Origin of the sequence: Bacillus sp. FSL R5-0416, from assembly GCF_037975425.1 — a bacterium.
GTDB classification, from domain to species: Bacteria; Bacillota; Bacilli; order Bacillales; family Bacillaceae; genus Bacillus; species Bacillus subtilis.
Genome location: NZ_CP150252.1, coordinates 3,330,514 through 3,561,199 on the forward strand (window position 1 = coordinate 3,330,514; position 230,686 = coordinate 3,561,199).

222 protein-coding genes, 1 tRNA gene, 1 other RNA gene, 4 pseudogenes, 3 riboswitches and 1 other annotated feature (2 of these 232 running past the window's edge) are annotated in these 230,686 nt (G+C 43.9%); of the genes and pseudogenes, 55 read left to right on the forward strand and 173 right to left on the reverse strand.

Annotation, left to right across the window (positions count from 1 at the left end):
- The 4 genes from NYE20_RS17765 to NYE20_RS17780 all read right to left on the reverse strand — a co-directional run.
- Positions 1-626 carry the 5' end (the start) of an ABC transporter substrate-binding protein gene (locus NYE20_RS17765; protein WP_038827818.1) on the reverse strand. The gene continues 643 nt to the left of window position 1, outside the view, so only the first 626 of its 1,269 coding nucleotides appear in the window; it begins with the start codon at positions 624-626; its stop codon lies off the left edge, out of view.
- An 80-nt stretch (positions 627-706) separates the two neighbouring features.
- The gene (gene frlB / locus NYE20_RS17770; RefSeq protein WP_015251278.1) at positions 707-1,693 is read right to left on the reverse strand and encodes a fructosamine deglycase FrlB; all 987 of its coding nucleotides are present in this window, start codon (positions 1,691-1,693) and stop codon (positions 707-709) included.
- A 215-nt stretch (positions 1,694-1,908) separates the two neighbouring features.
- Positions 1,909-2,283, reverse strand: coding sequence for a nucleotide excision repair endonuclease (locus tag NYE20_RS17775; protein WP_003228617.1), 375 nt, complete (start codon positions 2,281-2,283; stop codon positions 1,909-1,911).
- Between the two features lie 102 nt (positions 2,284-2,385).
- A complete protein-coding gene (locus tag NYE20_RS17780; RefSeq protein ID WP_070547734.1) occupies positions 2,386-3,504 on the reverse strand; it encodes an FAD-binding oxidoreductase in 1,119 nt (372 codons plus the stop codon).
- A 158-nt stretch (positions 3,505-3,662) separates the two neighbouring features.
- Here NYE20_RS17780 and sspG point away from each other — a divergent pair, with 158 nt between their 5' ends.
- Both sspG and NYE20_RS17790 read left to right on the forward strand, forming a co-directional pair.
- On the forward strand, positions 3,663-3,809 hold the full coding sequence (gene sspG / locus NYE20_RS17785; protein WP_015384584.1) for an acid-soluble spore protein SspG: 147 nt from the start codon (positions 3,663-3,665) through the stop codon (positions 3,807-3,809).
- Positions 3,809-4,084 carry a hypothetical protein gene (locus NYE20_RS17790; protein WP_003243521.1) on the forward strand — a complete coding sequence of 92 codons (276 nt, stop codon included), beginning with the start codon at positions 3,809-3,811 and terminating at the stop codon, positions 4,082-4,084. The genes sspG and NYE20_RS17790 overlap by 1 nt, the downstream gene beginning before the upstream one ends.
- A gap of 63 nt (positions 4,085-4,147) precedes the next feature.
- Here NYE20_RS17790 and glxB read toward each other — a convergent pair whose 3' ends face one another.
- From glxB to NYE20_RS17895, 21 genes are all read right to left on the reverse strand, one after another.
- A complete protein-coding gene (glxB, locus tag NYE20_RS17795) occupies positions 4,148-4,531 on the reverse strand; it encodes a methylglyoxalase (protein WP_003240869.1) in 384 nt (127 codons plus the stop codon).
- A gap of 109 nt (positions 4,532-4,640) precedes the next feature.
- Positions 4,641-4,919, reverse strand: a complete 279-nt coding sequence (locus tag NYE20_RS17800; RefSeq protein WP_015251274.1) for a metalloregulator ArsR/SmtB family transcription factor — start codon at positions 4,917-4,919, stop codon at positions 4,641-4,643.
- A gap of 240 nt (positions 4,920-5,159) precedes the next feature.
- Positions 5,160-6,557 carry a Fe-S cluster assembly protein SufB gene (sufB, locus tag NYE20_RS17805; RefSeq protein ID WP_003228608.1) on the reverse strand — a complete coding sequence of 466 codons (1,398 nt, stop codon included), beginning with the start codon at positions 6,555-6,557 and terminating at the stop codon, positions 5,160-5,162.
- Positions 6,558-6,577: 20 nt separating this feature from the next.
- Positions 6,578-7,021 (reverse strand): Fe-S cluster assembly sulfur transfer protein SufU, encoded by a 444-nt coding sequence (gene sufU / locus NYE20_RS17810; RefSeq protein WP_003222809.1) that lies wholly within the window; start codon positions 7,019-7,021, stop codon positions 6,578-6,580.
- Entirely contained in the window at positions 7,011-8,231 is a 1,221-nt protein-coding gene (gene sufS / locus NYE20_RS17815; RefSeq protein WP_015714668.1) for a cysteine desulfurase SufS, read from the reverse strand. The genes sufU and sufS overlap by 11 nt, the downstream gene beginning before the upstream one ends.
- Complete coding sequence (gene sufD / locus NYE20_RS17820; RefSeq protein ID WP_014480787.1) at positions 8,231-9,544, reverse strand: Fe-S cluster assembly protein SufD; 1,314 nt, start codon at positions 9,542-9,544, stop codon at positions 8,231-8,233. The genes sufS and sufD overlap by 1 nt, the downstream gene beginning before the upstream one ends.
- A gap of 17 nt (positions 9,545-9,561) precedes the next feature.
- The gene (sufC, locus tag NYE20_RS17825; RefSeq protein WP_014477918.1) at positions 9,562-10,347 is read right to left on the reverse strand and encodes a Fe-S cluster assembly ATPase SufC; all 786 of its coding nucleotides are present in this window, start codon (positions 10,345-10,347) and stop codon (positions 9,562-9,564) included.
- A gap of 193 nt (positions 10,348-10,540) precedes the next feature.
- Positions 10,541-10,678, reverse strand: coding sequence for a hypothetical protein (locus tag NYE20_RS17830; RefSeq protein WP_003228600.1), 138 nt, complete (start codon positions 10,676-10,678; stop codon positions 10,541-10,543).
- Between the two features lie 193 nt (positions 10,679-10,871).
- Positions 10,872-11,249 carry a carboxymuconolactone decarboxylase family protein gene (locus NYE20_RS17835; protein ID WP_014477920.1) on the reverse strand — a complete coding sequence of 126 codons (378 nt, stop codon included), beginning with the start codon at positions 11,247-11,249 and terminating at the stop codon, positions 10,872-10,874.
- Between the two features lie 84 nt (positions 11,250-11,333).
- Entirely contained in the window at positions 11,334-12,158 is an 825-nt protein-coding gene (metQ, locus tag NYE20_RS17840; protein ID WP_021480560.1) for a methionine ABC transporter substrate-binding lipoprotein MetQ, read from the reverse strand.
- 13 nt (positions 12,159-12,171) lie between these two features.
- A complete protein-coding gene (gene metP / locus NYE20_RS17845) occupies positions 12,172-12,840 on the reverse strand; it encodes a methionine ABC transporter permease MetP (RefSeq protein WP_003228593.1) in 669 nt (222 codons plus the stop codon).
- Complete coding sequence (gene metN, locus NYE20_RS17850; protein WP_003242531.1) at positions 12,833-13,858, reverse strand: methionine ABC transporter ATP-binding protein MetN; 1,026 nt, start codon at positions 13,856-13,858, stop codon at positions 12,833-12,835. Before metN ends, metP begins: the two co-directional genes overlap by 8 nt.
- 105 nt (positions 13,859-13,963) lie before the next feature.
- A riboswitch (SAM riboswitch) is annotated at positions 13,964-14,070 on the reverse strand.
- 114 nt (positions 14,071-14,184) lie between these two features.
- Positions 14,185-14,529: an SCP2 sterol-binding domain-containing protein gene (locus tag NYE20_RS17855; protein WP_003228587.1), complete on the reverse strand. Its 345-nt coding sequence runs from the start codon at positions 14,527-14,529 to the stop codon at positions 14,185-14,187.
- 106 nt (positions 14,530-14,635) lie between these two features.
- Positions 14,636-14,956 carry a thioredoxin family protein gene (locus tag NYE20_RS17860; RefSeq protein ID WP_049139649.1) on the reverse strand — a complete coding sequence of 107 codons (321 nt, stop codon included), beginning with the start codon at positions 14,954-14,956 and terminating at the stop codon, positions 14,636-14,638.
- A 1-nt stretch (position 14,957) separates the two neighbouring features.
- Complete coding sequence (locus NYE20_RS17865) at positions 14,958-15,320, reverse strand: toprim domain-containing protein (RefSeq protein WP_015483668.1); 363 nt, start codon at positions 15,318-15,320, stop codon at positions 14,958-14,960.
- 77 nt (positions 15,321-15,397) lie between these two features.
- Positions 15,398-15,634 (reverse strand): YusG family protein, encoded by a 237-nt coding sequence (locus NYE20_RS17870; protein ID WP_003228581.1) that lies wholly within the window; start codon positions 15,632-15,634, stop codon positions 15,398-15,400.
- Between the two features lie 55 nt (positions 15,635-15,689).
- A complete protein-coding gene (gene gcvH / locus NYE20_RS17875; RefSeq protein ID WP_014665312.1) occupies positions 15,690-16,073 on the reverse strand; it encodes a glycine cleavage system protein GcvH in 384 nt (127 codons plus the stop codon).
- A 66-nt stretch (positions 16,074-16,139) separates the two neighbouring features.
- On the reverse strand, positions 16,140-16,496 hold the full coding sequence (locus NYE20_RS17880) for an arsenate reductase family protein (RefSeq protein WP_003222779.1): 357 nt from the start codon (positions 16,494-16,496) through the stop codon (positions 16,140-16,142).
- 110 nt (positions 16,497-16,606) lie between these two features.
- A complete protein-coding gene (fadE, locus tag NYE20_RS17885) occupies positions 16,607-18,391 on the reverse strand; it encodes an acyl-CoA dehydrogenase FadE (RefSeq protein ID WP_095315018.1) in 1,785 nt (594 codons plus the stop codon).
- A gap of 14 nt (positions 18,392-18,405) precedes the next feature.
- Positions 18,406-19,581, reverse strand: a complete 1,176-nt coding sequence (locus NYE20_RS17890) for an acetyl-CoA C-acetyltransferase (RefSeq protein WP_029318441.1) — start codon at positions 19,579-19,581, stop codon at positions 18,406-18,408.
- A gap of 10 nt (positions 19,582-19,591) precedes the next feature.
- Entirely contained in the window at positions 19,592-21,961 is a 2,370-nt protein-coding gene (locus NYE20_RS17895) for a 3-hydroxyacyl-CoA dehydrogenase NAD-binding domain-containing protein (protein WP_326153770.1), read from the reverse strand.
- Between the two features lie 174 nt (positions 21,962-22,135).
- On the opposite strand from NYE20_RS17895, the gene NYE20_RS17900 reads away from it, so the two are divergent.
- Positions 22,136-22,282, forward strand: a complete 147-nt coding sequence (locus NYE20_RS17900) for a YuzL family protein (RefSeq protein WP_003240817.1) — start codon at positions 22,136-22,138, stop codon at positions 22,280-22,282.
- A 24-nt stretch (positions 22,283-22,306) separates the two neighbouring features.
- Here the strand turns inward: NYE20_RS17900 and NYE20_RS17905 are convergent, their stop codons facing one another.
- A complete protein-coding gene (locus NYE20_RS17905) occupies positions 22,307-23,215 on the reverse strand; it encodes a proline dehydrogenase (RefSeq protein WP_041333072.1) in 909 nt (302 codons plus the stop codon).
- A 93-nt stretch (positions 23,216-23,308) separates the two neighbouring features.
- On the opposite strand from NYE20_RS17905, the gene NYE20_RS17910 reads away from it, so the two are divergent.
- The 4 genes from NYE20_RS17910 to mdtP all read left to right on the forward strand — a co-directional run bounded on the left by NYE20_RS17910 (position 23,309) and on the right by mdtP (position 26,147).
- Positions 23,309-23,554, forward strand: a complete 246-nt coding sequence (locus NYE20_RS17910; protein WP_003228567.1) for a hypothetical protein — start codon at positions 23,309-23,311, stop codon at positions 23,552-23,554.
- 12 nt (positions 23,555-23,566) lie between these two features.
- Complete coding sequence (locus NYE20_RS17915) at positions 23,567-23,899, forward strand: spore coat protein (protein WP_003222766.1); 333 nt, start codon at positions 23,567-23,569, stop codon at positions 23,897-23,899.
- Positions 23,900-24,057: 158 nt separating this feature from the next.
- A complete protein-coding gene (gene mdtR / locus NYE20_RS17920; protein ID WP_014480800.1) occupies positions 24,058-24,525 on the forward strand; it encodes a MarR family transcriptional regulator MdtR in 468 nt (155 codons plus the stop codon).
- Positions 24,522-26,147 (forward strand): multidrug efflux MFS transporter MdtP, encoded by a 1,626-nt coding sequence (gene mdtP, locus NYE20_RS17925; protein ID WP_021480565.1) that lies wholly within the window; start codon positions 24,522-24,524, stop codon positions 26,145-26,147. The genes mdtR and mdtP overlap by 4 nt, the downstream gene beginning before the upstream one ends.
- A gap of 35 nt (positions 26,148-26,182) precedes the next feature.
- On the opposite strand, the gene NYE20_RS17930 is transcribed toward mdtP, so the two are convergent.
- On the reverse strand, positions 26,183-26,566 hold the full coding sequence (locus tag NYE20_RS17930) for a tautomerase family protein (RefSeq protein WP_015251261.1): 384 nt from the start codon (positions 26,564-26,566) through the stop codon (positions 26,183-26,185).
- An 18-nt stretch (positions 26,567-26,584) separates the two neighbouring features.
- Entirely contained in the window at positions 26,585-27,325 is a 741-nt protein-coding gene (locus tag NYE20_RS17935) for an SDR family NAD(P)-dependent oxidoreductase (RefSeq protein WP_021480566.1), read from the reverse strand.
- A gap of 133 nt (positions 27,326-27,458) precedes the next feature.
- On the opposite strand from NYE20_RS17935, the gene NYE20_RS17940 reads away from it, so the two are divergent.
- The gene (locus NYE20_RS17940; protein WP_021480567.1) at positions 27,459-28,346 is read left to right on the forward strand and encodes a LysR family transcriptional regulator; all 888 of its coding nucleotides are present in this window, start codon (positions 27,459-27,461) and stop codon (positions 28,344-28,346) included.
- A gap of 19 nt (positions 28,347-28,365) precedes the next feature.
- Here the strand turns inward: NYE20_RS17940 and NYE20_RS17945 are convergent, their stop codons facing one another.
- The 4 genes from NYE20_RS17945 to NYE20_RS17960 form a co-directional block, all read right to left on the reverse strand.
- Positions 28,366-28,653 (reverse strand): YusU family protein, encoded by a 288-nt coding sequence (locus NYE20_RS17945; protein WP_021480568.1) that lies wholly within the window; start codon positions 28,651-28,653, stop codon positions 28,366-28,368.
- Positions 28,654-28,677: 24 nt separating this feature from the next.
- Entirely contained in the window at positions 28,678-29,505 is an 828-nt protein-coding gene (locus tag NYE20_RS17950; protein WP_080265401.1) for an ABC transporter ATP-binding protein, read from the reverse strand.
- 217 nt (positions 29,506-29,722) lie between these two features.
- On the reverse strand, positions 29,723-30,160 hold the full coding sequence (locus tag NYE20_RS17955; RefSeq protein WP_014477935.1) for a YusW family protein: 438 nt from the start codon (positions 30,158-30,160) through the stop codon (positions 29,723-29,725).
- A 110-nt stretch (positions 30,161-30,270) separates the two neighbouring features.
- A complete protein-coding gene (locus tag NYE20_RS17960; RefSeq protein ID WP_161621269.1) occupies positions 30,271-32,067 on the reverse strand; it encodes a M3 family oligoendopeptidase in 1,797 nt (598 codons plus the stop codon).
- Positions 32,068-32,201: 134 nt separating this feature from the next.
- Between NYE20_RS17960 and NYE20_RS17965 the strand changes: the two genes are divergently transcribed.
- Both NYE20_RS17965 and mrgA read left to right on the forward strand, forming a co-directional pair.
- Complete coding sequence (locus NYE20_RS17965; RefSeq protein ID WP_141949169.1) at positions 32,202-33,044, forward strand: oxidoreductase; 843 nt, start codon at positions 32,202-32,204, stop codon at positions 33,042-33,044.
- Between the two features lie 89 nt (positions 33,045-33,133).
- On the forward strand, positions 33,134-33,595 hold the full coding sequence (gene mrgA / locus NYE20_RS17970; RefSeq protein ID WP_064671603.1) for a metalloregulation DNA-binding stress protein MgrA: 462 nt from the start codon (positions 33,134-33,136) through the stop codon (positions 33,593-33,595).
- 42 nt (positions 33,596-33,637) lie between these two features.
- On the opposite strand, the gene htrB is transcribed toward mrgA, so the two are convergent.
- Positions 33,638-35,014, reverse strand: a complete 1,377-nt coding sequence (htrB, locus tag NYE20_RS17975; protein WP_032726833.1) for a serine protease Do-like protein HtrB — start codon at positions 35,012-35,014, stop codon at positions 33,638-33,640.
- Between the two features lie 277 nt (positions 35,015-35,291).
- On the opposite strand from htrB, the gene cssR reads away from it, so the two are divergent.
- Together cssR and cssS are read left to right on the forward strand one after the other, a co-directional pair.
- Positions 35,292-35,969 (forward strand): secretion stress-responsive two-component system response regulator CssR, encoded by a 678-nt coding sequence (gene cssR, locus NYE20_RS17980; protein WP_003228529.1) that lies wholly within the window; start codon positions 35,292-35,294, stop codon positions 35,967-35,969.
- Entirely contained in the window at positions 35,966-37,321 is a 1,356-nt protein-coding gene (gene cssS, locus NYE20_RS17985; RefSeq protein ID WP_003228527.1) for a secretion stress-responsive two-component system sensor histidine kinase CssS, read from the forward strand. Before cssR ends, cssS begins: the two co-directional genes overlap by 4 nt.
- Positions 37,322-37,348: 27 nt before the next feature.
- Here cssS and spxO read toward each other — a convergent pair whose 3' ends face one another.
- On the reverse strand, positions 37,349-37,513 hold the full coding sequence (gene spxO / locus NYE20_RS17990; RefSeq protein ID WP_003221681.1) for an anti-adapter protein SpxO: 165 nt from the start codon (positions 37,511-37,513) through the stop codon (positions 37,349-37,351).
- A 167-nt stretch (positions 37,514-37,680) separates the two neighbouring features.
- Here spxO and NYE20_RS17995 point away from each other — a divergent pair, with 167 nt between their 5' ends.
- Positions 37,681-38,556: a TetR/AcrR family transcriptional regulator gene (locus NYE20_RS17995; protein WP_003243192.1), complete on the forward strand. Its 876-nt coding sequence runs from the start codon at positions 37,681-37,683 to the stop codon at positions 38,554-38,556.
- Positions 38,557-38,595: 39 nt separating this feature from the next.
- On the opposite strand, the gene fumC is transcribed toward NYE20_RS17995, so the two are convergent.
- A complete protein-coding gene (gene fumC / locus NYE20_RS18000; protein WP_003228523.1) occupies positions 38,596-39,984 on the reverse strand; it encodes a class II fumarate hydratase in 1,389 nt (462 codons plus the stop codon).
- A 66-nt stretch (positions 39,985-40,050) separates the two neighbouring features.
- Complete coding sequence (locus tag NYE20_RS18005; RefSeq protein ID WP_003221676.1) at positions 40,051-40,236, reverse strand: YvzF family protein; 186 nt, start codon at positions 40,234-40,236, stop codon at positions 40,051-40,053.
- A 118-nt stretch (positions 40,237-40,354) separates the two neighbouring features.
- Here NYE20_RS18005 and gerAA point away from each other — a divergent pair, with 118 nt between their 5' ends.
- Genes gerAA through gerAC form a run of 3 tightly spaced genes read left to right on the forward strand, consistent with a single transcriptional unit; the run spans position 40,355 to position 43,987 of the window.
- The gene (gene gerAA / locus NYE20_RS18010) at positions 40,355-41,803 is read left to right on the forward strand and encodes a spore germination receptor protein GerAA (protein ID WP_049139666.1); all 1,449 of its coding nucleotides are present in this window, start codon (positions 40,355-40,357) and stop codon (positions 41,801-41,803) included.
- A complete protein-coding gene (gene gerAB, locus NYE20_RS18015) occupies positions 41,772-42,869 on the forward strand; it encodes a spore germination receptor protein GerAB (RefSeq protein WP_029318427.1) in 1,098 nt (365 codons plus the stop codon). The genes gerAA and gerAB overlap by 32 nt, the downstream gene beginning before the upstream one ends.
- Positions 42,866-43,987 (forward strand): spore germination receptor protein GerAC, encoded by a 1,122-nt coding sequence (gerAC, locus tag NYE20_RS18020; protein WP_049139669.1) that lies wholly within the window; start codon positions 42,866-42,868, stop codon positions 43,985-43,987. The genes gerAB and gerAC overlap by 4 nt, the downstream gene beginning before the upstream one ends.
- 7 nt (positions 43,988-43,994) lie before the next feature.
- Here the strand turns inward: gerAC and liaR are convergent, their stop codons facing one another.
- From liaR to NYE20_RS18060, 8 genes are all read right to left on the reverse strand, one after another.
- Entirely contained in the window at positions 43,995-44,630 is a 636-nt protein-coding gene (gene liaR, locus NYE20_RS18025) for a two-component system response regulator LiaR (protein WP_021480575.1), read from the reverse strand.
- Entirely contained in the window at positions 44,608-45,690 is a 1,083-nt protein-coding gene (gene liaS, locus NYE20_RS18030) for a two-component system sensor histidine kinase LiaS (protein ID WP_049139671.1), read from the reverse strand. Before liaS ends, liaR begins: the two co-directional genes overlap by 23 nt.
- Positions 45,687-46,412 carry a LiaRS two-component regulatory system accessory protein LiaF gene (liaF, locus tag NYE20_RS18035; RefSeq protein ID WP_003242605.1) on the reverse strand — a complete coding sequence of 242 codons (726 nt, stop codon included), beginning with the start codon at positions 46,410-46,412 and terminating at the stop codon, positions 45,687-45,689. Before liaF ends, liaS begins: the two co-directional genes overlap by 4 nt.
- A gap of 33 nt (positions 46,413-46,445) precedes the next feature.
- Positions 46,446-47,318 (reverse strand): DUF4097 domain-containing protein, encoded by an 873-nt coding sequence (locus NYE20_RS18040; protein WP_049139674.1) that lies wholly within the window; start codon positions 47,316-47,318, stop codon positions 46,446-46,448.
- Between the two features lie 100 nt (positions 47,319-47,418).
- The gene (locus NYE20_RS18045) at positions 47,419-48,096 is read right to left on the reverse strand and encodes a PspA/IM30 family protein (RefSeq protein WP_049139677.1); all 678 of its coding nucleotides are present in this window, start codon (positions 48,094-48,096) and stop codon (positions 47,419-47,421) included.
- A 26-nt stretch (positions 48,097-48,122) separates the two neighbouring features.
- Positions 48,123-48,503, reverse strand: a complete 381-nt coding sequence (gene liaI, locus NYE20_RS18050; RefSeq protein WP_042974723.1) for a cell envelope stress-induced membrane anchor protein LiaI — start codon at positions 48,501-48,503, stop codon at positions 48,123-48,125.
- A 161-nt stretch (positions 48,504-48,664) separates the two neighbouring features.
- The gene (locus NYE20_RS18055) at positions 48,665-49,933 is read right to left on the reverse strand and encodes an MFS transporter (RefSeq protein ID WP_003244338.1); all 1,269 of its coding nucleotides are present in this window, start codon (positions 49,931-49,933) and stop codon (positions 48,665-48,667) included.
- A gap of 175 nt (positions 49,934-50,108) precedes the next feature.
- Positions 50,109-50,690 carry a cob(I)yrinic acid a,c-diamide adenosyltransferase gene (locus tag NYE20_RS18060; protein ID WP_024573172.1) on the reverse strand — a complete coding sequence of 194 codons (582 nt, stop codon included), beginning with the start codon at positions 50,688-50,690 and terminating at the stop codon, positions 50,109-50,111.
- Positions 50,691-50,883: 193 nt separating this feature from the next.
- Between NYE20_RS18060 and NYE20_RS18065 the strand changes: the two genes are divergently transcribed.
- On the forward strand, positions 50,884-51,630 hold the full coding sequence (locus NYE20_RS18065; protein WP_161621268.1) for an SDR family NAD(P)-dependent oxidoreductase: 747 nt from the start codon (positions 50,884-50,886) through the stop codon (positions 51,628-51,630).
- 240 nt (positions 51,631-51,870) lie between these two features.
- On the opposite strand, the gene pdxA is transcribed toward NYE20_RS18065, so the two are convergent.
- From pdxA to NYE20_RS18115, 10 genes are all read right to left on the reverse strand, one after another.
- Positions 51,871-52,878: a 4-hydroxythreonine-4-phosphate dehydrogenase PdxA gene (gene pdxA / locus NYE20_RS18070; protein ID WP_161621267.1), complete on the reverse strand. Its 1,008-nt coding sequence runs from the start codon at positions 52,876-52,878 to the stop codon at positions 51,871-51,873.
- Positions 52,854-54,194, reverse strand: a complete 1,341-nt coding sequence (locus NYE20_RS18075) for a four-carbon acid sugar kinase family protein (protein ID WP_161621266.1) — start codon at positions 54,192-54,194, stop codon at positions 52,854-52,856. Before NYE20_RS18075 ends, pdxA begins: the two co-directional genes overlap by 25 nt.
- 20 nt (positions 54,195-54,214) lie before the next feature.
- Positions 54,215-55,999 (reverse strand): sigma-54-dependent transcriptional regulator, encoded by a 1,785-nt coding sequence (locus NYE20_RS18080; RefSeq protein WP_161621265.1) that lies wholly within the window; start codon positions 55,997-55,999, stop codon positions 54,215-54,217.
- Positions 56,000-56,154: 155 nt separating this feature from the next.
- Complete coding sequence (locus NYE20_RS18085) at positions 56,155-57,333, reverse strand: exo-alpha-sialidase (protein WP_161621264.1); 1,179 nt, start codon at positions 57,331-57,333, stop codon at positions 56,155-56,157.
- Complete coding sequence (locus NYE20_RS18090) at positions 57,333-58,736, reverse strand: sodium:solute symporter family protein (RefSeq protein WP_339183670.1); 1,404 nt, start codon at positions 58,734-58,736, stop codon at positions 57,333-57,335. The genes NYE20_RS18085 and NYE20_RS18090 overlap by 1 nt, the downstream gene beginning before the upstream one ends.
- Before the next feature lie 68 nt (positions 58,737-58,804).
- Complete coding sequence (locus NYE20_RS18095) at positions 58,805-59,977, reverse strand: iron-containing alcohol dehydrogenase (RefSeq protein ID WP_161621262.1); 1,173 nt, start codon at positions 59,975-59,977, stop codon at positions 58,805-58,807.
- Between the two features lie 4 nt (positions 59,978-59,981).
- Positions 59,982-60,884, reverse strand: a complete 903-nt coding sequence (dapA, locus tag NYE20_RS18100; protein ID WP_161621261.1) for a 4-hydroxy-tetrahydrodipicolinate synthase — start codon at positions 60,882-60,884, stop codon at positions 59,982-59,984.
- A gap of 187 nt (positions 60,885-61,071) precedes the next feature.
- Entirely contained in the window at positions 61,072-62,355 is a 1,284-nt protein-coding gene (locus tag NYE20_RS18105) for an ABC transporter ATP-binding protein (RefSeq protein WP_161621260.1), read from the reverse strand.
- A complete protein-coding gene (locus NYE20_RS18110) occupies positions 62,348-63,412 on the reverse strand; it encodes an iron ABC transporter permease (RefSeq protein ID WP_161621259.1) in 1,065 nt (354 codons plus the stop codon). Before NYE20_RS18110 ends, NYE20_RS18105 begins: the two co-directional genes overlap by 8 nt.
- The gene (locus tag NYE20_RS18115; RefSeq protein WP_161621258.1) at positions 63,375-64,322 is read right to left on the reverse strand and encodes an ABC transporter substrate-binding protein; all 948 of its coding nucleotides are present in this window, start codon (positions 64,320-64,322) and stop codon (positions 63,375-63,377) included. Before NYE20_RS18115 ends, NYE20_RS18110 begins: the two co-directional genes overlap by 38 nt.
- Before the next feature lie 104 nt (positions 64,323-64,426).
- Positions 64,427-64,566, reverse strand: a riboswitch (cobalamin riboswitch).
- A 153-nt stretch (positions 64,567-64,719) separates the two neighbouring features.
- Here NYE20_RS18115 and NYE20_RS18120 point away from each other — a divergent pair.
- Positions 64,720-65,511 carry an SDR family oxidoreductase gene (locus tag NYE20_RS18120; RefSeq protein ID WP_161621257.1) on the forward strand — a complete coding sequence of 264 codons (792 nt, stop codon included), beginning with the start codon at positions 64,720-64,722 and terminating at the stop codon, positions 65,509-65,511.
- A 37-nt stretch (positions 65,512-65,548) separates the two neighbouring features.
- Here the strand turns inward: NYE20_RS18120 and NYE20_RS18125 are convergent, their stop codons facing one another.
- From NYE20_RS18125 to sigO, 5 genes are all read right to left on the reverse strand, one after another.
- Entirely contained in the window at positions 65,549-66,427 is an 879-nt protein-coding gene (locus tag NYE20_RS18125) for an SMP-30/gluconolactonase/LRE family protein (protein ID WP_069838746.1), read from the reverse strand.
- 71 nt (positions 66,428-66,498) lie between these two features.
- Complete coding sequence (gene yvrG, locus NYE20_RS18130) at positions 66,499-68,241, reverse strand: two-component system sensor histidine kinase YvrG (RefSeq protein WP_032726840.1); 1,743 nt, start codon at positions 68,239-68,241, stop codon at positions 66,499-66,501.
- A complete protein-coding gene (gene yvrH, locus NYE20_RS18135) occupies positions 68,238-68,951 on the reverse strand; it encodes a two-component system response regulator YvrH (protein ID WP_003243545.1) in 714 nt (237 codons plus the stop codon). Before yvrH ends, yvrG begins: the two co-directional genes overlap by 4 nt.
- Positions 68,952-69,103: 152 nt before the next feature.
- On the reverse strand, positions 69,104-69,343 hold the full coding sequence (gene rsoA / locus NYE20_RS18140) for a sigma-O factor regulator RsoA (RefSeq protein WP_021480583.1): 240 nt from the start codon (positions 69,341-69,343) through the stop codon (positions 69,104-69,106).
- A gap of 3 nt (positions 69,344-69,346) precedes the next feature.
- Positions 69,347-69,877 (reverse strand): RNA polymerase sigma factor SigO, encoded by a 531-nt coding sequence (gene sigO / locus NYE20_RS18145; RefSeq protein WP_003228469.1) that lies wholly within the window; start codon positions 69,875-69,877, stop codon positions 69,347-69,349.
- A gap of 201 nt (positions 69,878-70,078) precedes the next feature.
- Between sigO and NYE20_RS18150 the strand changes: the two genes are divergently transcribed.
- The 3 genes from NYE20_RS18150 to rsiO all read left to right on the forward strand — a co-directional run bounded on the left by NYE20_RS18150 (position 70,079) and on the right by rsiO (position 71,980).
- On the forward strand, positions 70,079-70,231 hold the full coding sequence (locus NYE20_RS18150; RefSeq protein ID WP_003244090.1) for a YvrJ family protein: 153 nt from the start codon (positions 70,079-70,081) through the stop codon (positions 70,229-70,231).
- A gap of 120 nt (positions 70,232-70,351) precedes the next feature.
- A complete protein-coding gene (gene oxdC / locus NYE20_RS18155) occupies positions 70,352-71,509 on the forward strand; it encodes an oxalate decarboxylase (RefSeq protein WP_161621256.1) in 1,158 nt (385 codons plus the stop codon).
- 60 nt (positions 71,510-71,569) lie between these two features.
- The gene (gene rsiO, locus NYE20_RS18160; RefSeq protein ID WP_003243579.1) at positions 71,570-71,980 is read left to right on the forward strand and encodes an acid stress-sensitive anti sigma factor RsiO; all 411 of its coding nucleotides are present in this window, start codon (positions 71,570-71,572) and stop codon (positions 71,978-71,980) included.
- A gap of 33 nt (positions 71,981-72,013) precedes the next feature.
- Here rsiO and NYE20_RS18165 read toward each other — a convergent pair whose 3' ends face one another.
- The 6 genes from NYE20_RS18165 to NYE20_RS18190 all read right to left on the reverse strand — a co-directional run bounded on the left by NYE20_RS18165 (position 72,014) and on the right by NYE20_RS18190 (position 78,154).
- The gene (locus NYE20_RS18165) at positions 72,014-73,243 is read right to left on the reverse strand and encodes an ABC transporter permease (protein ID WP_003244568.1); all 1,230 of its coding nucleotides are present in this window, start codon (positions 73,241-73,243) and stop codon (positions 72,014-72,016) included.
- On the reverse strand, positions 73,236-73,925 hold the full coding sequence (locus NYE20_RS18170) for an ABC transporter ATP-binding protein (protein WP_003228456.1): 690 nt from the start codon (positions 73,923-73,925) through the stop codon (positions 73,236-73,238). The genes NYE20_RS18165 and NYE20_RS18170 overlap by 8 nt, the downstream gene beginning before the upstream one ends.
- Positions 73,909-75,102 carry an efflux RND transporter periplasmic adaptor subunit gene (locus NYE20_RS18175; protein ID WP_161621255.1) on the reverse strand — a complete coding sequence of 398 codons (1,194 nt, stop codon included), beginning with the start codon at positions 75,100-75,102 and terminating at the stop codon, positions 73,909-73,911. Before NYE20_RS18175 ends, NYE20_RS18170 begins: the two co-directional genes overlap by 17 nt.
- Before the next feature lie 170 nt (positions 75,103-75,272).
- Positions 75,273-76,082: an ABC transporter ATP-binding protein gene (locus NYE20_RS18180; protein ID WP_003243882.1), complete on the reverse strand. Its 810-nt coding sequence runs from the start codon at positions 76,080-76,082 to the stop codon at positions 75,273-75,275.
- Positions 76,083-76,097: 15 nt separating this feature from the next.
- Positions 76,098-77,108, reverse strand: coding sequence for an iron chelate uptake ABC transporter family permease subunit (locus NYE20_RS18185; protein ID WP_003244298.1), 1,011 nt, complete (start codon positions 77,106-77,108; stop codon positions 76,098-76,100).
- A complete protein-coding gene (locus tag NYE20_RS18190) occupies positions 77,108-78,154 on the reverse strand; it encodes an iron ABC transporter permease (protein ID WP_202629479.1) in 1,047 nt (348 codons plus the stop codon). The genes NYE20_RS18185 and NYE20_RS18190 overlap by 1 nt, the downstream gene beginning before the upstream one ends.
- 205 nt (positions 78,155-78,359) lie before the next feature.
- Between NYE20_RS18190 and NYE20_RS18195 the strand changes: the two genes are divergently transcribed.
- Entirely contained in the window at positions 78,360-79,307 is a 948-nt protein-coding gene (locus tag NYE20_RS18195) for an iron-hydroxamate ABC transporter substrate-binding protein (RefSeq protein ID WP_049139696.1), read from the forward strand.
- Positions 79,308-79,509: 202 nt separating this feature from the next.
- On the opposite strand, the gene NYE20_RS18200 is transcribed toward NYE20_RS18195, so the two are convergent.
- Together NYE20_RS18200 and sspJ are read right to left on the reverse strand one after the other, a co-directional pair.
- Positions 79,510-80,919: an amino acid permease gene (locus tag NYE20_RS18200; protein ID WP_069837773.1), complete on the reverse strand. Its 1,410-nt coding sequence runs from the start codon at positions 80,917-80,919 to the stop codon at positions 79,510-79,512.
- Between the two features lie 103 nt (positions 80,920-81,022).
- Positions 81,023-81,202, reverse strand: a riboswitch (Lysine riboswitch).
- Positions 81,203-81,318: 116 nt separating this feature from the next.
- Positions 81,319-81,459, reverse strand: a complete 141-nt coding sequence (gene sspJ, locus NYE20_RS18205; protein WP_003221612.1) for a small acid-soluble spore protein SspJ — start codon at positions 81,457-81,459, stop codon at positions 81,319-81,321.
- 166 nt (positions 81,460-81,625) lie between these two features.
- Here sspJ and NYE20_RS18210 point away from each other — a divergent pair, with 166 nt between their 5' ends.
- Complete coding sequence (locus NYE20_RS18210; RefSeq protein WP_161621254.1) at positions 81,626-82,108, forward strand: metal-dependent hydrolase; 483 nt, start codon at positions 81,626-81,628, stop codon at positions 82,106-82,108.
- A gap of 99 nt (positions 82,109-82,207) precedes the next feature.
- On the forward strand, positions 82,208-84,061 hold the full coding sequence (locus NYE20_RS18215; protein ID WP_161621253.1) for an LTA synthase family protein: 1,854 nt from the start codon (positions 82,208-82,210) through the stop codon (positions 84,059-84,061).
- A 27-nt stretch (positions 84,062-84,088) separates the two neighbouring features.
- On the opposite strand, the gene NYE20_RS18220 is transcribed toward NYE20_RS18215, so the two are convergent.
- Positions 84,089-85,015 carry a substrate-binding domain-containing protein gene (locus NYE20_RS18220; RefSeq protein WP_161621252.1) on the reverse strand — a complete coding sequence of 309 codons (927 nt, stop codon included), beginning with the start codon at positions 85,013-85,015 and terminating at the stop codon, positions 84,089-84,091.
- Between the two features lie 110 nt (positions 85,016-85,125).
- On the opposite strand from NYE20_RS18220, the gene modA reads away from it, so the two are divergent.
- Both modA and modB read left to right on the forward strand, forming a co-directional pair.
- Positions 85,126-85,908, forward strand: a complete 783-nt coding sequence (gene modA, locus NYE20_RS18225) for a molybdate ABC transporter substrate-binding protein (protein WP_072173511.1) — start codon at positions 85,126-85,128, stop codon at positions 85,906-85,908.
- A complete protein-coding gene (gene modB / locus NYE20_RS18230) occupies positions 85,880-86,572 on the forward strand; it encodes a molybdate ABC transporter permease subunit (RefSeq protein ID WP_120363516.1) in 693 nt (230 codons plus the stop codon). The genes modA and modB overlap by 29 nt, the downstream gene beginning before the upstream one ends.
- A 30-nt stretch (positions 86,573-86,602) precedes the next feature.
- Here the strand turns inward: modB and pgoN are convergent, their stop codons facing one another.
- Complete coding sequence (gene pgoN / locus NYE20_RS18235) at positions 86,603-87,433, reverse strand: glyoxal/methylglyoxal reductase (protein WP_015483687.1); 831 nt, start codon at positions 87,431-87,433, stop codon at positions 86,603-86,605.
- 222 nt (positions 87,434-87,655) lie between these two features.
- On the opposite strand from pgoN, the gene yvgO reads away from it, so the two are divergent.
- Entirely contained in the window at positions 87,656-88,141 is a 486-nt protein-coding gene (gene yvgO, locus NYE20_RS18240) for a stress response protein YvgO (RefSeq protein ID WP_163136639.1), read from the forward strand.
- A 43-nt stretch (positions 88,142-88,184) separates the two neighbouring features.
- On the opposite strand, the gene NYE20_RS18245 is transcribed toward yvgO, so the two are convergent.
- The 4 genes from NYE20_RS18245 to helD form a co-directional block, all read right to left on the reverse strand.
- Positions 88,185-90,197, reverse strand: coding sequence for a Na+/H+ antiporter (locus NYE20_RS18245; RefSeq protein ID WP_015714699.1), 2,013 nt, complete (start codon positions 90,195-90,197; stop codon positions 88,185-88,187).
- Positions 90,198-90,452: 255 nt separating this feature from the next.
- Positions 90,453-92,168, reverse strand: coding sequence for an assimilatory sulfite reductase (NADPH) hemoprotein subunit (gene cysI, locus NYE20_RS18250; RefSeq protein WP_103803706.1), 1,716 nt, complete (start codon positions 92,166-92,168; stop codon positions 90,453-90,455).
- A gap of 25 nt (positions 92,169-92,193) precedes the next feature.
- On the reverse strand, positions 92,194-94,011 hold the full coding sequence (locus NYE20_RS18255; RefSeq protein WP_049139722.1) for an assimilatory sulfite reductase (NADPH) flavoprotein subunit: 1,818 nt from the start codon (positions 94,009-94,011) through the stop codon (positions 92,194-92,196).
- Between the two features lie 170 nt (positions 94,012-94,181).
- A complete protein-coding gene (helD, locus tag NYE20_RS18260) occupies positions 94,182-96,506 on the reverse strand; it encodes a DNA helicase IV (protein WP_161621251.1) in 2,325 nt (774 codons plus the stop codon).
- A gap of 577 nt (positions 96,507-97,083) precedes the next feature.
- Here helD and NYE20_RS18265 point away from each other — a divergent pair.
- Positions 97,084-97,518 (forward strand): hypothetical protein, encoded by a 435-nt coding sequence (locus NYE20_RS18265; RefSeq protein ID WP_014477979.1) that lies wholly within the window; start codon positions 97,084-97,086, stop codon positions 97,516-97,518.
- Positions 97,519-97,627: 109 nt separating this feature from the next.
- Here the strand turns inward: NYE20_RS18265 and NYE20_RS18270 are convergent, their stop codons facing one another.
- From NYE20_RS18270 to csoR, 7 genes are all read right to left on the reverse strand, one after another.
- Complete coding sequence (locus NYE20_RS18270) at positions 97,628-98,239, reverse strand: trimeric intracellular cation channel family protein (protein WP_003228419.1); 612 nt, start codon at positions 98,237-98,239, stop codon at positions 97,628-97,630.
- Positions 98,240-98,424: 185 nt separating this feature from the next.
- A complete protein-coding gene (locus NYE20_RS18275) occupies positions 98,425-98,841 on the reverse strand; it encodes a disulfide oxidoreductase (protein WP_072173508.1) in 417 nt (138 codons plus the stop codon).
- A gap of 4 nt (positions 98,842-98,845) precedes the next feature.
- The gene (bdbD, locus tag NYE20_RS18280) at positions 98,846-99,514 is read right to left on the reverse strand and encodes a disulfide bond formation protein BdbD (protein ID WP_072173507.1); all 669 of its coding nucleotides are present in this window, start codon (positions 99,512-99,514) and stop codon (positions 98,846-98,848) included.
- Between the two features lie 119 nt (positions 99,515-99,633).
- A complete protein-coding gene (locus NYE20_RS18285; RefSeq protein ID WP_161621250.1) occupies positions 99,634-101,742 on the reverse strand; it encodes a heavy metal translocating P-type ATPase in 2,109 nt (702 codons plus the stop codon).
- Positions 101,743-101,902: 160 nt separating this feature from the next.
- Complete coding sequence (copA, locus tag NYE20_RS18290) at positions 101,903-104,314, reverse strand: copper-exporting P-type ATPase CopA (RefSeq protein WP_161621249.1); 2,412 nt, start codon at positions 104,312-104,314, stop codon at positions 101,903-101,905.
- Positions 104,315-104,397: 83 nt separating this feature from the next.
- Entirely contained in the window at positions 104,398-104,607 is a 210-nt protein-coding gene (gene copZ / locus NYE20_RS18295; RefSeq protein WP_003228406.1) for a copper chaperone CopZ, read from the reverse strand.
- Positions 104,608-104,682: 75 nt separating this feature from the next.
- Entirely contained in the window at positions 104,683-104,988 is a 306-nt protein-coding gene (gene csoR, locus NYE20_RS18300) for a copper-sensing transcriptional repressor CsoR (protein ID WP_003228404.1), read from the reverse strand.
- A gap of 127 nt (positions 104,989-105,115) precedes the next feature.
- Between csoR and iolW the strand changes: the two genes are divergently transcribed.
- Positions 105,116-106,192: a scyllo-inositol 2-dehydrogenase gene (gene iolW, locus NYE20_RS18305; protein ID WP_161621248.1), complete on the forward strand. Its 1,077-nt coding sequence runs from the start codon at positions 105,116-105,118 to the stop codon at positions 106,190-106,192.
- A 36-nt stretch (positions 106,193-106,228) separates the two neighbouring features.
- Here the strand turns inward: iolW and azoRB are convergent, their stop codons facing one another.
- The 11 genes from azoRB to secG all read right to left on the reverse strand — a co-directional run bounded on the left by azoRB (position 106,229) and on the right by secG (position 116,108).
- Positions 106,229-106,864: an FMN-dependent NADH-azoreductase AzoRB gene (gene azoRB / locus NYE20_RS18310; protein ID WP_003235159.1), complete on the reverse strand. Its 636-nt coding sequence runs from the start codon at positions 106,862-106,864 to the stop codon at positions 106,229-106,231.
- A gap of 158 nt (positions 106,865-107,022) precedes the next feature.
- The gene (locus tag NYE20_RS18315) at positions 107,023-108,918 is read right to left on the reverse strand and encodes an FUSC family protein (protein ID WP_161621247.1); all 1,896 of its coding nucleotides are present in this window, start codon (positions 108,916-108,918) and stop codon (positions 107,023-107,025) included.
- Positions 108,919-109,080: 162 nt separating this feature from the next.
- Positions 109,081-109,482: a YvaD family protein gene (locus tag NYE20_RS18320; protein WP_003242541.1), complete on the reverse strand. Its 402-nt coding sequence runs from the start codon at positions 109,480-109,482 to the stop codon at positions 109,081-109,083.
- Entirely contained in the window at positions 109,479-109,838 is a 360-nt protein-coding gene (locus NYE20_RS18325; protein ID WP_038829361.1) for a multidrug efflux SMR transporter, read from the reverse strand. The genes NYE20_RS18320 and NYE20_RS18325 overlap by 4 nt, the downstream gene beginning before the upstream one ends.
- On the reverse strand, positions 109,835-110,407 hold the full coding sequence (locus NYE20_RS18330) for a TetR/AcrR family transcriptional regulator (protein WP_032722523.1): 573 nt from the start codon (positions 110,405-110,407) through the stop codon (positions 109,835-109,837). Before NYE20_RS18330 ends, NYE20_RS18325 begins: the two co-directional genes overlap by 4 nt.
- Positions 110,408-110,516: 109 nt before the next feature.
- Entirely contained in the window at positions 110,517-111,311 is a 795-nt protein-coding gene (locus tag NYE20_RS18335; RefSeq protein WP_003228388.1) for an SDR family oxidoreductase, read from the reverse strand.
- Between the two features lie 182 nt (positions 111,312-111,493).
- Positions 111,494-111,856: a transfer-messenger RNA gene (ssrA, locus tag NYE20_RS18340) on the reverse strand.
- A 176-nt stretch (positions 111,857-112,032) separates the two neighbouring features.
- Positions 112,033-112,503, reverse strand: coding sequence for an SsrA-binding protein (gene smpB, locus NYE20_RS18345; RefSeq protein ID WP_003220025.1), 471 nt, complete (start codon positions 112,501-112,503; stop codon positions 112,033-112,035).
- 144 nt (positions 112,504-112,647) lie between these two features.
- Positions 112,648-114,987: a ribonuclease R gene (rnr, locus tag NYE20_RS18350; protein WP_161621246.1), complete on the reverse strand. Its 2,340-nt coding sequence runs from the start codon at positions 114,985-114,987 to the stop codon at positions 112,648-112,650.
- Positions 114,988-115,005: 18 nt separating this feature from the next.
- On the reverse strand, positions 115,006-115,746 hold the full coding sequence (locus NYE20_RS18355) for a carboxylesterase (RefSeq protein WP_003242610.1): 741 nt from the start codon (positions 115,744-115,746) through the stop codon (positions 115,006-115,008).
- Positions 115,747-115,877: 131 nt separating this feature from the next.
- Positions 115,878-116,108, reverse strand: a complete 231-nt coding sequence (gene secG, locus NYE20_RS18360) for a preprotein translocase subunit SecG (RefSeq protein WP_003220028.1) — start codon at positions 116,106-116,108, stop codon at positions 115,878-115,880.
- 148 nt (positions 116,109-116,256) lie between these two features.
- On the opposite strand from secG, the gene NYE20_RS18365 reads away from it, so the two are divergent.
- Positions 116,257-117,027 (forward strand): alpha/beta hydrolase, encoded by a 771-nt coding sequence (locus tag NYE20_RS18365; RefSeq protein ID WP_049139742.1) that lies wholly within the window; start codon positions 116,257-116,259, stop codon positions 117,025-117,027.
- Positions 117,028-117,066: 39 nt separating this feature from the next.
- Here NYE20_RS18365 and NYE20_RS18370 read toward each other — a convergent pair whose 3' ends face one another.
- On the reverse strand, positions 117,067-117,300 hold the full coding sequence (locus NYE20_RS18370; protein WP_003220031.1) for a helix-turn-helix transcriptional regulator: 234 nt from the start codon (positions 117,298-117,300) through the stop codon (positions 117,067-117,069).
- Positions 117,301-117,451: 151 nt separating this feature from the next.
- Between NYE20_RS18370 and rghR the strand changes: the two genes are divergently transcribed.
- The 4 genes from rghR (at position 117,452) to NYE20_RS18390 (ending at position 120,555) form a co-directional block, all read left to right on the forward strand.
- A complete protein-coding gene (gene rghR, locus NYE20_RS18375) occupies positions 117,452-117,859 on the forward strand; it encodes a transcriptional repressor RghR (RefSeq protein ID WP_014665397.1) in 408 nt (135 codons plus the stop codon).
- A 29-nt stretch (positions 117,860-117,888) separates the two neighbouring features.
- On the forward strand, positions 117,889-118,308 hold the full coding sequence (locus NYE20_RS18380) for a helix-turn-helix transcriptional regulator (RefSeq protein ID WP_014480905.1): 420 nt from the start codon (positions 117,889-117,891) through the stop codon (positions 118,306-118,308).
- A gap of 91 nt (positions 118,309-118,399) precedes the next feature.
- Positions 118,400-118,726, forward strand: a complete 327-nt coding sequence (gene catR / locus NYE20_RS18385; protein ID WP_003242888.1) for a catDE operon transcriptional regulator CatR — start codon at positions 118,400-118,402, stop codon at positions 118,724-118,726.
- 128 nt (positions 118,727-118,854) lie between these two features.
- A complete protein-coding gene (locus NYE20_RS18390; protein ID WP_339183706.1) occupies positions 118,855-120,555 on the forward strand; it encodes a methyl-accepting chemotaxis protein in 1,701 nt (566 codons plus the stop codon).
- A gap of 30 nt (positions 120,556-120,585) precedes the next feature.
- On the opposite strand, the gene NYE20_RS18395 is transcribed toward NYE20_RS18390, so the two are convergent.
- From NYE20_RS18395 to opuBA, 14 genes are all read right to left on the reverse strand, one after another.
- Positions 120,586-121,968 carry a HAMP domain-containing histidine kinase gene (locus tag NYE20_RS18395; RefSeq protein ID WP_161621243.1) on the reverse strand — a complete coding sequence of 461 codons (1,383 nt, stop codon included), beginning with the start codon at positions 121,966-121,968 and terminating at the stop codon, positions 120,586-120,588.
- Entirely contained in the window at positions 121,959-122,621 is a 663-nt protein-coding gene (locus NYE20_RS18400) for a response regulator transcription factor (protein WP_032726858.1), read from the reverse strand. The genes NYE20_RS18395 and NYE20_RS18400 overlap by 10 nt, the downstream gene beginning before the upstream one ends.
- Before the next feature lie 17 nt (positions 122,622-122,638).
- Positions 122,639-123,403 (reverse strand): lantibiotic immunity ABC transporter MutG family permease subunit, encoded by a 765-nt coding sequence (locus NYE20_RS18405; protein WP_038829371.1) that lies wholly within the window; start codon positions 123,401-123,403, stop codon positions 122,639-122,641.
- Position 123,404: 1 nt separating this feature from the next.
- Positions 123,405-124,160: a lantibiotic immunity ABC transporter MutE/EpiE family permease subunit gene (locus tag NYE20_RS18410; protein ID WP_041850531.1), complete on the reverse strand. Its 756-nt coding sequence runs from the start codon at positions 124,158-124,160 to the stop codon at positions 123,405-123,407.
- Complete coding sequence (locus tag NYE20_RS18415; RefSeq protein WP_038829373.1) at positions 124,157-124,873, reverse strand: lantibiotic protection ABC transporter ATP-binding protein; 717 nt, start codon at positions 124,871-124,873, stop codon at positions 124,157-124,159. The genes NYE20_RS18410 and NYE20_RS18415 overlap by 4 nt, the downstream gene beginning before the upstream one ends.
- Before the next feature lie 13 nt (positions 124,874-124,886).
- Entirely contained in the window at positions 124,887-125,378 is a 492-nt protein-coding gene (locus NYE20_RS18420; RefSeq protein ID WP_032727099.1) for a NisI/SpaI family lantibiotic immunity lipoprotein, read from the reverse strand.
- A 517-nt stretch (positions 125,379-125,895) separates the two neighbouring features.
- Entirely contained in the window at positions 125,896-126,066 is a 171-nt protein-coding gene (locus NYE20_RS18425; RefSeq protein WP_032726862.1) for a gallidermin/nisin family lantibiotic, read from the reverse strand.
- Positions 126,067-126,139: 73 nt separating this feature from the next.
- Positions 126,140-127,465 carry a lanthionine synthetase C family protein gene (locus tag NYE20_RS18430; RefSeq protein ID WP_161621242.1) on the reverse strand — a complete coding sequence of 442 codons (1,326 nt, stop codon included), beginning with the start codon at positions 127,463-127,465 and terminating at the stop codon, positions 126,140-126,142.
- Complete coding sequence (locus NYE20_RS18435; RefSeq protein ID WP_041850530.1) at positions 127,438-129,282, reverse strand: ABC transporter ATP-binding protein; 1,845 nt, start codon at positions 129,280-129,282, stop codon at positions 127,438-127,440. Before NYE20_RS18435 ends, NYE20_RS18430 begins: the two co-directional genes overlap by 28 nt.
- Complete coding sequence (locus NYE20_RS18440; protein WP_085185754.1) at positions 129,273-132,365, reverse strand: lantibiotic dehydratase; 3,093 nt, start codon at positions 132,363-132,365, stop codon at positions 129,273-129,275. Before NYE20_RS18440 ends, NYE20_RS18435 begins: the two co-directional genes overlap by 10 nt.
- Before the next feature lie 213 nt (positions 132,366-132,578).
- Positions 132,579-133,256, reverse strand: coding sequence for a choline ABC transporter permease OpuBD (gene opuBD / locus NYE20_RS18445; RefSeq protein WP_032726866.1), 678 nt, complete (start codon positions 133,254-133,256; stop codon positions 132,579-132,581).
- 16 nt (positions 133,257-133,272) lie between these two features.
- Positions 133,273-134,193, reverse strand: coding sequence for a choline ABC transporter substrate-binding lipoprotein OpuBC (opuBC, locus tag NYE20_RS18450; RefSeq protein ID WP_103804443.1), 921 nt, complete (start codon positions 134,191-134,193; stop codon positions 133,273-133,275).
- An 11-nt stretch (positions 134,194-134,204) separates the two neighbouring features.
- Complete coding sequence (gene opuBB / locus NYE20_RS18455) at positions 134,205-134,858, reverse strand: choline ABC transporter permease OpuBB (protein WP_003228370.1); 654 nt, start codon at positions 134,856-134,858, stop codon at positions 134,205-134,207.
- A gap of 16 nt (positions 134,859-134,874) precedes the next feature.
- Positions 134,875-136,020 (reverse strand): choline ABC transporter ATP-binding protein OpuBA, encoded by a 1,146-nt coding sequence (gene opuBA / locus NYE20_RS18460; protein ID WP_003228368.1) that lies wholly within the window; start codon positions 136,018-136,020, stop codon positions 134,875-134,877.
- Between the two features lie 283 nt (positions 136,021-136,303).
- On the opposite strand from opuBA, the gene NYE20_RS18465 reads away from it, so the two are divergent.
- Complete coding sequence (locus NYE20_RS18465; RefSeq protein WP_014478002.1) at positions 136,304-136,837, forward strand: GbsR/MarR family transcriptional regulator; 534 nt, start codon at positions 136,304-136,306, stop codon at positions 136,835-136,837.
- A gap of 31 nt (positions 136,838-136,868) precedes the next feature.
- On the opposite strand, the gene opuCD is transcribed toward NYE20_RS18465, so the two are convergent.
- The 4 genes from opuCD to opuCA are packed head-to-tail and all read right to left on the reverse strand — an operon-like array spanning position 136,869 to position 140,310.
- Positions 136,869-137,543 carry a glycine betaine/carnitine/choline/choline sulfate ABC transporter permease OpuCD gene (opuCD, locus tag NYE20_RS18470; protein ID WP_273797221.1) on the reverse strand — a complete coding sequence of 225 codons (675 nt, stop codon included), beginning with the start codon at positions 137,541-137,543 and terminating at the stop codon, positions 136,869-136,871.
- Between the two features lie 17 nt (positions 137,544-137,560).
- The gene (opuCC, locus tag NYE20_RS18475; protein WP_326153840.1) at positions 137,561-138,472 is read right to left on the reverse strand and encodes an osmoprotectant ABC transporter substrate-binding lipoprotein OpuCC; all 912 of its coding nucleotides are present in this window, start codon (positions 138,470-138,472) and stop codon (positions 137,561-137,563) included.
- Positions 138,473-138,491: 19 nt separating this feature from the next.
- A complete protein-coding gene (gene opuCB, locus NYE20_RS18480) occupies positions 138,492-139,145 on the reverse strand; it encodes a glycine betaine/carnitine/choline/choline sulfate ABC transporter permease OpuCB (RefSeq protein ID WP_003228349.1) in 654 nt (217 codons plus the stop codon).
- 22 nt (positions 139,146-139,167) lie between these two features.
- On the reverse strand, positions 139,168-140,310 hold the full coding sequence (opuCA, locus tag NYE20_RS18485) for an osmoprotectant ABC transporter ATP-binding protein OpuCA (RefSeq protein ID WP_003243370.1): 1,143 nt from the start codon (positions 140,308-140,310) through the stop codon (positions 139,168-139,170).
- Between the two features lie 263 nt (positions 140,311-140,573).
- Between opuCA and opcR the strand changes: the two genes are divergently transcribed.
- Positions 140,574-141,131 carry an opuC operon transcriptional regulator OpcR gene (gene opcR, locus NYE20_RS18490; RefSeq protein ID WP_003228345.1) on the forward strand — a complete coding sequence of 186 codons (558 nt, stop codon included), beginning with the start codon at positions 140,574-140,576 and terminating at the stop codon, positions 141,129-141,131.
- Between the two features lie 17 nt (positions 141,132-141,148).
- Here the strand turns inward: opcR and NYE20_RS18495 are convergent, their stop codons facing one another.
- Positions 141,149-141,784, reverse strand: coding sequence for an NAAT family transporter (locus NYE20_RS18495; RefSeq protein WP_010886614.1), 636 nt, complete (start codon positions 141,782-141,784; stop codon positions 141,149-141,151).
- Positions 141,785-141,933: 149 nt separating this feature from the next.
- Here NYE20_RS18495 and NYE20_RS18500 point away from each other — a divergent pair, with 149 nt between their 5' ends.
- Positions 141,934-142,548, forward strand: a complete 615-nt coding sequence (locus NYE20_RS18500) for a PH domain-containing protein (protein WP_003228342.1) — start codon at positions 141,934-141,936, stop codon at positions 142,546-142,548.
- Positions 142,549-142,679: 131 nt separating this feature from the next.
- On the forward strand, positions 142,680-143,378 hold the full coding sequence (locus NYE20_RS18505; protein ID WP_038829386.1) for a zinc ribbon domain-containing protein: 699 nt from the start codon (positions 142,680-142,682) through the stop codon (positions 143,376-143,378).
- A gap of 35 nt (positions 143,379-143,413) precedes the next feature.
- Here NYE20_RS18505 and NYE20_RS18510 read toward each other — a convergent pair.
- A pseudogene (locus tag NYE20_RS18510) lies at positions 143,414-145,228 on the reverse strand (zinc ribbon domain-containing protein); the annotation flags it as partial.
- 121 nt (positions 145,229-145,349) lie between these two features.
- On the opposite strand from NYE20_RS18510, the gene NYE20_RS18515 reads away from it, so the two are divergent.
- Positions 145,350-145,817 carry a GNAT family N-acetyltransferase gene (locus NYE20_RS18515; protein ID WP_077671075.1) on the forward strand — a complete coding sequence of 156 codons (468 nt, stop codon included), beginning with the start codon at positions 145,350-145,352 and terminating at the stop codon, positions 145,815-145,817.
- 53 nt (positions 145,818-145,870) lie between these two features.
- Here NYE20_RS18515 and NYE20_RS18520 read toward each other — a convergent pair.
- The 15 genes and pseudogenes from NYE20_RS18520 to araE all read right to left on the reverse strand — a co-directional run bounded on the left by NYE20_RS18520 (position 145,871) and on the right by araE (position 166,452).
- A pseudogene (locus tag NYE20_RS18520) lies at positions 145,871-146,793 on the reverse strand (integrase core domain-containing protein).
- Between the two features lie 377 nt (positions 146,794-147,170).
- Positions 147,171-147,341 carry a hypothetical protein gene (locus NYE20_RS18525; protein ID WP_163136571.1) on the reverse strand — a complete coding sequence of 57 codons (171 nt, stop codon included), beginning with the start codon at positions 147,339-147,341 and terminating at the stop codon, positions 147,171-147,173.
- A gap of 40 nt (positions 147,342-147,381) precedes the next feature.
- Positions 147,382-149,529 carry a peptidase domain-containing ABC transporter gene (locus NYE20_RS18530; RefSeq protein ID WP_101501471.1) on the reverse strand — a complete coding sequence of 716 codons (2,148 nt, stop codon included), beginning with the start codon at positions 149,527-149,529 and terminating at the stop codon, positions 147,382-147,384.
- Positions 149,526-152,474, reverse strand: a complete 2,949-nt coding sequence (locus tag NYE20_RS18535) for a type 2 lanthipeptide synthetase LanM family protein (protein ID WP_163136660.1) — start codon at positions 152,472-152,474, stop codon at positions 149,526-149,528. Before NYE20_RS18535 ends, NYE20_RS18530 begins: the two co-directional genes overlap by 4 nt.
- Before the next feature lie 68 nt (positions 152,475-152,542).
- Positions 152,543-152,743: a class II lanthipeptide, LchA2/BrtA2 family gene (locus NYE20_RS18540; RefSeq protein WP_090557569.1), complete on the reverse strand. Its 201-nt coding sequence runs from the start codon at positions 152,741-152,743 to the stop codon at positions 152,543-152,545.
- Positions 152,744-152,794: 51 nt separating this feature from the next.
- Positions 152,795-155,881, reverse strand: coding sequence for a type 2 lanthipeptide synthetase LanM family protein (locus NYE20_RS18545; RefSeq protein ID WP_101501473.1), 3,087 nt, complete (start codon positions 155,879-155,881; stop codon positions 152,795-152,797).
- Positions 155,882-155,952: 71 nt separating this feature from the next.
- Positions 155,953-156,183 (reverse strand): plantaricin C family lantibiotic, encoded by a 231-nt coding sequence (locus NYE20_RS18550; protein ID WP_101501474.1) that lies wholly within the window; start codon positions 156,181-156,183, stop codon positions 155,953-155,955.
- 589 nt (positions 156,184-156,772) lie between these two features.
- Positions 156,773-157,347, reverse strand: a pseudogene (locus NYE20_RS18555) (DJ-1/PfpI family protein).
- A 193-nt stretch (positions 157,348-157,540) separates the two neighbouring features.
- Complete coding sequence (gene eno, locus NYE20_RS18560; RefSeq protein WP_003228333.1) at positions 157,541-158,833, reverse strand: phosphopyruvate hydratase; 1,293 nt, start codon at positions 158,831-158,833, stop codon at positions 157,541-157,543.
- Positions 158,834-158,862: 29 nt separating this feature from the next.
- Positions 158,863-160,398, reverse strand: coding sequence for a 2,3-bisphosphoglycerate-independent phosphoglycerate mutase (gpmI, locus tag NYE20_RS18565; protein ID WP_003228330.1), 1,536 nt, complete (start codon positions 160,396-160,398; stop codon positions 158,863-158,865).
- Complete coding sequence (gene tpiA, locus NYE20_RS18570; protein WP_003243394.1) at positions 160,391-161,152, reverse strand: triose-phosphate isomerase; 762 nt, start codon at positions 161,150-161,152, stop codon at positions 160,391-160,393. Before tpiA ends, gpmI begins: the two co-directional genes overlap by 8 nt.
- Before the next feature lie 30 nt (positions 161,153-161,182).
- Positions 161,183-162,367, reverse strand: a complete 1,185-nt coding sequence (locus NYE20_RS18575) for a phosphoglycerate kinase (protein WP_003243051.1) — start codon at positions 162,365-162,367, stop codon at positions 161,183-161,185.
- Positions 162,368-162,683: 316 nt separating this feature from the next.
- A complete protein-coding gene (gap, locus tag NYE20_RS18580; protein ID WP_003219957.1) occupies positions 162,684-163,691 on the reverse strand; it encodes a type I glyceraldehyde-3-phosphate dehydrogenase in 1,008 nt (335 codons plus the stop codon).
- Positions 163,692-163,737: 46 nt separating this feature from the next.
- Entirely contained in the window at positions 163,738-164,760 is a 1,023-nt protein-coding gene (gene cggR / locus NYE20_RS18585; protein ID WP_017695173.1) for a gapA transcriptional regulator CggR, read from the reverse strand.
- 297 nt (positions 164,761-165,057) lie between these two features.
- Positions 165,058-166,452, reverse strand: a complete 1,395-nt coding sequence (gene araE, locus NYE20_RS18590) for an arabinose-proton symporter AraE (RefSeq protein WP_003243899.1) — start codon at positions 166,450-166,452, stop codon at positions 165,058-165,060.
- Positions 166,453-166,655: 203 nt separating this feature from the next.
- Between araE and araR the strand changes: the two genes are divergently transcribed.
- Positions 166,656-167,744: an arabinose utilization transcriptional regulator AraR gene (araR, locus tag NYE20_RS18595; RefSeq protein WP_003243070.1), complete on the forward strand. Its 1,089-nt coding sequence runs from the start codon at positions 166,656-166,658 to the stop codon at positions 167,742-167,744.
- A 49-nt stretch (positions 167,745-167,793) separates the two neighbouring features.
- Here araR and NYE20_RS18600 read toward each other — a convergent pair whose 3' ends face one another.
- Positions 167,794-168,804: an MsnO8 family LLM class oxidoreductase gene (locus tag NYE20_RS18600; RefSeq protein ID WP_003228318.1), complete on the reverse strand. Its 1,011-nt coding sequence runs from the start codon at positions 168,802-168,804 to the stop codon at positions 167,794-167,796.
- A 156-nt stretch (positions 168,805-168,960) separates the two neighbouring features.
- The gene (locus NYE20_RS18605; protein ID WP_161621240.1) at positions 168,961-169,839 is read right to left on the reverse strand and encodes a LysR family transcriptional regulator; all 879 of its coding nucleotides are present in this window, start codon (positions 169,837-169,839) and stop codon (positions 168,961-168,963) included.
- A 99-nt stretch (positions 169,840-169,938) separates the two neighbouring features.
- Here NYE20_RS18605 and NYE20_RS18610 point away from each other — a divergent pair, with 99 nt between their 5' ends.
- Positions 169,939-170,856: a DMT family transporter gene (locus NYE20_RS18610; RefSeq protein WP_128740734.1), complete on the forward strand. Its 918-nt coding sequence runs from the start codon at positions 169,939-169,941 to the stop codon at positions 170,854-170,856.
- A gap of 40 nt (positions 170,857-170,896) precedes the next feature.
- Here the strand turns inward: NYE20_RS18610 and NYE20_RS18615 are convergent, their stop codons facing one another.
- The 10 genes from NYE20_RS18615 to NYE20_RS18660 form a co-directional block, all read right to left on the reverse strand.
- Positions 170,897-172,240: an amino acid permease gene (locus NYE20_RS18615; RefSeq protein ID WP_003228313.1), complete on the reverse strand. Its 1,344-nt coding sequence runs from the start codon at positions 172,238-172,240 to the stop codon at positions 170,897-170,899.
- A 68-nt stretch (positions 172,241-172,308) separates the two neighbouring features.
- Positions 172,309-172,544: a binding site (T-box leader), on the reverse strand.
- A gap of 97 nt (positions 172,545-172,641) precedes the next feature.
- Entirely contained in the window at positions 172,642-173,676 is a 1,035-nt protein-coding gene (locus NYE20_RS18620) for a glycosyl hydrolase family 18 protein (protein WP_072173491.1), read from the reverse strand.
- A 107-nt stretch (positions 173,677-173,783) separates the two neighbouring features.
- Positions 173,784-174,506 carry a lactate utilization protein LutC gene (gene lutC / locus NYE20_RS18625; RefSeq protein ID WP_024573285.1) on the reverse strand — a complete coding sequence of 241 codons (723 nt, stop codon included), beginning with the start codon at positions 174,504-174,506 and terminating at the stop codon, positions 173,784-173,786.
- Complete coding sequence (gene lutB / locus NYE20_RS18630; protein WP_014480926.1) at positions 174,506-175,945, reverse strand: lactate utilization iron-sulfur protein LutB; 1,440 nt, start codon at positions 175,943-175,945, stop codon at positions 174,506-174,508. Before lutB ends, lutC begins: the two co-directional genes overlap by 1 nt.
- 26 nt (positions 175,946-175,971) lie before the next feature.
- On the reverse strand, positions 175,972-176,688 hold the full coding sequence (lutA, locus tag NYE20_RS18635) for a lactate utilization iron-sulfur protein LutA (RefSeq protein WP_024573483.1): 717 nt from the start codon (positions 176,686-176,688) through the stop codon (positions 175,972-175,974).
- Positions 176,689-176,862: 174 nt separating this feature from the next.
- Positions 176,863-177,465 carry a two-component system response regulator YvfU gene (gene yvfU, locus NYE20_RS18640; RefSeq protein ID WP_014478018.1) on the reverse strand — a complete coding sequence of 201 codons (603 nt, stop codon included), beginning with the start codon at positions 177,463-177,465 and terminating at the stop codon, positions 176,863-176,865.
- A 16-nt stretch (positions 177,466-177,481) separates the two neighbouring features.
- Entirely contained in the window at positions 177,482-178,597 is a 1,116-nt protein-coding gene (yvfT, locus tag NYE20_RS18645; RefSeq protein ID WP_139026564.1) for a two-component system sensor histidine kinase YvfT, read from the reverse strand.
- 3 nt (positions 178,598-178,600) lie between these two features.
- A complete protein-coding gene (locus tag NYE20_RS18650) occupies positions 178,601-179,338 on the reverse strand; it encodes an ABC transporter permease (protein WP_038829404.1) in 738 nt (245 codons plus the stop codon).
- Positions 179,339-180,244 carry an ABC transporter ATP-binding protein gene (locus NYE20_RS18655; protein ID WP_339183747.1) on the reverse strand — a complete coding sequence of 302 codons (906 nt, stop codon included), beginning with the start codon at positions 180,242-180,244 and terminating at the stop codon, positions 179,339-179,341.
- Between the two features lie 19 nt (positions 180,245-180,263).
- A complete protein-coding gene (locus NYE20_RS18660; RefSeq protein ID WP_021480633.1) occupies positions 180,264-180,395 on the reverse strand; it encodes a hypothetical protein in 132 nt (43 codons plus the stop codon).
- A gap of 133 nt (positions 180,396-180,528) precedes the next feature.
- On the opposite strand from NYE20_RS18660, the gene rsbQ reads away from it, so the two are divergent.
- Complete coding sequence (gene rsbQ, locus NYE20_RS18665; RefSeq protein WP_038829406.1) at positions 180,529-181,338, forward strand: sigma factor SigB/phosphatase RsbP regulator RsbQ; 810 nt, start codon at positions 180,529-180,531, stop codon at positions 181,336-181,338.
- A 35-nt stretch (positions 181,339-181,373) separates the two neighbouring features.
- A complete protein-coding gene (rsbP, locus tag NYE20_RS18670) occupies positions 181,374-182,585 on the forward strand; it encodes a phosphoserine phosphatase RsbP (protein WP_003228290.1) in 1,212 nt (403 codons plus the stop codon).
- Between the two features lie 53 nt (positions 182,586-182,638).
- Here the strand turns inward: rsbP and ganB are convergent, their stop codons facing one another.
- The 7 genes from ganB to lutR form a co-directional block, all read right to left on the reverse strand.
- Positions 182,639-183,928, reverse strand: a complete 1,290-nt coding sequence (ganB, locus tag NYE20_RS18675; RefSeq protein WP_339183751.1) for an arabinogalactan endo-beta-1,4-galactanase — start codon at positions 183,926-183,928, stop codon at positions 182,639-182,641.
- Positions 183,929-184,007: 79 nt separating this feature from the next.
- Positions 184,008-186,071: a beta-galactosidase GanA gene (gene ganA / locus NYE20_RS18680; protein ID WP_161621237.1), complete on the reverse strand. Its 2,064-nt coding sequence runs from the start codon at positions 186,069-186,071 to the stop codon at positions 184,008-184,010.
- 18 nt (positions 186,072-186,089) lie between these two features.
- On the reverse strand, positions 186,090-186,941 hold the full coding sequence (gene ganQ, locus NYE20_RS18685; RefSeq protein ID WP_014478026.1) for an arabinogalactan oligomer ABC transporter permease GanQ: 852 nt from the start codon (positions 186,939-186,941) through the stop codon (positions 186,090-186,092).
- A gap of 3 nt (positions 186,942-186,944) precedes the next feature.
- Positions 186,945-188,201: an arabinogalactan oligomer ABC transporter permease GanP gene (gene ganP, locus NYE20_RS18690; RefSeq protein WP_029946017.1), complete on the reverse strand. Its 1,257-nt coding sequence runs from the start codon at positions 188,199-188,201 to the stop codon at positions 186,945-186,947.
- Positions 188,202-188,240: 39 nt separating this feature from the next.
- A complete protein-coding gene (gene ganS / locus NYE20_RS18695) occupies positions 188,241-189,506 on the reverse strand; it encodes an arabinogalactan oligomer ABC transporter substrate-binding protein GanS (protein ID WP_161621236.1) in 1,266 nt (421 codons plus the stop codon).
- Positions 189,507-189,640: 134 nt separating this feature from the next.
- Positions 189,641-190,639, reverse strand: a complete 999-nt coding sequence (gene ganR / locus NYE20_RS18700; protein WP_085185730.1) for a galactan degradation operon transcriptional regulator GanR — start codon at positions 190,637-190,639, stop codon at positions 189,641-189,643.
- A 179-nt stretch (positions 190,640-190,818) separates the two neighbouring features.
- Positions 190,819-191,541, reverse strand: coding sequence for an L-lactate utilization/bacilysin biosynthesis transcriptional regulator LutR (gene lutR, locus NYE20_RS18705; RefSeq protein WP_161621235.1), 723 nt, complete (start codon positions 191,539-191,541; stop codon positions 190,819-190,821).
- A 227-nt stretch (positions 191,542-191,768) separates the two neighbouring features.
- On the opposite strand from lutR, the gene lutP reads away from it, so the two are divergent.
- Positions 191,769-193,460 (forward strand): L-lactate permease LutP, encoded by a 1,692-nt coding sequence (gene lutP, locus NYE20_RS18710; protein ID WP_015714740.1) that lies wholly within the window; start codon positions 191,769-191,771, stop codon positions 193,458-193,460.
- Positions 193,461-193,486: 26 nt separating this feature from the next.
- Here the strand turns inward: lutP and rpoN are convergent, their stop codons facing one another.
- Complete coding sequence (gene rpoN / locus NYE20_RS18715) at positions 193,487-194,797, reverse strand: RNA polymerase factor sigma-54 (RefSeq protein ID WP_072173531.1); 1,311 nt, start codon at positions 194,795-194,797, stop codon at positions 193,487-193,489.
- Between the two features lie 78 nt (positions 194,798-194,875).
- On the opposite strand from rpoN, the gene yvfG reads away from it, so the two are divergent.
- On the forward strand, positions 194,876-195,094 hold the full coding sequence (gene yvfG / locus NYE20_RS18720; RefSeq protein ID WP_003219905.1) for a protein YvfG: 219 nt from the start codon (positions 194,876-194,878) through the stop codon (positions 195,092-195,094).
- A 9-nt stretch (positions 195,095-195,103) separates the two neighbouring features.
- Here yvfG and NYE20_RS18725 read toward each other — a convergent pair whose 3' ends face one another.
- The 15 genes from NYE20_RS18725 to NYE20_RS18795 all read right to left on the reverse strand — a co-directional run bounded on the left by NYE20_RS18725 (position 195,104) and on the right by NYE20_RS18795 (position 210,844).
- On the reverse strand, positions 195,104-196,072 hold the full coding sequence (locus NYE20_RS18725) for a polysaccharide pyruvyl transferase family protein (protein ID WP_021480643.1): 969 nt from the start codon (positions 196,070-196,072) through the stop codon (positions 195,104-195,106).
- Positions 196,051-197,217 (reverse strand): aminotransferase class I/II-fold pyridoxal phosphate-dependent enzyme, encoded by a 1,167-nt coding sequence (locus NYE20_RS18730; RefSeq protein WP_064671562.1) that lies wholly within the window; start codon positions 197,215-197,217, stop codon positions 196,051-196,053. The genes NYE20_RS18725 and NYE20_RS18730 overlap by 22 nt, the downstream gene beginning before the upstream one ends.
- A gap of 4 nt (positions 197,218-197,221) precedes the next feature.
- The gene (locus tag NYE20_RS18735) at positions 197,222-197,872 is read right to left on the reverse strand and encodes an acetyltransferase (protein ID WP_072173483.1); all 651 of its coding nucleotides are present in this window, start codon (positions 197,870-197,872) and stop codon (positions 197,222-197,224) included.
- Positions 197,869-198,477, reverse strand: a complete 609-nt coding sequence (locus tag NYE20_RS18740; RefSeq protein ID WP_161621234.1) for a sugar transferase — start codon at positions 198,475-198,477, stop codon at positions 197,869-197,871. The genes NYE20_RS18735 and NYE20_RS18740 overlap by 4 nt, the downstream gene beginning before the upstream one ends.
- Positions 198,474-199,991 carry an MATE family efflux transporter gene (locus NYE20_RS18745; protein ID WP_153257038.1) on the reverse strand — a complete coding sequence of 506 codons (1,518 nt, stop codon included), beginning with the start codon at positions 199,989-199,991 and terminating at the stop codon, positions 198,474-198,476. Before NYE20_RS18745 ends, NYE20_RS18740 begins: the two co-directional genes overlap by 4 nt.
- Entirely contained in the window at positions 199,988-201,022 is a 1,035-nt protein-coding gene (locus NYE20_RS18750; protein WP_161621233.1) for a glycosyltransferase, read from the reverse strand. The genes NYE20_RS18745 and NYE20_RS18750 overlap by 4 nt, the downstream gene beginning before the upstream one ends.
- On the reverse strand, positions 201,019-202,095 hold the full coding sequence (locus tag NYE20_RS18755; RefSeq protein ID WP_161621232.1) for a polysaccharide pyruvyl transferase family protein: 1,077 nt from the start codon (positions 202,093-202,095) through the stop codon (positions 201,019-201,021). The genes NYE20_RS18750 and NYE20_RS18755 overlap by 4 nt, the downstream gene beginning before the upstream one ends.
- Positions 202,096-202,099: 4 nt before the next feature.
- Positions 202,100-203,134, reverse strand: a complete 1,035-nt coding sequence (locus NYE20_RS18760; RefSeq protein WP_103803427.1) for a glycosyltransferase family 2 protein — start codon at positions 203,132-203,134, stop codon at positions 202,100-202,102.
- A gap of 24 nt (positions 203,135-203,158) precedes the next feature.
- Entirely contained in the window at positions 203,159-204,262 is a 1,104-nt protein-coding gene (gene epsG, locus NYE20_RS18765; protein WP_003228259.1) for a biofilm exopolysaccharide biosynthesis protein EpsG, read from the reverse strand.
- Positions 204,259-205,413 (reverse strand): glycosyltransferase family 1 protein, encoded by a 1,155-nt coding sequence (locus NYE20_RS18770; RefSeq protein ID WP_032726901.1) that lies wholly within the window; start codon positions 205,411-205,413, stop codon positions 204,259-204,261. Before NYE20_RS18770 ends, epsG begins: the two co-directional genes overlap by 4 nt.
- The gene (epsE, locus tag NYE20_RS18775) at positions 205,406-206,242 is read right to left on the reverse strand and encodes a glycosyltransferase EpsE (RefSeq protein WP_339183771.1); all 837 of its coding nucleotides are present in this window, start codon (positions 206,240-206,242) and stop codon (positions 205,406-205,408) included. The genes NYE20_RS18770 and epsE overlap by 8 nt, the downstream gene beginning before the upstream one ends.
- Positions 206,239-207,384: a glycosyltransferase family 4 protein gene (locus NYE20_RS18780; RefSeq protein ID WP_032677035.1), complete on the reverse strand. Its 1,146-nt coding sequence runs from the start codon at positions 207,382-207,384 to the stop codon at positions 206,239-206,241. The genes epsE and NYE20_RS18780 overlap by 4 nt, the downstream gene beginning before the upstream one ends.
- An 11-nt stretch (positions 207,385-207,395) precedes the next feature.
- Entirely contained in the window at positions 207,396-209,216 is a 1,821-nt protein-coding gene (locus NYE20_RS18785; RefSeq protein ID WP_172850049.1) for a nucleoside-diphosphate sugar epimerase/dehydratase, read from the reverse strand.
- 234 nt (positions 209,217-209,450) lie between these two features.
- Positions 209,451-210,134, reverse strand: a complete 684-nt coding sequence (epsB, locus tag NYE20_RS18790; protein ID WP_003228249.1) for a protein tyrosine kinase EpsB — start codon at positions 210,132-210,134, stop codon at positions 209,451-209,453.
- 5 nt (positions 210,135-210,139) lie between these two features.
- Positions 210,140-210,844, reverse strand: coding sequence for a YveK family protein (locus NYE20_RS18795; RefSeq protein ID WP_021480654.1), 705 nt, complete (start codon positions 210,842-210,844; stop codon positions 210,140-210,142).
- A gap of 245 nt (positions 210,845-211,089) precedes the next feature.
- Between NYE20_RS18795 and slrR the strand changes: the two genes are divergently transcribed.
- From slrR to NYE20_RS18810, 3 genes are all read left to right on the forward strand, one after another.
- Positions 211,090-211,548 (forward strand): transcriptional regulator SlrR, encoded by a 459-nt coding sequence (gene slrR / locus NYE20_RS18800; protein ID WP_014478046.1) that lies wholly within the window; start codon positions 211,090-211,092, stop codon positions 211,546-211,548.
- Between the two features lie 75 nt (positions 211,549-211,623).
- Entirely contained in the window at positions 211,624-213,093 is a 1,470-nt protein-coding gene (gene pnbA, locus NYE20_RS18805) for a para-nitrobenzyl esterase (RefSeq protein WP_124047904.1), read from the forward strand.
- 2 nt (positions 213,094-213,095) lie between these two features.
- Positions 213,096-213,287 carry a hypothetical protein gene (locus NYE20_RS18810; RefSeq protein WP_003228241.1) on the forward strand — a complete coding sequence of 64 codons (192 nt, stop codon included), beginning with the start codon at positions 213,096-213,098 and terminating at the stop codon, positions 213,285-213,287.
- A 26-nt stretch (positions 213,288-213,313) separates the two neighbouring features.
- Here NYE20_RS18810 and padC read toward each other — a convergent pair whose 3' ends face one another.
- From padC to NYE20_RS18830, 4 genes and pseudogenes are all read right to left on the reverse strand, one after another.
- Positions 213,314-213,799 carry a phenolic acid decarboxylase gene (gene padC, locus NYE20_RS18815; RefSeq protein WP_003243190.1) on the reverse strand — a complete coding sequence of 162 codons (486 nt, stop codon included), beginning with the start codon at positions 213,797-213,799 and terminating at the stop codon, positions 213,314-213,316.
- Positions 213,800-213,821: 22 nt separating this feature from the next.
- Positions 213,822-214,277 (reverse strand): DUF3237 domain-containing protein, encoded by a 456-nt coding sequence (locus NYE20_RS18820; protein ID WP_041850507.1) that lies wholly within the window; start codon positions 214,275-214,277, stop codon positions 213,822-213,824.
- 131 nt (positions 214,278-214,408) lie between these two features.
- Positions 214,409-215,092 carry a broad specificity amino-acid racemase RacX gene (racX, locus tag NYE20_RS18825; RefSeq protein ID WP_032726905.1) on the reverse strand — a complete coding sequence of 228 codons (684 nt, stop codon included), beginning with the start codon at positions 215,090-215,092 and terminating at the stop codon, positions 214,409-214,411.
- Between the two features lie 15 nt (positions 215,093-215,107).
- Positions 215,108-216,463, reverse strand: a pseudogene (locus NYE20_RS18830) (serine hydrolase).
- 538 nt (positions 216,464-217,001) lie between these two features.
- Here NYE20_RS18830 and sacB point away from each other — a divergent pair.
- From sacB to NYE20_RS18860, 6 genes are all read left to right on the forward strand, one after another.
- Positions 217,002-218,423, forward strand: coding sequence for a levansucrase (sacB, locus tag NYE20_RS18835; protein ID WP_161621231.1), 1,422 nt, complete (start codon positions 217,002-217,004; stop codon positions 218,421-218,423).
- Between the two features lie 73 nt (positions 218,424-218,496).
- Positions 218,497-220,047 carry a 2,6-beta-fructan 6-levanbiohydrolase gene (gene levB, locus NYE20_RS18840; protein WP_161621230.1) on the forward strand — a complete coding sequence of 517 codons (1,551 nt, stop codon included), beginning with the start codon at positions 218,497-218,499 and terminating at the stop codon, positions 220,045-220,047.
- 106 nt (positions 220,048-220,153) lie between these two features.
- Positions 220,154-221,716 (forward strand): aspartate/proton symporter AspP, encoded by a 1,563-nt coding sequence (gene aspP / locus NYE20_RS18845; protein ID WP_003228228.1) that lies wholly within the window; start codon positions 220,154-220,156, stop codon positions 221,714-221,716.
- A gap of 94 nt (positions 221,717-221,810) precedes the next feature.
- On the forward strand, positions 221,811-222,395 hold the full coding sequence (locus NYE20_RS18850; protein ID WP_202629478.1) for a TetR family transcriptional regulator: 585 nt from the start codon (positions 221,811-221,813) through the stop codon (positions 222,393-222,395).
- Between the two features lie 81 nt (positions 222,396-222,476).
- Positions 222,477-222,812 (forward strand): SMR family transporter, encoded by a 336-nt coding sequence (locus NYE20_RS18855; protein WP_014480966.1) that lies wholly within the window; start codon positions 222,477-222,479, stop codon positions 222,810-222,812.
- Positions 222,812-223,132, forward strand: a complete 321-nt coding sequence (locus NYE20_RS18860; RefSeq protein WP_101501486.1) for a multidrug efflux SMR transporter — start codon at positions 222,812-222,814, stop codon at positions 223,130-223,132. The genes NYE20_RS18855 and NYE20_RS18860 overlap by 1 nt, the downstream gene beginning before the upstream one ends.
- 35 nt (positions 223,133-223,167) lie before the next feature.
- On the opposite strand, the gene NYE20_RS18865 is transcribed toward NYE20_RS18860, so the two are convergent.
- Both NYE20_RS18865 and NYE20_RS18870 read right to left on the reverse strand, forming a co-directional pair.
- Entirely contained in the window at positions 223,168-223,680 is a 513-nt protein-coding gene (locus NYE20_RS18865; protein WP_014478056.1) for a DUF3231 family protein, read from the reverse strand.
- A 155-nt stretch (positions 223,681-223,835) separates the two neighbouring features.
- Positions 223,836-223,911, reverse strand: a tRNA-Arg gene (locus NYE20_RS18870).
- Between the two features lie 270 nt (positions 223,912-224,181).
- Between NYE20_RS18870 and clpP the strand changes: the two genes are divergently transcribed.
- Positions 224,182-224,775 carry an ATP-dependent Clp endopeptidase proteolytic subunit ClpP gene (gene clpP / locus NYE20_RS18875; RefSeq protein WP_003228214.1) on the forward strand — a complete coding sequence of 198 codons (594 nt, stop codon included), beginning with the start codon at positions 224,182-224,184 and terminating at the stop codon, positions 224,773-224,775.
- Positions 224,776-224,818: 43 nt separating this feature from the next.
- On the opposite strand, the gene pgmB is transcribed toward clpP, so the two are convergent.
- The 5 genes in view from pgmB to mdxG are tightly spaced (at most 5 nt apart) and all read right to left on the reverse strand, a layout consistent with a single transcriptional unit that may run on beyond the window.
- Entirely contained in the window at positions 224,819-225,493 is a 675-nt protein-coding gene (gene pgmB / locus NYE20_RS18880; protein ID WP_087614722.1) for a beta-phosphoglucomutase, read from the reverse strand.
- The gene (malL, locus tag NYE20_RS18885) at positions 225,490-227,175 is read right to left on the reverse strand and encodes an oligo-1,6-glucosidase (RefSeq protein ID WP_038829443.1); all 1,686 of its coding nucleotides are present in this window, start codon (positions 227,173-227,175) and stop codon (positions 225,490-225,492) included. Before malL ends, pgmB begins: the two co-directional genes overlap by 4 nt.
- Complete coding sequence (gene mdxK / locus NYE20_RS18890; protein WP_339185266.1) at positions 227,168-229,441, reverse strand: maltose phosphorylase; 2,274 nt, start codon at positions 229,439-229,441, stop codon at positions 227,168-227,170. Before mdxK ends, malL begins: the two co-directional genes overlap by 8 nt.
- Positions 229,419-230,303 carry a DUF1189 family protein gene (locus NYE20_RS18895; RefSeq protein WP_124072691.1) on the reverse strand — a complete coding sequence of 295 codons (885 nt, stop codon included), beginning with the start codon at positions 230,301-230,303 and terminating at the stop codon, positions 229,419-229,421. Before NYE20_RS18895 ends, mdxK begins: the two co-directional genes overlap by 23 nt.
- 5 nt (positions 230,304-230,308) lie before the next feature.
- Positions 230,309-230,686, reverse strand: the final stretch of a protein-coding gene (gene mdxG / locus NYE20_RS18900) for a maltodextrin ABC transporter permease MdxG (protein WP_021480666.1). Its footprint extends 459 nt past the window's final position; only the last 378 of its 837 coding nucleotides appear in the window; its start codon lies off the right edge, out of view; its stop codon occupies positions 230,309-230,311.

Consider the following 230,686-nt stretch of genomic DNA (forward strand, 5'->3'; position numbering starts at 1 on the left):
ATCCGCTGATTAAGCGTGCCGATATAGTGCGAGATTGTCCAAGTCGCCTTTGTTCCGAAGCTGATCGGTGTGTAGCCATGTTCTTTCAGCTTTTTTGACACATCGATTAATTCATCCCACGTCTTCGGGGGATCAAGATTCAGCTTTTGGAAAATGTCTTTATTATAGAAGAATGATTTAGCGTCCATTTGCCACGGCACGCCATATTGCTTGTTTTCATAAGTAAATGGTGTAATTTGCGATTGAACGAGCTGTGATGACCAATCGGTGTCATTTTTGTAGTAGGACGAGAGATCAAGTGCTTTATTGCCTCTGATAAATTTAAAAGCAAACTCATCGCTCCAAGAGAAGTAAATGTCAGGAGGGCTGGTGGTTCCCAGCATGACCTTAATTTTATCTTTATAGGAGTCATTTAAAACGGCTTCAATTTGAATGTCGATATCCGGATGTTCTTTTTCAAATTCCTTAACAACCTCTTCAAAATAACTTTTTTCCGGCTCCTTTGGCCATCTGTGGAAAAATTTCAATGTCACCTTTCCGTCCGCTGAACTGCTTTGGCTCGAACAGCCTGCGATGGTGAGCATACTGACAGCTGCAATGATCAAGAACAACAACATTTTCTTCAAAGGGTTGGCCTCCTCTGGACATTAGACTATAATGTTATATAACATTATAGTCTAATGCATAATGGTTCTTCATTTTCAGATCAATACTCAACTTTCCACATGTATCTTCTATGAGATAAAGGATGATTTCTCGCCTCTGCCAGCTCGTCTGCATAGCTTCTCAGCACACGATTGAGAACGAGCGGAGCAAGATAGCCTTTAACTGAATCGTCAATTGCAGTGAAGTCGTAAGATGCAGCATCAAGCACAGTGAGCTTTTTGCCATACTTTTTCGAGAAGGTAAGCGCCCGCTCTTCAAGAGGTCTTGTTTCATCTAAACCGAGCAGGATGATAAACGGCACGGATTCATCAATAATTTCAAACGGTCCGTGAAAATATTCTCCGGCATGAATGGCGTGGGAATGAATCCATTGCATTTCCATGAGAATGCAGATGCTGTAGGAGTAAGCGACACCGTAGTTTGCACCACTTGCCATGGTATAAATAATGCTTTCTTTTTCATGGGCTTTTGCAAATTGCTTGGCGTTGTCAGCTTCCTGCTTAAGGGCTTTTTCATATACAGCCTGCAATTGATCTAAGCCTTCAATTGCTTGTTGGAATTTCGTATTGTTTTCTAATACTTGCAGGGTTCCAAAAACGATTTGATACAAAACGCCATAGTTTGTATTGATCGCAAGCGCCTCATCACCCCAATCGTACTGGGCAACATATTGCGCTTCCTGCGCTAAAGGAGACTCCGGTTTAAACGTCATCGCAATCGTAAGTGCGCCCTTGCCCCTTGCAAACGCAGCAGCTTTGACTGTCTCCGGGGTATTTCCCGAATGCGAGCACAAAATAACAAGAGACTTTTCACCAAGCTGAACAGGGTTGCGCTGAATAAATTCGTTGGCGCTGTAGAGGTCGGAGTTTATTGATTTTGACTCTCTGTCAAACACATACTTACTCGGATACATAATGGCAGAAGACCCTCCGCATGCGACAAAGAATACATGATCAATGGTTTTCCCTTTCAAATCCTGCAAGAAAGCTTGAACCTCACGATTTACTTTTGCTGTGGCCTGACTCAAATCCTTCACTCCCCGTTTTTATTATATAACGTTATATAACATTATATATTGTTATATTAAAGTCCGCGGGTAGGATTGTCAATATTATTTTCTGAAATTTCTCAATAATTTATTCGAATGATAGACAAAGGGTCTATATGCGAAAAAATGCCCAAATCAAAAGCCAGAACTTGACTTAAGCTCTGGCTTCGCTGTTCAATCCGCAGACTGACGTCTTATTTAAAAAATACCTTGTCTATATTGTACTTCGAGTGCTGTGTATTGATGATATATGTTTCGTAAATCTCTCTTTCCATTGGATCATCAACTACACATACCTCAATTTTATAAACTTCATCTCTGTGATGTTTGATCGGTGAAACAGTGTCTTCGAAATGCTTCTTAATTCTCTGTCTTAACTTTCTAGCTTTCCCGACAAACAGCAGCTCGTCATGAATGTTGTAAAACATAAAAATGCCGCCTTTGTCCCTTGGGATCTGGTGAAAGTCGATGAATCCGTGAATCGGTTTTATCTTCGGCTCGTTATCATTAGCTGACTGCTGTCGTTCAGTGATGGTGACATTCGGTGCGGGTATATCAATTTTTATCAAAATCAGTTCACGTCCTCTTTTTCATTAAAGATAAATGCTAACACATACAGAAAAGAAAAGCTAGAACAGCTTTATTATATTTGTTTGTTATGCTCTTACTTATTATGCAAGTGCTCCGGCTGGATGATAAGGACTAAGGTCTAATTCTGTCTGCTTTCCGAGAACTAGCTTTGCGAGCTCTGCACCCAAGAACGGCCCCATCGTCAGTCCAGAAGCACCCAAACCGTTTGCAGCGTACAGGCCTTGAACATTCGGCACGGCCCCTACGACCGGCAGAAATCCCGGTGTAAACGGCCTGAAGCCCACTCTTGTTTCAACAGCAGCCGCATCAGCAAGACCCGGTGCAACGGCTAACGCTTTGCTCAATACTTCGTGCTGGCCTCCGGCTGTCACACGCAGATCATCAAGACCGGCATCGTTTTCGTGTGTGGCGCCGGCTACAATTCTGCCGTTATCAAACGACAGAATGTACTGATCACTCGGCGGCATTACAACCGGCCACGATCCTGTATCTGCATCTGTCATTTCAAAATGCATAATCTGCGCTTTTTGAAATGACACTTGAAAATGAATGCCGAGAGGCTTCAATATCTCATTGGCCCATGCTCCCGCCGTCACAATGACCGCGTCAGCCGCAATCTGCTTTGTATCTGTTTGCACGCCGGTGACTGTTCCGTTTTCAAAAAGTAAAGATGCATTTCCTTTGATGACCGTTGCGCCGCGTTTCTCTGCAGCGCTTAAAAGCGACCGGCACAGCGCTCTTCCGTTCACACGGGCGGCACCGCTGATATGAACTGATTCATAGTCATCAGCTAAAATCGGAAACAGCTTTTTCGTTTCACTTGCGGACAAGCGGGTAATGTCGCCGATCTCCGGCGCATCCTCCCGTCTCTTATACGCCCGCTCCTCCATCTTATCAAGCTTTGACGCATCAGTATGAATGCTGATCGCACCAACACGTTTATATCCTGTATCCGTTTCTCCGTCCTCTTCCAACTGATTGATTAAATCCGCATAGTATCGCGCCCCGCCCTTAGCAAGCTGATACCAATCCTGATTGCGGCGCTGAGAGAGCCAAGGACAGACGATCCCCGCCGCCGCATCAGTCGCTTGTCCCGGCTCTTTCCGATCAATGACAGTAACGCGAGCGCCTGATTTTGCGAGATGATAAGCCGTCGACGCGCCCAGAATCCCTGCGCCGACGATGATGTACGATTTCATATGCAAACACCTTTTCTATTATAATGTCTATTCATTTTACCAAATAGAATGCTTTCCTTCGACCTTTTGCCCTAATGTGGAAAAACCGCGAAGTTCGTCCAATCTCTTTACTCTCCTATCGAATATCCTGTCACTATCAATAGAGAAAGGATGATAGCATGAGCGAAAATCGTCATGAAAATGAAGAAAACAGACGCGATGCGGCAGTCGCAAAAGTCCAAAACAGCGGTAATGCAAAAGTCGTGGTCAACGTGAATACAGATCAGGATCAGGCACAGGCGCAGTCACAAGACGGAGAAGACTAATGAACGAAAACATCATTCCTCTTAACAGACATACTCAAGAGATACCCACTACTGAATCTGTTATCAAAAACAGCGGCAACTCAGAGGTCCATATCGACATTCACATTGATACAATGCCAATTGCTTTTGCTATATTATGCTCTGCATTAGCCGCAAAGCAGATGACAAAAGAGGAATTCGATATGGCTTATACTCAATTGCGAGAGATGAACAGAGAAAATAACAGCAGATCATCTGTAAAGCAAATTATCAATCAGGAGACAGAAGAAGAGTAAAAAACCGCGGCCCCTCGGCCAGCGGTTTTTCTTCTGCATACAAAAAGGACGCGACTGAATCGGTTACTTCTGTACAATTTGAATAAGGTTACCGCATGTATCATCGAAGACAGCAATTGTGACTTCGCCCATTTTTGTCGGTTCCATCGTAAACGTCACGCCTTTTTCCTTTAATCGGTTGTACTCTTTTTGAATATCTGCAACGCCAAACATTGTGGCCGGGAAGCCTTCGGAGAATATCTTCTTTTGATACTCCTTGGCGGCAGGATGTTCATTCGGTTCGAGTAAAAGCTCGGTTCCGTCTTGATCATCTGGAGAAACAAGCGTTATCCACCTGAATTTCCCCATGGGAACATCCTCCTTTTTTACAAACCCCAGTTTTTCTGTATAGAACTTCAGTGCCTTGTCTTGATCTTGCACGAATATACTAGTCACAATGATTTTCATATTGTTGTTTCCTCCTTTGATATTTATGGTGTATGGTACTGTGCAAACAATCCGGCTTCAAGCAAAACAAACCAACATTTTACAGAAAGTCAGTGCTGGTTTTATAAAATTACTCTATCCATCCTTTCAGCAAATTTTTAAGCGGTTCGTTGTTGAATATAAGTACTCGATATTTTCCCTTTCGTTTTGATGTTACGAGTCCTGCATCCTCCAGTACAGAAAGGTGTTTAGCTATCGCCTGTCGCGTAATAGAAAGGTCGTACTTTGTAATAAGACGTATCGTAAGTTCATACAACGTCAGCTCGTTGCGTTCAGATAATTCGTCTAATATAAGCCGCCGAGTCGAATCGCCGAGTGCTTTGAATATAGCGTCTTTGTTCCAATTCATATATTGAGTATAAGCAACTCATTAGTTGCATGTCAAGCATAAGCAACTGTATGGTTGCGTGATATAGAAACTGAACCTATCCGGCGCAGGTCTGAAATATTCTAATCGATAAGTAATTAAAACCATTAAAATAACAGTGGATATGTCTCTGAAAAATAAAAGAAGACGAACTTCAAAAGTTCGTCTTCTACAATCAAATTCGGCACGCCAGCCCCTTGATAAACAAAGGGGTTTTCATCATTAACCGATAGAACCTTCCATTTCGAACTTAATCAAACGGTTCATTTCAACTGCGTATTCCATTGGAAGCTCTTTTGTGAATGGCTCGATAAAGCCCATTACGATCATTTCAGTTGCTTCTTCTTCAGAAATACCGCGGCTCATCAAGTAGAAGAGCTGCTCTTCAGATACTTTGGAAACTTTCGCTTCGTGCTCCAATGAAATGTTATCATTTAAGATTTCATTGTAAGGAATTGTGTCTGAAGTTGATTTGTTATCCATGATGAGCGTATCGCACTCGATGTTAGAGCGAGCGCCTTCCGCTTTGCGTCCGAAGTGGACGATTCCGCGGTACGTTACTTTTCCGCCCTGTTTTGAAATCGATTTTGATACGATTGTAGATGATGTGTTTGGTGCAAGGTGAATCATTTTCGCACCTGCATCCTGATGCTGGCCTTTACCCGCAAGAGCGATAGAAAGCGTCATACCGCGCGCGCCTTCGCCTTTTAGGATACAAGCCGGATATTTCATTGTCAGCTTAGAACCGATGTTGCCGTCGATCCATTCCATTGTTGCGTTTTCTTCACAGACTGTACGCTTTGTTACAAGGTTGTAAACGTTGTTCGCCCAGTTTTGGATCGTTGTATAACGGCAGTAGCCGCCTTTTTTCACGATGATCTCAACGACCGCACTGTGAAGTGAGTTTGTTGTGTAAACAGGCGCAGTACAGCCTTCAACATAATGAACGCTTGCTTCTTCGTCAACAATGATCAGTGTACGTTCGAACTGACCCATGTTCTCAGAGTTGATACGGAAGTAAGCTTGAAGCGGTGTTTCAACCTTCACGCCTTTAGGCACGTAGATGAAAGATCCGCCCGACCAAACAGCTGAGTTAAGCGCCGCAAACTTGTTATCAGTCGGCGGGATTACTTTTGCCCAGTGCTCACGGAAAATATCTTCATTCTCTTTCAGCGCGCTGTCAGTGTCTTTAAAGACAATACCTTGCGCTTCAAGATCTTCTTTCATGTTGTGGTATACAACCTCAGATTCGTACTGAGCAGAAACACCCGCAAGGTATTTTTGTTCAGCTTCAGGAATACCGAGCTTGTCGAATGTTTGTTTAATTTCTTCAGGAACTTCATCCCAAGAACGCTCTGAACGCTCAGACGGTTTTACGTAGTACGTAATTTCGTCAAAGTTCAGTGAGTTTAAATCTCCGCCCCATTGAGGCATCGGCATGTTGTAGAAATGCTCAAGTGATTTCAAGCGGAAGTCAAGCATCCATTGAGGCTCTTCTTTCATGCGAGAAATTTCTTCTACGATTTCTTTTGTCAATCCGCGCTCTGAACGGAAAATGGAAACGTCCTTGTCGTGAAAACCATACTTGTATTCACCAATATCAGGCATTTTTTTAGCCATCCATTTTCACTCCAATCCTTTTAATTGCCGCCTTCTTCTTTCGCGACTCCTTTTTCAAGTGCTTTCCATGACAGGGTTGCACATTTGATACGGGCCGGGAATTTTGAAACGCCTTGAAGGGCTTCAATATCCCCAAGATCTATAGAATCATCATACTCTTTCCCTTGCATCATATCCGAGAAAATCTTAGACATGGAAAGGGCAGTTTCAATATCTTTCCCTTTAATCGCCTGAGTCATCATCGAAGCGGATGCCATTGAAATGGAACAGCCTTCCCCTTCAAACTTCGCATCTTCCACGATGTCTCCGTCAAGCTTCATTGTCAGTCTGATGCGGTCGCCGCATGTCGGATTGTTCATATCCACGACGATGCTGTCATTCAAAACCCCTTTATTTCGCGGGTTTTTGTAATGATCCATAATCACCTGTCTGTACAATGTATCTAAGTTTGCATTAAAAGACATTTGTAAAATACTCCTTTGTCTTTTGAAGAGCTTCCACAAGCTTATCAATCTCTTCCTCTGTATTATACAGATAAAAGCTTGCTCTTGCAGTAGCAGTTACATCCAGCCATTTCATCAGCGGCTGCGCGCAATGGTGGCCGGCTCTGACTGCAATTCCCTCCGCATCAAGCACAGTCGCCACATCGTGCGGATGAACATCATCAAGGTTGAATGTGACAAGCCCGGCACGCTCTTCCGGTCCGTAAACCGTTACGCCGTCAAGCTGGCGGAAGCGTTCAAGCGCATAAGCTGCAAGCTTGTGCTCATGGCGGGAAATCTCATCAAGACCGATTTCTTCGAGAAAATCAATGGCGGCACCGAGGCCGATTGCTCCTGCAATAATCGGCGTACCCGCTTCGAATTTCCACGGAAGCTCTTTCCAAGTTGATTCATAAAGCCCGACAAAGTCGATCATTTCACCACCGAATTCGGCAGGCTCCATGTTTTCCAGCAGGGCTTTCTTTCCGTACAGCACACCAACACCGGTAGGTCCGCACATTTTATGGGAAGAAAGCGCAAAGAAGTCGCAATCGAGATCCTGCACGTCAATTTTCATGTGAGGCGTGCTTTGTGCTCCGTCCACCACAATGACAGCCCCATTGTCATGAGCGATTTTAGCCATTTCTTTAATCGGGTTGACCGTGCCGAGGACATTAGATACATGAGACACCGCAACAATTTTTGTGTTGCTTGTGACCGTTTCTCTGACGTCTTCTAAAGAAATCGTTCCGTCTTCCTGCAGCGGAATATATTTTAATGTGGCGCCAGTTGCTTTTACAGCCTGCTGCCACGGAATGATATTCGCATGATGCTCCATGTAGGTGATGACCACTTCATCACCAGGTTCCAGGTTGGCGCGTGCATAGCTTAACGCCACCATATTCAGTGATGTGGTCGTGCCTTTTGTGAAAATAATCTCAGCCATTGACTTCGCGTTAATAAACTTGCGGACTTTTTCACGCGCTCCTTCATAACCATCTGTCGCTCTGGTTCCAAGTGTATGGACGCCCCGGTGAACATTGGAATTGTATTGGTTATAATACTTATCCAGTGTTTCAATGACAGCACGCGGCTTCTGGGAAGTCGCCGCGCTGTCGAGATAAACGAGATCATGTCCGTTCACTTGCTGATGAAGGATCGGGAACTGTTCACGAATATCTGTGATATTCATTACTTCACTTTCCTTTCGATAACAGAAACTAATTGTTTCTTAACGCCTTCAATCGGAAGTTCATTTACTACCGGTGCAAGGAATCCGTAAATGACTAAGCGTTCTGCTTCTTCTTTCGGAATTCCGCGGCTCATCAGGTAGTAAAGCTGAATAGGGTCCACACGGCCGACAGATGCCGCATGTCCTGCAGTTACATCGTCTTCGTCAATTAAAAGAATAGGGTTTGCGTCTCCGCGTGCTTTTTCGCTAAGCATCAGCACGCGTGATTCTTGCTCCGCATTCGCTTTAGAAGCGCCATGTTCGATTTTGCCGATTCCGTTAAAGATAGAAGAAGCGGAATCCTTCATCACACCGTGCTTCAAGATATAGCCTTCAGAAGCTTTACCGAAATGGATGATTTGTGTTGTGAAGTTTTCTGTTTGCTCTCCTCTTCCGACAACAACCGTTTTCGTATCGCCGTATGTGCCGTCACCGTAAAGGTTTGTTGTATTTTCGGAAATCGTGTCGCCGTCGTTCATCAGGCCAAGGGCCCACTCGATTTTGCTGTCGCGTCCGCGCGCAGCACCGCGGCGGTTCACATAAGTTGTCACACCGCTTGACAGATTATCCACCGCACCGTATGTCACGCTGGCATTATCACCTGTGATGACCTCACTGATAATATTGAAGACAGCGTCTTTCGGGTTTACAGTGCTGATGTAGTTTTCTACATATGTTACAGAGCTGTGGTCTTCAGCCACAATCAGCACGTGGTTGAATAGAGCTGTATCATTGCTTTCGTGGACATAAACAGCCTGAACCGGCGTCTCCACCTGAACATTTTTCGGAACATAAAGGAATGCTCCTCCGTTAACAAGAGCCGCGTGAAGTGCAGTTAACTTATGTTCGTCAACTTTCACGCCGTCCTTCATAAAGTATTTCTCCACCAAGTCGCTGTGCTCACGTGCAGCAGTCAGAATATCAGTGAAGATGACGCCTTTGTCTTTCAATTCTTGAGAAAGAGAAAGATATGCCGGCGTCTGGTCACGCTGTACGTATAATGTTTTATCTTCGTTTTCAACGTCGATCAGCGCTTTTACTTCATCAGTCAAATCTTCTAATGAAGAAAGCGGTTCGTTATCCACTGTATGCTTCGCGAAATTCGTGAAGTTCCAGTTTGTGATTTTTGTTTTGTCAGGTTTCGGCATCGGCAGATCCTCAGCTTGTTCAAGAGCCTGTAAGCGCAGGTTCTTCAGCCAGGCAGGTTCTTGGTGCTTTTCGGAAAAGCTTTTGAGATACTCCTGATCTACGGATAGTTTTGTACCTAGTGTCATATTAATCCCCCTAACGCTTACGCTTCTTGGCCAACAGTTTCGTCTTCAATGCCAAGTTCTTGTTTGATCCAGTCATAACCTTCTGCTTCAAGACGCTGTGCAAGCTCTGCACCGCCGGATTTTACAACGCGGCCTTGCATCATAACGTGAACAACATCCGGAGTGATGTAGTTTAACAGGCGCTGATAGTGAGTGATCATCAGGCAGCCGAAGCTTTCGCTGCGCATTTTGTTGATCCCTTTTGATACAACTTTCAAAGCGTCAATATCAAGACCTGAGTCGATTTCATCAAGGATGGCGATTTTCGGTTCAATCATCATTAATTGAAGGATTTCGTTGCGTTTTTTCTCCCCGCCTGAGAAGCCTTCGTTAAGATAGCGCTGAGCCATTTCAGGGTCCATTTCAAGGAACTCCATGTTTTCGTCCATTTTGCGGATGAATTTCATGAGAGAAATTTCATCGCCTTCTTCTCTGCGCGCGTTGATTGCTGAGCGAAGGAAGTCGGCATTTGTCACACCGCTGATTTCACTTGGGTACTGCATCGCAAGGAATAAGCCTGCCTGCGCACGCTCGTCCACTTCCATCTCCAGTACATCTTTGCCGTCAAGCGTGATGCTGCCTTTTGTTACTTCATATTTAGGATGCCCCATAATAGCAGCTGATAAAGTGGATTTACCAGTTCCGTTCGGGCCCATTACTGCGTGGAATTCTCCACCTTTTATTTCAAGGTTTACACCCTTTAAGATCTCTTTCCCTTCGATTTCAACGTGAAGATCTTTGATCGTTAATGTTGAAGCAGCCATATCTATACCTCCAAAAATATATAATCATTATTCTCATTTTATTCTCATTCTAATTTTATAACAAATGAAAAGTAAATACAACTTTTTATCGTGCCTTGCACATTCCTCAAGTTTAACAAAGATCAGCACTTTATTAAAGCGATTGAAAAAGAAAAAGAGTGGATTCCCACCCTTTTTTAAAAGATTGATTTTCTCAATAAGCTCCCGCAGAAATCCGCTTGCTTTTTTCATAATCAAGCTCTCTCTGCCGCTCTACCTTCATTCTTGTTTCCAGCCGGCGTCCATATTCCTCGTATCCAATTCCGTGTGACAGCTGCATCGCTTTTTCCATTTCTGACGTATAATCGAGGTTCAGTCTGTCCTGGCTGCTGCAAATAATGAATCAATCCCTTCATATATTTGCTTTTTATTGTACCAGTGCTGCGTTGGATGCCGCAAAAACGATTTGGCGTGAAATAGCGGCAGATGAGACGAAAGCATCCTTTCAGAACAAATGAGAATGGTTTTTCGGAATATTCCTTCTCTTAATGCGTGGTGTTTCCGAATTCCTCAATGCACTGTTGAACAACTGTCACGCCTTGGCTGAAAGCTGCGCCGCCTCCAAATGCCGCTGCCACACTGACGGCTTCGAGAATGTTTTCTTCTGTCGCTCCCTGATCGAGACAGCCTTTTGTATGATAGATCATGCAATATTCGTCCTGAGCATTGATGGCAATTCCGAGGGCGATCAGCTGTTTTTCTCTTTCAGTCAGAGAATTCCCGGCAAAGCACTGTTCAGTAAATTCGTTAAATTTCCTTCCCATCAGCGGCATCTTTTGTTCAAATGTACCTAAACCATGTTTATATTGTTTTAACGCGTCCTGCATGCTTCCTCTGTCTTGATTCAAAGAAAATCCCTCCATCTGTTTAACATTCCTTTTTATTATGAACAGCTTTTAGGAAAATACGCGAAAAAAACCCCGGATTTCTCATCCGGGGTTTCAGCCTTATTCAGATACAGGAAGCACAGCTCCGTCGTATTTTTTCTCGATGAAGTCTTTGATCTTTTTAGAGTGAAGAACTTCCATCAGCGCTTTGATTTTTGCAGAATCTTCTTCGCCTTTTCTTACTGCGATGATGTTAGCGTATGGGTTGTTTTTCGTTGATTCTACTTCAATTGCATCTTTTTTAGGATTTAATTTATTTTGGATCGCATAGTTTACATTGATGAAGGCCGCGTCTCCTTCTTTGTTTTCATATGCTTTTGCCGTTAATTCAGGCGCCACTTTTTTGAATTCAAGGTTTTTCGGGTTTTTCTTAATGTCTTTCAGTGTTGCGTCAATTGTTTCTACCTTAGAATCAAGAGTGATTAATCCAGCGTTTTCAAGCATTGCAAGCATACGTCCTTGTTCAGCAACGTTGTTTGTCAGAATGATTGTCGCACCGTCTGGAAGGTCTTTCAGTGATTTGTATGTTTTAGAGTAAATACCGAATGGCTCTAAGTGAACAGCGCCGGCATTCACAAGTTTGTAATCTGTGTTTTCTTTCATTTCTTGCTCAAGGTAAGGAATGTGCTGGAAGTAGTTCGCGTCCACTTCTTTATCAGCTAAAGCTTTATTGTACATTTTGTAATCACTAAGCACTTTCACTTTCAGCGTATAGCCTTTTTCTTTCAGCAATGGTTCAGCTTCTTTTAAAATTTCCGCATGCGGTGTTTTTGTTGCCGCAACGACAATTTCTTTCTTGCCAGATTCAGCGCCGTTATTCGAACCGCAGGCAGCCATGACTCCTGCAAATACAAGCAGTAATGCACCCAAAAATAGCTTTTTCAATGTAAATCCTCCCTTATCGTTTGTCTATAATATTTGTTATTAGATCACCGATGATTTGAATAATAAACACGATGATTAAAATAAACACAGTAGCAACGAAGGTAACATCAGCGTTATTAGACTGATATCCTTCTACGTACGCAAGGTTTCCAAGGCCTCCTGAACCAATGGCTCCGGCAATTGCCGTTGAGCCGATCAAAGCGATGGCAGTAACCGTAATGCCAGAAATAAGAGCAGGCATTGATTCCGGAATCAGCACTTTGAAAATAATCGTAGACGTTTTCGCGCCCATTGATTTAGCGGCTTCAATCACACCTTTATCCACCTCACGCAGCGCGATTTCAACAAGGCGCGCGTAAAATGGTGCCGAGCCGATTACCAGCGCCGGCAATGCGGCGTTTGGCCCTAAGATCGTGCCGACTAAAAATTTCGTAAAACCTAATAGTAAAATAATTAAAATAAGGAACGGAATCGATCTGAATATGTTAACAACGGCCGCAATCACAGAGTTGACCGCTTTATTCTGCCAGAGGCTTCCTTTGCTCGTCAGAAAGAGCAGCAAGCCGAGGATGACCCCGATGACAAAAGCAAACAGTAAAGAAATCAGCGTCATATAAAGTGTTTCATATGTCGCGTTCCATAATTCAGTTAAATCAACGTTCGGGAAGTATTTTTCAAACATTCGTGATCACCTCTGCTTTCACCTGTTTGTCATTAATGAATCGGATCACGTTTTGCACTTCTTCCTCGTCTCCGTCAATGTGGATGAACAGTGAACCGTAAGCCCCATCCTTCGTCTGCGAAATTTTCCCTTGCAGAATATTGACGCTGACATTGAAGTTTCTGATCATCTCTGTAATCAGAGGCTGTTCAGCTGACTCACCGACAAATGTGAGCTGAACCATTTTTCCTGATGCTGTATCATCAAGAAGGTGCTGAAGCGTCTCTTTCGTTTCTTCCGGCTCTGTCACCTGCTGAACAAATCGTTTTGTCATTTGTTCCTTTGGATTTTTGAAGACATCGAGAACCTCGCCTTCTTCGACCACCTTGCCGTTTTCCATGACGGCGACTCTGTTGCAGATTTTGCGGATGACATGCATTTCGTGGGTAATCAGCACAATCGTCAAACCGAGTCTTTCATTAATATCGGACAATAGATCCAGAATTGAATCTGTCGTTTGCGGATCTAATGCTGATGTCGCTTCGTCACAAAGAAGAACCTTCGGATTGTTTGCAAGCGCTCTGGCAATTCCGACACGTTGCTTCTGACCGCCGCTCAGCTGAGATGGATAAGATTTTTCTTTTCCTTCTAAACCTACCAGTTTAATCAGTTCATTGGCGCGCTTGATCCGCTCGCTCTTTTTCACTCCGGCAATTTCCAAAGGAAACATGATATTATCTCTGACAGTCCGCGACCAAAGCAAATTGAAATGCTGGAAAATCATACTGATCTCATGGCGTGCTTTTCTTAAACCGCGTCCATTTACTTCATTAATCTTGGTTCCCGCCACTTCCACGGTTCCTGAGGTTGGTTTCTCAAGGCCGTTCAGCAGACGGATTAAGGAACTCTTACCAGCTCCGCTATATCCTATAATTCCAAAAATCTCACCTTTTTTAATGGAAAGCGAGACATTTTGGACAGCATTGACATCTCCATGTTTCGACTTGTAAACTTTTGAAACATCCTGAAGATTGATCAAAGCAATCACCTGCCTTAACACTATTCTAAGAAATCTTCCGGTTTTTTCTGCAAAAGAAAAGCCTTTCTGCACACTTGAGCAGAAAGGCTTATATAAAATGCCTTTCTCTCATCTTTCAAAGCTGAACGCTTCGTGTGAATTGGCACCATTTCAACAGTGTTGATGGTTGCCGGGCTTCATAGGGCACTTCCCTCCACCTCTCTTGATAAGAGAAATATATAGTCTTTTTCGTCCGGAAATTCTTAATGTAGAATAGCACGGCGAATGATTAAATGTCAATAAAATAAATGATGTCAACTTTTACTATTATAATAATTTATTATTTTTTAATTTTTTAAAATCCTCTGAAAAAATCCATTTGTCAGCCAGAGAATGGCTTCCAGTTTTAACAGGGCCCTGAATGACCCCTTTACTTTGAGGCTTCCGCTCTGAATCAGGTGCTGAAGGGAAATGTCTCCGTGCAATAAATCAATAATTTCCGTTTGGTTTCCGTAAAAGGTCAGGTTGGACGTTTGGGGCGGAGAAACTTTTTTCATTTCTCCCTGTTCGTTTATTGAGACGGTTAAGGCTTCTGCTTCTCCTTGGAAGGTAATGAGCAATGTTGAGGCATTCAAAAGGGGTTTTAAAAACAGATGCTGATACTCATCTTCTAAAACTTCCGCTTTCTCCATATGTACAACCTCCTATTTGTTGGTCATACATACACATTTCTCTCTTTGTCGCAAGAACCCCTTTATAAAACGAACGACAATTTCATTGGATATGCTGAGAAATATGTCATAAATGGGATGAGGAAGATGATTTTTGTTTGATCAGCTCATATAAATAAGAAACGGAATGAAATGCATATCCTCTTTCTACCACCTTTCCGCCTTTAAACAGCAGAAAACAAGGGACGCTTTCAATTTGATACGCTTTTGCGAATGTCGGAGAGTAATTGACATTGTTTTGATAGAAGGCGACATCCGGCAGCATTTCTTTCACCACTGTCAGCATTTTGCTTGCAAGCTGGCAGGTGCCGCAAAACGGAGTATATAAATATAGAAGGTACACATCATCTTCAATGTGATCAAGTTCGTGTTCTTGGAGTTCTTTCATGCTATACACCTCGGGACTTTCTTTCAAGAAAAATAGTATGGACATTCAGATTCGCACGCAGCAATACAGAGGCGACATGGTGCCTGGGCGCAGCCGCTACTTCCTTATAGGCTCTGTCGATATGGAGATGGCAGGCTTCATTAAATTCACGCTTCAGCTGTTTTCTCAATTTCTCACCTGATTCATCAGCATCAACTAATATATAGACGTCTTTATCATAAAGCTCGTCAGCCAATTCCTCGAGCCTCAGCTGGCTGATTGTTCCGTTTGTGCAGATAATGCGCACCGGTTCATTCAGGACGCTTTCGATTTTCTCTTTATCTGATTTTCCCTCGACAATCATAACCTTTTCCAGCTCATCCATCTTCATCTTGTTCACCTGCCGCGTCAAATTTGAAACGTTCAGATTGTAAAAGAAGGCAGTGAAATTCACCGCCAACATTAACACCAGCCGTTTTCGTAGTCACAATCTACATATTTTGCGTCGTCTCCAGAGACCACATCGGCTGTCTTATAAAATTTCTCATTTTCAAAGGAATAACCGGACTTAAGCTCATATTCATTCATGCTTGTCATTTGGCCGATCATCTCATTATCATGATATAACGAGAGCCGGCCATTTTGAAAGCGGCCTGTCACGTCATTGGTGACATCGAGCTTTTGTTTGTCGAAAGCCATATTGGACACCTCCCATAACGTTAGCGTGTCCAATTGCTTTTACGGCTATCCTGTTTTAGTCTTCTTGTGTCATCTCTTCGTATTGCTCTGCTGTCATCAGTTTTTCAATTTCAGAAGCGTCAGTTGGCTCAACGACGATCATCCATGCTTTTTCGTACGGAGATTCGTTGACGAATTCCGGACTGTCATCAAGATCTTCGTTTACTTCCACAACCGTTCCGTTAATCGGTGCATAAAGCTCAGATACCGTTTTAACGGATTCAACACTGCCGAATGGCTCGTCCGCTTTGATTTCAGCGCCCACTTCAGGAAGTTCGACAAACACGATGTCGCCTAGTTCGGACTGGGCAAAATGCGTAATTCCGATTCTGGCTTTTTCTCCTTCAACTTTTACCCACTCGTGTTCTCCTGAGTAACGCAAATCTTTTGGTATGCTCAATTGAATCCCTCCATTTTTTACAGCACTACAATAAGAAGATACCACACTTTTCAAAAAAAATTTACATTAAGCCCAGTTTTCTTCAAATTGGTCTTCTTTAAATCCGACAGTCACTTTTTCACCGTCTGTTGTAAGCGGGCGTTTGATCAGCATGCCATCTGAAGCCAGCAGCTCGAGCTGTTCGTCCTCTGACATGTGATACAGCTTTTCCTTGAGATTGAGTTCGCGGTATTTCATGCCGCTCGTGTTGAAAAATTTCTTGAGATCCAGCCCGCTTTTTTCATAAAGCGCTTTTAATTCTTCTTTGCTTGGCGGCTGCTCAGCAATATGTATTTCGTTTATTTCTTTTCCATGCTCTTCAAGCCACTTCTTTGCTTTGCGGCACGTTCCGCATTTAGGGTACCAGTAAAAAGTTAACGACATCTTCTTCCCCCTCAATAAAATAATCGAGGTTATTTTAACACAGTTTGTTTTAAAAACCTAAAACAGTGCTTCTTAAAAAAGAGCTCCGCGCATTCGGAGCTCTTGGCCAATCAGACAGTATATTTCTCAGCCTCAAAAATGCCTGCCGCCGCCTCGCGTTTTTTCTGAATCACGTTTTTAGGCGTTACGCGCGTCAGCTTGCGCAGAGCGGAAAGCATCATGCGGAGTGAATCTCCTTCTTCCATTGCGATAAGGGATTCCTTCGCATGCGCTTCAATTTCGTTAAAGGCCTCTTGAACGAAAATTTCTGTGTACAGCACCTTTTGCGCTGCTTTTTCAGCGCCTTGTGCGGCAATGGCCTTTTCCGTTCTGAGCACGGCTGATTCCATTGCGTATACATTGCTGACGATATCCGCTACGTTCACGAGAATTTCTTGCTCACGATCGATCGCTTTTCCGTATTTTTGCGCGGCTAGGCCGGCAGCAAACAACGCAATTTTTTTGGCTTGCTTGACGATATATTTCTCCTGCTCTAAGACGCCGCTTCCAGGCTCTTCAGGCATAAGCATCATGAGTTCTTCCTGCAGCGACTGCGCTTTTTCGAATAAAGGCAGCTCGCCTTTAAGCGCTTTTTTCAGGAAGGTGCTTGGCACGATTAACCTGTTGATTTCGTTTGTGCCTTCAAAAATCCGATTGATCCTTGAATCCCTATAGGCCCTTTCTACTTCGTACTCCTGCATAAAGCCGTAGCCTCCATGAATCTGCACGCCTTCATCAACGATATAATCAAGCGTTTCAGAGCCGAATACCTTATTCAGAGAGCATTCGATGGCGTATTCCGCAATCGATTTGGCGATTTGCCGGCCGTCCTTGAGATCTTCGGCCGTGAACTGGCTCATATTGTCTTCAAACAGCCCGACGGTTCTGTATACAGAGCTTTCCATCGCATACAGCCTTGAGGCCATTGTCCCGATTTTTTCCTGTGTCAATGAAAAACCAGCAATCGGCGTTTTAAATTGGCGGCGCTGATTTGCGTATGCCGCAGACAGCTCGATGACGCGTTTAGATGCGCCGATTGTGCCAACCGCCAGTTTGTAACGGCCGATGTTTAAAATATTAAAGGCGATGACATGCCCTTTGCCGATTTCTCCGAGCAGGTTTTCCTTTGGCACTTCAGCTTGATCCAGAATGAGGGTTCTTGTCGATGATCCCTTGATTCCCATTTTCTTTTCTTCCGGTCCCGTGGAGACACCCGGGAACTCTTTTTCTACAATAAAGGCTGAAAACTTGTCGCCGTCTACCTTAGCGTAAACCACAAATACATCGGCAAAAGCAGAGTTGGTAATCCACTGTTTTTCCCCTGTTAATACATAATGGGTTCCTGCTTCATTCAGCACAGCTGTTGTTTTTGCTCCAAGTGCATCAGACCCAGAGCCAGGCTCAGTCAGAGCATAAGCGGCGATCTTTTCGCCTGAAGCGAGTCCAGGCAAATATTTTTTCTTTTGTTCTTCTGACCCGAAAAAGACGATCGGCAAGGAACCGATACCGACATGCGCGCCATAAGAAAGAGAAAAGCTTCCCGCACGCGAAAATTTCTCAGTGATGAGTGCCGAGCTGATTTTATCTAGGCCGAGTCCTCCGTATTCTTCCGGCACATCGGCGCCAAGCAGCCCTAGTTCGCCCGCTTTCTTCAACAGTCTGACAGAATGCTCGAATTGGTGGTTTTCGATATCATCTATATGAGGGAGAACATCTTGCTCGATGAAATCCTCCGTTGTTTTCGCAATCATTTTATGCTCGTCAGTGAAATCCTCCGGTGTATACATTTGATCGTATGTGACATCCTCGATTAAAAATCCGCCGCCTTTTTGTACTTCAGCCGCTTTTTTTGCCATTTGTTTTTCCCCCTTTAGCATAATTCAAATACACCGGCCGCTCCCATCCCGCCGCCGATACACATGGTCACGACTCCAAATTGCTCGTTTCTCCGTTTCATTTCATGGATGAGTGAGAGTGTAAGCTTTGTGCCCGTACAGCCAAGCGGGTGTCCAAGCGCGATTGCGCCCCCGTTGACATTCACTTTTTCTTCATCAATTCCCAATTCCCTGATTACTTGAATGGCCTGTGAGGCAAAAGCTTCATTCAGTTCAAACAAGCCGATGTCCTGCAGCTGAAGTCCGGCAAGCTTCAAAGCGCGCGGAATTGCTTCCACCGGTCCGATTCCCATCACTTCCGGCGGCACGCCGCCTACGGCAAAGGAGCGGAATTTCACAAGTGGCGCCAGGCCAAGAGCATCGGCTTTTTCCCGGTCCATCAGCATGACAGCCGCCGCTCCGTCACTTGTCTGCGAAGAATTGCCCGCAGTCACCGTCCCGTCAACGGAAAAGGCCGGGCGCAATGTCGATAAGATGTCTGCAGTCGTTTGCGGGCGAACACCTTCATCCTGAGAAAATACAAATTGTTTTTCCTGAGGCTTATGGTTTTCTCCAATTTCTGTCACCGTCACTTCTACGGGTACAATTTCATCTTTAAATTTTCCTTCTGCAAGGGCTTTAGCGGCGTTTTGATGGCTGCGAACGGCAAACGCGTCTTGATCCTCACGGGAGACGCCGTATTTTTTCGCGACTTGCTCGGCTGTGTGGCCCATGCTCATATAATATTCCGGTGCCTTTTCTGCCAAAGCAAGGTTCGGACGGGTAACATGCCCCATCATCGGTACTTGCGACATGGATTCCGCTCCGCCGGCGATCGCTGTATCGTAGGCGCCGAGCATAATTTTTTCTGCTGCATATGCAATAGACTGAAGGCCTGAAGAGCAATAACGGTTAACTGTAATCGCCGGAACTGTGTACGGCAGGCCCGCGAGCGCACCGATATTTCTCGCCATATTAAGCCCCTGCTCCGCTTCAGGCGTTGCACAGCCAATAATCAAATCGTCAATATTGCCTTCGTAACCGCCTGCACGTTTCAGTGTCTCTTTTACACAAATCGCTCCCAAATCATCCGGGCGAACGGTGGCCAACGATCCTTTTTTTGCTTTTCCAACCGGTGTTCTTGCACCTGACACAATGACTGCCTCTTTCATAAGCTCCCTCCTAATTCCGTAAAGGTTTACCTTTCACAAGCATATGCTGCATTCTCGCTTGAGATTTTGCCTCTCCTGCCAAACTCAAAAACGCTTCTCTTTCGATCTCCAATAAATACTCTTCATCAACCTCTGTACCAAACGGCACTTTTCCGCCCGCAATGACATAAGCGAGTTTTTTCGCGATCTTGAAATCATGCTCAGATATATAGCCGGACAGCTTCATCTGCTCAGCGCCAAGCAATAGTGCTGCATAACCGGTTTCTCCCGGCACCTTGACCTTTTCTTTTACAGGCGGCCGCCAGCCGGTATCGTATAAAGATGCGGCCAGCTGCTTCGCATCGTATAACAGGTGGTCTTGATTCACGCTGATGTGATCCGTTTCTTTTAAGATGTTCATCTCACGAGCCTCTTGAGCGGAAGCGGACACTTTCGCCATCGCAATCGTTTCAAATGTTTTCATTGCCGCATTCATCGGATCAAGGCCGCGGCGTAGATGATTGATGTACAGCTCTTTGTTTCCCCCTCCGCCAGGGATGAGGCCGACACCTGATTCAACAAGGCCCATATAGGCTTCGCTTGCCGCTTGAATGCGCGCCGCAGGCAGGCATACTTCCGTTCCTCCGCCGAGCGTCATGCCAAATGGCGCGGCGACGACCGGTTTCGCACTGTATTTGATCTTCATCATCGTCTCCTGAAAACGGCGGATCACAAAATCAACTTCCAAAAAGTTGTCATCTTGGACTTCCATTAAGATCATGGCGAGATTCGCGCCGACGCAGAAATTTTTCCCTTGATTGCCGATGACAAGGCCCTTGTAATTCCGCTCTGTTTCCTCTAATCCTTTGTTGATCATTTGAATGATATCGAGGCCGATCGCATTGCTTTTCGAATGAAATTCAAGAAGGGCGACATCATCTCCAAGGTCAATTAAGCTTGCTCCGCTGTTTTTCGCAATCACGCCTTTTGTTTCTTTAAGTGCTTGTAAATGAATTCGTTTTTTGTTTTCTTTCACGGCTCTGTATTCGCCGCGGTCATAATAAAATACCGTTCCGTTCTCTTTGATGTAGAAGGTTTCATTTCCTTTGTCCAGCATCTCTTTTATCCAGCCAGGCATATCTGCTCCAAGCTGCTCGAGCTTTTCCGCTGACTGCCTGAGGCCGATGGCGTCCCACATCTCAAAAGGTCCCAGTTCCCAGCCGAATCCCCACTTCATGGCTTGGTCAATCGCATGAATATCGTCGGCAATCTCGCCAAGCAGCTCGGCTGAGTAAAGCAGGGTTTGAGAAGTGATATTCCACAGCAAACGGCCGGCCCTGTCATCCGAATAAATAAGCGCTTTCATTTTGACTTTTGTCCCTTTTGCCTGTTTTGCCGCTTCAAGTGCCGGTGATTTCATTTTTGTCCGCTCGCCGTAAGTAAGCGTCACTGGGTCAAGCTCATAAATCGTTTTTCCTTCTTTTTTATAAAAGCCTTGGCCGGCCTTGCTTCCGATCCACCCTTTTTCCAGCATATCGTTCATGAAGCTTGGAAGGCGAAACACTTCTTTTTCATCGCCATCAGCTTTGTCATACACATTTCGGGCAACGTGGGCGAATGTATCGAGGCCGACCACATCAAGCGTTCTAAAGGTGGCGCTTTTCGGCCTGCCGATCAGCGGTCCTGTGATCGAATCAACCTCCCCGACCTGATAACCGCCTTTCAGCATTTCTTGGACTGTCACGAGAAGCCCGTAAGTCCCGATTCGGTTTGCGATAAAGTTCGGTGTGTCCTTTGCTGTAACAACGCCTTTCCCGAGGACATTTTCTCCGAAAGCTGTCATAAACTTTAAAATATCAGGATCCGTTTCCTTAATCGGAATGATCTCCAGCAGCTTTAAATAGCGTGCGGGATTAAAAAAATGCGTTCCGAGAAAATGGGCTTTAAAATCATCCGACCGGCCTTCAGCCATTTCCTGCACTGATATGCCGGATGTGTTGCTTGAGACGATGCTTCCAGTCTTTCGATGTTCATCCACAAGAGCGAAAATTTTCTTTTTGACTTCAAGGTTTTCGACAACGACCTCAATAATCCAATCTGCTTCTTTCAGTTTTTCTGCATCATCCTCCAGATTGCCCGGTATAATATAGGAGGTATTTTTCGCTGATGTGAGGGGAGCGGGCTTTTGTTTCAGCAGTTTTTTCACCGCCTGCCGGCTCAGCCTGCTGCGCACCTCCGGACTGTCCTTCGTCAGCCCCTTTTTTTCCTCTTCCTTTGTCAAATCGTTCGGCACAATATCTAGCAGCAGGACAGGAATTCCGATGTTAGCCAAATGCGCCGCAATCCCGGAACCCATTACCCCCGATCCTAAAACGGCTGCCTTCCGAATGTGTTTGTGCATGAGATATCCCCCTTGAACATTGAATGAATAGTCATTCATTTTTTGACCAAAAAAAATGAAACCCGTTTCTTCTTTCATCTTAAAAGATTTCCGGTTCGACTTCAATAGCTAATTTGTTATTTTTTTGTATGAAGCCTATAAAAGTCGGGCAACTTAAGTCCGGAGGTGAAGGGAATGGTACGAGAGAAAAAAAATCCGTCTTCAGCGGCAGTCAGCGCGGCGAGCGTAAAAGGAGATGCCGGTCCGACTCAGCATTACGGCGGCGGAAAACGGACAAGTCAAAATCAGCAGTATAAAAAACATAACATGGAACAATCATAATGCAGCTGCTTCCCGCGGCTGCTTTCACTTTTTCAAAATTCCTTTTAACACAAACGCTGCATTGGCAGGCCGTTCGGCAATTCTTCTCATAAAGTAGCTGAACCAGTCCGTTCCATATGGGACATACACACGCATTCTGTAGCCTTCCTTGGCGAGTTCCTTCTGACGCTCCTGCCTGATGCCGTATAGCATTTGAAACTCAAATTGCGACGCGGGGATTTGATGTTCGGCGACGAGCTGTTTCGTAAATGCAATGATGTCATCGTCATGTGTGGCGACAGCCGTGTAGTTCCCGCTTAACAACTGCAGCTTTATTAAGCTCTGAAAATGAAGGTCCGTTCCTCTTTTGTCGGGAAACGCTACGGCCGCAGATTCTTTATAAGCGCCTTTTACAAGTCTGAGATTCGGCTTTAAGTCCCGCATCTTTCTGATATCTTCTGCCGCCCGGTACAGATACGCCTGAATGACCGTGCCGAGCTTCTCAAATTCCTGTTTGCATTGCCTGTAAATAGAAAGTGTCTGTTCATAATGGGAATAGTCTTCCATATCAATGGTAACAGCAACATCATATTGCTTCGCAACGGAAAGAATGGCGCGCAAATGAGTAAGAGCAAGTTCTTCTGAAAGATCGAGCCCGATTGAGGTCAGCTTAAGTGAAAGCTCTGAGTCCAATTGATGTTCGGCAATGGCTTGAATGGCTTTCTTGCATTCCTCTGCGACTTGGTTTGCTTCTTTTTCCGAAGCTGCATACTCGCCTAAATAATCAATTGTTGCACACAAACCGGATCTGTTTAGCCTTTTGACGGTCTTAACCGCCGATTCAATCGTATCCCCTGCGACAAACCTTCGTGCTCCAAGCCGCGTTCCGTATGCTTTTGCGAACTTGGTAAGTGTTTTATTTTGAGATAAGAATAAAAACACATGTCTCAACATCCGACTCCCTCCCGCCGTCATCTTCAAAACCCTGTATATAACTCCCAGTCTGAAGGAAACTATAAAATGAACAGAAACCAAAGGAGGATCACAATGGATAATCAGCAGCAATCTCAAATGCCGCCTTCCGTTATTTCGACAAAGGATCATTTGTATCTCAATGACATGCTGAACTGGAATTTGCTCGCGATGAAAAAAGCGCATTTCATGGCGCAGCAGTGCCAGGATCAAACGTTAAAGCAAGAACTCGACCGCGTCGGACACATGCATCATGATCACTATCAAAGAATATTAAAGCACCTGCAGCCAGGCCAGCAGCAGTCCGGCTACATCCAATAAGGAGGCGCCAGAATGAATCAGCAAAATCAAAAAATCAGCAACCCGCAGACACCTGTACCGACAACATCGGAAATGAATGACAGAGATTTCGTCAACGAATTGCTGACAACCGAAAAATACATGACAACAGCTTATTGCACTGCTTTGCACGAATTCAGCCACGAGTCTCTTTATCAGGATATTCAATCCATTTTTGATGAGTCACAAAAAGCGCAAAGAAAACTATATGATCTCATGTTCCAATATGGATGGTATTCTGTTGAAGCGGAGGATGCACAAAAGCTGCAGCAGTCCTATCAAAAATTCCAGCAGACCATTCAGCAGCAGTCTCCTTATCAGCAATAACAACATTAGTAAAAAGGATACGATGTTCTTTCGGGCATCTATCCTTTTTTTGTGTAAAATCAGTTGACTTTTCATTTACGCTTATTTATATTTAATAAGCATTAACTATTTTGTCATTAAAATATATATACAGTGTATGTAACAGAGGGGAAATGAATATGAAGAGTGCGGATCAGTTAATGTCCGATATTCAATTATCGCTTCAGGCGCTCTTTCAAAAGATACAGCCTGAAATGCTGGAAAGCATGGAGAAACAAGGTGTCACCCCAGCGCAGCTGTTTGTGCTGGCCAGCCTAAAGAAACACGGCAGCCTCAAAATTTCTGAAATTGCCGAGCGTATGGAGGTGAAGCCAAGCGCGGTGACGCTGATGGCAGATCGCCTTGAACAAAAAAATCTTATCGCCAGAACACACAACACAAAAGACAGGCGAGTGATTGATCTCAGTCTTACTGACGAAGGAGACAGAAAGTTCGAGGAGGTTTTGGCAGGCAGAAAGGCCATTATGGCGCGCTACCTTTCCTTTTTGACGGAGGAGGAAATGCTGCAGGCGGCGCATATTACTGCAAAGCTCGCACAAGCAGCAGAAACGGATGAAAAGCAAAACATGAAAAGAGGAAACGGATGAAAATGAGTAAAGAAGGCAAACAATCAAAACGAACGTTATTAATAACAGGCTTAATTATTGCCATGTTTTTTTCAGCCCTTGACGGTACTATTGTCGGAACGGCCATGCCGAAAATTGTCGGTGATCTGGGCGGTTTGAGCATGATGACCTGGCTGACAACGGCATATTTGTTAACATCAACAACCATTGTTCCAATTGCCGGTAAACTGGCTGATTTATTGGGACGCCGCATTGTCTATGTATCAGGTTTAATTATTTTCATGGCCGCTTCTGCTTTGTGCGGAATGGCCAACAACATGACGGAATTGATTATCTTCCGTGGACTGCAGGGAATCGGCGGAGGCATCATGATGCCGATGGCGATGATTGTCATCGGTGACTTGTTCACAGGAAAACAGCGTGCTAAATTCCAAGGTGTCTTTGGCGCAATTTACGGGCTGGCTTCAGTGATTGGGCCGCAAATCGGCGGCTGGATTGTAGACTCGTTAAACTGGAAATGGGTTTTCTATATTAACCTGCCAGTCGGAATTATTGCGGTTATTTTTATTGCCAGGGGATTACAGGGACGCCAGCAGACTGGGCCGATCAACTTCGATATCGCTGGTATTTTCACAATGATTGTCGGTGTGGTCAGCCTCCTGCTCGCCTTAAGCTTTGGCGGAAAAGATTATGCATGGGATTCATGGCAGATTCTTGGGTTGTTCGCTCTCGCACTGATCGGCATTGTCAGCTTTATCATCGTAGAATCAAAAGCAAAAGAGCCAATCCTGCCAATGTATTTATTTAAAAACAGAACATTTACATTTCTAAACTTGATCGGCTTCTTTATGAGTATCGGTATGTTTGGCGCCATTACGTTTGTTCCTTTCTTTATGCAGGGAATTGTCGGTGTAAGTGCGTCTGAATCGGGTACAATTATGACACCGATGATGATTTCTATGATTATCACAAGTATCATCGGCGGACAGCTTGTTTATAAAATCGGGATTAAACCGCAAATCATTGCAGGCATGCTGGTTATGGCCGGCGGATTCCTGCTGTTAACGACATTGGATCTCGACACGAGCAAGCTTGTCGCTACATCTTTTATGGCGATTATTGGTCTGGGAATGGGTCTTGTTATGCCGATTCTGACATTGGCTTTACAGGAAAGCTTTTCGAAGGAGGAGCTTGGAGTTGTCACTTCATCCAGCCAATTCTTCCGTTCTATCGGCGGAACATTCGGCATTACCATGCTGGGAGCCGTAATGAATGCGAGATCAGGAAATCTATTAACAGATAAATTGGTTCCATATTTAGACTCTCTTCCGGCACAGGCAAGCTCGTTTGCCGCCCAGCTAAAGGGTATGATTGATACAAATCCGCAAGGGCTGCTGCAATCACTGTTCAGTCCGGACGCGGTCAAACAAATCCCTGCGGCTTTCTCATCCCATATTGTGCCGATTTTAAAAACATCGTTGATGGATTCGCTCCACAGCGTGTTTTATACGGGCCTGATCTTTATCGCAGTCGGAGCCGTATTCACCTTGTTCTTAAAACCTATCAAGCTATCAAATAAGAAAGCGGAAGACCAACAAGAAAAAGAGAAGGCGGCAAAAGCCGTTGAATCACCTTCCCATTAATAGAGCACCCCGCGGGTATCAATCCGCGGGGTTTTTTATTCAATCATCTGGGCTCTTCCATTTCCGAAAGACCAATCCTCAGCCTGATTTCCGGCCAGCATGATAAACACATCTTCTTTTCTGACACCAAGCTCGGAATGAATCCGGCTCGCGATTGAGCGGTAAAGTGCTTTTTTCTGTTCAGTTGTTCTTGACTGTTTCAGTGTAAAATGAATGTATATCAGTTCATCAGTACGCTCGACTTGGAGATAAAATGGATCATAAAAAAATTCGCTTTTTTCATATTGTCTGATGACTTGAAAATAGTCATCTTCCGGCACATTGATTTCTTCAATCATCGATTGGTGGACAGTCCTGCTCAGTTTTTGAAGCCACGCTTCGCTTCTTCCCGACCGTAAATGAATCTGTACAAATGGCATCTCCCTGCACCCCTTTCTTTACAGCGTCTGTCCGCTGTCAATTGTGATAATTTGGCCTGTGAGTGATTCCTGTTCAATTAGTGAACAAATCAATTTGGCAACATCATCTGGTTCAGCAATACACTGCAGCGGCAAAGAGCCGATCATGCTTTTCATTTTTTCTTCCCGGCCGGCCCACCATCTCGTTGCCACAGCTCCTGGTGCTACACCGCTCACTCTGATTTCAGGCGCTAAGGCGTGGGCCAATGATTTCGTTAAACCGTGCACCGCCGATTTTGATACTGCATAAGGCATAGATGAGCCGGCACCAGTTACCCCTGCGATGCTGCCGACGTTTACGATCGCCCCGGCCTTGCTTTTCTTCATGAACGGAGCCACTGCCCGCGCGCAGAAAAACATCCCTTTCACATTGACGGCATACAGCTCATCCCATATGTCTTCTGTCGCAGCCTCAAGATTATCCATTGGAATATGCCGTGTAATGCTGGCATTGTTGACTAAAATATCAATCGGGCCGTATGTTTTCACGATTGATTGAACCATATCCTGCACGTCGCTGTTTTTGGATACATCTGCTTGGATGGCGAAGGCTTGCCCGCCAGCTTTTCGAATCTTTTCCACTGTTTCCTCCGCTTCTGATTGCGAGCGTGAATAATTCACCGCCACAATCGCCCCGCGCTTTGCCAATTCCATACTGGCTGCTTTTCCGATTCCTGTGCCGCCCCCCGTTACGAGAGCTATTTTGTTCAAGACATTCATTGCCGCCACTCCTTGCTGTTGACTAAAGTATATTTCTGATTCCATTGTAATCCAGCTTTGATGTTACGTATAATGATTGTTAAAGATACTAGATATCACTTAGATTGATAGCAAACGAACGGAGGAGTTCAAAATGGAAAGCGGAGATTTACGTGTGTTTCAAATGGTAGCTCGTGAAGGGACCATTACGAAAGCAGCCCTGCAGCTTGGCTATGTACAATCGAATGTCACGGCCAGAATTCAACAATTGGAAGCTGAGCTGGGTACCACACTGTTTTTGCGCCATAATCGGGGCATGACACTTTCTGCAAGCGGAAAATTGCTGCTGGACTACGCAAATAAAATTATAGGCCTGCTTGATGAAGCGTCTAAAGCGCTCTCATCCTCCGCAGAACCAAGCGGGCCGCTTATGATCGGCTCCACTCAGACAACCGCCGCGGTAAGGCTTCCAAAGCTCCTGGCATCTTATTATGAAGAACATCCAAACGTCCAGCTATCTTTAACAACAGGACATACGCAATTTCTCCTTGATAAAGTTCTTCGTTATGAATTGGATGGCGCGTTTATCGGATGCGAATGCCATCATCCTGAGCTCGAATCCTATCCTGCGTTTGAAGAAGAACCAGTAGTTGTTTCGGCTGCCTCCGTGCCCGATGTTGAGGAAGCCATCACAAAGCCGATTCTCGTTTACAGCACAGGCTGTTCGTATCGAGAAACACTTGAAAAATGGCTGCGTTCCGTCGGTGTCACACAGCCGGTCATTATGGAATTTGGGACGCTTGAAGCAATTATCGGCGGAGTTACAGCAGGTCTTGGCATCTCGTTGCTGCCAAGAACGGTTGTGCAGAAACATGAAGCAGAAGGATCAATTCGATTGTACCCGCTGCCTGAAGCGCTCAGCCAGATGAAAACAGAGTTTATTGTTCGAAAAGATTCGTTTATCAGCAGCGCGCTGAGAACCTTTATGGATTCCTTTACGCCAGATAAAACGGCTGAATCACAAAAAAGCAGTCTGCAATAATGAACAGATTGCTTTTTGGCTATTGTTTGTTTCGATGCGCTTCATTTAATTCCTTAATATGCTGAATGATCTCTTTAATGCCCTGCTTTGCATCAGGGTATGTCGCATTCCAATGCTTAGCGAGCGGAGGCATGCTTTTGGCTATATGGGTGTACAAAATCCATTGCTTCACTTCTTCTTTTAGCTCATCGTTTGTCTCACCAAGCAGAAGCTCAGTATACTTCTCCAGCAATCCATCCAGCTGCTCCTGAAGTTTTTGTTCCATTTGCCATCTTCCTTTCGAAAAAACAGCAAGGAGCTTTCTCAATTGAAAGCTCCTTCGCTGCGTTATTTATCCATGCGATGTGAAAGCCGCTTCCTGGACAATGCATCTGCCCCTGCCATGAGGAATGCAAAGAGGCGTTCCGAAGAGCGGGTCCTGTGTAACCTGACAGTTCATAGAAAATACATTTTGCACAAGATCACAAGTGATGACCTCTTCCGGACGGCCTTCTGCATAAATCCGTTTATCTTTTATGGCCACAAGATGATGCGCATAGCGGCACGCCAAGTTTAAGTCATGGAGTACCATAACAATCGTCCGGCCTTCCTTTTCATTCAGCTCAAACAGCAAATCAAGAATTTCAATTTGATGCGTCATGTCTAAATACGTCGTCGGCTCGTCAAGAAGGATGATATCCGTTTCCTGGGCAAGCGTCATCGCAATCCAAGCCCGCTGGCGCTGTCCGCCTGACAAAGAATCAACGGCGCGGTCAGCCATGTCCTCAAGCTTTGTTGCTTTAAGCGCTCTTTCAACTGCTTCCTCATCCTCTTTTGACCACTGCTTCAGCCAGTTTTGGTAAGGATATCTTCCTTGCTTCACCAGCTGATGCACCGTCAGCCCCTCAGGAGCCGAAGGACCTTGAGGCAGGATTGCGAGCTCTTTTGCGACTTCCTTCGTCGGAAGCTTGGCAATCGCTCTTCCTTCCAGCAGCACTGAACCGCCTCTCGGCTTCATCAGGCGCGCTAATGAACGTAAAAGTGTCGATTTTCCGCAGCCATTGCTGCCAATAAATACGGTAATTTCACCTTTGGGAATTGTTAAATTCAACTCATCAATAATAACGGCATCCCCGTATCCTAAGCTCAGCGTTTCTGTAGAAATTGCACTCATACCCATAACCGCTCCTTTTTGCTGGCTTTTTAGCAGCACTATGTATTGCACGTTTTCTATATACATGCTTTTAAGTCAATTGTCATCAATGCAAGTGATTCTGATATTCAGCCATTTGATATGGTCATATATCCCTCATTGTAGCAGAAAACACTGACTTTGAAAATCATTTTCAATTAGTTTTATGGACATAATTGACGTTTATGGGTTTTTTATCACAAGATTACTTCTTGATTTCTCTGATGGAGCCGTCCTTCAGCTTCAATTTTAAATCGATATGATCATAATGACTGTCCAGATTAAATGCTGCCAGCACACTGTGTATCACTTCTGTTTCAGCCATTTGGTCTGTCACGGAAAGCTCGCTCAAAATCATTTTCATCTCATCCAATGCTTCTTCTCCCTCCTGATTGACACCGGAGAGCTTATCCTGTATTTCCGCTTTTTCCTGAGTCCCGTTCTTTGTATAGATTCCTTCATAACGGTTATGCTCACCATCCCCGTAGCTCACACGAAGCGAAAAATTGCTGTAGGGAACGGACTTCAGCTGGGTGACGGCTGTATTTTCTCCTTCTGCCTGCTGCTGGTCTTCATTGAAACGGCAGCCCGCAATCAGAACCACTGCGAGACATACAGCCCCGGCTGCTCTGATCAAATGCATATGTTTCTCCCCCCTGTAGGATTCCATTTATTTTAGGTATATCCAGAGAATGAAATCCTCATTCAGAGAAGAATTGAAAAAGCCGGGGCATATAACGCCACGGCTTTTCTTTAAGATTCGGTCATTTGTAAAAAGGTTTCGGCGTCACGCACAGCCAGCTTGATTGCATTCTCCCAGAAATCGCGCTTCGTAATGTCAGCACCCAAATGCTTCATCGCCAAATCCTCCACTGTCATAGAAGCCGTATCTCGCAATAGCGCCATATACTTCTCTTCGAATGCGTTTTTTTCTTCAAGCGCCAGCGCGTAAATGCCAAGAGAAAACAGGTAGCCGAATGTATAAGGGAAATTGTAAAACGGCACCCTCGTGATGTGAAAGTGAAGTTTTGATGCCCAAAAAAGCGGATGATATTCTTCTAACGCATTGCAGTATGCCTCTCTTTGCGCCTCTTCCATCAGCTCATTCAAGCGGCTGGCCGGTACCACTCCCCGCTTTCGTTCCTCGTAGAATCTCGTTTCAAATAGAAATCTTGCGTGAATGTTCATGAAGAACGCAACGCTTCTTTGCACTTTATCCTCCAGAAGAACAAGCTTTTCTTCCTTGGTCTCGGCCTGCTGGACAGTCGCGTCCGCCACTATCATCTCTGCAAACGTTGAAGCTGTTTCTGCAACGTTCATGGCGTAGGAACGGTTTAACGGCCTGACGTTGAGCATTGCTTCCTGATGGAACGCGTGCCCGAGTTCATGCGCAAGAGTAGAGACATTTGAGGCGCTGCCCGAAAATGTCATGAAAATTCGGGATTCCCCGCTGTCAGGAAAACTGGTGCAAAAGCCGCCGACTCTTTTTCCACCCCTGTCTTCCGCCTCAATCCAGCCGTCCCGAAACGCTTTTTCAGTGAATGAGGACAGTTTTTTGCCAAACGTTGAAAACTGGCTGGTAATGATATTTGCGGCTTCATCATACGAATAGACCTTTCCGTCAGAACCGATCGGTGCCTCAACATCGTACCAGCTGAGTTTTTCAAGGCCGAGCATGGATGCTTTCCGGTTCAAAAACTGAACGAACGGCTTCTTGTTTTCAGTGATGACCTGCCACATCGTATCAAGTGTTTCTTTTTTCATCCTGTTGATTTGCAGCGGTTCCTTCAGGACATTCTCCCAGCCACGCGCTTTATAGGTTTCAAGCCGGAATCCCGCCAAATGATTCAGCGTGCTGCTGAAAAGATCCTGCTTGCTCTCCCAAGCTTGGCGGAAACGTTCATATACTGTTTTTCTGACAACACGGTCTTGATGGTCCATCATATTCTCCGCCTGACCGACAGACAATTGCTTGTTTTCACCGTTTTCCTCATACGGGATCGTCATTTTCCCGACAACCATATTGTATAAGTCACTCCAAGCGTGATATCCGTCCACCGCAAGGTTTCCAATCAGTTTTTCTTTACCTGGGCTAAGCTTTTCGGCAACCCTCTGTCTTCTTTCATTTAATATGTAAGATACATCGCGTAATCCCGGTTTTGTTAACAACTCATTCCACACATCTTGATCAATGTCTACAAGTTTATGATCTAATGTAACGAGCGACGATTGAAAATCTGCGGAAAGCCGGTTCATGAGTGCCTGATGCTCTATAGCCTTTTGATCATTGATATTCTGGGCCTGGAGGCAGGCAACAAACGCGCCGGCCTGCTGAAGCTTGACGGATGTCTGTTCGAATAAATCAAGCAACGCGGTCAGCCCTTTAGCCTCTTCAGGCGATTCAGGCACCTGAAACGCATCAGTCCTGTCTTGAAATGCACGCAGACTTTGTGACAGCTTCTCAATATATCCTTTGAATTCTTCCGATTGGCTCCCGCCCTTAAAAAATGAATCAAGATCCCATCTTTGGCCTACCCCTTGCAGCGCCATATCACAAAACCCCTTTCCTTCTTTTGTTCTATTATAGAACAATTCTGAATTGTTGTATAAAAATTTCTTTTTACAGACGTCATTTCCTGTTCAAGATTGTACAATAGCTATAGCAGTTTAATAGGAGGTATAGGATGAATAAAAAAATAGCCATCGTAACAGGAGCGTCCAGCGGCTTCGGTCTGCTGGCAGCTGTAAAGCTTGCCCGATCATTTTTCGTGATAGCCACATCAAGACAGCCTGAAAAAGCGGAACAGCTTCGGGAATTGGCTGCAGCACACAATGTGTCTGATTCCATTCTCATTACAGCTCTCGATGTCACCGATGAACAATCTATAGTCTCATTCGGAAAAGCCGTTAGTGCTTACGCCCCGATCGACTTACTCGTTAACAACGCCGGAACGGCTTATGGAGGTTTTGTCGAGGATGTGCCGATGGAACATTTCAGACAACAATTTGAAACGAACGTCTTCGGAGTGATCCATGTGACAAAAACCGTGCTGCCTTACATAAGAAAGCATGGCGGCGCAAAGATTATAAACGTGAGCAGCATCAGCGGACTGACCGGATTCCCAGCGCTGTCACCATATGTTTCTTCTAAGCATGCATTGGAAGGTTTTTCTGAAAGCCTGCGTATCGAGCTGCTTCCGTTCGGTATCGAAACCGCTTTGATCGAGCCGGGCTCATACAAGACATCGATCTGGTCAACGTCATTATCAAATTTTATGTCGGTGCCTGCTGACGATTCAGCCTATCATCAATACTATAAAAAGATCCTTTCCTACGTTGAAAAAAACGGAGAAGAAAGCGGAGATCCCCAAGAGGTTGCCGACCTCATTTATCAATTGGCAACAAAACAGCATATCAAGAAATTGCGATACCCGATCGGAAAGGGCATCAAGCTCACCCTGCTGTTCCGATCGCTTTTTCCTTGGTCTGCGTGGGAGTCTATCCTGAAGAAAAAGCTATTCAGCTGATCTAAATTATAATTATTATAATTTAGTATTGATTTTTATTTAGTATATGATATAATTAAGTCAACAGATCACAAGGAGGACGTTATCTTATGAAAACTGAAAACGCAAAAACAAATCAAACATTAGTTGAGAATTCAATGAACACACAATTATCAAACTGGTTTCTTTTATACTCTAAGCTCCACCGTTTTCATTGGTATGTGAAAGGGCCTCATTTCTTTACATTGCACGAGAAATTTGAAGAACTTTATGACCATGCGGCTGAAACAGTGGATACCATCGCTGAGCGCCTGCTGGCGATTGGCGGACAGCCTGTTGCCACAGTGAAAGAATACACTGAGCATGCATCTATCACAGACGACGGAAACGAAACATCAGCTTCAGAAATGGTACAAGCATTGGTAAACGACTACAAACAAATCAGCAGCGAATCTAAATTCGTGATCGGCCTGGCTGAAGAAAATCAAGACAATGCGACAGCGGACTTGTTTGTCGGATTAATTGAAGAAGTTGAAAAACAAGTGTGGATGCTTTCCTCTTACTTAGGATAAAAAAAGCTGAACCCTATTTGGGTTCAGCTTTTTGTTTTTTTCTTAGCTTGAACTGCTTTCTGTCTGCTTGGTCAGTGTCGCGTTCAACGTTTTCGTTTTTCCCTTTCGCAGCACTTGGATTGTTGTTTTATCTCCGACTTTTAAGTCTTTGTAAAGGATCTGACGGATATCCGCACTGCTTTCCACGTCTTTACCGTTTAGTTTGACAATGACATCCTCAGATTTAATACCTGCTTTTTCTGCCGGCGAATTTGCTTGAACTTCTTTTACATAAACACCTTTGCCCAATTGATCTCCAAACAGGCCGAGCGTATTTTCCTGATAGGTTTCAGGAACTTGTGACATGTCAATCATCTGCACGCCTAAAAACGGACGGTCCACCTTCCCGTTTTGCAGCAGCTGGTCAACAATCGGCTCGACATCATTGCTTGGGATCGCAAATCCAAGTGATTCCACGCCGCTTTCGCTCACCTTCAAGCTGTTGATGCCGATGACCTGGCCGCTTGCATTGATTAATGGGCCTCCGCTGTTCCCCGGATTGATCGCTGCATCGGTTTGCAGCACGTTCATTTCCACCGTCCCTTGTGTTGTATCCACATCAATTGTCCGGTTCAGTCCGCTAATGATGCCTTGTGTCACCGTACCGGAAAACTGCTGTCCGAGCGGGTTACCGATAGCGATTACCTTTTCGCCAGTGCGCAGCTGTGAAGAATCACCAAAGCTCGCCACTTTTTTGACGTTCTTGCTGCTGATTTCCAAAACTGCCAAATCAGTAATGGTATCGCTGCCGACAAGCTTGGCAGTTTCCGTTTCTCCGTTGTATAGCGTAACAGTCAGCTTGTTCGCGCCTTCAACGACATGGTTGTTTGTAATGATATACGCTTTATCGCTGTCTTTTTTGAAAATAACACCTGACCCGGTTCCGCTTTCACTTTCTGAGCTGGAGCCTCCTCCCGTGCCGAATGTGTTATTTTGAGAGGTTTGGATATTTGAGATTCCGACAATCGTAGGCTCTAAATCCTCTACCATATCAGCGATGTTTGATGCGTTCGTTATCGGCGCCGTTGTAAAATTATCAGACTGCACCTGTTTATTTGCGGAAGCGGTTTCGGTCGCCTGATTTTGGTCTGACGGCAGATAAGGCGCGATGCCAAGCATGAGGCCCCCGCCGATAATACCGCCTAAAATCGGGCTCAGCCATGCGGCTCTCCGTTTCTTTTCTTTTTTCACAGCCGTTTCTTGCTTTTCCATTTCTAAAGCAGAAGCCGTTTCCTGCCGTCCCGCTTCATACGACACAGGCGCGTCAAGCAATTCTTGTTCAGAATGTCCAATCAGCTTCTGGTTTTCTGTATTCTGCTGTTCTGTATGTGAAGGTTCAGTTTGATGTTGATCGTTTTGGCCATCACGTCGATAATCCATGTTCTTACACTCCTTTAACGGTTATTCATTTATCGTTACATATTCATCGCATGTACAAGTTCAATTGTCCCAATAATGAGGAGAAAAGCAAAGCACCAAAATAGAATATGTTTGATCATCCTACATCTTCCTCGCTCTTTTTCTCTTCCTTTCTTCCCTTATACATATCATAAACAAACATTGTGGGATAAAAATGAAAAGAATATGTGAAATTATGAAAATTGCCTGCCGTATGTTAAAACTAGTTTATAATGACGTTGAAAGGATGTGAAGAGCCTTGTCATACACCATTTATCTAGTTGAAGATGAGGATAACCTGAATGAACTGCTGACGAAGTATTTAGAGAATGAGGGCTGGAACATTACATCTTTTACGAAAGGTGAAGACGCCAGAAAGAAAATGACACCGTCTCCCCACCTATGGATTCTCGATATCATGCTGCCGGATACCGACGGCTATACATTAATAAAAGAAATCAAGGCGAAAGATCCTGACGTGCCGGTCATTTTTATTTCCGCCCGAGATGCGGATATTGACAGAGTGCTTGGCTTAGAGCTTGGCAGCAATGACTACATTTCCAAGCCGTTTCTGCCGCGGGAGCTGATTATCCGTGTGCAAAAGCTGCTGCAGCTCGTATATAAGGAAGCTCCTCCTGTCCAAAAAAATGAAATTGCCGTCTCCTCGTATCGGGTTGCTGAAGACGCCCGCGAGGTTTATGACGAAAACGGGAATATCATCAATTTGACGTCAAAGGAATTTGATCTGCTGCTATTATTTATCCATCATAAAGGGCATCCGTACTCTCGTGAGGATATCCTCCTAAAAGTGTGGGGACATGACTACTTCGGAACAGACCGGGTCGTTGATGATCTCGTCCGGAGACTGCGCAGAAAGATGCCTGAATTGAAGGTGGAGACGATTTACGGTTTCGGCTACAGGATGATGTCATCATGAAAAACAAGCCGCTCGCGTTTCAGATATGGGTTGTCATATCCGGCATCCTGTTAGCGATATCGATTTTACTGCTTGTGTTATTTTCAAACACGCTGCGAGATTTTTTCACTAATGAAACGTATACGACGATTGAAAATGAGCAGCATGTTCTGACAGAGTACCGCCTGCCAGGTTCGATTGAAAGGCGCTATTACAGCGAGGAAGCGACGGCACCGACAACTGTCCGCTCCGTACAGCACGTGCTCCTTCCTGAAAATGAAGAGGCTTCTTCAGACAAGGATTTAAGCATTCTGTCATCTTCATTTATCCACAAGGTGTACAAGCTGGCTGATAAGCAGGAAGCTAAAAAGAAACGTTACAGCGCCGACGTCAATGGAGAGAAAGTGTTTTTTGTCATTAAAAAGGGACTTTCAGTCAATGGACAATCAGCGATGATGCTCTCTTACGCGCTTGATTCTTATCGGGACGATTTGGCCTATACCTTGTTCAAACAGCTTCTGTTTATTATAGCTGTCGTCATTTTATTAAGCTGGATTCCGGCTATTTGGCTTGCAAAGTATTTATCAAGGCCTCTTGTATCATTTGAAAAACACGTCAAACGGATTTCTGAACAGGATTGGGATGACCCAGTAAAAGTGGACCGGAAAGATGAAATCGGCAAATTGGGCCATACCATCGAAGAGATGCGCCAAAAGCTTGTGCAAAAGGATGAAACAGAAAGAACTCTATTGCAAAATATCTCTCATGATTTAAAAACGCCGGTCATGGTCATCAGAGGCTATACACAATCAATTAAAGACGGGATTTTTCCCAAAGGAGACCTTGAAAACACTGTAGATGTTATTGAATGCGAAGCTCTTAAGCTGGAGAAAAAAATAAAGGATTTATTATATTTAACGAAGCTGGATTATTTAGCGAAGCAAAAAGTGCAGCACGACATGTTCAGTATTGTGGAAGTGACAGAAGAAGTCATCGAACGATTGAAGTGGGCGCGGAAAGAACTATCGTGGGAAATTGATGTAGAAGAGGATATTTTGATGCCGGGCGATCCGGAGCAATGGAACAAACTCCTCGAAAACATTCTAGAAAATCAAATCCGCTATGCTGAGACAAAAATAGAAATCAGCATGAAACAAGATGATCGAAATATCGTGATCACCATTAAAAATGACGGTCCGCATATTGAAGATGAGATGCTCTCCAGCCTCTATGAGCCTTTTAATAAAGGGAAGAAAGGCGAATTCGGCATTGGTCTAAGCATCGTAAAACGAATTTTAACTCTTCATAAGGCATCTATCTCAATTGAAAATGACAAAACGGGTGTAACATACCGCATAGCAGTGCCAAAATAGACTGTAGATGTTTTGCAGTCTATTTTTTTATGTGAAAGAATAGCCGTTAAAATCTCTGTAATTTGTTTTGAGCGGCTGTTTGCATTGATGAACCCATTTTTTCTCTGACAAGGTCTGCTTCGGATATTTGACTTTCTCCACTTTGATTCCTCTGTTTCGCAAGCGGCTGATCATTTCGTCCAATTCTCTCATTCTAGATTCACCCTTTCGCTTGAGCTTTGACCATTCGGTCATCTCAATTTATAATATAAATAATACATGATAAAAAAACAAGTTACAATAAGGTTAATTTTATAACAGACGGTGTGACTATATGGTCATATCCTAGCAGGCCTCCGGGCTCCGAAAGGGTGGAACCATTGAAGGAAAAAGAAAAACTGATTATTGAAACAGCCTTAAAACTATTTGCCCAAAAAGGATACAACTCAACATCAGTCCAGGAAATCGCAAAAGAGTGCAAAATATCTAAAGGCGCTTTTTATATTTATTTTCCTTCGAAAGAAGCGCTTCTTCTCTCTATGCTGAACTACTATTATGATAAAACGTTTACCCGAATTTTAAATATTAAAACGAAGGGCGACAGCCCCAGAACGGCTTACCGTAAACAGCTGACCGTCCTCTATGAAAACATTCTTGAACACAAAGATTTTATCAGCATGCAGTTGAAGGAGGGTTCTCTGCCTTACACAGAAGAAGTGGAGCAATGCGCAAAAAAAATCCGCCAGTCCTCACTTCAATTTCATATCGACAGCCTGCTGAACATCTATGGAAAAAAAGCGGAACCGTACACTGCTGAGCTTTGTTTTTTAATAGAGGGCATCAGCCAGATTTACCTGGAATGCATGATTTTGCTCGGGTACACTGTGAAGCCGTCTCAATTAGCTGATATCATTATGAATCGAATTGATGATATGGTAAAAGGCATGTCTGAACGAAACGATAAGCCTTTCATCACATTGGAAGAGGCGAGCTCTTTATTCGGGCCTCTTACGCACGGACGGCCTGACCCGCTGACTGAATCGATTGTGAAAAGCCTACGTGACAAAATTAACAGCTTAAACACAAACTCCTCTCTTGAATTATCGGAGAGCTTGGACATACTTGAAGCAGAAATGAAGAAAAAAACACCGAAGCTGGCGATCATAAAAGGAATGATTCATAATCTGACGGAGTCTGAAGCTCTCGCCAAAGATGCGGAACAGCTTAAATATTTATTAAAACAGCAACATATTTAGAAGAACGGCTGCTTAAAAAGCAGCCGTTCTTTCTTACTATTACGCCTTTGGTTTTACCATGTCTTCCGGCTTAACCATTTCGTTAAATTGCTCCTCTGTCAGCAATTCAAGCTTCAAAGCTGCTTCTTTGAGCGTCAATCCCTCTTTATGTGCAAGCTTGGCGATTTTCGCCGCGTTTTCATAACCGATATGCGGGTTCAGCGCCGTAACAAGCATTAATGAATTTGACAGGTTTTCCTGAATGGTTTCTTTATTAGGCTCAATACCGACAGCACATTTATCATGGAATGAATTCATGCCGTCACTGAGCAGCTGCACAGATTGCAGGAAGTTGTAAATAATAACAGGCTTAAACACGTTCAGTTCAAAGTTTCCCTGACTCGCAGCAAAGCCGATTGTAGCATCGTTCCCCATGATTTGCGCTGCGATCATTGTTAACGCTTCGCTTTGTGTCGGGTTGACTTTACCAGGCATAATAGAGCTTCCCGGCTCATTTTCAGGAATGACGATCTCCCCGATGCCGCAGCGAGGTCCGCTTGCGAGCCATCTGACATCGTTCGCGATTTTCATTAAGTCAGCCGCAAGCGCTTTTAATGCGCCATGCGCATAAGTGATTTCGTCATGGCTTGTCAGCGCGTGAAATTTATTCGGCGAGCTGCTGAACGTTTGGCCGGTCAGCTTAGTGATCTCTTCTGAGACAAGCTCTCCAAACTCTGGGTGGGCGTTGATACCCGTTCCGACAGCCGTTCCACCAATTGCAAGCGCACGCATTTTATCTGTCGCTTCCAAAATCATTTCCTTCGAACGGTCCAGCATGTGAACCCATCCGCTGATTTCCTGTCCGAGGGTCAGTGGCGTAGCATCCTGAAGATGCGTGCGTCCGATTTTGACAATATCATTGTATGCTTTTGCTTTTTCATCCAGTGTATTGCGAAGCTGATCAAGCGCCGGCACAAGCTGCTCGTAAACAGCCAAAACAGCGGCAACATGCATCGCCGTCGGGAATGTGTCGTTTGAGCTTTGGCTTCGGTTCACGTCATCATTTGGATGAATCGTTTGATCAGAGTTCTTCTCTTTTAATAAAGCAGTCGCACGGTTGGCTACCACTTCGTTCATGTTCATATTGCTTTGTGTGCCGCTTCCGGTCTGCCATACGACAAGCGGGAAGTTGTCATCGTACTTGCCTTTGAGCACATCATCACAAACCGCTGCAATCGCTTCTGCTTTTTCAGCGTCCAGATTACCGAGGCGTTTATTAGCTAGAGCAGTGCTTCGTTTTAATATTGCAAACGCCTTCACAACACGCATCGGCATTTTTTCAGAACCGATCTTAAAGTTCTCCTTGCTTCGCTGTGTTTGGGCGCCCCAAAATTTATCAGCAGGAACTTTTACTTCTCCCATGGTGTCTCGTTCAATTCTGTATTCCATTTATGTATCCCTCCATAACGGTTGCTTCAATAGATCATAATTCGCCAATGACACAAAAAATCCTTTTTATTTTTCGATCTTGGCAGATTTTAATTTTAATTCAAGATATACGCGGGAATCCTTTGAATATTTGTATTTTGGATTCGTCCTTCCGTACTCCTTTGATGTATAAGAGACATCATAATGCTTTTCAAATGATCTAATGAGCTGTTCAATTTCTTCTTGTTTTCCAGCTAGCCTTACCTGTGCCACTTCGTATCCTCCGCTTTCATAAAAAAAACTTACTCCATGAAATACTCTAACACAGTATATCATTTTTTTAACAGGAAAAGATAACCTCTACTAAGGTTTTGGATAAGAGGTGACCTCATTGGAACAAACAGAGTTTAAGGAATATATACACGATAATTTAGCATTGGTGCTGCCAAAATTAAAAGAAAACGATGATCTGGTGAAAAACAAAAAAATGCTTGCGAACGGACTGGTTTTTTACTATCTCTATTTCAGTGAAATGACTGATGAGAATAAGGTGTCAGAAGCCATTAAAACTTTGATTAAAGATGAGGAGACCTTAACGCTTGACCAGGTCAAAAAACGCCTTGACCAGCTTGACGCAAGACCTATTGAAACCGCAAAAAAAACGATTGAATCGATTCTCAACGGCAATTGTGCTGTGTTTATCAACGGATTGGATAAAGCCTATATTCTGACCACAGGAAAGAAAAAAACAAGAAGCCTGACAGAGCCGACAACTGAAAAAGTGGTACGCGGCCCAAAAGTTGCGTTTGTAGAGGATATTGATACAAATCTCGCTCTGATCAGACAAAGAACCTCTCATCCGAAATTGATCACCAAAAAAATCATGATCGGCGAAAACAAGCTGAAGCCTGCAGCCATTATGTACATTGAAGGCAAAGCAAAAAAGTCCGTCATAAAAGAAGTGAAGGCGCGGCTTAAAAATATCCAGCTGGAAGATATCCAGGACAGCGGAACGCTCGAGGAGCTCATTGAAGATAATAAATATTCACCATTTCCGCAGATTCAAAATACGGAAAGACCTGACAAAGTATCTTCAGCCCTGTTTAACGGCCGTGTGGCAATTTTGGTCGACAGTTCACCATTTGTGCTGCTGGTGCCGGTTTCTCTCAGCATCCTGATGCAATCCCCGGATGACTACTATGAACGCTGGATTTCAGTATCTCTTATCCGGTCGCTGCGCTTTGCGTCTATCTTCATCACCTTGTTTTTGTCATCGATTTATATTGCACTCGTTTCCTTCCATCAGGGGCTGCTGCCGACCGCACTCGCCGTCACGATTTCGGCGAACAGGGAAAACGTGCCGTTCCCTCCGATATTTGAAGCCCTGCTGATGGAAGTCACCATCGAGCTGCTAAGGGAAGCCGGACTGCGACTCCCCAATCCGCTCGGACAGACGATCGGCCTCGTTGGGGGCGTAGTCATCGGACAGGCTGCTGTAGAAGCGAATCTCGTCAGTTCGATTATGGTCATTGTCGTCAGTGTCATTGCCCTGGCATCCTTTACCGTTCCTCAATACGGAATGGGTCTGTCTTTCCGGGTGCTGCGTTTTATTTCGATGTTTTCCGCCGCTATTTTAGGGCTGTACGGCATTATTTTATTTATGCTTGTCGTTTATACGCACTTAACGAGACAAACGAGCTTTGGGTCTCCGTATTTTTCGCCAAACGGATTCTTTAGCCTGAAAAATACGGATGACTCCATTATCCGTCTCCCAATTAAAAACAAACCAAAAGAGGCGAATAATCCAAATGAGCCAAAAACAGACTCCACTGAAACTTAATACCTTTCAAGGTATTTCTATTGTTGCAAATACAATGCTTGGGGCCGGACTTTTAACATTGCCGCGAGCGCTGACCACTAAGGCTAATACGCCTGACGGCTGGATCACGCTGATATTAGAAGGTTTCATTTTTATTTTCTTCATTTATTTAAACACGCTCATTCAGAAAAAACATCAATACCCTTCACTCTTTGAATATTTGAAGGAAGGGCTTGGGAAATGGATCGGCAGCATCATCGGCCTTTTGATCTGCGGCTATTTCCTCGGCGTAGCCAGCTTCGAGACCCGGGCAATGGCTGAAATGGTGAAGTTTTTCCTGTTGGAGAGAACCCCAATTCAAGTCATTATTTTAACGTTTATTTGCTGCGGTATTTATTTAATCGTTGGGGGCTTAAGTGATGTGTCGCGGCTGTTTCCCTTTTATTTAACGGTAACCATTATTATTTTGCTGATTGTGTTCGGGATCAGTTTTAAAATTTTTGATATCAATAATTTGCGTCCTGTTTTAGGCGAAGGCCTTGGACCCATTGCAAACTCCCTTACCGTCGTTTCCATCTCTTTTTTAGGAATGGAAGTGATGCTGTTTCTTCCTGAACATATGAAGAAAAAGAAATACACGTTCAGATATGCGTCTCTAGGATTTCTGATTCCGATTATCTTATATATCCTTACGTATATTATTGTTGTCGGAGCTTTGACCGCTCCCGAGGTAAAAACGCTGATTTGGCCGACTATTTCTCTCTTTCAGTCCTTTGAGCTTAAAGGCATATTTATTGAACGGTTTGAATCGTTTTTACTGGTGGTCTGGATCATCCAGTTTTTCACCACATTTGTCATTTACGGATACTTTGCCGCTAACGGGCTAAAGAAGACATTTGGATTATCGACTAAAACAAGCATGGTGATTATCGGCATAACGGTCTTTTATTTTTCTCTCTGGCCGGATGACGCCAATCAAGTCATGATGTATAGCGATTATCTTGGCTATATTTTTGTCTCCCTGTTTCTGCTTCCGTTCATTCTCTTTTTCATTGTAGCTCTCAAGAGGAGGATTACAGCAAAATGAAAATCCGGATTTTATGTATGTTTATATGCACCCTATTGCTGTCCGGATGCTGGGACAGTGAGAATATCGAGGAATTAAGCTTAGTGATCGGAGTAGGGCTAGACAAGCCTGACGATGAAAATTTAGAGCTGACACAGCAAATTCTCGTTCCGAAAAAAATCAGCGCCAAGGAGGGCTCTTCATCTGATCCGACACAGCTTTCTGTCACAAAGGGTGAAACTGTCCATCACATGATGAGAACCTCTGCATTAAAGCATAATCCTACGTTTTCACAGCATTTGCGTCTCATTCTGCTTTCCAAAAGCGTGATTGCGGATCAAATTGGAATGGACGCGATCATTAACCAGTTTGTCAGAGACAACGGAACAAGGAGGAGTTCCTACGTCTTTATCACCAACGGCCGAACTAAGGATATATTTAAAATGAATGATGAAGGCGAACCCGCATCCAACGTGATATATGATCTGACAGATAATAATAAGGTGACGATCAGAATGATGGAGCCAGTTACATTGGGGGAGATCTCAGAACACTTAACCTCTGACGATTCATTCCTCATCCCTCATGTCGGTAAGGAAAACGGCAAGCTCGCGATAAACGGAGCCTCTATCATAAAAAATAAATTATGGCACCGCGATCTCACCCCGATTGAGGTTCAAAATATCAACTTATTTTCAGGCACTGTCGAGGGAGGCGTCATTGACTTGAAGCGCGATGGCCATCTCTTTTCTTATGAAGTATATTCAAGCAATCGGAAGATCAAGACTGCCTATAAGGATGGAAAGTTCAAATTCACCGTCACCCGCACTATTGAAGGTCGTCTATCTGAGGACTGGAATCCCAATGAAGATTCGTTTAAGGATTCATATATTAAAAGTATTGAAAAGACAGTCGAAAAACGAGTACACGAAACAGTAACGTCATTTATTACAGAGAAGCTGCAGAAAGAGATCAAAGCGGATGTGACCGGATTGGGAAACGAGGTCAGAATTCATTATCCTCAAAAGTGGAAAAAGATTTCAAGAAAATGGGATGATGATTATTTCAGCAATGCGGAAATAGACTACCGGGTCAATGTGGTTGTCAGAGACTTCGGAACGAAAGGCGCCAACAAATAGCAGCCGCCTATTTTACGAGATGGTTTCGATGTGCGTATACCGCCGCCTGCGTCCGGTCACTGACATCCAGCTTTGATAAAATATTGGTAATATGTGTTTTGACTGTTTTAATCGTAATAAACAGTTCCTCGCCTATTTCTTTGTTTGTCTTTCCTTCTGCGATCAGGCAGAGTATTTCGAGCTCCCGTTTCGTAAGCGATTCATGCGGGAGCGCGTTTTCACCTGAGTGGCGCAGCCTGGATAATACTTTTCCCGCCACTTTTGACTCCAGCTTCGGCTCTCCCTTGCTTGCGGCGCGGATGGCATCGGCGATTTCTGCCGCTTTTGAGGTTTTCAACAGATAGCTGAGCGCGCCAGCTTCAATAACCGGGTACACTTTGTCATCATCAATGAAGCTAGTGAGTACAATAATTTTCGGGTCGGAAAGCTCCCGGCAAATTTGCTTTGTAGCTTCAATGCCATCCATGCCCTCCATGACAAGGTCCATTAAAATGACATCAGGCGACAGTTCCGCAGCAAGCCGAACACCTTCGCTGCCGTCCGATGCCTCGCCGATGACTTCAATATCGGGCTGCGCCTCCAAAAAAGCCGCGAGCCCCATTCTGACCATTTCATGATCATCAATCAATAATACTCGAATCACGTTCGTTCTCTCCTTTTTCTTCCGGGAAAATCGGGACCTTCACTTCGATTTGGGTGCCTTTTCCTTCTACTGAAATCACTTCGGCGACCCCGCCGATTTCACTTGCACGTTCCTTCATAGAATTCAATCCGTATGAGGATGCTTTCACCTGGTCCATTTTGAAGCCTTTTCCATTATCAATCACCTTCAGACGGAGCTGGCTGTTCTTTATGCCCAGAATCACGGTTACTTTTGACGCTTTTGAATGTCTAAATACGTTTGAAAGGGCCTCCTGCACGATTCTGAACAAGTGGTCTTCAACACCCTTGGATATCGCTGTGTCCTGTATATCCCACTCAATATCAATCGGCTGCTTTTTTCGGAACTCGTCCAAAAGCTCCGTAAGGCCCTCCTTCAGCCCTTTTCCTTCAAGGGTAACAGGCCGTAAATGGAGCAGCAGCGCCCTCATCTCATTTTGGGCTTCGCCTGCCATATGCTCGACCATCTTGATCCGCTTGACTGTTTTGTCATCAGCATCCTTGACATGTTCCAGCACGGCTGATGTCATCATCGATATGGCAAAGAGCTGCTGGCTGACCGCATCATGAAGATCTCTGGCCAATCGCTGGCGTTCTTCTGAGATAACCGACTTCTTCATTTGCGCCTGCCATTCCGCACGTTCATTGGAAAGTTTCTGCAGGGATGCGACTTGAAGCTCCACGCGCTTCGCCATTTCGTTCAGCTGATCGGCGGCCAGGCCGATTTCATCATCACCGAGCGGCGGTATCCGATAAGCGAAATTGCCGTTTTCAAAGGTTAAAATGGATTCAATTAATGTATCAATCCTTGTCTTCAACCGGTTGCCGTACATATACCCTGAGGCGAAACCGACGGTCACGCTGATCAGAAGCAAAATCAGGATAAACGGAATTCCGAACCAGCTTGATGACAGCAAAACAAGCGGATCAAGCCGATAGTAAAACATCATAAAGGAAATCAGGCAGGCAAAAAGGAGCAGGCTGATTCCCGTTGTCATGCGGATGGCGCGCCATTGGAGGCTGGCAAGCAGTTTTTTTCTCATACGTACTTCACATCCACATCACCAATAAATAAGGAAACGGACACTTTGACCCGGCGCTTTGACTCGCTGAAATCGGTTGACGCGGCATATACCTTCGTGCTTAATCCGCTTTTCTTCGAGCCGATCAGATTGATGTCTCCTATAAAAACAGCCGAGCTGACAGCCACTTCAAGGTCCGATGGTACATATATATCAACGTTTCCAATGACTCCGCTAATGACGATTGTGCTTTCTCCCTCGGGAATCATCGCTTTAGACAAATCGATTTTGATATCACCGATAAAACCAGAGACATTTAAATCATTCAGATCAAACGGCTGCTTCATCATTTGCAGCTCTCCGATAAAAAAGCTGCGCATGTCGGGATGTTTTACATCTTTTGGCGGCTCATGATGTTCTTTTTTATTGAGATTGACCTGTTTCTCATTCGGTTCAAATATCGGCTTCCCTTTGATAAGCCTGTAGCCGGCGTAAATTAGAAATGCGGCAAACGCATAGCCGAATAAATTAAAGGTGATGCTGAAGAGGTTTTTCAAAAATAGAAACGCGGCAAAGATATACATGACGGAGCCAAGCCAATCACGGGAATATTTTTTAAGGAAATAGCCGGCAATCAGAAAAAAGAGCGGCCAAAACAGCAGATCGCCTATTCCGATAATTTGCAAAAACATACTGATGCCGAATAAAGCAATGATCAATCCGAGAAGCTGTTTTTTTGTCATTCCTGGTGTCCGCCTCCTTTCTTATGCCTGGTGCTACCGTATCGCTAGATCCCCGCTGTCCGTTTTGATGTCGATTGGATGCCGGCCGCTTCCTTGCGTGCCTGTGATGTGATGCTGCTCTTTATGTGCTTTATCAGCAAATGAATACGGCGAACTGACGTCACCGCTCGCTGATTTCGCTTTGACTGTAAAGCTGCCGTTTTTGGGAAGACTTAGATTGGCATCACCGCTTGTCAGCGTGACAGATACGGGGCCGGTTACCTTTGTCAATACAGCATTAAAATCTCCTGAAGTCATTTTCACCTCAAGAGAGCCTGATACATGAACCAGATTTGCGTCTCCTGAAGTTAAATCAATGCCGGCTGTTTTGGAGACGGTATTTGAAATGGAAACATCCCCTGATGATGCCTTCACTTTCAGGTCTTGAAGGCGGACGTCCGTCACGCTCGTATTTCCGCTTGCAGATACTGCATTCAGCCTGGAAAGCGCAAGATGGTGATTCCCGGCCACAGACACGTCACCGCTTGAGGTTCGTACTGCCAGATCACCTTTATAATCATACGGAAGCCTGACGATAAGAGTTGAACGGTTAAACCCATTCAAAAATTGAAATTCTTTTTCCTTTACGGTCAGCTCCAGTTTTCTATTGTTTTCAGTAACAAATAACTTTCCTGAGTCTCCTGAAATGCCTGCCGATATGTCACTTCGTTCTTCCGCTATAATCCGGACATCCTTGCTATCCGACTCAATGACCATGCTGTCAATGTCCCGCGGCGATGCGCTGGCTGAATCGGCTTCTGTGCCATTTATGAAACCCAGGCCTGCAGCAAACACATCTTTTACGACGACGGCGAAAAAAACCAGAATACCGGCAGTGATCAACAGTTTGCCAAGCATTTTTTTCATTCGGTTTCATCCTTCTCATTCATTCTATTATAAAGGAAAAGCTTGCGAATTGATACGTGCGGAAGGGAAGGACTTGACCGCAAATCCTTCCCCGTTCCGCTTATTCATTTGCCGCTTTTGTCTGGTCTGATTTTTGCAGTGAGAGCGCCCGCATTTTTTCAATCTCCGCTTCCACATCATCTGCGAATTCTTTGCGTGTTAGTTCTGTGCCGGCTTCCGCTGACTTTGAATAATCCGCGCGGATTTCCATTTCTTCAATACGATTTTCAATACGCAAAAATTCACGATACGCGCTTTCACTGTCAATTTTGTCAAATGTCGTATTCATATGCTCTTTAGCTTTCGCCGCATTTGCCCGCGCAATCAGCGCCTGTTTTTTATCCTTTACGTCTTGAAGTTTTGTTTCAAGTGCCGCCAGCTGCTCTTTCAGGTCAGCCAGCTGACTGTTAGCCTGTTCATAGGAAGCTTTATGCTCAGCCGCCTTCCCTTCTAAATACTTCATTTCAGTCAGCGCCTTTTTCGCCAGTTCTTCTTCACCTGCGTCAAATGCGAGCTGTGCCTGATTTTTCCGTTTGCCAGCCACTTCAGCGGCTTCTTCATATTTTTTCTTAAATTGATAGGCAATCGTGTGCTGTTTCACAATTGTTTGCTTTGCTTTTGCGATGTCGCTTTCCATATCGCGTACATATTGATTCAGCATCACCTTTGGATTCTCCATTTTATCAAGTCCTTCATGAACTGACGCAACAAACATGTCTCTGATTCTTTTTAATACCATACCTGATTCCTCCTAATAAATTGATATTATTTTTTCTTCAAAAATTCTTCCCATTCGTCATCAAAGTGAGATTGGTAGGCAACAGAAGCCGGTTCAGGATCAAAAGATGATACACCGTTATCAGCTGATCCGTTTTTCATCAGCTTCCAGCCGTAATACACCATAGCGGCTGCCAATGCGATTCCGACGACAAACGGAAGTGAGCAGATGAGCATAATGGCTCCGATACCGCCCACGATGATTCCCGTGATGGTTTTTCCCGCGGCAAACCTTTTGACTCCTGCGTATGTCATTAAGCCCCCGATGGCGAGCGGGATGATAAAGCCGAAGCTTCCTCCTCCAAAAAAGACAGAGATCCCAAATACAATTAATAAGAATCCGCCTATTGTTTTCTTGTTTATCTTCATGCAGATCCTCCTTTCGTTTTCCTTGTCTTCATCTTATACAAGTTGGAAGATATGCAAAACGAATCAGAGATTGATTTTTATATAAGACCGGAGTCGTATCTGGCACCGGACCCATCGGCACAAAAAAACGCCATGCACGAGGCATGGCGTTTCAAAACCCTTTACAGATGAACACTTGCTTCCCTTTCTTTAATCAGGTCGGACCTTTCTGCTTTGGCCAGTTTTGTAAACAGCAAGATTCCGATACCCGCAATAATTTCTACAATCCCGCCGACAGCGATCACTTTACCTGAGCCGAAAGCATTTGCGGCATACCCGCAAATGACAGCTCCGGCAGGGATCGAAATATTGGAGATCATATGTATAACGGCGTAAACCTGCGGCTGATCCTCACTATCCACAGACGTCTGGATAATCGTGTACTCAGGAACATTAACAGCACTGACTGCGGCACCAAAGGTAAAAGCAGCGAAAAAGACGAGCGGCAAAAAGGTATTCATCCCGGTAATAAAGAAAGCAAATCCTTCAATAATGCCGGCAGTGACGAATAACAAGCCGTACCTGTTTACTTTGACTTTCGCCAGCACAAACCCTAATAAAAACGCGCCCGCGGCGGTGGTGGCCTTTAAAAGCGAGTATACGATCGGCTGGCCATTTAAATCTTCCGCAACGTATACGGCAGAGAGCGCTTCCCATGGGGCAGCCGCGAAATTCATAAAGATACAGTAAATGGCGAGCGGATATAAAATCTGGTGTTTTCTGACGAGCCTAAAGCCGCGTTTCAGTCTTCCGATATATGTTCCTCTCTGTGTAACAACCGCAGACTCTGATTGAGATTCAACCGCAGTGTACTTAATAAAAAGAACGAGAAAACCCGACACCAAATAGAGCACAAGTGCGATAAGCATGGTATAAGAAGGACTGATAAACGTAAGAAAAGCGCCGCATAATGTGACAGCCCCGAGCCGAACAATTTGAGCGGAGGATTGCAGCACAGCGTTTGCTTTTTGAATGCCCTGTTCATTGACGATTTGAGGAATCAAAGCGATAGAGGCGGGATTGTAGGCAGCTCCAGTGGCTGAATGCACAATCATAAGCGTCATGACAAACCATAGCGGAGAGAAGCCCGCAAAATGACATAGAGGGATAATCAAAACAATCGCCGCCCTTGTCAGATCTGAAAAGTACATCCAAAATTTCAGCGTGGTCTGTTTCATAAAAGGCCCCGTCACAGGCGCCAGAACGGCTTCCGGCAAAAAAGTGACAGCAATCAATAAAGCAGTGCCGATCGCACCTTTGCCGTCATAAATTAAAAACCATAATATTGAATTAAATGCGAACATATCGCCGGATATCTTGACTATTCTTGAGAAAAACAGATAATTGAAATTTCTCTTCCAGATGCTATCACTTTCAATTAAATTCACCATCCATCAGAGCCCCCCACTGCCTATTTTTTACATCTATTTATTACAATATCTCATTTTTCCATTTTTCAGTCAATAATTCATAAGGTTCATTTTTTGTCGTAAAATGGGAAATTGACAGAGTGAAAAACAAATAAGCCGGCATGTATTTGAACACGCCGGCTTTCGTTTTCACTTTTTATGATTCACTGCTGTCTCGGTCCCGAAACACAATGGCACTTCTTTCATATTCTACATCGCCAATACCGCTTCTTGCATTCACAACCCGTGCGGCGGCAAAGAAATAATCGGACAGACGATTGAGATAACGCAGCACTGTTTCATGAATCTCCTCCGATTTCATCAGCGCCACCACTCTTCGTTCTGCCCGCCTTGTAATGGTGCGGGCGATATGGAGAAGCGAAGCACCCTTTGATCCGCCTGGAAGAATAAATTTCTTCAGTTCCGGCGCTTCTGCTGTATAGGCATCAATGCGCGTTTCTAAAAAGGAAACAGATTCTTCCGTTAGTTTGTAGTCTTTTCTTTCTGTAACGATTGCCAGATCGCCTCCGCAGTCAAACAGCTCATGCTGGATGGTCAGCAGCTCGGCTGTCAGATCTTCAAAGCCGGGCTGCCCGGAAAGCTCTGCCAAAGCAAGCCCGATAAAGCTGTTAAGCTCGTCAATCGTGCCGTAGCTTTCGACGCGTAGGCTGTCCTTGTCCGTTCTGCCCCCGACTAAGCCCGTTTGTCCCTTATCGCCTGTTTTTGTATATAGTTTCATTTTGTTCTCCTCCCTTTATCACTTGTCCCTATAGTATACCCTGTTTTAACAGCGGCATAGAGCTGTTACATCTGTTTCATTTTGAAACATAAAGTCCTTGCATCATCATCACAAAAAAAGTATTGTTGAATAAAGAAACACTAGCTTTTATAATTTAAATGTAAACGCTTTATTTAAAGAAGGTGGGATGGGGATGGAATTTTACAAAAAAACGGCCATTATCACCGGTGCAAGCCGCGGCATCGGCAGAGCCATTGCGGAGACGCTTGCGGATAAAGGAGCAAATGTCGTCATCAATGGGACAAACGAAGAATTGCTCAAGTCCATGTGCACAGAATTGAATACTGAGAGAAAGTGCGCTTCTTATGTTGCTGGTGATGCAAGTTTGCCAGAAACAGCCTCGCTTCTCATAGCTGAGGCAAAACAGCAGTTTGGGCAGATCGATATTTTGGTCAACAATGCCGGCATTAATTTGCGCAAAACAACTGTTGATACGTCGCTTGAAGAGTGGAAAAGAGTGATAGATTTGAATTTAACCGGTATTTTCCTCATGTGTCAGGCCGTCATCCCAGAAATGACCGCGCAGGGCGGCGGAAAAATCGTAAACATGAGCTCAACGACCAGCAAAACACCGCATCACAACGCCTCTCCTGCTTATGGTGCATCAAAAGCAGGCATCAACTATTTAACGATGCATTTGGCAAAGGAGCTTGCTGCACACCGCATTCATGTCAACGCTGTCTGCCCGGGACCGATTGAAACGGATATGAGCAAGCAGTGGAGCGAGGAGTATCGTGCAGCAGTCGTCGAACGGATTCCGCTGAAAATGATCGGCTCACCCGAGCATGTCGCAAACATTGTCGCCTTCCTAGCCTCTGACAAATCTGACTTTATGACGGGCGAAACGATTAATATTAACGGCGGCACCTACATGAACTAAAAAAAGAGCTATTTTATGAGACGACTCTTAAATTTGAGGATTCTCATGAGGCTGAGGCATGAGTCCGGTATGGAATCGGACTCATGCCGTTTTGTCTTATTCGTTTTTGATTGTAGTCTCACTTTCATTTATGCAGATAAGATCGCCTTGATCTTATCTGCACTTAAAAATGCGCCAAAAGAAAAGCACCTCCAAATTTGAAATTTGGAGGTGCTCGTTTATGATAGAAGGCTCTTCTTGTTATGCATGCCGATTACGCGTTCCAGACAGCATGATTGCCTGTCTCACCGCTTCTTCTAAACTCGCGGGATCGGCTTTGCCTGTTCCTGCAATATCAAAAGCTGTTCCGTGGTCAACACTCGTACGGATAATTGGCAGGCCGACTGTAATGTTCACCCCGGCTTCAAGACCGAGCACCTTAATCGGTCCGTGTCCCTGATCATGATACATCGCCACCACCATATCAAAATCGCCTCTCACTGCTCTAAAGAATAGCGTGTCAGCAGGCAGCGGGCCGAATGCCTGTATACCTTCACTTTGCGCGCGTTCAACGGCAGGGACAATTTTCTCTTCTTCTTCTCCATGTCCAAACAAACCATTCTCACCGGCGTGAGGGTTAATACCGCATACCGCGATTTTAGGCTGCGGTATGCCTGCGCGAATGAGCGTATCATGCGCCAATTGTATTGTCGTGTATACCCGTTTCGCATCAATGAGATGAATGGCGTCAAGCAGACCGACATGGGTTGTGACATGCACCACCTTCAGGTTCGGTGCAGCCAGCATCATCGCATAGTCCTTTGTTTGCGTCAATTCCGCTAAAATTTCGGTATGGCCCGGGTACATGTGCCCCGCCTTATGGAGGGCTTCTTTATTTAAAGGCGCTGTACAAATGCCGTCAATCTGATTCTCGTTGGCAAGGGCAATCGCCTTTTCAAGATAGCGGAACGCTGCGTTTCCCGCTTCAGCCGATACTTCTCCCACTCTCAGTTCATCGGTTAGCAACTGAAGGTCCAGGCAAGGAATGACGCCGGGCTTTACATCTGCCGCCTCTTCCGGTTCGTTGATTTTTACAATGTCTACATCTGAGCCAATGAACGTCTTTGCTCTGTTTAAAATGCTGTAATCCCCAATGACAAACAATGTCCCGTTTTCATGCAAATTGGTTTGCTCAAATGCCTTGATGATAATTTCCGGGCCGACACCGGCCGCATCCCCCATCGTCAACGCAATGATTGGTTTTGCCATCTGTCTTCCTCCTCTACATTTCTCAGCACCTCAACGGCTCTTAGAACAGAATCGGTTTGACCATATGCGCCCGCCTTTGTCACCGCATATATATCTGCGTTGAGCAGCTTGCCGAGCGGTATCCCCGCTTCAATTTCACCCAGCAGTTGAATGCCGTCTGCGCCAAGCTCGTTGCAAATCGCGCGCGCAGTGTCCCCTCCTGTCAACACAAGGCGTTTTAATCCTGTCAACTTGACGATTTCACTCGTGACTGCACCAAGAAATAGTGAGAGCTTTTCGCCTACAGCCTGCCGGTCAAGCCCTTGTTTTCTCCCAAAAGCGATGATGCGCTGTACGGTTTCCGGTTTCGCATCAGTATAAAGCAGAACATCTTTCCCTTGATGAACCACCACTTGATCGATCGCGCGCTTATGCTCCCATGCTTCACATCCATTCAATACGTTCAGCGGATTGATGCGCACGTCAAGGAGGTCACGCTGCTCTCTTACATATGCTAGCTGTCTATTTGTTGTGTTCGATGCACTGCCAGATACGATCATTACCGGTTCATTCCGCTTGCCTGTCTGCAATGCCCTCTTTCTGACATGCTGGGCAAGTGCACCGGCCAGTCCGGCAGCGCCGACCCATAAAACTGACTGCCCGCTGTTCATAAACACTTGCACGATGCGGCGCAGATCCTCATTCGTTTCTGCATCGCAGACAAACCATTCATGTCCTTGGGTTTTCCACGCTCTAAGGTCTTGTTGTATTTGCTCATCAGGTTTGTGAAGCTGTTTGGTGCCTATCGTTTTTGGCTGTATATTCGTCTGCCCGAAAAGCAAATCAGCGATCCGCGATTCGGCAACCGGTGTTTTCGGATCAACGGCTGCTTCAGTTTCATGAACAGGCAGGCCATTGACATAATGCATGCCATCCACAGTAATCCGCCTCGCATCAGGAAAAGCAGGGGCGATGACTGCTACATCAAAACGCCCCAGATCCATCAGCGCCTTGATTTCGATCCCGATGTTTCCCCTTAATGTGGAGTCAATTTTCTTTAAAAAAAGGTGTGATTCAAGGCGGGCGAACGGATGCGATGCTGAACTGACTTCTTTGTAAGCCTCGCTCGGCGACACACCGCGCGTGTCCGTATCTAAAATCATGACATCTTCTTTTATATCCCCTGGATTTGCACCAGACCGGTCAAAAAGAACAGCGGCGCTCATTCCTGCTTTAACAAACTGAACGCCTGTGTCATTAGCACCCGTTAAATCGTCGGCGACAATCAATATTTTTCGGCTGATGTTTGCTCCTTTTTTGCATCGTATGTTTGTCATATCGACACCTCGGTCTCATGCTATTCTTTTAGTTTTCTCCACAAGGTGGTGCGGTTGATATTCAATCGCTTCGCTGCTTTGGATTGGTTCATATTCTCCTCTTGCAGCACCGCTTGAATGATGCGCCGTTCGATGTCCTCAAGCGTCCCTTCAGTATAGCCCTTTAAGCTCTCTTCCTTTTTCTCATTGGACAGACGGTCAAGCTGCGGCGCGGCTTCAGCCAATGTGATATATCCGCTTTTCACCGTCAGCGCAAGTTCCTCAAGTACTCGCTTAAACTGCCGAACATTCTCCCGAAATGTCCGATTGCGAAACGCGTCCATCACCTCAGGCGCAAGTCCGACCACTTGTGTGCCATAAACTGAATTAAATTCTGCAATAAACAGTCTGCTCATGTCCTCCATATCTTCCACCCGCTCTGACAACGACGGGACATAAAGCGTCAATCCTTGTAAACAACTGTATAAATCAGGGTCAAATCGCCCTGCTTTCATTTCTTCACATAAATCGGCAGAGGAAGAGGCGAGCCAGCGTATTTGCTGATCCGGCTTCATCCATTGCAAGGCGAGATCATGCTGGACTTCAAGCGGCAGATGCTCGACATACCGAAGAAAAATCGTCCCGTTTTGAACAGCCGGAAGGGCCTTCAGCAATGAGGTCTCTTTCACCTTGCTGCAATGAATGGTCATAAACGTATGCTGCCGCCGAGGGCTCATTTGATGAATCGCTAAGGCGAGGTCTGATTTCCCCGTTCCTTCCTCTCCGTACAGCAAAATAGGTTTATGCGTCTGGCTGAATGCCTGCGCTTGCTGAACGGTGTCCCTCATAGAACTGCTTTGTTGTGTAAATGATGAGAATGGATGCAATGAATGGACGGGCGCCGCAAACGACCATACAGGATGGTTACGATCATCGCGTGATGACGACGATTGTTCAATGGCAATCAACAACTCTCCTTTTGAAAGAAAGGAACCTTTCATATGCCAGACAACTTCTCCTGTTTCTAATTGAAAATACCCGCTTAGTTTGCCTTCTCTTATTGACTGTACGGCAAAAGCCAGCTCATCCCACCATTCATTGACAGCGGCGGCGGGTGCTATAGGCTCAAGAAGACCTTCTTTCATCCATTTTTTTACCATTTTGTTTACAAAGCGGACCCGGCTGTTATCATCAATGACGAGCATCCCTTTTTCTTCCTGATCAATCATGTCTCTAAACATCCGCTGCTCCTCGGATGCCTCCTTAAAGAGCCGGTACATTTGCTTTGCAGTGTGAAACGCTTCCTTAACCGATTCACGGCCGGACGTGATCAGCATGCTTTGCATGCCTAGCTCCTTTGCCGCTTTATCAGTAATCACATCTCCTAATACGATTTGTGTCCCCTGCTGTTGAATGTCCCTCAGCAGATCCCATACTTCCATTTCTTCTTTAATCGTATATAAATCAACTTCTATTCCAAAAAGCTCGCTGATGGTGCGAACCCCTTGGGTAATATTTTCAAAGCCAACGACGGCTGCTTTCCCTTGATAATCTTTAATGAGTGTCAACGCCCGCAGCAGATCATACCCTGAAACAGGGATATCTACGACAGGGATGCGCACGTGTTTTTGAATGAGCGAGGCTGTACCGCCGCGGCTCATCATGATATCGATCCCCTGTGATACCGCTTGCTCTGCAATCGCGACGCCGGAGCGCAAATCGCCGACCTCCAACTGAAATTGAATATCTTGTTCTTCCTTCGCGAGCTCTGTCAATAAATCCCCTAAACCTTTATATGGCGCAATGCCAAGCACTTTAATTTTCATGAAAATGGACCCCCTCTTTCATTCTCCCTCAGGTCAATGAGACAGTGAGGGAGTCCGTTCAAACATTGGGACAGCCCCTCGAACTTAAATTATAAATGATGCGATATAGGGATACAATTCATTCTGTCCAGTGCGGTGCGCCCGTTCAAACGGCTTTATTCTTGATCGGCAGAGGCCCACATTTGCGGTACGCGTACATATTTAATTGCCTGACGGTAATACGTAAAGGCAATATGCAGGTCGCCGTCTTTCCCCTGCTTGATCGATGGATAAGAAAACTCGCGGTTGAGCTTGTCTTTTGAGTTGTTCGTCATCGCATACCCGTCGCCGACTTCAATATTTCTTTTGACAGGCCATGTGACACCGCCATCATGTGAAAGCGCCAGTGTCATCGGCGCCCTCGGCGCTCCCCAGAAGGCTGGACGCGCTTCTGTGTCTACACCTGTTCTTGTATCATCCTCATCCTCAATTTCATCGTATAGAGATGCTCTTCTTTCGGTCGTTTCATTCGCTTTCATATGATTGTATACGAGAGCGAGCGTCCCATCTTGAAGCGCTGTAAATTGAATGGAAGAGTTGTTGTTCGGCAGCTCCGTCGGCTCAGGCTCTGACCAGGTGCGGCCGTTGTCAATAGAGCGGCTCGCATAAATCGAGTCTGCAAAACGGCTCCTAAACAGCGCAAGCAATGTCCCGTCATGCAGTTTTTCAATATTCATATGAACACAGCCCATGCTGCTCGGCACCTTCACTTCCTCCCACGTCTTGCCTTTATCAGATGAAATTTTCACCGCGCTGATGTCACGGTTTCCAGTCCATTTCACATCCGCCAAGGTGATGCAGTAAAAGACGGGAAGCAGCCAATCGCCGTTATCCAGGACAACGAGCGGCTGGCGGATAAAGGTGCCGGCTTCGCCAAACAATGTGTCAATGCCGCTCCATGTATGGCCTCTGTCATCCGATGTCCGGTATCTGATAATAGCTGTATCCTGATTACCGGACATCTGTGCCGTATACATGAGCCAGAGCCGGCCGGACGGCTCTTGGAAAAGCACAGGGTTTTGTTCGGAACGGGAAGGATCATCCGACAGCTTTTCTATCTGTGTCCACTCACTGCTCCCTTTTGCAAGCCTTGACATGTAAATCGATATATCCGCAATGCCTTCCTGCGTACCCCCAAACCAGACACACAATAGATCACCATTGTCCAGCTCCAGCAAGTTGGCTGCATGGTTTTGCGGACAGTCTGTCGGCAAAAAAGCATCCTTTCTGGCCTCATCTGTTTCATTTTTTCTAATGCGCCCATCTATCAGCAAGGAAACTTCACTTTGTTTCATTAGAATTCCTCCTTTACATTTGACTCTTTTTTCGCAGGCGAGCTGATCAGACGGTCTAATACGAGCACAACAAACGGAACAATGATGGCAATGTACATGTTATCAATGCCAAACGGATTGTCTAACAAATACCAGACCGTTGTCGCCATTCCGGAAAGCACCAGGCCTATGGTTGCCCCGCGGTTTGAATTAAAGTATGGCAAATAAAAACCCATCGCCGCCACAACGGCAATTGATGTACGAAGCGCCCTCGTAAAGAAAGAAAGCGTTAACAATTCTGGCGCCAATGCAACACCGAGCAACGGAATAAAACCGATGATAATGGATGCATATCTCGTAACTTTCATGCGCTGTTCCGGTGTCGGTTTTGCTTTAGGCACATAAAAGTCATCCATAATCAAAGTTGTTGTCGCAAGCGCAACAGTCGAGACGCCGACGAAAATGGACGCCACAAGCGATGTTGCCACAATGGCGCTCAGCACGGGATTCATTTGCTGCATAAATACCGGGAATGCATAGATGGCATCAATGTCCGGGTACAAATGCCGTGCGGCAACGCCGATGACTCCAATGGCAATCGCAAGCGGCAGACAAAGCAGTGCCGCATACAGCGTCGATCTCTTTGCCTCTTTCTCACTTTTCGATGAGGTAATGGCCTGAATAATAAACTGCGTTGCAAAAATCGCCCCCATATTGCCGATAAACCAAGCACCGATTGTCCCCCATCCGATACTGCCGTCCCATGTGAAGAAATGCTCGGGCAATTGCTGCGTCATCGGCTCCCAGCCTTTTGTCAAATAGAGTGCAACCCCTAATGTAATTAGAACCCCCACATATTTAACAAGAGAATGCAGAATCGTCACCCAGGCAACGCCCTTCATTCCTCCGAATGTAAAATAAAAGGTGCTGACAATCGCTGTAATGATGGCACACGTCATGAGCGGAAGACCTAAAATAGACGAAATCGTCGCCGATCCGCTTAAATAGTTCCCTAGATTCACTAGTAAAAGAGCCACAATCATAATAGTAGAAACGACAAGTTTGGTCGATCGGCCAAACTTGTCACTAATAATACCGGAAATCGTATATTGGCCTGTTTTATAAAATTTCCCTACTAAGAAGTAGGAAAAAATAAAAAACGCAATAGAGACCGTTACAATCGACCATGAAGCTGCCAAACCATGTGTATAAGCTGATTCAGCGGTCCCAATTGTCGATTTGGTGCCGATAAATTCACTCATTAGCAGAATGCCGACAACAATGGCCGGCAGTGTTTTGGCGGCATTGTTGAATTCCGCACTGGATTTACTGCGAAAGCGCATCGTCAGCCACGTCGTAAAAAGAATGTAAACCACAATCACTGCCAAAATAAATGTTATGACCGAACCGCTTAAGACATCCACCCAAACTCCCCCTTTGTTTGCAAGCCTCCTACAGGCTCATGGTGAAAACAAGTACAGATCCCAATGACCTACACCTCAAGCAATTTCAAATAGACAGCTTCAATTTCCGCAACAGACATCGGCTTTGGATTGTTGTCCATGAGCCGTTTGACGTCGGCTGCCGCCTCAGCAAGCGTCGGCACATCCTCTTTTGATACTCCGAATGCCTTTAAATTTTGCGGAATATTTAAATCGGCGGTCCACTCTTCAATTTTCTGTATGACCCGCTCTGCTTGGCTGGCCTTCGAACCTTTTTGCTCGATTCCAATTACACCAGCGACATCCGAAAGGCGGTCAGTCACATGATCCGCATTAAAGGCCGTTACATGCGGAAGCAACATGGAATTGGCCACACCGTGAGACATTTTGTATTTCCCCCCAAGCGGGTAAGCCATCGCATGAACCGCCGCTGTCCCTGCGCTTGTCAAAGCCATTCCGCCATACATGGCGCCAATGAGCATTTTTTCTCTCGCTTCTAGTTTATCTCCATGGTGATAAGCCTCCTGAATACTGGAGGAAATCAGTCTCATAGATTCAAGCGCAAACATGTCACTGAATGGATTTGCTTTGTTGGAAATATAGGATTCGAGCGCGTGTGTAAATGCATCCATTCCGGTTGCGGCCGTGATCGCCTTTGGAAGACCAATCGTCAAAACCGGATCTAAAATCACAAGTGATGGCAACAGATAGGGACTGACCATACCAATCTTTAATTCTTTCTCAGGGAATGTCACGATCGCATTCGGCGTCACCTCCGACCCTGTTCCAGATGTTGTCGGAATCAGCACAAGCGGAACACCGGGCTTTTCAACGAGATTCGTGCCAACCAACTCGGAAATCGGTTTTTTATTTGTTTTCAGAACAGAGAGGATTTTAGCCGCATCAAGCACACTGCCTCCTCCAATTCCTAGAATTGCGTCATGGCTTCCTGCAGAAAAAAGCTGAAAAACCTCTTCGATATTTTGTTCCGTCGGCTCCGGCTGTATGTCAGTATTGATTTCACTTGAGATGCCTTTTTCAGCCAGCACCTCTTTGATTTGGTCTGCATAACCGAGAGAGACGATCGACGGCTGAGTTAAAATAAACACCGAACGGATCTGATTCCATCCGCTTGTCTGATCCAAATGATCACCAAGGAAATTGAGTGAATGTGCGCCAGCCTCAATTCGGGCGGCCGTTTGAAAATGATAAAGCGTCTTCATATCCTCACTGCTCCTTTACCAGTTTTGTTTCAATTCCGTAGCCTTCCAGCATCTTTTTCACTTTTTGCAAACCCTCTCCTGACAGCTCTGCAATTGGATGTTTAGGCGGTCCGACGTCGATTCCGGCAAGCTCCGTTGCTTTTTTTAGCGGCGCCGGCAGTGAACCGAGTGAAAAAGTGGCACGAAGCGGGTCTAGCTGCTTTTGATACTGCTCGCTCTCTTCAATGTTTCCTTGTTTATAAGATTCATAGATTGAAACAACGGTCTGCGGAAGCACATTTGCTGTTGCAGCCACAGCCCCTGTTCCTCCCGCCTTCAATGTGTCTAAAATCAATGAATCGGTTCCTGCCAGAACGGAAAAGGACTGGTCTTTTGTACGCTCAAGATACGCCTTAATATTGTCGAAGCTGCCGCTGCTGTCTTTAATGCCGATGATGTTCGGCAATGCCGCCAGCCTTTCAACGGTTTCAGGCTCAAGTGATACACCTGTTCTCGACGGAATGTTATAGAGCAGGACAGGAAGCGCGACATTTTCAGATATCGTGCGGAAATGCTGATACAATTCCTTCTGCGAAGGTGCGACAAAGTATGGCGTAATGATCGAAAGAACATCAGCTCCAATATCCGCCATTTGGTTAGATAAGGAAATGGTTGCCTCAGTACTGTTTTCTCCTGCTCCGATAAAAACAGGCACACGTTTATTAACCGCTTTCACGACAGTTTCCGCAATTTGAAGCTTTTCCTCTTGCGAGAATAAATGAAATTCGCCATTTGTCCCTAAAGCAAAAATGCCATGGACACCTGAATCAATTAAATGATTCACCAGCTTTTCGGCTACACCTGGATGAAAGTCCTGTTCTTTTGTAATCGGTGTCAGTATGGCTGGAATAATCCCCTCTACTTTCAAATGATTCCGCTCCCATCTGTTGCATTTTTAAACAATCATATACAATAAAACGCTTTCATATAATAATTATAAATCTATACTGATTCATTTAGCAACATATTTTTCGTATTTAGGATAAAAAAATGACGTCTCACCCTCATCTGATGCGTTTTAAAACAATAAAAAACCTGTCCAAAGACAGGTCGAATTAATTTTTTAAAGCTTTCACACAAGCCGCTGTTTGATCTTGTATTTGTGTCAATAAAATGGTTTGATCCGGTAACCGGCCGGAGTGAGTGGCCGCGATGAGCACATCACTGCAGAAAACACGGTGCTGAGCTGCAGCTTTTGCTGTAGCGCTTATCACCTTCACAAATTGACCATCGTGCAAACAGCCGCTGACTACCACCCACATGATGAAACGCCCCTTCGCATCTTTCATTCCGATGATGCAGAGATCATTGCTTTCCGACACAATATGACAGGCAGTCAATTTACAATCATGTTGGATAAACAGCGCTTCTTGTTCAACGGTTGACAAGTCATGCGGCCATCCAGAGTTGTTTCCGCTGTCGAAAACAAGTTTTCGTCTCCAAGCAAAGCCCTCTTCAGAGGACAGAACGCGCATCGGGCGGTCTGCTGAAAATGTGATGCCACGCGGCAAATATTGTTCAATTCGTTCTTTTAGAAAGAGGGGCTCGGCTTTCTCCGGGATGGTTTTCGCCTTGATCGTAAATTGCGGATTTGCACGTTCTGGATGGTCCAGCGCTGTGATGTCAGTATGATACACCCGCTCAATACGGTCGGCGCAGAGGGCAGCTTCCGGGCGGTCAAGCACTTCTGCTTTTCCATCTTTTAATAACAGCAAACGATCACAGTATAAACTCGCAATATTCACATCATGAAACACCCCAATGACTGCGAGTTTTGACGCGACCGTTTCTTGTTTTATTAAATCTAGCAGACTTTTTTGAAATGACAAATCGAGAAAACTTGTCGGTTCATCAAGCAACAAATATCGGGGTTCCTGGGCAAGTGCCTGCGCCACATACACCCGCTGCTGCTCTCCGCCGCTCAGCTCATGAATGGATTTTTTGGCAAAGCGGAGGATGTCTGTCTGCTTCATCACCCTTTTTACGATATCGTGGTCTTCCCCTGTGAGCTGCCGAAAAAGACCTGATTGATAAGCGTAGCGGCCAAACTGTACCGTTTCCTCCACCGTAAAGGAAAAGGCCTGCTCCGTTTTCTGAGGAAGGGCCGCTACTTTGCGGGCGAGCTCCTTCGTTTTGTACGACCCGACTGAACGGCATTCAAGCAGCACTTCCCCGCTTCGAGGCGTGATGCTTCCAGACAGCATTTTCAACAAGGTGGTTTTTCCGCTGCCGTTCGGACCAAGGATTCCTAAAAATTCACCCGGTTTTACTGCAAAGCTGATGTCCTGTAAGACATCCTTTCTTCCATAGCCGCCGGACACTCTGATGACATCAATCATGAACTCGCCCTCCCCGGTAACGCCGAATCAATATAAACCCGAAAACTGGTGCTCCTACCAGTGCAGTAATAATGCCGATCGGCAGCTCCGACGGCTCAATGATGGTTCTTGACAAAAGATCTGACAGCACAAGGAACGAAGCGCCATTCAGCATCGAGAGCGGCAGAAGATGCCGGTGATCCGTAATAGACAGAAGCCGGATAAAATGCGGAATGACGAGACCAACAAATCCAATGGTTCCAGATACCGCAACCGCACTGCCAGTTAAAATAGCTCCCGCCAACAGAACGACATATTTACTCCGCTTCACATTCACACCGAGCAGCCTCGCTTTTTCCTCGCCATAAGTCATCACATTTAGTTCTCTGCCGCTGATCAAAAGCGTGGCAGCGCCCGCAGCAAAAAAGGGCAGAAATAGTGCAACATAGCCCCAGCCCCTCATTGATACGCTGCCGAGCAGCCAGTGGACGATCGGTTTTAAATCATCGCCGGACAATGCGATCATGAGAGAAGTAAGCGCACCCAAAAACGAACTGAAGATGATCCCTGTTAAAATCAATGCAGACAGGGTCAATGAAGGGTGAACAAGCCGCGCAAAGAACAAAACCAAAAAAATCACGACAACAGCCGCTCCAACGCTTAAAAACGGCAGTGTAAAACTTCCGATCACCGGCAACTCAATCCCGAAAAACAATGTGACCACTGCACCGACAGCAGCGCCTGACGATATGCCGAGCGTATACGGATCTGCGAGCGGGTTTTTCAAGAGCCCCTGAAAACCGGCTCCCGCAGCAGCCAACCCCGCGCCGACAAGAGCGGCCAATATCACCCTCGGCAGCCTAATTTTCATGATGATGTTCCCCTCTATCGGATCAAGATTTAGCCCTTGAATGCCAAACGATTCTCCCAAAAAAACCTTGATAATAGCAGGAATGGGAATCTCCAAAGACCCGATAGAGATTCCCAAAAGAACAGATACCGACAAAAACATCAGGCTGAGGGCATATGCCACAAAGCGTTTATTTTTTAAAAACATCAGGGTAAATATGTTCAGCAAGCTCTTCGACCCCTTTAATCAATCGCGGTCCCGGACGGGTCACGAGGTCAGGGTCCACGTCGTATACTTCGTGATGTCTGATGGCTTTTACACCGCTCCAGCCGCTTCGTTTTTTTATTTCGCTGACAGCAGATTCACCGTTTGTCGTCACAATCGCATCGGGGTTCAGCTTGACGATCGCTTCTTCGGTCATCTTAGCCCAGCCTTTCTGAGCGGAAGCGGCATTTTCCGCATGGATCGCTTCAAGCATTTCATCCATAAAGGTGCCTTTCCCGGTCGTATAAATGTCCGGAGCCGGAGACACTTCGACAAATACTTTCTTTTGATCGGCAATAGATATGCCGGTGGCCTTTTCTTTTATAGCAGCCAAGTCTGTTTTCATGCTTTTCACGAGCTGATCAGCTTTTTTCTCCGCCCCGCCAGCTTCTCCGATCATTTCGATTGATTTGTACACCTCGGAGAATGATTGTGCATCATTGACAGTCAGCACTGTAATGCCCGCGTCCTTCAGCTGTTTGATGGCATCTGCTGATGCTGACATGGAAGACTCATGGGCCAGAACGAGATCTGGTTTTAGAGAAATGACTTTTTCAACGTTTACATTCATATCTCCGACTTTCTCAACCTTTTTGACTTCCTTTGGATAGGTATCGTTTGTGGTGACACCGACCACTTTGTCACCAAGGCCGAGTGCGTATGTAATTTCTGTGTTGCTCGGCATTAATGAAACAATCTTTTTTGGCTCTTTTTTGATGGTTACATCTTGATTTGACGCATCATCAATGGTGACAGGAAACGCTTCTGTTTTTTGTTTTGCCTTTGAATCCTTCTGATCCGCAGGATTGCCGCAGCCTGCCAGCATAACAACAGCCAACAGGAGCGCAGTCCATATCCCGGCTCGTTTTTTCATAATCTTTTCCTCCTAAACGAACTAAAAAAGCATCTCTACGACGGTAAAGATGCTGTAAACAACACAAAAAAGCCTATTGTTTACACATCATCTGTCCTCGCAGAATTCGTGCTGATCAAACAGGCAGGTATCCTGGCTCTTAGCGCTTGGCCAATTACAGTGGCGGGACCGCACCGGCTTTTACCGGTTTCCCTTTTAAGCCGGCTGTTGTTCACGGACCGGCACCTATTTGACATTCGTATCCTTTTTTCGGAGTAATTATACTATATGACTGACAGGCTTGTATATGTGTCCTGAATGACTTTTCCCCGTATTGTGTATGGGAGCAAAATCCTCGTAAACACTAAATTTGATCTTGTATACTTAATACCATCATCAATCAAAAGGAATGATTCTTATGGATTTACAGCTAAAAGACAAACTCGTCTTAATCACCGGCTCGACGTCCGGTATCGGGAAAGCCGCCGCAAAAAGCTTTCTGCAAGAGGGTGCGGCAGTCATTGTCAACGGACGCAAACAGGAGACTGTCGATCGCACCATTGAAGAGCTTTCTGGCTATGGAACAGTGCACGGTGCTGCTGCCGATTTGTCAAAAACAGATGAAGCAGCGGCTTTTATCGAAAAAGTAAATGAAATCGGTGATATCGATATCCTTGTTAACAACCTTGGTTTCTTCGAGGTAAAAGACTTCGCCGATGTGACAGATGAAGAGTGGAATCAATATTTCGAAGTGAACGTGATGAGCGCCGTTCGGACAAGCCGTCACTTCCTTCCAAAAATGCTTGCCAAAAACAGCGGCCGCATTTTAAATATTGCAAGTGAAGCAGGCGTCAAACCGCTGCCAACGATGATTCCATACTCAATGACAAAAACGGCGCTGATCAGCCTTTCAAGAGGAATGGCTGAAATGACAAAAGGCACAAATGTGACGGTTAACTCAGTGCTCCCGGGACCTACTTGGACAGAGGGCGTGGCATCCTATATGGAAGGTGCCGCACAAGCAGCCGGCCAGGATACAGATTCATTTATCAAAGACTATTTCAAGGTCAATGAGCCAACCTCACTTATTCAGCGATACGCGACAGCAGAAGAAGTCGCCAGCACAATCGTATTCCTCGCGTCTGACGCCGCATCCGCCATTAACGGCACGGCACAGCGTGTGGAAGGCGGCATTATCCGTTCTCTGTAGTATAAAAAAACGCATCCGTGTTTCGGATGCGTTTTTTTTATACGTCTCCAGCAAATGGTACCGGCTGATATCCGCCTGTTTCCAGTTGTGCTGAAAACAACCCTCCAGCGTGAGGCTGCTCGTATCTCTCTTTTTCTGTCATTTGTTCTGTTGCCGTTGTAATGTAAAGGGTTTTTAAGTCTCTGCCGCCGAACGCGCAGCACGTGACATATTTAGCCGGCACGCTGATTGAATTGATTTCTTTTTTCTGAAACGGGTCAATGTGAACAACGCGGCTGCCGCCAAACAGCGCCACCCACAGCATGCCATTTTGGTCAATTGTCATGCCGTCCGGCAATCCGTCTGACTGATCAAAACGATAGACAGGTTCTGGATTCGAAACATCTCCGCTTTGAGGATCATAGCTGTAACGCACAATCTCCTGCGTCGGCGTGTCGATGTAATACATCAAATTCCGCTCGCGGTCCCAATCCAAACCGTTTGAGGTGGAGACTTGATCCTTGATTTTGACAAGACTGCCGTCTAGATTCAAACGGTACAGCGACGCCTGTTTTTGCTCGCCTTCCATGCTCGTTGTCCCCGCCCAAAGCCTTCCGTACGGGTCACATTTAGCATCATTAAATCTCAGGCTCTCATGCATGTCCTTCGGCTGTTTAATTTTTTCCAAGCTGTCATCCCGAAGATGATACAGGTAAAACCCGTCCTTCATCATCATAATCAGTTCATCCTTTGAATATTTCGCAAGCGCCGTCACAAAGGATTTGAATTTGATTGATCGGTTGATTTTTTCTTCAGGGTCAAAGATATGGAGCTCGCTCCCCAGGATATCAACCCAATATAAGCGGCCGTTTTCTTCATCCCATAACGGGCCTTCTCCAATCACTGCCCGAGTGTCTGCTTCCAATACTGCATCCATGTGTTACACCTCTTTAGCTTCAGTCTATATATTGTTATTCCCGGCAAAGAGGTGTCCAAACCACTTGATGTTTATTGTTTTTTAAAAAGGATGGTAATGACCGTTCCAATGTTCATTCTGCTGTTCACATGGATCGTTCCGTTATGGAGATGGACAAGCTCCTTGGCAATCGCGAGCCCGAGACCCGTTCCGGCAGTTGAATCTTTTGTGTTCGTCCCTCTGTAGTAACGGTTAAACAAATGGGTAATCGTTTCTTCATCCATTCCTTTCCCATTGTCCTTCACCTTTAAAGATATATGATTTTTTGTTTGCTCCAGAATGACTTGAATCTCTGTTCCTTTGTCGTTGTGCTTCACGGCATTCCCAAGGAGGTTTTCTAATATGCGCCTGAACCACGCTTCATCAAGGGCAAATTCAATATGCTCTTCTTTGGATACAAACGAGATATCATAGCCTTCAGAAAACGGATTTTTCTTAAAATCCTCAATGACATTTTTAAAAAACGGGATAAGGCTAGTGAGATTTCTCTCAATAGGAAGAGCATCATTTTTCAGCCGATACGTTAAATTTAAGTCTTCAATCAGCTTGGACATGTATTCAGATTTTTCTCTGACAACCTGCCCCATTTCTTTCACTTCTTCCGGCGACCAGTCATATTGCTTCGACTCGAGCATCATGCTGTAGCCGTAAATGCTGCTGAGCGGTGTTTTTAAGTCATGTGACAAACCGGCAATCCATTCTTCCCTTGTCGCCTGGATTTTTTCTCTGTTTCTTTTATCCCTTCTCAGCGTTTCAGTCAGCTGATCCATTGATTCAAATATCTCACCGAAGAAGCGGTACGGCTGTTTGATTTTTCCCTTTTTATTTTTGCTGACAGGACGGCCTTCCCGGTTTCTGGGCTCCTCAAGCTTCCCTTTTGACAGATTGACCAGCCATCTAATCGTGTGAAAAATCGGCAGCCCGAATCGGAACATATACCAAACGGTCATCCAAATGATATACATGAACAAAACGGCCATCACGAGAAACATCGCTTTTAATACAACCTTCAGGAATGATTTGTTAAACTCCTGATCGGTTACATAGACTGGGTTTGGCACCGTAGCGACCATCCATCTGTCTTTATTGAGGATCTTAACGGAAATTTCCCGCTTATAGTTCCAAGGCTTAGAGCTGTATTTAAGCAGCTCCAGCTGGTTCATCGTTTTTCTTTCGCTTTTTGTGCTGTTGATGCTGTCGAGAATCTTTCCATTGCTGTCTAACAGGTAAATGGCGCCTTTTTTCCGTTTAATATAGTCGATGGTACTAGACTTATAGTGCGCTAGTGAGTCTATCTTTTGTTCGCGCTTTTCAACGGAAGTCAGGAGCTGTTCACTTTTTGATTTCCAGCCGGACAATAGAAGATACGACTTATCTTCAATATTGATGGCCCAATAATTCAGTTTATAGTTATGAAGCTTTTTGGTTTTATAAATAGACAAAAGCTCTTTCTTGGTATAGGTGCCCGGCACGTCTTTTGGCACGCCGTAAGAATAATCAGTGTTTCCTTCCGAATCAATGATTTGCATCCAGCCGTGCTGTTTATCAACAGATTTCTTCAGGAAATTATCCACTTCCCATGTCCCGTCTTCGTTTACATCGAGATATGCCTCAAGTGTGTCGGTCGTTGCCTTCGTCAGCCCTGAATTGGATTCCGCATCGCTAAAACGAGCGTCTAAATAGAAAAACGACGCAACAAGCATAACCGTAAGCAGCAGAATCACAATCAGCATCTGGCCGAAAAAGTGAAACAAAAACTTCCATCTTAACCTCATGACCGCTTGCCTTCAGGATTTGGGATAAAACGATAGCCGAGACCTCGAACGGTTACAATATACTCCGGATTGCTCGGATCGCGCTCAATCTTCTCCCTAAGCTTGCGAATATGTACCATGACGGTGTTGTTGTCACCGTAGGAAGGATAGCCCCATACTTTTTCATATATTTGATCTTTGGAAAGCACCACGTTAGGGTGTTCACAAAAATACTGCAAAAGCTGCAGAAGCTGGGCTGAACAGGCAACGGCTTCCCCGCCTACGATCAACTCGGCATTTTGCGGAGAAAAAGTAAAGTAATCATATGTGTAGGTTTGATTTGAACTCGTTTCTTTCGATTGATATGTACGCTTGAGATGCGCTCTGATCCGCGCCGCTAATTCCAGCGGATTAAATGGTTTTGTGATATAGTCATCAGCTCCAACCGCAAAGCCCGATAATTTGTCCGCGTCGGATGATCTTGCCGTCAGGAAAAAAATCGGAGCGTCTGAATACTCTCTGATCAATGTGCAGGCTTCAAAACCGGACATTCCGCCCATCATGACATCCAGCACAATCAAGTCAACCTTATTGGCCTTCACAACGGGAATCGCTTCTTCTGCGCTTGCCGCATCCAGTATATTTCGATAACCTTCTTTTTCGAGAACGCGTTTGATCATGTCCACAATCGCTTTCTCATCGTCTACGATTAAAATTGACGCATTTTCCACTTTTATGTTCCTTTCTGTCACTGTTTTTTTTCATCTTATCATTATATCGTTTATTTATGGTACATTTTTGAATACATTGGAGCTTGGCAAATCAAAACAGCAAAAAAGGAGCAAACAAGCGCTCCCTTTTGATGTTTTTTCATATGAAAATATTATGAGTTCTCATCCACCATGTACAAAATAAACTCCCAAAACCCCGGTACATCCTGACATAAAAGCATATCAGCCTTTTCAAACATTTTGATCTTCAGCTCTTGCTCTAAATCTTCTCTTTCTTGATAGGACGTATTGCTGAGTTTTTTTCTGATCATCGGTGAAAAGCATGCAATCAGGTGCTCAATGTCATAAGTCTCGTCTTTTTGTTTCTTTTTTTGTTCAAACTGGCCGTTCACAGCTTACTTTTCCCCCTTTTTTTGCGCCGCTAGCTGCTTTCTGATATTCTCCAGCCCCTTTTTATGAATGTTGGAGATGTTTTGTCGGGACTCCCCTAATGAATCTGCAATCTCCTGCATCGTGGCACCGTGAAGATACACTTTCGTCAGCACACTTTTTTGTTTGTCAGTCAGATTCTGAATCGCTTGGTAGAGCTGATAATCCTGAACATGCTGGCTCAAATCATCCTGCCTGTCTAAAAATTCTTCAAATGCATCGCTTCCTGTTTCGGAAGGAAGCCGATCTCCTGCCTCCGGATGATCAACCGTCAGCGGATACCGTTTTTGATTTTTGCGAACCCGCTTATCAAAATCAATAGAAAAGATGCGAATCATTGAATTCATATACTTGACGATGCGGATTTCTTTATAAAACTGCTTAAATAGCTCGTCCAATGATTTTGCATCTTTTTCGTTAGGGCTTTCCATTACGTTTTTGAACAAACGGTAATGCTGAGGATTGCTCAAAAAATGCTTCACGATGGGATGCTTCATTATCTCCTTACATTTTGACCGTAAAAGACTTTGATAGTCCATCAAACCGCCTCCCTACTAAATTAAATGAAGGAAAGCAAAAAAAAGTAAACTACTACTTTCCGACTAGTGTTTTGCAAAATACTTTGCAGCAGTTTACGTTTTATCGGATTTCCTTCACTTACATACATGACTGCAGAAAAAGAAGGGAGGTATTTTCCTATGGATCAGGTTTTTATAGAGGAAGTCGTAAAACAGATCGGCAATTTGGGGTTTCCCGCGCTGATTGCAATGTATCTGCTGACCCGATTCGAAAAGAAGTTTGATCAACTAATAGAACTAATGACAGAACTGAAAGATCATGCAAAAAAATAATTTTTCAATCGAAGTTGACTTTTCACTGGTTTTTTTCACTTAACAAAACAGAAGGGAAAACGAAAGGCCTTTCACCTTCTCTTTCTGCTATCACATTTAAATGTAAGGAGGAAATATTTCATGAAAAAACAAAATGACATTCCGCAGCCAATTAGAGGAGACAAAGGAGCAACGATAAAAATCCCGCGCAATATTGAAAGAGATCGGCAAAACCCTGATATGCTCATTCCGCCTGAAACCGATCATGGCACCGTCAGCAATATGAAGTTTTCGTTCTCTGATACTCATAACCGATTAGAAAAAGGCGGATATGCCCGTGAAGTGACAGTACGTGAATTGCCGATTTCAGAAAACCTTGCATCCGTAAATATGCGGCTGAAGCCAGGTGCGATTCGCGAGCTTCACTGGCATAAAGAAGCTGAATGGGCTTATATGATTTACGGAAGTGCAAGAGTCACAATTGTAGATGAAAAAGGGCGCAGCTTTATTGACGATGTAGGTGAAGGAGACCTTTGGTACTTCCCGTCAGGCCTGCCGCACTCCATCCAAGCGCTGGATGAGGGAGCTGAGTTCCTGCTCGTGTTTGACGATGGATCATTCTCTGAAAACAGCACGTTCCAGCTGACAGATTGGCTTGCCCACACTCCAAAAGAAGTCATTGCTGCGAACTTCGGCGTGACAAAAGAAGAGATTGCCAATTTACCTGGCAAAGAAAAATATATATTTGAAAACCAACTTCCTGGCAGTTTAAAAGATGATATTGTGGAAGGGCCGAATGGCGAAGTGCCTTATCCATTTACTTACCGCCTTCTTGAACAAGAGCCGATCGAATCTGAGGGAGGAAAAGTATACATTGCAGATTCGACAAACTTCAAAGTGTCTAAAACCATCGCATCAGCACTCGTAACAGTAGAACCCGGCGCCATGAGAGAACTGCACTGGCATCCGAATACCCACGAATGGCAATACTACATCTCCGGTAAAGCTAGAATGACCGTTTTTGCATCTGACGGCCATGCCAGAACGTTTAATTACCAAGCCGGTGATGTCGGGTATGTACCATTTGCAATGGGTCATTACGTTGAAAACATCGGGGATGAACCGCTTGTCTTTTTAGAAATCTTCAAAGACGACCATTATGCTGATGTATCTTTAAACCAATGGCTTGCCATGCTTCCTGAAACATTTGTTCAAGCGCACCTTGACTTGGGCAAAGACTTTACTGATGTGCTTTCAAAAGAAAAGCACCCAGTAGTGAAAAAGAAATGCAGTAAATAAAAGACTTGCGGCTTGCAGAGAGCACTCGTTCTCTGCAAGCCTTCATAAGGAGCTGAACCAGTGAAACATCAAAACCCTTCAAAACGCTTATTGCGGCTCTCCATAAAGTACTTGCTGGCGGCAGCAGCAGTGGTGTTGACCTATTTTGCTGTCATCTATATATTGTTTTCTTTAGCGGGAACGAGCTACCGCTCAGCAGCTCATGTCCTGCTTTTTGCCGTGGTATTCCTTGTTCTAGGATTATGCTTTGAACCATTTGAAAGGCTGATGATACATAGCTTTACATTTTTCAAGACAGGAAAACGTCTATTCATTCTCCTTGCCGGCATCGTACAGCTGCTGTTTTTGTGGATGACTGCTCATACAACAGACCAATTGATCAGCGACATCTGGCTGTCCACCACAGAAGAAATGATTGTCGCAGCCGTTTTTTTGATTTTAGACAAATGCAACTCGGCCCTTCCCAGCTAAAAAAAAAACGCATTCCAATTGGATGCGTTCTTTTTATTCATAGCGAAGCGCGTCTACAGGCTGAAGCTTCGAAGCCTTGATAGACGGAAGCAAGCCGAAGATAATGCCGACTGCCATTGAAAAGATGAGTGCTCCGACAACAGCTGGAATGGAGACGATAAAAGGCATCGGAAAAATGACCGTCAGCAGCTTGGCGATGCCGAAGCCCGCCAGCACACCGAGTATTCCGCCAATGCTTGTCAGCACAACAGCCTCGGTTAAAAATTGAAATAAAATCACACGCCGCTTAGCACCGAGCGCTTTCTTAATTCCGATTTCCCTCGTGCGCTCCGTTACGGAAACGAGCATAATGTTCATGACGCCGATACCGCCCACCAAAAGTGAAATACTGGCGATTCCGCCAAGCAGCAATGCAAATGACTGATTAAAGGACTCCACTTCCTGCGCGATCTCCTGAAGATCCATTACACTGTACTCTGCTTTTTCCAGCTCAGCTTCTGACAGTCCCTGATTTAAAAGATCTGCAGCCATTACACCCGCTTCTTGGATATGCTCAGAAGAATCAGCCTGCACGGCAATCTGCGTTGGCGCGTCAAACCCTTCAATAAGCGGCCACACTTTTTTCGGCACGTACAAAACCGGGTTCGCGTAGTCGCCTTCAAACATGCTTTCCTGTTGATTTTTTTCTTTAAAAACACCGACGACCTTAAACGGCACACCATTCATCTCAATGCTTTTATGCAGAGCTTCTCCGTCCGGAAACAGTTCATCTCTGACAGCTTCATTGATCATCACCACTTGGTGTGTGCTGTTTAAATCATTTTCCGTCAGCTTTCTCCCTTCGGTTATTCGGATTGGAAACATGTCGAAGTAATCATCGTCCACTCCATACACTTGGGGATACGAAACGTTTGTTAAATGAAAAACGCTCGCGCCTTCTGACAAGTAATATAAGGATAATCCTTTGACCATCGGATCTGATTTGATCGCCTTTACTGTTTCTTCCGCTACAGGCGGCGCGGACGCATACGACACCTGAGGGCCGCCGCTCTCCTCTTCTCCGCCAGACGGCTGGTAGACAACATTGATGGCGTTGTTTCCCATGCCGATCATACTTTGCTTTAATTGCTCACTTTGGCCCTTCAGCATTGAAACAATCGCGATGATTGCCGCTATGCCGATAATCACGCCGAGCATTGTCAGAATCGATCTTAATTTATGAGAAAAAATGGATTGAAAGGAGATGCGAATATGTTCAAGCATGGCTGATATCCCCTCTCTCATCTAATACCAGCTCTCCGTCTCTGATAAAAACGGTTCTGTCAGCTTTTTTGGCAACGTCCGGGTCGTGGGTTATCATAATAATGGTTTTGCCTTCCCGATGCAGTTCGGAAAACAGTGACAAAATTTGTTCACTTGATTTGGTATCAAGGGCCCCGGTCGGTTCATCAGCTAAAATAAACCTCGGCTGATTGACAAGGGCCCTCGCTATCGCCACCCGCTGCTTTTGGCCGCCGGACAGCTTAGGCGGTTTGTAGGAGACCCTGTCTTTTAATCCGACTTTTTCCAGCGCTTCATATGCCCGTTGTCTTCTCTCTTTTTTCTTCACTTTATTGTAGATCATCGGCAGCTCGACATTTTGCAGCGCGGTGAGACGCGGCAGCAAATGAAAAGTTTGAAACACAAACCCGATTGATTCATTGCGAATTTCGGCTAAAGCCCCGTCTTTCCCTTTCAATATATCGATCTGGTCAAGCATATAGGTTCCTGAGGTTGGCCTGTCCAAACAGCCGATAATATTCATTAACGTTGACTTTCCAGAACCTGAAGGCCCCATAATAGCTAAAAACTCCCCCGCCTGAACAGTCAGATTGATATGTTTCAAGATTGGAACTTCTTCTTTTCCCAGCTTGTACGACTTCGAAATATTATTCAGTGTCAGCATTGACTGTAACCTGCTTTCCTTCCTTGACCGCGGGATCAGGATAGATCACATAATCTTCCGGCGTCAGGCCGCTCTTAATTTCCACCATGTCATTTTCATCAGTCTCTCCGATTTCAACAGGCTGCTTAACCGCTTTGTGATTCTCATCAGCTTTCCACACATACGGTTCGCCGTCATCCTGAATGACCATGTCGGACGGCAGCTTGATCGTATCCGCATCAGCATTATCACTCATCACTTCGATGTTGACATGATAGCCGACTTCAAGACCTTTATGGCTGTCTAATAAAATGGTGAAAGGATAGTTAGAGGACTGGGGGTTCATTTCTTCATCAGCAAAGCTTTCTGATTCTTCACCCTCGCCTGCTCCCGCTGGAAGCTTGCCGATCGAGGTGACCTTTCCTTTCCACTCGCCCTCACCGCCTGTTTTCAGCGTGACCCTGACTTTGCTGCCTTTTTTGATCGTGTCCATTAACAGCTCATTGATTTGGCTTTTGACCAGATATTTGCCTGTCGAAACAATCTGGATATACGGGCCTGTTGCCTGGTCACCTGTTGCACCGTCAGCGATATCCTGATTGACGCTTTGAACGATTCCGTCATGCTTGCTTGTAATGACATTGGAACCTTTGTTTTTCGTCAGGCCAGCCAGTTCTTTTTGATGCTGCTTCAGTTCAAGCTGGCTTGTTTTCAAATCGAAATTGGCCTGATTAAGTTCATCTTGAAGCTGGGTTTTCTCTTCTTTTCCTGCCGTTTTCAGCTTCTTTTCCGTTTCCGTTATTGATTTTTGCAAACGGTTGATTTGCAGATTTGTCATTTCAATTTGCAAATTGGCTTGCTCCACTTCATCAGAATGATCCTCGCCCTCATACTCAAAAAGCTTATCGCCCTTTTTAACCTGATCGCCTTCTTTGACGTATGTTTTTTTAATGCTGCCTTTTTCTGAATCTATGTATACTTTCTGCTGTTTCTCAGGTTCAACCTTTCCAGAAAACGTTTGGCCTGATTCTGAATCTCCTCCCATGTATACCGCGACCGATTCAGCATAGGGCTCCGATGATACGGCAACTTGGTTCATGTGAGTAAAAAAGTAAAAACCGCCAGCGCCGATCCCAGCCAATACAAGCACACCGGCACATATCGCACCGCCAATAAGCCATTTTTTCTTCTTGGACACAACGATCTCCTCTTTCTGTAAACTATGTAATATTTTCGAAACATTCTAACCAATATTATCTATTAATTCAAAAAGACTTGCAATCCTTTTATTGAAATGACGGAATCAAATAGAAAAATTGTATTTTCAAAGCCGAATAAAAAAAATCCCGGCTTCGAACCGGGATTTTTTCATACAGTAACTAGCTCTTTTTCATTTTTAATCAAGTCATAGGTCAAGCATACAGGTTTATTTGTACGGGGATCAGTCACGATTTCGGCATCAATCTGAAATACCTGCTTCAAAATGTCCGGTGTCATGACCTCCAGTGCAGTTCCTTCCTTGATGACCGTGCCTTTTTTGAGCGCGATCATATAATGAGAAAAACGAGCTGCATGGTTAAGATCATGAATGACCATTAAAATCGTCCGCCCTTGCTCTTTGTTGAGTCTGTCAAGCAGCTGCAGAATTTCAAGCTGATGTGCAAGATCAAGATACGTTGTAGGTTCATCCAGCAGAAGCAGTTCCGTACCTTGTGCAAGCGCCATGGCAATCCACACGCGTTGACGCTGTCCGCCTGACAATGCCTCAATCGGCCGTTCAGCATATTCAGCCATGCCTGTTTCTTCAAGCGCCCATTTTATAATCCGGCGGTCTTCGTCATTTAATCTGCCGAATCCTGATTGATGCGGAAACCTGCCGTACGACACCAATTCGTGCACTGTTAGGCCGCTCGGCGCTTCAGGTGTCTGTGGAAGAATCGCCATATCTTTCGCAATGTCCTTTGTAGACATTTTATGAATCGCTTTGCCGTTTAAATAGACGGCACCTGCATGTGAACGCATAATTCTGGACATTGTTTTTAAAATCGTTGATTTCCCGCAGCCGTTCGGGCCAATTAAGGTGGTAATTTTCCCTTTAGGAATCGATATATTTAAATCCTCTACAATCACCCTGTCGCCATAACCGATTCCAAGCTGTTCCGTTGATAATGAATTCATATTCGGCCCCCTCCTCTAATTCGCTTTCATCAATAAATAAATAAAGTAAGGCGCACCTAGCACGGAAATGACAAGTCCGACCGGAATTTCTGATGGTGCCAATACATTTCTCGCCAGCGTATCAGCAAGCAAAAACAGGAATGAGCCGATGAAGGCGGAGACCGGTATCAGCGTCTGGTGACGTGGACCGGTCAGCCTTCTAGCCACATGCGGCGCGATCAATCCGAGAAACGCAATGCCCCCCGCAGCTGCCACGCATGAAGCGGCAAGAGTGACCGCTGCCAGAAGAAGAATCCGTCTTTCCTTTTCAACAGCGGTGCCCAGCCCGGTCGCCAATTGGTCTCCGAGCTGCATAATGTTCAAATAGCGTGCCTTATATAAAGTAAACAGAAGCAAGATCACAATCCAAGGGAGAATCGCCCAGATCATATTCCAGTTCGCCCCCCATATTGAGCCGGATATCCAAACCGCGGCTTGCATAAAATCATGAGGGTCCATCTTAAGCTGAAAAATCAGCAACAGGGCATTGAATCCGGCATTCACCCCTATGCCGACTAAAATCAGCCGAATCGGTGTCACGCCTTTTTTCCATGCCAGAATATAAATGAGAAACGCAGCGAGGATTGCTCCTGCCAAAGCACTGAACGGCAGCATAAATGTTCCGAAAAAGCTGAGATCTGAAGCTGACCCTTGAAAAAAGTATATAAAAAGCACTACAGCAAGTGAACCGCCGGCGTTAATTCCGAGAATACCAGGCTCGGCAAGTTCATTTTGAGACACGCTTTGCAAAATGGCTCCAGCTACGGAGATCCCTGCTCCAACAAGCAAAGAAAGGATGATCCTGGGCAGCCTGAACTCAAATAAGACAAGTTCATCACGCGCCGTTCCTTGGCCGAAAAAGACCTGAAGCGTTTTAAGCGGTGCAATTTTGATAACGCCCAAATTGAGACTGATAAAAAAGACCACCACGATAAGCAAAAAGGTCACAGCCATTACAATAAGCGGTTTGTTTGTTTTTGTTTTCATTACAGCCCTCTCCTTTCACGACGTGCCAAATAAAAGAAAAAGGGAACGCCGATCAGAGAAGTCAGCGCGCCGACAGGCGTTTCAAAGGGCGCATTTACGAGTCTGGCCGCTATGTCAGCAAAAACAAGCAAAACAGCACCGAGCACCGCCGAGCAAGGAATGATCCACCGATAATCCACACCGACCAAAAAACGGGTAATATGCGGAATGATCAGCCCGATAAATGCAATGGTGCCGGCAATGGAAACCGCAGCTCCGGTCAGAATTACTACAATAAGCATGCCCACCAGTTTCACTGCTGATGTATATTGTCCAAGCCCTTTCGCCAGATCGTCACCGAGACTTAACACTGTCACAGACCGGGCGATAAAAAACGCGAGCGTTAAACCGACAGCCCCTGCAATAAGCAAAAGCTGGACCCCCGGCCATTTCACACCCGCTACCCCGCCAGCGTACCAAAAGCTGATATCCTGAGCGACATCAAAGCGGATTGCAATGGCAGTTGAAATGCCGGTAAAGAAATAAGTAACTGCCGTACCCGCCAGAGCAAGCTTTACAGGCGTAAGTCCGCCCCTTGAAAACAAGCCGATGCCCATTACCGTCGATGCCCCCAGCCCCGCTCCCGCAAAGGACCATAGCACAAGCCCCATTGCAGAAAGTCCGGGAAAAAAGGCAAACGCAATCGAAACCGCAAACGCAGAGCCTGATGTCACACCCATAATCGAAGGCTCTGCCAAAGGGTTTCTCGTCATCCCCTGCATGATTGCTCCCGACACTGCCAACAATGCGCCTACAAGCGCGGCAGCCGCCGTTCTCGGAAGCCGAAGATCATGTATAATTTGGTGAGATGTCTTTGTCGGCTGATAATGAAAAATGGCGTCCCATACAGTGCGCAAATGAATATCCGCTGCACCGAGGGATATGGATAAAAATGCGCCAAGGCAAAGCAGGCATAGACCTGCAATAAGGACGATGACCGCGCCATATGTCCTTGACGTCCATTGGATTTCTTCTGATGCAGTCCGTATATTTTTATGTTGACTCAACTGCCGTACTTCCTTTCTGTTACTGATAATGATTATCAATTGCTGTTTCAGTATATCACTTTTTTCAGCTGATTTAATAGAGTGTTTTGAACAAAAATGAAAATGCATTTGCAAAAATATCGTGTCAACCGGCACTTGCAGTGGTATAATCACAGATGATAATGATTCTCTTTTTCATCTATTTTTTAGAAAGAAGGTATGAGATATGACCCATATATACAAGAAACTCGGAGCCGCGTTTTTTGCCCTGTTATTGATTGCAGCGCTGGCAGCCTGCGGGAATAACTCAGAAAGCAAAGGTTCTGCCTCTGATTCAAAAGGCGCAGAAACCTTTACATACAAGGCTGAAAACGGAAATGTAAAAATCCCGAAGCATCCTAAACGGGTGGTTGTCATGGCAGACGGCTATTACGGCTACTTCAAAACACTCGGCATCAACGTTGTCGGTGCGCCTGAGAATGTATTTAAAAACCCTTACTACAAAGGAAAAACCGACGGCGTTGAAAACATCGGAGACGGCACTTCGGTTGAAAAGGTCATTGATTTGAACCCTGACCTGATTATCGTCTGGACAACACAGGGCGCTGATATTAAAAAGCTTGAAAAAATTGCGCCGACTGTCGCAGTAAAATACGATAAGCTCGACAACATCGAACAGCTGAAAGAATTTGCAAAAATGACGGGAACTGAAGATAAAGCTGAAAAATGGCTGGCCGAGTGGGATAAAAAAGTTGCGGCCGCTAAAACAAAAATCAAAAAAGCGGTCGGTGACAAAACCATTTCCATTATGCAAACGAACGGAAAAGACATTTACGTATTCGGTAAAGACTTTGGAAGAGGCGGAAGCATCATTTACAAAGACCTTGGCCTGCAGGCTACAAAGCTGACAAAAGAAAAAGCCATTGACCAGGGGCCAGGTTATACAAGTATTTCATTAGAGAAGCTCCCTGACTTCGCCGGAGATTACATTTTCGCGGGCCCATGGCAATCAGGCGGTGATGATGGCGGCGTTTTTGAAAGCTCCATTTGGAAGAACCTGAATGCCGTTAAAAATGGCCATGTCTACAAGATGGATCCGATCGGATTCTATTTCTCTGACCCGATTTCATTAGAAGGACAACTGAAGTTTATTACGGAAAGCTTGACTAAATAAACAAAAGAGCCGCCTGCCCGCGGCTGTCTCATTTATAAGGATCGTTCAATTTGATCGGATATTTTCTTGCCAAATCACAGAAGTTGCATATTCGATTGCCCCTTAATTTTTTGATTCCAGCTTTCCTGTCAACTATGTTAACGATCAGTAGAAATTCGTTTTTTATAAAAAAAGACACCTGAGCAAATCAGGTGTCTTTTCATTATGCATGTTTTTCTTTCTGGAACTTTTTACTCACAAATGGATAAACGATTAAGCCGACAAAGAATAAACCGATGCCGAGGATAAATGTCGTTAAATCTGCTGTGCCTGTTACGATAACAAACACGGAGTATGCACACGCCAGTATCGCGATCAATCCGTCTCTTACACGGGAGCCTTTCAGCTGGTCATACGTTTCACCTTTGATGACTACCTTCAAGCTGTAGATTGCAGATACAAGATACGGAATTAAATATGCAAGTGTAGCCGCTGTCGTTAAAAATGTAAATGCGTCACTTATTGTCCGGGAAATAACCGAGAAAATGAAGACCTGTGACATGACGTTTGTAATAATGAGTGCAATAACCGGACTTCCCTTTTTATTCGTTTTTGCAAAAAATGCCGGGAAATCTCCTGCTTTAGCTGCTTGGTATGGCACCTCAGAGCCAAGCAAAATCCAGCCGAGCATCGTTCCGAATAAACAAAGGATAGCCAAAAGCGCCATAATCACGCTTCCCGCGTTTCCAACAATCGCATAGAGTACATCAACAAATGGTTTTTCAGAGCCGACAAGCTTATCATGCGGCAGAACACCCATCGTAATTAAAGTCACAATAATATATATGCTCAAGGCAATCAGCAAGCCGGTAATTGTCGCACGTTTCACATCACGCTGAGAGCGCGCACGGCCGGACAGGATCACCGCGGATTCAATTCCGACAAACGCCCACAGTGTAGAAATCGCGGCGTTATGAACCTGGCCGCCAATTCCAATGCTTGTGCCGTTTTCTCCTTGAACCGGGAAATAAAAATGACCGAATAATGCCGTTTGAAACACAAACAAACCGGCAACGATAAAGAAGACAAAACCTAATACTTTAGAAAGCGTTGTGACAAAGTTTAATTTACTTGCGCCGTTAATGCTGGCAACAAGAATCGCGTGCGTTCCCCATAACAAGATCGTACATACGGCAAACGTCAGTAATTGGCCGAGTGTCACCTCTTGCCCGCCGATCGAAAACATCTCACGTTTATCAACCAAGATCGGGAAGAACGAAGTCAAGTAACCGGCGAGACTTGTGATGATCGCCACGTTGCTGATCCAGCTCGCCACCCAGTAGCCCCACACCATTGTGAAACCGGCAGCGTTGCCTTTTTTCGGGTCAGAAAACAGCGCTCTTGCATAACTTTGCGGTCCCGCTGTCAGTTCAGGCTTGCGAATGGACAAGTGTCCGAACACAAGTGCAATCATCAGCACGCCGGCACCTGTCAAAAGCCAGGCGGACGTAGCTCCAAACGGACTCGCAATTGAAGCAAGCGAGCTCGGCAAGGAGAAAATTCCTGATCCAACCATATTTCCAACGACAAATGCCGTTAATAACCAAAAACCCCATTTTTTTGTCTGTTCCATTCCAGTACCTCCATGATTCTTTGTACGGACCAGACCCCGAGATCATATAAACGCAAAAAAAGCCTGAACAAAAGTCCATGCTTAAAGAAACACACACCCTTGATCTCCGGATAGCCCTCCGCGAAAAAGCACGCGGCAGTCCTGCACTTATTCAGATACAGTCCCAGCATAGAGAAGGATCGGCTTTCTCCACACTTCGGCGCTGATGCCTTTTACACATGTTTAACAGCTCCTGTCAGCCTGGCATGTGTGACTTATCATCCGCGCAACCTCTACCTCACTGAGAAAGAGTGAGGATTTAATTATTCAGTTACTCCCAGAAGGTTATCAAAGAAAGGATGATCTGTCAAAGGGAACAGATGGAAAATACGGATAGAGCCAAGCTCTATCCGCATGTGGTTATCGATTATTTTTCTTTTTTTGCACAGCTTCTTGAAGCGGATCATCTTTTAGAGCTGAACCAGCATCTTCAAGAGCTCCTTGGATTACGTTTTTTTCTTTTTCGGAACGTTTTCCTTTATCTTTATTAAAGAAACCCATTCGTATCACCTCTTTTAAAAAATAGGTACATGTTTAAGATACCTCTTTCCTGAAAAATTATGCGGGATATTTTTTATCGTCCAAAGTCCTGTTGATCAAACATACATTCTCTTGATATATTTGTAATTCAGAGATTTTTTGCAAAAGATAAAAGGAGAAGCGGCAAATGACAGGAAAAACACACATCATGGGAGGCATCGCTTCTTGTACGGCAGCGGCTTATTATTATGGATTTGATCCAGTGCTTATGGCTGCGTCAGGCGCGGTTGGAGCATTAATACCCGATATCTGCCACACACAAAGCAAAATCGGGAGAAAATTTCCTATTTTATCGAAAGTGGTCAGCTCCGTTTTTGGCCATCGTACATTTACACACAGCTTGCTGTTTATGCTCATCATGTTTTTTATCACTTCTGCATACATTCCAGATAAAAACATATCAGCCGGCCTGATGATCGGAATGGCGAGCCACTTGATTCTTGACGCTTGGACGGTGAACGGAATCAAATTATTATTCCCTTCAACGATCCGCGTTCGGCTTCCATTATATATGAAGACAGGCAGTTTTTCTGAGCAGCTCGTGCTAGCCGGCCTGACCCTTGCTTCATGTTACTACTTTTATATGCTGTTTCATGGGCGCATGTTTTAAACATGAGTGCTGAGACTTGTCTGAACCGGCTGTTTTTAGTAGGTTTTACTTAAGAAGCATTTCATGCAGATGATCAAGAAAACGTGAGGAGTCATATTGATGAAAGGAACCTTTTTTCACAATCAGCGGTTTTTATGTTTTTCGATCTTATTTATGTGGATCAAAACGTATGTGATATATAAACTCGGCTTTGATTTGCAAATCGATACTCTGTTGGAGGAGCTAATGCTGCTGGTCAACCCGCTCAGCTTTATTCTTCCTTTATTCGGGATCGGCCTGCTTCTAAAAGGAAACAAGCAGCGGGCTTTTTTGCTGATTGCCAATTTGGTTCTAACTGTTATCTTGATCTCTAATACGATTTTTTACGGCTTTTATATCGATTTTATTACCATTCCGGTTTTATTTCAGGCGAGCAACATGAGCGATATGGGAAGCAGTGTAAAAGAATTGTTCCATCCTCTGTTTATCGCCCTGTTTGTGGATTTGGTTTTTCTGCTGCTGTTCGCCAGAAAAACCAAACACCCACAGACAAAAGCCGCTCCCCGCACGATCAAACGGTACTATGCAGCTTCCTGCGGCATGCTTTTATGCACACTGGCACTTGCAGAAGTACAGCAGCCGAAGCTTTTGGCACATTCTTTTGACCGGGAAATGCTAGTCAAAAGCATCGGTCTGTTTCAGTTCCATATTTACGATACAATTTCTCAGACTGTTAATATCAGCGCGAAAGCTTTTGCCGATGAAGACAGTATAACTGCCATTAAAAACTACACAGAGGCTGATTACAGCAAGCCTGATCAAAGCAAATTCGGTCTTGCAAAGGGGCGCAATGTCATCTTTGTAACACTTGAATCGACCCAAAGCTTTGTTCTGAATGAAAAAGTAAATGGAAAAGAAATTACCCCATTTATGAATGATCTCATTAAAAAAAGCTATTCCTTTGATCATTTCTATCAGCAAACAGAACAAGGCAAAACATCAGATTCAGAATTTATCGTCGCTAACTCACTGTATCCTTCCCTTAGCGGCGCCGTCTTTTTCACGAAAAGCGACCATCAATTTCATACGATGTATAAATCGCTGAAGCAGCACGATTATTATTCAGCCGTCTTTCATGCTAACCATAAAACATTTTGGAACAGAGATGTCATGTACGATACATTTGGCATTGACCGCTTTTTTGATGTTGATGATTTTCATGTCACTCCCGGGACATCGACAAGCTGGGGTTTAAAAGACAAAGAATTTTTAGAGCAGTCCGCCGAAAAGCTGAAAAGCCTGCCGCAGCCGTTCTACAGCAGTTTTATCACGTTAACGAATCATTTTCCGTTTGAGATTGATGAAAAGGATCAGCTGATAGATGAATTCGATTCAAGCAGTGATCTGTTAAACCGCTATGTGACCACGGTTCGCTATGAGGATGAGGCATTGAAGCATTTTATCAAAAAACTGAAGGACGAAGGCTTTTACGAAAATTCGATGATCGTATTTATGGGAGATCATTACGGCATTTCTGAAGCCCATAACGAGGCAATGGCTGAGTTTTTAGGAAAAGATGAAATCACACCGTATGACAACGTTCAGCTCCAGCGGGTGCCGTTTATCATACATATCCCGGGAATCACCGATCAAAAGCCGGAAACCATCCCTGATGCCGGGGGACAGGTCGACGTCAGGCCGACGCTGATGCATTTGCTCGGCGTTGAGACAAAAGGCGATATCCAATTCGGCAATGATTTGCTGTCGGGCGACCGCACCCCATTCGCCGTTCTGCGAAACGGCAGCTTTATTACGAACGATTATATATACACAAAGAACACGTGCTATAGCCAAAAAACAGGTAAAGTGCTGGAAGATCAGGATGCGTGCCTCCATTACAAGGAGAAAGCAAACGAAGAACTTTCTCTCTCTGATAAAATTTTAAATGGTGACCTGCTCAGGTTTTCCGAATAAAAAAATCCCTCTATCAAGAGGGATTTTTTACGTTTCCAACATCACCTTGCCAGTCAGCTTCGTTTCATAGCCGTTTAAATGAGACAAATTCGCCTTGTAGTCCTCAGAATTCAAAATCTCCTTCACGGCTTTCAGCAGCTGCTCATGTTTTTTCAAAACAACGATATCATATTGTTCGTCGATGAGCGGGATAAAATCAACACGACCCATATGTGCCGCGTGCTGCGCCCCGATTCCCGCGTCAGCCTGTCCGCTTGAAACTTGTGAAGCGGCAGCGTAATGATCAGTCACGATATCGCTATATCCCACTACATCAGCCGGATTCACACCAAGCAAGCCAAGCTGTTCATCAAGGAGCACCCTTGCGCCAGAACCCTTTTCCCTGTTGATGATCCGGATATCGGCTCTTTTCAAGTCTTCCCAGCCTTGAATGTTTTTCGGATTCCCTTTTTTCACATACAGTCCTGCTTTGCGGAGAACGACATTGATGAGACAAAACGGTTCACCTGTCAAAATCCGTTTTACATAAGGAGCGTTATACTGGCCCGTTTCAGCATCGTACAAATGGAGGCTGACAATGTCACACTTGCCTTGATACATATCAATCAGGCTGTTTAAGCTTCCTTTGTATTTACGGAGCGGCGTCTCCTGAATGGCATTCTCCAAATGCTTGCTGAGAAGATCCATCGAAATGTCCTGTCCGCTGATCATGACATTCCGTCTGCCGTCCGGCTCAGCCTCCTGCACCTGTTTCGGCGCTTCTGTTGCAGCGATGGGCTGAGACATTCTCATATTCGTTTTATATTGCTTTAAATCTTCTTCATCCACACGCATCTGCCTTCCGACACGATAAGCAGGCAGCACGCCTTTTTTAATCAAATCATAAACGGTCAGCTTTGATACCTTCAGCAGACCTGCAACTTCTTCTATCGTATAGGAAGAGGTTTCATTCATCATCATCACTCTCCTATTTTATTATACCTTCTCGCCGAATGTAAAAAAACCCACATAAACCAAACATAATCAGTTATAATTAGTTATATCTAATGATAAGGGGTGCAATCATGTTTAAGAAGTATTCTATTTTCATCGCAGCCTTAACTGCTTTTCTCCTTGCAGCAGGCTGTTCTTCAAACCAGTCTTCAACGGACAGCGAGAAAAAAGTAACGTTAACCATCTCAGCTGCCGCCAGCGCGCAGGATGCACTTGAGGAAATCCAAAAAAATTATGAAAAAGAGCATCAAAATATTACCATCCAAGATAACTATGGCTCATCCGGCGCCTTGCAAAAACAGATTTCTCAAGGAGCAGGAGCAGATCTGTTCTTCTCAGCTGCTGAGGATAAATTTAAAAAGCTGGTGGATGATGGAGATATCGCAAAAAAAGACAGCACTGATTTAGTCGGTAATGAAATTGTGCTGGTCGTACCGAAAAACGGAGATTCACCTGTGACAAGCTTCAGCAATCTGGCTGAATCAGAAAAAATCGCCCTTGGCACTCCGGAATCCGTACCGGCAGGAGCTTATGGGAAAGAATCACTGACAAAGCTGTCTTTATGGGAAAAAGTGAAGGATAAAATTGTGTATGGAAAAGACGTTCGCCAAGTTCTTTCTTATGTTGAAACCGGCAATGTAGACGCAGGTATTGTTTATAAAACAGATGCCCTGGTCTCGAAAAAGGTCAACATTATTGACGAGGCAAAAGCAGATACACACAGCCCAATTGTCTATCCGTTAGGAATCGTAAAAGATACAAAACACCGTAAGGAAGCGAAGGAATTTTACGAATACCTGCAATCTGATGAAGCAATGAAAGTATTTGAGAAATATGGCTTTACTGCCGAGTAGCATAAGCACTTCAGAATTTTTCACACCCGTTGTGCTTTCCTTTCAGGTGGCGGCAGTTGCCGGAATTGTTGTCATTATTCTCGGAACACTTGCTGGAGCATGGATGTCACGGGCATCATTTTTCGGAAAAACGGCACTCGAAACATGTTTTATGCTTCCGCTCGTTCTTCCGCCTACTGTTGTCGGTTTTATTTTGATCGTCATTTTCGGAAAGCACAGCTTCATCGGACAAGCCATCGAGTGGATTTTCCAGCAGCCTGTCATTTTCACCTGGTGGGCCGCTGTGATCGCCTCGGCTGTTGTAGCCTTTCCGCTTATGTATCAATCAGCCAAAAACGGATTTGCTGACATTGATCCCGATATACAAGGTGCGGCAATGGTAGACGGCGCTAGCAGATGGAAAGTGTTTATCCATATCTCCGTCCCGCTTGCCTATCCTTCGTTACTGACCGGAAGCATCCTCAGCCTTGCGCGGGCGCTCGGAGAATTTGGCGCAACACTCATGTTTGCAGGAAACATCCCCGGTGTTACGCAAACACTGCCGACGGCGATATATGTCGCATTGGATTCCGGCAACAATACCCTTGCTTGGGCGTGGGTCGTCTGTATTGTTGTCATTTCCTTTTTGATGCTGTTTTTCATTCAACAGAAAAAAACGCACTAAAAAAACTCCCCATAACGGGGAGTTTTTTGATTAAAACAGAAGCTCATCAGGATTTGGGCCGACACGCTCATCTTTATTTAATGCGTCAATTTTGTCCATGTCTTCTTGAGACAATTCGAAATCAAAAATATCAGCGTTTTCGATGATACGGTGTTCTTTAATGGATTTTGGAATGGTTACAACTTCATGCTGCAGATCCCAGCGCAAAATCACTTGAGCCACAGATTTATTGTGTTTTTCAGCAATCTGTGTCAGCACTTCGTTATCCAAAAGCTGTCCCTGCATGAGCGGAGACCACGCTTCCAGCTGAATGCCTTGCGCTTTGCAGTAATCTCTTAATTCTTTTTGCGTCAAACGAGGGTGAAATTCAACTTGGTTCACCATCGGTTTGATTTCAGCATCTTTCAACAGCTCTTCTAAATGATGAACTTGGAAGTTGCTGACGCCGATCGCGCGAATTTTGCCATCTTTGTACAGCTTTTCAAGCGCGCGCCATGTATCTTTATATTTATCTTTGCCAGGCCAATGGATCAAATATAAATCTAAGTAATCAAGCTGTAATCTTTCCAGGCTTTTTTCAAAGGCAGCAAGCGTTGTTTCGTAGCCTTGATCTTCATTCCACACTTTTGATGTGATGAAGAGCTCTTCTCTTGCCACACCGGATTCTTTAATCCCGATGCCAACGCCTTCTTCATTTTTGTAGATCGCTGCTGTATCAATACTGCGATAGCCATTTTTAATTGCCGCTTTCACTGATTCAGTCGCTTCATTACCATTTTCTACTTTAAAAACACCCAGACCGAACCAAGGCATTTCAACTCCGTTATGTAACTTTACAGTATCTTTTAAACTTGTTGGCACTTGAACATCCACCCTTTCACTGAAATGTAAGCGTCTATATTATCTCACATTCCTCTCAGCCGATACCAATAATACGCTTAAGACCCTCTTTTTGCTTCTTTTTTCACAGCACAGGCAAATTCAAACACTATTTTTTTCCTATTTTAACAATATTGAGATTACAAATACATTGAGCAGGGTATGCGTGTAGTGTAACCAAATGAAAACAAAGGAGGAAACAACTTGAAACGTATTCGTATCCCAATGACACTTGCTCTTGGTGCCACTTTGACAATTGCCCCTTTGTCCTTTGCTTCCGCTGAAGAAAATCCTGCTCCGAAGATGTCGCAGACAACTACTGCTGGAACAACTGCCGCTGATGTAGGTTTAAACGTCAACCTGGATGTACTTGGAATTGCCAACCAAATAGCTGATGCCATCAAATCCGCACAGAATAGGGATGGCTTTGTGAAAAACCTCATGGAGTCTTCCTTCTACGCGTCCGGCCAAAAATATAACGTCATGGTCTTTAATTTAAGCCAGGAATATGAAGATCATTTGAACGGTGTGCAATTTTACGGCTCAGCCGTTTACGACGGCATTACGTATGGCATTTGGGTATTTGAAGATGGAACCTTTACAAACAAAGGCGATGGCGGCTGGATCAACTGGGCCTTCAGAGGCTGGTTCGACCGGGATGGCAGCACTGTCGCATTTCATCGCCCTTAATATAAAAAAAGCTGGCGCTCTAACGCCAGCTTTTTTGCTGCATTTATTCGCCGCCTTCAAGCATGGCGGCTTCGACATCATTAATGTATTGGCGAAGCTCATGGGAGATGTCCCGGGAAATTTCTCTTTCCTCGAAAAGTGTTTGAATTTCATTTCTGATCGCCTGTACAGCCTTCAGCTTCACTTCCAGCTTCTGATTTTCAAAATGGGCGCTTGATTTCAGCTCATGATGGCTGTGCTCCAGCCTGAAAATTAACTGTTTATAGAATGTAATGACAGATAAAAACACTTCTTTATGCTCTTCCGTCTTGTGTTTTTCCAGATATTCTATCGCTGCTTTTGCCGTTTTCACTCTTGTTGCCCGTATCAATCCCGCTTCATTTAAAATCGACATCTCCGGCTTTTTATGTTCACCGAAGAAAATCCAATACATCAGCCTCTTGAGCCTTGTTTTTGATAATCCGACTTTAAACGGGTTCGCATACAAAATTTCCAACTCGTTAAATCGTTCTTGCAGCACATTTGCTGTTTCTTCCGGGATGTCTCCCCGCTCCAGCATTTTCATCAGCGCCTCTTGCTCTGCCTTAACCCCTTGGGCACGGACTTTACGCTCGTGCTTTTTGATGCGATTAGACGATGTATATTGCTGAAAACGAAGATTTTTCATTTTCTCATTGTATTCAGCTATCACCGCAAGAGAGGCCGTTTTGTTTGTCTCATTCATGTCCTCTTTAATCGTTTGAAGGGCTGTTTTGATCAATTTGCGTCTCGCCGTCAGCAGCTTCTTGTTTCGTTCCTCGTCCTCTTCTTCTTTTTCAGTCAGAATCGGCAGCACAACGGTAGCAATGACAAGCGTGCATAAAATGACGCCGGCTGCTAAAAAGAGAATCAGATTTCTTTCCGGAAACGGCGTGCCATCCTCCAGGAAATACGGAATGGAAAAAGAACCTGCAAGCGTTACTGCTCCACGCACACCAGAAATCGAAATTAACAGCGTCGAACGAAGACCCGGTTTATAGATGTTCTGATCTTTATTAAAGAACCATTTGCCGTTCCAGAAGAACAGCACCCACAGGAATCTCAGGAGCATTAACGTAAATGTGATGACTAGGATATAGCCGATCACCTTCATGTTGCTGATGGCAGTGTCGTTAAAGATAACAGAAATAACATCAGGGATTTGCGTGCCGAGAATAACGAAGACCAGGCCGTTCAAAATAAATAAAATAATGTTCCACGTACTTGAGGAGACGATTTGCAGCTTGATCATCGTAGATTCCAGACGATCCTGTTCAACCGCATGGGTAATACCGCCAGCCACAACAGCTAAAATGCCGGAAACGCCGATTTCTTCAGCTGCTAAATAAATCACAAACGGCGTCAGAATTTGAATCAGCATATGCATCGTGACATCCTGCATGCCAAGGCGGCGCAGAAATAGGCGAAAACGAATAATCAAAAATGAAATGACAACCCCGCACAGCAAGCCTCCGAGAGAAATAAAGACAAAGCTGACAGCCGCTTGTGCTAATGAAAATGCACCAGTCACTGCCGCTGCAATCGCAAACTTAAAGGCCACCAGACCTGATGCATCATTCATCAGCCCCTCACCTTCCAGCAGGCGAAGAATCCCTTTTGGCATTTTCACTCTTCCTGATAATGCGCTGACAGCGACGACATCAGTCGGTGAAAGAATGGCCGCAAGTCCAAAGGCCGCTGCCAGCGGAATAGCAGGAATCATCCAGTGAATCGTGTAGCCGCCTACAATCACAGTCGCAAATACAAGGCCGAGTGCAAGCAATAAAATCGGAGCCCTTAAATTCCAAAGCTCTGCCCGCGGTGTCCTCTTTCCATCATTAAATAGCAGAGGCGCGATAAAAAGAACAAAAAACAATTCGGTGTTTAATTCAAAATGAAGTCCCTGTGGAAATGAGGCGGCAAGAATCCCAAGAGCCACTTGAATCAGCGGCACCGGAATAAACGGAATAAACCGGTTCACGATATTAGAAATCGCAATAATCGTTAATAATACGAGCACAACTAAAAATATGTCCAAATGCATGACCTCCTTCGTCTGTTGTGTGTCGGCATGATGAGCCAAAAAATCTGTTTGTCTAAAAGCCCTTGAGCTAGGGTGGCCTTGCATACGCTATGTGGTTTCGCAGGAGTTCCCTCCACACTTGTCTTCTTTTATAGTACCCTTTTTAGGGTATTTTTTCTCATGATATGCTCACAGTGAACTTTTTTGCAGCAGAGCAAATTACAGAAAAAAGAGACAGGAAGCTATTCCCTGTCTCTCTTCTTAGTTTTCTCAATCATGAAAATTCGTACCGTCAGTTGTTGCTTTAATAATGCCCGCACGGATGACAAAGTCACCGAAATGCTCGCCTTCCTCGCGTTCTTTCGCATAGCGGGAAAGAAGGACGCGCAGCTCGCTTAAAATGTCTGCTTCACCGATGTTTTCACGATACATTTTGCTTAAACGGCTTCCGTCAAACGCAGCGCCAAGATACATATTATATTTGCCCGGCGCCTTTCCGATAAATCCGATCTCACCGAGCGCATGACGTGCGCAGCCGTTCGGGCATCCTGTCATGCGAATGGTGATTTCCTGATCACGAAGGCCATTTTCGTCAATAATCTCTTCAACCTTATCTAACAGGGTCGGCAAATAACGTTCTGCTTCAGCCATTGCCAATCCGCAGGTCGGAAGAGCGACGCATGCCATCGAGCTGCGGCGAAGCGCTGAATAGTGCTTGCCGTCAGTTAGTCCGTACTGTTCAATTAAAGCACTGATTTCTTCTTTTTTATCGCTTGAAACGTTCGCAATCATTAAGTTCTGATTGGCCGTCAGCCGGAACTCGCCTGTATGAACTTTGGCGATTTCCCGCAAGCCTGTCATCAGTTTATAGTCATCGTAATCTGTTACACGGCCGCCTTCGACAAACAGCGTAAAATGCCATTTATCCTCAATGCCTTCCACCCAGCCGTAACGGTCGCCGTTATGATCGAAATGATACGGCTTCGCTTCTTCCAGGCTCCAGCCGAGACGGTTTTCCAATTCTTCTTTTACGTTTTCTAAACCGAGGCGGTCAACTGTGTATTTGAACCGCGCATTTTTACGGACAGAACGGTTGCCGTAATCACGCTGAATCGTAATCGTTTTTTCAGCAACGTCATACATTTGCTCAGGCCGGCAGAATCCGATCACCTTGGCTAATTGCGGATATGTCGCAGTATCGCCATGCGTCATTCCCATACCGCCGCCGATTGCCACGTTAAAACCGATCAGCTTGCCATCCTCGACAATCGCAATGAATCCCAGATCTTGTGAAAAGACGTCAATATCATTAGACGGCGGAACGGCAATACCGATTTTAAACTTCCGCGGCAGATAGAGCGGTCCGTACATTGGCTCGACTTCTTCCTCCGGCGTGCCGGCAACTTTTTCCTCATCAAGCCAAATTTCATGATATGCTCTCGTCCGCGGCAGCAGATCATCACTTAACTTTTTAGACCACTCGTATACCTCTGAGTGGATTTCAGATTGATAAGGGTTTGATGCACACATGACGTTACGGTTTACGTCTCCGCAGGCTGCGATCGTATCCAAAAGTGCTGAGTGGATCGTCTGAATGGTTTTCTTCATGTTCCATTTCAGAATCCCGTGCATTTGGAACGTTTCACGTGTCGTCAATTTTAATGTGCCGTTCCCGTATTTCTGGGACAGGTCATCCATGACAAGCCATTGTTCAGGCGTCGAGACGCCCCCTGGCATACGCACGCGCAGCATAAACTGATATGCGGGCTCAAGTTTCTGCTTTTGGCGTTCATTTCGGAGGTCCCGATCATCCTGCAAATAACTGCCGTGGTGTTTCATCAGGCGGTTATCATCATCCGGAATTCCGGCACTGATTCGATCGAGCATCACTTCTTTCAGCGTGCCGCGCAAATAATCACTTTCTTTTTTAATGCGTTCAACATCACTTGGAGAGCCGTCCGGTGCTTTTAGAATTTTGGTCACCATGTTGAAAAACTCCTTTCAAGTCAAATCAATATACATCACGCTGATAGCGTTTTTGCTGCTGCATATCGGCAAGATAAGCCTCCGCTTCTTCGCGGCTCATATTGCCTTCTTTTTCGATAATTTCAAGTAATGTGTGATGGACGTCATGCGCCATATGCTTTTCATCTCCGCAAATATAAACAGCCGCTCCTTCTTGAAGCCATTCAAACAATTCTGCGCTATGTTCAAGCATGCGGTGCTGCACATATACTTTTTCTTCCGTATCACGTGAGAACGCCACATCCATTTTTGTCAGCACACCGTCTTTGAGCCAATTCTGCCACTCTGTCTGGTAAAGGAAATCCGTGACAAAGTGCTGATCGCCAAAGAACATCCATGCCTTTCCTTCCGCTCCCGTCTCCTCACGCTCCTGCATAAAGGAACGGAAAGGTGCGACGCCTGTCCCAGGGCCCACCATGATAATCGGTGTTTCAGGGTCTTTCGGAAGCTTAAAGTTTTGATTGTGCTGTACATAAACCGGCAGTGTGTCACCCGGCTGCAGACGTTCCGCGCACAAAATCGAGCAGACGCCTTTTCGTTCACGGCCGTGCGCATCGTAGCGGACTGCGCCGATTGTTAAATGCACTTCATCCGGATTTGCGGATAAACTGCTTGCAATCGAATAAAGGCGGGCAGGCATTTTTCGCAAAATAGAGACAAACTCCTGCGCAGATACACTAAATGGGCCATAGTCACGGACGAGATCAAGCAAATCGCGCCCTTCAATATAGGCTTTTACATTCTCCTCATTTCCCGGGGCTAAAAGCTCTCTAAGCTCATCGTTCCCTGTCAGCTGGGCTGCCTGTTCAAGAAGCGGTTTTGTGAGAACGGTAATCTCATAGTGATAAATCAGCGCTTCTTTCAGCGGACGGACATCACCTTGCTTATTAAGCGTCACAATTTCTTCCGGGTCCCAATTCATTTCCTTTAGGAGCAGCTCGACAAGTTCCGGATCGTTTTCCGGATAGACGCCGAGGCTGTCACCAGGCTCGTAAGTCAGGCCAGATCCTTCAAGTGACAGCTCCACATGGCGTGTTTCTTTATTTGATCCTCTGCCGTTTAAATTTAAATTTTCTAACACTTCAGCCCGAAACGGGTTTGTTCTGGAATACGAAGACTCACCGGTTTGTGACGCAGCCGCCGGCGCAGGCGCGGCGCTTCCGACCCCAGCTTCATTTAATCCCTTCAATACACCCTCAAGCCATTCGGCTGCCGGTTCATCATAGTCAAGATCGCAATCAACGCGCGGAGAAATCCGTTTTCCGCCGAGTTCTTCTAAGCGCTGATCAAATTCTTTCCCTGTCTGGCAGAAAAACTCGTACGAACTGTCACCAAGCGCCAAAACGGAAAAGCGCAGGTCTTCAAGCTTAGGCGCCCGTCTTCCGTGCAGAAATTCGTGAAACGACAGCGCGTTATCAGGCGGCTCGCCTTCTCCATGCGTACTGACGACGATTAAAAGATTGGTTACCTTCTTCAGCTGATTCGGCTTAAAATCGCTCATGGATGAGACGGTCACTTGAAAACCGCTCTGTTCAAGCTGCTTGCCGGCATTTTCTGCAAGCCCCTGTGCGTTTCCCGTCTGTGAACCATAAAGAACGGTCACTTCTTTTGAAACGGCCGGTGCCGGTGCTTCCGCAGACACAGCTGCCGCCGGCGTACCCGCAGCTTCTTGGGCGGAAACAGATTGAGCGGATAAATATCCGCTCAGCCAGATTTTCTGGGATTCGGTCAAGGTCGGCAGAAGGCGGTTAAGGAGCTCTGCCTGCTCCTGATTAAACGGACTGTTCATTACCTGAAGTTGCAACGTATCCACCTCACAAAGTTATAAACTGATCGAAAATTGCATCTAATTGAACTTTACCGGAATACTAGGCTTAAGTAAAATATATTTACATGATGATAACTATTAAGAATCCTAATGATAAAACGGCTATGCTTCATGTAAATAGAAAAAAGAGAAGGACTCCCTTCTCTTCATTCAGCAATCTGATATAAGTGAGGCGGCACAGCGGTTGCAAACGGACTGGCTTCACCTGTATAAAATACCGCCAGCATGTGCATCGCACGGGTGCACGCAGTATATAAAAGCCTGCGGTCGTGCTCTGTATGATAGTGTTCTTCAGATGCATCATAGACAAGCACTGCGTCAAATTCAATTCCCTTCGCTAAATACACCGGAATCACGCAAACACCCTTTTGGAATGGTTGATTTTCTTTATGAATCAGGCGAACATCTGTATATTCACTCATGTGGGCGTGTGCCTGTATGCATTGCTGCGCTGTCTTGCAGATGACGGCTATTGTTTCGTGCCCTTTTTTCTTGAGCCGGCCAATTTCTTGCGCGAGCTTTTGGCAAAGGCTCTCATGTCCTTCAGTTTTGACAACGAGCGGCATTTCCCCGCTTCTATTAAACGGCTCAATATCCGCTCCATCTTGAAGCATCGCTTTGGTAAACTCGACAATCTGCCTTGTTGATCTGTATGTTCTCTTTAAACGAACATACTCAGCAGGCTCATCCTCAAAGCACGCATCCATACGCTGATCCCCATGTATGGTATGCGCGTAGATGGACTGATTGATATCACCGAGCACTGTCATGCTGGCAACCGGAAAAATACTTCTCATGTAAGCCATCTGAAACGGTGAATAGTCCTGGGCTTCGTCAATAAATAGATGTTTGATCTTCGTATTTTTCTTTCTGCCCTCAATCAGATCCTGCATATAAAGAAACGGTGCCGCGTCCTCATAGAGCAATTTATTATCCGTAAATGCCGAACGGGTCAGCTCACCTATCACGGCCATCTTCTCATGCTGAAATTTCCCTCCCCAGCCAGAAAACAATTGCAAATACAGCTGTGAAACATCAAGAAATGCAAGGAGCCTGACTGCCTGCTTGAGCGGTTTGAAAGCTTTTTTCACAATGATGGCGGCAAGCAGCTGCTGCTCTCTTTGATAATCGTTAAACGTACTCTCGCTGAACCGTTTCCTTTCTTGCAGTTTTTTGTACACGTCCAAGTAGTCCTCTTTGTCAAGCAGCTCAGCTTCATGAACGACCCAATCCTTTCGCCGTTCCTTTTTCTCAAGCTTGTTAAGCTCACTCAGCAGCCACTTCGCGGTTTGCTCCATCCGATTCGGAATGGAGTGATTTTGATCCAATGAGTAAAAATAGGATTGAATTTGCTCCTTTGTGATCAGCTTTTGTCCGCGGAATATAATATTTTTAAAAATCATCCCGTCAGAGGAAAGCCGTGTGACGTATTCATTAATGAATTGCTGAAAGGATAAACCCGCCTTCCATGTGATTCCCGCAAGCCTTGTTGGAAAATCGCCTCCCTTTGTTTCGGTCAGGCAATATTCGAGCTGATCAAAGGGGCTTTCACATTTGAACCTGCGGCCAAGACGATGCTCGATATATTCCTGAAACGTCGCCTGTTCCATATTCTCTTCTCCTAACTCCGGCAAAACAGAGGAGACATAGCTGTTAAATAAGAAGTTGGGAGAAAACAAAACGATTTGTCCGGCATCAATGACGCCACGGTGCCTGTATAACAAATAAGCGACACGCTGAAGCGCAGCCGATGTTTTCCCGCTGCCAGCCGCTCCCTGCACGATCAGGATCTTGCTTTTTTCATTACGGATAATCTGATTTTGTTCTTTCTGAATCGTAGACACGATGTTTTTCATTTGGGTATCGGAGTGATGGCTTAATACCTCTTGCAGCATTTCATCACCAATCGTCATATCGGTATTAAACATCGCCTTGAGAGTGCCGTTTTTGATCATAAACTGGCGTTTCAGCACCATTTCCCCTTCTATCGTTTCACCGGGCACCTCGTACTCCGCTTTACCTGGGGAATAATTGTAGTACAAACTTGATATCGGCGCCCTCCAGTCATAAATCAGAAAGTGTTCCTCCTTCTCATCCAAACAGGAAGCTAAACCGATATAAATTCGCTCTGCCTGCTCCTCGCCGTTTTCAATAAAATCAATCCGGCCGAAATAAGGCGATTTTTTTAATTGATGAATTCGTTTGAGCTGCTGATCCATGCGCCGATGATTGTGTTCCCGATCAGACAGCAGCTCTGCCTGCTGCTTAATGCTTGCCATCGTTTCAATCGCTTCATGGGCATCATCAAAATTAACCTTAACATCCTCCCAAAAGCTTTTTCTTAATCCGATGATATCATGCTTCAACCCGCCCGCAGACGTTTCCAGAAACCGCTCTTTTTTTTCGAGCTCCTGCAGCACCTCATCTATTCTCGACTGCTCTTCCTTCCATTCCTTATCCTGCTGATTCATGAACGGCACCTCCAGAAAATAGTTGACAAACATAGATGAAATACTGTAAAATATAATTGGATACATATATCGATTGTATGACGAAACTGGCAAATACAATTTATCTTAGCACATTCACCCAATACCAATCAAGGTTTGGGTTATTTATATGCAGAAAAAACCGATTTCAACTCGAAATCGGTTTTTTCTCTTATGATTTCACATTGATCACTGTTGGAGGTGCTTTTCTTAGGTTGCGAATCTTCTCTTTCATCAGTATCGATTCCTTATTCCATTCAATCTTCGATATAATATTTCTTTTTCATTTTAAAAACACCGCAGAGCTTTACCGTGTTTGTCTGTTCATCTAACGTGAAGAATGACTAAACTGGCTGTTATTGTCATCTTCCATAAAGCAACTACATCCTTGCTATCGTATCTATAGTCGCAGTAAAATAGTCATTTTTCATCCAATTTCGACATATTTCAACAAATTGAAGTTTTTCATTTGGGAGAATAGGACGATGTTACATTATTTCTCTCGGTTTATGATAAGAACATGAAGAAAGAACCAGAATTAGTTAGGAGGAAATACTCAGTGAAGAAAAAGCTATCTATGATGTTGCTGGCATTCGTCGTAGCCGTAACAAGTTTTACGGCAATTGACCTAGTAAACAACAAAGCGGAAGCTAAAGATTGGGTTAAAAAAGGTCAAATATGGAGTACTCATTACCATTCGGGCTCATTTAAAAACTATACTTACTCGCCAACATTTCAGATTTATTATCCAGGACGAGGAACTTGGGCCAACATGACAGCAAACGGATCAGGCAGCGGGAAAATTACAGCAACTCTGCAACAAAAGACAAATAAAGGCTGGAAAAATGTTAAAACTTTTTATGCAACGAAAAAAGGCTCTACAAATTTAAGTTACAAACAAGCTTCTAAAAGCTACAAAACAAAATACAGATTCAAATTCACTAACACAGGAACTAAAAAAACCATCAGCTATACCTTTTGGGCTACCTATTAATTTTCAATAGCTTTGCTCTGCGCGGTCAGCATTCGAAAAGGACTTTTTATTTGATCCCGGCAGGCTACCATAAAAGAAACCTCTCCATGACGGAGAGGTTTCTTTTATTTTACTGACTATCTAAGCGAAAAGAACGGTTTGGCAGCTTCCAATTAAACATATAGGAACAAACCCGGCAAACAACGAGCACGAAAAACAGAACGTACAAGCCGAACGAGTTCCCCAGCCAGCCCAAGCCGACGATTAAACCGCCGAGAGCCGCCCAGACTGCATAAATTTCTGCCTTCAGCACAAGCGGTTTGCGCCCGGCAAGAAGGTCGCGGATGATTCCGCCCCCGCTTCCCGTCAGCACCGCAGCCACGATCACGGCACTAAGCGGATGGCCCATTTTGACAGCATACAGTGCGCCTTGGATAGCAAAGGCAGCGAGGCCGATCGCATCTGATAAATTGCCCCACTTATTCCAATGCTTCAGCAGCAGCTTCGGAAACAGAAACACAATTGTAATAGATAAAAGCGCGATTTGAAAGTACGCTCCCTGCTCCCATAGCGCTGACACCGGAACACCGATCAGCAAATTGCGGATCGCTCCTCCTCCAAAAGCGGTGACAATCCCTAATATATAAACTCCTAAAATATCATATTCCTCTTCCATCGCAACAATTGCGCCGCTGACTGCAAACGCAATGATGCCAATCACACTGAGCAGCTCCCAAGCCATTCTGATGACTCCCTTTTATGTTTGTTAAATTTTCTGACGACCTCTAGATTTTATAATCGCTCAAGCGTAAAATCAATAACATTTTTATGAGAAAAAAAGATAAATTTAGAGGGAATGCCGCATTGATGAATGGCATGAGTTTGCGAAATTAAAAAAGCGCCCGGCATACGCGGGCGCTTTTTTTGTTATTCAGATTTTTCGCCTTTCAGCAGGCACATAAAAATGATAATCAGGATAAAAGCAATCAGGGCCAGGAATGGAATCGTAATAAAACCAAACCAGTTAATATATTGGCCCGAGCACGGCACGCCGCTGATACATGGCTTAATGCCGCTAAAGCCGGGCACTTTTTGCTCTAAGTAATGCATGATCGAAATGAATGCCCCTATAATCGCCATCGGGAGCACATATTTTTTCACTCGTGTGTCCCCTTGAAAGGTGGCGATGCCTAGAATCAGGACGAGCGGATACATGAGGATACGCTGGTACCAGCACAGTTCACATGGAATAAACTTTCTGATTTCACTGAAATACAGGCTGCCCAGCATAGCGATAAGAGCCACAACCCAAGAAGCATATAAAAATACGATTCTATTTTTCATATCGTTACTTCCCTTTCAGCTCTTTTTCTATTGTCTCTTTGATTTCATCATAATTCGCAAAATTTTTGATCACTTTATCATTGACGTAAATCGTCGGTGTTGCCTGTATGTTCATTTTTTGATTAAGGTCAGAATCCTTTTCCACTTGAGAAGCGAATGTTTCCTTATCAAGATTTTCCTTGAGTGTCTCAGGTTTTATCTTTGTGGTGCTTTTTGCAAGATCACCAAGGAGGCCTGGGGTTACCCATTCCTGTTCCGTATCTGGCTGTTTTTCGAACAGCTTTTCATGGAAATCCCAGAAAGAGTCAGGGTCTTCCTTCCATACTTCTTCAGATGCAAGAGCCGCTAATCTTGAACCTTTTCCATGGAACATGACGTTCACGAAAGAAAATTTCACATCGCCCTTATCAATAAAGTCTTTTTGTATTTTTGGAAAGATGTCACTGTTAAACACCTTGCAAGACGGACATTTGTAATCTCCGAATTCTACTACAGTTACCGGTGCATCGTCCTTGCCAAGCACAGGCTGCCCTTTGATAGACGGCTGTCCGGAAACCGCATCATTGCCTTGTTCCGTTTTGTTATTAATGATGACAATGGCTGCTAGCAATACAACAACCACAACCGTAAGGATGACCGCGAATTTCGCAGAAGACTGCTGTTTCTTTTTCACTCCGACACCTCATCGTTTTAAAATTAAAAAAGAAGCGGATCGCAATTGACCCACTTCTTTATTTTAACAAGACAAGCGCCGATAAGAAAACCCCGAAAAAATGAATTCTCTCCGACAATTTATTTGTTTTTGAGACGCATGACGCGCATCGCGTTTGCCACAGCGAGCAGTGTAACACCGACATCTGAGAAAACCGCTTCCCACATGGTTGCAATTCCAAATGCTCCAAGAATGAGAAAGATCGCTTTCACACCTAAAGCAAAGCCGATGTTTTGCCACACGATTCGCCGTGTCCGTTTCGCAATCCGAATCGCTTCTGCTATTTTTGACGGCTGATCTGTCATCAGCACGATGTCTGCGGCTTCTACCGCGGCGTCTGAGCCAAGGCCTCCCATCGCAACCCCTATATCTGCGCGTGCAAGCACCGGCGTATCATTGATGCCGTCACCGACAAAAATGAGTTTTTCACTAGGCAAAAGCTTAGCTTCTAATGCTTCGACCTGCGCGACTTTATCTTGCGGCAGCAGCTCTGCATATACCTCACCAATCCCAAGCTGTTTTCCGACGGCTTCTCCCGTTTGTTTCGAATCACCCGTCAGCATAGCTGTCTGTTTGATCCCAAGCGACTTCAGATCAGCAACCGCCTGTGCTGCGTCTTCCTTTACTTCATCCGCTATGATGATTGCTCCGACATAGCTTTGATCAACAGCAACGTGTACGATTGTTCCAGCATTTTCATCCGGGACATCCTCAATTTGTTCTCTTTCCATGAGCTTTTTATTCCCAGCAAGGATCTCAGTTCCATTTACCTTTGCAAAAATGCCGTGACCGGAGATTTCTTCGTATGACTCAATCTCATCGGAGGAAAGCATTTTCCCGTAAGCTTTACGCACAGATTCAGCAATCGGATGCTGTGAATGAAGCTCAGCGTATGCCGCCGCTTCAAGTAATCTATCCTTTGTAAAACCTTCCGCTGGTTTGATTTCTGTCACTTCAAAGCTGCCTTTTGTTAGTGTTCCCGTTTTATCAAACACCGCGTATTTGACTTGATTCAAAGCTTCTAAATAATTGCTTCCCTTTACAAGCACTCCGGCCTTTGAGGCCGCTCCGATTCCGCCGAAGAAACCGAGCGGAATGGAGACAACAAGCGCACAAGGACAAGAAATCACTAAAAAGATAAGCGCGCGGTACACCCAATCGGAAAGCGCGGCGCCAGAAAGAACAAGCGGCGGAACAAAGGCCAGCAATACCGCGATGATCACAACAGCAGGTGTATAATACTTGGCAAACTTCGTGATAAAGTTTTCTGTCCGGGCTTTACGGCTGCTCGCATTCTGAACCAAGTCTAATATTTTTGATACTGCTGATTCCTGATAGCCCTTTGTGACTTCAATATGCAGAACGCCGTTTTGATTGATTAAGCCTGACATTACATCTTGTCCTTCCGCAGCTTTTCTCGGAACGGACTCACCTGTTAAAGCAGATGTATCAACCATCGCTGACCCTTGCACGACCTTACCGTCCAGGGGTATGCTTTCTCCCGGATTAACCACAATGATGTCTCCTGTCTGAACATCCTCCGGGGAAACCTGTTCGATGCCGTTCTTTGTTTTGAGATTGGCGTAATCAGGCCGTATGTCCATTAACGCACTAATTGATTTTCTGGAACGGCTGACCGCGGCACCTTGAAAAAGCTCACCGATTTGATAAAACAGCATAACGGCGACGCCCTCAGGGTATTGCTGAATCAGAAAGGCGCCGATTGTAGCAAGAGCCATTAAGAAATGCTCATCAAACACCTGACCGCGGATGATGTTTTTGACTGCGCGGATCATAATGTCACCGCCGATGATCAAATAAGCAGCGAGGAAAAGGAAAAGTTCAATGGTTCCCGAATGAACCAAATATGCCGCTGCGCCGAGAATGACAGCCGCCGCCATTCTGATCAGCATATTGACCATTCGATTACGATAGCCATCATCAGCTGATTTCTTTATATGCTTTTGGCGAACCGTTACATGCGGATCAATTGATTTCACTTTTTTCTCTACTTTATTCGTGACCCATTGCTCTTCTTTCCCATCGGCTGAGACAGTTAAGGTGCTTGCCGCAAAATTTACCGCGCATCCGTCAATGCCTTTTATGCCTTTGACTCCATTTTCGATTTTTTGGGCACAATTGCTGCAATCCAAACCGTCCAGAACGTATTCCTGTTTCACTAGTCTCACCTTACCTTCCGATTTAGGGTTCCCTTTTCAAAGCGTATCAATGAGTATTGCATTCGTTTTAATATATATGAGCATATACTCATATATAAGTTACACCTATTATATGTTGTTTTCCAAGAAAGTGTCAATGAAAAACAAAAACCGGCATATAGCCGGTTTTTCATTTTACTTTTTGCAGACGAAGAGCATTCAGAACAACGGAAACGGAGCTGAATGCCATTGCTGCTCCTGCTATCCACGGTGCTAAAAATCCAAGTGCTGCGATTGGGATGCCGAGGCTGTTATAGCCAAGCGCCCAGAATAAATTTTGTTTAATGTTTTTCATTGTCAATCTGCTCATGCGGATTGCGTCGGCAATACTGTTCAGATCGCCGCGAATCAGTGTAATGTCTGATGTTTCCATGGCAATGTCCGTGCCAGTTCCAATCGCCATGCCGATGTCAGCTGTGGCAAGCGCCGGCGCATCGTTAATTCCGTCGCCTACCATTGCTGTCTGGCGGCCTTCTTTTTGCAAGCGGGCGATTTCCGCCGCCTTTTGTTCAGGAAGGACTTCCGCAATGATATTCGCAATTCCCGCTTCCTTCGCAATGGCTTCTGCGGTTCTGCGATTGTCTCCTGTCATCATGATGACATCAAGGCCCAACTCTTTCAGACGGGCAACAGCCTTCCGCGACGTGTCCTTAATCGTATCTGCAACCGCTACTAGCCCAGCTGCTTCTCCATCAATGGATACAAGCATAACTGTTTTTCCTTCTGCCTCTAGCTCTTCCATTTTGGCGAGAAGAGCCCCATGCTCAACCTGTTCGCTCTCCATTAATTTTCTTGTGCCGACGAGAATGCTTTTTCCTCCGGCTTCAGCCAAAATGCCTGCGCCGACTTTTGCTTCAAAGCGGGTAAGCTTCGGTATCTCAAGCCCTTTATCTTTCACGCCAGCAATAATCGCTTCGCCAAGCGGATGCTCTGATCCCGTTTCGGCTGCCGCTGCAAATTGAAGCAAATCTTTTTCTTCAAAACGGCCGAATGGAATGGCATCTGTCAGACGCGGCTTCCCGTTTGTCACGGTTCCGGTTTTATCAAGAACAATTGTATCGAGACGATGTGTTTTTTCTAAATGCTCGCCGCCTTTAAATAAAATCCCGAATTCAGCAGCGCGTCCAGATCCAGCCATTATGCTTGTCGGAGTGGCAAGACCGAGGGCGCAAGGACAGGCAATGACAAGAACCGCAATGAACTTGCTGATCGCTTCAGCAAAATCGCCAGGAGCCGCCCAAAGGTACCAAATGAGAAAAGTGAGAACGGCTATCCCCAATACAATGGGCACAAAAATGCCTGAAATCTGGTCAGCGAGACGCTGGATCGGCGCTTTTGACCCTTGTGCTTCCTCAACAATTTTGATGATATGAGAAAGCGCAGTATCCTTTCCGACGTTGACAGCTTTAATTTTCAGGAAACCGTTTGCGTTAACGGTTGAACCTGTCACGCTGTCACCAGGATTTTTGTCAACAGGAAGACTTTCTCCTGTAATCATCGATTCGTCAACTGCTGAGCGGCCTTCAATCACTTCTCCGTCGACAGGAATTCGTTCGCCAGGTTTGACGTAAACAATGTCATTAACAAGCACTTCATCGATCGGGATGATTTGCTCCTGTCCGTCTCTTACAACAGTCGCTGTTTTCGCTTGAAGCTTCATCAGCTTTTTAATCGCATCCGAGGAACGGCCTTTAGCTTTTGTTTCAAACAACTTGCCTAATAAAATCAGCGTCAGCAAAATCGCGCTTGTTTCATAGTATAGGCCGTCTGTATGCCCGTGAGAGCCAAGGCTTTGAAAAGTAAGATAAAGGCTATAAGCGTAAGCAGCCGTCGTACCGAGGGCGACCAATACATCCATATTGGCGCTTTTATTTCTGAGCGCCTTATACGCACCCACATAAAACGGCCAGCCGATCAGAAATTGGACTGGTGTCGCCAGCGCAAATTGCATCCACGGATTGAGAAATATATCGGGTACCCAAATGAATGATGTAAATGTAAAATGGCTCACCATCGCCCAAAGCAATGGAAACGACAGGACAGCTGAAAAAATCAGTCTCGCTGTTTGCTTCCGTTCTTCTTTCTTTTTAGCAGCAGCAGCCTCACTGTCCTGTTCCCCCTTCAACTTTAGCTTATATCCAAGCTTATCTACCGCTTCTTTCAAATCGCCGACAGACGCTTCTTTTGGATTGTATTCGACCGTAACTGTTTCTAAAGCGAAGTTTACTGGTGCATTTGCGACGCCTTCTATTTTGTTAAGCCGTTTTTCAATCCGATTGGCGCAAGCCGCACAGGTCATGCCTTCAATATCGAATTCAGCTTTTTCTGTAACAACGTGATAGCCCAGCTTTTCTATTTTTTCTTGAATCGCTGCAGTCCCTGTTTCAGCAGGATCGTAGATTACATTTGATGTTTCCGTTGCCAGATTAACATTGGCATCCGTGACACCGGGCATCCGCTTCAGGCCTTTTTCAATTCTGGCAGCACATGCCGCACAGGTCATACCAGAGACCTGCATCGCGATTTCCTTTTGTTCACTCAACATACTCACTCCTTTATATACACCTGGGGGGTATATAAAAATGAAAGAAATATCGCGCCTCCCTAAAGGCGCGATACCTTGAATCACTCAGCTACGTCATAGCCCTGATCTTCTATCGCATCCGCAATATCTTTGACTGATACTTTGTCAGCATCAAACGAAACATCGACTTTACCCGCTTCCAGATTGACATGAACGGCACTGACGCCGTCCAGTTCTCCTACGCTTGTTTCTACTGCTTTGACGCAGTGCTGACAAGACATTCCTTCAACTTGCAATGTTTTTTGTTCCATAATCAATTCCTCCTGTTTATTCTTTCTATTTACATACTACCATACCCCCGTAGGGTATTACAATAAAAAAACGCTTTATGATTTTGTGAACTTTTTAAACACGTCCAAAAGCTCAGAAATGGCCTGTTCCCCGTCTCCGCTTTTGATGGCATCTGCTACACAATGATGGGCATGATCCTCAAGCAAATGAAGCGCCACATTTTTCATTGCCGCCTGAACAGCTGAAATTTGCACAAGAATATCTACACAATATCTGTCGTTTTCCACCATGTTTTGAATGCCTCTGACTTGACCCTCAATCCGCTTAAGCCGGTTTGTAATCTGATCCTTTTCTTTCGAGCTTTTATGGTTTAATGTTTTATGTTCGTTATGCTTTTCCATGCGTACACCTCTGTTTAATGATATTAATTCCCATTATACTGATTGTCCAAACGGTTGTCTAAGCATGCCGACGCAAAAAATGAATCAGTTAGGTTTTACCATTTGATCAGGAGGGTATATACTTCTGTTGATAACGCTTTTAAAGGGGAGAAGAAAAGTGGATACGATCAAGGTTGGAATATTAGGATACGGATTGTCCGGTTCTGTTTTTCACGGGCCGCTGCTGGATGTTCTGGATGAATATCAAATCAGCAAAATCATGACATCTCGGACAGAAGAAGTGAAACGGGACTTTCCAGATGCTGAGGTTGTACATGAGCTTGAGGAAATCACAAATGACCCTGCCATTGAGCTTGTCATTGTCACCACCCCGAGCGCCCTTCATTACGAGCATGCTATGGCATGCATACAGGCCGGAAAACATGTTGTGATGGAAAAACCAATGACAGCAACAGCCGAAGAGGGGGAAACATTAAAAAGGGCTGCCGATGAAAAAGGCGTATTATTAAGCGTATATCATAACCGACGCTGGGATAACGACTTTTTAACGATTAAAAAGCTGATCTCTGAGGGATCTCTTGAAGATATCAATACATATCAAGTTTCCTATGACCGCTACAGACCTGAAGTTCAAGCACGGTGGCGGGAAAAAGAAGGCATTGCCACTGGTACGCTGTATGATCTCGGCTCCCACATCATAGACCAAACCCTGCATTTGTTTGGGATGCCTAAAGCCGTGACTGCAAACGTGATGGCCCAGCGGGAAAATGCCGAAACGGTTGACTATTTTCATTTAACCCTGGACTATGGCAAGCTTCAAGCCATTCTATACGGAGGATCAATCGTTCCGGCAAACGGACCTCGTTATCAAATCCATGGAAAAGATTCCAGCTTTATCAAATACGGAATTGACGGACAGGAAGACGCACTCAGAGCGGGAAGAAAACCAGAGGATGACAGCTGGGGTGCAGATGATCAGGAGTTTTACGGACAGCTTACAACCATTCGTGGCTCCGACAAAAAAACAGAAACGATCCCATCAGTAAATGGCTCCTACCTTACTTATTACCGCAAAATAGCGGAAAGCATACGGGAAGGTGCTGCGCTGCCAGTCACTGCTGAGGAAGGTATTAATGTCATCCGCATCATTGAAGCCGCGATGAAAAGCAGTAAAGAGAAACGAACCATTATGCTGGAGCACTAAAACAAAAGCCTCCCCAAATAAGGGGAGGCTTTTTCATTAGAACGTTTTTCCTGCTTCTTTCGCACGCGCAATCGCGTCTTCTTTGATTTGCTGTGCTTTATCAGGCTCCGCATTATGTCCCTCTACGAAAATGCCATCGAATGATGGTACGCCGAAGAAGTTCATCATGATGCCGATGTAGCGGTGCCCCATTTCCATCTCAGCCGCAGGGCCTTCTGAATAGTAGCCGCCGCGCGCTTGGATATGAATTGCTTTTTTATCAGTCAACAAGCCAATAGGGCCTTGTTCTGTGTATTTGAATGATTTTCCTGCAACAGCAACAGAATCAAGATACGCTTTCATCACTGGCGGGAATGAGAAGTTCCATAAAGGTGTAACAAATACGTACTTATCAGCTGATGCAAATTGATCGCTAAGCTCTCCCAAACGGCCTACTTTCGCTTTTTCGCTTTCAGAAAGCTCTTCAAAGCCTGTACCTGACTGAAGCTTTCCCCATCCGCTGAATACATCTGCGTCAATGTGCGGGATGTTTTCTTTGTACAAATCGATATGTACAACTTCATCATTTGGATTTGCTTCTTTGTAAGATTCGATAAATGCTTTACCTGTTGCCATACTGTACGAAGTTGCTTCGTCATGCGGATGAGCAGTGATATATAATACTTTTGCCATTTTTACCAGCCCTTTCGTTTTTAAAAATCACACACCAATTATTATCATACAGATGCATAATGATTATTCTGTCTCTCTTAGACTTTATTATAGAGACAAAGAAATTTACTTTCAAGTAAAACATCTCGAATTAAAGATTATTTAACTTTCCAAACAGCTTACTTTTCAAAAGCTGTTCTCAAGCCTGAATACAGCGCGGACAATTCTTTACTGATTCGAGGATAATGAGGAACATGCGGCACTTGAATATCCGCAGGCATCCTTTTCATGATAAAGGATTGCTGAGCCTGTTCAAAAAACGCCCGCAGCTGGTTGATCTCTTCATCAGAAAACGGAGCAGGCGGACGGCGGTGAGCTTGCGCCGAGAGCAAATAGTACCCTAAGTGCTGAGCACCGGAAATGGCAGGCCAGAGCGCATCCGCATTCGCATGAGGAAACTCGCCAAGCGCCTTGTCATACGCATCCCGAAGCCTGACAAGGCTCACCCTTAACATGTGTTCGTCGGCATTCTGCCCGGTTAACAGTTTCTCCATAAACTGCCCTTCCAACCGGATGACGTTCCTCATCAGTTCAGGCAGCCGCTTCGTTGAAAACCGCCGCCACAAAAGCATTGTTCCCAATAGCCCGATCACGCTGCCGACAGCTACGTCCGTCAGCCTCGCTATCATAAAATAACCGGTTCCCGCGCCGCCATGCATACTTTCTGTGATAACAAGCGCGTTTGCTGTTAAAAAGGGAACAGCCAGCGCATAATTGCGGACAATCAGCATCTCAAGAAGACATTGCAGCGCTGCAATACATAACGCAATATAAACACCGCCCGGCTTAAAAAACAGGATTGCGCCTGCCAGCATAACACCGATCACCGTTCCGGCCGAACGCTGAATAGCCCTGTGAAGCGTAAAAACAACAGTAGTGCCAAGCATGACCGCTGCTGCCGAAAGCGGAATCCAATAGGAGCGTGCAAAGCCGAATGCGAGGGCAAACATATCGGCGGCAAACAGAACAATTCCGTACTTTAACGCTCTAATTAAAACTGGAGACTTCCAGTCAAAAGCATTTCTCAAAAAGTAAAAAGAGGATGGCAGGCGGCTCGGTTCCCCGTCAAGCTGCTTATCAAAACGTCCTGAAGCGATATGCAAAACCTCATTGATTTCTTCAAACAGCTTCCGCCTAGGCTCAGATTCATTTTCATTAATCTGAAACGTATTGAAAACCCGTGCATTCGCAAGCATATCTCCGGTTTGGCGAAGTGCCTTTTCAATCTGCGCGGTCTCTCTGTCCGGCGTTTCAGCTGAAAAATGAATAATGGCAATAAATATGTCGTCAGCTTTCTCAAGGAGGCGAAAAAATCGTTCATCATGCCGCGATTTTTTCCGTTTATTCCCTTTCCCAAGAACCGTTTGGCGGGCTGTTCTAAGCATGAGCACCGTCTGATGCTGTGCGTTATGAAAACCTGGCGTTCCGACGGCTGAAAGACATGCAGCCAGCTGATGATATGTTTTTTGCAGCACCGCTCCCTCCGGTCCATGTTTGTTCCATAACCAGCCGATTAAAGCGATACCCATGGCGAAAATGCCGCCGAGAAACGTCAGTCCCGCTCTGAACAGCGCTTGTGAAGGATCGGCCGGCAGCCCGGAACTGACTAAAAAGGCAAGGACAAAAAACATCGGCGCAGGGCCTTGAATGCCGAGCGCGCTAAAAATAAACATCACCGCTGCACCGATCAGCCCCAAAACAGCTGCCATCATCCAAAGCGTCCCAGACAAAAGCGTCCCTAAACCAAATGAGAGGGCGATCCCAAAGGAAACCAAGAGCAGCTTCATGGCGCGCTTTTTGTACGATTCACCGCCCGCATATAAATAAACAAAGCCTCCGATACTTGCAATTAATCCGTAATCCGTGTGACCTGCCAATGCACCGACCAGCACAGGAAACCCTGAAGCGAAACCTGATCCGATAGCCTTTTTCCAAGGAAATGGATTTGCATGAATGCGAAAGGCATCCTTCACGATAGGCATGATTCTTTGATTGTTCGCAGCAGTTTTGTTCATTTGACAAAATCCTTTTCAATGAATGTGTAGAACTTTTCCCGTTTCTTCACTTTAGTATGTCCAAAAACGCGGTTAGCTTCTCAATTGGTGCGCCCGATAAAAAAACAGAGACTTATACCGTCTCTGCTTCATTACATCAGTTTATTATAAAAGCGGCACCTGTCAGGACTGTTTTGTCCTTCTGCCTTCCTTCAAGAGCAGGTGAATAAAAAATAAAGGATAAATCAATAGATACCCATTAAACAGCCACCACACAAGATCAAAGTCACTGCTGAATGTCCAGAATGATAGCGCCTGCAGACCTGAACAACAGGTCAGCACAAGAGAAATCAGCGCCATCAGCTTCCAGTCAGCACGATTCACCCGCTGTAGGTACAAGCTGTACAACCCTGTGACAGAAATCAGGATATCCAGCGGAAAAAAAGACCAGTTCCAAGCGATCATAAACGGATGGTCATGATGTTTAAAAGCCCAGCTTTCCGGTATGAGCGAAAATCCGGCTGACAGCCAGTACAAGATAAAACCGATATCAGTCACGAGAAAAAACAGCTTCATATATCTCATTTGTACTGCCCGCTTTTATGTACCGGCTCAGACACCGCAGCATGCTCGATCAGGTTTAAAGACACAACACCGGCAATAATCAATCCAATTGAAATGACTTTCATGACACTCACATGTTCTTGAAAAAACAAAAAACCAACGACTGTAATCAGGACAATTCCCATCCCTGACCATACAGCATAAGCAACTGACACATCAATGGATTTAAGCGTAAGCGTCAGAAAGAAAAGACTCCCTCCATAAAAGAAAATCAACAGCAAACTGGGAATAAGCTTTGTAAAACCAGACGATAGCTTCATGCTGACCGTTCCCACAACCTCAAACAAAATCGCCAAGCATAGAAACACCCAATTCACGTGGCATCAGCCTCCTCATCAGCTGTTATACCGTTAAACAAAACATCTACAATTGATTCAAGTACCTCTCCTGTCGTGAACTGATGTTTCAGTGGATATTCAGGGTCATACACTTGGTTGATGCTCCCTATATACATGTGAATAAACAGGTCCGGATTGATGTTTCTGATTCTCTTTTGCTGTTTGCACTCGTTTAATAATTCTAGGACAATGGCCCATTCTGCCTTAATAAACGTGTCTAATGTAAGCCACGCATCGTAATGGTATTTCTTTAGTTCATTTAATAATCCCATGTTCAGCAGTTCCATTCCCTGCGGAAGGCTGATCAGCATTTTTTTCACCTTTTCAAGCACATTTAAACTTTCATTTTCATAGATGTCTCTTTCCATTTGCTTCATTTCGGCTAAAAATTGTTCGACAACCGCCTCAACAAGCTGATCTTTAGATGAATAATATGCATAGAGCGTCCGTTTGCTCGTTCCCAGCGCTGCAGCCAAATCATTCATCGTAAATGAAAATCCTTTTTGCTTGATCAGCCGGAAAGTTTCCGCCAGAATTCTTTTATCCATATTAATCCCCCGCTTTCGGTACCAAGAAAACTATTTCGGTACCAATATTATACGGCAGAAATTTATGGAAATCAACAATATATAAAAAACCTCTCCTGTTGGGAGAGGTTTAAAAGACACTGCGGACCAAACCGCCGTCCGCCCGAAGTGCCGCGCCATTGATCGCAGAGGAAAGCGGGCTGCTTAAAAATGTAACGAAATGGGCGATTTCTTCCGGACGGATCAGTCTTTGAATAATAGATGTCGGCCGGTTTTCTTTCATAAAACGTGCCTCAGCTTCTTGAACAGTCAGGTTTTCACCAGGATACAGCGAGTTCAGCATGGTTTCCACACCCTCTGTTAAGGTAGAGCCCGGCATGACGGTGTTGACTGTGACATTCGTGCCGGTTGCCAGCTCCGCCAAACTGCGGGAAATGGACAGCTGCATCGTTTTTGTCGCACTGTAATGGGCCATTTCCTGTGACGGCATAATCGCCGCTTCACTGGCAATGAAAATCACACGCCCTTCTTTTTTCTCTATCATGTTATGCAAATACCTGCGTGTCAGCCTTACACCGCTCATAATATTCACTTCAAAAAAACGAAACCATTCATCGTCGGGAATATCAAAGTACTCCGCCGGTTCAAAAATCCCTAAATTGTTGACCAAAATATCAACCTCTGGATATGCCTGAAACAGCTCATTGCAGCCTTCTTCAGTTCCCAAATCAAATGCGGCCGGATAAAGAACCGCTTCAGCATGTTGTGTTTTCAGTTCATCTATCGTCTGATTCACTTTCTCTTCCCGGCGTCCGTTAATGATCACTGCCGCACCTTCTTCAGCTAACGAAGAGGCAATAGCTTTTCCGATCCCTGATGTCGAACCGGTCACCAGTGCGGTTTTTCCTTGTAAATTCAGCTTCATTATTCATCCCTCCGTTTTTGATTCCTCTTATTTATTGACAGAAATCTGATTGGTGAAACATCTGCTCTGCAATCAGTATGAAACAGCTGGGATTGAAATGGAAGTACGCACTTTTTGGTGCCTGTGGTTTGGAGAAAAAATAAAGCAGAACCTCTTAAGAGGTTCTGCTTTATGCTCATTATGTATGGAGACGGTGGGAGTCGAACCCACGTCCAGAAACATCGATTACTTAAGCGTCTACGAGCGTAGCCTGCATATTTATGGTTTCACTCATCTTCTTGCCTGCGGGCGGGCCTTCCGAGAGCTAGTCTGTTCATCTCTTCTTACGTTCTCAGACAGGAACGCAAGCGTAGCCTACTTGGATGTGCTCTTCACAGACACATAGGCAATGTCAGGAAGAGCTCGCTGCGCTTATTAGGCAGCTAATGCTACGTTTTGGTTAAAACTGTTAGTTTTGCCAGTTATATTTAAGTGCGTGTTTACGAGATCGCCTCTCGGCTCGCAGCTCAAGCTCGATCCATCCCTGTCGAATCCGTAACGTCCCCTTGGTATAAGGGAAATACGGGAGAAAATATCAAGCTCTCACTCAAACTGGCTATAGTCTTATTATAACATGATCACGGCTCTTTTCAATTGTCAAATCCTTCAAATGAATGGCGTCGTGATCTGATCGTGAACACAGTATAGCACAGGCCTGATTTTCGAATCAAGCACTATGCCTTTAGAAGCCTTTTTGACTGTCTCTGAACGCTCTTTCGATTTCCCGCTTCGCGTCCTTGCGCTTCAGATCTTCCCGTTTGTCATAGTTCTTCTTCCCTTTTCCAAGGCCGAGAAGCACTTTGGCAAAGCCGTTTTTTAAATACAGCTTCAGCGGAACGAGAGAATAGCCTTTTTCCTTTGTTAACCCGATCAGCTTATTAATCTCCTTGCGGTGCATTAACAGCTTTCTTGTCCGAAGCGGATCGTGGTTATAGCGGTTTCCCTGCTCATATGGGCTGACGTGCATATTGTGGAGAAACACTTCTCCCCGTTCGATTTTGGCGAAGGAATCCTTAAGGTTTACGCGGCCGGCGCGAATCGATTTGATTTCGGTTCCTTGCAGAACGATGCCTGTTTCATAGGTTTCTTCTATAAAATAATCGTGATTGGCTTTCTTATTTTGAGATAATACTTTTCCTGACCCTTTTGGCATGCCAGAACCTCCTCTCTCTAAGGAAAAACTGTCCACCTTTTGCGATACGCTCTATTTTACCAAATGTCACGTACCGCTACAATGAAAAGCTGTTTCCGAAAGAAAGCAAATAGAGCGCTGCGGCCCTATTTGCTGGTTGAGCTGCTATTTCTTCTTTTTCCGTTTCTGTTTCGGAGCATTCTGGAAGCCGCGTTTTTTCTTTTTCTTCTTCGGCTTAGTGAACCACTCCCCTTTTTCCTCAGACGGAGCTGGAGAAACAGGTGTATTGGTGCTTTGAACACGTTTTCTGGCAGGCTTTCCGCGTTTTCTGCTCCGGCTGCTGTCCAATTCTCTCGGACGCCGCGGAGTGCCCTTCATGCCGACAATTTCAAAGTCGATATTGCGCTCATCTTTATTGACATCGACAACCTTGACTGTGATTTCATCCCCGATGCGGAAGACGTTGCCTGTCCGCTCGCCAATCATTGCGAAATGCTGTTCGTCAAAGCGGTAGTAGTCATCTGTCATAAAGCTGACATGGACGAGTCCTTCAATTGTATTCGGCAGCTCGACGAACATTCCGAAGTTTGTCACAGAGCTGATCATGCCGTCAAACTCTTCACCGATTTTATCAAGCATGTATTCCGCTTTTTTCAGATCATCCGTCTCACGCTCGGCGTCAACTGCACGGCGCTCCATTGATGATGTATGTTCGGCGATATCCGGCAGGCGTTCAGCCCACTTTTCCTGAGTCGCTTCATCGACTTTGCCGTTGATCAAATACGTTCGGATCAGGCGGTGAACGATTAAGTCCGGATAACGGCGGATCGGCGATGTGAAATGCGTATAGAATTCCGTTGACAGACCGAAGTGCCCCAAGCTTTGCGGGTCGTATTTCGCCTGTTTCATCGAACGGAGCATAACAGTAGATATAACCGTTTCCTCTGGTCTGTCACGCACAGCTTCCAGAATGCTTTGCAACGCGCGCGGATGAATATTCCCCGCCGTTCCTTTCACCACATAGCCAAATGTCGTCACAAATTCTAAAAACTTTTGCAGCTTTTCAGCATTCGGCTCTTCGTGAATCCGGTATATAAACGGGACGTTCATCCAATGGAAATGCTCTGCCACTGTTTCGTTTGCTACAAGCATAAATTCTTCAATCAGCTTCTCGGCGACAGAGCGTTCTCTGATCACAACGTCTTTAACCGCTCCTTCGTCATCAACAAGCACCTTTGCTTCTTTGAAATCAAAGTCAACGGCGCCGCGGTCCATCCGCTTATCGCGAAGAATTTGAGCCAGGCGCTCCATGTCTTTGAACATCGGAACAAGAGGCTCGTATTTTTGCTTCAGCTCTTCATCATCGTCAACAAGAATTTTATTCACATCTGAATATGTCATTCTTTCCGTTGTTTTGATGACACTTTGGAAGATCTCGTGCTCTGTCACCTGTCCCTGACTGTTAATTGTCATTTCACAAGAAAGCGTCAGGCGGTCAACCTTTGGATTTAAGGAGCAGATGCCGTTTGACAATCTGTGCGGAATCATCGGGATGACACGGTCAACCAGATACACACTTGTCCCTCTTTCAAGCGCTTCTTTGTCAATCGGTGAGTTTTCGGTTACGTAATGGCTGACATCAGCTATGTGAACGCCAAGCTTATAGCTTCCATCATCAAGCTTCGTCACGGTAACTGCATCATCCAAATCCTTCGCATCCGCACCATCAATGGTGACAATCACCTGGTCACGGAGATCACGGCGGTCTTTCAGATCTTTTTCATCGATAGTGTCAGGCGTACTTGATGCCTGTTCCATCACTTCAGCTGGAAATTCACCCGGCAGGCCGTGCTTATGAATGACCGATAAAATATCAATGCCCGGGTCGTTTTTGTGGCCGAGAATGGTTTCAATCTCACCCTCAGCGTTCATGCGGCCTTCAGGATAGCTCGTCAGCTTGACAACAACCTTATGCCCTTCCGCAGCTCCGTTTTTCCCATTTTTCGGAATGAAGATGTCACTCGTGATTTTTTTGTCATCCGGAATGACAAAGCCGAAGTTTCTCGTTTCTGTATACGTGCCGACAACCCGCTGAATCGCTCTTTCTAAAATCCGTATGACGGTTCCTTCCTGCCTGGAGCCGCTTGACTGTGAATTCAGACGAACCATGACGATATCGCCGTTCATTGCCGTATTCAGCTCATTAGGCGGAATAAACACATCACTTAACGACGTATCCTCAGGCAGCAAAAAGGCGAATCCTTTCGCATGCGCTGAAATCTTTCCTTTTATTAAATTCATCTTCTCCGGAATGCCGTAACGGTCGCTTCTCGTCCGTACGATAAGGCCTTTTTCTTCCAAGGCGACTAACGCTTTGACGAGCTCTTTAAACTCCTCGGCTTCCGTAATATTTAACATCTCCTCAAGTTCCTGAACGGTCAGAGGTTTGTACGCCTCTTCCTTCATAAACGAGAGAAGCTTTTCCATAAATGCTTCTTTTTCCATTATCCGACCTCCTGTTGATTACCAATCGAGCTTCTCTAAAAATTCATACACATCCTGATGGACGAGGTCACGTTCTTTGTCGAGTGTAATGACATGCCCTGATTCCTCGTACCATTTCAGCTGTTTATCATCAGTTTCCACTTCGTTGTAAATAATATTGGCGCTTTCGGTATTAATCATGTGGTCATGACGGGCCTGCACCACAAATGTCGGTGAATAAATCATATCGACATTATTCCGCACATCAGCAATTAAGTCTTGCAGCGCCTTGAGGGTATTCATCGGCGTTTTTTCGAATTCCTTCATTTCCTCTTCAATTTGCTCCGGGCTTTTCCCCTCAAACTTTTTGTAATTGCGAGCGTATGAAAGAACGCCTTGATACATGACCTCTTCACTCTTAATATGCATCGGTGCGCACATTGGGACAATTCCCTTTATGGGTACAGTGTAACCCAATTTCAGCGAAAAAACCCCGCCAAGCGACAGTCCGCAGGCAGCAATGCTCTCATAGCCTTCAGATTTTAAGTATTCATAGCCATCCATTACGTTTTTCCACCAGTCTTCGGGCCCCGTATGTACAAGTTCTTCAGGCGGGACGCCATGTCCTTCATATTGAGGCGCGTGGCACGTATAGCCGCGTTCATTCAAATATCGTCCCAGCATCCTTACATCCGCTGTATTTCCTGTAAAGCCATGCAGCAAAAGCACCGCTTTGTCTCCGCCTTTAAATGTAAATGGTTTTGGTGTCACAACTTTCATGCTCATGTCTCCCTTTCTATCTGCACGATCATTTTAGTTTTCCACAGTTTAATCAGAAAAAAACGTTTTGAATATCATCCAGAAACGTGAAAAAGGCCTGACTTCACATCAGACCTTATACAAACATTGCCCTATAGGATATAAGCAAGCGCAATCGTTAACACGAAAAACAAGACTGCCAGCACTACCGTAATGCGGTGCAAAATTAAATCAAGACCTCTTGCTTTTTGTTTCCCGAAGAGCTGCTCCGCTCCGCCTGAAATCGCACCAGATAATCCGGCGCTTTTACTGGATTGAAGCAAAACGACAATAATAAGTGCAATGCTGACGATAACCAATAAGGTAATCAAAACTGCGTGCATCCCATACACCTCCAGACTCACTGGCTACATTACTTCTATTTTACATGAAAAGGGTTGGCATGTCACGCTGTATCAGACGCCAAAAGGCTGGATAAGACGTTTTATCTTGGTTACCCTATTCATATGAAAAGGTCAAAGGAGAAAAGCGATGCCGCTTATCAGCATAGACAGCAGGAAACATCTTTTTTATGAAGAATATGGACAGGGAATCCCTATCATTTTTATCCACCCGCCGGGCATGGGACGCAAGGTTTTTTATTATCAGCGCCTTCTATCCAAGCATTTCAGGGTGATTTTTCCCGATTTAAGCGGCCACGGTGATAGTGATCACATCGATCAGCCAGCGTCTATTTCCTATTACGCAAACGAGATCGCGCAATTCATGGACGCTTTGCACATTGATAAAGCTGTGTTATTCGGGTATTCTGCCGGAGGCTTAATCGCGCAGCATATCGGCTTTAACCGCCCGGACAAAGTGTCACACCTTATTCTGTCCGGCGCCTACCCAGCTGTTCATAACGTAATCGGCCAGAAGCTGCACAAACTGGGAATGTATCTGCTTGAAAAAAACCCCGGTTTGCTCATGAAAATCCTCGCTGGCAGCCACACAAAAGACAGACAGCTTCGCAGCATATTAACAGACCATATGAAAAAAGCAGACCAGGCCCATTGGCATCAGTATTATCTGGATTCGCTTGGCTACAACTGCATTGAACAGCTGCCCCGCCTAGACATGCCAATGCTGTTTATGTATGGCGGCCTGCGGGACTGGACCTTTACGAACGCAGGCTATTACCGAAGATCGTGCAGACATGCCGAATTTTTCAGATTGGAATATCAGGGACATCAATTGCCGACAAAACAATGGAAAACGTGCAATGAGCTGGTGACAGGGTTTGTGCTGACACATCATTCATAGGAATAGAAAACGCTTGGCTTCCTTGCGTTTTTTGTTACTTTATTGACTTTTGTCAATAAAGTCATAGTAAAAAAGATCCTCAAATTTCAAATTAAAATAGTGAAGCATTTTACCGATCACAAGCTGCCCCGGCCGTCTTTCTCCATTCAGCACGCGGCTCAGTGTGGCGGGTGAGACTCCGATTTCCAGCGCAAGCTGATTAAGGGAATAATCGTTATTAACCATATACTGCAAGACATAATCACGTCTAATCTGTATCTTTTCTACTGGCACTTTCCTCACCTTCCATTCCTGAAAAACTTTTTTCTATACTTTTACATTACGGCTTATGTTAACTTTTGTCAATACATTTCCAGTCTACCTATTCCCTTTAGTCAATAAACATACTAAAATATGAGTAACAGTGAGGGACGGGGTGAGATATATGGAAAGCTTTGGCGAACAATTACGGGCATTGCGTGAAGAGAGAAAGTTAACAGTCAACCAGCTGGCGACTTATTCAGGCGTAAGCGCGGCCGGCATCTCCAGAATCGAAAACGGAAAACGGGGCGTTCCCAAACCTGCCACCATCAAAAAACTGGCAGAGGCCTTAAAAATTCCTTATGAGGGGCTTATGTACAAGGCTGGTTACATCGAAGAAGTGCATGAAGCCAAGGCTCCTTATGAAACGAAGTGCAAGCTGCTCGAAAAAGCGGAGGCCTATGACCTGAAAAACCTTGCGCTTCTTGAGAACGAAAAATGGCAATATCTCAATAAAGAAGATTTGCTCATGCTGGATCATTATTTTTCGTTTATTTCAGACGAAGCCAAAAAACGGTCTGCTGATGACTGACTCTTGATAGAAATGTGAGGCGATAGACCATGTCACCGTTCGGACAGCAATTACGGGAGCTGCGCCGCGCCCGCAAACTGACAGTGAATCAGCTTGCGGTGTACTCAGGCATCAGCTCTGCCACCATTTCAAAAATTGAAAACGGCAAACGCGGGACGCCAAAACCCGCCACGATTAAAAAACTGGCAGCCGTCCTGAAAGTGCCGTACGAAAACCTAATGGCCGCCGCAGGCCATATTCAGGCCTTTCCTGAAGAAATCCGCGAAGCATCTGAAAGCTATCAATCCGTTTATGAAATTTACCAGACGGCTGTCACGCGCGGAGCGGAGCACCTCCCGATTTTCAACAGTCAAAAATGGGAACATCTCTCAAAGCAGGATATTGAAAATCTCAGCAAATACTTCGATTTTTTGTCTTCAGAAGCAAAAAAACGGGCCTCTTCCTCATAATCCCCTGTTTCTCTTTCTATATTTTATCAATCACGCTTGCATACCCTCCCTCGTTATTTGCGTTATAATAGTGACAGACGAGGTGAAAAGTATGAACCAATCAGAAATGTGTCCTAGATTTGAAAAAGCAGTCGACATCTTAAGTAAACGCTGGGTCGCTTTAATCGTATTTCAGCTCTTGAACGGGTCGCAGCGATTTAGCGAAATTGAAGCAGCACTTCCAAATCTAAGCGGCAGAGTTCTGTCAGAACGGCTGAAAGAACTTGAGCTTGAAGGAGTAGTGAAGCGGGATGTCATCCCTGAAACTCCGGTTCGCATCGAATATTCATTGACTGATAAAGGAAAGGCACTAGCACCCATTTTAGGTGAGATTTCTAAATGGGCGACTGAATGGATTGACCCTTCCTTTCTTGACTAATTGCTAAAACGGTTCTGATCTCATAGACGAGAAAAGAACCGTTTTTTATTTTTTTCCCAGGTGAAAAAACGATTTCTCAGCCGATATATAGTACATCCACACATTACGTTTTTAAAGGAGACCACTATATGCGACTGACGATTTCCCGCAAATTCAGCCTGGTATTTTTGACACTGATCCTGATCAATTTACTTGTAGGCGGAATAGGCGTTCTTAATATGCAGCATATCATTCAAAAAACAGATGAAATCAACACAAAATGGATTGACGGCATCAAAGGACTCACTTCAATTAATTATGTAACCGAGCACCTGTCTTCTAAAGAAAAGGACTTTCTGATTTATACAGACAAAAGCAAAATGGATACACTTGATCAAGAAATGAATCAAATCATGGAAGACATTAACCAAAAGCTCGATAACTACGAAAAAACGATCTCCACTGATAAAGAGCAGAAACTGTTCGAGCAGCTTCAAACTGAAGTGAATACCTATATGGATATTCATGCGCAAATTATCGAAAGCGGCCGCACGAATGACATGGACAAAGCAAGAGGTTTATTGGTTCAGACTGAGGCCAGCTTTGAGGATATGAAAAAAACAATCACTCAGCTTGTTGACTTAAATCAAGAAGGCAGCAACACAGCGGTAAAAGAAACGAAGGCCGTCTATCATAAAGGGCTCATTTACACTGCTTTGCTTGTGGCAGCATCGATCCTCATCAGCATTTTCATCTGGCTTTATATCACGCGAAACATTGTAAAGCCTATCATTCGCATGAAGGAATCTGCCAATCATATTGCCGAAGGCGATCTGTCGAACGATATGGAGCCGCTCAACTCAAAAGACGAGCTGGGTGATCTGAATGAAGCGCTGCAAAAAATGGTAGGGAATCTGAGAGATATTGTCGGATATTCTAAAGACATATCAAGCCGGGTTCTTTCTTCTTCACAGGTGCTTGCAACCGCAACGAATGAAACAAGATCCGGCAGCAAACATATTACCGAGACGATGAACGAAATGGCTGAGGGCTCTGAACAGCAGGCCCAAGACGCCGTGACGATTGCCGAATCGATGAATGAGTTCACTGAAAGCATTGATAAAGCCTATAATCACGGCATCACCATCAGCGATACGTCTCAAAACGTTCTCGAACTCGCGGTAAGCGGAAACGAAAATATGGCTACGTCATTACAGCAAATGAAAACCATCCATCATATTGTTGAAGAAGCCGTGCATAAAGTGAGATCACTGGAACAGCATTCTCAGGATATCAACAAGCTCGTTCAAGTCATCAACGGAATTGCCGAGCAAACGAATTTGCTGTCCCTTAACGCCGCGATTGAAGCTGCCCGCGCAGGAGAAAGCGGCAAAGGCTTCGCCGTTGTGGCAGAGGAGGTCAGAAATCTGGCTGACGGCGTTTCTGATTCCGTGCAGGATATTACCCGGATTGTAGGCGGGACACAGCAGGAGATCCACACTGTCATTACGTACTTGGAAAGCAGCTTTACAGAAGTAGAAAAAGGAACGGAAAACCTGACAGACACCGGACAGGCTATGCGGCATATCAAGCAATCCGTCACTCATGTTGCAGACAGCATTAAGGAAGTAACGGATGGCCTGAAACAGTTAACAAACCAATCGATTACTATCAATCAATCGATTGAAAATATCGCTTCTGTATCCGAAGAGTCGGCCGCCGGCATTGAAGAAACATTTTCAATAACCGAGCAATCCGCCCATTCGATGGATCAAGTGCTTCAAAATGCTGAAGAGCTTGAGCAGCTGGCGAAGGAGCTTAATGAGAAGATGGGGCAGTTTACGATTTAAAAATAACCCACGTCCAGATAGGGCGTGGGTTTAATGATTTCTATATAAGGGTATTTTCACTCGCACTTCTCCGCCACCCTCTATAGTGTTTCCAAGAGTAAGTTCTCCATTATGAAGATTCACAGCATTTTTTGCGAAGGTCAACCCCATTCCATAATGACCTTTAGACTGACGGGCCTTGTCATCCATGTAAAAAAGTTCTGTTGCTTTTTTTAGCCCGATTTCCGAAAATCCATTTCCCGTGTCTTTTACAAAAAAATAAAAAGTATAAGAATCGCATTCAGCATGCACCGAGACAGTCCCATCCTCCGGTGTATAATCAACTGCATTTGTTAAAATATTCAATAACGCCCTATGTAACAGTTGCCAGTCTATTTCCGCCTCTTTCTTGAGATTTTCTTTTTTAAATGAAATATTTATTTTTTTATTTCCTTTATAGGCGGATATATCTTTCTGTAGAGTTTCTGTCAGCTTATCTACAAAAGCTTTCTCCAAATGAATAGTTAAGGAATCCTCCGTTCTCGAGAGATGAATCAGCTGAGAAATATATTGTTCAATTTGATTTCCTGCTCCAAGAATATATTTTGTATATTCAGCTTGTTCTTCGTTTTGAATAGACAAGCTGAGTAATTCAGCATTTCCCTTAATAATGGTAATCGGGATCTTGATATCATGTGCTAAAGCACCAATTTGCTCTTTCTTATTTTTTTCTAATCGCCACTGAGCTTCGAGTGATGACCGAAGAGCATCTCTCATTTCAATTAAGGAATCAATTACATCATCAAATTCCTTAATATGTGTAAATTCGGGAGTAAACTGCAAATTTTGCTCTTTTATATATCGAGTAATTACGTTCAGTGTCTCAAAATGTTTTCTTAATCTATTAGCAAAGTAAGTTGTTATAATAGAAATGACTACAATGAGTAAGACTATCAAAATACAAATACTCGTTAATTCATAATTAGGAAGGTATTTTCTTAATAAAGGTGAGCTAAAATCTGCACGTAATGAATATTGCAAAATACAATACTCTTCATTTCTATCTATAACCAAATATCCTTTCTGTTTATAATTGACATACGGTTTTTTTTCAATCTTCTTTTTAACCAGTTGCAGATCTTTTTCTTTAATGGTTCCAGCTGTTTTTTGTTTTGTTTCTTTATCAAGGATGGCATATGACATTGTATCTGGAATCATATCAGCAGTGACTTTATCTGTATTTTCCAGCTTTGGCGCAAGTTTTTCTGCTTCCCGTTCATTATAATTCGCGGGATGTGAGAAACCCGTATTCATTGCGATTGTATTTATAAATAAATATAGCAGAGCCAGTACAACTAAACTTATACATAACGTGACCATATACTTTATCAGTTCTCTAAGAAGTGTTTTCTGGCCCTTAAAACCTATTCCCATTTGTACCCAACACCCCATACCGTTTTGATAGGGTCTGTATTATGCTCTTTACATTTTTTTCGAATCGTTCTGATAAATTCAGTAATTGTTGAATACAAAGCATTCCCCTCTAATCCATATATCTCCTCGTAAATTTGTTCTCTTGAAAAAGTTCTCCCTTTATGTTGAGCTAAAAATTCACAGATTTTATATTCATTTTTTGTTAGGTTAAGTTTGTGGTTATTGATAAATACTTCTTTACTATCAAAATGAAATAAAAAACCGGAGATGACTCTTTTCGATTGATGTTTATCTCTCCGTTCCCTTCTTAAGTGAGCATTAACTCTAGCACTAAGCTCTCTAACACCAAATGGCTTTGTAATATAATCATCTCCGCCGGTAATAAGACCTTTTACTATCGCTTCCTCTTCTGTTTTAGCCGTGAGGAATAAAATTGGACAATCAACCAAAGGACGTATCTGTTTACATAGCTCAAAACCATCAATATCTGGCATCATAACATCCAGCAAAATTAAATCATATCCTTGAAATACGTCAGGCGGCTGTCCTTTAACACGATCTAAAATGTCAACTTGATGCTGGTCACGGCGCAAAATATTTTGTATCAGTACAAGAATATCTTTTTCATCATCGACAGCAAGGATTTTGGCCATTTCCTGTCCCCCTCATACTATTCAAACGTTTTTCTGCCTTCCCATTTACTAAACCATATTAGACTGGCAACGATTATACATATTATACCAAAAATCATAACCAATACCCCTGAATTTATTTCATGCATTAATAAAGGATTATCCCCTTTTTCTTTAAAGTGGAGTACCCCATTTAAACCTGACAATCTAATACCCCAAGCCCAAGGGTTATATTTCCATATAGCATCTCCTAATCCAGTATTCATTAGAGCGGTCATAAGCAGGCCAGCTCCGCCTATCAGGACAGAAGCACCCATTCCAAACATACAGCTGATAAAAAAGTAAATACAATATAGGGCTACACTACCCGCAACTAGCCAGGCACCACCTGTTATAAAAATATCGTAAGACAAATCCGGCACATGTAAAATAAATTTTAATCCTATTATATAAATGAAAAGCGCTATACCAATAGAGCAAAGTTCCATGAAAAGCAGCATTAACATTTTGCTGGCATAAGCAATGACTTTTGGAGACGTACTCCCTAGTAACACTTGAAATTTCCCTGCCTGTTCTTCTAAGGATGCAGTCATTCCGCATAACACCCCTATAAGCAGCGGCAATGCAACTGCAATAGCTTCCATAAAAGACTTATACAAGTGAAATTGACTCTGATCTCTCTCATAAAAATACAGAATCAATACAGTTGAAAAAGCTATAGGAATAATTAAATGGAGCCACATAAAGGAGGTGTGTTTGCTTTTCTGGAAATCAGCTTTTAAACACCTCAAAAGTAATCTCACCTTATATCGCCCCCTGCTTTTTTGTTCTGTAATCGATTGAAGGGGCAAACGAACGGCTAGTCAAAAACGCTATTATTAAAAATAATAGAATAGAAATCAATATAGCAGGAGGGACGACCATCCAACTCAACAAAGGATCATTTTTTTCAAGCAACAGACCGTTAGGATGAATACCTATTGTGGGACACATCATTCGAATTGGCCAGCTCCAAGGAATAAACCACCAAAAGGAACGAGATGCCGGCATTATACCTAGAACAAGGGTTCCTATAAGATTTAACATTACCGCTATTGTAAGCCCCCACTTTTTTGCCACAAATAAACAAAGTGGAATTTGCCAAAGGCTTGTTACCCAAAGCAATAAACTTGCGGCAATTGCAGAAAGCGTAACAATAGCAAAATCAGCTATAACAAACCCCATTAGTAACATAAACACTAAAAATACAATTTGAGATAATAGCGAATAAATCATAATAATTACAATCTTAGAGTACCATAATCTTCCTAAATCAATAGGCAATGAATACGTACCATTATAATTAGAGGCCTTTTTTTCTTTTTGATGAGATAAAGAACAAAATAAAGCTATCATCACCGGCATAAATATAATAGACCACCAGTTAAAAGTACCGGGAACAAAAAATTGAATGTTCATCAAAAAAGAAAAACCTATATTAAGCAGCGGCACTAAGATAATCATTTTTCTAGAAAAGGTCCTTTTAAACTTCAGGTTTTCGGCCTTCATATAATTCATCATCTTTTTACACCCTCTTTTTCACGGCTTGCCTTTACAACTTCCATAAACAAATGCTCTAAATCATCAGTCTTGTTTATTTCCCCCTGGTACCCAAGATGACCGCCGATGATAATCCCAATATGATCTGCTATTTGCTCGACTTCTGAAAGTATATGACTAGATAAAATCACGGTTATTCCTTCCTGAGGAAAAGAGCGAATAAGATCTCTGAGCTCCTGAATGCCGATTGGATCTAGCCCATTCGTAGGCTCATCAAGAATTAATAATTTAGGGTGATTTAATAAAGCAATAGCAATTCCCAGCCGCTGCCTCATCCCCATCGAAAACTGCCCTGCTCTTTTCTTTCCAGCATGCTGCATATCTACTGTCTTTAGCACGCTGTTTATGCGATCCTCAGATAGGCCCAGCAACGTTGCATGTACTTTTACATTTTCAAATGCTGTTAAATTATCGTAAAGGGGTGGAGCTTCTATTAAAGATCCGATATTTTGCAAATCAGAACGTTTCCATTTATGTCCGTCGAAGAAAACCTCACCAGAAGTTTTCCGTAAAATTCCTGTTAAAATTTTAAGTGTCGTCGATTTTCCAGCTCCATTTGGTCCAAGCAGACCGTAAATGCTGTTTTTTTGAACAGTTAATGAAACATCTGAAACAGCTGTTTCTTTGCCAAACTTTTTTGTAAGACTTTTGGTTTCTAATAGGACTGTACTCATGTCACACTCTCCCTTATCCCTTTTCATTCTTAATCAAAACCGCTCGATAATACTCGCGATTAAACTCCACAATGATTTCATCTTTGGCATCAGTATCCTCGTTCGCACTGTAAACCTTCCCATAGCGTAGAGGTTTTTTCTCTCTGGTTTCATCCGGATCATTAGAGATATACGGTTCTTTCAGTTCTTCTTCAGACCATCTCTTTCCCTCACTATCTACAAAGAAGGTTTGACCTATTGCCCCTATTACTTTTCCTTTTTTGTCTTCATCAACTTTATCTTTCATCTGATAAAGTTTTTCGTTATAGACCACTTGATCGAGCTTTCCCTTATCAATCAAGCTCTCCATTGTTTCAGATGTTTCGTTGTTATCCTCAGTAAAATGCACTGTTTTTTTTGTTTCTTCAACAGTTTTATCTTTAAACTTCGTTAATGCTTGACAAGCAGATAACATAAATAAAACAATAAAACAGCCTGAAATGTTTACACATCTTTTCAAAAACACGTACATCACCTCAATCTTATGAATTTTCCCCAATAGATGTTAAAGATAAAATGAATTCTTCCTCTGCGCGGTATCTATGTGGGATGTTGATCATTCTAGAATACTTTTATCAAAATTTAATCAAAATACTTTTTCTAACTGGAAACTTAAAGCATTTGGGCTTCTGGCAACACGATCAACTTGTCTAAATAAAAAAGCGTGATCAGGTCACACTGTTTACTCCAGATAGATCTATCTCATATTGATCTACCCATTAAAATATGAATTTCTGAGGAATTTCCTTAACTTGTCTGTACATGATAAAAAGACTGACTTGGGTATGTATTAGAGTGTTGTTTAAATCGACTTATCCATCATCCCCCTTGTTACTTTTTTCCACATGAAAAACGGGTGTGAAATTTAAACTCATTCACACCCGTTACTTTTTACATCATTTTTAGGCCCTAACTCTATGAAAATAGTATGTATAACGCTCAGGAATGCAAGGAGTCAGAGCAAAGTGATTCAATGGTTTTACTTATTTAGAGATTTTGCAGTTACAAGTTATTGTTTGAAGGAAGCAAGTTTGCAATACACCAGTTACACACCCAGGTGTACAAAGTGATTCACTTTTCCATTGAGGAGTGATTTTAGAGTCTTGTTTAGAGACTTTTACTACATCCAAATCGAAATCATCGAACTTTGACATATTGGTCACCTCCTTTCAATACCTATATAGTAACAGACAAATATCAAGATTTTATCATTTTTTCCTTTTTTTATTAAATAAGTAATGCTTTTGTCCAATCTGTTTTTGAGCCTAATTCCATGTTTAATAGCCCTAATCCTACACCTACAGCTCCATCCAATAGACCGACGTACTGCAAAGGTACTGCTTCATTCCCTTCAATTGATTCATAATTGTGGAACCCAAAGATATAATCCTTGTCATAGTAGCTCATAATTTTTTGTTTGATCTTTTGAAGCTCTTCGTTAAAAAATTCTTGTCCAGTGAGTTGATTTACTGCAAGCAAAATCTGACTTATTCCACAATAGCCATGGCATATCGTAGGCGAAAAAATCCCCTGTATATCAGATGCTGTGCACCTTAAAATCTGTACACCTATATTCAAAAATCTAGTATTTTGAAGTGCTTTTCCCGCTTTAACAATCGCAAGACATACTCCAGGTCTCCCATAGCACCAAGCATCTCTACTAAAATTTAGAGCCTTAGGTGGAGATCCGTATTGATACTCCTCAAAGCTTATATTTCCTTTCCAAAACAAGTTGCCTTGATCTTTTTCAGAAAATTCCAGTAAGAAATCTACCATTTTTTCAATTGCACTTTCTTGCCCCTTTACTTTAATTCCCTGCATGAGTGCTGAAGATAGAATGCAAATAGGACCAGGTATCCCATGTGCTAATCCCATATTAAAGTTTCCGTTTGGATAAGCTTTTTTTTCGATATCTGTAAACTGATTTTCAGATGGAATATGCCATCCAGGAACTTTTTCTCCATTCATGGTAATGTCTTCAGTTAATCTAACCAGATACCTTAAAATATCAATTAACAAATCCTTCATTGCCTTATCTTCTTGAAATAGAAGGAGGTAACTTGCTATTCCACTGACACCTTCTATTACATCGTAGTCACTCATATACACTTCCCGCTGAGAAAATTCAGTTAACAATTGAGGTACTACTTCAGCTAAATATTCGTTAATACGGGAAATGAAACCTTTGTAATAGGTGAAATGTTGCGATAAACAGACAGCTGCCAGTCCAATGCCAGCTGCTCCGGAAAACATTGATGGAGTATGCAGCCCTTTTTCTTTTATTTCATTTACTAAAATCGATAAATATTTGTGTCCTAAATCGTCCCATCCTTCCTCAGGAAAATGAGCGTGCAATTCGCCATACAGCATACATATGCCTGGTATACCATGACTCAATGCGGTCGGCTTCCAAGGTATAAGAGGAACTTCCCCAATACTGAGGAAGTTATCTTTTTTATTCACTATTTCAAGTACTTTATCGTAATTAGAAACTTGTCGAGCGATTTCCTTCACCAGTTCAACTTCTATCCCTGATACAGCGCCTCTTCCCATTTAGTACCGTCCTCCTCTAGCGGATTCATATAGTTCTCGGATTCATCCATCTTTTTATACAGTGGACATGTTTTTAATAACTCTTCATGTGTTCCTATTCCTACTATTTCCCCTTTATCCATAACAATGATCCGATCTGCAAGTTTAGCAGCAACCAATCGATGGGAAATAAATATTCCTATTTTATCTTTTGACAAACTGAAAAAAGTATCGAAGGTTTCTTTTTCTGCAATTGGATCCAGCGCAGAACTTGGCTCATCCAAAATATACAAAGAAGCTTCCCTAAAATAAGCCCTAGCCAAAGCAATCTTTTGCCATTGTCCGCCGGATAATTGCCTTCCTTCATCAAACCATAATCCAAGCTGTGTATCGAATTGATAGGATGAATGACCTTTTAAAAAATCAGCTTTTACAATATCGAGGACCTCATGCATTTTATTTGTCTGATGTAGTTTATCAATTTGTCCAAATCCTATATTTTCCTTTAAGGTCATTTCATATTTCATGAAGTCTTGAAAGAGTGCCGCAATTTGTTCCATATAACTGTCCATATCCAATTCTTTAATATTTACTCCATTAACCAAAATGTCACCTTGCTGAACTTCATATAATCCGGTAAGGAGCTTAATGAATGTACTTTTCCCTGACCCGTTTGGCCCAACAATGGCTATTCGTTCTCCTTTATTCAATGAAACATTAATATGATTCAGTGTCTGTTCTCCTTGATTAGGATAGATAAAGCTGACATTCTGAAAGATAACAGAATGAATAGGCTCAACAATTTGCTTCTTATGACCTTGATTTTTCTCTTCTCTTAATTCCAGAAATTCATACAATTGATTCATATAGAGATTGCTGTTATAGATGGAATAAATGCTAGTCATGATAGACTGTGAGTGACTTTGCACCAGCGAAACAGATCTGATATAACTCATCACATTACCGACCATTATTTTTCCCGCAAAAGCAGACATAATAGCAATAAATATAATGACAGCTCCAACTAATTGCACTGCAATCTCATATATTAGGTTCAAATAAGTTTTCTTTCTCAATATTTTTGTATCTTGATCAATAAAGGATTTTTTAATATCCCAGTATTTGTTTAATAAATAATCTTTAAGGTTATACAATTTTAATTCTTTAAAAGAAAAATCGTGTGTGAGTATATAACTGATATACCACGATTTCCTTTCCTGTCCTGCTCGTTTCCAATGTATAAAAAATTCTTGCTGTCCAATCTTCAAAAAATAGAATAGAGAAATCACTGGAATAACCAACAAGAGCAGCGAAACTTTAGGGTTCCATGACATCAAAAATGCAATTGATGAGAGCAGAGTCACAAATGATGTGGTCATTGTAATGATGGCTTGAATGATTTGGTAAGGTTTATAGCTGATTTCCTTAGTTACCCTTTCTAATTTGTCGTATATTTCAGGATTTTCGAAATCCTTCAATGCTAGATTACTGCTCTTTTTCATGACTTTATAGTTCAGTTTATAACCAATATTTAATTGGAATTTACCATTATAATATTCAGAAACCTGAGAGATCAGCTCCGAACAAAATGATACGCCAAGATATGTTAAGAAAATGGAGATAACAACTGAAACATCTTTGCGTATAGTCACAAGGGAATTAATCAATTCTTGGGAAATATAGAGTGAAACAATTGGCAGAATACCGGTAATAATACTGAATAAAATTAACTTTAAAAACAGTGATCTTTCTAAGGTGAAAATTAATTTGATAGTCTTAGGCATTTGTTTCATGATAAACAGCAGCTCTTTTAGCTTTAGTTGTTCCTTTACTTCCATGCTAAACTACCATTCTTCTTTTGATATCTCTGCGCATATAAAGAGTGCCTGCAAAGTGTAAGTATTTTATTTTCCATTTCTCTATCAGTTCCGAATAAACGATTGCAATGTAGGTGAATTACACTACCTATGCGTGAATATACTGCTTCTTTGTTATCAAATGCCTTGTTTATTAAGCATGCATAATTAGCTGCAGCTATTTTTCTAGTTTTCAATATTTCATATAATATTCTGCCATCACTTGTTTTTCTGAGATTATCCCAATCTCTATCAGAGTTGCATATTTCAATATACATTTCTCTATCCTTCTTAAATTCAGTACGATACTCATTCTGCAGGCAATTTTTTTCTAAAAACGCTAACTGCTCTTCGAACGTAAGCTCGAACTGTTCTAAAAAAAGTATGACAGAAACCATACCTGCGATTTCCTTGCTTATCGCAATATCCTTCATGCGATGCATTCTGATCATCGTTTCAACAACTTTGCTATCTTCACAGAAAACCTGTTCTGCAGCATCCATTAGGTCTAGCCCGCCATATCGTTCTATTTCCCGCTCATATTGGGTGATAACAAACTCAGTAACCAGTCCTTTTTCTCTTAAGCTTTTCAGCCAATTCAATAATTGTGGAAATAAACTGTACAGCACCTCTGCTTTTCCATTCAATCTAAGTCTTATATGAGGCTTCGGATCTCGATACCTCATAAAGAAATGTCTGACTGGATATTGATCAGAAATCTGGTTATAAATATCCGCTATTTCAAAAGCAATTAGCTCTTCTTCTCTAGTTTGTTTACAATAAAGTTTAATAAACAGCCAATCTTCAAATGGCATTTTAATTCTTTCGGATCCATTTTCCTCTACTGAGTTAAGGACCGGTAATTTCAATGGTTTTTCTGGTTTTTTCCTGATCAGCGGAACAACGATTTCCCCCGAATAGACATTTTGGTTTCTATCCTTTAAAGCATTTGCATCAAGCTCAGCAGCCACAAGTTGTAACGGATGGTTATGATTCGTTTTTTTAAGTTCCCAGAAAAAAACATCTAAAGTACGATCATCTTCTATATCAATTAATAATCGATTGTCTGCGTTAACGATATAAAATCTTTGCGGAAGATCATAAGTACGATGAAATTCAAAAAATGCAGATTTCACCTCGTCTATCGATGAATTCGAATGAATGCTTAAATCACTTTTGTGTATCAGCCATTGTTCACATGATAAGATTATTTCTTTATATTTGATTTCAGGAATATACTTAAAATCACTATAGATGCCCATCCACGGGAAATCATTCCACTTCCTTTTGCCATCTCTTGAAATTTCCAATAAAAATCGTAAGACATTTGGCATTAATAAAGGATTGAACATATGATTTGATTCAAAAGACAGAATTTCGCCAGTACATTTATGTTTGGCATAAAAGATATGTTTTTTATCGATTCCAATTAGAACATCTTCAGCTTTAACAGAATCATTGTGATGCAAGACACTGTTTGTAAAAAGGTTCATTTCTTTTTCCCGATAACTTACATTTCTTGTTACATTTCCAGACCTGACCTGATTAGGCACAATACTCAGCTCACAAATTTTCTTATTTTTGCCCGTTAACTCTTTTTCCTTATTATGTATATTTTTTACAACGGCATTGATTGAATCAGATAAGTGAGTAAACCTTCCAAATGTTTTCCCTGCGCGTGTAGATCCGACATTTGGCCCTAAATAAAGCATGACTCTGCCATTGCGCAATTTAACAAAGAAATTGAGTTCAAATGATACTGGAATTTCTTCATCTGCAATTTCATAATTGCAGATTCTATGGAATGTTTCGTCATGTAATTGAATGGGAGCTTTCTTTCTAACTGATTCAAAGTATTTTTTCATAAAAAATTGTTTCATTTCAGGTGAAAATTGATCCTCAAATGATATTTCTTCGAAGAATTCATTAACAGGATTCGTGTAAGTAGCAGGGGCACCAATGCCAGCGTTGGAACAAAGCATTTCTAAAAGAGGAACTTCTCTTTCATACCCATAACGCTCCAAAAACACATTTTTGTACTTTTCTAAGTGGTCTAGTCTTTCTGCGGAGGGAGCAGCCATATAAGTAAACATACTAGCCAATTCACTTATCGCAAGAGATGTTTCATTATCTAGTTGAATGGAGGAGTCACCTAAACCCGTGTCCACTTGCAGAGGAGATGAAGTCTTTACGAGTTCGTTCATTGTTTCAATCAGATTTAAATACTGGTCCTCTCCCTCTCCGATAGTGATCCGGTTATATTCATCTATTTGATATTGTATTTTCCTGCAAGCCTGAAGAAGCTCATTTGGAATTCGGCTGCTTTCCGCTTGAGCAATTAAATACTGAAATTGATCTGAAACAGTCATTGGCGGCCGTAAATTTGATATCAGGAACTCTTTGTCAATAAGATCTGCTACGTACTGATTAATTTTGCTTATTGGAGTATTTTCATAGTTCTCTGTCAAACTACGAATAATATCATGATAAGCAACACATTCACCACAAAGTTCATTGATTAGATGGAAAACCGATGTTGCACGAACACTAACCTCTTCAGATTTTCCATCTGTGCTATACAACAAGTAAGCACGATCACCTTTGATGTAACAAGCGGGATTTAATGTAAAAGAAAGCCGGTCGATGTATTCGTTTTCTAGTTTTCTCGTCAATTGATAGAGCCACTCAAAATCAACACGTGCTTTTTTGTAAAATGAATGCTGATTAAAAGATAATTGATTTTTATCGGAGAATGCCCCTATACCCACTGAAGAAAAAAGGCCAAAAGGCGTTGTTCTAGTTGCTCTTCTTGTTGCATACTTCAAAATAGCTTGCTGGAAGTTCCGCTTTTTTTTTCCTTTTAATTTATCAGGCGTTTGAAGGAAAATATTCATTGTGTCATATAGTGTCCTGCTAGATACCAGTATTTGTTCACGAAATAATGAATCATTACAAAGGTCATGCAATAACTGATCTGTATCCTGAGAGTTCTCATTTTTCAAGGCCTGATGTACCAAAGGAACCCGAATCATATAATAATCTGTAGGTGTATATAAGGATTTCATCTTAGTCTTTAACCTCCCATATTTATCCACTTCAATAACAACAAGAATTCAACATCCCTTCGTAAAGTCCTCCATTTTATTCATTCCATTCTAAAATTTTCATAATATTCTATTTAAACTATACATTTGAAAAATCAAAAAAAAATCAAGATTCACCCAATAAATCCCATAAAAAAAGGACTCTTTTCCCTTTTAGAAAAGAATCCTTTTTGCTTAACTCGATACACGAATTAACTTTCTTCTATTTTTTTGTTTAACTGGGTTCAACAATCTTTCAATCCAGGCCATGAGCAAATCCGCCCCTACCGCCATCACCGCAGTTGGTATCGCTCCAGCTAGAATAATCGCAGTTCCGTTTGTCGCGTTTGAGCCGCGGACGATCATGTCCCCAAGGCCTCCGGCACCGACAAATGTGCCGATCGCAGTAATTCCAATGGCAATGACGAGAGCTGTGCGAAGGCCCGCCATAATGACAGAAAGTGCGAGCGGGAGCTCAACCATTCTGAGCACTTGGAATTTCGTCATGCCCATTGCTTTTCCCGATTCTAAGTAGGCATGCTCAATACTGATAATGCCTGTGTACGTGTTTCGAATAATCGGCAGCAGGGAATACAGAAATAATGATAGAATCACGGTATTTGCGCCGAGCCCCATAACAAGCATTAAGACGGCCAGCATAGCGAGCGCCGGGATTGTTTGAATAACGTTTGTTACTGCAAACACCCAGGCTGACAAACGGCGAAAATGCGCGATGAGGATTCCGGCCGGAACCCCGACGACAGCGGCAAATAAAACGCCGTAAGCCGACATGAGAAAGTGGCGGCCGAATTCATCCATGACGTAACTGCCATTCTGCGCGTAATACGTCATTAACTGTTCAAGCACGTTCATTGACCTCTTCCCCCTTTCACGATTCGAAGTAGTGATGTTTTTCTAAATATTCCTTGGCAACGACAGACGGTTCTTTGAGATTGCCGTCGACTTCATAGTTAAGCTCCTGCATCGTGGCTGTGTCGATTTTTCCGAGCATTTTCTTGATGATGCCTTCAAGCTCAGGATGTTCTTTGAGCACCTTTTCCGGAACAACCGGAGAACAGTCGTACGGCGGGAAAAATTGTTTATCATCCTTTAGCATTTTGAGACCATAGGACTTGATTCTTCCATCGGTTGAATACGCAAGCACAATGTCCATTTTTCCGCTTTTCACCGCGTCGTACACAAGGCCGATCTGCATCGGATACGTGCCGCCGAATGTCATGCCGTAGGTTTTCGTAAAATCCTGATAGCCGTTTCCTTTGAGCTTCATCCAATAGTTATCAACGCCCAGCTTTAATTGCGACGCCCATTTTTTAACGTCTGATACGGTCTCTAAATGGTATTGGTCGGCCAACTCCTTGCTGACTGTAAAGGCATATGTATTATCAAACCCGTAGGAGTCATACCACTTTAAATCATATCTTTTTTTAAACTCCCGCTGAGTAAGCGCCAGCGCTTTGTCCGGATCTTTTTCAGGTTCCATTCTCAGCGTGCCTGTCAGCGCGTCTCCCGTATATCTTGTGGCCGCAATGTCGATTTCCCCGTTCATTAAAGCCTGCTGCTGCACCGCGTTGGAGCCAAGGTTTTTAATCGTTGTTGTTTTGAGATCAGTATGGTGTTCGATCAACTGGCCAAGCATGCTGGCGATGATTTCTGATTCGCTCATGCTTTGCGCGCCGATTTTAATGGTCTGGTCTGCAGCAGCGCTGAGACCAGGAAGCGAACAGCCGCTCAGTGTCAGCGTTGCCGCAAGTGCTAAACCTATCATTAATTTGAGATATTTTCTTTTCATGAGCCGCCTCCTTATGACAATTCCTTCAATCTCTGCATGCCGGCAGGTGTCAGTTTTCGTTCAGCAACTGCCAGCACATAATCAATCACAATTGCCAATATCGTGACAGGTACCGCGCCCCCGATGATATATTCCGGCTGATACAAATTCAGTCCGATAAAAATGTAATCACCCAATCCGCCGCCTCCGATAAAGGAAGCAAGCGTGGCCCAGCCGATTAAGTAAATCGTCGATGTTCTGATTCCCGCCATGATCACTGGCGCGGCAAGCGGCAGCTCCACCAAGCGGACTTGTTCAGCCGGCGTCATTCCGATTCCTTTACCAGACTCGAGCAGATTTTTGTTGACGCCGCGAATGCCGGTATACGTGTTGCGAAGAATCGGCAATACGGAATAGAAAAACAAAGCCACAATGGCCGGAACCTTCCCTACACCAAGGAGCGGAATAAAAAAAGCGAGGATGGCCAGACTCGGCAACGTCTGAATGATATTGACAATGCCGATAATGGTGCCGGCTCCTTTTTTCATTCTGGTAAGCACAACCCCGAGGGGGACGGCAACCAGCACGCCTAAGATCACAGCAATGAGCGATATCGTAATATGCTCGTATGTTTTATAAAGAAGCTCGCCCCCATTGGTTTGCAAAAATTGAACAATATGATGCATGACTTATCGCCCCTCCCTATGACAATGCTGCGAGCTGCTTTTCTTCTCCCCAGAGGGAGTCATACACGATGTCGACCAGACTTGCCCTCGTCACAATTCCGATCAGGCGTCGGTCTTCATCCACAACGGGAACATATTTGACACCCCGTTTTAAAATTTTGCGGACCGTGTCGCGCAGCAGTGTGCCGCCCAGTACTGTATATATATCTTCATGTAAAACTTCACTGACAAGATTGGCCTTTTTCCGGCATTGATCAATGATTTCAACATCGACATAGCCTTGCAGAACGCGCTCGTCATCGACGACCAGCAATGAATCGACCCGTTCCTGCCTCATCAGCTGAATGGCCTCAGAAAGCGTTTTATCCGCGGTGATCGTTACAGGCTGTGTGTTCATAATCTGGTCAACCCGTTCAACATCCGGGCTGGATGACTGAATCAGCCGCTCCTTGCCGATAAATTCCTCAACAAATTCGTCTGCCGGATTTCTTAAAATGTCATCGGGCGTTCCAACTTGAACGATTTCTCCCGCTTTTAAAATCACAATCCGGTCTGCCAGCTTAATCGCTTCATCCATATCGTGGGTAACAAATACGATGGTTTTATGTAAGGTTTTTTGCAGTTTTTTAAATTCTTCCTGGAGGGAATCCCTCGTAATCGGGTCGAGTGCCCCAAACGGTTCATCCATTAAGATAAGCGGCGGCTCCGCGGCAAGTGCCCGTAATACACCAATTCGCTGCTGCTGTCCCCCGCTTAATTCATGAGGGTAACGGTCTACATATTCTGGCCCCATATCGACCAATTTTAAAAGCTCACGCGCCCGCTCTTTCCGCTGCTGCTCCGGCCATTTCAGCAGTTTTGGGACGAGTGAGATATTCTGCTGAATGGTCATATGGGGAAACAGGCCGATCTGCTGAATCACATAGCCAATTTTGCGCCTGAGCTCTACAGGATCCTGGTCCATGATGTTTTCGCCGTCAATGAAAATCTTCCCGGCGGAAGGCTCAATTAATCGGTTAATCATTTTCATTGTTGTCGTTTTTCCGCAGCCGCTCGGCCCGATAAAGCAGATAAATTCGCCTTTTGCAATCTTAAGATTTACGTTGTTCACGGCTTTTTTGCCGCCCTTGTATGTTTTCGAGACATTTTCTAATGTCAGCAAACATCGCACCTCCAAAATTAAGTTTATTCAATTTGTTCAGTTTAAATTTAATTTTTCAGACAATTGAATGCTTCCCATTATAGAATAAAGTTTATAAAATAAAAAGTTTACAATTTGTTCATATTATTTATAAAGTATGTGTAAACGCTGATTTACCCGCATTGACGTGTGTTGATCTCCTTATTGCTCCAATTTCCTGCCAAATTCTCTTTTGACAGCATTTTCGCCGTATCAAAAATGTGGTATATTGACATCGGAATTGTTAGCTGAAAGGATGAAACCGTTGGAGAAAGATCCGTTAACGATCATTGAACAAGCCGAGGACCATTTTATAGAAAGAATCGCGGAAAACATGCATGCATTTGGAATGCCCTCTACCGTCGGACGAGTGCTGGGCATTATTTATATGAATCGAAAACCGATGACGCTTACGGAATTATCTGAGGCCACCGGCATGAGCAAAACACGCATGAGCCAGGTAGTGCGGGAAATGCTTGATGCCAACATTGCCGAGAAGGTGTTCGAAAAAGGCGTCCGAAAAGATTTATATGAGGTTGAGCAGGACTACTATCAAACATTTATCACGCTGTTTTCAGCCACCTGGAGCAAAGTCGTCAGCAAAAACAAAATGATGCATAAAAAACTCAATCGGGAGCTGCTTAGCGTGTTGGATGAAGAGCTTACTCCTGAAGCGGAAGAAAAAGTGAATGAACTGCTGAAAGAATTAAAGGAATGGCTTGATTATTATAATTGGCTCAGCCGTTTGATTGAGTTTTTTGAGAGCGAAGAAATTTTTAAATATGTGCCGAAGCCGTAAAAAACGCCCTGTCATTACAAGGCGTTTTTTCTTATGCGGCACCTGCCAAGTTTTTCTTCTTTCTCTTTTTAATCGGGCTTAATGCTCGTTCAAGCCAGCCCATGACCAAATCGGCAATCACCGCCATCAGAGCTGTGGGGATCGCTCCCGCTAATATAATCGCGGTTCCGTTTGTGGCGTTTGATCCTCTGACGATGATGTCCCCGAGACCGCCAGCACCGACAAATGTCCCGATGGCCGTAATGCCGATGGCAATGACAAGCGCGGTGCGCAGGCCGGCCATTATGACAGAAAGCGCAAGCGGAAGCTCGACCATCCGCAGCACTTGAAATTTTGTCATCCCCATTGCTTTTCCGGATTCAAGATAGGCGTATTCAATACTGATAATCCCAGTATACGTATTTCTGATAATCGGCAGAAGAGAATACAGAAATAATGACAATATCACCGTATTAGCGCCCAGCCCCATGACAAGCATCAGCACGGCGAGCATGGCGAGAGCCGGGATGGTCTGAATGACGTTCGTGACCGCAAAAACCCATCCGCTTAATCTTCTGTATCTGGCTATCAGGATGCCGAGCGGAATTCCAACAATGGCGGCAAATAAAACGCCGTACACCGACATCAGAAAATGGCGGTAAAATTCCTGCATCACGTAACCGCCGTTTTGCGAATAGTATGTGCCAAGCTGCTGTAGTACTTCCATATGATCCACCTCTTTTCTTAGTCAAAATAATGATGTTTCTCTAAAAATTCCTTTGCTACGACAGACGGCTCCTTCAGCTTGCCATCCACCTCATAATTAAGTTCCTGCATCGTTTCCGTGTCGATTTGCCCAATCAGCTTATTGATCACACCCTCAAGTTCCGGATGCGCCTTAAGCACCTTTTCCGGAATCACCGGTGAACAGTCATACGGCGGGAAGAAACGCTTATCGTCTTTTAAGATTTTCAGATCATATGCTTTAATCCGTCCATCCGTTGAATAAGCCAAAACGGCGTCCATTTTCCCATTTTTGACTGCGTCATAGACAAGCCCGATCTGCATTGGATAAGTTGTGCCGAACTCAAAGCCATATGTGCTGACAAAGCCTTTATACCCGTCGCCTTTTCGTTTCAGCCAAGCATTGTCGACGCCTAATTTATATTGGGAGGCATTTTTTTTCAGGTCGGACACGGTGTTAATATGCTCCTTTTCCGCAAACTTTTTTGTTACGGTGAAGGCATATGTGTTATCAAAGCCGTAGGAATCAAACCATTTATAGAAAAAGCGTTTTTGAAACTCGTTCTGCACAATGTTCAGCGCTTTTTTCGGATCTTTCTCCGCTTCCTTGCCGAGGGTGCTTGTTAAATCTGTTCCGGAATAGCGCGTGGCTGAAATATCAATGTCACCGCCCAGCATCGCTTGGTGCTGAACATAGTTTGAGCCGAGGTTTTTCACTAAAGCAGTATTCAAATCTGTATCATGTTCAATAAGCTGCGCGATCATATTCGCTAAAATTTCTGATTCTGTCATGCTCTGCGCCCCGATTTTGATCGTATCGTCAGAAGCGCCGCCTAGACCCGGCAGAGAGCAGCCGCCTAGCAGCATGACAAAGACGAGAGCAAACGCGCCAAGCCATTTGATTTTTGTCATTTTCAACAGAGCCAACTCCTTACGAAACTTCCTTCATCCCTTGCAAGCCTTTCGGCGTCACTTTTCGTTCTGTCACGGCCAGCACATAATCAATGATAATAGCCAGAATTGTGACAGGCACGGCACCGCCAATGATATATTCAGGCTGGTATAGGTTCAGGCCGATAAAAATATAGTCCCCGAGGCCGCCTCCCCCGATAAACGACGCAAGTGTCGCCCAGCCAATTAGGTAGATCGTTGATGTGCGGATCCCCGCCATGATGATGGGAATCGCCAGCGGGATTTCAACGAGCCGAATCTGCTCCCAGCCGGTCATGCCAATTCCTTTCCCCGATTCCAGGAGGTTTTTATTTACACCTTTAATGCCGGTATACGTATTGCGCAGGATCGGCAGCACCGAATAGAAAAATAAAGCGACAATCGCAGGCACTTTTCCTACGCCGAGAAGCGGAATAAAAAAGGCTAAAATCGCCAGACTCGGCAGGGTTTGCACAATGTTTACGAAACCGATAACCGCACCTGCGCCTTTTTTCATTCTGGTAAGAGCAACGCCGAGCGGTACTGCAACGATAATGCCCAATACAACGGCTATGAGTGAAATATATAAATGCTCTCCTGTTTTATACAGCAGCTCTCCGCCGTTCGTTTGCAAAAAAGTCATCATTTGATTCATCTTAAAAGAGCTCCTCCCCTGGTCAGATCGTCATGAGCTGGTTTTCCTCGTCGCCCCAAATGGAATCGTATACGATATCAACGAGGCTCGCTCTTGTCACAATCCCTGCTAAATGGTTCTGTTCATCGACCACCGGAACATACTTGATCCCCTGCTTCAAAATTTTTCGGACTGTATCGCGAAGAAGCGCCCCTTTTTGAACGGTATATATATCTGAACGGTATACATCGCCAACGATGCTCGCTTTTTTGCGGTTTTGATCAATCATTTCCACATCAACATAGCCCTTCAGCACGTTTTGCCGGTCCACAACGAGCAGCGAGTCAACACGTTTTTCTCTCATCAGCTGAATCGCCTGAGAAAGCGTTTTGTCCGCAGATACCGTCACCGGCGTTCTGTTCATCATTTGCTCTACCCGCTCGATATCCGGTCTTGACTGAATCAGGCGCTCTTTCCCGATAAATTCTTCAACAAACTCATTTGCCGGGTTTCGAAGAATCTCATCAGGTGTGCCGACTTGAACGATTTCTCCCGCTTTTAATATCACAATCCTGTCAGCAAGCTTAATCGCTTCATCCATATCGTGGGTTACAAACACAATCGTTTTGTTTAAGGTTCTCTGCAGTTTTTTGAATTCTTCCTGAAGGGAATCACGCGTAATCGGATCAAGCGCTCCGAACGGTTCATCCATTAAAATGAGAGGGGGTTCCGCTGCCAGGGCGCGCAGCACGCCGATTCTCTGCTGCTGTCCGCCGCTGAGCTCATGCGGATAACGGTCTAAATACTCTGGGCCCATATCCACAAGCTTTAACAGCTCGCGCGCCCGTTCTTTCCGTTTTTCCTCAGGCCATTTCAGCAGCTTTGGTACGAGTGAGATGTTCTGCTGGATGGTCATATGGGGGAACAAACCAATCTGCTGAATCACATAGCCGATTTTTCTCCTCAGCTCAACCGGATCCTGTTCCATAATATTTTCTCCGTCGATAAAGATCCTTCCAGACGATGGTTCTATCAGTCTGTTGATCATCTTCATCGTCGTCGTTTTTCCACAGCCGCTCGGGCCGATAAAACAGATAAATTCACCTTTGGCAATATCTAAATCAATGCTGTTCACAGCTTTTTTGCCGCCTTTATATACTTTTGACACTTGTTCCAATTTCAGCAATCCGTGCACCTCCGCAGGTTTCCTTTAAATTTTCTGAAAAGTATAATCCTTATTATAGTTTGAACTTTGTAAAATAAAAAGTTTACAATGTGTTGAAATTATATGTTATTTATAGATTATTTATTGTTATGACCGAGACGGAAAGGGTGTTCTTACAATTACGCCGGATACCTCCCACTTCCTCAGCATTCAGCTATTTTCAACACCAGGAAGAAATATGATATATTGACACCATCAATTGCCATTTGAAGGGATGATCAGCTGTGAAAAAAACCGCTCTCGACATCATTGAACATGCTGAAGAGCATCTCATTGAGAAGATTGCCGAAAATATGCATACGTTTGGAATGCCTTCAACTGTCGGACGTGTGCTCGGAATTATTTATATGAATCGAAAACCAATGACCTTAAGCGAGCTCTCTGAGGCAACGGGCATGAGCAAAACACGGATGAGCCAGGTTGTCCGGGAAATGATCGATGCCAATATCGCCGAAAAGGTGTTTGAAAAAGGCGTACGAAAAGACCTTTATGACGTCGAGCAGGATTATTATCAAACCTTCATTTCTTTATTTGCGGCGAATTGGACAAAGGTCGTGAGCAAAAACAAAGTGCTGTATAAAAAATTAAACCGGGAGCTGAGTGATCTTTTACAAAGGGACGGGCTTACCCCGGAAGCGGAAGAGAAAGTCAATCAGCTGCTGAATGAATTAAAAGAATGGCTTCATTACTATGATTGGCTGAGCAGGTTGATTGAATTTTTTGAGAGTGAGGAAGTCTTTCGGTATGTGCCGAAAACAAAAGAAAGCAGCTCTCTAAAATAAGAGAGCTGCTTTTTGCATCATGAGGTTAAGACCGGAAACATGCCTTTCAGCCCGGCACCAATCATCCCGACCGCAACCACGGCTAAGATTAATCCCATCAGTCTGGTAATCACATTCATCTCGGTTTTTCCGAGTTTGCTGCTGATAAAAGCAGAATAGTGGAAAAAGAGAAAGGTCAGGGCAATAACGGCGGCTATGCCGATCATGACAGCCGCATAATGACCAATGCCGCTATGACCGGCGGAAAGGCTCATCACTGTTGCAATCGTTCCGGGCCCAGCAATAATCGGAATGGATAAAGGTGTGACTGATATATCCGCTTTTTCCTTGCTTTCCTTATGTTCATCATGGTGAAGAGATTGCACGTGTGATTCTTTCGCATTCAATAGATTATAGGCAATGCCGAAAATGAATATGCCGCCCGCCACTCGGAGCGCGTGAATGTTGATATCAAACAGTTTAAAGATAAGATGGCCGAAAACCAAAAAAGCCGCGAGAATAAAAAAGGATAAAATAGCTGCCTTCCGGGCAATCGCTTTTCTTTCCGCTGCAGTATAGCCTTCTGTCAGCGTCAGAAATATCGGTACGTTTCCGATTGGATTCGATACTGCGAATAAAGAAATGAAGACGTGAACGATGAATGAGAACATCATATACCTCCTTGTTGATAGTCTCTGCACAGGAAATAGAATTATTCTCCACCCTTTTACCCGGAGGCGATTTCCCGGTAAACCTTTATAGCCTGTCAGAAACGCGCCATGCTACAATGAAGTGACAAATTGAATAGGAAGGACGTATGCAGATGTTCAAAAAAATTGCGGCAGATGCCTTGGGCTTATCTGATATCGGAAAAATTATCGAACCTCAGGACTATGACAAAACAGACGCAGATGATTATGTCATGCATGAAGATAATGAGAAAATTTATTTCTTGATTAAAACAAAAGCAGACGAGTATTGCTTTACGAACCTGGCCCTGATCCATGTAGACGGCGAACGCGCCACTTCCTCGAAACGAACGTTGAAACGCTATCCTTATTCGCAATATAAAATCTCTGACGTTTTTCTTGAAACTGCCGGAAAAGTGGATTTGGATGTTGAAATTAAGTTCAAGCTGGGCGGAGAACAATTCGACATTGATGTCCACAAAGATCAGATTGAAAAATTAAAAGACCTTTATAAAGCTCTTCTCCGCATCGCTGAAACAACCTATGAAAATGACATTTTAATCAATCAAGCGGAGCAAAGCTTAGATAAAGCAGTGACGATTCTTCACCATACCCGCCCTGAGCACGTCAATATTGAAACGCAATATAAAGAACTGACCGAATTCGGATTCACTTGGCTGACATCCGTTCGCTCGCAGTATCATATCAAGGATTTTGGGGATGTATTTGAGAAATATATGAATAACTAGATAAAAAAGACACAGCTGCTATCGGGCTCGTGTCTTTTTTTTGTATGAATATTGATTACTTTACAACTTTTTTCTTTTATAATAAAACTATTAGTCTATTTTCCCTATATTACAGGTAAAGGAGTTATTTTATGTATTGTCCTCAATGCGGCCATCAAACAGATGGCGGAAATTTTTGTGAGAAATGCGGATCACCGCTCCCCGGTCAATCAGGCCACCAGCATCCAGCTCAAACTGGAGCCGCTGCAAAGCAAGCAGCAAAACAGTTCGGTTCATTTGTCTTATCCGTCCTGAAACGCCCTTATCAGGAATGTAAAGCAACAGGCGGAGAGCAGTTGATCAGCGCGGTGATTACGCTGGTTCTTTTCAGTTTGCTGACCCCTTTGATGTTTTATATTCTTTTTTCAGACGGTCCCGGAAGCGTAAGCTTTACAGCAATCTTTTTAGAGCCAACCATTTATTTTATTTTATTTCTATTTGGCCTGCATGCATGCATCTTTTTCGCCCTGAAAATCGCGGGAAACCAAGTATCTTTCAAGGATTCATTCTCAAGATTCGGAGCGTTTCTCATACCGTTTACGGCTATTTTGATTCTTGCCCTTTTCTTCTTTTTATTACATACAGACATTTGCTTTACCATATTAGCCGTTGGTTTAATCGGTGCATTCTTCGCCATTCCTCCTGCGATGCTGGGCAGTTACCAGCATTCATATAAAGGGAAAATTGATGTCATTTACTCAACGATTGTGATTTATCTGATCATCTGCGTTACATTTCAGCTTATTATCGAACACTATGTCAAAGAAATTTTCCGTTATATGCTCTTTTAAAAACAACCCCATCACCTGCTGGTGATGGGGTTGTTTTATTGAATAGACGTTAAGTAAATTCTTCCGTTCTTCACTACGCCGGTGTAGGTCCAGTTATATGTTCTGAGCTTTGGACTGCCGCCTGATTTTGTGATATAGAATTCTTCATACGTCTTAATCGTGATAGCCGACCCATTTTGGCTCCAGCTTTTCACTTCATAGTTATTAAAGTCTTCTGTTGTCCCCTCTTTATTTAATTTCGACACGAGATGCTGCTGGTCGGAATAAAGGGAACTGCCTTTTTCAAGGCTGTCTTCCATCAGTGAGAAATTATTTTGATTCACGGCATCTGCCTGACTTTGCAGATAACTGCCCATAAATAATGTCACTTGTTCATCTGTAACATCGCCGCTTGCAGAGCTTTCACTGCCTTTGTTTTTCGAGCCAGCCCAGGCGGAAGTGTATGTCTCTGGTTTATCATTTTTGATTTTCTTTATATTTGTGCCTGCAGATTGGAATGTTGATTCTGCATCTTCGAAAATCCACTTTTTCTGTTTTTTATCATATGAAAGAAGATATTCATAACTCGGACTGTCGTCAGTCATTTCAGATTTTGTATAGTCGTTATACGAAGAAGACTGGTGAAGTTCTTTTCCTGTTACAGATACCTGCCACGTTCCGTCGTTTTTCTGAGAGAGGGCAAATGTGTCCAGGTCAAAATCAGTTTCCAAGTATCTATCTTTTAAGTATGAATCCGCGCTTTTCATAGAATCAACGGTGTCCTTCGTCTCTGCCTTCCAATTGGCACTTGCCTCTGTCATCTGGGCTGTATTCCCATCAGATAGAGCTTTGGAGTATTGTTTTGTTGTTTTGACAATTGTGTTCATAATCTGTTCCTGTGTATCTTGATCAGGAATTAACGTTAACTCCATTTCTTTATCATCGATCGGAACGCCGGCAGTTTTTGTTTTTCCCCACGGAAATTCTGCCTCGACTGAAGCTGTCATTGATCCATCTGTCAGCAGCGGACCGTATGTTACGGATTTGAATGGGTCTTTATGAATCGACTTGCCGTTAATCAGCAAATCTCCCTTCCCGCTCTTGATGTCATCCGCTAAGCTGAATGTCACATCGTCTGCTTCCAATGAGAGATCAACACGAAAGCTGTTATCGCCAACCGCCTGAATGTCTTCCTTTTTCACAAGGTCAACGACATCGTTTTTCAGTTTGGCTGAGACTGTATATTCGCCGGGAATGTACGGACCGAGGGTTTGTGCTTGATCTGCTTTCTTTACAGATCCGGCTTCCTCTTTATTGACATATAAATCGGTATTTTTATAATTGCTGGTCACTTCAAAATAAACAGGTGCTACCTTTAAGTCGTAATGGTCAAATACCAGCAGGCTTTTTCCGTCTTTTTCTGCGTATACGATATCCTTCTGGGCTGTTTCCTCACGGAGCGATGCAAAAAGTTCATCTTTTTTGTCTGGATGATCCTTCAAATATGTAAGAAACGGTTTTACACTATTTTTAGTGAGTTTAAGATTGTCATTTACCGGTGTAAGCAGAGTCGCGATTTGGTCCTGATCCCCATCATTTACGGCCTGTTCAAACTTGTCTACTAACCTATCCTTTGAAGTAAAATACGCTCCGGTTTTATATGCGGCGAATAATATAACGCACGCCGCGGCAATGCTGCTCCATAAAATGATGGTTTTCTTAGGGATCGGTTTTCGCGGAGCCTGCCTTGTTTCTGCAGTGCTAGCTGTTTCTTGATTTGCCTGTTTGCTACCCCCTCCGATCGGGGTGCCGCATTGTTTACAAAACTTGGCTCCTTCATTATTCTGGGAGCCGCAATTCTTACAAAAAACATGACTTTCCTCCTATTCTACTAATTTGATAACATTTACTGCTTTTCATATTTTATAATAAAACAGAATGAAATTGGGAACGAATGAAAAAATTAAATGTCTATCAGACTAAAAAGGTGGAATGAATATGCAAAAGCTCAGGATTGAATTAGGAGAAGAAACAAATGACGAACTATATGATCTATTGCTGCTCGCCGATCCATCGAAAGACATTGTAGATGAATATCTTGAGAGGGGAGAATGTTACACAGCTTGGGCCGGTGATGAGCTTGCAGGTGTTTATGTATTGCTAAAAACAAGGCCGCAAACAGTTGAAATTGTAAATATTGCGGTAAAAGAATCTCTTCAGAAGAAAGGCTTTGGCAAACAGCTTGTACTTGACGCCATCGAAAAAGCGAAGGAGCTGGGGGCGGACACGATTGAAATCGGCACGGGGAATTCGAGCATTCATCAGCTTTCCCTCTATCAAAAATGCGGATTCCGCATTCAGGCGATCGACCACGATTTCTTTGTCAGACATTATGATGAGGACATTTTTGAAAACGGGATTCAATGCCGCGATATGGTAAGGCTTTATTTGGATCTTTAATAAAAGAGCTGCCGTGGGCTACCCCGTTTTTGAGACAGGGATTAAAACACCTTTTAAACAGCCAATTGCCGACAGTTTATCGGTGATTGGCTGTTTAGTTTCGTTTGAATACGGAATATTATTATAATAAATGTAGTCTTTGACATTGCGTTCTACAATGATGGTCGAGGTTCGTTCAATGCTGTTAAGGTATAACGTTTTAGATTTTAGTGAGGAATGAAACGATTCGATGAAAGCATTATCATCGGGCGTTTCTTTGCGGGACATGCTCATAGTAATTCCTTTTTTTAACAGCTGAAACACATAAGATGTATTACAGAACCTTGATCATTTGTAACACGTAGCTCTCAGGCATCGTTGGCAGCTGATCTAGTGTGTGTAAGACAAAGTCTGTGTCCTGTTTATCTCCAATCGCAAAGGCATATGGCTGCCCATTTTTCTTGCTTTTCTTGATCTTAATCCGGCATCGCCACTGAATTTCTAAATAATACGCTAAACCATTTAATGGTTAATGCTCATTTCCTATTTTTAATAGGTCAGTGATTTTCCGAGATCCATATCGATACTTGTGCTTTAGGCACAATTCGCTAATTGTTTCTCTAAATGCCGTTTGGAGTGATCTTTCTTCAGATTCTTTTCCAACGATAATAAGACGCTCGTGAGATACCTAAATGAATACAGATATCCTGCACGCTCATTGTGCTGTGCAATTCTTCTACAAGTTCGACTGACGTTTGGCTATCAACTTCCTTTTTTTAATTCATTGTTCATTCTGTTGCCTCAGATATCTATTCTCTGCCTGCAGTTTCTCTAATTTGACGCATACTTGACCTTTTTTGTAAGTGTATTGCTTTCTAACAGACTGTTCGAACGGGTGTGTATCTCCAAATCATCTAACCCATGTCTAAACCTGTGGCTTATTCTTGATATTAAATTTCTGCATGATCTCTTTCATAAGCACGCCCGCCAATCTCATTTCTACAGCTTTCTGTTACACTTCAACTAGATAACTCACTCTTGTCACCATAGAAAAAACACCTCCAAGTCTAATGTCGGATAACAATCATCCGTATCAAACTGGAAGATGTTTTTATTTGTCTCATTTTATAGGTCAGTCTCCCTTGTTTTTTTCTAAAAGACATAAAATTGCAATGAATAATCTTTTTTTATTGGTAGGAACATCAAATAATAGATTGATACTTATTAATCCATAAAATTTCTGTTCTTTATACCATTCTAACATTAACAATTATTAAAATAAAATTGAATTTTAACGTTAATTCCTCAGTTTCTGTTTCCTACTAAAAGAGTTAATATCTTATCATTAATCTTGATGTTAAGATTACATTATACTTATTTTTTATTATTTTTGTATCTAGCATAAAAATAAAAGTCAATTAACGATCCAATCAATATTCCTAGGGAAAGACCGTACGGTAAAATATCGAAAACAACTCCCATAAAAAGACCTAAACAAAAACCTATTACTAGAAATACCGCTCCATCTCCTTTATAGTTTTTCAAATTAGACAACTCCTTAATAGTAATTGATACGCTATGTTTTTTATCTTTTCATTTGTGAACGATATAGATTACTATATACCCCTTCTAAAGCAATCAGTTCTTCATGTTTGCCAATCTCCACCACTTCACCTTTATCTAGGACAATTATAAAATCTGAATCCATAATTGTTGACAATCTATGCGCGATAACCACTCTTGTGCATCCCATTTCACTTAAATATTTAGAAATCAATGTTTCATTCACCAAATCTAATGAACTTGTAGCCTCATCTAAAATTAAAATTTTAGGGTCATTTAAAAGTGCTCTGGCTAGTACGATCCTTTGTCGCTGGCCACCTGATAAATTCATACCCATTTCTGAAATAGGTGTATTATATTTCATTGGCATGCTTTCAATTTCTTTATCAATTTGTGCTGCTTTCGCTACTTTTCTCACTTTTTCTATACTAGTATTTTTATTATTCAATGTAATATTTTTCAGTATAGAACTATTAAACAAGGTAATGTCCTGGGGTACAATTCCCATTTGTTTGTACAACTGTTTTTTATCTAATTTTTCAAGAGGGATACTATCAAAACAAATTTGTCCTTCAGTCGGATCATAAAGCCCCATTATTAACTTACTAAGAGTACTTTTACCTGAACCAGATGAACCTACTATAGCAATTTTCTGTCCTTCTCTTATTTCCAAAGAAATATTCTTAAGCACCTTTGGAGAATGTTTAGTATAAGAAAAAGAAACATTTTCAAGCTTTACATTTCCTCTTAATTTAAGGTTTACTGCATTTTCAAAATTTTTTTCACATTCAGTCTCTGTAATATCTTTAACTCTTTCTAAGTAAGAAGTAGCTAAGATAAACTGAGTATAAGTACCAAATAAAGAAGTTGTTAATCCGAAAAAAGTAACAGATAAAGAATGATATGCGATAACCTCTCCCATGGTAAATTTATTATCAAAAAATAATAGCAGTTCTAATATTAAAATAACCAAGGGAGCAATTGTTTGAAAAACCTGAGTTACTGTATTAACTATATTTTGTAAAATTGATCTTTTTTTGAATCGCTTTATTACATCATTAAAACTGTTATTCCAAGTTGAGAAAATTTCATTTTCCATTCCCGAAATTTTAATGGCTGCGATAGAAAAAATAGACTCGATTTGAATTGCTTGAGATTTACTTTGCTCAGCTACTTCATCATCGATGGCCTGTGCGACAGCAGGTCTAGTCAAAAACATGAATATCGTGTTAATTGCAAATATTAATATTGTTATCAAGGTTAATGGTATAGATTTAAAGAACATATACGCTAAAATAAAAACTACCGCTCCTAAATCAATTAGGCCAGAAATTAGTTGAGTCGATAAAAGCTCTCTGAATCCATTCATGCTATTTAACCTAAATAACAAGTCACCAGGTGATCTAAGATCAAAGAATTTAAAAGGAAGTTTTAGAAGATGAGCAAATGTGTCAACAACAAGATTTTTACTAAGGAATATATTGAGGCTTATCATTTTGAGCCCTCTAAATAAAACAAACATTCCATACAATATTGATATTAAAAATGTTATCCAAACAATATTACTTATTGAATTTAAGTTATTATGCTCAATACTTGTATCTATAAGCTTCTGTACCAAAATAGGTACATACAGCGTCAATAAATAACTTATTAGCGATAAAAATACTATAATAGAAAATAGCAATTTATAGTTTGTAATATTTTTCAATACACCAAACCATACATTTTTATCTTTTCTTTTATTAGGCGTGAAATTTTCTGAAGGAACTGCATATAGAATGTAGGACGAGAAACCTTTCCTAAACTCTTCTTCGGTTAATTTTCTTCGTCCATTAGCCGGATCTATAATATAATAAAAATTTTTTTTTGTTTTTTCAACGACTATAAAATGTTCATTATTCCAATAAGCAATAAAAGGAACATTAATTTTTTTTAATCCTGGAATAGTGGATTTGTATATATCCGCCTTAAATCCTTTATGAACTAATAAGTTTTTTAACTGCTTAATAGTAAGTCCGTCTCTTCCAGCCTCTAAAAATGATCTTAACTCAAAAAGAGTTTCGTTACTGTTATAAAAACGGATCAACATAGCACAACAGCAAAGTCCACATTCAGTTTGTTGCAATTGTTTTACGATAGGTATTCTCTTTTTTTTCTTTACTATCATTCATTGTAACTCCTTACTTCCATTGCTAACAATGAAGGATTTACAGGATTATGTAATCTTAATAAGCTGTAGCCTACGCCTCCAAGTCCGAGCATAAACGTATTTAAATCAAAATGATCCTGTAAACCTGGAATAAAACCTTTATCTCTTATATAATTAATTGCGTTTTGAGCTTCTTTAAATGCTACTTCCTGAAGATCTATGTCATTGAGAAATTCACTTAGTTTCAATAATATATCTATATTACCAAAACTGCCATGACATAAGCTATGATCGGTTGTTTTTTTAAATCCATCGGAAAGGAGCTTGCATATAGCTGAACTTAAATCTCTATCAACTTCTTTATCAATCTCTTTATCAACTACGTTCTCTTTATTCTTCAACAGGTCTTTTAAAAAAGCTCTTGATAGAGCTATACCTCCCGCACCATGACACCAATATACTGGATCAGAGTTCCCCTCTCCCACTCTCAAATCTTTCCAATTTGAGGTGTGCAAATCAAAAAACTTATTTTCTATTTTCAATAACTCTTTTCCCAAAGTCGTGTATTTTTCCTCTTTAGTAATATGACCAAGATAACAAAGAGCCCACGTAAAACCAGAATACCCATGTGAAAGCCCTGTTAGATAATTATGTTTATCATTCTCTAAGCATTGATATAAAGTATTACCTAGTTTACAACACACGGAGTTTAAAATATCTAATTTAGTTTCCTTATATAGGTTTAATAAAAAAACAATAAGACTAGATACTCCCCCTACAATATCCAATGCTATATCTCCTGAAATATTCATTTCATTTATCTTCTTAATATATTTTTTAAATTTTTCATAGTATTTATAATCATTTGTATGGGTGTATAAGTGGTAATATATATAGGATAAGGAACCTATTCCTGTAAATAGTGATAACCGGTCATCCATCTTATCATCACTCAAAAAAAGTTCTTCAATGCCTCTCATCCCTGCAAGGGCTAAATCAAAGTACTCTTTTTTACCATTTTCTTTTCCAAGTAAAGCTAAGAATAATATTACTCCTCCACCTTCATATAAGTCAAAGTTCAATGGACCCAATTTTACTTTATTATTCTCAGATATTATAGGTGCTACCCAAGTACATTTGCTTCTATCATTATTCCATATTGCTGTTTCTAAAAATAAGTCTCCTATTTCTGTTGCACACTCTAAATAATTTTTATTATTATTTCCAAATAATTTAGGACGATATTTCTTATTGTGTTTGTTTGTTTTTTTCCAACTGTCTTTTATAGTTGTAGTAAGTGACATTCGAATATAATATTGCTGTTTTTTTAAACTTGCCTTACTTATACTTTTAATTTTGTTTAATACAACATCTAGTAGACTTTCTCTAAAAAAATTTACTATACTTGTACTTTTATTACAAATCAAATCCAAAGAATTATACATTGTTGAAAAATACGGAACATCATTACACATTAAAGATTCCAACTCATATAAATTCTTCTTGCTAAATTTATCTGTTACTCCTTCCGCAATATTTATTTTTTTAAATAACTTCTTTCTTTCCTCAAAACTAGATAAATAATTTGGATGAGTGGAAGCTTCTAAAAACCTTGCATATATACTGGTAGCTCTTAAAACTTGCCTTACTTCCAGGTTGCTGCTTCCTACTTTTTTCACCAAATCATGAAAACCACTAATATTTTCTAAAACAAAATTATAACAATCTGTAAAACCTTTTAATATTTCTTCAATATAATTTTTAGGGTCTGCAGCTTTCCCATTATATGTAGCTCTGTTTTGAGTACTGTTCATTATTACTGATTTTTTAGTTAACTGAATTTCATCAGTTCCTTCGAAATCTATAATATACGATTTCCATATTTCTGATGTTTGATTTTCATCATTTGATATTCCGCCAAGGTCAAAATCAAATATAGAAGTTTGTAAATTTAATGGGAGAAGCATAGTGCCAAGAACTGAGTAATTAATATCCTCATGAAAGTTATCAATTAAATTATTATTTCTTGGTTTATATATAGAATTATTTTTTATCAGAGTCTCCAAATCAATAACAACAGGATATTCGCCATGTGCAATTAAGTTTTCATGATGCAAATCATCGCATCCTATAATATGAAAAATAGATAAACTTACACCTACTCTATAAAAATAGAAGTTAAGTTTTTCGGAAGTCTCACATTCTTTATAATCAATAAACTCTTGATAGCCATAGTCTTTATAATTAAGCGTTCTAATTTTATAAATTTTTTTTAGAATTTTATCTGAATTATTAACATAGTCAACTATACTATTAAATAAGATATCAGGAGATAAACTATGCGGTTTATATACAATTTTCCCTTGATTTGTTTCAATTATTAAGACATTTTTCCCTCCATTATGAGTGTCTCCGCTGCTAAAATAAATATTGGAGACTTCATCAAATTCAATTCTTAATTCTCTATAAATGTCTTGGCGATTTTTTCTTAAATTCTCTAGAACTTCTTTCAAGTACAAGATTTTATTAGATATTCTACTAGAAATTAAATAGGTTAAAACAGGATACTTATTCAAAATTTCAGCAACATATTCGCTCTTAAAAATTAGATTATTATAATTCTTATAGCGTAACTTTGAATCTTTTCCTTCTAATAAACCTTTTTCTTTTCTATCATTAATATCCACGATTAAAGTTCTTATACATAACTGAATTAATTCCTGGCTAAAAGCCTCTAACGCACTACTTATAATTTTTTGTTTGTTAAGTTTTAAATTATTTTCCTTACTTGCGTTTTCTAAAGTATTAAATAATCTTTGTTGATAAAAATCTAAAAAGAATGTATAAAAGTTGCCAAAGTAATCTTTGTTTTTTATTCTTAATTTTTCTACTTCATTTGTCGGCGAACTGAAATTAATTACAGCATCCCTGATGAAATTATTGTTTTCATAGCTAATATCCATTTATAACCTCTCCAAAAGAATTAATAGAGAATTGTTTGGTAAAACAATTCTCTATTAACACATTGTGTTTATTTGTTACACAGATTTGTACACGCTGATGTTGGACATGATGCTGCACTTAAAGTAACTGTAAAAGTCGTTCCAGTAAGTGCAGTTATAATGGCTGTTACCGGAGTACCTCCTCCAGTAGCATTTTCACCATTAGCTAACGATATAAGTTCATCTTCTTCAATAAAACCTGAAGCATTTTTGACCATATCTTTCTTCATAATTTTTCTCACCTCCTTTCAAGTATGACTTTGAATAAGAGTGTATAGAACTTATTCTAGCCATAAAAAATTAGGAACAATTTCCGGAGCATAATTCTTGATCATTGAGTAACCTATTCCTGATAATCCGATCATTAAACTATATGATCTAGTACAGACTAAGTCTCTCTTTCTCCATTTCATGGCCAAAACATTTTCAAATAAGTCTTGATAAGTTCTTAAACATCTATTCTTCAAATTAATATTGTTAGTTAAATCAGAAGCATAATTTAATATAGAAAGCACACCTAAATCTCCATGACAATATGTAGGGTTATTGCCAATGCCATTATGAATAGAAGAATCTATTGCAGTCGATATTTCTTTTTCAATGTACTCGTCTTCAAAACCATTATCTTTTAAAATCAATTTACTTAAAAGTATACCTGGAGCTCCGTGACACCATCCATTAGCTAACTTATCTTTATTTTCTGTGGTATACCAATTATTGTGGTCTTCAGAGTACAATCTCCTTTCAAATCTTAAGGCCCTTTGAATGACTTCCAATAATTGTTCATCATTTGTTAACTTAAAAAATTTATATAAGTATGCGATAAAACCAGAATTACCATGTGAAAACCCAGAATATGCTGCTGAAAATTTTCCTGGCCAAGATATTTGCTCCTCAAAATTTTTCGCTACACTTAAAATATGATCACAGTGGATATGTGAGATCTTTAAAATTTCCTTTTTGTTATTCTCTTCAGTAATATTTGGTATTATGGAAAGCATAACTGCTAAACTACCTAAAGAACCTCCTATTAAATCGTATACTTTATCGAATTTACCTAACTTCGATAAAACACTGATATTTTCAAGTGTGGTCTTCCTTAATTCTGAATCTTCGAATAAATTAGATAACTTGTTTAATGTATAAAAGTATCCTGAAATACCTTGGAATGCACCTATTAAATATGGGTGATCTTCTTTTATTTCAGAGATAAACTTCTGTATTGGTCTCATAGTTTCAATAGCTGCTTGTTTAAAATCTTGTCTGTTGAGGATTTCGCCCAAGTACCCTAAAAATAGAGCAATCCCTGAATTACCATTATATATATCGAATCCCAATACATTTGCATTCCAAATGTCTTCCTCAATACCCTCAAGACTAGGACCTATCCACATTCTATCTTTTTGTTTTTTATTTATACCACATACACTGTTTTCAACTATAAATTCGCCTATCTGGGTTGCTTCATCTATCCAATTTTCTGACTTAATTTTATTTAAGTTTGCAGCTTTAGAGAATTTTATATCAGTAACTTCTTTTAATCTTTTTTCATTACTAATGTAAGACATTTCAATAAAATCAATCTGTCTTTTCAAATCTTCTTTCGATAGATTAAAAATCTTTTGCTTTACTGTTTTTATTGGAGGTTCTTCCAGAATATTGTGAATTTTTCCCCCTCTAGAATCTATTAAATGTTCATGTTCAATAGAGGATCTAAAAAATGGAACGTCTCCAGTTAATAAATCTTTATATTCTGAGTTCAATATATCTTTATACTCTTGTATATAATCAATACCGATTCTATGTAAAATAATCTTACGTCTATAGGTATCTCTCATAAAATCTGGATGACTTGAAATTCTTAAAAGCTGAGTGTATAAGTAAGTAGGTCTGAAGATAAACCTGCTATTTGTTTCTTTAAAAGTTTGAGAAATTTTATCCCAGAATTCATCTTTATTTAACATCACCCAACTATATAAACTTTCAAAACCATCTTTAATTTGTCCCGTATAATTTTCTGAATATAAGTAGGACCCTGTTTTAATGGAAGGGTTATTTAATTGAGGTTTAATGAAAGTATTTTTTCTTAAAATTTTAATAGTATCTGTTCCTGCATTTTCAATTACTAATGATTTATGAGGAGAGAGTTGTTCCTTATAGGCACCTAATCCCCCTATATCTAGACTTATGTCTTTGTCTCCTACTCTCTTAGAAATTTTTGTAGGCAATAAACTTATTGACTGTACAGAGTTATCAACTAATTCAGTTGCTGTAACAAAAGCTGACTTTTTATCAATTTGGTCAACCTTTAGTCTTGCATGAAATAATGATTCTAGGTCAACTAATACTGGGAAAGAACCATGGGCTATTAAATTTTCATGATGAAAATCTACTGCATTTAGAAGATACAGTAAACAAAGAAGATTACCTGAACGAGTATAAAAATCATTTGCTTCATTTTTATTAAAACAACTTTTATAATCTATGTGCTCCATCCAACCCGAATCATTTACTGTATGTATTTGAACTCTTTTGAAATTTAAAATTCCCGGTATGTTTTTCCCATCCAACCAATATAATACTTCCTGGAAACCTTGTTCAAGCGTTAAATCTCTAGGTTTATAAATTATTTTCTTACCACTTTTAAAATATATTGTTGAAACAGATTTTCCTTTTTGATGAGTATCTCCTAGACCGGTGGTTATATTTGTTATTGCACCTAAATCGTTATCAGAGTTGAATTTAGAGTTTAATGAACTAATTTCTCGTTTTGTGTTTTTTATTATTTCCATTACATATGTGAAATAATCATCAATCGTTACACATAATAAACTTGTTAATACTTCATATTCTTTATAAACACTTTTTAAAAATGATTCATCATTTAAAGATACAGCTAAAAAATGATTTAGTCTTTCTTCCGGAGTAGTCCCCTCTAACTTCCCCTCTAATCTTGCAATATTCACTTCCAAAACAAGAACCCTAAAAGCTTTTTCAAACATTAAATCCAATATATGTTTAATTACCTTTTTCACAAATTCATCCTCATTATCTACTGCATCTTCAATTCTTACTTTTACTATGAATTCTTCAATTTTGCAGCTAAGAAAAGGAGAAAAAAAATGAAAAAATGGATTATGCTCTAAAAATTCTTCAGAATTTCTCACTAAAAAATCACTTTTTTTATGATCTAAGACTCTATCAATATCTATAATGTTTGTATTTTGCTCAATATTAGTATCGTCTCTAATTAATGAATGAATCGTCTTACCAGATACATTTAAAAAAATCTTTTGCAATTCATCTTTGTCGTTAACCTCAGGAAACATTTTCATCCAATATTGGAGATTATATTTGTTAGTTTTCAAAGTTAATGATCCTACCTTAATGATTTTTTACAAAATAGGCAGTCAATTCCACTGCCTATTTTGTACTTATTTCAGCAAGTGCCTTGACATTCTTTAGTACCTGTACAAACCTTACCTTTATTTCCAAAAACTTCACTTACTAAAATAGTCCCCACGCTAGTAGTTGTTGTATTCCAGGTATTGAAAGCTCCTGAAACTTCATGTTCTTTAATTTCTTCAAGAACATCTCCACATGGGTCTATCAAATTTAAATCTTTTGTCACTTTCAATTCTGGTGTTTTCAATATCTTTGTCTTCTTCATACTATCTACCTCCTTATTTTTTACTGGATAATGTTTCTATTAACCTGTCCAATAAAAATCTACCATATTTTCCTATAGAAAACAATGGGTTTTATGTAATTTTTTATATTTTTGAATACATAAGAATTTCTTGCATTTCACTTTATTTTATTTTTTAAAAAAGAACTCTTCAGTTTTTTGTGAATGTCACTTTTAAATGCTTTAGCAAGAAACCAAAACGATTTTCAAATTATTATTTCATTGCAAAACGTAAGCCCTACTTTTGCAAGTAAAAGAACCAACATACAGTTATGTTACATACTTTTATTTAAAGAAGTAATTATTTTCCTTTGAAGCTATAAAATCAAATAGGAATATAAGTAACTATCATTTTATACAACCAGCTACTACCTTAACTATTTATAAGTATTATATGCAGTTAATTCTGAGCTGCCGTCGACCATTGTTTTTTACCCGTAGGACTTAGCTAATTACTCTCCGTCCCTATCTGAGACCGCTGAATTACTGATATAACTATCCGTGATCACAAGATTGTTCACTTCTCGTTTTAGGGAATACTGGAGTGAATAAACCATGCTTTGACAATCCTCTAAATACTAGTTATGATCATGGTCTTACATTTATTGATTGAGTTTATTAACTTAAAGAAGTGTTCGAGTTGATGGGTCTTATTGAGTTGATACCATGAATCGAATGTATACATTTCAAACACGGTTAATTTTTTCAGTACTTCCCTCTGAGTTCGAGACAGCTCACACTTGATGCAGTAACCAGATTCCCACCAAATACCTCGGGTTCCATATCATAAAGTGGTTCTCCTTTATCATGTGGACAGATCATTTTCATATATGCCATTATTGCTTGTATGTTTTCTTGATTCCAAGCATCCGTTATTTGCTGAACCCACAGTTACACGTAAATTGTGGCAACCATCACGCAAAGTTTTAAAGCTTTGCTGGCCATTTTCAAGGAAACTCTTCACCCCAAGTATTCCCTCCAAGTAATATTAATAAATCTGTACTCTTGAGCATCCACTCATCAAGGGAGATATTCGGTTTTATACGCAGTGCTCCATCGTAGTTATCATTACTTTATTCATCCTATTGTCATGACTTTTAAAGATGCTGCATCTTTTTTGAAACTTCCCATGTTCAGTTCGGCCATTAAATATATCTAATCTGATATTGTAGGAAATGCGTAAAGATAAGCTGGTTTCGACTGTATTCAAAAACAATGCAATTGAAATCTATACAATTATTATACTCAAAAACCCTGACACTCTTGTCAGGATAAAAGAAATTCAGCTCTTTCACACTAAAAAGAGCTTGGCCGCATCTGCAGCCAAGCTCTAATATGCTTACTTGTTTAAGTTGTAGAAAGAGTTGATACCGTGGTATTGAGCAGTTTCAGCCAACTGATCTTCGATGCGAAGAAGCTGGTTGTATTTCGCAACACGGTCCGTACGAGACGGAGCACCTGTTTTGATTTGTCCTGCGTTTGTTGCCACAGCGATGTCAGCGATTGTGCTGTCTTCAGTTTCACCAGAACGGTGAGAGATAACAGCTGTGTAGCCTGCGCGTTTCGCCATTTCGATCGCATCGAATGTTTCAGTCAATGTACCGATTTGGTTTACTTTGATCAGGATAGAGTTGCCTACGCCGTTTTTAATACCTTCAGAAAGTTTTTTCGTGTTTGTAACGAAGAGGTCGTCACCAACAAGCTGAACTTTTTTGCCAAGACGCTCAGTAAGAAGCTTGTGGCCTTCCCAGTCGTTTTCATCAAGTCCGTCTTCGATAGAGATGATTGGGTATTTAGAAACAAGCTCTTCATACCAGTCAACCATTTCAGCAGATGTTTTCACAACGCCTTCGCCAGACAGATGGTATTTGCCGTCTTCTTTGTTGTAGAACTCAGAAGATGCAGCATCCATAGCAAGTTTAACTTCTTCGCCAGGTTTGAAGCCGGCTTTTTCGATTGCTTCAACGATTGTTTGAAGCGCTTCTTCGTTAGAACCAAGGTTTGGAGCGAATCCGCCTTCGTCACCTACAGCAGTGTTTAAGCCTTTTGCGCTTAATACTGATTTCAGGCTGTGGAAGATTTGAGCGCCCATGCGAAGTGCTTCACGGAAGTTAGGAGCACCTACAGGCATGATCATGAATTCTTGAATATCCACGTTGTTATCAGCATGCTCTCCGCCGTTTACGATGTTCATCATCGGTACAGGAAGCGTTTTTGAGTTGAATCCTCCAAGGTATTGGTAAAGAGGAATCTGTAAGAAATCAGCAGCAGCACGCGCACAAGCCATAGATACGCCAAGGATTGCGTTCGCACCAAGTTTGCCTTTGTTTTCAGTACCGTCAAGCTCGATTAAAAGCTGATCGATTGCGTTTTGTTCAGTTACATCAAAGCCAAGAAGCTCTGGAGCAATGATTTCGTTTACGTTGTTAACAGCTGTTAACACGCCTTTTCCAAGGTAACGGTCTTTGTCGCCGTCACGAAGCTCAACCGCTTCGTATTCACCTGTAGAAGCTCCGCTTGGCACTAATGCGCGGCCGAAAGCTCCTGTTTCTGTATATACTTCAACTTCAACTGTTGGGTTGCCGCGGGAGTCTAATACTTCGCGTGCATAAACATCAACAATGTATGGCATGAGTTTTGTCTCTCCTTTTGATTTTCAAATTATTTTTGAATTAAAGATGTTCCTGTCATTTCTTTCGGTTTTTCAACACCAAGAAGGTCTAATAACGTTGGTGCAAGGTCGCCTAGGATTCCGCCTTCACGCAGCGTAATGCCTTCTTTCGTTACAATCACAGGGACTGGGTTTGTTGTATGCGCAGTGTGCGGTTCGCCTGATTCTGTAATCAGAATGTCAGCATTACCGTGATCAGCGGTAATGATGGCATGTCCGCCTTTAGCAAGAATCGCGTCAACGACTTCGCCCAAGCATTCGTCCACTGCTTCAATTGCTTTAATTGTTGGTTCAACCATTCCGGAGTGGCCGACCATATCAGGGTTTGCGAAGTTAAGAATGATCGCGTCATGCTTGTCAGCTTCAATTTCTTTGACAAGCGCGTCTTTCACTTCATAAGCACTCATCTCAGGCTTCAAGTCATACGTTGCAACTTTAGGCGAGTTGATGAGAATACGCTCTTCACCCGGGAATTCAGCTTCACGGCCGCCGCTCATAAAGAACGTGACGTGCGGATACTTTTCAGTTTCTGCAATTCGAAGCTGTTTTAATCCGTGCTGAGATAATACTTCTCCGACTGTGTTATCAAGATTTATCGGTTTAAACGCTACATAGCCGTCAACTGTTTCACTGAAGTGAGTCAGGCAGACGAAATACAGGTTCTTTGGATAATTCTCGCCGCGGTCGAAGTCACGGAAGTCTTTGTTTGTGAACGTGTTGGAAATCTGGATGGCGCGGTCCGGTCTGAAATTATAGAAAATCACAGAATCGCCGTCTTGGATTTTCGCAACAGGCTCACCGTTTTCTTTTGTGATGACAGATGGAATCACGAATTCATCGTAGATACCATTTGCATATGAATCATCAACAACATCCAGGGCGCTGCGGTAAGATGGGCCTTCGCCGTACGCCATTGCGCGGTACGCTTTTTCTACACGGTCCCAGCGTTTGTCGCGGTCCATAGAGTAGTAACGTCCGGAAATGCTGGCGATTTCACCTACACCGATTTCCTTGATTTGATCGTTCAACTGGTTGATGTACGTTTTCGCTGTCTGCGGACCTACATCACGGCCGTCAAGGAAGCCATGGATATAAACCTTTGTCAGCCCTTCTTTTTTCGCAAGCTTTAACAGTGCGAATAAATGGTTGATATGGCTGTGCACGCCTCCGTCAGATAAAAGACCGAACAGGTGCAAGGCTTTGTTGTTTTCTTTCGCGTTGCTGATCGCGTCAAGGAATGTTTGATTGCGTTCGAACTCTCCTTCGCGAATGGCAACATTTACGCGTGTTAAGCTTTGGTACACAATACGTCCCGCACCGATATTTAAGTGACCTACTTCGGAGTTCCCCATTTGCCCTTCAGGAAGACCTACAGCCTCGCCTGAAGCAGTCAATGTTTGATGAGGATACTGGTTCCAATAGCGGTCAAAATTCGGTTTTTTCGCTAAAGCGACTGCGTTCCCTACTGTTTCGTTACGTAATCCGAACCCATCAAGAATGATGAGTGCAGCTGGTTTTTTACTCATATTGACCTTCCTCCAATAATTGAACGAATGACTGTGGCTCAAGGCTCGCGCCGCCGACCAAAGCACCGTCAATATCGGACTCTGCCATATATTCTTTAATGTTTGCAGGCTTTACGCTTCCGCCATATTGGATGCGAAGCTTGTCTGCAGCTTCTTGGCTGAAGCTTTCAGCGACGGTTTTACGGATATGCGCACACACGTCATTCGCATCTTTCGCTGTAGAAGATTTGCCTGTTCCGATTGCCCAGATTGGCTCATACGCAATAACAGAAGCAGCAACTTGTTCTTCAGAAAGACCAGCAAGGCCTTTTTTCACTTGGTCAGCAACAAGATCATTTGTTTTGCCGGCTTCACGCTCTTCAAGCGTTTCACCTACACAGATGATCGGCACAATGCCGTGTTTGAAAGCTGCGTGTGCTTTTTTGTTAACTGTTTCATCAGTTTCAGCGAACATTTCACGGCGCTCAGAGTGGCCGATGACGCAGTAGTCAACGCCAAGGTCTTTCAGAGCAACCGGGCTGATTTCGCCTGTGAACGCGCCGCTTTCTTCGAAGTGCATGTTTTGAGCGCCGACTTTTAGGTCAGTGCCTTTCACAGCAGAAGCAAGCTTTTCTAAGAAAAGCGCTGGCGCGCAAACAACAGCTTCAGCTTTGTCTGCTGCTGGAATGGAAGATTTCACTTCTTCAACGAAGCTGACAGCTTCGCCGAGTGTTTTGTTCATTTTCCAGTTACCGGCGATAATTGGTTTTCTCATCTGTTCCACTTCCTTATAGCAGTTTTGAGATTATTTATCGTTCAGTGCAGCTACCCCTGGAAGCTCTTTGCCTTCCATAAACTCAAGGGATGCGCCGCCGCCTGTTGAGATGTGGCTCATTTTGTCAGCAAGGCCGAATTTTTCAACCGCTGCCGCAGAGTCTCCTCCGCCGATGACAGAGTATGTATCTTTCGCCTCTGCCAATGCTTCCGCAACCGCTTTTGTTCCTTGAGCGAACAAGTCGATTTCGAATACGCCCATTGGTCCGTTCCACACGACAAGTTTGCTGTTTTTGATGACGTCAGCATACGTTTCGCGTGTTTTCGTACCAATGTCGATTGCTTCTAAATCACTAGGGATTTCAGAGATCGGCACAATTTTCACGTTTGCATCGTTAGAGAAATCATCTGCAACGAGTACATCTTCAGGCATGTAGAAGTTAACGCCTTTTTCTTTAGCGCGGTCCATAAATGATTTCGCAAGCTCGATTTTATCCTCTTCAAGAAGAGATTTACCGACTTCATAGCCAAGCGCTTTTACGAAAGTATAAGCAAGACCTCCGCCGATGATCAGGTTGTCTACTTTATCAAGAAGACTCTCGATTACACCGATTTTGTCTTTTACTTTCGCTCCGCCGATGATCGCTGTGAACGGGCGGTCAGGATTGGAAACCGCTTTTCCAAGTACATCAAGCTCTTTTTCCATTAAGAAACCTGCAACTGCTGGCAGATGCTCGGCAATTCCAGCTGTAGATGCGTGAGCACGGTGGGCAGCACCGAATGCGTCATTTACATATACATCTGCAAGCTCAGCAAATGCTTTTGCAAGCTCAGGGTCATTTTTCTCTTCACCAGGATAGAAACGTACGTTTTCCAATACAAGAACGTCTCCGTCCTTCATCTCGGAAATTTGTGCTTTTACAGCATCGCCGTATGCTTCATCCGCTTTTTTCACTTCTTTGCCAAGCAGTTCGCCGAGACGTGCAGCGACAGGAGTTAAACGAAGCTCCTCAACCACTTCGCCTTTCGGGCGGCCTAAGTGGCTCGCAAGAAGGACTTTTGCGCCTTGGTCTGCAAGGTGTTTGATTGTTGGAAGCGCAGCACGGATACGTGTATCGTCTGTTACTTCCCCGTCTTTCATTGGAACGTTAAAGTCAACGCGGCAGAATACAACTTTGCCTTTTACGTCGATGTCTTTGAGAGTTTTTTTATTCATGCCTAGGAGATCCTCCTTCAAAATGGTTTGCATACAGCACGAAAAACGTGAAACCGTCTGTTCAAGCGATAACTCCGCTAGGGCAGATCGCAGTCTTTTTCGGCACAGGGCAGTTCGTCTAAAAGCCAGGGCAGCGGCTTTAGGCGAAAGCGCCGGCAAAGCTGCTTAAAACGCGGTCGTTTCTCTATCACAGAGCGTTTTCTGAAAGCCGGTCTTCATGGAAAAAGGGAAAGGGAGTCCGTCCCCTTCCCTTGTCCGCTTTCATTATAGCGCTTCTATTCGAAAGAACCAAGTCAGGTCCTTTTTCAGCTATAAATTAAAGACCTTTTTTTGCGATGTAAGCTGCAAGGTCAACAACGCGGTTAGAGTAGCCGCTTTCGTTATCGTACCAAGAGATTACTTTTACCATGCTGCCTTCCATAACCATTGTAGAAAGAGCATCGATTGTAGAAGAGTTTTTGTTTCCGTTGTAGTCGCCAGAAACTAATGGCTCTTCGCTGTAGCCAAGGATTCCTTTAAGGTCGCCTTCAGCCGCTTCTTTAAGAGCTGCGTTTACTTCTTCAGCTGTTACTTCTTGGTTCAGTTCAGCAACCAAGTCAACTAGAGAAACGTTTGGAGTTGGAACACGCATTGCTCCACCGTTCAGTTTGCCTTTTAGTTCAGGAAGAACTAGAGAAACTGCTTTAGCAGCACCAGTTGATGTTGGGATGATGTTTTCAGCTGCTGCACGCGCACGACGGTAGTCTTTGTGCGGAAGATCAAGGATTTGCTGATCGTTTGTGTAAGAGTGAACAGTTGTCATCATACCGCGTTTGATGCCGAATTTATCGTTAAGTACTTTTGCAAACGGCGCAAGGCAGTTTGTTGTGCAAGATGCGTTAGAGATAACATCGTGGTTAGCCGCATCGTATTTATCTTCGTTAACACCCATAACGATTGTGATATCTTCTTCGTTAGCAGGAGCAGAGATGATTACTTTTTTCGCGCCAGCTTCTAAGTGTTTCGCAGCGTCTGCGCGTTTTGTGAAGAAACCAGTAGATTCAACTACGATTTCAACGCCTTGTTTGCCCCAGCTAAGTTTAGCAGGATCGCGTTCTGCAGAAACTTCAATTGTTTTGCCGTTAACAACAAGGTTGTTACCGTCAACTGAAACTTCAGCGTCTAATTTTCCGTGTACAGAATCATATTGTAAAAGGTGAGCCAGCATGTTAGCATCTGTTAAATCGTTAACCGCTACTACCTCAACTTCAGGATTGTTTAATGCTGCGCGGAATACGTTACGTCCAATACGACCAAAACCGTTAATACCGACTTTTACTGCCATGATTGTTTCCTCCTTTAAATAAGTGAGAGATATTTATATTGAGGGATTATTCATCCCTTAATAACTTCTTTGCGGCTCCTTCGTCTGTGACGAGAACCGTGTTGCGCGGCTTTTTAAAGTAAGCCTCGATCGCTTCGGCTTTTGATGATCCGCCCGCTACCGCAATAATATCGGGAATGGCGTCTATGTCATCCAGCTGCATTCCGACAGAATGCACTTTGTGAACCACTTCGCCGTCCGCGTTAAAATAGTAGCCGAACGCTTCTGTCACCGCGTCGTTATCATCTATTTTCTTTAAGTCTTCTAAAGGCGTGTTTCTGCGCTGAGCCATAGTTTTAGCTTCGCCGATTCCGTGAACCAGCATACTCGCTGATTTAATGGTGTTCAGCACCTCTTTGACAGAAGGCTCTTCAATAATAGATGAATAGGCGCCTTGTGACAGCTGTCCCGGAACAAACAAAAGCCGGTAAGTGCCTGAAGCCTTCTCCGCCATATGCGCGCATATGGTGTTCGCCTGGTTTTTCACGTCTTCGCCTAAACCGCCTCTTGCAGGCACAAACAAAAGCTCGCGGTTTTTAGAATCCGGCGTCATCATTTCGGCGACAGCTTCAATTGTCGTACCGCCAGTTACAGCGACGATATTTTTGCCTGAAAATCTTTTTTTCATACATGCGACAGCCGCTCTTCCCATTTCTTTTTTGACCCATGGGGATTGATCGCTGTCTCCGGATACGATAATGGCATCCTTCAGATTTAAACGTTCTTTTAATGTCTTTTCCAAAAGAGTCAAACCTAAAACATCTTTCATCGTATCTTCCAAAACAGAAAGCAGTTCATAGCCCTCTTCTGTCAATGTCATGCCGTTTGTCTTAATATCGACCAGGTTCTGTTCCTTTAAAAACTGAACCTCGCCCCTCAGCACACGCTCGCTGATTTCGAGACTGGCAGACAGGCTTCTTCGCCCGATGGGTTCTGTCAGCCTGATATACTGCAAGATTTCAAACCTCTTTTGCATAACGAGCAGAAGATCAGGCAATAATTTTTTTTGAGCTTGTATTAACTGGTTCATGACTCAAACGTTCCTTCCTTTTTTGCTGGACATTATATGTCCCGCTATGACAAAAAACGTCCCGTCATAGCCAAAAAAAATCATTTCTGCTTTCTTTAATTATTTTAACAGGGTGGAATTGTTTATTCAACTGTTAAGAGCCAATTCATCGACAATATTCGCAGAGTTTTCATGCCGCGTCGTTTTATCCAGCAATATTTTATCCTATATATCTTTATCTTATACAGAAAGCGCCAAATGGTGCATCCCAATATAAACAGCCCTTCCCGTAGAAAGGGCTGTTTCATTAAAGCGTTTTCATTTTATCCAAAGCTTTTCAATTTCCTCGAGCGATTTGTTCTTCGTTTCCGGACAGATCGTAACGACAAACAGGAAACAAAGGATGTTAATCACCGCAAAGATCCAAAATGTATAGGCGAGCCCGAAAGAATCGATCATCATTGGCACAAACTGTCCGATCGCCCAGTTTGCTCCCCATAAAAAGATGGTCGCAATGCCCGCGGCCCGCGCACGCAGATGGTTCGGGAAGATTTCAGAAATCATAATCCATGTGATCGGTCCGACCGAGACACAGAAAGCAGCGACAAAACCTAATATAAGGACGATCATCATGATCCCGCTTGTTAACTCAAAATAAAACGACGTCCCGATTAAAATCATAAAAATAGCCATAAAAGCAGAACCGATGGACATCAGTTTTTTTCGTCCGACTTTATCGATCAGCAACACCGCAATAACGGTAAAAATAACTTCTACAACCCCGACGATACAAGTTGTCACAAATCCGGCATTTTGCCCGAATCCCATCATTTTAAAGATTTCCGGCCCGTAGTAAGTAATGGCGTTCATGCCGATGACTTGGTTAAAGAGCGCCAGCAGGATTCCAATGACAAGCGCCTTTCTGAGACCCGGCTTAAACAGCTGGGAGAGCGACCCCATTTGTTCTATTTTTAATGAGTTCTCAATGTTCTTTAATTCTTCTTTTGCAACAGTTTCTCCATTAATACGTGTCAGGATCTTTAAAGCTTCATTTGTTTTGCCCGCTTTCGCCAGCCATCTCGGACTTTCCGGGACGACGAGAAGGACAAGGAAAAAGATGACGGACGGCACCATTCCATAAGCAAGCATCCATCTCCAGCCGGTGTGCACGCCCCATTCGTATGTTCCGGACCGCTGCACAGCTAGATTAATAAAGTATGTTGCGGAAATACCCAGTATCGTAAAGAGCTGATATAAGGAAGATAAACTTCCGCGTATGGCGGGCGGTGCCGCTTCTGTAATATACGTAACAGAGAGCGATGAGCCCATCCCGATTCCCAGCCCCCCGATAATCCTTGCAATGATTAAGGTGGACACGTCTTGAGAAAGTGCTGAAACGATTGCTGATATCGCAAATAACAAAGCGGCTGTCATTAAAATTTTTCTCCGGCCGAATCTGTCACTTAAAAATCCGGATATCCCGACGCCCACAACTCCTCCAATCATAATGCTTGAAATGACAAGTCCCTCCATAAACGGACTCAGGCTGTATAAATCTTTCAGAAAACCGATGGCGCCAGAAATCACTGCCGTGTCATAGCCATACAATAAGCCGCCAAGCCCCGCCGCACATGAGATCAAAATGACAAATCCCATTGAATGGCTTCTTGTTACAGGAACATTTGGTTCTAATTGTGTTGGAGTATTCTTCATTTCCCTGCCCTCCCGAATGTTGAGTAAAGCGTTTACATTATGCTTTTCAATTGTACGTACTTATATTAAAATTTAACGAAAATTACATTTAATTAGTACGTACAAATATAGAATAATCTTGTTTGCATTTTCTGTCAATGTTTTCTTACAAAGAACGCTGTGATATACTGAAATTTGTCCGTATACATTTTGGAGGAATGGATATGTTACCAAAATACGCGCAAGTAAAAGAAGAAATCAGTTCTTGGATTAATCAAGGCAAAATACTGCCCGATCAAAAAATCCCTACCGAAAACGAATTAATGCAGCAATTCGGCGTCAGCCGGCATACCATCCGCAAAGCGATCGGAGACCTCGTATCACAAGGTCTGCTGTACAGCGTGCAAGGCGGAGGCACCTTTGTCGCTTCACGCTCTGCTAAGTCAGCGCTGCATTCCAATAAAACGATCGGTGTTTTGACAACTTACATATCAGACTATATTTTCCCGAGCATCATCAGAGGAATCGAGTCCTATTTAAGCGAGCAGGGGTATTCTATGCTTTTGACAAGCACAAACAACAACCCGGACAATGAAAGAAGAGGCTTAGAAAACCTGCTGTCCCAGCATATTGACGGACTCATCGTAGAACCGACAAAAAGCGCCCTTCAAACCCCAAACATCGGCTATTATCTGAACTTGGAGAAAAACGGCATTCCTTTTGCGATGATTAACGCGTCATATGCCGAGCTTGCCGCGCCAAGTTTTACCTTGGATGATGTGAAAGGCGGGATGATGGCGGCGGAGCATTTGCTTTCTCTCGGCCACACGCATATGATGGGTATTTTTAAAGCTGATGACACACAAGGCGTGAAACGGATGAACGGATTTATACAGGCGCACCGGGAGCGTGAGTTATTTCCTTCTCCGGATATGATCGTGACATTTACAACGGAAGAAAAAGAATCAAAACTTCTGGAGAAAGTAAAAGCCACACTGGAGAAAAACAGCAAGCACATGCCGACAGCCATTCTTTGTTATAACGATGAAATTGCGCTAAAGGTGATTGATATGCTGAGGGAGATGGATCTTAAAGTGCCGGAAGATATGTCTATCGTCGGGTATGATGATTCACATTTCGCCCAAATCTCAGAAGTGAAACTAACCTCTGTCAAACATCCGAAATCAGTGCTTGGAAAAGCAGCCGCCAAATATGTCATTGACTGCTTAGAGCATAAAAAGCCGAAGCAAGAGGATGTCATATTTGAGCCTGAGTTGATCATTCGCCAGTCCGCACGAAAACTGAATGAATAAAAAAAGCAATGTATGGGTCTCCCCGCTACATTGCTTTTTTTTATAGCTGTTATCTGTTTTTCCAAACGTCAGCGATGATTTCAAACGAACGCATTCTGTCTGCGTGTTCAAAGGTTTCTGAGTTAACCATAATTTCGTCAGCCTGTGTCGTTTTGACGAAATCTTCAAGCTTCGCCTTCACTTCTTCCGGACCTCCGACAATCGTGGAGCTCAGCTGCTCATTGACCATCGCTTTTTCATACGGGCTCCAGATTTGATCCATATCCTCAACAGGCGGTTTAAGCTGGTTCGGCGTACCGCGGACAAGATCAAGAAACCTTTGATAATGCGAAGTCGCAAGGTGCTGCGCTTTCTCGTTTGTATCTGCCGCGATAATGGTGACACCGACCATCGCATACGGTTCGTCGAGCACGTCTGACGGCGTGAAGGAATTGCGGTAAAGCTCCAATGCAGGAACCGTATTCGCTGGTGAGAAATGAGCGGCAAAGGCAAACGGAAGACCTAGTTCACCTGCCAGACGGGCGCTGAAGCCGCTTGAGCCCAGCAGCCAAATCGGCACATCTATGCCCTCTCCGGGAATGGCGCGAACTTGATTGCGCACATTTCCTGACGGTTTAAAATAATTGCGCAGTTCCTCTAATTGTTCTGGAAAATCCTCCCCGCTGTTGATGTTTCTGCGGAGCGCTCTGGCTGTCAATTGGTCTGTTCCCGGCGCACGTCCAAGCCCCAGATCTATCCGCCCGGGATACAGTGTTTCCAGTGTGCCGAATTGTTCAGCAATGACTAATGAAGAGTGGTTCGGGAGCATAATGCCGCCGGAACCGACGCGGATTTTCTTCGTGCCTCCGGCAATATGGCCAATCAAAACTGCAGTGGCGGAGCTTGCAACACCTTCTATATTATGATGTTCAGCAAGCCAGTAACGGTGATAGCCCCATTCCTCTGCCCGGCGCGCCAAGTCCATGCTGTTTCGGAATGATTCTGCAATCGTTCCTCCCTGAACAACCGGAGATAAATTCAAGACAGAAAGCAAGGTATCTTTGCGTTGGTTGTTAGACATATTGTTCTCCTTTGCAAATGTGTTATCAGTAAACAGCCCAAAGCTGTCAGGTCATGATTGAAAGAACTTCTATCACACCATAACACAACTGCATTCAGGAATAAAAGAATTTGATTCGATGAAATTCGAACAATGTAAAACGAACGGTTTGGCCCGCTATTCTGCTCCAAACAGCTCCTTAGCCATCTCAATAAAGAGCTTAGCCGCCAGAGAAGCCTCCTTTAGCGACGGAACAGCAAGCTGCACATCACGGTATACCTGCGGGTCCAATTCCCGGGTCACCACATGCTCCGGAAGCGGCATCCCCGACATGGACATTTCTGATAAAATCGCGAGACCCAGGCCTTCTCTGATCATACTGATCGAGGTGTTGATGTTATAGACCGTGAAAGCTGGGTGCAGCGTAGCGCCCGCCTGCCTGAACATATCGACAAATGGTGATTCATAGCCTCCGTCACAGACGATCATCGGTTCATGGTCAAGATCTTTCAGCGTAATGGCCGAAAGACTGGCAAGCGGGTGATCGTCCCTGAGCACGACAGCCATTTTGTCTTTTTTCAAATGGATGTACTCCATCTCCTCTGTTGGATACAGAAGAATGCCGACATCTATCATCCGCGTATGAAGCCACTCCTTGACTTCATTTACAGTTCCCTCGTGCAGCACGAGCTCAAGTTTCGGATATTTTTGTTTAAATTCACTGATCAGCTTCGGCATAAAATAAGCCGAGGCAGTTGAGAATGTGCCGATATGGATCGTTCCCAGTTCAAGCCCTTTTTCCGCTGCTGCTACCTGCTCAACTTTTTCAATGCCTTTTAAGACTTCTCTGATGTGTACTAAGATCTGTTTTCCCGTATCTGTCAGCATCAGGCCATTGCGGCGGTCACGAATGATCAGCTTTACATCAAGCTCAGCTTCGATCGCAGAAATCGCATGGCTGACAGCCGGCTGTGTCATGTTCAGCGCCTGACCCGCTTTTGTAAAGCTTCCCGTTTCAGCTATTTTCACAAAAACCTTTAATTGTGTAATGGTCATAACAATTTACTTATGCTCCTTATAAAAAAGATTCATTTTATTTATCTTATGTTCTACCGTATCATATGATGGAAAAGTTCTACAAGGAGTGAATGAACAATGAAGCAGCTCTCAAAAACGCGGACAGCTCTCCTGCTCGCATTTCTCGTCATCATGTGGGGCGTCAATTGGCCGCTGTCCAAAGCCGCGCTCGCCTATTCTCCGCCATTATTGTTCGCGGGCATCCGAACGCTGATCGGCGGGCTTTTATTAGTCATTGTCGCACTGCCGCGTATTCATAAATTACGCTTAAAAGAAACGTGGCCGATTTATCTTGTTTCTGCTCTTTTAAATATTACGTTATTCTACGGCCTGCAAACGATCGGGCTGAATTATCTTCCGGCCGGCCTGTTTTCTGCAATCGTCTTCTTCCAGCCTGTTCTGATGGGTGTATTTTCTTGGCTGTGGCTCGGCGAATCCATGTTTGTAATGAAAGTGATCGGCCTCATCCTCGGTTTTGCGGGAGTAGCCGTCATTAGTGCTGCGGGCTTTGGCGGGCATATTTCTGTCATGGGGGTTCTGCTGGCTCTCGGCTCCGCAATCAGCTGGGCGCTCGGGACGGTATATATGAAAAAAACAGGCAGCCGCGTCGATTCCATCTGGATGGTCGCTCTGCAGCTGACGATCGGAAGCGTGTTTCTGCTTATATCCGGCTTTTGGACAGAAAGCTTTTCGGCGATCCAATGGACAGCTCCGTTTATCACGAGCCTGCTGTTCATCTCCGTATTCGTTATCGCGCTCGGCTGGCTTGTCTTTTTTACGCTTGTCGGTTCAGGCGAAGCAAGCAAGGTCGCATCTTATACTTTTTTGATTCCGCTCATATCAATCGTGGCCAGCTCCATTTTCCTGCATGAACCGCTCACCCTTAGCCTCTTAGCAGGGCTGCTGCTGATTGTCACGAGCATCTGTCTCGTGAATACAAAAACAAAAGCGCAGAAAGCTGCGGCGATTGGTATAAACGAGAAAGCTGCACAATAATAAAAACCCTCTTGCCGGATGCGGCAAGAGGGTTTCTTATTTACTGATGCTTGCGTCCTTTGACCAAATATGCAACTGTAATCAAAAGGTAGATCGCCGCAGTAATGCCGGTAATGACAATTGATGTTGTCATGATGACCCCGATCAGAATGGCGAGTAATGCCACAATCGCAAACCATGTCGTGTACGGGAACCATTTTACATAATAGGCCGGTGTTTCCGTTTGCTGTTTTCTCGATTTTAAATGAGCGAATCCGATGATCAGCCAAATGAATAAAACGGTATATCCCAATGATCCCATTAAATAATTAAATGTTTGGCTTCCTGCGAACAGAGAAATCAATACGCCAATATAGAGAGAAGAAGTGCACATCAGAATCGCAAACATCGGTACGTTTTTCGATGAAAGCTTCGAGAAGACCTTTGGAAGCCTTCCGTCACTTGCCTGTGTATACAAAATGCGTGATGATCCGTATAAACCTGAATTCATAGAAGAAATGATCGCCAGCAGGATGACTGCATTCATGATATGATCCGCGCCCGGAATGCCTACCATTTTAAAGACCATCACGAAAGGACTTTCCGGAACGGAATTGACTTGGTTCCATGGAATCAGGCTGACGATGATGAAAAACGGCAGCAGGTAAAACGCGACAATCCGTGTCAGTGTGCTGCGGACAGCTTTCGGGACAACCTTTTCCGGATTTTTTGTCTCTGCAAGCGTTACACCGATAATTTCTGTACCGCCGTAAGAGTAGATGACGACAAGCATCGCCGTGATCAGCCCTGTGCCGCCGTGCGGGAAAAATCCGCCGTGGTCTGTCAGGTTGGAAAATCCGGATGCTGTATGATCACCGAATGATACAAATAAGAGCAGCAATCCGAGAATAATAAAGATAATAATAACGGTAATCTTGATCATTGCCAGCCAATATTCAGTTTCGGCGAAGATTTTAACAGAAAGCAAGTTTACAATCGTGACGATAAGAGAAATTCCTAATGCCAACACCCAGATCGGGCAGCCCGGCAGCCAATATTGAATGAAAATCGCAGCTACAACAGCTTCAGCCGCAATGTTAAGCACCCACATTTTCCAGTAGATCCAGTCCAAAAAGTAAGCGGCGTAGTTTCCCAATACCTGCTGGACAAGATCACGGAAGGTTCTGGCGTTACGGTTTCGAACAGCCATTTCCGCCAGCCCCTGCATAATAAACAGCAAAATAATCCCGCCGAGCAGGTATGCGATAATGACAGATGGCCCTGCCACATCGATCGCTGAGCTGCTCCCCTTAAATAAACCTGCGCCGATTGCTCCGCCCAGCGCCATCATCATAATATGGCGGGACGTCATCGTGCGTTTTAACGTTTGATTGTCGTTTTTCATCCTCTTCTACCTCTCCTTCTCGTTTTCAAAAACAAAAAAGCCCGCCGTCTCCTACCTAATCTAATAGATAAAGAGACGACGAGCCTTCGGCTGACCGCGGTACCACTCTTGTTGATTCTTCATGAAGAATCCTGCTTTTGACCTGTAACGAAGGTTAGCCGTTAAAACATAGGGAATATTCAATCTATTCCGTTCCGTCTTACCACTCCCGGGCGAGTTCAAAGAAGAATCAGGCTGCGTCGCACCACCCCGCAGTTCTCTGTTCTGATCACTTTCTTTTACTGCTCCCAATCTATGTGTTTTAGTTTTCTGAAAAACTCAAATTTTATGATCTGAATATATTAACATAATATACGTGCTTCTCTTTTAACTGTCAATAACTTCAGAGAAAAAAGAAACTGTTATTTTGTCCCTTTTCGAATGGCTTTCCAAAAGGATTCTGACTCGTTTCCTAATGCGTAAACTGAAACACCTGCTATTTTATATTGCTTTGCCAGATGGCTTTTCGTTTGAACGGTTTTTTCGTTTTCATACCACACGACATGTTTATGCTTCTTTTTGTCAACATAAGAAAATGTCATCGAACCTGATTTTTTGTTGAATGCCGGCTTTGCTTTTTGTTTTTTGATGAGGGATTTGAGCTCATTCCATTCCCTTATTGTGCTGGCACTTCCGTCTTTTACATCCCAGTCATAGCCGTACGCAGGGATTCCCATGATGACTTTATTGGCTTTGATCTTTTTAACTGAAAACTGCAGAGAGCTTTTAATCCAGTTTGTGCTTGCCACTGACCCCGGCTCACCCCAAATGCCGTGTTCATCGTAGGTCATGACTTGTACGAAGTCGGCATATTTGCCGATTTTCGCATAATCATACGGCCAGCTCCAGTCATCATTTTTATCATCGGCGCTTTTGGCCGGAACGGATACCATTGTTTTAATATGTTTCTTGTTCAAAGCCTGTGAGACATATTGAATGAAGTTCGAGTATGCAGCGCGGTCTTCTGGATTTAGTGCTTCAAAATCGATATTGATTCCGTAATATGAGTGCTTTTTGGCCAGTGTTATTAACTGATCTGTGAATCGTTTTTTCGCTGTTTTATTACTCATGACTCGACTCGCTAAATCTCCGTCAAAATCATAAATGGCATTATTATAGTTTGAAATGACAGCCCATGTCTTGATTTTTTTCTTTTTGGCATATGTCAGCTGCTTAGTTGGGGCATCGCCAATCACATGTCCGTTTTTTTCAAACGCAAACGTATCGGTTGCGATGGCATTCATGTATGTATGATAGTTCGTGAGAGAATTGTATGAAGCCGTATCCCCAGTCGTGTAGCCTAGTGTCATTCCGGCTGCCTTCGCTTCTGTTTTTGTATACATAAACAGAACAATCGCAATCGCCAGTGAAATCGCTATGATCAGCCATTTTTTCATCGCATTTCCTCCTATTTCAAGTCATACTCTTCTCATCGGCCAAATAATTGGAAGTTGAAGTTTTTTCAAGCAAAAAGCCCGGCATATGCCTGCCGGGCTTCCTGAGTTCAGCGGTCAGAGACGAGAATATATGCTGCCTTTACAGGTCCGTGCACTCCCACAACTAAATCCATTTCAATGTCTGCTGAGTTGCTCGGTCCGGTAATGTAGTTGATACATGAAGGAACAGTGACACCGTCCGCAATGTTTTGGCGGATGATATCACTGGCTTGTGTCATTCTCGGTACAATGCTTGATTTCGGCACGATCGCAATATAAGTCGTCGGCAGAAGGCTGACAGATCGGCCGATGTCTTTTGATGAGAAGAGGACAACCGTCCCCGACTCAGCCAATGTAATTTCGCTGAATGTAATCCCTACATTGGCTTGCTCCGCTTTTTTGATATTTTCCTCGCCTTTGTCAGCATCCCACTCCCAGACCGGCGTTCCCTCGCTCGGCCAGTCCTTGGTGAGCAGGCTTTTCAGTCCGTATTCTTCAAAGCGGGGGTCCTTCGGAATGATGACAGGGCCTCCGGAAAAGCGGCTGACTTGCTCGCGCAGGGCATCGTAAAGGCCGGTTGAATCCGTTTCAATCAGCTCTGTATGGATTTTGACACAATGGTTTTTGAGCACTGTGACTAAGTCATCAGCTGAATATCCTTCAAGTGTTTTATATTGCGGCTGATGCGCCCACTCAGGAACTGCCACGCCTCCTGTTCTTCTTTCACGGCCCAGGCTGGATGCGATTCGGTTTAAAAAGCTCTCTTGATTCTGAATGGTTCCCTTTGTCATCACTGCTCCTCCTTCGTGCGTTCACTTGTTTCTCTGTCCGCAAACCAGTCTCTGAATCTCGATTTATGCGGTGCCGGGAAGTCGCGGATCTGGGTCCAATTTTTAAGCGGGCCGGGCCCTTTCGAAATTTTTTCGTCCTCTGTAAAAGGCGTCATGGCGGCCGGCGCCCATTTTGAGCCCATTTTGTAAAGCGATAAGGAGGATGCGCCAAGTCCGAATGCTTTCATTGCAAGCTTTTCACTGATCGGCGCTCTGCCTTCTTTTTCGACGATATTCTGACGATGCTTGAGTAGCAGCTCATGAAGCGGGATTTTGACCGGGCAGGCTTCTGAACAAGCAGCGCACAGTGAAGATGCGTACGGCAGCTCCTTATAATCGTCATAACCGCCGAGCAACGGCGATAAAACCGCTCCGATTGGCCCCGAGTAGATTGAGCCGTATGAATGTCCGCCGACATGGCGGTACACAGGACAGACATTGATACAGGCTGCACAGCGGATACATTGCAGCACAGACTGGAATTCCGTTCCAAGGATATTGGATCGTCCATTATCAACGATGACAAGATGGAATTCTTCCGGACCGTCCACTTCACCTTCCAGCTTCGGACCCGTCAAAGCTGTAATATAACTTGTCAGCCGCTGTCCGACAGCACTTCTTGTCAGCATGCTGACTAGCACTTCAAATTCAGAAAATGACGGGACAATCCGCTCCATTCCCATGACGGTAATTTGTGTTTTCGGCAAGGTGCTCACAAGCCGTCCATTTCCTTCATTGGTCACAAGGCTGACGGAACCCGTGTCAGCGATGGCGAAGTTACAGCCGGTAATGCCGATATCCGCTTCCAGAAACTTTTTTCGGAGAATGGCGCGCGCATGCATCACCAGCTCTTCCGGTTTTTCTGTATGTTGATAGTCCAGTCTTTCTTTAAACACATCGCGTATCTGCTCTTTATTTTTATGAAGGGCGGGCGCTACGATATGTGACGGCGGATCGTGATCATCAATCTGCAAAATATACTCGCCGAGATCGGTTTCTACGACTTCACAGCCTTCCTTCTCCAGCACCTCATTCAGATTGATTTCCTCTGTGACCATTGATTTAGATTTCACAATTTTCTTCCCGTTCTTCTTTTGAATGACATCACGAATATAAGAAGACGCCTCTTCCGCTGTTTCCGCGAAATAGACATGTCCGCCTCTTTTCGCCACATTTTCGGCAAGCTGTCCGAGATAGAAATCAAGGTTTTCAAGGACATGCTGCCTGATTTCCTCTGATAATGAGCGCCACTCCTCCCAGTTTCCCAGTTCTTCTGCTGCCTCTAGGCGCCGCGTCCGCAGACGCTCCTGTGCACCTGAAACAGCGCCTCTCATAAATTCATTATCAATCCCCTGTGATACCCGCTCTTTAAAAGCGTCAGTACCGATTTTCATCGCCATGATCCTTTCCCCCTCTGAATCCAGTTTTATCTGCTGTTGAGCACTTCGGCGATGTGCATCACTTTGACATTCTTATCTTTTCGGCCAAGCCGTCCCCCGATATTCATCAAACAGCCGCAGTCAGCACCGATCAGCACCTCTGCTCCCGTTTCCTCCACACATTCGACTTTTTCATCGACCATCTGCTCAGAAATCTGCGCCATCTTGACGGAGAACGTTCCTCCGAATCCGCAGCAGTTATGTTTGCCCGGAAGCTCTGTAAACTGCAGGCCCTTCACATGACTCAACAGCTTCATCGGCTCCTCCCGAACACCCAGCAGCCTTGTCATATGGCACGACGTATGTAAGGTCGCTTTTGTATGAAGGGTCGCGCCGACATCCTCTACTCCAAGTACGTTCACAATAAAATCTGTCAGTTCATACGTTTTATCCGCCAGCTTTTGCGCTTTATCGGCCCATTTCGGATCATCCTGAAACAGGTGCGGATACTCCCGGAACATCGTTGTGCAGGAACCGGAAGGACTGACAACATATTCGGAATCCTGAAACGTTTCGATCATCCGTTTCATTGCTTTTTTGGCGTCATTTACATAGCCGCTGTTGTAAGCCGGCTGCCCGCAGCAAATCTGCCCTTCCGGAAAATCAACCTCACACCCAAGCCGCTCCAGCAGCTCAACCGTTGCTTTTCCGACATTTGTTTGAAACATATCAACAAGACAAGTGACAAAAAGTGAGACTTTCATGATGAACCCCTCTCTCATCCCCAATATATGATCAGGTCATCTGATGACCTGAGTTAAAATAACTATATGAATATCGTACACTATTCTGACAATGGAAGGAAAGGGTTTTCTAGGGATATTTTCATTTGTGGCATATCAAAAACACTCCCGATCTTCCAGGAGTGCAGTATATGGTTAAATCCAGCCCTTTTCCTCAGCGATGCTGGCGGCTTCTGTCCGATTTTTCGCATGAAGCTTTTGGATGATTTCTGAGATATAGTTTCGAACTGTGCCTTGAGATAAATAGAGCTCAAGCGTAATGTCTTTTGTTGTCTTGCCTAAAGCCGCAAGCCTCAGAATTTCTTGCTCTCTAACGGTTAGCGGATTTTCGTCTCGCATCATATTAAACGTCAGCTCGGGGCTGAAGACACGTTTTCCCTTTACACATTTTCGAATGGCATCGGCCAGATCGTCAATTTCGCCGTCTTTCAGCAGATAGCCATGTGCACCGGCCTTTACGGCGCGTTCAAAATATCCGGGGCGGGCAAAGGTGGTTAAAATAATGACCTTGCTGACGCAGCCTTTTTTCATTAATTCCTCTGCCACATCCAGCCCGCTTCGAACCGGCATTTCAATGTCCATAATGCATACATCCGGCTCCAGCTTCAAAATAGCATGTAGCGCCTCTTCCCCGTTTAATGCTTGTCCGATGACTGTCATATCCTCTTCTAAATCAAGCAAAGATCCCAAAGCGCCTAAAAGCATTCGCTGGTCCTCAGCAATAAACAGACGAATCATTCTTTTCGTCCTCCAATCATTCTGCTTTTTTAATAAGCGGAATCGTCAGTGCCACAACCGTTCCGTTTTGATCTGAAACCGTTAATCCCCCTTCAATGAGCATGAGCCGTTCCTCCATTCCCCGCAGGCCATTCCCAAACATTTTCTCCTTCGCCGCTCCCTTTCCGTCATCCCGTATCACGATCCTCATTTTGTCAGCAAACTGAGAAATGATGATGGCACAATGGGTTGCTTTGCTGTGCTTGATAATGTTAGTCACGGCTTCCCGCATACACATACTGATAATATTTTGAGTGACGGGAGATATCGCTGAAAAGTCGTCGGCTCCTTCGTATTGAAAGGTAATGTTCCCCGCTCTTAATATGTGCTGAATGTTTACGAGCTCCTCTGTTATCGTGACCGTTCTCATATCAGAAACCAGCTCTCGAACTTGCTTGAGTGCGGAGCGTGAACTGGTTTCCATTTCTTTTGCCTCAAGCTTGGTCCGTTCTATATCAGATGCAGCCAGCCGCTGAATGAGCTGGCTTTTTAATGTAAGCAGCGACAGGGTGTGGCCAAGGGTATCGTGAAGATCACGGGCGATTCGAACACGCTCCTCTCTTTTAGAGAGTTCTTTTATCTGTTCGTTGGCTTGTGCAAGCTTATTTTCAAGCTCAATCCTCCGAAACATAGAACGAATGCCGAATGGAGAAATGAGCATAATGACGAGAAACGGGAGAACAGAAAAAAGCTCCCGAAGCGAGACCGAATTCGCGCTAAATTGGTATAGGCATGGAAAAAGCAGTATAAAGATTAAAGCGCAGAACGCACGGTTAAAATTCGTTTTCTCTTTGTAATAACCAACAAAGTTTGCCGGGAAAAAACCTAAGTATATATAGGTGATATTGTAAAACACACTATATATCAAAATAACCGCCATTTGCACGATAAGCCAATATGTAAACGAAGCTCTGCCAACGCTGCAGAATAACTGGCGATATGCCGCTACAAAAAGGAGCAGCATGCCATATCCGATCCCCTGTTTGACACCTGATTCTTTTAATAAAGAAAGGAACGGCATAATCGTATACACCAGAAAGATATAAGGGAAAAACCCGAATTCCTTCGGGAAAATAGATATTGCCTTTTTCATGTATTACACCGCTTCTTGTTTTCTTCTTATATATTTAGATAGTAGCATGAAGAGCATCATATAAGCGATTAATATCAGAATATTTTTCCAAGTCGGACTCCCACCCCGGACAAGTTCCCACGCTCCGCTCCCGAAATGATAAGACGGAAGCCACTGGCCAATGCTCTGCATCATGTCAGGCATGACCTCAAACGGCATCCACATCCCTCCGCCTAAAGCCAGCAGCATATAAAGCACATTACTGATTCCGGCCGCTGTTTCTACTTTTCTCATGAGGCCGATTAGTGTGCCTAATGCTAAAAAAGGCAATGCGCCAAACAAAATCCACAGTCCGCTCATCATCCATTCAAACGGTGACAAGGCAATATCATTGATGATTGCGCCGAACAGAAATATGACGGTAATCGATAAAACGTGAATGACACTTTGGCCGATCATCTGAGCTGATAAATAGATATGATCCGGAAGAGGCGTAAGGCGGATAAAGGCGGTCCAGCCTTGTGACCGCTCTTGTACCATTCGGATGCCAAGCGTCATGATAGAGGAACCCATCACGCTGAAGACTGTCATCGACATCAGGTAATGGGCTTCCCATGCACGTTGATCAGGGACGTTGGTATTCACTACATTTGTAAAGAAATAATAAAAGGCAATCGGCATGATCAGAGACCAAAGCACAAAGTACTTGTTCCTAATCACCCTTTTCATTTCAGCGATGCTTTGCTTTTGCAGCATGTTCACTCACATCGCCTCCCTGTTGCCGTCAGCCAGCTGGCGAAATGCCTCATCGAGCGTCGCTTGCTCAATTCGAATATCTCGTGCTGGGATGTTTTCTTGAAAGATCAGCGCCAACACTTTATCTGTATTTGATGTCTGGATGATGGTTCTCTCATGCTCATGGATCACTCTCTCGACTTCCGGGTGACAAGACAGCCTTTCCAATGATTCACTTGAATGAAGCGTAAAGGAAACAGACTGTTTTTGAATTCTTGAGCGGATTTGCATTGGTGAGTCGTCTGCAACAAGCCGTCCTTCAGTAAAAAATAGGATTCGCTGTGCGGCATCGTCTGCTTCTTGTAAATAATGAGTTGAAAAAATAATTGTTTTTCCTTGGTCCGACAGTCCGTGAATGGTCTGCCAGAATCGATGTCTTGATGAAGTATCCATGCCGACTGTCGGTTCATCAAGTATAAGCAGCTCCGGGTTCCCGGCAAGAGCCAAAGCAAAGCTCAAACGGCGTTTTTGTCCGCCGGATAATTTTTCTGCTCTTGTTTTCAAATCTTCTTTGGTGAGTGCTGTTAACGAAACGAGTTCTTTCATGGACAATGGATTCGGATAATAGCTCCGGAAGAGTTCAAGGATTTCATCCACCTTAAGGCCCGGCATGACACTTACTTCCTGAAGCATTACACCTATTTTTTCACGAACCTGTTGATCATCGGGAACCCGGTTAAATAGTTTGATTTCTCCCTCACTCGGCTTCAGCAATCCTAATATCATAGAGATGACGGTCGTCTTCCCTGCCCCATTTGGCCCGAGAATGGCTGCAATTTCTCCTTTTTCAATACTAAAGCTGATGTGGTTTACAGCGGTTTTTCGATGGAAATGTTTTGACACGTTGCTTACTGTTATTGCTTCTTTCATCACATGAGCACCTCCTGATCGTTTACATTGATTGTAAAATGACGGAGAAGACGATGTTAGTATGGGGTGTCATGATGATGAAGTGACAAATGTCATTTTCTTTCTCACCCCGGTGTCTAGGTAATCCTCCTCCTGCATCTTCCAATTCATCCATCTTTTCTATCTCCCATGTCCTCTTTCTTTTAAACTGCTGTGACATTCATAGAAAGATACACTCTTCAAACCATCCGAGTGTTATGATAGACATATTGAACTTTATATTACTCTCCGGCTGAAAGGAGCCAATCATGAACGAAGCGATTTTGTCTAGAAATCATGTGAAGGTGAAAGGCAGCGGCAAAGCATCTATCATGTTCGCACCTGGTTTTGGATGCGATCAAAGTGTGTGGAATGCCGTGGCACCTGCCTTTGAAGAAGATCATCGGGTGATTTTATTTGATTACGTCGGTTCGGGACATTCAGATTTGCGCGCATATGACATGAATCGTTACCAGACACTTGACGGCTATGCCCAGGATGTTCTTGATGTTTGTGAAGCTTTAGATCTGAAGGAAACCGTGTTTGTGGGGCACTCCGTCGGGGCCTTGATTGGGATGCTTGCATCCATCCGCCGCCCGGAGCTTTTTTCCCATCTGGTGATGGTGGGGCCTTCTCCTTGCTATTTGAATGATCCGCCTGAGTATTACGGAGGATTTGAAGAGGAGCAGCTCCTTGGCTTGCTGGAGATGATGGAGAAAAATTATATCGGCTGGGCAACTGTATTTGCGGCAACCGTTCTGAATCAGCCAGATCGGCCTGAAATTAAGGAAGAGCTTGAAAGCCGTTTTTGTTCTACTGATCCTGTCATTGCCCGCCAATTCGCGAAAGCGGCGTTTTTTTCTGATCACCGAGAGGATCTTTCGAAGGTAACGGTTCCCTCTCTTATTCTCCAATGTGCAGATGATATCATCGCACCTGCAACTGTAGGTAAGTATATGCATCAGCATCTGCCTTATAGCAGTCTGAAACAAATGGAGGCTCGCGGACATTGCCCTCATATGAGCCATCCAGATGAGACGATACAGCTGATCGGCGATTATTTAAAAGCACACGTGTGATATAGGAACGAAAGGGATAGAGGTGACCCTCTTAGATGGACAAACAATTGAATGATGCACCATGCGGTTTCCTCGCTTTGTCAGAAGAGGGGTCGATCATAGCTGCCAACCGCACCCTTATCAAGATTCTGGATTATGAACCGGAGCAGGTTATCGGCCAGCACATGAATATGATGTTGACCATTCCCGCGCAGCTTTTCTGCCAGCTTTATTTTTTTCCGCTTTTGAAATTGGAGCATCACATCGAAGAAATATACATTTCCCTGAAAGCAAGAGATGGAGAAGAAATTCCAGTCCTTATCAATGCTATTGCGAGACACGATAGCGGGGCTTCTGTCTTTGATTGTGTTCTGATTCCAATGCGAAAGCGAAATGAATATGAAAATGAGCTGCTGATAGCCAGAAATGAGGCTCAGGAAGCTTTGCTTGCCAAACAGAAAGCCAATGCGGAGTTAGAAATTGCCTTGGAAACGCTGAAAGCAAAACAAGAAGAACTTCTTGAGATCAATAAACAAAATCAACAATTTAAATTAAACACCAAAAGAGAGCTTGAACTCGCCAGAAAGATCCAGAAAAACTCGTTGACTGAACCGATTGTAAACGATCAGGTTCAGATTGACTCTTATTACAACGCATCGAGTGAATTGTCAGGTGATCTTTACGGATATTATCAAATCGATGAACACCGTTACGGCATTATTATCCTTGATGTGATGGGGCACGGAATTTCATCTGCATTGATTACGATGTCTCTTCATCCTTTGTTCCAGCGCCAGATCACGCAAGGTCTCAGCCCCGTTAAAGTTATGAAGGAATTGGACCGGCACCTTCACAGCTTGTTTCAAAATGATGAGGAAGCAAGACATTATTGCACTGCTATTTATCTCGAGATTGATATAGCACGGCAAAGAATTGATTATGTCAACGCAGGGCATCCGCCGGCACTTTGGCAGGACGATAGCGGAACTCAACATCTGCTTCACGCGACCTCGCCTCCGATCGGGATGTTTGAAGACTTAGAGTTTCAGTCAAGCAGCCTTTCATACACGGAGGACGGAAGATTGCTTCTGTATACGGATGGCGTGATGGATCCTACGGCTTCATGTTATTTATTTGATTTACTAAAGGATCATCCTGATTCGCCAATCGCTGACCTGAAGGAGAAAATCCTTACATCACTGCAGCATCAAAAGGAAGCTCATCATAAGAGTGATGACGAATGTTTTATATTAGTTGATGTAAAATAAAATGATCCATGAGACATAACAATGATTTGTTACATCTCATGGATTTTTTTGTTTCAGCGTTTCTTTGGAATATGTCCTGACTCCGCATATTGAAACACCTGCAAGGAAGGCAGCGGGTGTCCATTAAAATCAAATAAAGCTTGATTATCTACAGCACTTCCCCCATACCACTTCCCGGCGTCTTCAGGGTCGTATTCAGCAGCATAGCTGGACGCCCACCCTGACCCGTATGTTTCCCATAACACTTTGTTTTTCTCTATCTGTGTCTTCGGCCCGACTGGAATCCACGCCGGCTCCCAGTAGAAAACACCAAGTCCTGCTTTGCCCGTATTCGCCACTGCCTCCATTACATCTCTTACTGCAGTTGCCTGGCCTTGAACAGAAATTGGATATGGCAGCGTCTGCCCGCTTTTTGGTGCTGTATTTCCATGCCCATCGCCATCCTCAGCGGTATAGGTGTACGATGTCTCCGCCACCATGACTTTTTTGCCGTACGTATTGGCAACAGCCTTCAGCACGGAGGTCAAATTTTGTAATGTGCCATGCCAGAAAGGATAATAGGAGCTCGCAAACACATCATAATCCACTTTGTTTTTGCTGAGTGTTTCCGCAATAAATGAATACCTTCCAGCCGTTTCAGGATTGGTAAAATGCAGGGCGACCAAAATATTTGAATTTGTCTCCCTGACCGCTCGGCTTCCTTCATTAAATAATTGGCACATCTTCGTCCAATCAGTCTCACCGGCAAATCCTCCTGTTGTTTCATTTCCGACCTGAACCATGCCGATGTCAACGCCTTCCTTGATCATCTTTTGCAGGCTTTGTTTCGTATACTCATAGAGCTTTCCTTTTTTTGCTTCAAAGCTGAGATTCGCCCAGGCTTTGGGCACCTTTTGTTTCGCTGGATCGGCCCAGAAATCAGAGTAGTGAAAGTCGGCCAGCACCTTCATTCCGTTCGCTGTCGCTCTTTTTCCGATTTCGATGGCTTTTTGAACATCATTGTTTCCCCCGCCATACCCGTTGCCATTTGAATCATACGGGTGATTCCAGATGCGGACGCGAACATAGTTGACCCCAGCCTGTTTTAAAGTTGTAAAGATATCCTGGCGTTTTCCGCTTGTATTGTAAAAGGTGACACCGCTGTTTTCCAAAGCAATAACGCTGGATACATCTGCCCCTTTGATAAAGTCCTTGTTCATCCCCTCTACTTTTTTAACAAAAAGATCCTCTGCCCGAAGCTCTGACACGTGCTTCTCCTTCTCAATGGCAGCGGCATATCCTGTTAAACTACATGCACTCCACACGATGGCAGCCGCAAAGAACAATTTCACTTTGCTTTTCATGATTTCATCCCCCCAAGACTTAGTGAGCGTTTTCATTCTATAGAAAAAAGAATCCGCCCATATCGAGCGGAGCATCAGCCTAATGTGTGTTTACGACAATTCTCACTTCATACTTTTCCATCGTCAGGTCGCCTGACAATATGTCTCCTGTCATTATGTCCTTCACACTCTGATCAAACGTGACCAGCTGTTTTTCTTCCGTGAAATTCATGATAAAAATATAATCATTGTCCTGATCCTGCCTCGCTTGTACGGAGACGCCTTTTCCGTGCCGAACCGGAAAAACTGGAGAAAGAGACAGGTCTGTGATCAGACCCTCATAGAAATCACGCTGAAATTGATCCTCCAAACGCGCGCCGATAAAATACGCCTTGCCCTGCTGATACTCATGGCTTGTGACCGCTGGCGTGCGCGCATAAAAATCTTCTTGATACACCGCTTCCACTGAAGCTGTCTTTACATCAATCACGGTTGCATAATCCTTCATTTCATATATTTGGCTGCGGTAGCTGACAGCGTTTCGATCCTTCGGATACAGGGTGTCCGTTTCAAGAGGCTCAACTCCAAATATAGCTTGAAGATCCGGATGCCATCCGCCTGTGTATGTTAAGTCATGCTCATTCACAACCCCGCTGATATACGTCATGACTAAGGTGCCGCCGTCAGCCGTAAACGCTTTTAAACGGGAAACGGTGTCCTCGCTGATTAAATACAGCATCGGGACGATCAGCAGTTTATATGGTGAAAAGTCTTGTTCTTTCGTGATGACGTCGACAGGGATATCGTGTTCCCAGAATGTGCGGTAATGCTGCTGAAGCGTTTGCGGATAACGTTTTGTCGCCTTCGCAAACCCCTGAGCATCCTCGAGCGCCCAATGATTTTCCCAGTCATATAAAATCGCGGTTTGAGCCGGCCTCTTCGTTCCGACAACTTCGGACAGCCGTTCCAATGTCTCGCCTACCTTGGCCACTTCTTGAAAGACGCGGTTCTTCGGGCTATTGTCATGATCCACAACCGCTCCGTGTAATTTTTCTGATGACCCCCGTGATTTGCGGTATTGGAAATAGAGAACGCTGTCCGAGCCGTGGGCAATCATTTGCATGGATGACAGCAGATTCATGCCCGGGCGCTTTGCCTTGTTGACGTTATGCCAATTGACCGCGCTTGGCGTACACTCCATTAATAAGAAGGGCTGCTGCTTCAAGCTTCGGTACAGATCATTGATAAAGCCGACCTTCATCGCCAAATCAGCTGTGCTTTCCCAGTCATTGTGCCAGACAGGATAAGCGTCCCAGCTGATGACATCGACATGCTTTGCAAATTTGCTGTAGTCGAGGCCCTGATACGGGATCAAATCCGGTGTGTCAGCCATAAAATTCGTTGTGATAGGGATATCAGGCGTCAATTCTTTCAGCGGAATGATTTCATTTTCATAAAACGAAATCGTTTGATCGGTGACGAACCGGCGCCAATCTAAATTCAGGCCATGCAAGCCATTTTCACCGATCGGCGAAGGGCTTTCAATTTGTGACCAGTCATTGAACGTATGGCTCCAAAAAGGGGTCCACCACGCATGGTTCAATGTCTTGAGGCTGTTGTCATATTTCGATTTCAGCCACTCCCGGAAAGCATGCTGGCATAAATCACAGTGGCAATCTCCCCCGTATTCGTTTGAAATGTGCCACATTAACAGCGCCGGGTGATGTCCGTATCGTTCTGCTAATAAGCGGTTGATGTGCCGTGTTTTTTCTCGGTAGACTTTAGATGTGAGGCAGTGGTTGTGCCTTCCGCCGTGCAGCTGTTTGACGCGGGAGGCATTGACGCGCAAAACTTCCGGATAGGTTTGCGACAGCCAGGCCGGACGGGCTCCGCTCGGCGTTGCTAATATGACCCGGCCGCCTATACTGTGAATCCGCTCAAAAATATCATCCAGCCATTCAAATTGATATACGCCCTCCTCCGGCTCAAGTGCGCTCCATGCAAAAATGCCGACAGAAAACGTATTCGTATGAGAAAGCTTCATCAGTTTGATATCGTCAGCTAAAATATCGGGCCGATCCAGCCACTGATCGGGGTTGTAGTCTCCCCCATGGAGCATAAATTTTGCTTTTGTTACGTGCGTTTTTTCAAGCTTTGACATCACATTCTCCTCCTTGTTCTCTTAGCCCTTCGTTCCGCCTGCGGTTAATCCGGACACAAAATTCTTTTGCAGCATAATAAAGATGACGGCAACCGGTATGCTGATAAGCAGGGCCCCGGCCGCAAATGTCGTATAGCTGGCCCCCATGACATCATTCACTAAATTGAATAGACCGACGGGCAATGTATATGATTCAGGCGTTCTCAATATGGTTGAGGACAGCACAAAATCTCCGAGCGGACCGGTAAAGCCGTTCATGGCCACGACTGCCGCCATCGGTTTTGATAATGGCAGAATGATCTGGAAGAAGATTCTGGTGCTGCTGGCTCCGTCAATCTTGGCGCTTTCGTCTAAATCCATCGGAATGGAATCCATGTACCCTTTCATCAAATACGTATTCATCGGGATCAGGCCGCCGATATAAAGCAAGATTAGCAGCCAGTGGCTATTGATCATTCCCAAGATTTGCGCCAGCACAAACAAGGCAATTAAAGCTGAAAACTGAGGAATCATCTGCAGCAATAAAAAGAGCGTTAAAGCGTATTTCCTGCCTTTGAAGCGAAAGCGCGAAAACGCATAGGCCGTAAACGTCACACAGAGCAAAGACCCTGCCATTGTAAACAGGCTGATCTTCATTGAGTTGACATACCACTGCACATATTGAAGGCTTTCTTTGCCCGCAAATAATTCCTTGTAATGGTCGAATGTCGGATGCTTCGGAATGATGGATGTACTGATTAAGCTGTTGCCGGGATTAAAGCTTGCGCCTGCCGTCCAAAGGAGAGGATAAACAATGATGACCGCCATAAAGGCTAGCAACAAGTAAGAGAAAAGGAGACGGATATATTTTCTGACCTTCATATCTGCCAGCATGCCTTATGCCTCCTCTTTAAAAGACTTTGTCTGTCTGAACTGCCACAATGCGATGGAGATAACAAATACAGATAATAAAATGGTTAAAGCCGCAGCAAGTGAATATTGGCTTGACTGCATTGTCAATTTATAAATCCATGAAACGAGGATATCTGTCCCGCCGGCTGTTGATCCGGTTACAGCCGGACCTCCGCCATTGAATAGATAGATAATATTAAAGTTATTAAAATTAAACGTAAACTGGGTAATGATAATCGGAGCCATTGCAATGAACACCATCGGAAGCGTGATGTATCTCAGCTTTGAAAAGACAGAAGCGCCATCAATCGTAGCTGCTTCATACAGATCGTCCGGGATGGATTGCAATACGCCTGTTGAGACGAGAAAGATGTACGGAAATCCGAGCCAGCCCTGCATGAGAATCAATGCAAGCCTCGACCAATTGGCATCTGTCATCCACGGAAGCGGATCTATCCCGAAGAAAGCCAAGATGTCGTGATTCATCGCACCGAAGCTATCATTAAACAGTCCCGCAAAAATTAAAATCGTCACAAAACCGGGAACGGCCCATGGCAAAATCAGAATCGTCCGAAAAAAACGTTTAAACCGAAGGTCTTTCTGGTTAACAATGATCGCGAGAAAAATCCCCAAGCTGACTTGCAGTGTGGATGCAGCAAGTGTCCAAACCACCGTCCAAGCCAGTACATCAAAAAAAGTCGACCTCCAAATATCAACTGTGAAAATATTTGCGAACGTTTGAAAACCGACCCAATCAATTAATTTTGCAGGAGGAGAATGATACAAATCATAGTTTGTAAACGCTAATGCAAAGCTGAATAAGATAGGAAAGATCACGGCGAAAATTAAAATAAACAACGATGGGCCGCTGACGACATAAGGATAGCCCTCAGAAATGATATGCTGGTATTGTTCCTTTAAGGAACTTAATGGCTTATTTTCATCACGCTGTTTTCCGCTTTGGAACGCATCGCGAAGATTTACATAATACACCGCAAGGCCAAAGCAGGTCACGATGACAGCAATAATCCCTTCCGCCAGCAGAAAAACGGAATTATCCCGCGGCACTTCTGTTCCCAGTGTAAAGATTCCCCAAAACCCCATATTGAGCAGATCTCCAAAGACCGCAAAAAACGATGCGCCTAAGAAAAGAAAGACAATACCTTTTATCCATTGCTTGTTATAAAATTGCCCGAGTCCCGGAATGATAGAAAGCAACAAAGCGACTTGACGATGCTGCACCGTTTTCACCTCTCTTACAATACAAATCTAGCTTTCTCTTTATTTTCCGCTGTGCTTTGCCTTAATTTGTCCTTTGGCCGTTTCAGCTGCTTGATCCAATGCTTGTTTCGGATCTGCCTTCCCTGTTGCAACCGTCTGTAATGCTGAATCAGCCGGCGTCCATATTTCATTCATTTCCGGAATATTTGGTGTTGGCTCTGAGAAACGGGATTGTTCAGTAACAGCCCGTGCCGCCCCGCTTTTCATAATAGCCGGGTCATTGGCTAGGGATTTCACAGCAGGAACTTCTTTCGTTTCTTCATATCGTGTTTTAGAATTTTTTTCATTTGCCAGAAAAACGGCTAATTCTTGCGCCAGCTCTTCATTCTTTGAAAATGCACTAACGTTGTAGCTTTTGACGCCGATAAAGGAGCTCATGTTTTTCCCATTTTCCAGCTTCGGCAGTTTCGTAATGCCATAATTGATTCCTGCTTTCGAAAAAGCTTCTACATTCCATGGCCCAGAGATAATTGCGGCGGCTTTTCCTTCTGTGAACAGCGACTCCAATACGTTAATCCCTTGTTCTCCAATAATGCCAGCCGGGAACAGGCCATCTTTGTAAAACTTCTGAATCAGCGCCGCACCTTTGACAGCTCCTTCATTATTGATTCCAATGTCTGACGGGTTATAGCTCCCATCTTTGGCCTTTCCAAAAATGTATCCGCCATATCCGCTCATCACACTTTCTGCATAATAAATTTGATCAAATAGGGCTAAAAAGCCAAATTTGCTGCCATTAGCAGTCTTTTTGGAATAGTCGTACCACTCTTCCAGCGTTTTGGGCAATTCCTTTTCGGAGATGAGATCTTTGTTGTAAAAAAGGACAGTCGTTTCGACCGCTTTTGGCAGTCCATAAAGCTTTTGATCTACCATTTGAGACTGAATGGAAGCGTCAGTATAAAGTGATTGAACGTCTTTTTTGACATGTAATTCCTTGAGTAATCCTTCCGTGACAGCGGTTCCGATTTGGTCCCCTGGCATTGTTAACACGTCAGGGCCTGTGCCGGCCGGTCCGTCCATTCGCAAATCTTCAATCTGCTTGGCATACGGTTTTTCAACGACTTTGACCTTCACATCATGCTCTTTTTCAAACGCAGCAACGGCGTCTTTAATGCCGATGCTCTTTTCTTTATCCTCCCATACAACAAGCTCTGACCCTTTTGAACTCGATTTGGCGCTGCTGCTTTCCTTTGGGCCGCAAGCCGCCAAGGATAAACTGACAGCTGCGCAGAGCATGAATACGGAACACTTTTTTGCCATTTTCATTGATTGTCACCCTTTCGGTAGGAATGAAAGCGCTTTAAAGATAATATAGCACGCCTGAGAAAATGTGTAAACAAACTATTTACCTCCTAGAGTAAATTTTTTTACCTAAATAAAAAATGACTTAGTGTCCTAAGTCATCCTTCATTCATACTCTTCCTGACGATTAATTCTGCGCCCACATATAATGTTTTTACCGTTCTTCTCTTGTCCTGCACTTGTTCAAGCAGTAATTGAACAGCATTTTTACATAATTCATGTATATCAATATGAAACGTCGTCAGAGGAGGCGAGACATACTTCGCGAAGCTGATGTTGTTGATACTCACAATGCTTACCCTGTTTGGTATAGCAATTCCTTTTTCGTTCAGGGCTTGCAGACAGCCCACTGCAATCGGGTCCGCTGCAATCATAAAAGCAGTCGGAAGCTGATCGCCTAATATGTCGATCGCTGCTGACATCAGGCGGTAGCCGTTTTCTACAGAGAATCCGCGATGACAGAAAATATAGCGCTCGTCCAGCATGGCTTTTTCCCTCATATAGGATCTGAAGGTTTGTTCACGGATGTCCATTTCGTCCTGATTGGTATTCGGATTTTTGTATGTGCCGCCGATAAAACCGATGCTCTTATGCCCCTTCTCAGTCAGGATGTTTACCGTCTTCTTTGTCATTTGTGCCAAATCGGGCCTTACCGAATCAAAATGATCGGGATCAGGAGTTGAATCGATGAACACGCCATTTTCAGTGAGATTTCTGAGGAAAGCCAGCTCTTCATCTGAAAATGTGCCAACGGCAATAAACCCTTCCGTATGTTCAGGAATGCTCTCGATTCCATCCGCTATTTTATAAGTGGTCATATCGACATTGAATGCTTTCGCCAGTTTCTCTACTTCTAATCTCATCGTTTTAAAATAGACATCTTCTAATTCTTCTTTATCTGTCAGCCAATATAAAAACGCAATATGTTTCACCAGCGGCCTTACTGTTTTTTTGCGGTAATTGAGCTTTTCCGCCGCTTCATAGATTTTCTCCCGTGTCTCATCAGGAACAGAAAGGCTTTCATCGTTATTTAAAACGCGGGAAACGGTTGAGATTGAAAATCCCGCTTCCTGCGCGATATCTTTAATTGTCGCCATTGTATCTGCCTCCATTATTCAGCTCGGATTGTTTTAGTAAAATATTTTACTTTATTTTTCACAAATGTCAAGTGCACAAAGCCCTCTGGCTTCCATGTAAAAAGACTGAACCATTTGCGGCTCAGTCTCAGTTGTTCGTATCATTCGGAACCGGCGGAATTGCCCGGGAAATGAGTTGGTTATTGCACATTTTCCTCGAAATATCCCGAAAGCACATCTTCCACATTCGTCAAATGCGCCAGCATGGCGGCTTCCGCCTGTACACCGTTCCCGGCAGCCACAGCATTGTAAATCCGTTCGTGCTCCTCATACAGCCGCTGAACGGAGGTCTTCTTGGAAAACAGCCAGATTTTCCTCGTTTCCCTCATTGTTTCCAGCAGCAATGATGACACGTGATTCATCAAGTGTTTAAGAAGTTCATTTTGAGAAGCGTCCGCAAGCGCAAGATGAAATGCAAAGTCTGCTTTCTCTCCCAGCTCATCGTCCGCTTCAATGCTGCCCATTTCCTTTAGTGCATCCTGAATTCTTTCGAGATCTGCTTCTGTCCTTTTTTCAGCCGCTAGTGAAGCCACGCCGATTTCAAGCAGTTTTCTGACCTCGAGCAGCTGCTTGACGTCCTCTTTTTTCATCAGAAGGGCCGCTGAGAGCGGCTGAGAGATTTGATTGAGCTCAAATTCCTTCAGATACGTGCCTTCTCCCTGTTTCATTTCGACAAGCCCCATCGCCTTTAGCGCAGAAAGTGCTTCGCGAACCGCTGAACGGCTGACTTGAAAGCTCTCAGCAAGCGCCTGAACAGAGTCCAGTTTATCCCCCGGCTTCAATTCGCCGTTTTTGATCATATCTAATAGGGCATCCGCTACTTCTTCATATATTTTTTTTGTTTTAATCTGTTTGTATTTCAATGCAATTCACCCCGTAACTTGTAGGTCTGGCTGTTTACGATCTATTATACTCTGTTTTGTGGGCCGCCAAAAGATTTTGACTATTTTGTCAAAAAGTCTTGTACTTTGATTTTTTTCAAAATATAATGCTAGGTAACTGGTCTTATTACCCAGTCATCAGATGATCATATCATCTATAGAAACCGCTTACATATGGCGCCAGTTTATGTTTCAAGGAGGGGTTTGGGATGCAATGGACACAGGCATATACGCCTATAGGGGGAAATTTGCTATTATCAGCGCTTGCCGCACTTGTACCGATTATTTTCTTTTTTTGGGCACTCGCGATTAAACGGATGAAGGGGTATACAGCAGGCTTGGCCACATTGGGGATCGCCCTTATCATTGCTGTATTGGTTTATCGTATGCCGGCGGAAAAAGCGCTGATGTCCGCGACACAAGGAGCCGTATACGGATTGTTGCCGATCGGCTGGATCATTGTGACGTCTGTTTTTTTGTATAAAATCACTGTGAAAACGGGACAGTTTGATATCATTCGCAGCTCTGTTCTCTCGATTACTGATGACCGACGGCTTCAAGCTCTCTTGATCGCTTTTTCATTCGGGGCTTTTTTAGAAGGGGCAGCAGGCTTCGGAGCGCCGGTCGCCATTTCTGCCGCGCTGCTGGTCGGTCTCGGCTTTAATCCTCTTTATGCTGCGGGGATCTGTTTGATCGCCAATACGGCGCCGGTTGCCTTTGGGGCAATTGGGATTCCAATTACAGCCGTAGAAGGGCCGACAGGGATTCCGGCGATGGAGATTTCGCAAATGGTCGGGCGGCAGCTGCCGTTTTTATCCGTATTTATTCCTCTTTATTTAATCATCATCATGAGCGGGTTCAGGAAAGCCTTGGAGGTCTGGCCGGCGATTCTCGTATCCGGTGTTTCCTTTGCTGTTGTTCAATATCTCAGTTCCAATTTTTTAGGGCCTGAGCTGCCCGATGTTTTGTCAGCTCTTGTTTCAATGGCTGCACTTGCTGTGTTTTTGAAATGGTGGAAGCCGAAAACAACATTCCGGTTTGCCGGTGAACAAGAGTCGGCCGCCTCAATTGAAACGGCGCGCACAAATCCGGCGGCGCCTGCGTACAGCGGCGGACAGATTTTTAAGGCTTGGTCGCCATTTCTGCTGCTGACGGCGATGATTTCCGTATGGGGCATTCCATCTGTCAAATCTGCACTAACCGGGCATTATGAAGGCTCTGCGGTGTTCTTGAAGTGGCTGAATGCTGTTGGAGAAAAACTGACTTTTGCCCCCGGTGTGCCTTTTTTGAACAATCAGATTGTCAATGCTGACGGTACGCCGATTGAGGCGGTTTACAAGCTTGAGGTGCTTGGTTCAGCCGGCACCGCGATATTGATTGCCGCAGTGCTGTCAAAGTTCATCACGGCGATTTCGTGGAAAGACTGGGGAACCGTTTTTAAAGAAACAGTCCAGGAATTGAAGCTTCCGATTTTGACCATCGCTTCTGTCGTTGGTTTTGCCTATGTCACCAACTCCTCGGGAATGAGCACGACACTCGGGATGACACTCGCGCTGACAGGTTCGATGTTTACCTTCTTTTCGCCCGTCCTCGGCTGGCTCGGCGTCTTCATTACCGGCTCGGATACTTCCGCCAACCTGCTGTTCGGCAACCTGCAGAAAGTCACCGCATTATCAGTCGGCATGGACCCCGTTCTGTCTGTGGCCGCCAATTCTTCAGGCGGTGTCACAGGAAAAATGATTTCACCGCAGTCGATAGCGGTGGCGTGCGCCGCGGTAGGACTCGCCGGAAAGGAATCAGATCTTTTCCGCTTTACCATTAAACACAGTCTGTTTTTGCTGTTGCTCGTTTGTATCATCACCTTTTTGCAGCATCACGTATTCAGCTGGATGATTCCTTAAAAAAATCCTCCCGTCTAGGGAGGATTTTATTTATATCGCTTTCTCGCTGCCGATGACGGAATTTTCATTTGATCGCGATATTTTGCCACGGTGCGTCTCGAGATTTGGATGCCGTGTTGTTCATACAGCAAATCGACAAGCTTTTGATCTGAAAGCGGTTTTGTTTTGTCCTCTTGATTGATCAGGTCTTCAAGATGCATTTTGACTGCATAATTCGACGCATCTCCCTCTCCTGAAGCCTCGGCTTTTGCTGAGAAAAAGAGTTTCATCTCAAACAGCCCGTAAGGCGTTTGTATTGTTTTCCCTTTAATGGCCCGGCTCACAGTTGATTCATGAAGGCTTAGACAGTCCGCCACCTCTCTGAGAGTCAGCGGCTTCATTGCGCTTCGCCCTTTCAGAAAGAAATCCTTTTGGCGTGTGATCAGTTCATTGATAATTCTCGTGATTGTCTGTTTTCGCTGCCGCAGAGCGCGGCTCAGCCAGCGCCACTCCTGATATTTCGCAGATAAATAGGAGACAGTATCCTGACAAGAGCCGGATGATAAAAGCGTTCTGTACTGCGGATGCAAATCGATCTCGGGAAACGAGCGGGTATTCAGTTCCGCTGCGATGTGCCCGTTTTTTACGGTGATAAAAATGTCAGGCTCAATATACACATCTTGCTCTGGCCGGGCAAACAGAAGGCCAGGTCTAGGATGAAGAGCCGCGATATCATCTGAGATATCTTGAATGGTATGAAGCGGAATTCCTGTCTCTACTGAAAGCGCTTTCCATTTTTTTTGCGCAAAAGCATCAAAATGAGCTGAAACCAGCATTTCTGCTTGTTCATTTCTGTTCGGCAGCCGCTGTAATTGAAGAAGGATGCATTCCTGCAAAGATCTCGCACCGATTCCAGCCGGTTCTAATGACTGGAGTTTTGCCAAAACAGCCTCCGTTTCCTTAGCCGATACAGATAGGCGCCGTGCTGCCTCCTCCACATCTTCTTCCAAGTACCCGTTTGAATCAAGCGAATGAATCAGATAATTAAAAATCTTTTTTTCAGTGTTGGTCAGATTCATATCGAGTGACTGCTGTTTTAACGCATCCTGCAATGTTTTTTGCGGATTACTTAATTGAAGGCCCGCTTCCTGTGCATTCATCCTGTTTTTGTTTGTTTTATGGTAAGATAGTGGCGGTGTGTCTGTTTCCTTTCGTTCAATAAGAGGGTTTTCCAGTGAGAGCTCATCAATGTACTCGGCGAGTTCTGCCGAATGATAGCCAAGCAGTGTGATGGCCTGCCTGAGCTCCTGTGTCAGTTGAGGCTTTAATACTTGTACTTGCTGAAGTTTCATATCCATCATGCTCACTCCCCTTTCTTCATTGTACATGATTGAGATCACACCGTATACATTTATGAAAAAGGAGCTGCCAAAGAAATGTCTGAACTTTTTTCCGTCCCTTATTTTATTGAGAATTTAAAACAGCATATTGAAATGAATCAGTCTGAGGATAAAATCCACGCGATGAACAGCTACTACCGTTCCGTCGTCTCAACGCTCGTGCAGGACCAGCTGACCAAAAACGCAGTTGTCCTGAAACGGATTCAGCATTTAGATGAAGCATACAACAAAGTCAAACGTGGAGAATCAAAATAAACCTTCCGCTCACATGTGAGCAGGAAGGTTTTCCTTCTTTGAGGCGTGCTGGATGAGCCGGGTGCCTGGCACTCCTTCCATCCAGGTATGAAAGTAATTGGCGTTTTTCCCATAGGAATTATCAATGACCGTGTTTTCTTTTTGAAGAAGAGCGGACAAGATGTGTCCGTGCAGCCTTGACGTTTCCACCGATTCGTAACGGCTGAAAAACCGAATGGCTTTTTGGACGATATAATCCGAGTATTTTCCCCATATATACGCAATGGGTAAAGGGTTGCCTGCTTTTTTATTCAGGACGTTCAGCGTTTGGAGAAAAGCAATCGTCCGGCGGTCTGAAGCTGACAGCACCGTGCGCCAGTCGTAGCTTTCCGTTTCTGTGTGTTCCTGAAGCGCCTGGTTTGCTTCATGATCTGTTCGGATAAATCTCAGCTTTTGATTGGACGGCTGCTGCGTGGGAATGACGGGAAACAGCTGATGAGCCATATCAGGCAGAAGCTGAATGTGATTTTTTGAAAAATAAGCCTGTGCCGTAGCATAGGAGGCTTTTTCCCTTGTCATGATGTGAAGGTTCGCATGCTTAGAAAATATCTCTGCCGTCCGTTTGAGGTTGTCTTTGTTTTGAAAATAAATCGATTGCGGCAGGATCACAATTTTGTGGTTCGGATAGGTTTGGACGATTTTCTCTCTAAAGCCTTGATAATACGGATACAGATCCCCGAAGTTTCCGCCTCCCTGGCAGACGATGATGAGATTAGGATCCAGCTTTCGCCCGACTGGAAAATTGTCAGGATTCCAGCGTTTTCTGACCCGAATCCCGTGTTCTTTAAAGAAGGCTTCTGTTCCTTTCATAATAAATAAATCCCCTACATTCCCATATAGAGGATAGTCAGCATATATAATCTCTGATTGTTTCGGAATGACGTCGAGCAGCCCGGACAGTTTCTGTTTCAGGCTGATCATCGAATGCTTGCTGTCCATTTCTTCACCTCGGCAGTTTGGAATAAGTGCAGTAGCACTTCAATGACCCGGTCTTGCTCATCTTCTGTCATATTGGACCCCGATGGGAGACAGATTCCTCGCTTGAACAAATCTTCGCATACGCTTCCTGTATCTTCATGAGAATAAAATAAAGCCGGATCGAATAGCTGCTGGGTATGGAGCGGCTTCCACAGCGGACGGGCTTCAATGTTTTCTTCAGCAAGACATTGAACTACGTCATATGGGCTGAGCCCGTTATCAAGTGTGAGCGTGGTGAGCCAGCGATTGGATACGCCTGCTGCGTACTCCGGCATAAAGCGGACTCCGGCTATGTGACCGAGCACATTTTTGTATCTCGTGAAAATGGTCCTTCTTTTCTCCACTCGCTCATCCAGCACCTCAAGCTGGGCAATGCCGACGCCGGCTAAGATATTGCTCAGCCTGTAATTATGTCCAATTTGACTGTGCTGGTAATGAACAGCCGGCTCTCGTGCCTGCGAAGCGAGAAATCTTGCTTTTTCAATTGCTGCTTCATCATTTGAAACGAGCATCCCTCCCCCTGATGTGGTAATGATTTTGTTCCCGTTAAATGAAAAAATGCCGAAGCGCCCGAAAGTTCCGCTTTGCTTCCCTTTATAGACTGTGCCGAGAGATTCGGCTGCGTCCTCAATGACAGGAACTCCGTATGCATCACACAGGCTTACGATTTCATCCATTTTCGCACTCTGCCCATATAGATTGACGGCAATCACCGCTTTTGGCAGTGTTCCGTTTCTTTTCGCTTCCTCCAATGCTCTTTCAAGGGCTGTCGGCGACATATTCCACGTATCAGGCTCAGAATCAATAAAGACGGGCACCGCTTTTTCATATAGAATCGGATTGGCGGTTGCTACAAATGTGAAGGACTGGCAAAACACGCTGTCACCTTCTTTTACCTCAAGTAAACGCAGCGCGAGATGAATCGCCGCCGTTCCTGAGCTGACCGCAGCAGCTGCTTTTACACCGACTCGTTCTGCCAGCTGTTCTTCAAATGAATTCACGAGCGGCCCAAGCGGCGCAATCCAGTTTGAGCGAAAGGCTTCTGAAATATAGTGCTGCTCCCTGCCGCTCATATGAGGGGGAGATAAGTAGATTTTTTTATGCATAGAATCATCCTTTGTTTGATGTTTGAATGGAAGAAATGATGCGTGCCGGAGCACCGGCCGCCGTTACCCTGTCCGGTATGGGACGGATCACCGCGGAGCCGGCACCGACAATGCTCCAAGCCCCGATTGTGATCTGCGGTATGGCGGATGCACCAGTTCCGACGTGAGCGCCTTCCTGAACGGAAACCGCTCCTGACAGCGTGACACGCGGGGACAGATGAACGTAATCGCTGATTTGATTATCGTGCTCTGCCACTGCACCCGTATTGATGATGCAATGAGCGCCGATGCGCGCATCCGCCTGAATGATCGCGCCCGCCATAATTACTGTCCCTTCCCCAATGACAGCCGACCTGCTGACGATGGCTGACGGGTGAATCAATGTAATAAAATCATCTTTCCTCAGTCCCAGTCGCTCCGCCAGCTGTTTTCTGACACTGTTATTCCCAACAGCAATCAGAAACAGCACATCAGGAATGAGCCTGCGCAGTTCAGTAACGGCTTCCGGCGGTCCTGTGTACCATTCTTTTCCGCCTTCGAACGTTTTGAATTTATCATCCAGCACCGCGGCTAAGCGCGTATCTGAGCGGGCGTTTATCAGCTCTCTGATCACCTTTCCGTGTCCGCCGTCACCCACAATGGCCACGTTTTTCATGAGGACACATCTCCGCTTCCGGTAAACCGTTCCGCGGTCACATGATTCGTTTGCTGAATCCCTTCTGAAACAAGGACCTTTCGCACCGTCAAACATAAAATTTTCAAATCGAGAATAAATGATCGGTTGTCAACGTACCAAACATCTAATTCAAATTTCTTTTCCCAGGAAATCGCGTTTCTGCCATTGATTTGCGCCCAGCCTGTGATACCCGGCTTCACCTCATGGCGCCGTGCCTGTTTTTCTGTATAAAGAGGCAGATAGTCCATCAAAAGCGGCCGCGGCCCGACAAGGCTCAGATCGCCCTTCAGGACATTCAGGAGCTGCGGAAGCTCATCAATGCTCAGCTTTCTGATCAGCCTGCCCGTTTTCGTCAGCCGGACTTCATCGGGCAGCAGATTTCCCTCACCGTCCCGTTCATCCGTCATTGTCCGGAACTTATATAGGGTGAACGGTTTGCCGTGCAGGCCTGGCCTTACTTGCTTAAAGAAGACAGGTGATCCTATTTTCAGCCTGACAACGGCGATGGTGAACAGAATGATCACACTTGTACAGCACAACAAAAAAATGGCGGCCGTCAGATCAAAAAGTCGTTTCAGGATCAAAGATTCACAGCTCCTTTCGTTTTTCGAAACCGTTTTAATACCAGCTGTCTTTCCTCTTTTGTACAAACGAGCATAAAAGCGAAAACAGCGTAGAAAAAGCTGACTGTCACTCCCGCCGCTATCAATGACGGCCAGCTGTCAATCTTCACAATGAACTGAATTGCCTTACAGACCGTCCAGGCAAACACAGCGGCTGAAAGAGGCCCGATGATGCCTTTAAAGAACACGTGCTTTTTGTAGCCTGTAATGCGGGATACGTAAAGCGGCGTAAAGATGGCATTTTTTAAAATAAGAGAAATGGCCCCTGCCAATGTTATGCCGTACAGACCGAGATGAGCCGGCCCGCTCAGCGTGACCGCCAGCACCACATTCACCGCACCTAACAGCAGGGTAACAATCGCCGGTGTTTTTTGTTGATTAAAAGCGGTCCATATATAAAACAGCGGCATAAAGGCGAGGCTGACAACCAAGTATCCGGCATGAATAAATAAAAGCGGTGCTATCGACGAAAAGGACGGTCCGAGCCAGATTGTCAAAAAAGGTCCCGCCAATCCGCCCAATAATGCAGCAGGAAGTGCAAGCAAAACACCATTGAGCCTCACTGCCTTATTGGCGTAATTCATCAATCCGTCCATATCGCCTTTTGAATAATATGAAGTCATGATAGGCGCAAACAGGGATGCGACCGTTCCGGCCAAGCTGCGCAAAAGCAGCGGAAATTGGATAATCGCCGCGTATTTCCCGGATGCGGATGCCCCAAGCATCAAATTGGCGGTTAACAGATCAATCTGCAAAAAAAGCAGGACGCCGATTTGATTGACGGAGCTCCATGCGCCCGCTTGAAACAGCTCCTTGCTTGTGCGGAATGAAAGATCCTTCATACGAAACGAAAACCACGGAATCAGCTTTTTGAAGAAATAGAAAGACAGCACAGACGCCATGACAGCACCAGCTAAAGCTGCAAGCTGGATCTGCCAGATTTTCGGCGCAAAGCATGCAAACAGGAGCAGCACAGACAGCACCCGTATAAGCATTTGCACCGCCTGAATGGAACTGGTGATATAAAGGCGGTTGGCATAAAATGGTGCAGCACCGAAACCCGCCATCAGAAACGTTAAAATAAACAGCACACTGCCGATTAAAATCGACAAACGCACATCTGCCAAAAGCGCTTGCGGCACATTCATGACGCGGTCAATAAAAAAAGCCGAACCCGCAAGCGGCAGCAAGAGCAGCAATGAAATCAAAACAGAGGCCGCTAAATAATTGCTGATATACGCATTTGCTTTCTCCCGCTCTCCCCTGTGGGCAGCAACAGAAAAGAACCGAACGACAACCGAGCTGAGCGCCACGGTAATAATCGAAAAGTAATTAATCACATTTTGTGTCAAGTGAACAAAGCCAAACGCTTCCACACCAAGCGTTTTGACAATAAAAGGCGTCATCCAAACCGATAGGAAAACGGACAAGAGAAAAGCCGTGAGATTAGCGCTGAAGTTTATCGTGAATTTCATGCCTGCTTCGCACTGCCTTTCATTGTCCCCCGCTGCTCGAAAAACAGCTTGATGAGAAAAGTGAGCCGCCATTTACACAGTGCTAATACCAAACGCTCTCCTCTTAATAATTTCTCATGCTGAATCGGTGTATGTCTGACAGCCTGCCGCACCATGTCATAGGATAAAATCTGTCTGATCTTCTTTTTGATGTCTTTCGGCGAATTCTGAGAAGCACAGGCATTTGCCAAAAGCATCGGAAGCTGGTGCCTGCAAATGTACACATTCAAATCTTCTTTGCATGCGCCTGCTAAGCCATAGTGATTGTAGAATGCAATTTTAGCCTGATATTGTTTTTGAAGATGTTCATCCATCGCCGGCTTATAAGGGATTTCTGTCAGGCTGTTCGGGTTTTCACGATAGATGTACAAGCCTTCATCCAGCATTTTCACCCGCTCCGCTTCGCAAAAAGCGGACAAATTGAAGGGAGAGTCTTCAGCAAAACGGATGTCTTCATCAAACAACAGATTCGCCCTTTCAAAAAGCTCACGACGGTAAAGATAACGCCATACATACCAGATAAATCTCGTTTCGTGAGCATGTTTAAGCTGTTCAGTCATTTCTGGTTTCGTCAGCACGCGGTTTGCCTCAAGCTGCGGCGGCACATATGTCCGCCTGTCCGATGACTGCTTGTAAAAACCGCATCCGACGATGTCAAGCTGATTTTGCTCCGCTTCTTCAGTCAGCCTCTGGAACATGGCGGATGATACATAATCGTCTCCGTCTACAAAGCCGATGTAAGTGCCCCGCGCGCCCTTTATTCCCGTATTTCGCGCTGAACTAAGCCCGCCGTTTGCCTGATGAATGACCCGGATTCTCGCATCCCGTTTTGCATAGTCCTCTGCAATTTCGCCTGAACGATCCGGTGTTCCGTCATTCACGAGGATGATTTCAATATCCGAAAGCGTTTGGCAAAGCAAAGAATCAATGCACTCTTCTATAAATGGTTCAACATTATACATCGGGACAATAATGCTGACGAGCGGGGTCATTGCGCTTCACCGCTGATTTTGTCACGCAGACCTTTAAAATACACATCTCTCGGAAAGCCTGCACGGGGTGTTTCTTTTGTTAAAAGCTCATTGACTGCGGCTGTTACGCGCTCTGGCTCCGGATGTTCTATCAGCTTCATGAACGGGATGTCTTTAAGCCATTGATAGCCCTCCATCACCTTATGGTCAAAGGAGCGAATGACAACACACGGCGTTCCTGTCAGCGCGCAAAAAATCATGCCATGAAGCCTGTCAGTGACGACGGCTTCTGCGCTTTGCAGCTTAGACCACAGTGCTTCAAGTTCTTGTTCGCGTGTATCCCGGCTGACCCGGCGGCCGATCGTTGTCGTAAAGGATTTGATCTCGCCGAATTCCTCAAATAGCGCAGCCTTGACCCGGTTCCTCTGGTCCTCCTGAAGCACGCTTTCCTGATCCTCGCGCAAACACATATAAACCCCTTCGCGTTCTGCGGGGGGCTTGCTTCTGTCTAAATACAGCACCATGTCCGGCTGCTTCAAAATTGTTTTTTCATGAAAATGCTGTTTCATAAATTGATACGTTGTTTCATCCCGTGCCATGAGCAATAGGCCGGGGTGCGCATTATAAATTTTCTGTGCCCGTTTCAGCTCTTTGCGCCCCTTTTTCGTGTCAGAAAAATGAGCCGTTGCCGGAAGCTGGACAACCCGATAGTCATGGAATGTTTTAATGATGAAGCGGCGCGTCCACTCCTCATAACGGTATAAATCCCCCATATTTCCGCCGCCGATGATAAAGACCATATCCTCCGGATGGCGCGAGCGGATCAGGCTTTTTGCTGATTTGTAAATGTCCTTCATATCGACCTCGACGATGTCAAAGTCCGGGTATTCTTGCTCAAGAAATGCCTTGCTGGCATAAGCAATTGCGTGATCTCCCAAATTGTCATGGGACGGCAGCAGGGTCAGTATGATTTTTTTCTGATGTGCTGCGGCCTTTATCGGTTGATCTGCCGCTCCCAGCCAATATTGGGACGGGTATTTGACCTTTAGCAGCAGCCATTCTGCAAAATTGATTTTCAACGATTGTAACGACATGTCCTCACCCTCTGTTTCTCATTTTGTACTCGATCACCCGCTGATACACAGCCGATGCCATAGCGACGAACGGAATCATTCTGTATTTCGCCATCAGAAGCAGGCATGACCGTTTTGCGTCAAAAGGAGCGGTACCCGTTTTTGAAAGACTTTCTTGAAACACCGGGTCCGCGCATATCACGCCAACATTTCTAAGCTTTTCGAACAGCCGGCGGCTGCCGCTCGTTTTCCATTCATTCAGCATACAGATGCTGCTGTGAAGAACGATAAAGGTATCAAGCTCCTTGCGATACTCCTCCAGTTTGTTGTTCTCCTGTAAAAACGCCGCATTCGCCTCATACAGCGCAAGTCCTGATTCAAACAATTTTTTCTGATAGCGCTGCACAATGGAGGAAAGGTGAATTCGATAATGATAGAGCGGCGTTTTTACGTAGGATACTGAGCGGGCGAAAAAGTGAGCCCTGAAGCTGAAAAACTGATCCTCGACATGCTCCAGCTCGCCTCGGAGCGGAAACGACAGCCGATGGGCATCAATCATGCTTCTTCTGTACAGTTTGTTCCATGAAAACCCTCTGACCTTCCCTTCGAATAACGCCTTGATATAGTGCTCCTTCGGCTGATCCTGATAGGTTTGGGCAATGTCTGAGTCCATGGTTTTGCCAGTGTCCTCAAACTCTGCGGCGTAATTGCAAATGACCAGATCAGTTTCATCGCCTGCTGCCCGGAGCATCTGCTCGCAATAATCAGGCTCAATCCAATCGTCTGAATCGATAAACGCGATAAATTCGCCGCGTGCAGCTTCAATGCCTTTATTCCGAACCGCACCGAGTCCCTGGTTTTCCTGATGAATCACCTTGAACCTGTTGTCCATTTTGGCGTATTCTTCTGCGATATCCGGGCTGGCGTCAGCTGAACCGTCATTGACAATGATGATTTCAATATTGTCCATTGTCTGGTTCCGCAGTGATTCGAGACACGTTCTGATATATGTTTCTGTGTTATAAACAGCGACTAACAGACTAACCGCAGGTGTTTCCATAATGACCGGCTCCTCGTGCATAAATTACCGGGAAAAAATCGTTCTGTAAGGCAGAACCGATGAATCGACCGGCATAAGCAAATAACTGTAAAGAAAATAACAAACAACGATAGCGATATAGATAAGAGCGTTCGATTTTTCATCAAATATCCTGACGAAATAAGGGACTAGGATCATTTGATACAGACCGAAATAAATATTGAATCTGGCAAAAATCACGTCCTTTGTGGCCAAAAGGCCGAACAAAAAACCTAGCAGGCACAAATTGACGACAATATCAATTTGCGGCCACAGACTCCGCAGTCGTTCTTTATAGCAAAATGCAAGGAACAGCGGCAGAACCAAAACAGCGATTTTGATCACATTCATTCCATTTGTGTTCGTCATGAGCCATTTTTCATAATGGCTGTATGAGCTGTTTTCAAGTACAACGACAAACACAGAAATAAATTTTTGATATAAAAATGTCATGCCGAGAAATAAAGCGGATAGGCCGAATATCGCCGGTGACCAGGCTTTTCTTCTGACAATAAAGTACACTGGAATCATAATCAGCGCCGACGAATGAAAGAGCGAGCTGACCAGCACAATCAGGAAATATCGCTTCCAGTTCCCGCTAATGATATAACGGATCGCCCAAAACAAAACAGCTGCCACCATGTATTGCCTGATGCCGTTAAAAGATGCGTAATAATGAAAGGTTCCCAAAAATAAAAAGACACTCAGCTCAAACGGCCTGCCATAGTCGGCGAGTGTCTTCATAATAAAGCTGTAGGTCACGACCGCCACCGTAAAATACATGATTTGAGGATCTTCCGTGATGAAATTCATCAGCCAAAGGAGTGCGGTAAACCCCGGATCTGTCGCTGTTTTCGCTGTGCCGAAACCGAATATCTGCCACACATTTTGATAATCGCCCGCCAATTCGTACAACAGCGTGTACGTCTGAAAATCCGTGCCGACTCGATAGCGGAGACCTGACACGAGCACAAGTGAAGCGAGCGGAATCCAGATCAAAAGCTTATTCGGCCGATACCCCGTGGCAAGCGAATCATCACGGCCGCCGCACATTTTAGCGAACCAAGACCAAATAAATACAATCCCCATATTGACGGCATATACAATCATCGGTTATGGTCCTTTTCCGTGCTGATGTTGTATACATTCAGCAGCGCTCCTACATTTTGCTGTGCATCGTAGCCAAGTTGAGCGAGTGTTTCTTTGATGAACTCACGCTTCGGCCTGCCTGCGGCGGCCGCCCTTGCAATGGTTTCAGCCCAGACGCTGATCGGCTCAGAAAGACTTAATCTTGTGACAAGCCCGAGACCGGCGTCGACTTTTTCTGTAATGCTGTCTGAAATGATGCATGGAAGCCCCGACGCCTGCGCTTCCACAAGCACAACCGGCAAGCCTTCGTACAGAGACGGCATGACAAATACATCGAATGTTCGCATCAGTTCATGGATCCGTTCTTCCGTGCCTAAAAAGAGGACGTCTGATAGCAAATTCTGCTGCCGCGCCTCCTCCTCTATCTCCCCGCGCAACGGCCCGTCTCCCGCCAGAACGAGCTGAAAGCGAATGCCTCTTTCCTTGAGATGTGCGGCAAGCTTCAACAGGAACGCGTGGTTTTTCACTTCATGAAACCGGGCCACATGGCCAATGATGAGCCGGTCGGCTGCAATGCCGCGTGCTGCTTTTTCTTCATCAGCCGCCTGCCCATTTGGGGCGAACAACTCAAGGTCAATCCCGTTAGGAAGAAGGTGAACACGCTCCCGCTCCATATTGGACTGTCCAAATAAAAACCTGCCCGCATCCTCTCCGCAGGCACACAGCGCTGTCGCATTTGCCAAAATGAGCCGCCTGAACACGAGCAGCTGCAATCGATCCTTCCAGTTGAAGCCGGTCTTCCAAGACGTATTGTGGGAGTGGCATACCCTGACCGGCACTCCGGCGAGCCTTGCCGCAAGGGCGATAAAACCCGTTTGGAAATCCGTGTGCGCATGAACGGCGCTGAACGGCCCATTTTCTTTTATCGCGTTTCTCACATTCCTCACAAATGTAAGGGGATTGCTTTGCCCAATGCTCGGGACATAAAAAAGCCGCCCGCCTAAAGATAAAATCTCTTCATCATAAGCGCACGGATCATTTCGATACGTTAAAAAATCAAATTGCACTTTGCTTTTGTCCATCTTCCGATATAAATTCATTACCATGGTTTCCGCGCCGCCCCTGTTCATGCCGCTGAGAACATGGAGCACGCGCTTTTGGCTGCTATTCATGCTTGACAAGCCCTTCCTTTTGGTTCATCACTCTTTTTTTATGGTAGCGATTCATCACAGCTGCAGGCATAAAGGCGGGAATTAACGGTTTTGCGATATATATGTAATCAGATAAAGGAAGCTTCAAGCGTCTGCACGCCTGATAGACAAGAATGGCATTGTCGATTGAATACGTAAATGACCGCCGTTTGAATGCATCGCTGTCTTCCCTCACTTTATACAAGGCTTCCTGAAGATTATAGCCCCTGAAGCCCTCTTCAAAAAAGCGAAGCCACAAATCAATATCTTCCATTCGTCTCGTCCGCCGCACCGACCGGTAGCCTTTCAGCGTGCGGTAGGCACTCGCTCTCATCATAATCGTGCCGTGGCAAAATGGAGTCCCTTTTGCCATGATGCCCGGCTCCGGAACAGAAGGCAGAATGCGGGTGCCTCTTACGCCAAATTCATCAAACACAAGCATGCCGGTGCCAACCACCTGATAATGTCGGTGCTTTTCTAAAAACGCGACCTGCTTTTCCAGACGGCGCGGAAACGAAAGGTCATCTCCGTCCTGACGTGCGATATAATCGCCTGTCGCATGCGAAAGACAATGATTTAATGATGCGGCAAGCCGCTTATTTGTTTTGTTTTGAATCAGTTTGATGCGGTCGCTGTAATGAGCGGCATACTGCTTCGCGATACGGAGCGTGCCGTCTGTTGACGCATCATCGCACAAAATCAGCTCCCAATTTTTATAGGATTGGCTGAGAATGGATTCTATGCTTTCTGCCAAAGTGCGTTCGCAATTATAAATGCCCATAATGACAGAAACTTTCGGTCCTGAGTTCATACGCTTTTCTCCTTTGTATCCATATCCATGTACGCGGAATAAATATCTGCCATTTCTTCCACCGTTCGCGCCTCCGAGAAGCGCAAGGCTGTTTTTCGGCCTTCCTGTCCCAGCTTTCGGCAGATCTCCGGCTTATGGTAAAGCTGTTCAATCCGGCGGGCAAAAGCAGCACTGTCACCGATTTTGATCAGAAAACCGTTTTCTCCGTCGCGAATGATTTCCCGATGCCCGCGATTATCTGTGGCGATCGCCGGTTTTTCTGCCGCCATTCCCTCAAGCACATTCATGCCGAGGCCCTCTCTAATGCTGGATGCGACAGATACATCCGCAAGCTGAATCAGCTCATGTATGTCGCTGCAAAAGCCGTAAAAACAGACATTGGCGGAGGCACCAAGCTTTTCAGCTAACATTTGATACGTTTGTTCCATTGCCCCTTCCCCGGCAAACACAAGGCGGAGCGAGGGAATTTTTTCTTTTAGCAAGGCTGCGGCTTCAATTAACTGCTTCTGGTTTTTGTTCAGATTGAGCTCAGCCGGATAAACCAATATAAAATCATCTTCACGGAACCCGTGCTTTTCTCTGAGTCTTTGCTGCTCTATCGGACTGACAGGCCGGAAACGCTCGGTGTTGACGCCAATGCCGTGAATTTTCTGCGTCCTTCCGCCCGGCCTTTGAAGTCCTTTCGCCCGTTTATAATCCTCTTCATTAATCGTAATCAGGCAGTCCGTATATGCTGAAAGCCATTTCTCGACCGGATAGTAAAGAAGCCAATTTTTCATTGGTGCTCCTTTGCAGAAGTGAAATCCGTGCGCTGTATACAGCACCTTTGTTCCGTGCCGCCGTGCCTGCCTCGCCGCCAGTCTGGCGAGAACGCCGCCGACCGGTGTATGGCAATGGACAATGTCGTATTCATAAGTGTCGATCACTTTCTTCAACTGCCTATAAACGGCCAGGTTCTGAGGGTCAAAAGGTGACCTGCGAATCGGGATGGAGAATTTCTCATCTACATACGGCAGCTTGGTTTGTCCGTTCGCGGCGACATGAACCTCCCAGCCCCTTTGTTTAAACCATTTAAAATAAGGGAGGTGAAAGGCCTTAAAATGATAATCAACAGTCGCGCAAAACAAGATCTTTTTCGTCATTTTCACTCCCCCTAATGAACACTGGCAGCCGTCATTTTGTCTGATGTATTGATTGCCGCAAACAGCCTCGCTCTCAGGTCGGCTTCCGACAGCTCATGAAAATCCTCGATAAAGCGCATCAGCACCGGCCAATCACCGTCCACCGCTTTACCGATGTGAATTTTCGGAAAGATTTGTTCAGCATGGACTTCATTTTTGTTCAGTAATTCTTCATACATTTTTTCGCCCGGACGAATGCCTGTGAATTCGATTGGAACCTGCTCTGTCGTGTAGCCGGACAAATGAATGAGGTTTTTGGCAAGATCTACAATCTTTACGGGCTCTCCCATATCGAGAACAAAAATCTGACGCCCTTTCGCCAGTGCCCCAGCCTGAATCACAAGCCTTGATGCCTCGGGAATCGTCATGAAATAGCGGGTCATTGCCGGATGTGTTACTGTCACCGGGCCGCCTTTTTCAATCTGTTTTTTGAAAATCGGAATGACGCTGCCTCGGCTCCCGAGTACATTGCCGAAGCGAACAGCGACAAATTTGGTTCTGCTGACTTTCCCAAGATTCATAATAATCATCTCTGCGAATCGTTTTGTCGCCCCCATTACGTTGGCTGGGTTCACCGCTTTGTCCGATGAAATCAGCACGAATGTCTCTGTTCCCGACATATCGGCTGCTTCCGCGACATTTTTTGTTCCGATAATATTGTTTTTGACCGCCTCTTCAGGATTATGTTCCATTAAAGGCACATGCTTATGGGCAGCTGCATGATAGACAACATGCGGCTCGTATTTTTTCATCAATGTAAACATTTTATCGCGGTCCTGCACATCAGCGATTTCCGTATGGAACACAATGTGTTTGCCGAATCGTCCGTTTAGCTCTGTATAAATTGAATGAATGCTGTTTTCCCCATGGCCGAGCAGAATAATTTCCTTAGGCTGAAACGCACTGATCTGCCGGCAGATTTCTGAGCCGATTGATCCGCCCGCTCCCGTGACGAGAACTGTTTTTCCTTTGATGCGATTCGAAATTTCGCTAGTGTCGAGGGTTACCGGCTTTCTGCCGAGCAAGTCCTCAGCTTTTACATCTCTAATTTGTCCGGCAGTTCGTGTGCCAAGCAGCATTTCATCAAAATGAGGCATAATTTTAATGCTTACTCCGGTTCGCACACATTCTTTATATAACACCTGAAGCTCATGGGTGCGGAGTGAAGGAATGGCAATAATAATAAAATTAATTTTGAGCTTTTGCACCGCAGGCATGATACTTTCTTTTCCGCCGATTACGGGCAGCCCCATAATTTCTAATTTATGCTTCGTTTGGTCGTCATCAATAAAAGCGACAGGTATGATATCTGGTTCATCTTTCGAAAGCAGCTGCCTGACCATCAGAGTCCCACCTGAGCCCGCCCCGATAATCAGCGCGCGGGACGAGGCGCAGCGTTTTTTCCTGATGCTTTCGTTTAATACTCTGGATAAAATACGGGTCCCTCCAATAGACAAAAGCTGAAGCACCCAACACGCGGTTAACAGTCGGAAGAACATCGTGTGATACACAGCATACTGAATGATACCAGTCACAGCGGCTGAAAGCGTAATGCCCTTAAGCAGGACAATCAGCTCGCCAAGCCCGGTGTATGTCCACACCTGTTTATACTGATTGAACAGGAAAGCACACACATGATAGCTGAGGAGCAAGCTGACAGCGGTAAGCAGTAATGCTCCGGAGTCATAAAATTGATAGGAATCTTTTAAAAATTGATATCCTGCAATAACTGAATTTAAAACGAGGTAAGTATCCAGCGCAATAATCATTGACAGTCTTCTCCGGTAACTCAACCTTTTCCCCCCTAATTCTTTTATCGGTTTAGCTGCGGCGGTTTTCGTCTCTCCAAAAAATCGGCAGCAGCTAAACCGACAATACGTCCTATGTATATATCAGATAAGTGGGCATTTAACCCATCCTCACGCCCCGCCAGCGACGACCAGCATCTAAGGCAGCAACTTCAGCTGCCCACAGCAGAGCCGAGTGCCTCCATTGATACAGGTCAGGAGACATCACCTTTACAAAAACTAGTAGGAATAGTGTTCCGATTTTTTCATTTTCTTTTTGTTTAAAAGAGCGCCTAACAGCTTCGCATTGGATTGTTCCAGTGCATCTTTTGCTTTCAGAACGGTATCGGTTTTTGTTTTTCCGCTTAAAACGACGAGCACGCTGCCGTCTGTTTGATTTGCTAGAATCTGAGCATCTGCAACAGCCAAAAGCGGAGGGGAATCAAAGATGACGAGGCTGAATTGTTCATAGATCTCAGATATTAAATCTCCCATTGCTTTTGAAGACAGCAGTTCTGCCGGGTTTGGCGGGGTCGGCCCGCTTGTCAGTACATATAAGTTATCGATCGGCGTCTTTTGCACCGTCTCACTGAGTGAAGCATTACCGACCAGCACATTTGTCAGCCCGGTTACATTATCAACCTGAAACGTCTGATTGATGGTCGGCTTTCTTAAATCGGCATCCACCAGCAGTACTTTCTTTTCCTGCTGCTGCGCAAAGACAGCCGCAAGATTCGCTGCACTGAACGATTTACCTTCACCAGGCACAGAGGAGGTGACGAGGATAGATCGCAAGTTGGTCTGGACAGATGAGAACTCAATGTTTGTCCGAATGGTGCGATATTGTTCCGCAACAACTGATTTATTGTGTAAAACAGATATTTGAGCCAAACCTCGCCTTGCTTTCTTTTTTCTAAAGATCACTCGCTTCACTCCCCGAAATGTTTTATCCCGCGATTCCGCCCTTTGTGGACATCAGGAACGGAGCCTAAGCATGGCAATCCGGTTCTCTCGCTGAGCTGCCGTGCGCTTTTGCACGTATCATCGAGAAAATGCAGAAAAAATGCCAGTGTAATGCCGCCCATGACAGCAGCGCCAAAAGCCATGACCATATTTCGCAGCCTGGCCGGCTTGATCATCGGGCTTTCAGAAGCCTTCGCCTCTGATAATATATGTACGCCTTGTACATTCATTCTTTCATCTACTTCTTTTTCAAACTTGTTCACTAACGTGTTCGCAATCTCAGCCGCTTTCGCCGGATCGTGATCCTGGACGGCAACGTTGATAATTTCTGATTCATTTTCACTGCTGGTGATTACTTTTCCTTTCAGCGAGGAAGCCGATTCAGATAGGTGCAATTCCGCCTTAACTTCTTCCATCAAGGCAGTGCTTTTCATAATCGATTGGAACGTGCTGCTATACTGAAGATTTCGCTGGATGTCACTGAGATTCGAGTTTTCTTCACCGTCTGATTCATGAACCAGCACCTGTGTCGACGCCTGGTAGGTCGGTGAAATGACCTTAAATTGCACAAAACCCATCATAAGGGTGACGCCGATTGTGATGAGCAGAATCAGCACGAATCTGTGTCTGACAATCGCATATAATTCTTTGAAACTCATATTCTCATTCATGTATTCATAGCCTTCAGCCTTCCCGCGGCTGGCTTCCCGCGCCCCTTTCTGTTAATGATTGGATTATAAAAGAAAACGTTATTATTTAAAAATTGCAAAATAAGCCAATAAGTTCTCTTTAGAGAACAAAATCATGATTTTCCTCTAATTTACTGCACTTCCCTTATTATTTTAAATTTTATAAAGAACGAAAAATTCCTTATAATGAACGAAATAACGACAGGAATAGAGGAGAATTTCATATTATGATTGGAAGAATTATCCGTTTGTACCGTAAAAGAAAAGGCTATTCTATTAATCAGCTGGCTGTTGAGTCAGGCGTATCCAAATCCTATTTAAGCAAGATTGAAAGAGGCGTTCACACGAATCCGTCCGTTCAATTTTTAAAAAAGGTTTCTGCCACACTGGAAGTTGAATTAACAGAATTATTTGACGCAGAAACAATGATGTATGAAAAAATCAGCGGCGGTGAAGAAGAATGGCGCGTACATTTAGTGCAAGCCGTACAAGCCGGGATGGAAAAAGAAGAATTGTTCACTTTTACGAACAGACTGAAGAAAGAACAGCCTGAAACTGCCTCTTACCGCAACCGCAAACTGACGGAATCCAATATAGAAGAATGGAAAGCGCTGATGGCGGAGGCAAGAGAAATCGGCTTGTCTGTCCATGAAGTCAAATCCTTTTTAAAAACAATGGGAAGATGATGATCGATTAGTGGGCTAACGTTCGCATCTTTAGGGGAAATCTGTTTATAATGGGGGAAAAAGGGAGAGAACACAATGACTCATCAAATAGTAACGACTCAATACGGCAAAGTAAAAGGCACAACGGAAAACGGTGTACATAAGTGGAAAGGCATCCCCTATGCCAAGCCGCCTCTCGGACAATGGCGTTTTAAAGCACCTGAGCCGCCTGAAGTGTGGGAAGATGTGCTTGATGCCACAGCGTACGGCCCTATTTGCCCGCAGCCGTCTGATTTGCTGTCACTGTCGTATACAGAGCTGCCCCGCCAGTCCGAGGATTGCTTGTATGTCAATGTATTTGCGCCTGACACTCCAAGTCAAAATCTTCCTGTCATGGTGTGGATTCACGGAGGCGCTTTTTATCTAGGAGCGGGCAGTGAGCCATTGTATGACGGATCAAAACTTGCGGCACAGGGAGAAGTCATTGTCGTTACATTGAACTATCGGCTGGGGCCGTTTGGCTTTTTGCACTTGTCTTCGTTTGATGAGGCGTATTCCGATAACCTTGGGCTTTTAGACCAAGCCGCCGCGCTGAAATGGGTGCGGGAGAATATTTCAGCGTTTGGCGGTGATCCCGATAACGTAACAGTATTTGGAGAATCCGCCGGCGGGATGAGCATTGCCGCGCTTCTCGCTATGCCTGCGGCAAAAGGCCTGTTCCAGAAAGCAATCATGGAAAGCGGCGCTTCTCGAACGATGACGAAAGAACAAGCGGCGAGCACCTCGGCAGCCTTTTTACAGGTCCTTGGGATTAACGAGGGCCAACTGGATAAATTGCATACGGTTTCTGCGGAAGATTTGCTAAAAGCGGCTGATCAGCTTCGGATTGCAGAAAAAGAAAATATCTTTCAGCTGTTCTTCCAGCCCGCCCTTGATCCGAAAACGCTGCCTGAAGAACCAGAAAAAGCGATCGCAGAAGGGGCTGCTTCCGGTATTCCGCTATTAATTGGAACAACCCGTGATGAAGGATATTTATTTTTCACCCCGGATTCAGACGTTCATTCTCAGGAAACGCTTGATGCAGCGCTCGAGTATTTACTAGGGAAGCCGCTGGCAGAGAAAGTTGCCGATTTGTATCCGCGTTCTCTGGAAAGCCAAATTCATATGATGACTGATTTATTATTTTGGCGCCCTGCCGTCGCCTATGCATCCGCACAGTCTCATTACGCCCCTGTCTGGATGTACAGGTTCGATTGGCACCCGAAGAAGCCGCCGTACAATAAAGCGTTTCACGCATTAGAGCTTCCTTTTGTCTTTGGAAATCTGGACGGATTGGAACGAATGGCAAAAGCGGAGATTACGGATGAGGTGAAACAGCTTTCTCACACGATACAATCAGCGTGGATCACGTTCGCTAAAACAGGAAACCCAAGCACCGAAGCTGTGAATTGGCCTGCGTATCATGAAGAAACGAGAGAGACGCTGATTTTAGACTCAGAGATTACGATCGAAAACGATCCCGAATCTGAAAAAAGGCAGAAGCTATTCCCTTCAAAAGGAGAATAAATATGGGGAAAACAGGATACATTGGTGCTGCCATTGTTGTGGCAGCTTGTATCATTATTTTGTCGGCCGTGGTATGTTTACGAGACACAGTCTATTACCAGCCTATGCGCTGGACTGGCATCATACTGTTTTTCGCGGGAATTGTGATGGTTCCCGCATACTCAGCAAAAAGAAAACCCGGAAAAGAGAAGTAATTCTCTTTTCTGGGTTTTTATGTTTATTATAATCTTCCCGCGCGAATATCGTCTGTCATTCCCTCATAAGGAGCCTTCGAAATCACTTCTTCGTTGTCGACTCCTTCATTTTTCAGAAATGTAATTTCCGCAAATTCAGGTACAACGTATTTTGGATACGTTTCATATTTTTCGCGGGATTCTTTCATCAAATCAATGTGGTCATTTTGGTAGCAAACCGTAATTTCAGGATGTTCATGTACCCATTTCGGGAAGAAAATAATGCCATGCATGCGTTTTTCATTTGGCATAAAGTTTAATGAAACATCCGTGCCAGTCGGCTCTGTCCAAGACACTTTATATACGCCTTCTGTCAGTTTGACAATATTCACTTCCTGATCCCGAACCCAGCGTCCGGCAACCATTCCGCTATGAATTCTATAATCAATTGTATGGTCGTTTTTAATATAAATCTCGTATTCCCATCCGTTTTCATACGTATAAATCATGTGGCTTCCGATAAAGTTTTCCATCTTACACACTCTCCTTAGTCTTTTACTGTACTTCATAAATGTCTAGTAGAACGTAATCAGGGGTTCTTTCTGCGGAACCGATAAACAAGCGGTCATGGAGCCATTGATAGACTTCACTGCCTGTTTCAAACGTCGGTACCGTACGAAAATAAACATGTTCCGGTTCAATAATTTCCCCGGCTGCCGCTTGTTTTCGAAACGGCTCGCTGACTTGCCGTATTCCATTGTTTTCAATGTAAATCAGTTCATGATCTGCTGTTTCAATCACATACCTGGCAGATAAATCTGTTCTGCCGTTAGCGCGAATCATTTGTGAATCGGCACCGCCCGGCAAAATACGTCCCTTTACTTCCCCGGTTATTGTTCCCGAACGAATCGGAATGAATCGTCTCAGTCCCAGGCTTGTCTCACCAATCGTGATAGGCGGATCAACCTTGATTTCTAAAGAGGCGAATGGTTTTAAAACCGGCTTCTTCACGAGAACCACCTCACCTTCAGAAAAAAATCATGTAACTATTTACATGTTTACTTTAACACCATTGCAGTTAACTGTCAAACAATAGGAACATAAAAAAACAAGGACTGTTTGAAGACAGTCCTTGTCTGAAGCTAGCTTTGATAAGCAAGATATGTGCTGACAGTGCTTTTGGCAAGACAGGCAGAGGAATCTATAATCGGAATCTCACTTTGAATATGATCTAACACCGCATTTAAATCCGTGCAGGCTGAAATGATGATGTCTGCATGCTGACTGATTTCTTCATATAGCGTCTGCCACAATGCTTGTGTATGCTGCATATGATTTGGCTGTTTGATTGCGGCGATAAGCTGGTTCACAGCCTGCTGCCAATGGTCCTTGTGAATAACTTCTTGTCCATTTCCCTTCAGAACTTTTTGGTAGATGGCGGATTGGATGGTTGGCTCTGTTCCTAAAACCACCGCTTTTTTTGCGAGATGCGGAATCTCTTTTATCGTTTCCTCAACAATATGCAACATAGGAACCGACAATGCCTGCTGAATCTCTTCATAGTAGACATGCGCCGTATTACAAGGCAGCGCAATGAAATCCACGCCTGTTTTCTCGAGCTTTACCGCTCCGTCGATAATTGCTTTTTTCATCTCGTCATGGTCAATTGGACGATCTGCATAGAAGGGCGTCGGGCATGAATAGATCATCATGTGCGGGTAGTCAATATCGTTTGAAGCCCCATACAGCTTCTGACAGTAATCAATCACCTTATCAATAAACGGCGAGGTCGATTTCGGCCCCATTCCGGCTAATATTCCGATCATCAAATTCATTCCTTTCTACTTCGTACGGACCGCTTCTTCCTCTGAGCCATCCTCATAGAGGATAAAGCTTTTCGCAGCATCCACACCTAATGTAAACTCGACTTCAACAGACAATGCTCGCAGAAAGAAACGGGTTTCCGAAGAAGGAAATAACTCCAGTCTCAGCTGTCCGGCGATCTCCAAATAAAGCCGTTCATTCTCGGCAGTCACCTGTGCAGCCGTCCCATCCTGCAACAGGTAGCTGCCAACATAGCGGCTGTATATCGCCGTATCAATTGCTTTTTTCTTTTTATCAGCAGGACGTTCCGGGACCTCATATGGCTAGCCAAATAGAATATGTTCCGCCGCCTTCAGAATCGCTTGTTCATATTCAGTATCCTCTTCCTTATTACTCAAATAGATCAGTGTTTTACGATGATCGATATATCGGATCATCAACGTCGAATAGCCGGGCCACCCTCCGCTGTGGCTGACAATCCGCCCTTTTTCAGGACTGTTTTGCAGTACCCAGCCAAAGCCATAATCAATTGTTTCTCCATTGTTGAGGCGCACTGGAGAAAACGCGGATTCCTTAGAAGCCTTGCTGATGAAATCGTCCTGATATAAAGCCTGATCAAATCGAAACAAATCGCTTGTGACAGAGTTCACCGTCCCATCTCCCTGTATGCCATCGAGATACACAACATAGTTCGTTTCCTCCAGCTCATCAGGGAGGACGTATGTTTCGGAATGTACATCATACACATATCCATATGCATAATGATCAATTCGCTCAGGCGAAAGCCTCCTGTTATACACTCTTGTTTCATTCATGCCTGCCGGTAAAAAAATACTTGTTTTCATAAAATCCGCATAGCTCATGCCAGATGCTTTTTCAATGATAACCGCCAGCAGCACATACCCCGTATTGCTGTACATCCAGCCTTCATTCGGTTCAAAATAACCAGATAGCCCCTCATTCATCAGCATATCGACAATATCCTGATTCACCGCAATCTTGTGCGGATCCCAATTAGCAAAAAACCAACCCATATAATCAGGAAGCCCTGACGTATGGTTCAATAAATGCCGAATCGTTACACCCTGGTACGGAAAACCGGGCAGCCAGCGATCCACTTTATCTTCATAGCCAAGAATCCCCTTCTCCTCCAGCAAGATGATTCCCAATGCTGTAAAAGGCTTTGACAAAGACGCTAACTCAAACAAAGAGTTGGTTTTCAACGGGCGTTTTTCCGTCATTTCCGCATAGCCAAAAGAGTGGTGATATAAAATATCGCCACCCTCCGCAGCTAGAACCGTCCCGTTAAACTGATGTTTTTCGCCTAATGTCTCAAATAACGTCTGAAGATTCTTTCTTTTATTCTGCTTCATTCCTCCACCTCCCATATCTCTGTACGTTACTAACCTACTAACGTTTCAAATATTTTGAAAAATCCTTCAGTTAGAGATCCTTTTTAACCCATCACATATACCTGCCGTTCACTACTATTTAGTGAAATGAGATATTATGATATTTTCTGAATTATGATTAAAAAGGAAACTTTATGCCCATGCAACAGAAGCTATAAAAAATACGGAGAATGAAAAGAAACAGATAGATTTTTTAGTTCTTTAGGCCCGTATCCCGCAAATCCTTTTATGATTTTCTATCAAACAAAAGAGGAAAATAGACCAGTTGCAATCCAAACGAGAGTCTAATAGAATGAGGTCGAAAAGTAAATCGCGCGGGTTTGTTACTGATAAAGCAGGCAAGACCTAAAATGTGTAAAGGGCAAAGTGTATACTTTGGCGTCGCCCCTTACATATTTTAGGTCTTTTTTTATTGTGCGTAACTAACTTGCCATCTTCAAACAGGAGGGCTGGAAGAAGCAGACCGCTAACACAGTACATAAAAAAGGAGACATGAACGATGAACATCAAAAAGTTTGCAAAACAAGCAACAGTATTAACCTTTACTACCGCACTGCTGGCAGGAGGCGCAACTCAAGCGTTTGCGAAAGAAACGAACCAAAAGCCATATAAGGAAACATACGGCATTTCCCATATTACACGCCATGATATGCTGCAAATCCCTGAACAGCAAAAAAATGAAAAATATCAAGTGCCTGAATTCGATTCGTCCACAATTAAAAATATCTCTTCTGCAAAAGGCCTGGACGTTTGGGACAGCTGGCCATTACAAAACGCTGACGGCACTGTCGCAAATTATCACGGCTACCACATCGTCTTTGCATTAGCCGGAGATCCTAAAAATGCGGATGACACATCGATTTACATGTTCTATCAAAAAGTCGGCGAGACTTCTATTGACAGCTGGAAAAACGCTGGCCGCGTCTTTAAAGACAGCGACAAATTCGATGCAAATGATTCTATCCTAAAAGACCAAACGCAAGAATGGTCAGGTTCAGCCACATATACATCTGACGGAAAAATCCGTTTATTCTACACTGATTTCTCCGGTAAACATTACGGCAAACAAACACTAACAACTGCACAGGTAAACGTATCAGCATCAGACAGCTCTCTGAACATCAACGGTGTAGAGGATTATAAATCAATCTTTGACGGTGACGGCAAAACGTATCAAAATGTACAGCAGTTCATCGATGAAGGCAACTACAGCTCAGGCGACAACCATACGCTGAGAGATCCTCACTACGTAGAAGATAAAGGCCACAAATACTTAGTATTTGAAGCAAACACTGGAACTGAAGATGGCTACCAAGGCGAAGAATCTTTATTTAACAAAGCATACTATGGCAAAAGCACATCATTCTTCCGTCAAGAAAGTCAAAAACTTCTGCAAAGCGATAAAAAACGCACGGCTGAGTTAGCAAACGGCGCTCTCGGCATGATTGAGCTAAACGATGATTACACACTGAAAAAAGTGATGAAACCGCTGATTGCATCTAACACAGTAACAGATGAAATTGAACGTGCGAACGTCTTTAAAATGAACGGCAAATGGTACCTGTTCACTGACTCCCGCGGGTCAAAAATGACGATTGACGGCATCACGTCTAACGATATTTATATGCTTGGCTATGTTTCTAATTCTTTAACTGGCCCATACAAGCCGCTGAACAAAACTGGCCTTGTGTTAAAAATGGATCTTGATCCTAACGATGTAACCTTTACTTACTCACACTTCGCTGTACCTCAAGCGAAAGGAAACAATGTCGTGATTACAAGCTATATGACAAACAGAGGATTCTACGCAGACAAACAATCAACGTTTGCGCCAAGCTTCCTGCTGAACATCAAAGGCAAGAAAACATCTGTTGTCAAAGACAGCATCCTTGAACAAGGACAATTAACAGTTAACAAATAAAAACGCAAAAGAAAATGCCGATATCCTATTGGCATTTTCTTTTATTTCTTATCAACATAAAGGTGAATCCCATATGAACTATATAAAAGCAGGCAAATGGCTAACCGTATTCCTAACCTTTTTAGGAATATTGCTGTTTATCGACTTATTTCCAAAAGAAGAACATGACCAAAAAACAAAATCAAAACAGAAGCCGGACTACCGGGCGGCATATCATTTTACGACGCCGGATAAATGGAAAAATGACCCTCAAAAACCGATCTATTTTGATGGCAAGTATCATTATTTCTATCTATATAACCGGGATTACCCAAAAGGCAACGGCACAGAATGGCGCCATGCCGTCTCAGAGGATTTGGTGCACTGGACCGATGAAGGCGTGGCGATTCCGAAATATACAAACCCGGACGGTGACATTTGGACCGGTTCCGTCGTGGTTGATAAAGAGAACACAGCCGGCTTCGGGAAAAATGCGCTTGTCGCGATTGTGACACAGCCCTCAGCCAAAGACAAAAAACAGGAACAATATTTGTGGTACAGCACAGATAAGGGAAAATCATTCAAATTCTACAGTGGCAACCCCGTTATGCCTAATCCGGGCACAGACGATTTCAGAGATCCGAAAGTCATATGGGATGACCAGGATAACAAATGGGTCATGGTCATGGCTGAAGGATCAAAAATCGGCTTTTATGAATCCGATAATCTTAAGGACTGGCATTACACAAGCGGATTCTTCCCAGAACAGGCGGGAATGGTGGAATGTCCCGACCTCTACATGATGCGGGCAAGCGACGGAGCGAATAAGTGGGTTCTCGGTGCCAGCGCGAATGGCAAACCGTGGGGCAAACCAAATACGTACGCCTACTGGACCGGAAGCTTCGACGGAAAAGAATTCAAAGCGGATCAGACTGAAGCCCAATGGCTTGACTATGGCTTCGACTGGTATGGCGGTGTGACGTTCGAAGACAGCAAAAGCACAGATCCATTAGAAAAGCGGTATGCGCTTGCCTGGATGAACAATTGGGATTATGCCAACAACACCCCGACAATGAAGAACGGCTTTAACGGCACAGATTCTGTCATACGCGAACTCCGGCTGAAGGAGCAGGATGGAACATACAGCCTCGTCTCACAGCCGATTGAAGCTTTGGAGCAGCTGACTGTTTCAACTGAAGAAATAGAGGATCAGGATGTGAACGGATCAAAAACATTGTCGATAACAGGTGATACGTACCAGCTTGATACGGATCTTTCTTGGTCAGAGCTAAAGAATGCAGGCGTCAGGCTCAGAGAATCAGAAGACCAAAAACGCCATATTGATGTCGGTATTTTCGCTGAAGGCGGCTATTCTTATGTCAATAGAGCAGCCACAAATCAGCCTGACAAAAGCAATACCTATGTCGAAAGCAAAGCTCCTTATGATGTAAGCAAACGTAAGGTGCATTTGAAAATACTTGTCGATAAAACAACGATAGAAGTATTTGTTGGCGACGGGAAAACCATTTTTTCAAATGAAGTCTTCCCAAAGCCTGAAGATAAAGGCATTACCCTTTTTTCTGATGGTGGCACAGCCTCCTTCAAAAATATAACAGTGAAACACTTTGATTCGATTCATAAATAAAAACAGGGGCGGCGCAAGCTGCCCTGTTTTTTTATTAGGAGCGGTATTCTCTGTTACATATTGGGCATTGTAAGAAATATAAGGCTGGTTTCAAAGGAGGAAGCGAATGTCTAAACAAGGAAATTTTCAAAAATCAATGTCGCTGTTTGATCTGATTTTGATTGGGATGGGAGCCATCTTTGGATCAGCGTGGCTGTTCGCTGTCAGTAATGTCGCTTCAAAAGCAGGGCCCTCCGGCGCTTTTTCCTGGATCCTCGGAGGAGCCATTATTTTGTTAATCGGGCTCGTATATGCAGAGCTCGGAGCCGCTCTGCCCCGTACCGGAGGCATCATTCGATACCCCGTTTATTCACATGGCCACCTTGTCGGCTACTTAATTTCGTTTGTCACGATTGTCGCTTATACAAGCTTGATTTCAATTGAAGTGACAGCTGTGCGCCAGTATGTGGCCTATTGGTTTCCCGGCCTGACCATTAAAGGGTCTGATTCACCGACCATTTCCGGCTGGATCTTGCAGTTTGCCCTATTATGCTTGTTTTTCCTGCTGAATTATTGGAGCGTCAAAACCTTCGCTAAGGCGAATTTCATCATATCGATTTTTAAATATATTGTGCCGATTACCATCATTATTGTGCTGATCTTTCATTTTCAGCCGGAGAATTTATCCGTTCAAGGATTTGCACCGTTTGGATTTACAGGTATTCAGGCTGCCATCTCGACAGGCGGCGTCATGTTTGCGTATCTCGGCCTGCACCCGATTGTATCTGTAGCAGGTGAAGTCCAAAATCCAAAACGCAATATCCCGATCGCTTTAATCATTTGCATCATCGTTTCAACCATCATTTATACTGTTTTGCAGGTCACCTTTATTGGTGCAATCCCGACAGAAACACTGAAACATGGCTGGCCGGCAATTGGCCGGGAGTTCTCATTGCCGTTTAAGGATATTGCGGTCATGCTCGGGTTAGGCTGGCTTGCAACGCTTGTCATTTTAGACGCCATTCTGTCTCCCGGTGGAAACGGGAATATCTTTATGAATACGACATCCCGCCTTGTTTACGCCTGGGCGCGTAACGGCACATTATTTGGCATATTCTCAAAGGTCAATAAAGATACGGGGACACCCCGCGCTTCGCTTTGGCTTTCGTTTGCCCTGTCCATTTTCTGGACACTTCCCTTTCCTTCGTGGAACGCGCTCGTCAATGTCTGTTCAGTCGCGCTCATTCTTTCATATGCGATTGCACCCATTTCTTCAGCTGCGCTGAGGGTCAACGCGAAGGACTTAAACAGGCCGTTTTATTTAAAGGGAATGAGCATTATCGGGCCGCTTTCCTTTATATTTACAGCATTTATCGTGTACTGGTCAGGATGGAAAACAGTCTCCTGGCTGCTCGGTTCACAGCTCGTGATGTTTTTGATCTATCTCTGTTTCAGCAAATATACGCCTAAAGAAGATGTCAGCCTCGCTCAGCAGCTGAAATCAGCCTGGTGGCTTATCGGGTTTTATATTATGATGCTGATCTTTTCCTACATCGGTTCTTTCGGACATGGTTTAGGGATTATCAGCAATCCCGTCGACCTCATTTTAGTCGCGATCGGCTCACTTGCGATTTATTACTGGGCAAAGTATACCGGGCTCCCAAAAGCCGCCATTGATTACGATAAATAAAGAAGCAAGAGGTTTTCTTGCTTCTTTATTCTTTACAAACATACATACACGCGATAAAATGAATGAGAGTCAGTCATTATCGGAGGTGTTCCTCATGCCAAAACAAACATCGGGCAAATATGAAAAAATTCTGCAGGCTGCCATAGAAGTCATTTCTGAAAAAGGCCTCGACAAAGCTTCTATTTCTGATATTGTCAAAAAGGCCGGCACTGCCCAAGGAACATTCTATTTGTATTTTTCATCTAAAAATGCCCTCATACCGGCCATTGCAGAAAATCTCCTCACCCATACACTTGATCAAATCAAAGGTAGGCTGCATGGGGACGAAGATTTTTGGACCGTTTTAGATATATTAATTGATGAGACATTTCTCATTACAGAACGCCATAAGGATATTATTGTCCTCTGTTATTCCGGGCTTGCGATCGACCACTCCATGGAAAAATGGGAGACGATCTATCAGCCTTATTATTCCTGGCTTGAAAAAATCATCAACAAGGCCATTGCAAACCTTGAGGTAACGGAAGAAATCAATTCAAAATGGACGGCCAGAACAATTATCAACTTGGTCGAGAACACTGCGGAACGATTCTATATCGGATTTGAACAAGATGAGAATGTTGAAGTGTATAAAAAGGAGATTTTTTCTTTCTTAAAACGGAGTTTAGGCACAGCTTAAAAAATGACTGGGTAACACCGCTCATTTTTTAATGCCCTAAAAATGACTGACGTTCATTCATAAAATAGAGAGGTGTTTCATTTGAATTGGGTTCTTGTTTTTATTGCAGGGCTTTTAGAAGTTGTTTGGGCCTCTTCCCTCAAACATGCCGATTCGCTTTTGGATTGGATCATCATTTTTATCTTAATCGCGGTCAGCTTTATCCTGTTGATCCGCTCTTATCAAAAAATCCCGATGGCCGCCGCGTACACTGTGTTTGTGGGAATCGGAACCGTCGGAACATATCTGACTGGAATTGTTCTGGGCGAATCCTTCTCAGCAGCCCAAATGTTCTTTTTAGCTTTATTGCTGGCTGGCATTTTAGGAATGAAATTATTTACGAAAGAAAGCAAATCTCAGCCGGGAGGTGAACAATAATGGCATGGTTTTTATTAGTGATTGCCGGCATAGAAGAAATTATAGCTGCCATTGCCATGAAATATATAGACGGAACAAGAAAAAAATGGCCGATCATTGTGATGACTGTTGGATTCGGCTTATCCTTTTACTGCCTTTCCCAAGCGATGATCGTCCTGCCTGCCGGAGTCGCATATGCCGTCTGGACTGGCATTGGAAGCATTGGTGTTTCGGCGGTCGGGTTCATTTGGTTTAAGGAGCGGTTTCAGCTTTCACAGGTGATTTCACTTTGCCTTATCCTAGCTGGCGTCATCGGCCTGCGTCTTACGTCATCTTCATAAAATCAAGGCATATACAGCTGTATATGCCTTTGCCATTAAGCTTCGTGATGTTTTTGAAGATGAAGCGGCGGCGGGATGAGCCAGCCTTTGTTTTTTAGCAGCCTTAAGTATTTTGCGCCAGTTGCCGCTTTCGACATATGAAATTGCCCAAACATCATGGCAATATCCTCACGAATCGATTGCCCCATCATTTTGCTGCATGTCACAAGACCTGCAGCATTTTGTGCTGCCGCGGAGGCCGCCACATCCGGATCGAGAAACCGTGCGCCAGGCGGAATGTCGTTAAGATCTGCTGTCGGCGGTTCAGGAGAAGCCGGCGGCAGCGCCACCCCGTTTTCTTTCAGGATCGTGCTGACCTGTTTGATTTCATCTTGGCACTTCTCAATGGACTCACGAAGCAGCTTCTTCAGGTCGTCATCACCGACATGATTCAATAGCATTTGGTAATTGCCGACCATTTTATTGCCCGCCATCACATAACTCCATAAGCCGAATACCTCACCATAATGCATCGGTTCATCCTGCGGATTTCCGCTTAAAATACCCATGTTCATCCTCCTCGCAAATTCAATATCGCATACATTCCATAACGTGCCCGAGAGAAGGAAAATTTATGTTTCAGCGTGAGAGATTTATGAAACAAAACAAAAAAGACAAGAGCGGCAAATCGCCAAACCCTTGTCTTTCCTGTTGTTCTATTGGACGCGCTCGGAGGGATTCGAACCCCCGACAGACGTGGTACCGGAAACCACCGCTCTATCCAACTGAGCTACGAGCGCAGAATGACTGCGTTATGAGAACGTCAGCACAACTAATTATACGATAATTCCATTCAAATAACAACCCTCTATTTGTGAGAGGCCGTTTTTTAAATAGACAAAGCATCTTAATTGGCAATCTGACATACGATGGTTTGAACCCCTGTATTTTTGGGGAAAATGGGAAAAAGAGACGACTTTGCATATCAGGCCAGCTTTTTGTTTGACCTTTATTGACCAAAAATGTATCATGTAACTACATACTTACCTAAAAGGTGAAGGAGGAGCATTATGAATTTAATACCTACAGTCATTGAACAAACGAACCGCGGGGAAAGAGCGTATGACATTTATTCTCGTCTATTAAAGGATCGTATCATCATGCTTGGATCTGCGATTGATGACAACGTTGCGAACTCCATCGTGTCACAGCTTTTATTCTTAGCAGCAGAAGACCCTGAAAAAGAAATTTCTCTTTACATCAACAGCCCGGGCGGCTCTATTACAGCCGGTATGGCGATCTATGATACCATGCAGTTTATTAAGCCGAAGGTATCTACAATTTGTATCGGTATGGCTGCGTCAATGGGCGCGTTCCTGCTTGCAGCCGGCGAAAAAGGCAAACGCTATGCGCTTCCAAACAGTGAAGTCATGATTCACCAGCCTCTTGGCGGTGCGCAAGGTCAAGCGACAGAAATTGAAATTGCCGCGAAACGCATTCTCTTGCTTCGCGACAAATTAAACAAAGTCCTTGCTGAACGTACTGGCCAGCCGCTTGAAGTGATCGAACGCGACACAGACCGTGATAACTTCAAGTCTGCTGAAGAAGCGCTTGAATACGGCCTGATTGACAAAATTTTGACTCACACAGAAGACAAAAAGTAATAACACAACCTGCAAGAGCTGCGTCTCTTGCAGGTTTTTTCATTTAAACACTTTTGATTCTAAACTGCTCCCATTCCTCATGTAACAGCTCAAGCGTCAAATCACTCGTCTGCCTCACAACTAGATCAGCACCAAGCATCGGCTGTCCTTGACCGACACCAACCGCAAACATCCCCGCAGATTTGATTGCAGAAATGCCTGCTTCTGCGTCTTCTATTGCCGCGCAATCAGCAGGGGAAACATCGAGCATCGCTGCAGCTGTTAAAAAGATGTCAGGATCAGGCTTCCCCTTCGCAAGAGTCGTCGGATCAACAATGGCATCAAAATCATCGATAATTGCCAAACGTCTTAAAATCTTAGGAGCATTGCGACTTGAAGATGCTAACCCGATTTTTATATTTTCGTTTTTCAATTGACATAGGAGCCTGCCAATCCCCGGTAAAAGATCTTCCGGCGTCAATTTGCCGATCAACGTTTGATAATCGTGATTTTTCCGATGCATAAGTTCTTGTTTCTCCGCATTTGTATACTTTGTTTCCGCACCGCCAGAGATCAATATGCTTTCAAGTGACTCTTCTCTGCTGATTCCTTTTAGCCTTTCATTCATGTCTCTGTCAAAGGGGATATTGATTTGTTCTGCGATGTGCTTCCAAGCGAGAAAATGATATTCAGCAGTATCTGTTATCACTCCGTCTAAATCAAAAATGACCGCTTTCATATACTAATGCCCATCACAGCTTCATAAGGTTTGAGGCTAATACTCTTTAAGTCAGCCCGCTCCTGCGGATAGTTTGAAATCAGCACTTTCCAACGCTCATGAATCAGTTCTGGAGGCGCTTCGAACAGAGCCTTTTCTTCCGATAAATTCACAACGACAAGAAGCTTTTCCCCTTGATATTCTCGAAGGTAAGAAAAGACCTGCGGATCATTCTCCTGCAAAAGCTGATAATCGCCATATATCATAATCTTATATTGCTTTCGTAATTGAATGAGCTTCTGATAGTAAAAGAAAATCGAATCTTGATCTTTCAAGGACTCTTTCACATTGATATCTTGATAGCGGGAATTTACCGGTATCCACGGGTCTCCGGTTGTGAATCCCGCATGTTTTCCGGCATCCCACTGCATCGGTGTTCTCGCATGATCCCTTCCTTTTATCATCACGGCTTTGAGAAACTCTTTTTCTGACATCGTTTTGTTTTCGACGACTAGTTCACAATATGCATTCTTTATTTCAAGATCATCATACATCTCCAGCGGCATATCGCTGTTGACCATGCCGATTTCTTCTCCCTGGTAAATAAACGGCGTTCCTTTCATGCCGTGCAAAACCGTTGCAAATGCCTTCGCACATTCTTTACGCAGCTTCCCATCATTGCCCCAGCGGGAAATAACCCTCGGCTGGTCATGGTTCTCAAAATACAGGGTATTCCAGCCGACATTCATTAACCCGGTCTGCCACCTTGTCATCGTCTTTTTTAAAGCAATCAAATCAAACGGCTTGATCTGCCATTTCCCATTTGGCGAGTTTTGTTCTGTATCAATATCCATATGTTCAAATGTAAAGATCATATTCAGCTCTTGCCTGCTTGCATCTGTGTACTTTTTCGCCTCTTCAATATCAGAGCCATTTGCCTCTCCGACTGTCATGCAGTCGTAATGAGAAAGCACTTCCCTGTTCATCTCTTGAATAAACTCATGAAGACGTGGGCCGTTAGAGTGATAACGGCCGACAATATAGCTGCGGCTGTGATCCGTTTCGTAGTCCGGAAAATCGGTGTATTTAGAAATAGAGCCAATCACATCCATCCGCCAGCCGTCAACGCCTCTATCCATCCAGAATCTCATTACATCATAAACTTCCCGGCGAACGGCTTCGTTTTCCCAATTTAAATCAGGCTGTTTTTTCGAAAAGTAGTGCAAATAATACTGCCCTGTTCCTTCATCGTATGTCCACGCTGAGCCTGAAAAGATCGATCCCCAATTATTCGGCTCTGAGCCGTCCGGTTTAGGATCTTTCCAAAAATAATAATCCCGGTAAGGATTGTCCTTCGACTTGCGGCTTTCAGCAAACCAAGCATGCTCATCTGATGTGTGATTCACGACCAAATCTATGACGATTTTCATTCCGCGTTTATGGACTTCATCAATCAGCTGAAACATATCTTCATTTGTCCCAAACTTTTCGTACATGCTTTTGTAATCGCTGATATCATATCCGTTGTCATCCTGCGGGGAATCAAATACCGGGGAGAGCCAGATGACATCCGCCCCGAGATTTTTGATGTAATCCAGCTTTTGAATCACACCTTGCAAATCCCCGAATCCATCTCCATTGGCATCATAAAAACTGCGCGGGTAAATTTGATAAACGACAGCTTCTTTCCACCATTCACTCATTAGGCGTTCTCCTTTCACATCGTCCCTGTAGGACAACTGGTTCCTCATAAACGTTCATGTGCAGCGGCTCGCCTTTTACAAGCTCAAAAATAACGCGCTTTTCGTCAACCGTCACATTGATTAATCGATTTCGATAATTGATGTTGAATGAATATTCGTCCCATTCTTTCGGCAAAAACGGAGCAAATGACAGCGTCTCATTCGCGGTGCGCATGCCTGCAAAGCCATGAACGATTGCCAGCCAGCTACCCGTCATTGAAGTAATATGCAAGCCTTCTTCCGTATCATGATTGTAATTATCAAGATCAAGCCTTGCTGTGCGCTTATATAATTCGAGCGCTTTCTTTTCCAGCTTGAGTTCGGCTGCGAGAATCGCATGGACAGAGGGCGATAGGCTTGATTCATGAACAGTCATCGGCTCATAAAATTCAAAATTTCGCCGTTTTTCTTCCATTGTAAAACGGTCATTAAAGAGATAAATGCCTTGGAGAACATCTGCCTGCTTAATAAAATTGGAGCGGAGAATCTTGTCCCATGACCAATTCTGGTAAAGAGGCCGTTCCGCTGGATCTAATTCGTCAACTGCTTGCAGGTCTTTATCCAAGAACGTGTCATGCTGAACGAAAATTTGCAGTTCTTCACTATACGGATAGTACATGTGCTGGATGATTTCTCTCCAGACTTTCAATTCTTCTTCCTGTACATCCAGAAGGCGGCGTTTCTCCGCTGAGATACTTTCGAGACTTTGTAGAGTATACTCCAACGTCCAAGCCGCAATGACATTCGTATACCAATTGTTGTTAACGTTGTTTTCGTATTCATTCGGCCCTGTGACGCCATGGATCATATACTTATTTTTTCGTTTCGAGAAGTGAACACGGTCGGCCCAAAATCTGCTGACTGCCACAAGTACGTCTATCCCGTATTCTTCCATATAGTTACGGTCGCCTGTATAATTGATATAATTGTAGATCGCATAACAGATCGCGCCATTGCGGTGAATTTCTTCAAAGGTGATTTCCCATTCGTTGTGGCATTCATCACCTGTGAACGTCACCATCGGATAAAGTGCCCCCTTCATCCCCAATTTTGCAGCGTTTCGTTTGGCAGCCTCCAACTGATGATAGCGATACAAAAGCAGGTTTTTCGTCACCTCCGGCTCGGCTGTCGCCAAATACATCGGAACGGCGTACGCCTCAGTATCCCAATATGCGGCACCTCCATATTTCTCGCCAGTAAATCCTTTCGGCCCGATATTCAAACGGGCATCGCCCCCGTAATATGTCGAGAATAACTGAAAGATATTGTAGCGGATTCCTTGTTGAAGCTCCTCATCTCCTTTAATCTCAATGTCCGCTTTTGCCCATCTTTCCTTCCATCGATCAGTGTGCCTCCGTTTTGCATCTTCATAGCCGTTCTCTACCACATCCGCCAAAAGCTCCTTGGCTTTCGATAAAAGCTCTTCCTCCCGAAAATCACGGGAAGTCGTGACAATCACAAACTTTTTCAATGATGCCTTCGTTTGATAACTGTAGCGATTCTCGACATACATTTCAGTCGTTTTAAAGCTTTCATGGACAAAACCCTCCGTCTCGTTTGCCATTGCGGCTAATACCGTGAAGCGCGGTGTTCCAAATGGATTTTCGATCGTTTTTGCCGCTAAATGGCCGCTGTGAGAATCAGCACCTTTCGCTTCCTCCTGCCAAAACTGTTCTTGGTAGTTAGAATCTTCATTTGCCACATTTCCATCCAGGTAAGGAACAAGCGTAATGACAGCATCTCCCGTCAAGCACTCCGCTTCATAATGAATCGCACAGAGTTCTTTTACAGCAAGGCTAAGAAACCGCTCTGACCTGATTCTGACGGTTTTATCTTGAATGCGGACAACAGCGCTTCGCCGCAGAATCCCCTCTTTCATATTGAGTTCTACCTCAAATAATTCGATTGGGTTTTGATGGAGATCGATTTTTTCACCGTCAACATATAGGCCTATGCCCATAAAGTTCATCGCATTGATCACTTTTCCGAAATATTCTGGATACCCGTTTTTCCACCAGCCTACTCGCGTTTTGTCGGGGAACCACACGCCTGCAATATATGTGCCTTGGTGACTGTTGCCTGAATAGCCTTCTTCAAAATTCCCTCTGACCCCCATATAGCCATTGGCAAGAGACGTCAGGCTTTCCAGCAGCCGTGTATGCTCCTTATTAAATGTATTTGTTTTGATTTTCCATTCATCAATCTCAAATAACCGCTGATTTATCATCATTTCCTCCCGAATGTAAGTTTCCATTATCACGGCGGATTTTGGTCAAATATCTAAATGCAAAAGAGATCATCAAAGTAACGCCACACGAATGGATCATCAATACAGTAATCAAATCAAAATGAACCATGCCGATAGCAGCTGCCGCAAATGCCGGCAGTGCTGATGCGCAAATCGCTATAGAGGCCGCTTCCTTGAATGATGCAATAGAGACCATGTTTGATATTTTTGTGATCCAGAGACCTCCGGCAAGAACAAACGTTAACAAAAGCTGGATCATAGAAACTACCGTATATGCCAGCATCATGATCATCGGCTTATACTGTGCCAACCACAATGTATCGATCAAGACCTCTACATCATGGACGTTTGGTTTCTCGAGCTTAACGTCCATTTTCGCATAGCCAACAGAAAACCCCGTTTCGTTTTGATCGGTGATCACCAGTTGATCAGGTTGAAATATGATGGCGTTTTCAAATCCAGTTACTTTCAATCGCCCATTTTCACCGCTTGTCTCATATTCATGCTTCATATCGACTGCCATCACATTCTGCCCATCTTCAATCCTCTCAGAGCTCTTCCCGCCTGTTAGTTTTCCGTTCCTGATTTGAAAACCCTGCAATTGATCAGCAAATTGATCATTAACTCCTTGAATCGCTGACGGCATGAAAGATGCAACGCTGAAGCGATCCATTTTCACAAACGAAACCGCTAACGGCGCCATTAAGCAGGCCGTTAAAAACAGAAAGAGAAAAGAGAGCTGCAGCCAGCTGAAGGTATTCCCGTAACGGCAAACACCTGATGGGGATGCAGCCGCCTTCAGGCAGCGGATGATAAAGCTTTTATTCTCCAGATTCTTCATTGGCATTACCCCTTTGTTCCGCCGGCTGTCAAACCGGACACAAAGTTCTTTTGGAGAAAAAAGAATAGAACGCATATCGGCAGTGCGGCTAGTATGGCACCGGCTGCAAATAGAGCTACTTTTTGCTGCTGCGGATTAGAAATAAAGGATTGTAATCCTACAGCGATGGTCAGCCTTTCCGGTGAGCGAAGCAGAAATTTCGCCAGCAAATAGTCGCCAAACGGTGCCATAAACGCCCAAAGCGCTTGTACCGCGAGCATTGGCTTAACAAGCGGTAGAACAATTGAAGCGAAAATCCTCAGATGTCCCGCTCCGTCAATTCGCGCGGCTTCATCAATTTCTCTCGGCACAGTATCAAAATAACCTTTCATCAGCCACGTGTT

What these genes read in the sequence shown, in the direction of transcription:
- NYE20_RS18115 (WP_161621258.1), bottom strand. Translation starts at nt 64,322, where the DNA reads ATGAAAAAACGAGCCGGGATATGGACTGCGCTCCTGTTGGCTGTTGTT.
- sufC (WP_014477918.1), bottom strand. Translation starts at nt 10,347, where the DNA reads ATGGCTGCTTCAACATTAACGATCAAAGATCTTCACGTTGAAATCGAA.
- azoRB (WP_003235159.1), bottom strand. Translation starts at nt 106,864, where the DNA reads ATGGCAAAAGTATTATATATCACTGCTCATCCGCATGACGAAGCAACT.
- cysI (WP_103803706.1), bottom strand. Translation starts at nt 92,168, where the DNA reads ATGGTGACCAAAATTCTAAAAGCACCGGACGGCTCTCCAAGTGATGTT.
- gerAB (WP_029318427.1), top strand. Translation starts at nt 41,772, where the DNA reads ATGAGCCAAAAACAGACTCCACTGAAACTTAATACCTTTCAAGGTATT.
- NYE20_RS18065 (WP_161621268.1), top strand. Translation starts at nt 50,884, where the DNA reads ATGGAATTTTACAAAAAAACGGCCATTATCACCGGTGCAAGCCGCGGC.
- NYE20_RS18860 (WP_101501486.1), top strand. Translation starts at nt 222,812, where the DNA reads ATGGCATGGTTTTTATTAGTGATTGCCGGCATAGAAGAAATTATAGCT.
- NYE20_RS18575 (WP_003243051.1), bottom strand. Translation starts at nt 162,367, where the DNA reads ATGAATAAAAAAACTCTCAAAGACATCGACGTAAAAGGCAAAGTTGTA.
- NYE20_RS18535 (WP_163136660.1), bottom strand. Translation starts at nt 152,474, where the DNA reads ATGGATATTAGCTATGAAAACAATAATTTCATCAGGGATGCTGTAATT.
- gerAC (WP_049139669.1), top strand. Translation starts at nt 42,866, where the DNA reads ATGAAAATCCGGATTTTATGTATGTTTATATGCACCCTATTGCTGTCC.
- NYE20_RS18120 (WP_161621257.1), top strand. Translation starts at nt 64,720, where the DNA reads ATGGATTTACAGCTAAAAGACAAACTCGTCTTAATCACCGGCTCGACG.
- NYE20_RS18165 (WP_003244568.1), bottom strand. Translation starts at nt 73,243, where the DNA reads ATGCTTGAACATATTCGCATCTCCTTTCAATCCATTTTTTCTCATAAA.
- NYE20_RS18380 (WP_014480905.1), top strand. Translation starts at nt 117,889, where the DNA reads ATGTCACCGTTCGGACAGCAATTACGGGAGCTGCGCCGCGCCCGCAAA.
- epsG (WP_003228259.1), bottom strand. Translation starts at nt 204,262, where the DNA reads ATGATTGTATATGCCGTCAATATGGGGATTGTATTTATTTGGTCTTGG.
- pgmB (WP_087614722.1), bottom strand. Translation starts at nt 225,493, where the DNA reads ATGAAAGCGGTCATTTTTGATTTAGACGGAGTGATAACAGATACTGCT.
- NYE20_RS18850 (WP_202629478.1), top strand. Translation starts at nt 221,811, where the DNA reads ATGCCAAAACAAACATCGGGCAAATATGAAAAAATTCTGCAGGCTGCC.
- NYE20_RS18795 (WP_021480654.1), bottom strand. Translation starts at nt 210,844, where the DNA reads ATGAATGAGAATATGAGTTTCAAAGAATTATATGCGATTGTCAGACAC.
- eno (WP_003228333.1), bottom strand. Translation starts at nt 158,833, where the DNA reads ATGCCATACATTGTTGATGTTTATGCACGCGAAGTATTAGACTCCCGC.
- yvrG (WP_032726840.1), bottom strand. Translation starts at nt 68,241, where the DNA reads ATGAGGTTAAGATGGAAGTTTTTGTTTCACTTTTTCGGCCAGATGCTG.
- ganR (WP_085185730.1), bottom strand. Translation starts at nt 190,639, where the DNA reads ATGGCGACAATTAAAGATATCGCGCAGGAAGCGGGATTTTCAATCTCA.
- NYE20_RS17890 (WP_029318441.1), bottom strand. Translation starts at nt 19,581, where the DNA reads ATGAAAGAGGCAGTCATTGTGTCAGGTGCAAGAACACCGGTTGGAAAA.
- opuCD (WP_273797221.1), bottom strand. Translation starts at nt 137,543, where the DNA reads ATGGAAGTACTACAGCAGCTTGGCACATACTATTCGCAAAACGGCGGT.
- NYE20_RS18200 (WP_069837773.1), bottom strand. Translation starts at nt 80,919, where the DNA reads ATGGAACAGACAAAAAAATGGGGTTTTTGGTTATTAACGGCATTTGTC.
- lutB (WP_014480926.1), bottom strand. Translation starts at nt 175,945, where the DNA reads ATGGCGATGAAAATCGGTACTGACGCTTTTAAAGAGCGGGTATCACAG.
- pdxA (WP_161621267.1), bottom strand. Translation starts at nt 52,878, where the DNA reads ATGGCAAAACCAATCATTGCGTTGACGATGGGGGATGCGGCCGGTGTC.
- lutA (WP_024573483.1), bottom strand. Translation starts at nt 176,688, where the DNA reads ATGAAAGTCTCACTTTTTGTCACTTGTCTTGTTGATATGTTTCAAACA.
- NYE20_RS17930 (WP_015251261.1), bottom strand. Translation starts at nt 26,566, where the DNA reads ATGCCATTTGTACAGATTCATTTACGGTCGGGAAGAAGCGAAGCGTGG.
- NYE20_RS17880 (WP_003222779.1), bottom strand. Translation starts at nt 16,496, where the DNA reads ATGTCGTTAACTTTTTACTGGTACCCTAAATGCGGAACGTGCCGCAAA.
- csoR (WP_003228404.1), bottom strand. Translation starts at nt 104,988, where the DNA reads ATGGAAAAGCATAACGAACATAAAACATTAAACCATAAAAGCTCGAAA.
- NYE20_RS17910 (WP_003228567.1), top strand. Translation starts at nt 23,309, where the DNA reads ATGGATAATCAGCAGCAATCTCAAATGCCGCCTTCCGTTATTTCGACA.
- NYE20_RS18780 (WP_032677035.1), bottom strand. Translation starts at nt 207,384, where the DNA reads ATGACGAAAAAGATCTTGTTTTGCGCGACTGTTGATTATCATTTTAAG.
- NYE20_RS17900 (WP_003240817.1), top strand. Translation starts at nt 22,136, where the DNA reads ATGGTACGAGAGAAAAAAAATCCGTCTTCAGCGGCAGTCAGCGCGGCG.
- lutC (WP_024573285.1), bottom strand. Translation starts at nt 174,506, where the DNA reads ATGACAAAGGGAACCATTCAGAATCAAGAGAGCTTTTTAAACCGAATC.
- NYE20_RS17960 (WP_161621269.1), bottom strand. Translation starts at nt 32,067, where the DNA reads ATGGCGCTGCAAGGGGTAGGCCAAAGATGGGATCTTGATTCATTTTTT.
- NYE20_RS18180 (WP_003243882.1), bottom strand. Translation starts at nt 76,082, where the DNA reads ATGAATTCATTATCAACGGAACAGCTTGGAATCGGTTATGGCGACAGG.
- sspJ (WP_003221612.1), bottom strand. Translation starts at nt 81,459, where the DNA reads ATGGGTTTCTTTAATAAAGATAAAGGAAAACGTTCCGAAAAAGAAAAA.
- glxB (WP_003240869.1), bottom strand. Translation starts at nt 4,531, where the DNA reads ATGAAAATCATTGTGACTAGTATATTCGTGCAAGATCAAGACAAGGCA.
- NYE20_RS18735 (WP_072173483.1), bottom strand. Translation starts at nt 197,872, where the DNA reads ATGAAAAACGTGGCCATTGTGGGTGACGGCGGACACGGAAAGGTGATC.
- NYE20_RS18530 (WP_101501471.1), bottom strand. Translation starts at nt 149,529, where the DNA reads ATGATAGTAAAGAAAAAAAAGAGAATACCTATCGTAAAACAATTGCAA.
- malL (WP_038829443.1), bottom strand. Translation starts at nt 227,175, where the DNA reads ATGAGTGAATGGTGGAAAGAAGCTGTCGTTTATCAAATTTACCCGCGC.
- NYE20_RS17855 (WP_003228587.1), bottom strand. Translation starts at nt 14,529, where the DNA reads ATGGAGAAAGCGGAAGTTTTAGAAGATGAGTATCAGCATCTGTTTTTA.
- clpP (WP_003228214.1), top strand. Translation starts at nt 224,182, where the DNA reads ATGAATTTAATACCTACAGTCATTGAACAAACGAACCGCGGGGAAAGA.
- NYE20_RS17950 (WP_080265401.1), bottom strand. Translation starts at nt 29,505, where the DNA reads ATGGGTATGAGTGCAATTTCTACAGAAACGCTGAGCTTAGGATACGGG.
- opuBB (WP_003228370.1), bottom strand. Translation starts at nt 134,858, where the DNA reads ATGCATCATATTGTTCAATTTTTGCAAACCAATGGGGGCGAGCTTCTT.
- pnbA (WP_124047904.1), top strand. Translation starts at nt 211,624, where the DNA reads ATGACTCATCAAATAGTAACGACTCAATACGGCAAAGTAAAAGGCACA.
- aspP (WP_003228228.1), top strand. Translation starts at nt 220,154, where the DNA reads ATGTCTAAACAAGGAAATTTTCAAAAATCAATGTCGCTGTTTGATCTG.
- ganS (WP_161621236.1), bottom strand. Translation starts at nt 189,506, where the DNA reads ATGAAAATGGCAAAAAAGTGTTCCGTATTCATGCTCTGCGCAGCTGTC.
- NYE20_RS18505 (WP_038829386.1), top strand. Translation starts at nt 142,680, where the DNA reads ATGTATTGTCCTCAATGCGGCCATCAAACAGATGGCGGAAATTTTTGT.
- NYE20_RS18615 (WP_003228313.1), bottom strand. Translation starts at nt 172,240, where the DNA reads ATGAAAAACGACAATCAAACGTTAAAACGCACGATGACGTCCCGCCAT.
- epsE (WP_339183771.1), bottom strand. Translation starts at nt 206,242, where the DNA reads ATGAACTCAGGACCGAAAGTTTCTGTCATTATGGGCATTTATAATTGC.
- NYE20_RS17860 (WP_049139649.1), bottom strand. Translation starts at nt 14,956, where the DNA reads ATGAAAGAACTCCAAGAACACGAACTTGATCACATTGAAGATGATGTG.
- araE (WP_003243899.1), bottom strand. Translation starts at nt 166,452, where the DNA reads ATGAAGAATACTCCAACACAATTAGAACCAAATGTTCCTGTAACAAGA.
- NYE20_RS18495 (WP_010886614.1), bottom strand. Translation starts at nt 141,784, where the DNA reads ATGATGTTCTCATTCATCGTTCACGTCTTCATTTCTTTATTCGCAGTA.
- sacB (WP_161621231.1), top strand. Translation starts at nt 217,002, where the DNA reads ATGAACATCAAAAAGTTTGCAAAACAAGCAACAGTATTAACCTTTACT.
- sufD (WP_014480787.1), bottom strand. Translation starts at nt 9,544, where the DNA reads ATGACACTAGGTACAAAACTATCCGTAGATCAGGAGTATCTCAAAAGC.
- opuBD (WP_032726866.1), bottom strand. Translation starts at nt 133,256, where the DNA reads ATGAACGTGCTTGAACAGTTAATGACGTATTACGCGCAGAATGGCAGT.
- yvfU (WP_014478018.1), bottom strand. Translation starts at nt 177,465, where the DNA reads ATGATTCGTCTGTTTATTGCTGAGGACCAGCGAATGCTTTTAGGCGCT.
- opuBC (WP_103804443.1), bottom strand. Translation starts at nt 134,193, where the DNA reads ATGAAAAGAAAATATCTCAAATTAATGATAGGTTTAGCACTTGCGGCA.
- rghR (WP_014665397.1), top strand. Translation starts at nt 117,452, where the DNA reads ATGGAAAGCTTTGGCGAACAATTACGGGCATTGCGTGAAGAGAGAAAG.
- NYE20_RS18170 (WP_003228456.1), bottom strand. Translation starts at nt 73,925, where the DNA reads ATGCTGACACTGAATAATATTTCGAAGTCGTACAAGCTGGGAAAAGAA.
- rpoN (WP_072173531.1), bottom strand. Translation starts at nt 194,797, where the DNA reads ATGGATATGAAACTTCAGCAAGTACAAGTATTAAAGCCTCAACTGACA.
- lutP (WP_015714740.1), top strand. Translation starts at nt 191,769, where the DNA reads ATGCAATGGACACAGGCATATACGCCTATAGGGGGAAATTTGCTATTA.
- NYE20_RS17905 (WP_041333072.1), bottom strand. Translation starts at nt 23,215, where the DNA reads ATGTTGAGACATGTGTTTTTATTCTTATCTCAAAATAAAACACTTACC.
- gap (WP_003219957.1), bottom strand. Translation starts at nt 163,691, where the DNA reads ATGGCAGTAAAAGTCGGTATTAACGGTTTTGGTCGTATTGGACGTAAC.
- yvfT (WP_139026564.1), bottom strand. Translation starts at nt 178,597, where the DNA reads ATGAAAAAGGCAATATCTATTTTCCCGAAGGAATTCGGGTTTTTCCCT.
- NYE20_RS18125 (WP_069838746.1), bottom strand. Translation starts at nt 66,427, where the DNA reads ATGGATGCAGTATTGGAAGCAGACACTCGGGCAGTGATTGGAGAAGGC.
- NYE20_RS18210 (WP_161621254.1), top strand. Translation starts at nt 81,626, where the DNA reads ATGACAGGAAAAACACACATCATGGGAGGCATCGCTTCTTGTACGGCA.
- NYE20_RS18315 (WP_161621247.1), bottom strand. Translation starts at nt 108,918, where the DNA reads ATGAACAAAACTGCTGCGAACAATCAAAGAATCATGCCTATCGTGAAG.
- helD (WP_161621251.1), bottom strand. Translation starts at nt 96,506, where the DNA reads ATGAATCAGCAGGATAAGGAATGGAAGGAAGAGCAGTCGAGAATAGAT.
- NYE20_RS18620 (WP_072173491.1), bottom strand. Translation starts at nt 173,676, where the DNA reads ATGAAAAAATGGCTGATCATAGCGATTTCACTGGCGATTGCGATTGTT.
- liaF (WP_003242605.1), bottom strand. Translation starts at nt 46,412, where the DNA reads ATGACAAAAAAACAGCTTCTCGGATTGATCATTGCTTTATTCGGCATC.
- NYE20_RS17800 (WP_015251274.1), bottom strand. Translation starts at nt 4,919, where the DNA reads ATGAATTGGAACAAAGACGCTATATTCAAAGCACTCGGCGATTCGACT.
- tpiA (WP_003243394.1), bottom strand. Translation starts at nt 161,152, where the DNA reads ATGAGAAAACCAATTATCGCCGGTAACTGGAAAATGAACAAAACACTC.
- NYE20_RS17835 (WP_014477920.1), bottom strand. Translation starts at nt 11,249, where the DNA reads ATGGAGGGATTTTCTTTGAATCAAGACAGAGGAAGCATGCAGGACGCG.
- NYE20_RS18745 (WP_153257038.1), bottom strand. Translation starts at nt 199,991, where the DNA reads ATGAAATTCACGATAAACTTCAGCGCTAATCTCACGGCTTTTCTCTTG.
- mdxK (WP_339185266.1), bottom strand. Translation starts at nt 229,441, where the DNA reads ATGATAAATCAGCGGTTATTTGAGATTGATGAATGGAAAATCAAAACA.
- opuCC (WP_326153840.1), bottom strand. Translation starts at nt 138,472, where the DNA reads ATGACAAAAATCAAATGGCTTGGCGCGTTTGCTCTCGTCTTTGTCATG.
- smpB (WP_003220025.1), bottom strand. Translation starts at nt 112,503, where the DNA reads ATGCCAAAAGGGTCAGGAAAAGTATTATCTCAAAATAAGAAAGCCAAT.
- rsbQ (WP_038829406.1), top strand. Translation starts at nt 180,529, where the DNA reads ATGAACGAAGCGATTTTGTCTAGAAATCATGTGAAGGTGAAAGGCAGC.
- NYE20_RS18040 (WP_049139674.1), bottom strand. Translation starts at nt 47,318, where the DNA reads ATGAAAAAAATGCTTGGCAAACTGTTGATCACTGCCGGTATTCTGGTT.
- NYE20_RS17865 (WP_015483668.1), bottom strand. Translation starts at nt 15,320, where the DNA reads ATGGATGAGCTGGAAAAGGTTATGATTGTCGAGGGAAAATCAGATAAA.
- sigO (WP_003228469.1), bottom strand. Translation starts at nt 69,877, where the DNA reads ATGAAGCATCCCATCGTGAAGCATTTTTTGAGCAATCCTCAGCATTAC.
- NYE20_RS18605 (WP_161621240.1), bottom strand. Translation starts at nt 169,839, where the DNA reads ATGACCATTACACAATTAAAGGTTTTTGTGAAAATAGCTGAAACGGGA.
- NYE20_RS18215 (WP_161621253.1), top strand. Translation starts at nt 82,208, where the DNA reads ATGAAAGGAACCTTTTTTCACAATCAGCGGTTTTTATGTTTTTCGATC.
- NYE20_RS17830 (WP_003228600.1), bottom strand. Translation starts at nt 10,678, where the DNA reads ATGGAAAAAGCGATGCAGCTGTCACACGGAATTGGATACGAGGAATAT.
- sspG (WP_015384584.1), top strand. Translation starts at nt 3,663, where the DNA reads ATGAGCGAAAATCGTCATGAAAATGAAGAAAACAGACGCGATGCGGCA.
- gpmI (WP_003228330.1), bottom strand. Translation starts at nt 160,398, where the DNA reads ATGAGTAAAAAACCAGCTGCACTCATCATTCTTGATGGGTTCGGATTA.
- sufS (WP_015714668.1), bottom strand. Translation starts at nt 8,231, where the DNA reads ATGAATATCACAGATATTCGTGAACAGTTCCCGATCCTTCATCAGCAA.
- araR (WP_003243070.1), top strand. Translation starts at nt 166,656, where the DNA reads ATGTTACCAAAATACGCGCAAGTAAAAGAAGAAATCAGTTCTTGGATT.
- rnr (WP_161621246.1), bottom strand. Translation starts at nt 114,987, where the DNA reads ATGGAAAAAGAAGCATTTATGGAAAAGCTTCTCTCGTTTATGAAGGAA.
- mrgA (WP_064671603.1), top strand. Translation starts at nt 33,134, where the DNA reads ATGAAAACTGAAAACGCAAAAACAAATCAAACATTAGTTGAGAATTCA.
- NYE20_RS18335 (WP_003228388.1), bottom strand. Translation starts at nt 111,311, where the DNA reads ATGAAGCTGAATTTACAAGGAAAAACCGCACTGGTGACCGGTTCGACA.
- NYE20_RS18810 (WP_003228241.1), top strand. Translation starts at nt 213,096, where the DNA reads ATGGGGAAAACAGGATACATTGGTGCTGCCATTGTTGTGGCAGCTTGT.
- NYE20_RS18220 (WP_161621252.1), bottom strand. Translation starts at nt 85,015, where the DNA reads ATGAATGAAACCTCTTCCTATACGATAGAAGAAGTTGCAGGTCTGCTG.
- slrR (WP_014478046.1), top strand. Translation starts at nt 211,090, where the DNA reads ATGATTGGAAGAATTATCCGTTTGTACCGTAAAAGAAAAGGCTATTCT.
- NYE20_RS17955 (WP_014477935.1), bottom strand. Translation starts at nt 30,160, where the DNA reads ATGCATTTGATCAGAGCAGCCGGGGCTGTATGTCTCGCAGTGGTTCTG.
- yvfG (WP_003219905.1), top strand. Translation starts at nt 194,876, where the DNA reads ATGTCTGAACTTTTTTCCGTCCCTTATTTTATTGAGAATTTAAAACAG.
- cggR (WP_017695173.1), bottom strand. Translation starts at nt 164,760, where the DNA reads ATGAACCAGTTAATACAAGCTCAAAAAAAATTATTGCCTGATCTTCTG.
- NYE20_RS17935 (WP_021480566.1), bottom strand. Translation starts at nt 27,325, where the DNA reads ATGAATGTCTTGAACAAAATAGCTCTCGTAACGGGGGGCGGCACAGGA.
- fumC (WP_003228523.1), bottom strand. Translation starts at nt 39,984, where the DNA reads ATGGAATACAGAATTGAACGAGACACCATGGGAGAAGTAAAAGTTCCT.
- NYE20_RS17780 (WP_070547734.1), bottom strand. Translation starts at nt 3,504, where the DNA reads ATGAAATCGTACATCATCGTCGGCGCAGGGATTCTGGGCGCGTCGACG.
- NYE20_RS18750 (WP_161621233.1), bottom strand. Translation starts at nt 201,022, where the DNA reads ATGACCCCGCTCGTCAGCATTATTGTCCCGATGTATAATGTTGAACCA.
- NYE20_RS18150 (WP_003244090.1), top strand. Translation starts at nt 70,079, where the DNA reads ATGGATCAGGTTTTTATAGAGGAAGTCGTAAAACAGATCGGCAATTTG.
- NYE20_RS18275 (WP_072173508.1), bottom strand. Translation starts at nt 98,841, where the DNA reads ATGAAAAATAGAATCGTATTTTTATATGCTTCTTGGGTTGTGGCTCTT.
- sufU (WP_003222809.1), bottom strand. Translation starts at nt 7,021, where the DNA reads ATGTCTTTTAATGCAAACTTAGATACATTGTACAGACAGGTGATTATG.
- NYE20_RS18660 (WP_021480633.1), bottom strand. Translation starts at nt 180,395, where the DNA reads ATGGATGAATTGGAAGATGCAGGAGGAGGATTACCTAGACACCGGGGT.
- NYE20_RS18400 (WP_032726858.1), bottom strand. Translation starts at nt 122,621, where the DNA reads ATGGCCAAAATCCTTGCTGTCGATGATGAAAAAGATATTCTTGTACTG.
- NYE20_RS18330 (WP_032722523.1), bottom strand. Translation starts at nt 110,407, where the DNA reads ATGGATAAAAGAATTCTGGCGGAAACTTTCCGGCTGATCAAGCAAAAA.
- NYE20_RS18080 (WP_161621265.1), bottom strand. Translation starts at nt 55,999, where the DNA reads ATGAAAATTAAAGTGCTTGGCATTGCGCCATATAAAGGTTTAGGGGAT.
- NYE20_RS18055 (WP_003244338.1), bottom strand. Translation starts at nt 49,933, where the DNA reads ATGGTGAATTTAATTGAAAGTGATAGCATCTGGAAGAGAAATTTCAAT.
- fadE (WP_095315018.1), bottom strand. Translation starts at nt 18,391, where the DNA reads ATGGCAAAAAAAGCGGCTGAAGTACAAAAAGGCGGCGGATTTTTAATC.
- NYE20_RS17895 (WP_326153770.1), bottom strand. Translation starts at nt 21,961, where the DNA reads ATGCACAAACACATTCGGAAGGCAGCCGTTTTAGGATCGGGGGTAATG.
- NYE20_RS18500 (WP_003228342.1), top strand. Translation starts at nt 141,934, where the DNA reads ATGTTCAAAAAAATTGCGGCAGATGCCTTGGGCTTATCTGATATCGGA.
- cssS (WP_003228527.1), top strand. Translation starts at nt 35,966, where the DNA reads ATGAAAAACAAGCCGCTCGCGTTTCAGATATGGGTTGTCATATCCGGC.
- NYE20_RS18075 (WP_161621266.1), bottom strand. Translation starts at nt 54,194, where the DNA reads ATGACAAACATACGATGCAAAAAAGGAGCAAACATCAGCCGAAAAATA.
- NYE20_RS18095 (WP_161621262.1), bottom strand. Translation starts at nt 59,977, where the DNA reads ATGAAGACGCTTTATCATTTTCAAACGGCCGCCCGAATTGAGGCTGGC.
- NYE20_RS18540 (WP_090557569.1), bottom strand. Translation starts at nt 152,743, where the DNA reads ATGAAGAAAGATATGGTCAAAAATGCTTCAGGTTTTATTGAAGAAGAT.
- NYE20_RS18865 (WP_014478056.1), bottom strand. Translation starts at nt 223,680, where the DNA reads ATGGGTATTTTAAGCGGAAATCCGCAGGATGAACCGATGCATTATGGT.
- NYE20_RS18365 (WP_049139742.1), top strand. Translation starts at nt 116,257, where the DNA reads ATGCCGCTTATCAGCATAGACAGCAGGAAACATCTTTTTTATGAAGAA.
- NYE20_RS18730 (WP_064671562.1), bottom strand. Translation starts at nt 197,217, where the DNA reads ATGCATAAAAAAATCTACTTATCTCCCCCTCATATGAGCGGCAGGGAG.
- opuCB (WP_003228349.1), bottom strand. Translation starts at nt 139,145, where the DNA reads ATGAATCAAATGATGACTTTTTTGCAAACGAACGGCGGAGAGCTGCTG.
- NYE20_RS18515 (WP_077671075.1), top strand. Translation starts at nt 145,350, where the DNA reads ATGAATATGCAAAAGCTCAGGATTGAATTAGGAGAAGAAACAAATGAC.
- NYE20_RS18270 (WP_003228419.1), bottom strand. Translation starts at nt 98,239, where the DNA reads ATGGCTTGGGAGCTGCTCAGTGTGATTGGCATCATTGCGTTTGCAGTC.
- NYE20_RS18320 (WP_003242541.1), bottom strand. Translation starts at nt 109,482, where the DNA reads ATGAGATATATGAAGCTGTTTTTTCTCGTGACTGATATCGGTTTTATC.
- NYE20_RS18185 (WP_003244298.1), bottom strand. Translation starts at nt 77,108, where the DNA reads ATGAAAACAAAAACAAACAAACCGCTTATTGTAATGGCTGTGACCTTT.
- padC (WP_003243190.1), bottom strand. Translation starts at nt 213,799, where the DNA reads ATGGAAAACTTTATCGGAAGCCACATGATTTATACGTATGAAAACGGA.
- racX (WP_032726905.1), bottom strand. Translation starts at nt 215,092, where the DNA reads ATGATCGGAATATTAGCCGGAATGGGGCCGAAATCGACCTCGCCGTTT.
- NYE20_RS18060 (WP_024573172.1), bottom strand. Translation starts at nt 50,690, where the DNA reads ATGAAACTATATACAAAAACAGGCGATAAGGGACAAACGGGCTTAGTC.
- liaS (WP_049139671.1), bottom strand. Translation starts at nt 45,690, where the DNA reads ATGAGAAAAAAACTGCTTGCCAGCCTCCAATGGCGCGCCATCCGCATG.
- NYE20_RS18355 (WP_003242610.1), bottom strand. Translation starts at nt 115,746, where the DNA reads ATGAAAGTTGTGACACCAAAACCATTTACATTTAAAGGCGGAGACAAA.
- NYE20_RS18430 (WP_161621242.1), bottom strand. Translation starts at nt 127,465, where the DNA reads ATGGGAAGAGGCGCTGTATCAGGGATAGAAGTTGAACTGGTGAAGGAA.
- NYE20_RS18195 (WP_049139696.1), top strand. Translation starts at nt 78,360, where the DNA reads ATGACCCATATATACAAGAAACTCGGAGCCGCGTTTTTTGCCCTGTTA.
- NYE20_RS18105 (WP_161621260.1), bottom strand. Translation starts at nt 62,355, where the DNA reads ATGATTGATGTCATCAGAGTGTCCGGCGGCTATGGAAGAAAGGATGTC.
- mdtR (WP_014480800.1), top strand. Translation starts at nt 24,058, where the DNA reads ATGAAGAGTGCGGATCAGTTAATGTCCGATATTCAATTATCGCTTCAG.
- NYE20_RS18395 (WP_161621243.1), bottom strand. Translation starts at nt 121,968, where the DNA reads ATGGGAATAGGTTTTAAGGGCCAGAAAACACTTCTTAGAGAACTGATA.
- NYE20_RS17915 (WP_003222766.1), top strand. Translation starts at nt 23,567, where the DNA reads ATGAATCAGCAAAATCAAAAAATCAGCAACCCGCAGACACCTGTACCG.
- oxdC (WP_161621256.1), top strand. Translation starts at nt 70,352, where the DNA reads ATGAAAAAACAAAATGACATTCCGCAGCCAATTAGAGGAGACAAAGGA.
- ganQ (WP_014478026.1), bottom strand. Translation starts at nt 186,941, where the DNA reads ATGCTGGCAGATATGAAGGTCAGAAAATATATCCGTCTCCTTTTCTCT.
- levB (WP_161621230.1), top strand. Translation starts at nt 218,497, where the DNA reads ATGAACTATATAAAAGCAGGCAAATGGCTAACCGTATTCCTAACCTTT.
- modA (WP_072173511.1), top strand. Translation starts at nt 85,126, where the DNA reads ATGTTTAAGAAGTATTCTATTTTCATCGCAGCCTTAACTGCTTTTCTC.
- NYE20_RS18610 (WP_128740734.1), top strand. Translation starts at nt 169,939, where the DNA reads ATGAAGCAGCTCTCAAAAACGCGGACAGCTCTCCTGCTCGCATTTCTC.
- NYE20_RS18435 (WP_041850530.1), bottom strand. Translation starts at nt 129,282, where the DNA reads ATGGAAGTAAAGGAACAACTAAAGCTAAAAGAGCTGCTGTTTATCATG.
- NYE20_RS17965 (WP_141949169.1), top strand. Translation starts at nt 32,202, where the DNA reads ATGAATAAAAAAATAGCCATCGTAACAGGAGCGTCCAGCGGCTTCGGT.
- NYE20_RS18760 (WP_103803427.1), bottom strand. Translation starts at nt 203,134, where the DNA reads ATGGAAACACCTGCGGTTAGTCTGTTAGTCGCTGTTTATAACACAGAA.
- NYE20_RS17790 (WP_003243521.1), top strand. Translation starts at nt 3,809, where the DNA reads ATGAACGAAAACATCATTCCTCTTAACAGACATACTCAAGAGATACCC.
- NYE20_RS18415 (WP_038829373.1), bottom strand. Translation starts at nt 124,873, where the DNA reads ATGAGTACAGTCCTATTAGAAACCAAAAGTCTTACAAAAAAGTTTGGC.
- htrB (WP_032726833.1), bottom strand. Translation starts at nt 35,014, where the DNA reads ATGGATTATCGACGTGATGGCCAAAACGATCAACATCAAACTGAACCT.
- NYE20_RS17940 (WP_021480567.1), top strand. Translation starts at nt 27,459, where the DNA reads ATGGAAAGCGGAGATTTACGTGTGTTTCAAATGGTAGCTCGTGAAGGG.
- rsbP (WP_003228290.1), top strand. Translation starts at nt 181,374, where the DNA reads ATGGACAAACAATTGAATGATGCACCATGCGGTTTCCTCGCTTTGTCA.
- NYE20_RS18755 (WP_161621232.1), bottom strand. Translation starts at nt 202,095, where the DNA reads ATGTCGTTACAATCGTTGAAAATCAATTTTGCAGAATGGCTGCTGCTA.
- mdtP (WP_021480565.1), top strand. Translation starts at nt 24,522, where the DNA reads ATGAAAATGAGTAAAGAAGGCAAACAATCAAAACGAACGTTATTAATA.
- secG (WP_003220028.1), bottom strand. Translation starts at nt 116,108, where the DNA reads ATGCACGCAGTTTTGATTACCTTATTGGTTATCGTCAGCATTGCACTT.
- spxO (WP_003221681.1), bottom strand. Translation starts at nt 37,513, where the DNA reads ATGAGAGAATTGGACGAAATGATCAGCCGCTTGCGAAACAGAGGAATC.
- NYE20_RS18390 (WP_339183706.1), top strand. Translation starts at nt 118,855, where the DNA reads ATGCGACTGACGATTTCCCGCAAATTCAGCCTGGTATTTTTGACACTG.
- ganB (WP_339183751.1), bottom strand. Translation starts at nt 183,928, where the DNA reads ATGAAAAGCAAAGTGAAATTGTTCTTTGCGGCTGCCATCGTGTGGAGT.
- catR (WP_003242888.1), top strand. Translation starts at nt 118,400, where the DNA reads ATGAACCAATCAGAAATGTGTCCTAGATTTGAAAAAGCAGTCGACATC.
- NYE20_RS18085 (WP_161621264.1), bottom strand. Translation starts at nt 57,333, where the DNA reads ATGAAACAAAGTGAAGTTTCCTTGCTGATAGATGGGCGCATTAGAAAA.
- NYE20_RS18600 (WP_003228318.1), bottom strand. Translation starts at nt 168,804, where the DNA reads ATGTCTAACAACCAACGCAAAGATACCTTGCTTTCTGTCTTGAATTTA.
- NYE20_RS18770 (WP_032726901.1), bottom strand. Translation starts at nt 205,413, where the DNA reads ATGAATAGCAGCCAAAAGCGCGTGCTCCATGTTCTCAGCGGCATGAAC.
- NYE20_RS18425 (WP_032726862.1), bottom strand. Translation starts at nt 126,066, where the DNA reads ATGTCAAAGTTCGATGATTTCGATTTGGATGTAGTAAAAGTCTCTAAA.
- sufB (WP_003228608.1), bottom strand. Translation starts at nt 6,557, where the DNA reads ATGGCTAAAAAAATGCCTGATATTGGTGAATACAAGTATGGTTTTCAC.
- copZ (WP_003228406.1), bottom strand. Translation starts at nt 104,607, where the DNA reads ATGGAACAAAAAACATTGCAAGTTGAAGGAATGTCTTGTCAGCACTGC.
- NYE20_RS18440 (WP_085185754.1), bottom strand. Translation starts at nt 132,365, where the DNA reads ATGAAATCCTTATATACACCTACAGATTATTATATGATTCGGGTTCCT.
- NYE20_RS18550 (WP_101501474.1), bottom strand. Translation starts at nt 156,183, where the DNA reads ATGAAGAAGACAAAGATATTGAAAACACCAGAATTGAAAGTGACAAAA.
- NYE20_RS18410 (WP_041850531.1), bottom strand. Translation starts at nt 124,160, where the DNA reads ATGATGAATTATATGAAGGCCGAAAACCTGAAGTTTAAAAGGACCTTT.
- NYE20_RS17870 (WP_003228581.1), bottom strand. Translation starts at nt 15,634, where the DNA reads ATGGCTTTCGACAAACAAAAGCTCGATGTCACCAATGACGTGACAGGC.
- NYE20_RS18895 (WP_124072691.1), bottom strand. Translation starts at nt 230,303, where the DNA reads ATGAAGAATCTGGAGAATAAAAGCTTTATCATCCGCTGCCTGAAGGCG.
- NYE20_RS18045 (WP_049139677.1), bottom strand. Translation starts at nt 48,096, where the DNA reads ATGGTATTAAAAAGAATCAGAGACATGTTTGTTGCGTCAGTTCATGAA.
- liaI (WP_042974723.1), bottom strand. Translation starts at nt 48,503, where the DNA reads ATGAAGATAAACAAGAAAACAATAGGCGGATTCTTATTAATTGTATTT.
- metP (WP_003228593.1), bottom strand. Translation starts at nt 12,840, where the DNA reads ATGTTTGAAAAATACTTCCCGAACGTTGATTTAACTGAATTATGGAAC.
- NYE20_RS18725 (WP_021480643.1), bottom strand. Translation starts at nt 196,072, where the DNA reads ATGGACAGCAAGCATTCGATGATCAGCCTGAAACAGAAACTGTCCGGG.